A 230,686-nucleotide genomic window follows, 5' to 3' on the forward strand; every position below is an offset into this window, starting at 1 on the left:
GTGCCACAGCGACAACGCGGTCGACGCCTGCCTGCGCGCCGCGACGGCTCCCGCCGAACGCGTGGGCGGCAAGGCCTACTTCGTCGCGGACGACGAGGTGACCGACCTGTGGGCCTTCCTGACCCGGGTCGGCGCCGAGCTCGGCTGCGCGCCGCCGACGCCCCGCGTCCCGCTCGGGGTGGGGCGCGCCCTGGCCGCCACTGTCGAAACCCTGTGGCGGCTGCGCCCCGGCCCGGGCCGCAGCGCCCCGCCGCTGAGCCGCTACGCCCTGGCCCTCCTCACCCGGTCCACCACCTACGACACCTCCGCCGCCCGCCGCGACCTCGGCTACGAGGCCCCCCGCAGCCAGTCCGAAGGCCTGCGCGAACTCCTGCCCTGGGTGCACGCCCTGGGCGGCCCCCGCTCCTGGACCCGCCCCACCCCCCGGCAGCCCCGACAGCCCCGACGAGGAGACACCCCCCGATGACCGACCCGACAACGGGCCCGTACTGGCGTCCCGTCTCCGCCACCGAGCGGCTGTACCTCGCCGCGGGCGATCCGCGGGGGGACATGGCCCTGCGGATCGTCGTCGAGGGGGAGGGCCTGCCCGACCCCGAGGACCTGCGGGCCGCGCTGACCCGGGCCGCCGGGTCCTGCCCGGGGTCGGGCCTGGTCGCCGCCGACGGGCTGTGGCGGGCCGAGGGGCCGCCGCCGCGCCTGCGGTTCGCCGCGCCCGCGGACCCGTACGACGGCGTCCTCGACGCCGCGGTGCTCACCGGGCACACGGCCCCGACCGACCCGCCCGGCTGCGAGGTCCTCGTCGTCCCGGGCCTGGACCCGGCCCGCTGCACCCTCGTCTTCAGCGCCTCGCACGCGCTGATGGACGGTCACGGCGCCCTGCTCTGGGTGCGGGAGGTCTTCCGCGGCCTGCGCGGCGACGCCGCCCGCCCGGCGGCGGACCCCGAGACCGACCAGGGCCTGCTGCGCCGCCTCGGCTGCCGGGACCGGCGCCCGACCCAGGCACCGGACCACCCCTCGCCGCTGGGCCGGGGCGAGCGGGGTGAAAAGGGCGAGCGGGGCGAGCGGGGCCCTGAGCGCACCCTCTGGCTGCGCCGGACCCTGGCCGGACACCACCCCGCCCTCACCGCCCGCCTCGCGCAGGCCCTCGCCGACGCCACCGGGCGTTCCGCGCGGGTCATGGTCCCGGCCGACCTGCGCCGCTACGACCCCGACCTGGCCGCCACCGGCAACCTCACCCTGCCCCTCTTCCTGGACCTGCGCCCGGGCACGGAGTGGACCGTCGCGCACACCGAGCTGCTGACGGCGCTCGCCGAGGGGCGGGAGTGCGCCACCGGCTTCGAGAGCGCCGCGGCGCGGCTCCCGCAGGCCGTCACCGCCCTGTTGCTGCGGGCCGCGCAGGCCGTCGCGACGCGCACCGACCGGCACTTGGCCACCGCCGTCGTCTCCCACCTCGGCCGCCTGGACCTGCACGACTACCGGGGCGGCGGCTTCACCGCCACCGCCGTCCACGCCCTGCCCGTCCACGCGCCCCTGGTGCCCCTCTCCCTGGTCGCCGCCGAGACCGGTGCGGGGTCGGCGGGCACGGCCCGCACCGAGGTGACGATGGGCGTGCGCGGCGGCCCCGGTCTCGCCGAGCGCGCGGCCCGCCTCCTCGACGACACCCTGGCCCGGCTGACCGGCCCGGCCGCGACCCCCGCCGCCTTCGCCCGGCCCGCGACCCCGGAGGTCGTCCTCCCGCTGTCCGTCTCCCCACTGTCCGTCTCCCCGCGCGCCACCGACCGGACGGCCACTGCACCTCGTACGGCACCCGACCCGGCCCCCGGCGCCGCCGGGCCCACCGTCGTGGACCTCTTCCGGGCGCGGGCCGCCCGTACGCCCCACGCCCCTGCCCTCGACGGGCCCGAGGGCCCGGTCACTTACGCCGCGCTCGACCGGCGCTCCGACGCCGTCGCCGCCGCGCTGCACGCCCGCGGCATCGGCCGGGAGGACCGGGTCGCCCTGGTCGTCGACCGTTCCCCGGCCGGGGTCGCCGCCCTGTGGGGGATCCTCAAGGCGGGCGCCGCCTACCTGCCACTGGACCCGGCCCACCCCGACGCGCGGATCGAGGAGGTCCTGCGGGACTCCGGCGCACGGCTGTGCCTGACCCAACGCCACTTCCTGAACCGGCTCGACCGGCTCGACCGGTCCGCCCGCTGCCCCGCCCTCGCGGCCGAGGACGTGCCGGACCTGCCCGAAGGCACACCGCCGCCCGGACCCGGCCCCGCCGCCGGGGACCTCGCCTACGTCATGCACACCTCCGGCTCCACCGGCCGGCCCAAGGGCGTACAGATCGAGCACGCCGGCCTCGTCGGCTTCGTCCGCTGGATGACGGACCTCTGCCGGGTCACCGACACCACCCGCTTCGGCTTCGTCTCCTCCTACGCCTTCGACATCTCCTGCTTCCCGCTGTTCCTGCCCCTCCTCGCGGGCGGTACGGCCGTCCTTGCCCCCGGCGTCCCCTCGCGCGCCGTGCTGCGCCGCCTGGTCACCGAACACCGGGCCGACACCCTCGCCCTGACCCCGTCCCACCTGCCACTGCTCACCGCCGGACCGGGCGTACGCACCCTGCTGCTCGGCGGCGAGACGCTCACCCCGGCCGCCGCGCGCGCGGCCCGGGCCGCCTTCGGCCCGGACTGCCGGATCATCAACGGCTACGGGCCCACCGAGGCCACCGTCGCCTGCCTCGCCCACGTCGTGGGCGACGACGACCTCGCCGAGGGCGCCACGGACGTCCCGCTCGGCACCCCGGGCCCGTACGCCCACGTCGCGCTCGTCGCGGCCGACGGCACCCGCGTGGGCGCCGGGCCCGACGCCGTGGGCCGGACCGGCGAGATCGTCGTCAACGGCCCCCAGGTCGCCCGCGGTTACCTCGTGCCGCCGGGCGCCGCGCCCGACGACCCCGGCTCCCCCTTCACCACGGAACCCGACGGCACCCGCGGCTACCGCACCGGTGACCTCGGGCGCCGGCTCCCGGACGGCTCCATCGCCTTCGCCGGACGCGTGGACGGGCAGCTGAAGATCGCCGGGCACCGGGTCGAACCCGCCGAGACCGTCGCCGCGTTGGAGTCCCACCCGGCCGTGCGGCGGGCCGTCGTCACCGCCCGCCGCCGTACGCCCACCGCCGCGCCGGTGCTGTGCGCGTACGTCGTCCCCCGCGCCCCCGGCCCGGACCGCCCCGGGCTCCCCGAGCTCGCGGGCCTGCTGCGCGCCGACGCGGCGCGCAGGCTGCCCGCGCACCTGGTCCCGGCGCACCTCGTCCTGGTGGAGGAGATCCCGAGCACGGTCGCCGGCAAGGCCGACCTCGACGCCCTCCCCGACCCCTTCACCGGCCACCCGACGCCCCCCGGGCCGGACGACCTCCGGGTGCGGGTCGCGGGGCACTGGGCGGTGGTGCTCGGGACGGACGCCGGGGCCGCGTTGGAGCCCGGTGCGGACTTCCAGGACCTCGGCGGCGATTCCCTCTCCCTGATCGAGATGCTCACGGCGGTCTCGTCCGACCTGCTGACCCGGGCCCAGGCCGACCGCTTCATGGGCGCACTGGAGTCACTGGTCCGCGAAGTGACCCTCGATCAGGTCTGCGCCCACATCGAGGCCGCCCGGGAAGAGGTGTCCGCATGATCTTCATCGGAGACGGCGCCCTGCTGCGCCGGGCCGTGCGGCACGCCGCGGGCCAAGGCCATCCCATCGACCTCGTGTGCTGTACGGACCCCTGCGACGCGGCCGGGGCCCCGCACCTGGACGCGCCCGACGTCAACGCCTGCGCCGCCGCCCTCGCGGCCGCCTGCACCGACGGCATCGTCTGGTCCCTCAACAACCGGCGGATCCTGCGCGCCCCGCTGCTCTCCCGGGGCCTGCGCATCCTCAACGTCCACAACGGCCTGCTGCCGCAGCACCGCGGACTGCCCTCGGTGGCCCTGCTGTTCGCGCTGCTGCACGGCGACCCGGAGTACGGCGCCACGCTCCACGAGGTCGACGCGGGCATCGACACCGGCCCGGTACTGGCCGAGCACCGCTTCCCGATCGCCCCCGACGCCCGCTACCACCAGGTCATGCTCCGCGGGATCCGGGCCTGCCAGCAACTCTTCGAGGAGCAGCTCCCGTACGTGGTGGCGGGCACCGCCGCCCCGGCCGCCTCCCCCCGCGGGCCGCAGGCGCCGTCCGCCTACTACGGCGTCCGCGCCCTGGACCGGCTCGCGGACCACCGGGACCACCCGGCCTACGCCCGCGCCACGGACCTCGGTCCCTTCGCGGCCCACGCACCCGAGGTGGCCCGGGCCCTGATCGCGCCGCCGGGCCCGCGGAGCGGATGACGTCCGCGCCCCACGGGCGGCGGACGGAGCGTTCACCTCTCTATCATTGCAACGAAGTGATGGCTGGTCGTTGCGTTAGAAGCTCCTCCGTTGCAACGAATTACCTGCCCTGACCTGGGAAAACATAACTCCATAGCAATGAACTCGTTGTTGGAATCCGGAAAGCAACGTAGCGTTTCTTTTGTCAGAAACCGCAACGAGCACGGAGGACACCATGCTGAAGTTCGCCACCACCACCCCGATCTCCACCGTCCTGGAGATCCCCGCAGGCCGCGTCCAGCTCATCGCCGCACACCGCACCGACACCACCGTCGAGGTGCTGCCCGCGGACCCCACCAAGAAGCGCGACGTGAAGGCCGCCGAGCAGACGGCCGTCACCTACGTCGACGGCGTCCTGCGGATCCGCACCGCCGGGACCGAGAAGCGGCCCTTCGGCCCCACCGGATCACTGACGGTCACGGTCCAGCTGCCCGCCGGCTCCCACGTCGAGGCCACGACCACCAGTGCCGAACTGCGCGGCGTGGGCCGCCTCGGCGACGTCGCCTTCGACGGTGCGTACCGGCAGATCAAGATCGACGAGGCCGCGAGCGTCCGCCTCACCGCCATCGACGGCGACGTTGAGATCGGCCGGCTGAACGGCCCCGCGGACATCAGCACCGCGCGGGGCGACATCCGGATCGCCGAGGCGGTGCGCGGCACCGTGGTCCTCAGCACCCGCTCCGGCGACATCTCGGTCGGGGCGGCCGCCGGAACCTCGGCCACCCTGGACGCGGGCACGGGCCACGGCCGGATCGGCAACGCCCTCAAGAGCGACGGCGTCGCCGCGCTCGACATCCGCGCCACCACCTCCCACGGCGACATCGATGCCCGCAGCCTCTGAAACCGGCCCGCCGACGCACCGCACGGACACCGCACGCGACCAGGGGGACCGGATGAACGGCCACGACAGCTCCACCTCGACCGCCTCGACCGCCTCGACCGCCTCGACCGCCTCGAACACCTCGACCACGTGGACCGTCATGGTGCCGGTCGACGACACGGCCCTGGCCGTCACCGACACCGGCGGCCCCGGCATCCCCGTGGTCTACCTCAACGGCCAGTTCGGCACCCAGGGGTACTGGCGGCACGTCATCCGCGAACTGGGGCCCACCTGGCGGCACATCACCTACGACGAGCGGGCCCGCGGCAGGAAGTCGAAGCGCTCGTCGGACTACTCCTTCGAGGCCGGCGTCCGGGACGTCGACGCGGTCCTCGCGGCCAGGGGAGTGGAGCGGGCCCTGGTGGTGGGCTGGTCCTACGGCGCCTACCTCGGAGCGCACTGGGCCGCGCGCAACCCGGAGCGCTGCTCGGGCGCGGTCCTGGTCGACGGCGCCTTCCCCTCCGACTGGCTGGACGAGGCCATGGAGGCGCGCATCCGCACGATGTTCCGTCGGATGTCCTGGTTCATGCCGCTCCTGCGCCCGACCGGTCTGGCCCCCCGGATGACCGCCGAGCAGCAGGCGGACAGCAACATCGAGATCGGCGTGCTCTCGCGCGAGGCCGAACTGGGCCCCGTACTGGACGCCATCACGGTCCCGGTGCGGTACGTGGTCGCCTCGGGCACCTCCCTCGGCAGCCGCGGGGACGAACAGGAGCGGATCCGGGCCGGTCTCGACGCGGTGGTGGCGCGCAACGCGCACATCGAGATCGGTGCGAAGGTCGCCAGCAACCACGGCGCGATCCTGAGGAAGGACCACCGGGCCATCGCCGACTCGGTCCGTGCGATCGCCGCACGGTAGCGGCCGGAGTCGGCGGCGGAGTACGACTACGCCGGCAGCAGCCCTGTGACCTGGGCCTCCGGGATGTCCGACAGCACCGTCCGAGGCCCTGCCGTCAATAGCAAGTGCATGTTTTCCGTTCGTATAGTGACCGGCATGCAATTGGACTTGAACCTGCTCACGGCCCTGGACGCGCTGTTGGAAGAGGGCAGCGTGGCCGGAGCCGCAGAACGGCTCCACGTCACCGCGCCGGCGATGAGCCGATCGCTGGGCCGGATCCGCAAAGCCACCGGTGACCAGATCCTGGTGCGTACCGGACGCCACATGACGCCCACCCCTCGCGCACTGGCCATGCGCACGGAGGTCCATGTCCTGGTACAGCAAGCCCACCAGTTGCTGTCCTCCCGTACGGACCTCGACCTGGCGGGGCTGGAGCGGGTGTTCACCGTTCGCTTGCACGACGCCCTCACCACCGCTTGCGGAACCGCCCTCGTCGCCGCGGTGCACCGCCAAGCCCCGAAGGTGAAGATGCGCCTCACGGTCGAGCCGGGCCACGACAGCCCTGAGCTGCGTCGCGGCGAGGTCGATGTGGCCTCCAGTGCCGGACCGCCGCCTCAGCCCGACATCCGCCACCGCCTCATCGGCCAGGACAGGATCATCCTTGCTCTCCGAGCCGGGCATCCGCTCACCGAAGGGCCGGTGACCGTCGAGAGGTACGCGGCCGCCGATCACGTGACCGTTTCCCGGCGTGGCGCGCTGCGCGACCGGGTCGACGAGGTCATCTCCGCCCTCGGCCACGAGCGCCGTGTCATCGTCTCCGCCCCCGCGACGGACACCGCACTGCAACTCGCCCGTGACACCGACGCCGTGGTCACCCTCCCCGAAGCGGTCACCCGCTCCGCCCGCGACCAACTGGGCCTGACCATGCTGGCGTTGCCGTTCGAACTGCCGCCCGTACCGCTCTACCTGCTCTGGCACCAGCGTTACGACGATGACGCCGCCCACACCTGGCTGCTCAACCTGGCGACCCAGACCCTCCAGGACCTGTTCGTCACTCCGGACGCCTCTGACCAGTAGCGTCCCACCAGGGCGTTGACCCCGGTCACGACAGCGCCCTCCTGACCGACGAGCACCTGGGCCAGCCGCCGGCCGACCGACACCGCCCCCGACGCCGGGGCCGCTTCTCCCCATTGGGGCGGCGGCCCCGGGGGCGGAGCACCGCAGGCCCGCCCCGGCCCGAGCCCAGGGGCAGTTGGTCGGATCTATGGCACAACTACCCTGAAGCGACAGGACGTTCGGCCCTGATCGGGATCAACGGGAATTCTTATGCTCAACTCATGGAAACGATCAAGAACTTCCGGTTAGCCTCCGCTGTTCCCTCCCTCCCGGCCGCCGCGCTCTGCCTGGCCCTGGCCACCGCGTTCGCCGTCGTCCCGGCGACCGCCCAGGCCGCCCCGAGCGCCGCCTCCGGCACCTCGCTCTCGCCGGCCGGCCACCGCTTCGAGGCGGTCGCCGCGCAGCCCGTGGTCTTCGAGGCCGGGCCGATCACCGTGACCTGCGCGCGCTCCTCCTCGCTCCCGGGCAAGGACGCCGTCCACAACACGGTCCCGGCCGGAGCCGCGCACACCAACCCGGCCGGCCCGGTCGCCCTGCGCATCACCCCGCCGGTCTTCCAGGACTGCACCACCGACGCACCGGGCCTGCGCGTCGCGGTCGAGACCAACGAGGACCACGGCCCCTGGCAGCTGCTGCTCCAACACGGCGCGCCCAGCACCGCCCGACTGTCGATCCCCGCGGGCGGCTTCGTCCTGCGGACCAGCGGGCTGCTCTCCTGCTCGGCGACCGCGGCACCCGGCGGCCCCGCGACCGCCCAGGCCAACTGGCGTGCCGGGGCGGGAGCGGCGCCCGCGGTCGTCCTGGACAAAGCGGCGATCCCGGTGAAGCTGGAGGGCTCCTTCTTCTGCCCGACGTCCATCACCTCGGCCGCCATCTCGGCCGAATACACCGTCCGCGACACCACCGACCCGACCCAGCACATCACGGTCGGCCCCGCCTGAGTCCCCGCTCCACATCCCCCGTGCCATCGAAGCACCCGGCGCCGCCGCCGGGTGCTTCGCCGTCGACGTCGCCGTCGGGGCCGCCGCCCGGGCAGCGCAGCGCGAGTCCGCGGCCGGTTCGAACCGGCCGCGCTCAGCGGTACCAGTCCTCACCGGGCCGGGAGAGCGCGCTGCGGAGGTACCGCTCCAGGCTCGGCGCCACCCAGGTACGGCTGTCGTTCTCGTGGTCCCACACGAACACGTCGGGACGGAGCGGGGAAACCGGGAGCGCGAACCGGTCTCCGCCGCCGTTGTCGCCGAAGAAGAGGAGAGCGTCGAACGGCATGTACAAGGACCGGAGATCCTCTCGGGTCCGGAACTCTTCGTTGGGCAGCGCGATCCGCTCGACGCTCCAGATCACGTCCTTCAGCGCGCGGACGGGGGGCGGGGGTGGGGTGTCACCACGTGGGTGGCGCCGCGCAGGATGTGCAGCAGGCCCTGCGAGACGAGGTCGGCGACCGCGCGGTTCACGGTGTACACGCTGACCCCGTAGTCGGCGGCGAGCCGTACGCGCGGTGGGATGCGGTGGCTGAGGCGGCCGGAGAGGATCGCGCGCCGGAGGTCCGTGGCGACCCGGTGCCACAGCGGGCCTTCGCCGTGCACCAGGACCATCGCGTGCGTGCTCACGATCCGGTGGCGCCCGACGCCCTGCCGGGTGTGCAGGGCCCGGCGGGCGAACTGCGCGGTGGTGACCGAGACCCCGTAGAGCCGTGCGATCTCCCCGACGCTCGGCGCTGGGCCGCGGGACTGCTGGAGGGCGTCCGCGACGCGCTGGTAGCGGGGTCCGGACCCCGCCCGGCGCCGGGCGGGGGCGGTGGGGCCGTTCATCGTCCGGTCCCGGTGGCGCGGTTCCGCGGACCGGCGGGCTCGTCGCACACTATCGTCCTCCCGGAAATCTGGCGAGCTGCTCGAATTTCCTTACAGGGTGGTGGCAGATTCGAGAGGGGGGGAAGGGTCGTAGGTCCTGGATTCACTGCCTCGGTGAGAAATCTCGGCGCCGAATCCCGGCACTGAATCCCTGTGTCGAATGGGGCGGTTCTATTTCAGCACCGTGTCCCCTTTCTGACACTCGTCGAGTTTCTGTCGGTATGGGCGTTTCTGGCCGTTGGTTGACCGGTCTGGCCCCGAGTCGACAGTCCTGTGGCCAAGAGGACGATCGGCCGGCCGGTCGTACGGACCTGCGGCACGGGAAAGGCGGAAAGTCGGGGGAGGGGGGAGCGGGATCGCGATGTTCAGGGACTAAAGGCCCCGCTCCGCGAGGTCCTTTGGTCCCGTAATTCGCGGGACCAAAGGGTCGGATCCGGATCCGCAAGGGCCGTACGCCTCTTACTGGTCCGTCGGGGTCAATATCGTCTTTATGGACAGTATTTAGCGGGCGCGCGTGGTCGATTAGCAAGAAAGCTCCCCTGTCGCCGAAGGATCACAGTGGCTGCTGTTATGGTCCTCCTGTTATTCCGGTGTCAATCGAAGATCGTGAATGCATGCGTGGCGGACGAGGCGCGGTACGCCCACGATCCGAGAGCGCCGACAGGAAACGTGGCGCCGTCCCGGTCTCGTGACAGAGGAACCGGGCAGCGCGCCGCCGACCACCGAGGGTGTTTGTGAAGATCATCTCCGTGGCGACGCAGAAGGGTGGCGTCGGCAAGACGAGCTCCACCGTCAACCTGGGCGCGGGGCTGGCCCTGGCCGGGCAGCGGGTCCTCGTCGTCGACCTCGATCCGCAGGCCCAGGCGGGCACCGCGCTCGGGCTGAACCTCTCCAGCGAGGAGCAGCTCGCCCGCTCGCTCGGCTGGGTCATGCAGGGGCGGCTCCAGGGCATGCGCATGGACCTGCCCGCCATCTGGTTCGACCGCAGCGAGCTGCTCGCCGACTTCGAGGGAGCGGGCTCGCTGCACCTGCTGGCCTGCGAGGAATCCACGATGACGGCGGCCCAGGACCTGATCCACAAGAAGGGGTACCAGGCGACCCCCGTGCTGCGGCGGATGCTCCTGGAGGTCGCCTCCGAATTCGACTTCGTGGTGATCGACACCCCGCCCGCGGTGACATCGATGTCCGCCACCGCGCTGGCGGCCGCCGACTACGTGCTCACCGTGTGCGTCCCCGAGTACCCGGCGCTCAAGGGCGCGGCGGCCACCCGCGGCACGGTGCGCTACGTGAAGGACCGCACCGGGGGCGAGTGCGACCCCCAGTACCTCGGGGCGATCATCAACCGGTCGAATCCGCCGTCCAAGTGGAAGATGCAGGAGGTCAACATCCGCAACGGCATGCTCGACACCGACCTGGCCCCCTTCCGGACGGACATCCGCGTCGACAACCGGATCAGCGACTCGTTCGCCTTCGGGGTGCCCGCCGTCGTCCGCTACGCCAGTTACACCCCGGGCAAGATGTACGGCGAGCTGATGGTGCAGATCCTGCGCAGGATGGGGCAGCCCCCGGAGCAGTGGGAGACGCCCGAACGCATCGAGGGCGAGGTGCCCCGTGTCTGAGGAGTCGACTCCGGGCCGAGCGGCCCGGGGCAAGCGGATGCCGCCGTCCTACTTCCGGATCCAGGGGAGCTCCCTGGTCAAGGACCTGCTCGCCGGTGCGGACGCGGTGGCCGGGCGCTCCTTCCTCGGCTCGGGCGGCCAGGCCCCCGGCCCGGCCCCGCTGCCCGCCGCGGCCGCGTCCCACCCGGACGAGGTGACCGGCGTACCGCAGGCCGGCGTACCTCGGGCCGATGTACCCCGGCCCGAAGTCCCCGCGGCCGACGTCCCCGCGGCAGGCGGCGTACCGGCCTCGCCCGCCGCCGTGCCCCTCGGGCCCCCGGTGCCCGGGGGTGTCGAGCCCGGCGCACCCGTCGACCGGCCCACCGGACCGTGGGCGCACGGCGCCGTCCACGTGAGCTACGCCGACGCCAAGCTCCGCTCCTCGCAGTGGCGCGCGCACGGCTTCCGCATCGCGCCCGACGTGCTCGCCCGGCTCAAGACGCGGGTCAACCGGGACCGGCGCACCACCGGGAACCCGCACCTGGCCATCGGCCACTACGTGGACGCGGCCCTGCGACACATGCCCGGCGACGTCGGCGCGCTCATCGCCATGGCCGAGGAATTCGGCACCGGTCAGCTCTGGGACCAGGAGCGGACCCAACCGTCCACCTACCGGGTCGGCCGGGGGGCGTACGCGCTGGCCTCCGGAATGAAGATGCAGCTCCAGGAGGCGGATTTCGGCCGGCGCGGCACCCAGGTGGTCTCCGCCGGAATCGAGACCTTCCTGGACGCCCTGGAGACGGAGGGGCCGTTGCAGCGGCCGGTCAAGAAGCCCTGACCGACAGCCGACCGCAACGGCCACCGGGCCGGCCGGGCCATCGGGCCACCCTCCGACCCATGGCTGCAACGATGCCTGCAACGCTGTGACGAACCATCTCCGCAACGATCGCTCCATCGATGTCACCAACAGCTCACAATTCCTTGTGACAGCAGTGCCGAAAAACAATGGGAAATCCTCTCGCTGGTGATTCCACGGCTGTTTTCCGGGCGCTGGCGGGGACCCTGGCAGGGCCCTGGCAATTGAGTGCCATCGCCGTTTCTAGTGACGCGAGACTTCATTCCGTTTTGCGTTATGATCCCGTTAACGGTGAACCGCGGACCTGTGACGGAGATGGCGCTGGATGTCCTTGCCCAGTGGAAAGCTCAGTACCAGTGCTGTCGCCGCCGCGGCGGGGCTCAGCGAATCGTGGGCCTGGAAGGCGCGGGACCAGGGCGTGCTCAGCGAGCCGCATTTCGAGGAGGACGTCGTCGCGCTGCGCGTGTACGCCTTCGTCTGCCAGATCGTCTGGCCCGGTACGCGCCGCCCGCGCAGCGCCCGGCAGGATCTGGAGCTGTGGCAGCAGTCGGCGGTCGACGCCGCCCGGCGGGCCGCGTGCGACCCCGCCACCACCTCGGAAACGGCCTTGTGGGTCCTGGAGGACTCCGTCCACCTGGTGACGTCGCCCGACCAGCGGGCTTCCTTCGACCTCAAGTACCTCGGCGGGCGCTCCGCCTTCCGCATCCCGGTGGGCCTGTGGGCGTCCCAGTTGCCCGACGCGATGGCCTCGCTGGCCTCGCGGCGCCGCCGCGGCGGGAACTCCGGGTCCGCGCGGTGAGGAAGCGCGGCGTCGCCCCGTACGCGGTGCGGCCGTACGTCATTCCGGTCCCCCCTGCTAACGGGGAGGCCGAAATGACGTAGGCCCACGACGGCTCAGCCGTTGGGAAGACACCGGGGGTCGGGGTGTTTCGCAGTCACCCGCCCGGTGTTTCCAGTCTCCGGAAGGCTTCGCAGGCCTTCCGAAGGAATCCGGCGACCGGCTTACGCCCGGTCGTCCCGGCATTCGAACCGTTCCTGCCGAACACCCGAGGAGAAGTACGAGAGTCGGCTTTGCCATGCTCTCGTCGTACGAGAAGGCTTCGCCATTTTGCACTACCGCCATGCCATTTTTCAATCAGGCCGTCTCCGGCCCGCCACCATTCGGCCGTCGAGGGCCGGGGGAGCGAACCGGTGAGCCCCTCGGTGAGCACCCCGGGAAGCGCCCCGGTGAGCGCCCCGGCCCCGGTGAGCGTCCGCGTCGAAGACCCGCTGTGGACCCCCGAGGCCGGGCAATGGGTGTCGACCACGACGGGCCGGATCGCCTCGGACGGCTACGGCTGGATGCAGGCCGTGCACTGGGTCGCCGACGGCGGGCACTACCGCCCCCGCCGTGCCCACGGACCCGCCTTCGGCGACACCACCGTGCGGATCGCGGACGAACTCGTCCGGTTCTCCCCCTGCCGCCCCGGTGTCGACCACCTCGCGCGCCGGCTCGGGCTGAGCGAACGCACCGTCCAGTACCACCTCCAGATGCTCCGGCAGGCCGGTCTGCTCGCCTACGTCCAGCGCGGCACGCGGATACGGGCCCAGGGCCGGCGGGCGAGCGAGTTCGCCAGGATCGTCCCCGCCGCCTTCGACGACCGCCTCGGGGTCCGCGTGATCGGCACCGGGGTCCGGCGCCGTCCGGTCGGGATGGCCGAAGCGGGGCGGGCCGAGATGGCCGCGCTGGGCCGCAAGGCCGTCCGCAGCGCACGGCGCCGGCGCTCCCGTGCGGGCCGGGCGACCCCCTTCGGGGCGCTCGCCCGTTGCACCCCAAAGGGGGTTGCTCCTCCCGCTCTTTCCCCTACCGGTGATACTCGTCCGCCCCCTGAGGCGAAGCTCGGTCGCGGGAAACCACCCACATCCACCACCGGCACGAGCAAGGCCGGACGGCTCAATGCCGTCGGGCACCGCTTCCGGCTCGCCGCCGAACTGATCCGCCGGGTCGGCTGGCTCGGCCGCAGCTCCACCCCCCGGATCGCCTGGATCGTGCGGCACGTCGCCGACGCGGGCTGGACCGCCGACGAGGTGATGGCCTGGCTGCACGCCCGCGGCGAGGCCGATCAGGTCCGCCGCCCCTCCGGGCTGCTGGCGACCCTGCTCCAGGGCGCCGAAACGCTCCTCGACACCCCGCAGAAGCGGGCCATGGCGGTCGAGGACTGGCGGGACTCCCGGGCCGCCGGACAGCGCCGCCACCGAGGCTGGCTGCCCGCCACGAACGCACCGCGGTCCCGCGCCGTACGAGAGCTGGTCACGACCGCCCTCGTGCCCCGGCCGCGCACCGACCTGCGCCCCGCCCCCGCCGCGCCGCGGGCCACCCCCGGCGGCCTGCCGCTGGCACCCGACGACACGGCCCTGCTGCGCGAGACCGCCCGGGCCGAGTTCATGCTCGGGGACAGCACGCTGGTGCGCTCCGCCGTCCGGGCCTGGGGCAGCGAGCGGGCCGCCGAGGTCTACGGCGAGGAGCTGGTGCGGCGCGTGCTCGGGCTCGCCCGGGCCACCGCGCTGCTGACCCTCGCCGACCCCCGGGCCGCGTCGTGACCCCTGCCCCCGGCGGCCAAGGCCCCGGCTCCGGGGCCGACCTGGCCCGGGTCGCCCTGGAGGCCGCCCGCGCGGCCGCCCGGAGCGCCGCCGAGCCGGGTGCCCGGACCGCCGCCCGGCGCGTCCGGTCGGCGGGTGGCGGCGGCGCGCGCGAACCGGAGCCGCTGGGCGCCGTGGTGCGCGGCGTGGTGACCGAGCGGGCCTGGGGCCCGGGCCGGGGTCCCGACGGGGTGCTCGCCCGCTGGCCCGGGGTCGCGGTCGAACTGGCCGGGCACGTACGGGCCGTGGGCTTCTCGGAGGCCGAGGGCAGGCTGGACCTGCTGCCCGACTCCCCGGCGTACGTCCTGCACCTGCGGCTCCTGCGGGACGAGTTGCTGCGCCGCTTCGCCGCGGAGCGGGGAGGCGCGCGGGTACGGGAGATACGCGTCCTGGAGGAGGCTCCGCCGGGGTCACCGGACCTGCCCGACCCGCCGGCCCTCCCCACCCAGCGGGATCCGGCGGACCCGACGACCCGACCGCCGGTGGAAGGGGCACGGGAGGTGCAAGGGGCCGACGGGGCCGCGGAGCCCTCCGCCGGCTACCGCCGGGCGTTGGCCGCGCACCGGGTGGGCCGCCAAGCGGGTCTACGGGCCCGCGGCGCCGACCCGGCGGACGGAGCGGGGGACGGAGCTGGCGGTACCGGCGGGGCGGTCAGGCCGGATCGGTCGTGATGGTGGGTGCCTGGTCGTGCCAGACGCAGAACACGGAGACCGAGGTGGAGCCGCGGGTGAAGGTCACCCGGATCCACTTGGCCTCCTCCCAGCGCTGCACGGACCAGCCGGGCGCCGGCGAGGCCGTGAGCAGGCTGGCGGAGTCCTTTCGGACCGCGAACGTGACGGTGCCGCCTTCGGTGACGCGCGACTGCGTCTCCCCCCGGCCCGCGGAGAGCGACGGTGAGGGGGTGTTCCCGGTGCTCCGCGACGGACCGGTGCTCGGGCCGTTCGTTCCCGGCGGGGTGCTCGGACCGCCGGAGCGCTCGCCCTGGTTGCGCGCACCGGCACCGGCCGGCGGGGAAGAGGAAACGGACGGGGTGTTCGGTGACGGCGCGGTGGACGGTGTGGTCTTCGGTGGTGCTGCGGGCGCAGAGGCTCCGGCCGTGATCAGCAGGGCCTGCGGCGGATCGTCGACGGCCCCGTGCATGACGCTGCGGATGCCCCACCAGGAAACCGCGACCGCCGCTCCCATGGCCAACAGCCACACGGATCTGCGCAGCAATCCTGTCTCCATTCCGGCAGCGTATCCAGCGCCCTTCGCGCGGTGCAAAGAAATCAATACGCTTCGTCCGGATCCAGCGGTGCCGCAAACCGATCACACCGATCGCACCGAACGAGCCGAACGAGCCGAACGGAACGAGCCGAACGAGCCGATCACGCGGATCGCGCCGAACGAGCCGAAGTCCGCATTCCTTTGCCGACGTTCGCTGTCGGGAAGTCGTGTCGTACACTTCGAGCCATGGCATGTGTGCTCGTAGTCGAAGACGACCTGTTCGTGCGCTCGGCCCTCATTCGTCATCTGACCGAATCCGGTCACGTGGTGCGAAGTGCCGGAACGGCGATCGAAGCATTGCGCGAAGTGACCGCCCAGGACATCGACGTCGTCATCCTCGATCTCGGACTGCCGGATCTCGACGGCTCCGAAGTCCTGAAAATGATGCGGGGGATAACCGACGTCCCCGTCATCATCGCGACCGCCCGTGACGACGAATCAGAAATAGTGCGGCTGCTCAACCGCGGCGCCGACGACTACCTGACGAAACCGTTCTCGGTGGAACAGCTCTCCGCACGGCTCTCCGCCGTCCTGCGCCGCTCCGGCCGCGCCTCGTACGACGAGGGCCGCGGCGAGGAGCCGACCCTCATCGCCGTGGGCGAGCTGCGCATCGACCCGGTCCGCCGCAGGGCGGCCCTCGGCGATCGGATGCTGGAGCTGACCCGGCGCGAGTTCGACCTGCTCGCCTTCCTCGCCGAACGCCCCGGCGCCGTGGTGCCCCGGCGGGTCCTGCTGTCGGAGGTCTGGCAGCAGACCTACGGCGACGACCAGACCATCGACGTCCACCTGTCCTGGCTGCGCCGCAAGCTCGGCGAGAGCGCCGCGCAGCCGCGCTACCTCCACACCGTCCGCGGGGTCGGCTTCAAGCTGGAGGCGCCCGGCACGTCGGCGTGCTTCGGAGCGGGCGCCCACACCGCATGAAATGGGCTCTCATACGGGTGTGCCTCGCGGTCACCCTGATGGTCGTCGCCGCCTTCGCGGTCCCGCTCGCCATCGCCGTTCGTGACGCGGCCCGCGACCGGGCCTTCACCGCCGCCGAGCGCGAGGGCGCCGCGATCGGGCCGGTGCTGTCCCTCACCACCGAACGCGAGCCGCTCGCCCACGCGTTGGCGAGCACGCGGGCCGGTGAGGACGGGCGCATGTCCATCCACGTGCCGGAGGTCCCGGTCGCCGAACTCGGTGGTACCCGGGTCCGGCCGCAGGACGTCGAGGACGTCGAGCGGCGCGGCCGGATGGTGCGGATCGCGGTGTCCGGCGGGTGGGTCGTCCTCCAGCCCACCGTGCTGGGCGCCTCCCGGACGGCCGTGGTGGAGGTGTTCGTGCCCGCGCATGACGTTACCGAGGGGGTGCGCACCGCCTGGCTGGTGCTGGCCGGGGTCGCCGTCGCGCTCGTCGCAGGCTCGGTCGTCGTCGCCGACCGGCTCGGCGTCCGGATGGTGCGCCCCGCCGAACGGCTGGCCGCGGCCGCGCAGGCGCTGGGCGAAGGGCGGCTCGACGCCCGTGTGCCGGAGGCGGGGCCGGCTGAACTGCGCACCGCGGCCCAGGCGTTCAACAGGATGGCCGAGCAGGTGATCAGCCTGCTCGAAGCGGAGCGGGAGCTCGCCGCCGACCTCTCCCACCGGCTGCGGACCCCGCTCACCGCCCTGCGGCTGAACGCCGCCTCGCTGGGCGACGGCCCGCCCGCCGAGCAGACCCGCGCCGCGGTCGCGAAGCTGGAGGGGGAGGTCGACACGATCATCCGCAGCGCCCGCGAGCACCGCCCCTGCGCCGGCACCGGACCGGTGCCCGGCCTCGGCTGCGACGCCGCCGCGGTGGTCCGCGAACGCCTCGACTTCTGGGCGGCCCTGGCCGAGGACGAGGGGCGTCCGGTCCGCGTGGCGGGCACCGAGGAGCCCGCGACCGTACCGGTGGCCCGGGCGGAGCTGGCCGCCGCGCTCGACGTGATGCTCGGCAACGTCTTCCGGCACACGCCCGAGGGCACCGGCTTCTCCGTCGACCTGCACCGCGGCGGCGACGCGCTGATCGTGCTGGTCTCGGACGCGGGCCCCGGCATCGCCGACCCGGAGGCCGCCCTGCGCCGCGGCAACGAGGGCGGCCGGGCCGGTTCCACGGGCCTCGGGCTCGACATCGTGCGCAAGCTCGCCGAATCCACCGGCGGCGAGGTGAGCATCGGCCGCTCCGTGCTCGGCGGCGCCGAGGTCCGGGTCCGGCTCGGCCACGCCCCCCGCCCGGCCGGCCGGCGCCCCCGGGCCAGGCGCGGCGGCCGCCGCGCCACCACCGCCCGCCACACGGCGTCGTCCGGCCCCCGCTGACGCGGCCGCCCTAGGGCGCCGGGGGCGTCGTCGCCAGGCCCATGCCGTACGCCACCACCGCGGCCTGGGTGCGGTTCTCCAGGCCGAGTTTGGCCAGGGTGCGCGAGACGTACGTCTTCACGCTGGTCCCCGCCAGGTGGAGCTCCCGGGCGATCTGTTCGTTCGTCATCCCCATGCCGATGAGCCGCAGCACCTTGCGCTCGCTGTCGCTGAGCGAGGCCACCTTCGCGTCGACGCCGTCCACCCGCACCGGGACGCGCCGCATCGCCTGGCGCACCAGGCTGCGCAGCACCTCGGGGGCGAAGACCCGGCCGCCGGTGGCCACCACCTCCAGCGCGGAGAACAGCTCCTCGCAGCGCAGGTCCTTGAGCAGGAACCCGCTCGCCCCGGCCTCCAGGGCCTCCAGCACCTGGCCGTCACCGCTGTAGGTGCTGAGCACCAGCACCCGCGGCGGATCGGGCAGTTCCAGCAGTTTGCGGGTCGCGGCGATGCCGTCGACGTGCGGCATCCGCAGGTCCATCAACACGATGTCGGGCCGGTGCACCCGTACTTGGACGAGGGCCTCGGCGCCGTCGACCGCTTCGCCGACCACCTCGAACCCGTCGCCCGATTCGATCATCATCCGCAGCCCGGACCGGATGATCGTCTGGTCGTCCACGATTACCACGCGGATGCTCACAGGGCGCGTCCTTCGTTCTCGGAGTGCTCGGAGTGCTGGATCTGCTCGGTCTGCTCGGTCGGCCCGCGGGGGGCGGGCATGGCGACCCGGTCCGGTCCGGCCGGCAGCGGGACCACCGCCTGGACCCGGTAGCCGCCGCCGGCCACCGGCCCCGCGTCGAAACAGCCGCCGACCGCGACGAGCGCGTCGGTCAGCCCGCGCAGCCCCAGCCCGGCCGAGCCGTACCCGGCGCCCGGGCCCGGGTGTTCGCAGGTCCGCCCGTTGACGACCTGGAGGGAGACCGTGCCGGGCCCGTACACCAGCCGGACCCGGACCGGCGCCCCCGGCGCGTACTTCGCCGCGTTGGTCAGGGCCTCCCGGCTGACCCGGTAGAGCAGGGACTCGCACCGCTGACCGAGGTCGCGCGGGCGGCCCTCGACCGCGTGCGAGGCGTCCATGCCGATGGCCCGCATGTTGCGGGTCAGGCCCTCCAGGAACTCGTTGCAGCTCAGGTGGCCGCGCAGCGGCTCGTCCGGATCGTCCGGCTCGCGCAGGACGTTGATCACCCCGCGCAGCTCCTGCATCACCGTGATGGCGCCGTCCTGGATCGCCCCGAACTCCGCGGCCACCTCGGGCGTGAGCCCCTTGCGGCGCTGCGCGGCTCCCGCCCGCATCACCAGGTAGGTGGCGTGGTGGCCGACCGTGTCGTGGATCTCGAAGGCGAGCTGGGTGCGCTTCTCCAGGATGGCGAAGCGCGCGGCGCTGTCGATCGCGGACTCCGCGCTCGACAGCCGCTCCCGCAGCCGCTCCCGCAACTCCCGCTGGCGGCGCACGAGGCAGCCGAGCATCGCCGGCACCACGAAGTTGACGACGGCGACGTACACCTGCCAGCGCGGGTCGTCCACGAAGTCCCCGATCAGCGGACGCGTGCACACGTAACCGAGGACCGCCGCGCCGACGACGGCGCCGGGTCGGCGCCGCCCGTACACCGCCGTCGCGTAGACGGCGGCGATCAGCGCGGTGCCCTCGTCCGACGCCAGGGTCGTGGCGAGGGCGACGGCCACGCACAGCTCGGGGCGGGTGCGCCGCCACATCAGGCTCCCGGCCGCCACCAGCGCGCACGCGACGCTGCTCCCGTACCCCAGGAACAGGCCGGTCCCGTGGACGGTGGCCAGGGCCAAGCAACTCGCCGCCCCCACCAACACGGCCAGGACGGCGTCCTGGAAGAGGCGCTGGCGCGGGGACAGGGGCGTCTCGCAGCGGCCGAGCGCGCGCAGTTTCCGCTGGGCGAGGCGGTAGACGTGAGTGGGCATGCGGGTCACTCCAGGGGACGTTCTGTCGGTGCGGTCGCCGGCCGCCCGGCCGGCAGGTGGACGACGACGGTGGTGCCCCGCCACGACGAGTCGAGGCAGACGCGGGCGCCGAGGTGGGCGGCGAGCCTGCCGATGACGTGCAGCCCGATCTGCTCCGACTCCATCCAGTCGGCGGACGGGGCGCCCTGGAGCAGCACGTTGAGGGCGTCGAGCCGCTCGCGGGGGATGCCGGACCCCTCGTCGCGGACCCGGACCACGAGTTGTTGCCCGGGCAGCAGCTCGGCGGACACCTCGACCGGTCGGTCCGGCGGGGAGAAGCGGATGGCGTTGTCGATGACCTCGGCCAGCAGGTGCGTCAGCGTGCTGACGGCTTCGGCCGGGACGGTGACGGCGGGCACCGGCTGGCGCACGGCGGCCCGGGTGTACTCGTCGACCTCCGAGGCCGCCGCGCGCAGTACGTCGATCAGGGGCTCGGGGCGCGGGTGGCCTCGGCCCGGCGCGGCGCCGGTCAACAGCAGCATGTTCTCCCCGTGCCGCCGCATCCGGTTGGCGAGGTGGTCGAGGCGGAAGAAGGAGTCCAGCGCGTCCGGGTCGCCCTCGGCCATCTGGAGCCGGCCGAGCAGGTCCAGCTGTTCGTGGACCAGTACGTGCGAGCGGAGCGACATCGCGGCGAGCCGCTCGTGGACCACCGCGCGCAGCACCACCTGGCGACAGGTCTGCGTGACGGCCTCCCGCACCACGGCGTCGAAGGCCCGGGTCACGTCCCCCACCTCGTCGGTGGCGCCGAGGTCCACCGGGGTCACGTCGAGGGCCAGGCCCCCGGGGTCGGGGGCGCGCGACACCCGGGCGACCAGGGCGGGCAGTTCGTGCTGGGCCTTGAGCGCCGCCCTGCGCAGTCGCTGGAGGCGACGCACCAGGCGCCGTGCGACGAAGGCCGCCACTCCCGCGGAGACCAGCACGGCGCAGGCCACCAGCGCCACGTGGGCGAGCAGCGCCTCCCAGGCGCGCGCCCGGGCGGTGGAGGCCGCGTGCAGCGACTGCTCCTGCAGGGAGGAGGAGACCTCGTGCATCCGGTCCAGGACCCGGGTGGCGCAGCCGCCCCACTCGGCCCGGGCGGGCCGTTTGCCCTCGGCCGCGCGGGCGAGCGGCGCGGCCAGGCAGCCGTTGTCGATCGCGGTGGCGTCCTGCCCGGGCGCGCTGCGGGCGTCGGCGGCGGCCCGGAACTCCCGCGCCGCGTAGCGCCGCTGCCCGTCCTGCCGGGCGAGGAAGGCGGTGTCCTTGCCGGACAGGGCCGTGGTGTCGGGGGCCGCGTCGATCAGGGCGCGCTGCGCGGACAGCGCGGCGGTGCCGGCGGCCAGCGCGCGCACCGCCCGGGCGGTGTCGGTGGCCCGGGCGGCGGTCCCGTCCGCGGAATCGGGTCCGGGACCGGGTCCGGGGGCGAAGGCGAGGGCGCCGAGCGCCTCGATGGCGTCGTGGTAGGCGGAGACCGCGTCGGGGAGGTCGCCGGGCCGGGTGAGGTCGGCCGCGCGGGCCCGGTCCAGCCCGTCCAGCGCGGTGCGCGCGCGGGCCAGCCGGGGCGCGAGGGCGGTGTCGGCGGCGCCGGGGCCGGCGTCCTCGTGGAACTTCTCGACGGCCCGGTCGGTCTCCCGCCGGCGCTGCTCGACCTGGTCGGTGACCTTGCCCCCGGCCAGGGCGAGCGCGCCGCGCTCGTTCTCCAGGCCGCGGGTGACGGCCGTGGCGGCCAGCGCGACGAAGGCGCGGCGTTCGGTGACGACCGTGTCGTGGTGGTGCTCCGCCGCGTCCCGCACGACGGTCACCGCGAGCCCGAGCGCCAGGCAGAGCGGCAGCAGGAGGACGAGTCCGACCTGGGTGCCCAGCCGCCTGTGGTGCAGTGCGTAGGTGCTCATGGGTCCCAACGTCTTCCGGCGCGGGCTCGGTCCGGCCGTGGTGTGGTGCGGGGGCCAGGTCGTCTCTTTCGGATCGTGCCGGGCCCGCGGCGTCCGGCACCGCGCCTGACCGCACTGCCGGTGCGACCGAGTACGTCCAGTACACGAGCGCCCCGGCGGCACGGCCATGCACGGCACCGGACGCCGCGGGCTCGACCGACACGATCCGAAAGAGACGACCTGGTCCCACGGTGGCAGCCGATCGGACCGGCGTCCGGCGCCGAACGGCCTCAACCCCGCTCCGATGGTGGACAATCCGGTGCGGTGGGAGTGAACTCCCTATCAGCGTATGCACCGCTGGACGGACCATCGGCCGACTAAAGGCCTAGGAGCATCGGCCGAAGGTCGCAGCGCGGGGCGACCATCTCGGGCTTAAGGGGCGTAAAGGCCATAAAGGGCGCCAGGGGGTCGGCCCTCACGGGAAGAGCATGCGGGCCGCCTCGACCCGGTTGTGCGCGCCGAGGCGGGTGAGGATCTCGCTGACGTGCGTCTTCACCGTGGCCACCCGCAGGTGCAGCCGGTCGGCGATCGCCGCGTTGGACAGACCGGTGGAGAGCAGCTCCAGCACCTCGCGCTGCCGGTCGGTCAACGCCTCCGACACGGCCGCCGACGGCCGCCGCGCGGCCGGTGGCCGGTGGGCGACGAGGGAGAGGACGTACGAGGTCATCTCCGCGGAGAAGAAGGCCTGACCCGCCGCCACGTACCGCACCGCCCGCCCGAGGTCCTTGTGCAGCGCACCCACGGCCAGCACCCCCGACGCGCCGGCCGCCACCGCGTCCGCCACGATGCGCGGGCCCGGCGGGCCGACGAGCACCACCTCCGGGCCGCCCGGCCCCCGCCGCAACTCCCGGGTGAGGGCGAAGCCGTCGATGCGCGCATCGGCGTACACCACGACGACGTCCGGCAGCAGCACCCGGATCCGCTCGCGCGCGCTCGCCTCGTCCCAGGCCTCCCCGATCGGGTTGACGTCGGCGGCGCCGCGGAGCTCGTCGCGCAGCACCGCGCGCAGTTCGTGATCGCCGCTGACCGGCAGGACCGTGATCATCGCGTGCTGCTCCGAACGGGGGGAGGGGCGGGGGAGGGGTGCGGGGAGGGGAACCGGTACGAGCGGGCCGGAGGTTACGTTGGCCGTACGCCGTGACCGTCTGGAGCCCGCTGTTGCTGATCAAAGTGCTGGTCATCGAGGACAACGTCATCACCGCCGCGGGTCTGGAGCAGATCATCGGCTCCGCCGGGGACATGGAGGTGGTGGGCGTCGCCCGCGATGCGGCACAGGCCGTGGTCGAAGCGGCACGGACCCGGCCGGACGTCGCCCTCGTCGATCTGGTCCTGCCCGACGAGGACGGGCTCGTGGTCGCCCGGCGGCTGCTGGAGGCGCCCCGGCCGCCGCGGGTGCTCGTCATGACGGCCTTCCACGACGAGTCCCGGGTGCGCGAGGCGCTCGACCTCGGGGTGTCCGGCTTCCTGCTGAAGGACCTCACGGTCGACGACCTGTTGGAAGCCGTCCGCGCGGCCCGCGCCGGGCACTCGGTGCTGCACCCGGTGGTGACCCGGAGCCTGCTCGACTCCCTGCGCGCGGACACCGCCGCCTCCGCCGAGGACCTCGACCTCCTCGCCACCCTCACGGACCGCGAGCGTTCCGTGCTGCGCCTGCTCGCGCTCGGGCTGACCAACGCGGCCATCGGCGAACGGCTCGGCGTCACCGAGGCGACGGTCAAGAACCACGTGGCCCAGCTCTTCGGCAAGCTCGGCCTGACCGGCCGGGTGCAGCTGGCCCGCTTCGTCAACCGGCTCGGACCGCAGGAGATGTGAGCCCGCCGCCCCGGTGTCCGGCGTCCGCGCCGGCCGGTGCGGTACGGACGCGCTCACCGCGAAGCCGTCACCGGCGGGCCCGGCCGTGAAGGTGCCGCCCAGCAGCCGCACCCGTTCGGCCAGCCCGGCCAGCCCGTTGCCACCGCCGGGCAGGGTACGGGCGGGCAGCCGCACGCCGCCGCTGTCGCGCACCTCCACCCGGATCCCCTCGACGTCACAGACGAGCCGGACCGTCACCGCCGCGCCCACCGCGTGCTTCGTCGCGTTCGTCAGCGACTCCTGGATCACGCGGTACGCGGCCAGCTGGAGCGGGGTGGGCAGCACCTCGGCGTGCCCCTCCTGATGCAGGGTCACGTCGAGTCCGCCCCGCCGGGCATGGGCGATCAGCTCGGGGATGCGCTCGGCCGGACAGGCCAGGTTGGCGGCCGTGACGAGGTGCAGCGCCTCGCGCAGCTCCTCCAGGGCCCGCTGCCCGCTCTCCCGGATCCGGTCGACGGTCCGCACGGCCACGGGGGGCAGGACGGCGCGGGAGGTGGCGTCGAGCGCGTTCGCGGCCAGCACGATGTCGCTCACCCGGTGGGCGACGATGTCGTGCAGGTCGCGGGCGACCCGGGACCGCTCCCGCGCCTCCGCCCGCTCCACCAGCTGCGCCTGGGCCCGCTCCAGCTCCGCGGTGCGTTCGCGGTCCGCCGCCGCGGCCCGCTCGCGCCGGCCCCAGGTGCGCCCCGCCCACAGCGGGCCCAGGGCGAGGGCGAGGGCCACGAGTGCCTGCCGCGCGTCGAAGGAGCCGGGGTCGAGCGGGCCGGAGGAGCCGGACGGGGGACGCCCGTAGACCGCGACGGCGACCGCGACCGCGACCAGGGAGCCCGTCACGGCGAGGGCGGCCAGTACGCGTCGACCGCGGACCCGGACGCCGGCCGCGTACAGGGCCACGGCGAGGACCAGCGGGGTATCGGCCAGCAGGTGCCCCAGCATTGCGAGCACGGCGTAGACGACCGGACGGGCCGCGTGGCGGACCATCGCGACGACGAGCAGGACGCACAGCACGACCACGAGGGCCGGCCGGTCGGAGAGCACGAGCCCGCCGGGCATGTGGCCCAGCCAGTTCCATGCGCTCCAGAGGGCAACCGCGGGCGCTATGCACCGGCACGCGTGCGGCAGGGACCGTATTTCGGCCGGGCTCTTGAGCATTGTCAGAATTAGAGCAGACCGGGTCGGTTCGCAAAGGGGCCATTGGCCTCTTCGCGGCCGGGTCGAAAGTCCCGAGGTGGCGGACTTTCGAGTTCCTCGCGGAGGACCTGTGGGTTATTTCGCGCAGGCCCTACGGCTGCACCGGGAGATATCCGAGGTGTTCTTCCCAAGTGAGCAGCAGTTCCCCGGGGATGATCGAATCCATCGTGGGATCGCCCAGGTCAGCGACGGTCCGGTCGTACACGGGGGTGTCGCCCGGCCAACCGGACCGGTAACCGGACGGGTAAGGGGTGGTGGAATGAGAACGGCGCTGGTGTTCCACGGGGGTGGCCCTCTCGTCTTCCCGGCGGCAGCGGTGTGACGGGAATTCACCCGCCGGGCCCGCACGGGCTGAAGCGTGTCTTCGGTCCGTACGATACCGCTGATTCGCCGGGCAAATGCCTGTTGGGGGCCTGTTGTGGGCAGTCCGATATTGACATTCCGTCACATGTCCTTTTCCTGCCGTCGATTTAAGGAGTTTTAAGGTTCTTTTGGATCACCGATAAGGGAAGGGCGGTGAGGCTGGGTGAATGAACAGAGCGGGCGGGACCCGGGACGAACGGGCCGGGGACGAACGGGCGGAGACGACGTTGGTGCTCGACACCGTCCGCCTGCCCAGCCGCCGGCGGCCCCCCGGGTCGCGGCTCCCGCGGCGGGCGCTCGCCCTCGCGGCCGTGGTCGTCGTGGCCCTCGTCCTCGTCGCCGTAGCCGTCGGCAGCGACGGCTTCCGCGCGCTCACCGACCCGGCCCGCCCGGGCACCGGCGCCCCGCGGGCCATCGCGGGGAGCGCGGAGAGCGCCGGGTCCGCGGCCCCGTCGTCCCCGGAGTCCCGTCCCGCTCCCGCCACCCACCCGGACCGGTCCGCCGGGCCGGCGCCGTCGCCCGGGTCGGGAGAGCCCTCCGGGGGGACGACGACGCCCACAGGTCCGGTCTCCGGCACGCTCGGTCCGGGGGACGCGGGGGAACCGGTGACGCGGATGCAGCGCATGCTCTACTCGATCGGCATGTACCACGGCCACCGGTTCGGGTCCTACGACGAGGACACGGCGGCGGCGGTGCGCGCGTTCCAGCAGTGGTCCACCGTCGCGGCGGCCGTCGCCGCCGATCCCCCCGGCCGCTACGGCCCGGCCACCCGCACCGCCTTGGAGCGGGTCGCACCCTGACCTCGGGGCCCGCGTCCCCGCTGTCCCGGCGGTCCGGGGGAAGCTCGTGCGGGTTCGATGGAACCGATTTGTCGCTGTATCGATCTCTACCAGCGAGATCCGTTCGAGACCGCGTTCGAGATCCTTCAGTCTGCACCGGAGATCCGAGTGATACACCGTTCCGCCACGCTCTGCGCGGCCCTCGTCCTGTCCGCCGTCGCCGCACTGTCCGGCTGCTCCAGCGATGGAGATCCCGTCTCCTTCGCCCCGAAGGAGTCGGCGAAGCCGGGGGAGACCAAGGCCGCCAGCGACGTACGGATGCCGACCAAGCCGCGCGAGTGGACGACGCAGCGGGAACTGCCCGACGGGACCCGCGTGGTGCGCACCGACTACACCGGGCCGAAGTCCGGCTTCACCGGTCGGGTGTGGGCCTGGGTGCCGAAGCAGTACGGCAAGCCCGAGTACAAGGACAGCGCCTTCCCGGTGCTGACCGCGCTGCCCGGCGCCGTGGGCTACCCGACGAACTACTTCTTCTCCAAGGAGTTCCGCCTCCAGGAGCGGATCGGGGAAGCCGCCGACAAGGGCGAGAGCCTGCCCTTCATCGTGATCATGCCGGTGCTGAACGCCAAGGAGGGCGTCTACCTCGACGGCAGCGACATACCGGGGCAGCCCAAGATGGGCACCTGGATCTCGGACGACGTCCCGGACCTGGTGCGGGAGAACTTCCGCACCTACGCCGACCCGAAGGGTTGGGGCTTCTTCGGCTCCTCCTCCGGCGGCTACGTGGGCATGAAGATGGTGCTCCAGTACCCCGAGCGGTTCAGCGTGGCGATCGCCGGCGGGCCCGACGCGGCCCCCGACTCGCCGCTGTGGAACGGCCATCCGAAGGAGAAGCAGGAGAACAGCCCGGCCTGGCTGGCCGAGCAGCTGATCAAGAAGAGCGGCGGCGCGGGCGGCCCGTCGAGCAGCCCGTCGAGCAGCGCCAAGGCGGGCTCGAAGGCCAGCCCCAAGAGCACGCCCAAGAGCAGCCCCTCGCCGTCCGCCCCGACGACCGGCCACAAGGTCTCGATCTCCTTCCTCATGGGCACGAAGGAGCCCAAGTCGGAGGTCGCGGCGCTCGACAAGCTCCGCCAGGAGATCACCAAGGGCCCGATAGAGACCAAGGTGACGTCCTTCGAGGGCGGCCACGACGGCTACAAGTACACGGACACCCTGTTCGCCGGTGACCTGAAGTGGATGAGCGACCGGATGCGCGGCCCGGTCGCGGCGAAGTGACCGCCGCCCAGGGGAGGGACGTGCCGATGACGACCACGACCACGACCGTCGACCGGGGGTCAGGCAATCCCCGTCGCGCCCTGGTGGCGCTGGCGGCGACCGCACTCGTCGCGTGCGCGGGCGTCGTCCCCGCACACGCGAGCACCCCACAGGCGCCACGGACCCCCGCGCCGTCGACGACACCGACGCCCGGGGCACCCGGCGCCGCCTCCGGTGCTCCCGGCGGTGCGGCGGCGCGCAAGGAGCCGCCGGCGCAGATGTCGAAGGTGGGCGGTGAGCGGCTCGGCAGCGCCGGGGACCAGGTGGGCGCCGGTGCCCCGAACCTTCCGGCAGGGCTCTCCGCGCTGTCCTGGGTGGTGGCCGACGCGGACACCGGCCAGGTGCTCGGGGCGCGCAACGCCCACTGGCAGCTCCCCCCGGCCAGCACCTTGAAGATGCTCTTCGCGGACACGGTGCTGCCGGCGGTGCCGCACAACGGCAGCCGCACGGTGACCCCCGAGGACCTCAAGGGGATGGGCGACGGCAGCAGCGCGGTGGGCATCGTGCCCGGGGGCACGTACCAAGTGCCCGACCTGTGGCGCGGGGTGTTCCTGCGCTCGGGCAACGACGCCGTGCACGTGCTCGCGGCGATGAACGGCGGCGTCGAGAAGACCGTCGCCGACATGCAGCGGCGCGCCAAGGAGTTGGGCGCGGGCGACACGGAGGTGCGCAGCCCCGACGGCTACGACGCCCCCGGCCAGGTCTCCTCGGCGTACGACCTCACGCTCTTCCTGCGGCAGGGCCTGAAGGACAAGGACTTCAAGGAGTACTGCTCGACCGCCTCGGCGCAGTTCCCCGGTGGGCCCGCCGGACCCGGCAAGGACAAGCCCTTCGGGATCAGCAACACCAACCGCATGTTGTCCGGCGCCGACGGGGTGGCCCCGTACCCGGGCCTGATCGGCGGCAAGAACGGCTACACCACCAACGCGGGCAACACCCTGGCGGAAGGGGCCCAGCGGGACGGGCACACCATCGTGGTGACCGTGATGAACCCCCAGGACAACAAGCGCGATCAGGTCTACACCGAGATGCGCGCACTCCTCGACTGGGGCTTCGCGGCGGTCGGCAAGGCCACCCCGGTCGGCACCCTCGACCAGGCCGGGGCGGGCGGCGCCGCGGCGAAGGGCGGGACGGCGGCAGTCTCCGGATCCGCCGCCGGCTCCGGTTCCGGTCCGGGCGCGCTGGCTTGGAGCGTGATCGGAGTCGGGGCGGCGGCCGCGGCGGGGGGCTCGGGCTGGTTGCTGATGCGCCGGCGCCGCCGCGCGCAGGGCTGAAGTCGAGCGTCGTGGTATCGGGGCGTCAAGAGCAAGAAGGCCCGGTATCGCGGCCCCGGAAAAAGAGTGGCCATAAGGCCGATATTCCGTGTGATTCGGTCCCCCGGCGGGTGGCCCGGCCCCGTGTTTTCGTACGAATACAGGGCGCTGGTCAGCGGAAAGGGGAATTCGGACCAGAAATCCGCCCTCCCCGATCACCGTGGGGTCGCTGTTATGGTCCTGCTTGACATTCCCGCGTCACGTACCTGAGGGCTCCGCCGTGAAGATCATTGCCATTGCGACGCAGAAGGGGGGCGTCGGCAAGACGAGTTCCACCGTCAACATCGGTGCCGCGCTGGCCCTGGCGGGGCAGCGCGTGCTCGTCGTGGACCTGGACCCCCAGGCTCAGGCGGGGTCCGCGCTGGGGCTCAACCTCTCCAGCCAGGACCAACTCGCCCGCTCGCTCGGCTGGGTGATCCAGGCCGGGCTGCAGGGCATGCGCACGGACCTGCCGGCCGTCTGGTTCGACCGCAGCGAACTCGTCGCCGGTTTCGAGGGATCCGGCACCCTGCACCTGCTGGCCAGCGAGGAATCGACGATGACCGCCGCCCAGGACCTGATCCACAAGGCCGGCTACCCGGCCACCCCGGTGCTGCGACGGATGCTGCTGGACGTGGCCGACGCCTTCGACTTCGTCGTCATCGACACCCCACCCGCCGTCTCCTCCATGGCGGCGACCGCGCTGGCCGCGGCCGACTACGTGCTGACCGTGTGCGTCCCCGAATACCCCGCGCTCAAGGGCGCGGCGGCCACGCGGGGCACGGTGCGGTACGTCAAAGGGCGCACCGACGGGGAATGCGACCCGGTGTACCTCGGGGCGATCGTCAACCGGTCCAACCCGCCGTCGAAGTGGCGGGCGCAGGAGGTCGACACCCGCAACGGCATGCTGGACGCCGACCTCGCCCCCTTCCCGGCCGACATACGGCTGGACAACCGGATCAGCGATTCCTTCGCCTTCGGTGTCCCGGCGGTGGTCCGCTTCGCCGGCCACGCCCCGGGCCGCATGTACGGCGAGCTGATGTGCCAGGTCCTCACCCGCATGCGCCAGCCCCAGGCGGACTGGGACACCCCCTAGTGCTGTGACCGGAAAGGTTCACCGTGTCACGGCGCCCGGCACGGCACCTCGCCGCGTTGTCGGCCCACGCAAGTACGTCCAGTACGAGCCGTGGCCCTCCGCCTTGCGATGCACCGCACCGGACACCGTGACCCGGCAAACCTTTCCGGCCACAGCACTAGCCCGGCAGCAGGAAGAAGCGGCCCAGGTGGTCGCGGGCGCTGTCGTCCAGGAGGGGGGCGACCTCGGCGGCCAGGACGGCGGTGGCGTAGGTGATCCGGCCGGTGTCGAGGGCGGCGTCGGCGAGGACCACGAGCGAGGTCTGCTCGTCGACGGGGGCCATGCAGAGGTGGTGGTCGCGCATGGTGATCACCGAGGCGGCCACCCAGCCGCTGTCGTAGGCGTGCGAGGCGGCCTTGGTCAAGGACATCAGGCTCGCGGCGAGGGCGGCGAGCCGCTCGGCGTCCGCCTTGTCGGTCGCCGCGTCCGTGCACAGCACGAGCCCGCCCGCTGACAGCAGTACGGCCCGCTCGACGCCGGGGGTGCCGGCACACCGCTCGTGGACGGCGCGGGTGATCGCGGCGGCCCGCTGGTCGGCCGAGTGCACGGGTGTGGACCGCATGGGAGCTGATTGCATCGGAGGTGCTCCAGGAAGGGAAAGGGATGGGGCGGGTCGTCAGCCGGCGGCGGCCAGGGCGGGGGCGGCGGGGGCCGCGAGCCTGCGTTCCAGGGCGTGTTCCACCATCCGGATCAGCAGTTCCTTCACCGCGTCGCGCCGCCGCGCGTCGGTCAGCAGCACGGGTACGTCGTCGCGGATCCGCAGGGCCCCGCGCACCTGTGCCGGGCTGAAGGGCTGGTGCCCGCCGAAGCCGTTGAGCGCCACGATGAAGGGGACCCCGTTCTCCTCGAAGTAGTCCACCGCGGGGAAGGAGTCGGCCAGCCGGCGGCTGTCGACCAGCACGATCGCCCCGATCGCACCCGTCACCACGTCGTCCCACAGGAACCAGAACCGGTCCTGGCCGGGCGTGCCGAACAGGTACAGGGCGAGGGAGTCCTCCAGGGTGACCCGGCCGAAGTCCATGGCCACCGTGGTGGTCCGCTTGTCGGGGGCGCCGCTGAGGTCGTCCACGCCCTCCGAGGCGGCCGTCAGGACGGCCTCCGTGCGCAGCGGCACGATCTCGGAGATGCTGCCGATCAGGGTGGTCTTGCCGACGCCGAAGCCACCGGCCACGACGATCTTCGCGGACGACCGGGCACCGCGCGGGTCCGCCGGAGCGGGCGGTTGGTGCTGCTCAGATGCTGTGAAGTCCACTGAGGACCCTTTCGATCAACGTGGTGGACGGTGCGTCACCCGTGGGCTCGGTGACGGAGACCAACCCCATGCCGGACAGGTCCGACAGCAGGACGCGGGCCACCCCGATCGGCACGTGCAGCAGGGCGGACACCTCGGCCACCGAGGTGGGCCGGACGCACAGCGCGAGGATGCGGTCGTGCTCGGGGTGCCCGGTGCCCGGCCACGGACTGGGCACGGTCTGCACCAGGGCCTCCAGCGGCAACGCCAGCAGGGTCACCGTCCGGCCCGCCGTGATGGCGTACGGGCGGGGGGCGATCGGCGCGGGGGCGGGCGCCGGCGGGACGGGCGAGGGGGGAACGGACGGTCTGAGGGGATCAATCGGCGACGTCGGCATGGTCCCTCAAGGTGGAGCGGAGTTCGGGCGTCAGGACGTGGCCGACGCGGCGCACCAGACGGGTCATCTCGTAGCCGAGGACGGCGCGGTCGGTGCCCGCGTGGGCCGCCACCGCCAGCAGCGAACCGTCCGAGACGGTGACCACGGCCAGCACGCCGTGCTGCATCTCCAGTACGGTCCGGCTCACCGGCCCCGAGCCGTGCAGCGCCGAAGCCGCGCCCGCCAGCGCGGCCAGCCCGCTGGCGATGGGCGCGACCAGCGCCGGAGCCGGCGACTGCACGGCGGTCGACCGGGCGAGCAGCAGCCCGTCGGCCGACACCACGGCGACGTCGAAGACACCGGGCAGGTCGCTCAGGAACTTCTGGAGCACCCACCGGAACTCCCGTACCCGCTCGGTGCCCGTGGGTGCGAGCACGTCACCGGCCGGGGCCGCCTCGATCGCGAACGGACTCATCTGTTCTCCTCCTGCTGCTGCGGACCGACGTCGGCGGAACGCTCCGCCCCGGCCGGACCGGCGTGGGCGATGCCCTCGTACAGCCCGCTCATCCGGCGTCGGATCTCCTCCGGGTCGGGCAGGGAACCGGCGCCCGCACCGCCGCCGCCCGCGGTGCCCGGGCGGGCGGCCGGGGTGGGGGCGGGGACGTGGTCGGGGTTGCCGGGCGCGGTGATGCTCCCCGCGCGCGATCGGCGCCGGCGTACGGGCAGTCCCGCACTGGTCGACTCGTGGTCCGGACCGCTCTGCGGACCGCCTTCCAGGTACTGGCCGGGTGATTGAGCCTGGTTCTGGTTCTGGTTCTGGTTCTGGACCCGGGCCGGGTCCACGGTGGTCGGCAGCGGACCGCCCACTCCGGGACCGCCCAACCCCGGACCGCCCAACGCGCGGAACGTCAGGGTCGGGTGGTCGCCGCCCGGGCGCCGGACGTCGGCGGCCTTCGCGGCGCGGGCTCCGGCCGGTCGGTTCGGGGCCGGGGCCGGCACCGGGTTCTGGACCGGGGGCGTGGGCACGGCCCGGCCGCGGATCACGGGCCGCGCGGCGGGTGCCCGCGCCGCGGGAGACGCCGGGGCGCGCCGCTGGCCGGTGGGCAACGGCCCCGCGGGCGGCTGCACCGCGGCGGGCTGGTCCTGGCGTACGAGCAGGGACTCGGGCAGCACCAGGGCGGCGACGAGCCCGGCCGGAGTGTTCGCGTACAACCGGACGTCCACCGCGTGCTTGCGGGCGAGGGCGCCGACGACGTACAGGCCCATGGACTCGCTCAGGTTGTTCCGCTGGCCGGCCGGCTGGCGCAGTACGTCGTCCGCCCCGGCCAGCTGCTCCGGGCTCATGCCGATGCCCTGGTCGCGGATCTCCAACAGCAGCCGGCCGTCGGGCATCCGCTGGCCGCTGACCACGACCCAGGTGTCGGGGCTGGAGAAGGAGGCCGCGTTGTCCAGCAGTTCGGCGATGAGGTGCACGAGGTCGTCGGCCGCGTAGCCGACCACGCCGAGCGGCGGGACCGCCCGGTAGGTCACCCGCTGGTACTCCTCGATCTCCGAGGCCGCGGTCCGTACGACGGCCAGCAGTTCGGTCGTCTCGCGCCGCTCGGCGGTGATCTCCGCGCCCGCGAGCACCAGCAGGTTCTCGCTGTTGCGGCGGATCTGGGTCGCCAGGTGGTCCAGGTGGAACAGCCGGGCCAGCCCGTCGGGGGAGTGCTCCGCGCCCTCCAGCTCGGTGATCACGGCCAGTTGCCGCTGCACCAGGCCCTGGTTGCGCCGGGAGAGGTTCTGGAAGAGCTGGTTGACCTCCTCGCGCATCGCGGCCTGCTGCCGGGCGAGGCCGACCGCTTCCAGGTAGACGCGGTCGAAGGCGCGGCCGACGTCACCGATCTCGTCGCGGGTCCGCGGCGCCAGCACCTTGCCCTCCAGGGCGGCCGGCAGCTCGCTGCCCGCGTTCAGGTGGCGGGTCACCTCCGGCAGGTGCTCGTCGGCCACCGAGACCGCGGAGCGGCGCAGCCAGCCCAGACCGCGCACCAGGTGCCGGGAGGTGGCGAGTACCAACAAGGTGGCCAGCAGCAGGACCACCACGGCGATCACGAGGTCGGTGACGACCTGGTCGTGCGCGGTCTCCTTCTGGGCCGCCGCCTCCGCCAGCACCCGCCGCTCGACCTTCTCCTGGAGCTGCGTCAGTTCCTCGTCGGTCCGGGTGAGGTCCTCGTACCAGGTCTTGGGCAGGCCCGTCTTGGCGACGGTCAGCTGGCCGGTCGCGGCGCTGACACTCAGCTTCTGGAGGGAGGTCGACAGCGCGCGGGACCGATCGGAGCCGAGGATCCGCTGGAATTCGGCGGCCTCCGCGGGCTGCGCGTAGAGCCCGAACTCCATTCCGGTGATGTCGCGCACGAGCTGTGCGGCGACGATGTTGCCCTGCTGACCGGTGGTGAGCACCCCGGCCTGGCCCGTACTGGCGAGCACCGAACGCTGGCTGGTGACCATCGCCTTGTTCAGGGCGATCGTGTAGAGGGTCCAGCCCGCGCCGCGGGCCTGTTCGCCGATCCCGCCGACCTGGTTGTAGAGGCTGGCGATCGAGACGATGACCCCGCCGTAACCGTGCTCGACCTGGGCGGGGTCGGCGCTGTCCGAATCCGAGAGCTTGCGCAGGTCGACGAGGGAGTCAACGCCCGTGGTGGTCACCTTGCGCTGGCGTTCCATGCCGGTGTGTTCGGGCAGTTCGCCGATTTCCTTGAGGAACTGGCGCGCCTGGGCGTCGGTTTCCGCGCGTCCCTTTTCGTCACCGGCCTTCTTCCCGCCTTCGCGGGTGGGCGCCTGGGGATCGACGGCCAGGTCGCGTTCCCGGGCGAGCGCGGTGATCAGTTTGGAGCCGGTGCGGCTGGTCTTCGCGATCTGCTCCGTGCCCGCGTACGTGTCGGCGACGGCGAGCGCGTCCTTGATGCGCAGCCCGGCGAAGCCCATGGCCGCCAGCAGCGGGACGAGGACGACGATCAACATGCGGGTCGGGACGCGGAGGTCGGCGAGCACGCGCTTGCGCCAGGGCAGCGGCGGCCGGGTGCCTGCTGGGATCACGGGAGACCTGTTCTCGGAGTGCGGAGGAACGCGAAGGGAGCACGGATGCCGTATTCGCGTCGTGTTGAGGCTTGCGCATGGAGCGGCATAGGACACCTGCCTTTGGCCCTTTTGGTACGGGACCAAAGTCACCAGTACGGGGAAAGGTGGAACCGATCTCCCTGCGGGCGATTCGCCAATCATTGTCAATTTGCTCCGTGGAAAGCAATCTGACGATGGTTAAGTGCATTTAAGAATTCGTTACGCCGATCCTAAGTCGGCGCGGGGGACAATGTGATCATGAACTTGACGGCGGAACTTCCCGGAGCACCGGTGGACGCAATGCAGCAGGAGAATCGGCGCACCGTTCTCATCGCCGACGCCGACCCGATGTTCCGCGCCGGACTGCGCCGCGCGCTGGAGGAGGAGCTGGACCGGTACGAGGTGGTCGCCGAGGCCGGTACTCCCGCCGAGGTGACCCGGCTGCTGCGCGGCACGGAACCCGAACTGGTCGTCATGGACCTGGCCCTGGCCCGTAGCCTGGGACTGCGCGCCGACCGGCTCGGCGGCCTCCTGCCGCGCCCGCCCAAGGTGGTGCTGCTCACCGGCGCCGGTTGCCGCGACGGGCTCGACGAGGCCCTGGACGCGGGCGCCCGCGGCTTCGTCACCCGCGACCTCGACGCCGGACTGCTGGGCGCCGTGCTCTGCCACGTCCTCGCCGACGGCTGCGCCATCGCACCCGAGGTCTTCGGCGGGCTGATGAACCGTACGTCCGGCTGCGAGGCCCAGTTCGCCCGTGCCCACCACCGCATCCGGCTGCTCAACGACAGTGAACGGCACGTGCTGCAACTGCTGGGGCACGGCTTCGAGAACGCGCAGATCGCCAAGGAACTCCACCTGTCCCGGGCGAGCGTGAAGACGTACGTTTCGCGCCTGCTGAGCAAACTGCACCTGGAGAACCGGACCCAGGCGGCCCTGGTGGCGAACGAGACCGGGTTGGCCGGGCAGGCGTAGCCCGTGAGTATCCTGTCCCAACGGTATGTATCAACATATATAGGGACAAGGGGCGGTGGTGGGCGGTGGCCGACCGGTCCGAGCGATCTGAGCGATCCGAGCACTCCGTGGAATCCGAGCAGTCCGATCAGTCCGAGCAGTCCGGGACGATGGTGCTGGACGTCGGTGGGCTCGCCAGCCGACGGCGGCTCTCCAGAGCGGAACGCTGGCGCGTTCCGCTCTGTGCGGCCGGCACCCTGCTGGTGTTCGGCGGCGGCGCGCTCTTCCTCGCGAGCGGTGGCGGCGGGCTGACGGGATCGGCGGACCGGGGCGCGAGCGCCCCCGACGGACCGCTGCGCGAGAACCTCGGCCCGGCCGCCGCGTCGGGATCGGCCGGTGCGCACAGCCCCGGTTCCGCCGCCTCCTCCGCCGCCGGTTCGCCCTCGACGGGCCCCGGCGGGAGCCCGGCGCCGCAGGGCGGCTCCGCCGCGGCCGACCGGGCCGGTTCCGCGACGCCGCAGGGCGCGGGGTCCGACGGGGGCGGGCGCAGCCCGGACGGTGATCCCGGCTCGCACACCCCCGGCCCGCCCGTGCCCCCCGTACCGCCCTCGCCGGCGCCGTCCGACGGCACCCTGCGTCCGGGCGACCGGGGCGCCGAGGTGCGTTCGCTCCAACAGCGGCTGTACGGGCAGGGGTTCACCTTCGTCCCGGTCGACGGCGTGTACGGCGAGCAGACCCGGCTCGGGGTCGCGAAGCTGCAGAGCGACCGCGGCCTGACGGGTGACCCGTCGGGCATCTACGGCCCCCACACCCGGGCGGCGTTCGGCCTGGGCTGACCCGGCCCCGTCGAGCACCCCCGGTCCAGTCCGTTCAGTCCCCCAGCAGGTCCAACTCGTGCGCGACGACCGCGGCCTGGGTGCGGTTGTCCAGCTCCAGCCGCTGCAGCAGGCGGGAGACCCGCGCCTTGATGCTGGAGACGGACAGGAAGAGTCGGGCCGCGATCTGGGCGTTGCTCAGGCCCGCGCCGATCAGCGCCAGGACGTGGCGTTCGGACTCGTTGAGCCGGGACAGCAGCTCCGCGCGGCGCTCCGCGGGTACCGCAGCCGTGCTCCGCGTCGCCCTGGTCACCATGTAGCCGAGCATGTCCGGCGAGACGAGCGTGCCGCCGTGCATGACCGAGTCCATGGCGCGGTGCAGTTCCTCGCTGCGGACGTCCTTGGTCACGAACCCGCACGCGCCGGCCTCCAGCGCCTCCAGGGCCTGGTCGTTCACGCTGAACGAGGTCATGACGATGATCCGCGGCGGCTCCTGGGCGCGCATCAGCCGCCTGGTCGTCTCCACGCCGTCGACCCGTGGCATCCGCAGGTCCACGAGGGCCAGTGCGACCTCGTGTTCGCGGGCCCGGGCGACCGCCTCGATGCCGTCCCCGGCCTCGGCCACGACCGTGTACCCCGGCAGGGAATCGACGATGCAGGTGAGTCCGGACCGAGTGATCGGCTGATCGTCGACGACAAGGACACGTACGTCTAGGCCCATGGGAGCCGTTCCTTCTGTTGAGCGGACATGTGGACATAAGGGCATTTCGATCAACTGTTATCAGGCTGGGGCGCTTTCGGCGAGACGGTGCGGGCGGGGGTGGGTGACCTCCATCACACTTTAGATCCAATTAAGGAACTTAAGAATGCTTAGTCCGATCTGTCGGGAATGTAAGCATTTGACGTCAAGATCGCGTGTGATGGATGGTCGATCCGTCCCCCTCCCAAGCCGCCCGTTCGAACGGGAGTTCCTTCATGCGCGCCTCCACCGCCCTCGCCACCGCCGTCGCCGCGGTCGCCACCGGCACCCTCGCCCTCGTCCCCGCCGCGACGGCCACCGCGGCCGTCGCGGCCCCACCGGTCTGCGCCCAGGGCGCCGCCGGACCGCTCGGAGTGGCGGGCACCTACGCGGAGTTCGTCGAGGGCGACGCCGTCCGGTACGCCGACTCGGAGGGCGCCGTCGCCGTCGGCGGCAACGCCACCTTCGGTGACGCCGCGATCGGCCAGGGCTTCTCGGTGGGCGCCAAGCTCACCGCCGCCGACCTGGCGGCCCTGCCGGGTGGCAAGTCCCTCGTCGTCGGCGGCGAACTGACGGCCAACCAGGTCGTCATCGGCAAGGGCGCCGGCGTCTACGGCTCGCTGAAGAACGCCAACAAGCCCGGCGGGTTCGCCATCGACGGCAAGCACGCCAAGGGCGCCTCGCCCGTCGACTTCGGCAAGGCGTTCGCCACACTGCGGGCGGGTTCGAACTCCTGGGCCGCGCTCAAGGGCACCGGCTCGGTCAGTCGGCCCGAGGGCTCCAAGTCCCTGCTGCTGACCGGTGAGGACGCCAAGCTGAACGTCTTCACTGTGGACGCCGCCGAACTCCAGAAGACCGACCGGATCGCGCTGAAGGTCCCGGCCGGCTCCAGCACCCTCGTCAACGTCCTCGGCTCCGGCTACGACATGTCGGCGGGCCACCTGTACGGGGTCGAGCTGTGGGACCCGCAGGCCAAGAAGTTCGTCATGGACGACTACGCCGCCGGCTCCGAGCAGTTCAAGGACATCCGCTCCCGGCTGCTGTGGAACTTCCCGCAGGCCACGTCCGTCAAGAAGAACCACACCTCCTGGCCGGGCACCATCCTGGCTCCGAACGCCGCCGTCGAGCTCGGCTCCAAGGGATCGGGGGGCGCGGGGGGCGCGGGACAGACGGGCCCGGGCCACGTCAACGGTTCGGTCATAGCCAAGCGGCTCACCTCCGTCCCCGGCGCCGAGACCCACCAGATGAACTTCCGCGGCTGCCTGCCCGGCACGGGAGGCGGCGGCACCGGGCAGCCGATCCCGCCGGCCCCGAAGCCGAGCCCGACCAGCACCACCCTGCCGCCCGCCCCGAAGCCCACCCCGTCCGAGCCCGCCACCACGAAGCCGGGCGCGGAGCCCTCCACGAAGCCCTCGGGTGCCACCCCGTCCGGCTCCGCCTCGCCGTCGGCCCAGCCGTCCGGCAACGCCGACGGCTCGCTCGCCACCACGGGCGGCGGGGTCGACTCCAAGATCGTGCTCGGTGCGGTCGGCGCCCTCCTCGTCGGCGGCGCCTGCCTGGCCACGGCCGCCCTGCGCCGCCGCGCCGGCCGCCGCTGACCCGGCGGGCCCCGTACGGCGAAGACGCGACCGGGCCCGGACACGGGCCCGGTCGCCCGCGTCCACCGCTGTGGCCACGGGCGCGCCGTGCGCGTCAGATCGAGCCCCATCTGCCGAAGGGCCAGGCGATGACGAGGGCCCGCCCGACGACATCGCCCTCCGACACGGTGCCCTGACCCTCGTCGCCCAGGTGGTAGCGGGAGTCCGCGGATCGCTCCCGATGGTCCCCCATGACCCAGATGCGGCCCCGGGGGACCGTCAGGGGGCCGAACGGCTTGTCGCCGCACGGCCTGTTCATCGGATAGAGGTACGGCTCGTCCAACGCGTGGCCGTTTACCGTGACCGGTCCGTCCTTCTTGCATTCGACGACGTCCCCGCCGACGGCGATGACCCGTTTGATCACGTGCTGCCCATTACTCGGCGGACGCAATCCGACGAATGCAAGACTCTCGTTGAAGAGCCTTACGACCCCGGAATCCGGCTCGGCCTCCTTTTCCTTCGGCGGAACCCAGTTGCCGGGATCCCGGAAGACCACCACTTCGCCGCGGGCAGGCTTGGCGGCGAACCACGGCGTCAATTTGTCGACGAGGACGACGTCGCCTATCTCCAATGTGTGCTGCATTGATTCCGACGGAATCGAGAAGGTCTGGACGAGGAACGTCTTCACACCCAGGGCGATGAGCAGCCCGGTGCACAGCAGGACCAGAGCGTCGAGCACGACCGAACGGCGCCTGCGCGCGGAGATCTTCTTGAGGATCCGGCGGCGCGCGTTGCGACCGGGGATCCGACGCCCCGCGGGACGGTCGACCCTCCGGCGCCGCCCCGCAGGTACGGCCCGACCAGCCCGAAAGGGCTGGTCGGGCCGTACGCGTGCGCGGGGCGGTCGGAGCGACGCGCCCCGCCGGGTGCCCCTGCGGCGCCCCGCGGGAGCGTTCACCGCGGTGCGGGCCGTCGTCCCGGCCGCCCTGTCCGTCCTGGTGCGGCCGCTCTCGCGCCGGCCTCGGCTACCCACGGACCCGACGCGGCTTGTTCATGTCCACTCGACCTTTCGACGCGATTACCCTACCGCTCCGCCGCGGTCCGATCGCACGCGTGCCCGACTTCCCCGTGCGCCGCGCCGCACCACACCGCACCGGTTTAACAATCCTTTGCCATATTCGCCGGTGAGGTTTTGTCACCCGATTGGTGATGCCACGTAGGCGAACGTTGAAAACCGTCGATCGTGAGTAATTCCCGGTGTTAGCGTCATTCGAGTGACCGCATCGCGGAGGAATCCGGCGGAGCGTCACTTCATGCAGTTGCCGCGTCTTTCTGTTGCGAACGGCCAGAAGCGCAGGTGCAACCCATTCGAAATCGGCGCAGCCCCATGCGGCTGCTCACTCTGCCCGCACGCAGAAATCCACTTTCAGGGAGAAGCGCATGACGACCATCAAGAAGCCGAGCCGCCTCATCATCGGCCTGTGCACGGCGGGCCTCCTGACCGCCGGAGCGGTCAGCACCGCCCTGGCCACGGCGCCCACCGACGCGCCCAAGCCGCCCCAGGCGCAGGGGACGACCCTCAAGGCCACGGCGGCCGTTGGAGTCGAAGCCGGCGGGAAGCTCACCGGTAGCGCCTGGTACAAGAACGGCCAGTTCGACATCACCAACCACACCGACAAGCCGGTCAGCGACTGGAAGATCGAGTTCGACCTCGACGGGGCCTCCGCCGTCCAGATGAACTACGGCGCCACCGCCTCCCACAACGGCAAGCACTGGGTGATCAGCGCCGCGAAGGAGGGCGGCACCATCCAGCCCGGCCAGAAGGCGAGCATCACCTTCGGGATCAACGGCGACGGCAAGAGCGACATCTCGTTCACCAACACCACCGTCAACGGCCAGGCCTTCACCTTCGACGACGGCGCGAGCAGCGCCCAGGACGACCACAAGGCCCTGCCGAAGGACCCTCTGGAGTCCGGCAAGTACTGGGTGTCCGACAGCTCCCTGGCGGCGGACGTCCAGGTCAACAGTTACAACGGTGGCGCGACGGTCAACGTCAAGCTCCACAACGGCGGCAGCAAGACCGTCAAGAACTGGACCGTCGCCTACGGCGTGGACCCGGGGACGAAGGTGGTCGGCCCCTGGGGCGCGGACGTCACCGTGTCCGAGGACCAGAAGATGATCATCATCCACGGCGGCTCCCTCCAGCCCGGCGCCGACGCGGGATCGATCGGTTTCAGCACCAAGTACGACCCGAACGACCCCAGCGTGCCGGAGACCCCCGTGGCGCCGGCCAAGAACCCGCACCTCGCGAAGAGCGCACCGTACGTGGACCCGACGCTCGGCCAGGGCGACGGGACCATCTCCCTCAACGGCAAGGCGGTGACCATCGCCGACTACCTGAAGCAGACGGGCGCCGAGGACGTCACCCTCGCCTTCCTCCAGGCCGACTCCAAGACCGGCAAGCCGTCCTGGGCGGGCAACAGCACGCACAACTTCCTGGCCAAGCAGATCAACGAGATCCGGACGGCCGGCCACGACGTCGTGGCCTCCTTCGGCGGCCAGGCGGGCAAGACCCTGTGGAGCGCGAGCCAGGACGTCGACAAGCTCGCCAAGCAGTACGAGGAGGTCATCACCCGCTACAACCTGACCAAGCTCGACTTCGACATGGAGGGCGGCCCCAACGAGGGGAACACGCCCAACAACCAGGCCAACGGCAAGGCCCTGGCCAAGGTCCAGGCGTGGGCCAAGCAGAACAACCGCCCGCTGTGGATCAGCGCGACCCTGCCCGTCCTGCCGACCGGCCTCACCGCGGACGGCAAGGGCTCGCTCAAGAGCATGACCGACGCGGGCGTCGAGGTCTCCCGGGTCAACATCATGCAGATGGACTACGGCCCGTCGGGCATCGACATGGGCAAGGCCGGGATCGACGCGGGAGTCAGCCTGAAGGGCCAGCTCAAGGAGTTCTTCCCGGGCAAGAGCGACCAGCAGCTGTACGGCATGATGGGCTTCACCCCCATGATCGGACACAACGACGTGGCCGGCGAGATCTTCACCCTCGACAACGCGAAGACGCTCCGCAAGTGGGCCGACGGGAACGGGGTCGGCATGGTGTCGATGTGGGCCGCCGGCCGCGACCAGACCGGCCGCACCGGTCAGGCCGGACCGGACCAGAGCGGCATCCAGCAGAGCCCGCTCGACTTCTCGAAGATCCTGTTCGGCGGCCGCAAGTAGCGCACCGGCACGGTTCTCAGGGCCCACACGGCACGGACACGTGCAGGCAGGAGGACCCCATGGCCGAGCACGCCCGCCGCCGCGCGAGCCACCGCTGCCCCGCCCCCGCCCCGCGCGGTGGCCGGGGCTCGCGGCGTCTGCCCAACCCCGGGCGGCAGCTGGTGGTCCTCCTGGCCCTGCTCGTCGTCATGGTGTGGTGCGCCCGCCTCGGCAACGGCTGAAGGGCGCGCGCGGCGCCAACTGCCCCAGCTCTAAAAGCGCCTGAGCTCGTCCTTAACGCGAGCATAAGAAATACCCCTAACCATACTTTTATGGGCTCTTGGTGGCTTTTCGGCTCTATGGTCAATGACATCCCCTCCCCCCGCACGCCACGTCCCGACGCGAGGTCTCGATGTCCCGAAAGCCCAAGTCCCGCAAGCGAGTTGTTCTCACCAGTGCTGCCGTCGTCCTCGGCCTCGGCGCCCTGGCCGTCCCGATCGCGGCCAACGCCGGCACGGACACGGGCGATCAGCTGCGCACGACCTGCGGGGTCGCCGAGGGCGCCTCGAAGTGGTGGGCGTCGGGCCGGATGGCCCTCAGCAACCCGGGCACGGACGCGGCCGAGGACTGGAAGCTGGAGTTCGAGCTGTCGCAGGGCCTCGCCACCGTCAACGACCCGGGGACGTACGAGCTGAAGCAGACCGGCAAGAAGGTCACCGTGACGCCCAGGAAGGGCCAGGGAGCCGTTCCGCCCCAGGGTGAGCGCGTGGTGCTCGTCGGCATCAACCCCAGCGGCAAGGCGGTCCCGCAGATCACCGGCTGCAAGGTCAACGGCTCGGACGGTGGCGCGCACGACCGCGACAAGCCCACGGCCCCCCAGGACATGGGCTCCTACGTCATCGACCACCAGACCGTCCACGTGATGTGGAAGCCGTCCACCGGCTTCGGCTCGGAGATCGAGAAGTACGAGGTCTTCCAGGACGGCAAGCTCGCCAAGACGGTCGGCGGCGACATCACGATGACCAACATCGAGAAGCTCACCCCGGACACCGCCTACCGCTTCACGGTGCGCGCCGTCAGCAAGGCGGGGAGTTCTCCCTTCGGCAAGGAGATCCAGCTCCGTACGAAGAAGGCCCCGGGCCCGGACCGTCCGGCGCCGATCCTGCCCAAGAAGCTCGAAGGCAAGGCGAACGGTCCCCACCAGGTCGACCTGGCCTGGCAGCCCGGCAAGGACGGCGACGGCTCGGCGGACGGGGTGAGCGGCTACCGCGTCTACCGGGACGGGAAGAAGGTCCTCGACGTGGACGGCGGTACGACGACCAAGGCCGCGGCGCAGGGACTGGCCGCGGACACGGAGTACGCGTTCAAGGTCACCGCGGTGAACTCCTCGGGCAAGGAGTCCGCTCCCACCGACGAGATCCGCGTGCGCACCGGCAAGGGCGACGGCGGGGGCGGGGGCGGCAACGCGCCCGGCGACCTGACGGCGTCGACGGGCAGCAAGCACAACGGCGGCGTCACGGAGCACTACCTCGACCTCGCCTGGTCCGTCCCGAAGGGACAGGGCACCATCGGCACCTACCAGGTCCACATCGACGGCAAGCTCGCGCAGACCTTCATGTGGGGCACCGGCGACGCCGTGATGCCGATCCCGTCCGGCACCGCGAAGCGCGAGGTCGCGGTCGGTGCCCAGCCGGGCAAGACCTTCAAGGTGAAGATCCGGGCGAAGCTCGCGGACGGCACCTGGAGCGGTTTCTCGGCGGAGAAGACCGTCACCACCGGCGGCTGACCCGCCCCTTCCCCCCGCCCCGACCTCCCTTCCCCACCGAGCCAGTACCGGCCCCCACCGGCCCGAGGAGCCCCGACATGACCAGCACCACCCCTCCCACCCGCCCCGCCCCGCGCGCCGCCGTCCGCTCCCGCGGTACGGTGCTCGGCTCCGCCGCGGGGGTCGTCGTCCTCGCACTGGCGGTGACGGCCACCGGCGTCACCCCCGCCGCCGCGCACGGCGCCACCGGCGACCCGGTCAGCCGGTCCGTGGCCTGCTCCAAGAACCCGACGAACCCGGCCTGCGCGGCCGCGTGGGGGGTCAGCAAGGGCCAGGTCTACGACTGGCAGTCGATCGTCCAGGGCCAGGCGATGGACCACTCGACGCCGAGCTCCTCCCCGCAGCACCGCGGGGTGATCCCGGACGGCAAGCTGTGCAGCGCCAACAAGCCCGATTTCGCGGGGCTGGACCTGCCCCGGAGCGACTTCCCGTCGACGCAGCTGCCCAGCGGAAGGGAGTACACGCTGAAGTACGACATCAGCGCGCTGCACAACCCGTACCGCATGGAGATGTACGTCACCAAGGACGGCTACGACCCGAAGAAGCCGCTCAAGTGGGACGACCTGGAGCCCACTCCGTTCCTGAGCGCCGACAACACCGCGGCCACGACGGCGCCGGACGGCTACCTCGGGCGCGGCAAGCAGATGTTCACGTTCCTCGCGCAGCTGCCGGAGAAGAAGGGCGAGCACCTGATCTACACGATCTGGCACGGCCTGAAGAAGCCCGACGGATCCGCGCAGAGTTCGGAGGCCTTCTACTCCTGCTCGGACGTCGACTTCAAGTGAGCTGAGGGGGAGGGGGCCCCGGAGCCGGCCGGTCACCGCGCCTCGGCCCCCCGCTGTCATGGCAGCCCGCGACCACGGTCGCGGGCTGCTCCGCGTCCCGCCTCCGGACGCGGGGGCCACCCCCGCGGCCCCGATGCCGTAAGGACCTTCGCCCCTGCCGCTCGACGTCTCCCGGGTAGATGATCTTCGCGAAGCGGATTCGCGGACTCCGGTGGACCCCGCGGACCCCGGGCACCAGGGGAGTCGGGTCCCGGTTCTCGCTTCGCCCGATCCACTCGGTTCAACGGACGCGCGGAATCAGGAGACATGGGCCATGGCCGAGCACCTCGATGCCCCACAACCCACCGAACGACGGCGTGAGCACGTTGCCGTACCCCGTCGCGCGGCGGAGTCGCAGGACCGCAGGATCCTGGGCCGTCTCGCCCGGGAAGACTGGGGAGGCAAACCGGAGCACGTCGATCCGCGCACCGCCGGACTGATGCTCGCCCTTGGACCACAGCCGCGCGGGAGCGGCTTCTCCGAGGGCGCGCGGCAGCAGGGCGCGCTGCTGGACGCGGCCGTGCAGTGGGAGGACCTCGGTACCTTCCGGGCCTCGGCCCGGAGCTACGCCGACGAACTCGCGCGGGAGGCCGCGCGCCGGGACGCGGACAAGACCCTGCGGGAGCGGCTGCCCCTCTGGGCCCATTCGCGCGATACCCGCGCGCTACGGGCCCTGCGCAAGCGGGAGGTGGCGCAGAGGACCGACGGCGCCAGGAACCTCCGCGCCGCCGTCGGACGCACCCATGTCCTCGACGACACCGAACTCGCCTACCTGAAGGCCGAACCGGTCGCGGGCGTCGCGCGCGCCGCCGTCAACACGGGCGACGCGGTGCCCGATCTCAGTCGGTTCGCTCCCGAAGCGGTCGCCGCGGCGCACCGGCTGCTCAAGGCCGCGCCGACAGCGGGCGGCGCCGTGTGGCGCGACCCGTTCCACCTCAAGGACGCCATGGCCCGGGCGCGGAAGGTCACGGCCGTCACCAACTCGGTCGAGGCATGGCTCGCGAAGGCGGCGGCGGACCGGGCACGGGCGGTCGAGGAGGAGCGGCAGGCCGCTTCCCGGGCGGCCGAGGCCGAACGGCGGGCGGCCACGCTCGCCTTCGAGGCCGGGCTCTGGGGTTCGGACGAGGAGCGGCTCGCCGACCTGCTCACCGGACCTGGTGCGGGCGGCGAGCCCTTGGCCGGGCACTTGCGCCCCCTCGTCACGGAGCACCTGGCCGTCATGGGCGCGGCCCGCGCCGGTGGCGCCGTGGCCTACCTGGACGGCATGCGCGCGGAGGAGGCCGCGATCGAGCGGGCCAAGCACACGGGCCTCGACAAGTGGCTGCGTCAGGGGTGCGTCTACGGCAAGAAGGGCATCCGCCGGTTGCAGGCGGCCGAGGACCTGGTCACGCGCCGCGCCGAGGACATCGCGGTGATGAGGGTGCTGCTCGTTTACGGTCTGATCCGCCCCACCACCGGGCGCGCGAAGGTCCGGGAAGGACCGGCAGGGCGGGGAGGACGGAGCGGGCCGCAGGACGATCGCCACCGGGAAGGCGCTGGTGGCCGAAGCCGTGTCGGTCCTGGAGGCGCTCGACCGCCAGATCGTGCTCCAACACTCCCCGGCCTACGCCGCCCTGGTGCGCGTGACCGCCCCGGCCTCCCCGAGCGCCCGGCACCAGGTGTCGGCCTGAACCGGTCAGTCCTGCGATGTCCGCACTCCCGTCCGCACGCCCACGTCCACGCCCATCGACAGGCGGTCGTCGTCGGCATCGACGCGGACGGTGTCGCCGTCACGGACGTCGCCGGAGAGGATCTCCTTGGCGAGGCGGTCGCCGATCGCGGTCTGGATCAGTCGGCGCAGCGGGCGGGCGCCGTAGGCCGGGTCGTTGCCGTTGTCGGCGAGCCAGGCCAGGGCGGCCGGGGTCACGTCCAGGGTCAGGCGGCGGTCGGCCAGGCGCCGGGCCAGGCCGGCGATCTGGAGCTCGGCGATGTGCCCGAGTTCGTCCTCGGTCAGCGCCGAGAAGACCACCTGGTCGTCGAGGCGGTTCAGGAACTCCGGCCGGAACGAGCCGCGGACCGCCTCCAGCACCCGCGCCCGCTTGTCCCCGGCACTGGTCGTCGGGTCCATCAGGTGCTGGCTGCCCAGGTTCGAGGTCAGGATCAGGATGGTGTTGCGGAAGTCGACCGTCCGGCCCTGACCGTCCGTGAGTCGCCCGTCGTCCAGGACCTGGAGCAGGATGTCGAAGATCTCCGGATGCGCCTTCTCCACCTCGTCGAGCAGCACCACGCTGTACGGGCGCCGGCGCACGGCCTCCGTCAGCTGGCCGCCCTCCTCGTAGCCGACGTAGCCGGGCGGGGCGCCGACGAGCCGGGCCACGCTGTGCTTCTCGCTGTACTCCGACATGTCGATCCGGACCATCGCCCGCTCGTCGTCGAAGAGGAAGTCCGCGAGGGCCTTCGCCAGCTCCGTCTTGCCCACGCCCGTCGGCCCGAGGAAGAGGAACGAGCCCGTCGGCCGGTCCGGGTCCGCGATCCCGGCCCGCGTGCGGCGTACCGCGTCCGACACCGCGCGGACGGCCTCGCCCTGGCCGATCAGACGACGGCCCAGCTCCTCCTCCATCCGCAGCAGCTTCCGCGTCTCGCCCTCCAACAGCCGCCCGGCCGGGATCCCGGTCCAGGCGCCCACCACGTCCGCGATGTCGTCCGGACCTACCTCCTCCTTGACCATCTGTTCGGAGGGGTCGAGGAGGCGGGCGGCCTCCCGTTCGGCTTCGGCGGCCTCGTCCACCTCCCCTTCGAGCGCGGGGATCTCGGCGTAGACGAGCCGGGAGGCGGTGTCGAAGTCGCCGTCGCGCTGAGCGCGTTCGGCCTGGCCGCGCAGGTCGTCGAGGCGCTCCTTCAGCTCGCCGACCCGGTTGAGGGACCGCTTCTCCTTCTCCCAGCGGGCGTTCAGACCGCGCAGCTCCTCGTCCTTGTTCGCGAGGTCCCTGCGGAGCTTCACCAGCCGCTCGCGCGAGGCCGGGTCCGACTCGTTCTTCAGCGCCAGTTCCTCCATCCGCAGCCGGTCCACGGAGCGCTGGAGCTCGTCGATCTCGACCGGCGAGGAGTCGATCTCCATCCGTAGCCGCGACGCCGCCTCGTCGACGAGGTCGATCGCCTTGTCCGGCAGGAAGCGGGAGGTGATGTAGCGGTCCGACAGGGTGGCCGCCGCCACCAGCGCGCTGTCGTTGATGACCACCTTGTGGTGCGCCTCGTACCGTCCCTTGAGCCCGCGCAGGATCGCGACGGCGTCGTCCACCGAGGGTTCGGGGACGAGAACCTGCTGGAAACGCCGCTCCAGCGCGGGATCCTTCTCGATCCGCTCACGGTATTCGTCCAGCGTCGTCGCGCCGACCATGTGCAATTCGCCGCGGGCCAGCATCGGCTTGAGCATGTTGCCCGCGTCCATCGCGGAATCGCCGATGGCGCCGGCGCCCACCACGGTGTGGAGTTCGTCGATGAAGGTGACGATCTGTCCGTCGCTGGATTTGATCTCCGCGAGAACCGCCTTCATGCGTTCCTCGAACTCGCCGCGGAATTTGGCTCCCGCGATCATCGCGCCCAGATCGAGCGAGATCAGCCGCTTGTTCTTCAGGGACTCGGGGACATCGCCCTTGACGATCCGCTGCGCGAGGCCCTCGACCACGGCCGTCTTGCCCACGCCCGGCTCGCCGATCAGCACCGGGTTGTTCTTCGTGCGGCGCGAGAGCACCTGCACCACCCGGCGGATCTCCTGGTCCCGGCCGATCACCGGGTCGAGCTTGCCCTCACGGGCCGCCGCCGTGAAGTCGGTGCCGAACTTCTCCAGCGCCTCGCACTGGTCCTCCGGGTCGGGAGTGCTCACTCGCCGGTTCTCCTCACATGGGTCGTCTCCCGTGCCCGGCCGCGCGCGACCACAGGTGGGTCCAGTGTCCGAGATCCACAGGTGCCTTGGGCGAGAAGAAAGTTGACTCCCGGGGCATCTGGTTGATCGTCGCCGGTTCAACCGAATTCCGCCGCGGAGGCTCCTCTCCGTAGGCCAAAGGTTGATCGGCCGCAGACCCCGGATGACAAATGCCCGGCAGGCTTCCATATCTATTGTTTTCGTTTGACACGTCGTTGAACCGTTGGCCATGATCCTCAACAGAATCCACGGACTCGAAACCGGCTACAGGCCAGGCGGCGCGGCATTGCTTCCGCACCCGGCCCCGGAGGACGGGTAACCCTTTCCATTCCCCCACGACGGAAAGTGTGAACCGCTCCAGGATTCACCCCCGACCCCAGGATCAGCCCTCGGGGCAACTCACCAAGAAGGAGTGCTGGATGGCAACCTACCTGGCCCCCGGCGTATTCGTTGAAGAATCCGTCGGCGGTTCCCGCCCCGTGGAGGGCGTCGGAACCTCCGTAGCCGCCTTCGTCGGATTCGCTGAGCAGGGACCGCTCAACGAGCCGGTCCGCATCACCAACTGGGGTCAGTTCACCAAGACCTTCGGCGAGTTCATCGAGGGTTCCTACCTCGCGCACTCCGTCTACGGCTACTTCACCAACGGCGGCGGCACCTGTTACGTCGTCCGCGTCGGCGGGTCCGGCAAGGAAGCGGTGGAGGGCGGCACCCAGTCCGTGGGCGCCGCACCGACCAAGGTGCTCGGCGGCTTCCGCGTCGCCGCGCTGCCGGTCGCCGCGGGCCGTGACATCTCCGTCGACGTGCAGAAGAAGCCCGTCGACCCGAAGGCCAAGCGTCCGGCCGCCGGCGCCACCGCGAAGGTGGGCGGCAAGGACGGTGACGCCGCTGCCGAGGGCGACACCTTCACCTTCACCGTGAAGGTGGACGGCTCCGCCGCCGAGACCTTCGACGTCAGCGCCGACAAGGCCTCCCCGGCCTACGTGGTGACGCAGGTCAAGGAGCGCTCCCAGTACGTCATGGTGGAGGAGGCCCCGGCCGCCACCGGCACCGCCCTGGCCCTGCCCGACTCCTCCTCGCTGGCCCTCCCCGGCGCCCCCAAGGGCGAGGCCGCGGGCTGCGAGGTCGTGGCCAAGGACGTCGTCGGCAAGTACGTCGGCAAGGTCAACGACCGCTCGGGCCTGTCCGGCCTGGAGGCCATCGACGACATCACCATGGTGATGGCCCCGGACCTGATGGCCGCCTACCAGGCGGGCAACGTCAGCCGCGAGCAGGTCAAGGCCATCCAGATGGCCATGATCAACCACTGCGAGAACATGGCCAACCGCATGGCCATCCTCGACCCGCTGCCGGACATGGGCCCCACCGAGGTCTACGAGTGGCGGCAGAACGAGGCGGGCTTCGACTCGAAGTACGCCACGCTCTACTACCCCTGGATCCAGGTCGCGGACCCGTCCTCCGGCGAGGGCTTCCTCATGCCGCCGTCGGGTCACGTCGCCGGCCTGTGGGCCCGCAACGACGAGGAGCGCGGGGTTCACAAGGCCCCGGCCAACGAGGTGCTGCGCGGTGCGCTCGACCTCGGCATCCAGGTCACCAAGGGCGAGCAGGAGCAGCTGAACCCGGCGGGCATCAACTGCATCCGCAGCTTCCCGGGCCGTGGCATCCGCATCTGGGGCGCCCGCACGCTCTCCAGCGACCCGGCCTGGCGCTACCTGAACGTCCGTCGCCTCTTCAACTACCTGGAGGAGTCGATCTACCTGGGTTCGCAGTGGGCCGTCTTCGAGCCCAACGACGAGCACCTCTGGTCCAAGATCCGCCGCAACATCTCCGCGTTCCTCACGAACGAATGGCGCGACGGCGCCCTCTTCGGCTCGACGCCGGAAGAGGCCTTCTACGTCCGCTGCGACGCGAGCACGAACCCGCCCGAGGTCATCGACGCGGGCCGGGTCGTCTGCGAGATCGGTGTCGCACCGGTCAAGCCGGCCGAGTTCGTCGTCTTCCGGATCGCCCAGGATTCGATGTCGGGCGAATAGCGCAATCTGCAGTTCGGCATCGATAACCGCAAATTCACATCCAGTTAGAAGGAGAGAATAGTGCTCGTTACTTACACTGCACAGTTCGACAAGATCGAAATCAAGCGCATCGTCCAGGACGGTTCGGGGGCATCCATGCAGCCCCTGGGGTCCAGGGAGGTGCTCGAAATGGTCACCACGGACGAAAAGGGCAATCCCAAGACCAACCTCTACGTGAGCCCCAACGTAAAGGCTGTGGATATCTCGTTCGAATTCCATAACGAGCCGGGTACGGTCGAGCCCTTTACGAAGCTGATGGCTTTGTACCACAAGGCTGACCCGGGTGTGAACAAGGCGGTCACCGGGGTAAGCGGCACCGTTACGAGGTTCACCAACGGCGAAAGCCCCTTCCCGGTGAACTATGAAGAGTGTCTCGTGTCTGAGCTCACTCCCACGGATCACGGCGGCCGCATCACGATCAAGGGTGTGCCGAAGGGTAAGGCGTAATGAGGAGGGGGCGCCTGTCGGAGGGGAATGTCGGCTTTGAAGGCGGCACGTCCAACGCCCTGCACGTGCCCCCGGAGATATCGGTTGCCGCGGGAGGGGCCACCCCTCCCGCGGCAGGCCCGACCGAATTTCCGTTCATCCTGCCGCGGGGCTACGTGGATCAGCGTGGGAAGACGCACAGGGCCGGCTCCATGCGCATCGCCACGGCGAGCGACGAACTCACCTCGCTGACCGACGTGCGGGTCATTCACCATCCCGCTTACCTTTCGGTGGTCCTTCTCGGCAAGGTCATCACTCGCCTGGGTACGCTCGAAGAGGTTGACCCGGAAGTGGCGGGTGGGCTCTACGCGGTCGACCTGGCCTTCCTGCAAAAGTTCTACGAAAAGATCAACGTCGACGGATCCCCGATCGCGTCGACCGTGTGCCCGAGCTGTGAACACGAATTCGATGTGGACATGGGGAGCCGCCTGGGGGGATGAAGGTGTACGCGGCGGCGGACTTGCGTTCCGAGATCGCGTACATTGCCTACCATTTCCACTGGTCTCACAGGGAAATCCTCGATATGGACCACGTTCAGCGGCGTGCCTACATCAAGGAAATCGGGGATATCAACCAGCTGCTCGACGACAGGAATTAGCCCATGAACCCGGCCACCGGACGCACTGCCGCTGCGCCGATTTCCCCGGCCGAGGGCGTTCATCCGGCTCCCCGCGGGCCGGTGTTCCTGCCGGAGTCGATTCGCCCGGTCAGTACGCACGTCCAGCTCACCACCGGTAGGTGGCGGGAGGGCGACGCGCTGGTGGCCTCGCGGGACCACAGGATCCTGAGCGTGCTGGTCACGCATGTCGACCCCGAAGCCCCGCTGATCTCCCGCTTCGACCCGGAATCGCCCGCATGGCAGTTCGCGGCGGGCATCCCGGCCCGGCGCACCGTCGCTCCGTTCCGCTGGCGGACACCGGCCGCTGCCGGCGGGCATCCGGTCGGGGTCCCGGCCGCGGCCGATCCTCTCGTCGCCCGCCCCTGGCGGGGCCTGCCCGTTCCCCGCGAGGAGGCCGGTCCGACGACGCGCCGTGTGACGTCCGGTCAGGAACCGTCTCGGGCGGCCGCCGGGCAAGCGGCAGTGCCACGGGTCCCGTTGTCCGAGCGCCTCGGGCAGGCATGGGCCTCGTCCCGTGCCGCCGTGCGCATCCGGCGGGGCGCTCGGGCCGCGGCTCACACGGAGCGTCGGCAGGAGGCGGGTGCCGGCCCCACTCAGCACCGACCGCGGCCGACGGAGGCACCCACCCCTTCAACGACGGCTCCGCGTCCGGACGGGGCCACCGGCACCGGCATCCCGGCCGGCCCGTCCCCGGAGGCGATCGCGGACCCGTCCGTCGCGCACTTCGGTGCCACGCCGGCGGCGCGTCCCTCCCCCGTCCGCCTTCCCGCTCCGGAGCCGCGGAGCGACGTCGGTACGGAGCCCGCTCACGGGGAGTCGGAGCACACGGCGCGGCCCTCCCGGCCATCGGCCGGCACGCGGGGCGACACCGCTCACGGCGTGGCGTCGGATCCGGGCACTGCACCACCCATCGCGAGGCGATCCGAACGCTCCGCCACAGCCGCGACCGCTCCCGTGGACTCCGCTCCCGCCACGCAGGGGCGTGCCGAGGAGTCCACGCCGACCACCACGACCGCTCACGGCGTCCCCACCGAACACGGAGCGGGCGAGCCCGTACCGACGCCCGCAGGTGCCGCACCCGCACCCGCAGCCGCCACACCCGACGCATCGCTGCGCGGCCTTCAGCGGTCCACCGCCCCCATACCCGCCCCCGAGCCCCAGGTGGCCGAGAGCGAGGGCGTGCCCGTGAGGTTGCCCGAGGGGAAGGCCCACACACCCACACCCACACCCGAGCCCCAGCGGTCCACCGGCCACGCACCCACCCCCGAGCCCCGGGTGGCCGAGAGCGAGGGCGTGGGCGCGAGGTTGCCCGAGGGGGAGGTCCAGGCATCGCTGCGCGGCCTTCAGCGGTCCACCGCCCCCATACCCGCCCCCGAGCCCCAGGTGGCCGAGAGCGAGGGCGTGCGCGCGAGGTTGCCCGAGGGGGATGCCCACGCATCGCCCCGCCGCCCCCGGCGGTCCACCACCCACGCATCCACACCCGAGCCGCAGGCACCCGTGCTCGCCGAGGCCGAAGGCGTGCCCACCGAGGAGACCCCTCGTACAGGCCCGGACGTGTCGGCACAGGCGGCTTCGGAGCCCCGCGCCGCGGAGGCACGGGCGACGGGCACCGCACCGGCACCCGCCGTAGCGGAAGGCCCGTCGACCCTGCCCGCCACCGGGCCCGGCCCCGGCTCTGTGACCGTCGCTGCCCCGGGACGGTACGTGCACACGTCGTCCGCCGCCCCCGAGGACCCGGACGCTCCGCCGCAGGATTTCGAGGTCGTACTCGCGTCTGCGCCCGCACCCGTCGGTCGATCGGCCACGCACACCGGGGCTGAGGAAGCACCGACCGAGACGGCTGACCGCAGCCGGCCGCGCGGGCTCCGCTCCTTCCGGTGGCTCTCGATGACCGGGGCGGCCGTGCGGCGACGCCTTCGCGGTACGGCGCACCGCGCGGCCGAGGGCACCGCGTCCCACCACGCCCCGACCCGGGTGACCACCGGACCGTCCCCCGCCGTGGGGACGCGGCAGGACACCGGCGCGGATACGGGTACGGTCACGGACGCGGCCGCGACGAGCGCGCACACCGCCGGCCCGTCGGCCGGGGGCGGAGCTTCCGAGCCGACGTCCGTCCACGGCCGGGTTCCCGGATCCGGCGCGGTTTCCTCGCGGGGTCGACTGCCCGGGACGACGGCCGACAGCGGTCCGGCTCGACCCGCGGCTGTGCGGACGAACGGCCCGTCGGGGCCGGACGCCGGTGCCCGCGGCCACCGGCAGAGCCACCCCCGGAGCCTTCCGACAGCGAGGCCGGGCAGGGCCGCCGCGCCCGTGACGGCTACGCCCTCCGACACCGCCGTTCCGGAGCCGACCCCGGCCCGCGGGGTCCCCGCGGGTGTCCGCGAGGACGTCACCGGCGCCCCCGTGCCGGGCGCGGGCGCGGAGCCCGCGCCGCTCCCCGGAGCGAGCGCCGCGCCCGGTGCACCGGGCGGCGACAGCACCCCGGCACGGACCTCCGGCCGGATACCCGCCGACCCCGCGCCGCAGGCCGCGCCCCGGGCCGCGGTCCGGCTGAGGACCGGTGCCGAGGCGGACCCTCGTTCCCCGGTCCCGGGTCCGCTGGTTCCCCGCCGGGCCGGGACCCGTGCCGCGGACGCCCGGCCTTCCTCGCCCCGCCCGACCACGCACGTCGAGCGGCAGCGCATGACGCCGCTGGACGCCGGAGTCCCCGGCGACGCCGCGCGGGCGGCCGTACCGGCGCCCGCTCCGGTGCCCCTCCGAGCGCCCACCGAGGCCGCCTCCAACGTCGCTTCCCCGCCGGGCCGTACGCCCGCACCCCCCACCGCCACGGCCGACATCAAGCCGGCTCACGGCCCCACGGCCACGGAACGGACCGTTACCCCCGACCCGGCCACCCGGCCCCTCGCGGTGGACGCCCCTTCCTCCTCCGACTCCGAGAGCGTGACGAAGCCGCTCCCGCACCACTCCGGTGACGCCCCGGCAACCGCTGCGGCCGTGACCGACGAGGCGGTGCGCCGGTATCCGGGGACGACGCCCGCAGATGTCGATCTCGATGTCACGGAACCCACCCCGTCGTCCCGGCGAGCAAAACGGACTGCGCGGGACCTCCCCTCCCGCACCGGCTCGTACGACACCGGCTCGTACGACACCGGCTCGTACGACGCCCCGGCAGCGGAGCACGGAACGAGCGGGCCCGCCCGGGCAGCGGCCGAGGAGGAGCCGCGCGCTCGCGAACCCTTCGAATCCCACGCGGCCCGCGCGCCGCTCCCCGCCGCTGAAGCGAGCCCGGTACCGCTCGCCGCCGGCGCGCCTGACGGCAGCCCGGTCGTACTCGGCGGGGCCGAGCCCGCGCAGCGGTCGGCGCTGCCGGCACCGCACCGCCGCGGAGCCACCTCGTGGCGCCCCGCCGAGCGCACGGACGGTACGGAGCGCACGGAGCGCACGGACGGCGAGGTCGGGCACGCCTCGGTCGTCGTACCGGTGCGGGGCGCGTCCGCCCGGGCGTCCCAGGGGGATGCCGGGACCGCGGCGGCCACGCCGCACCTTCCGATGCCCTCGGCGGGGAACGCGTCGCGCCACCTGGAGAGCAAGGCCACGAGCCGCACCGATCGGGCACGGGGCGACGACGCACCGCGTGCCCGGTCCGCCGCGACGGGCGACCGTCCCGCGCGCCCCGGAACCGCCTCCGACGCCATCGCCCCGGACCGACCGGGGATGCGCGGAGCCACCGGAGTTCCGGACCGCTCGGCCCCAGCCGGACACGAAACCCGGCGCACGGGCGGCCGGCCCACCAGCACGACGACGACCCCTGACCAGTCCGACCAGGCCGACCAGGCCGACCGGCCGGAGCGCCCGCACCGGGCGCCGCGTCGATCCGAAGCCGGGCGAGTACAGCCGCATCCGGCCCCGGCTCCGAAGACGTCTTCGACGCCGACGCCGACGCCGACGCCGGCCCCGAAGACGACGCCGGCCCCGAAGACGATGGCCGGGACCAAGCCGGACGCGGCGCCGCGCGAGGGGACCGGCTCCGGGCCCGGGCAGTCGGCTCCTTCGCGGCCGTCCGGCCGGCGCGGCCGGGCAGCCGCGGCCCCGGGCACGTCCGGGGCGGTCCCCCTCCGCTTCGTAGCGATGAGCACCCCGCCCCCGGCCGACCTCCGTGCCCACCGGCCCACCAGTACGGCCACGGCGCCCCCGTACGTATCCCGGCGGGAGCTTCCGGGGCACCCCACCGGGATTCCCGTTCCGGCGACGGAAGCCACCCAGGTCGTCGCACCCGCTCCGTTCCGGGCGCCCGCCGCCCGTCTTCCGGTTCCGCCGGTGGTCGGCGAAGGCCTTCCGCATGCGTGGGTCCTCACACCCTTCGCCCCTGAGGGGTACCCCGGACCTCCCCGGCCGCTCCCGGGACCGGGAACGGCTCCGGGAACGGCTCCGGGAACGGAAGCCGCCCCGGTCGAGAGGGCGGCCGTGGACCTGATCCCGGAGGCCCCTGATGGGCGGGCCGTCTTCCGGCCGGCCACCGCCGCGGGAGGCCCCCGGCCACCGAGGCAGTCCCGACCCGCCGACGGACAGGCCGTGTTCGAGCCGATCGCCGGAGCGCACCCGTCATGGCGGCCGTGCTCGACCGGTGGGCACGCCGTCTTCCGGCCGATCGCACCACCGGCGCCGAGGGAACCCTCGTACGGGGTCGGCGGCGCCCGCGAACCAGCGGGCGGGACCCAGACGTCCACACAGGCCGAAGCATCCCCCGAGTGGGGCATTCCACCAGGTATCCCCTATGTGAACGAGGAGGCATAGTCGTGGCACCCAAGCCTGGGCTCGCATCGTCCAGAGGTTTCGCCCTGACGTTCCCCCAGCCCCAACCCAAGGACCCCATCTGGCGGTTCACCGGGCTCGAAGGCCTCTCCATGTGGATGGAGGGAGATGAACTCCATGCCGGAGGTGACAACGGGTCCTCGCACTACCTGCCCACCCTCATGAAGTACAAGCCCCTTGTGCTCTCCCGCCCGACCAGCGAGGACACGCCGGCCATGTGCCAGTGGGTCATCGACAACATGAAGAACCCCATGCCCCGCACGGGGCGGGTCTCCGTCTACGTGAACGAACCGAAGTCTCCCTTGTTCGTGATCGAGTTCTACGACCTCGTGCCGGTCGCCTGGCGGGGACCGACGCTGAGCACCGAGAGCCACGTCGTCGCCAGCGAGGAGATCGAGTTCGTCCACCGCGGCTTCAAGTTCCTGACCGAGAAGGAGAAGACCGAGTAGCGGGAGACCGAGAAGCCGAAGATCGACTAGGGAGACGAAATGCAACCGGCCGAACTGACCGCGCACAAGCCGCCCATCGGGGCGCAGACGGATCCTGGCGATGAGGTGGGCAAGCTGGAGATCCACTACAACCCCACGCACCTGAGTCTCGTCAAGGAGACCCAGTGGGCGCGGCATTCCGCTCGCCTGGCACCGCACGCGTCCGTACCGGAATTCCTCGGCAGCCAGCCCAGGGTCCTGACGATGCCCGTGGTGTTGGAAGAGGTCGCTGCCCAGAGCCCGGACGGCAGCCGCAAGGACCCCACCAGCGTCGACAAGGAGATCGAGAAGCTCATCGCGTGGTGCGAGCCCGAAAAGACCGCGCGGAACGCCAACGAGTCCTCACCGCCCTGGCTCAAGCTCAGCTGGGGTCAGGTCAGGACGGTCACGTTCTGGATGGTCCTGAAGAGGGTGTCCGTGCAGTACACCCGTTTCTCCGAGGACGGACGTGTCCTACGGGCCCAGTGCGAGCTCGTCATGGAGGAGATCGGAATATGACGGGACGTCTGACGGACCCGCAGCTCGCAAGGTCACCCGGATCCCCCTCGGCCCGGCAGGTCTGCGTAGTGGTGCGCGGCGACTCCTTGCAGTCGATCGCGGCGCGGCACAGCGGCCGCGCGGTCGACTGGCGGCGCATCGCCGAACTGAACGGGATCGACGATCCGTCCAAGTTGCGGCCGGGACGCACCCTCCTGCTGCCGGGCCCGGCCGAGTACTGACCGCCGACGGCACGCCAGGTATTCCACCGCCCCCTCCCCTCACGTACCCGTCACTCCCGCACACGTAAGGACAGACACATGACCGGGCGCCACACCGCCGGGCTGGACATCATCGTGAACGGCACGTCCATCCTGCCCAAGATCGCCGAGGTCCTGGCATGGGTCTCGGTGGAGGAGGACGGGCGCACTTCGGCCAAGGCGGAGATCGGCTTCCGGGACCCGCGCAACGCGTCGCTGTTCAAGAAGTCCGGCATCGAGCTGAGCAGCGAGATCGAGGTCAAGGCGAAAACGGGCTCGGGTGAACTCATCTCCGTCTTCAAGGGCGAAGTCACCGAGTGCGAGGCCCGGGCCTCCGCCGACACGTCGGGCTCGTCCGGGCACACCGGCGGCATGCTGACCGTGATCCGCGGGCGGGACCTCTCCCACCGGCTGCGCCTGGGCCGGCGGACGGCCGCCTACGAAGGCAAGACGGCGGGCGAGATCGTCAAGCAGGTCGTCGAGCGGGCCCATCTCCACCAGTGTGAGGTCGAGGACACCGGGTTCCAGTACGAGCACCTCAGCCAGCCCGGCATGTCGGACTGGGACTTCCTCGGTCACCTGGCCCGGGAGAACGGACGCGATCTGTACTTCCGTGACGGGAAGTTGCACTTCAAGAAGCGGGTGCCGGCCGGGGCCGGTCAGGATGCTCTCCTGCACTTCGGGGACAACCTGATCAGTGTGCAGACGGCCGCGTCGCTGGCCCACCAGGTCCCGAAGGTGGAGGTGCGAGGCTGGGACCGGGAGGGTAGGAAGGCGGTCGTTTCCGAGGCGAGGACACCCGGGGGCGGGGCGTGGGGAGGTCAGGCCAAGAGTTCCTCCGCCCCCTACGCACCCCTGGTGCTGACGGACCTGCCGCGCACGAAGAGCGCCAGTGCCCCCACCGCGGCCGCCGCCGTGGCCAAGAGCATGGCCGAGGAGGTCGGGGCGGGTCTCATGCGGCTGCACGCCGTGACGCGGGGCGAGCCCAAGCTCCGCCTGCGCTCCGTGGTGAAGCTGAAGGGGCTCGGCGAGCAGTTCGAGGGACGGTTCACCGTGACCAAGGTGCGGCACCACTTCCACCCGGTGCAGGGCTACCGGACCGAGCTGACGGTCGACGAGGGCGGCAACCGGGCGGTGGCCGGACAGCCCGGCGACGCGGAGGCGGGGATGCGCCGCATCCCCGGGTTCATGCGGGGCAAGGTCACCGACATCAAGGACCCGAAGAAGCTCGGCCGGGTCCGGGTGAAGCTGGACTGCCTGGACAAGGACTACGTGACCACCTGGGCGGAGACCGTCCAACTGAGCGGCAGCCGGGGCCATGGCGTCGTCCTGCCGTGGGTCGGAGACGTGGTGGCGGTCGTCTTCGAGCAGGGCCGTCTGGACAGCCCGCTCGTGGTCGGCGCCGTCGACGACCCCATCGACAAGGTCACACACACGATGGACCTCGTCGACGGTGGCAAGGGCAGTCCCAACCTGCGGACGTTCGCCTCGAAGAACGGTCACCGGCTGGAGCTGAAGGACGCGGACGGCTCCGGCACGGGCGCGACCCTGACCACCGGTGGCGACGGCAAGCTGAAGATCCAGCTCGACCTGAGCGAGACCGTCATCTCCATCGACAGCAAGGGCGCGGTCGACATCAAGGCGGCGGACGGCGTCTCGATAGACGCGGGTAAGGGTCTCCTGAAGCTCAAGGGCAACTCCGTGCTCGTCAGCGCCAGGCAGGAGATCTCGCTTGAGGCCGGCACCGTCGATGTGAAGGCGCGGGGCAAGCTCCGGGCACACGGCGCCCTGGCCGAGTTCTCGGGTGACACCGTGGCGAAGCTCACGGCCGCGATGGTCAACATCAACTGATGTCCGCACCTGCGCACACCCCGCCCACATCCCTACCGCAACCCTGTGACCCGAAGACCGGCGGCTTGATCCCATGACCAATCTCTTCCTCGGCCACGGCTGGTCCTTCCCCCTGGGCGTGAGCCCCTCCGGCGGGATCGCCATGGCGGCCGGCCCCACGGACGTCGAGCAGTCCGTCCGGCTGATCCTGAACACTGAGCCCGGCGAGCGGCCCATGCGGCCGGAGTTCGGCTGCGCGGTGCGCGACTACGTCTTCGCCTCGTTCGACTCCGCCACCGGCGCCGCGCTCACGCAGGAGGTGCGCCGGGCGCTGGAGCGGTGGGAGCCGCGGATCGTCGTGGACGACGTGCGGGTGGTGCGGATCGCGCACCACCAGGAGGTGGTCGAGATCCACGTCGTCTACCACCTCTCCGGCACCAACAGCCCCCAGAACCTGGTCCACCCCTTCTACCTGATCCCCACGCGCGACACCGCGGGTCAGCAGACCGAGCCACGAAGGAGGGACAGCGATGTCTCTGCCTAGCCCCCACCTGGACGACCGTCGCTTCGAGGACCTCGTCGACGACGCGATGCGCTTCATCCAGCGCCGCTGCCCCGAGTGGACCGACCACAACGTGTCCGACCCCGGTGTGGCGCTGGTCGAGGCCTTCGCGCAGATGGTCGACCAGCTCTCGTACCGGGTCGACCGGATACCCGAGAAGGTCCAGTTGGGCTTCCTCGACCTGCTCGGTGTGCAGCTGACGGCCCCTCAGGCGGCCACGACGGAGGTGACGTTCACCCTCTCCGCGCCGCAGCCCGCGGCGGTCGTCGTCGAGGCCGGGACGGAGGTGGCGAGCGTCCGGACCGGTAGTACCCCGGCGCGCGTGTTCACCGCGGACCGGGAGCTCACGATCGTCCCCACCACCCTGACCCACATCGGGTCGGCCGGGGCCGGGCAGCCGCCCGAGCTGGTGACCGAGCGGTTCCTCTCGGGCGAGCCCGTCACCTGCTTCGCGACGCCGCCGGTCCCCGGCGACGTCCTGCTCGTCGGCCTGGACAACGCGGCTCCGCGCTGCGCGGTCACGCTGCGCGTGGAGTGCCGGATGGACGGCGTCGGCGTGGACCCGCGGCGCCCGCCGCGGGTGTGGGAGGCGTGGTGCGGGGAGGGCTGGGTGCCCTGTGAGGTGGAGAGCGACGGCACCGGCGGTCTCAACCGGCCGGGTGACGTCCTGCTGCACGTGCCCGACGGACACGTGACATCGCTCCTCGGGCGCCGCAAGGCGGGCTGGCTGCGCTGCCGGATCGTCGACGCGGCCCCGGGGCAGCCGCCGTACTCCTCCTCCCCGAAGGTGTCGGCCCTGGAGGTCTACACCGTGGGCGGGACGACCGGTGCGGTGGAGGGCGAGGGAGTCCCGCGCGACGAACTGGGCGTCTCCGACGGCACCCCCGGGCAGTCCTTCACGGTGCACCGCACTCCGGTGGTCGCCGGATCGCTGCGCGCGGTGGCGGCGGAGACCTCGGCGGGCCGGCGGTTGTGGAAGGTGGTGCCCTCGTTCGCCGAGTCCGGGCCGCGCGACCGGCACGTGACCGTCGACGAGGTGAACGGCACCGTGCGCTTCGGCCCGGCCGTGCGCCAGCCGGACGGCGCGGTGCGCCAGTACGGGGCCGTGCCCGAGATCGGCGCCCGGATCACCGCGGGCGGCTACCGGCGCGGCGGCGGCCGCAGCGGCAACGTGGCGGCGTCCACGCTGACCGTGCTGCGCACGCCGGTCTCGCTGGTGTCCCGGGTGGAGAACCGGATCCCCGCGACCGGCGGGGTGGACGTGGAATCGGTGGAGGGCCTCAAGCAGCGCGCCGGACACTGGTTGCGCACCCAGGACCGGGCCGTGACCGCGAAGGACTACGAGGCGATCGCGAAGGCGGCCTGCCGGGACGCGGGCCGCGTCGAGTGCGTGGCCGAGGCCGAGAGCTCCGAACACGCGGGCCTGGTACGGGTGTTGCTCGTACCCCGGGTACGGGATGTGCGCGAGGAGGACAGCTGGCGCGAGCTGGTGCCCCCGGAGCCCATGCTGGCCGCCGCCGCGCGCGCCGTGGAAGCGGCCCGGCCGCTGGGCGTGCTGGTGTCCGTGAGCGGGCCCGCCTACCAGGGCGTGACGGTCGTCGCCGAGGTGGAGGCGGCCAAGGGCGCGGACCGGGCCGAGGTCAAGGAGCGGGTGCTGCGGTCGCTGTACGAGTGCCTGAGCCCGCTACCCGCCACGCAGGGCCCCGACGGCATCGCCGCCGGCGCGGGAAGCCGGTCGGGCTGGCCGCTGGGCCGCGCGCTGCGGCTGAGCGACCTGTACGCGGTGGCCGCGCGCTGCGAGGACGTCGAGTCGGTGGTGAAGCTGGAGATGTACCCCGCCGACATCGGCACGGGAGAGCGGATGCCCGCGTCCGACCGGATCGAGATCGGCCCCGCGACGCTCTTCCTCTCCTTCCGCCACCAGGTCGCCGTGAAGAACGCCCGCTAGCGCTGTGACCGGAAAGGTTCACCGTGTCGCGGCGCCCGGCACGGCACCTCTCCCCCAGCTACCGCTGGGAGGTGCCCCCTGCGTTGTCGGACCACGACGGTACGTCCAGTACGAGCCGTGGCCCTCCGTCTTGCGATGCACCGCACCGGACACCGCGACCCGGCAAACCTTTCCGGCCACAGCACTAGCGCCGGACACCCACAAGGGAGGGGACCGAACACATGGAAAGACTGCCCTCGGGGGCACCACTGCACCCGGCGCTCGCACAGGCCGTCGCCGAGGTGCCGCCGCTCGTGCACGGCAGCAGGTCGCTGCGCGCGATCCTGCCGGAGAGCTACCGGCAGGGCGACTTCGCCGACCGGTACCTGGCCGGGTTCGACGACGCGCTCGCACCGCTGATCACCGCGCTGGACTGCCTGGACGCCTACTTCGACCCGCGCACCGCGCCCGACACCTTCGTCACCTGGATGCTGGACTGGAGCCTGACCGACCTGCCCGCCTGCGTGGGCTCGCAGGGGCGGCGCAACGCGCTGCTGCTGGGCCACCGGCTGCACGGGCTGCGCGGCACCAGGACCGGCCTCGACCTGCTGGTGCGCTACGTGCTGGGCGGGCGGCTGGAGCTGACGGAGTCGGGCGGCACGCACTGCGCCGCCGGGCCCGACGACCCGTCGATCCCGGTACCGGGCGCGGCGCGGGCCCAGCTGCGGGTGCTGCTGCCGTACGGGATGTCAGGGGGTCGGACCGGGGTCGCCGAGGACGTGACGGAGTTGCTGCGGGAGTGGATCCCGATGCACGTCAGCGCCGAGGTCGTGGTCGAGGACGACGAGGACCCGCTGCTCGTGCGGGGCGGCGCGGCGGGGGGCTCGTACTGATGGGGGCGGCCCAGTCGGGTCGGCGCGGCTGGCACGTGCAGACCGAACAGGACGTCTGCCCCGGCTGCGGCGTCGTGGCCTACCCGGGCGAGATGTTCTGCGTGTCCTGCGGGGCGTACATGGGGTGGGACGTCACCGGGAGCAACCGGGTGGTGGACCCGGGCCCCCCTGGTCCGGAGCCGCTGACCGGCGACGCACCCGGCGCCCGCGCCGGGCGGGGCGCGCACCGGGGTCCGCACACGGAGACCGGGCCGAAGGCCGGCCCGGGCCCGGAGCGGACCGGCCCGCTCCACGCGGCCGGGCCCGGGGCCGGCTCCGGGTACCCCGCCGGGGGAGCCGGACACCCCGCCGCCGTACCGGCCTCAGTCCCCGCGCCCATACCCGCGTCGGTGCCGATACCGGTGCCGCCCCAGCGGCCCACGCCCTCGGACGCGAACGCCTACGGGACCGGGCCCCAGGCCCCGTACCAGGCCGCGTACCAGACCCCTGACCATGCCCCGTACCAGGCCGCCCCGACCGGCCAGGGCAGCTGGCCGCAAGGGCTGCGCGAGAACCGCGCCGGCCGGGCCACCGACCTCACGGGTGAACTGTTCCGCCCCGACCCGCTGTTCGCGCAGGCGCCCACCGCGCCCGCTCCGCCGACCGCCCGACCGCAGCCGGCCCGCCCCCAAGCCGCCCGTTCCCCCGCGGACTTCACCGCCGCTGCCGCCTCGGCCGCGCCCGTCGGGTACGCGGCCGCCCCGGTCGGATACCCGGCGGCCCCGGTCGGGTACGCGACCCCGGCGGCCGAGTCGGCCGCCGAGCGGACCCAGGTGATCAGCGGCCAGGTGGTGCTGCGCACCGCCCTGCCCGACCCGCCCCCGGCCACCACGGGAACCGGCGCGGGAACGGGGTACCCCCAAGGCCCCCGGGATCCTCGGGGCCGCGGAGACGACGCGACCCCGGCCGCCGGCATCCCGCACCTGCTGCTGTGCCCCGAGTGCCGCCAGCCCAACGCGGAGAACCGTGCGTACTGCCACCCCTGCGGGGCGCTGCTGCGGCCCGAGCCCGAGCCGCCGGAGCCGACCCGTTGGGAGCGGATCAAGGAGGACTACCTGGAGCGCCCGGACGTGTGGCACTGGGACCGGCGTTGGGGCGTGGTGGCCGTCGCCCTGCCGGTGTGCATGGCGGCGGGCATGTCGATGGGCAGTGCGGTGGCGGCCGCACAATCGGCCGTGCCGCTGATCAAGGACCGCTTCCTGTCGCAGTACCAGGTGCCGCCGGACAAGGTGTCCGCGTCGAGCAACGCCAAGGGCTTCGAGGCGAACCTGGCCGCGGACGGCGTGGACAACAAGGCGTGGGCGCCCAAGGGCACCGGCCAGAAGGCGGTCGGGCAGTACTGGACCGCCGACTTCAACGCACCGTTCCGGCTCACGTCCCTGCTCATCATCAACGGCGCGTCCAAGAGCCCGGGGCAGTTCTGGCAGACCGGGCGCCCCACCAAGATCACGGTGACGGCCACCACCACGGACCGCGGCCTGGTGGAGAAGGAGATCACGCTCGGCGGCCAGCCCGGTCCCCAGCGCTTCGACCTGGGCATCGACAACGTGGTGTCGGTCCAGGTCAAGATCGAGGCCGTGAACCCGGGACTGAAGCCCGACATGCCGGTCGCCATGGCCGAGATCCAGTTCTTCAGCAGGCAGGCGACATGACCAGGCGGGCGACATGACCCTACGAGCCGAACTCACCGTCCCCGAGGACGTGATCACCCCGGGCGAGGCCCTCACCGCGCACCTGCGGGTGTGGAACGAGAGCCGGATCGTGGACGCGTACCAGCTGCGGCTGGTCGGGCCGCCCGCGTACTGGCCGGACGCCGGGCCCGATCTCGGGCAGCTGCCCGTCTACCCCGGCAACCACGAGAAGATCAACATTCCGCTCTCGCTGCCCCGGGACAGCGAACTCACGCCCGGCCCGCTGACCTTCGCCATCCGGGTCGCCTCCGTGGAGGACCCGGCCGCGGTGGCCGTCCCCGAAGCGGACATCCAGGTCGGCGAGTTCCACGAGGCGACGATCGAAGCGGACCGGGCGCGCGTCGGCGGGGCGCTGTGGAGCAGCAACCTGGTCCTGGTGGAGAACACCGGCAACGCGACGGCGACGGTGCGGCTGCGCGTGGCGCCGGAGGCCGAGGACGCGCCGTTGGCGGTGTCGCTGCGCCGCTCCCGGTTGGTGCTGAAACCGGGGGAACAGGCCCGGGTGGCCCTCATGACCCGGGTGCGGACCCCGATGTTCACCGGGACGGCCGCCAACTGGCCGATCCTGATCCACCTGGAGCAGGAGCACGCGGAGGACGCCAGCGCCACGTTCACCCACCGGCAGCGCCCGCTGGTGCCCAAGCCGGTGCTCAAGGGACTGATCATGGCGGTGACCGCGCTGGTCGCGTTCGCGGTGCTGTGGATCTCGCCGGTGGGCGGCAAGAAGCCGAAGGTCGCGGCCGAGTCCGCCAAGGGCCCCACCCAGATGGAGGCGGTCCAGCAGGAGCAGAAGAAGGAGGAGGACGCGAAGAAGAAGGAGGAGGAGCAGGCCGAGCAGAAGGCCGAGAAGGACAAGAAGGACAAGGAGGATGCGGGGGCCCTGAAGAAGAAGACGGTGCCCATCTCGCTCGTGGTCAGCAGTCGGCCCGGCGGCAAGCTGGAGGACAGCTACGTCGTGCCCCAGGGCTACCGGCTCGCCTTCAAGGCCGTGCAGCTCACCGGTAGTGGGACGGGCACCCTCTTCGTGCTGGTCTCGGGCATCCAGCAGGCCAGCCAGCCCGTGAACAGTCCCAAGGAGGTCCCCATTCCGGAGACCCTATCGCCGAAGGAGAAGGAGAAGGTCACCCTCCGGCTGGACTGCCAACCGCCGCCGACCGGTGGCCAGTCCCCCGGCCCGGGTCCGTCCGCATCCGCCGGCCCCTCGGCGGGGCCGGGCACCCCCAGCACCTGCGACGCCACCGCGGTGATCGTCGGTGAGCTGATCCCGCTGAAGGGCCCCGACTCCGCGGAGATCAAGCCGCCGGCGTGATCGCAGACCCTCTTCGCCATCGCCCCACACCCCCTCAGGAGCCGACCGTCCCATGAGCATCGTTCAGCACGTAGACGACACCCTGGAGCGCGAGCTGCGCGCCGGCCCACTGAGCGGGGTGAACGCGGAGATCGCCTTCGAGACGCCCAACTCCGACTGGGCGGCCCGGCGTTCGGGGCTGTGCCTGAACCTCTTCCTGCACAGCATCGAGGAGGACGTGGCCAAGCGGCAGGCGGGCGACACCAACGTCATCGACGAGAACGGCGTCGTCGTCGGCCGCAGCAAGCCGCCCCGGTCCTTCCGGCTCGGGTACGCCATGACGGTGTGGGGCCACAGCCCGCGCGACGAGCACCGGCTGCTGGGCACCCTGCTGGAGTGGTGCGTCGCCACCGAGCAGCTGACGCCCGCCCCGTCCGTGTACGGAGGTGTCTCCCTGGCGGAAGGGCCGACGCTCCAACTGCGCGATGTCCCCGACGGCGCCGAATCCCCCGCGTCGAAGCTCTGGTCGGGTCTGGGCACCCCGGCCCGGCCGGTCCTGGACCTGTTGGTGACCGTGCCCGTCAGCCCGCCGGGCACGACGGTGACCACCGAACCGATCCGGGAGTTCGGTCTGCGGGCCGCCACGCTCGATCCGCCGATCGTGCCGCCGGAGCCGCGGCCCCGGGCGCCCCGGCCGCGGGGCACGGCCCGGCCGCGGCGCAACGTGGAGGAGATCGGCCGGAAGTACTCCAGTGGATACACACCGTCATCTTCTGCCCCGGATACGGAGAAATCCGACGCCTAGATTGAATCCCGACACCATCGGGATTCTCGGACCACGGGCGGGGAGGGCAGCACAGTGCGGCAGTTCGGCGGGGGAGCGGAGCGGTACGGCGGCGGAGCGGAGCGGTTCGACGGAGCAGCGGGGCGGTACGGCGCAGGGGTCGGGCCGCTCACCGGACCAGGAGCGGAATCCGGCGAGTGGATCGCACCGACCTTCGTGGTCCGGGTCGCCGGAGTTCCGGCCGGGGAGCTGACCGCGCTGCGCGCCCCCCGTACCTGGGCCGCCGTCGACTCCCTCGTACCGGCGCACCGCTGGCTGGCCGAGGAGGGACGGCAGCTCTCCGGGCTGCTCGCCCGGCTCGCGGGCCGGGGCTCCACGACCGGGGCGAGCGGGCTGCGGCCCGCCGTCACCGAGGTGCGCTCGGCGCTCGCCGGGCTGGTGCCGCCGGACGACTGGGTGTGGGGCCAGCAGGTGTGGGACGCGCTCCCCGTCGAGGTGTGCGAACGCGTCGAGCGGTGGCTCGGCGAACTGGAACGCTACCGGCTCTGCACGGCCGAACTCGCCGGGATCCACGCCGCCGAGAAGCCCGCCACGACCGCCGCCCTGCGCACCGCCGTCGGTGGCCGGAGCTTCCGGCGCGGCCTGGTGCAGGGCAGCCCCGAGGTCTTCGAACAGCTCGACGGGTGGCTTCAGGACCCGGCCGCGCTCCCGGGCGACACCGTACTGCGGCTGCTGGCCCGCCAGGTGGCCCGGGCCGCCACCCGGCCCAGCCGGTACGCGACCTACACCGTGACCGCCGACGGCTCCTTCCGCCACGCACCGCGCACGGACGACGCTCCGGCCGCGCCACCCGACCACGACCGTCGCGGCGACGGGGCCGACCCCGCCCCGCGCAGCGTCGTGGAACCCAGCGCCCGGATGCTCCAACAGCTCGCCCGGCAGCTCGCCACCCGCCCCGAACTGGCCCGCCGCCTCGCCGTACGGGTCAACCCGAGCGCCGTCGAGGAGGACGGCCACCTGTGGTTCCTCAGCGCCGAAACCGGCGAGCCCGTCGCCCGGACGCCCGCGGACGAGGGCGTACGGAGCTGCCTGCGCCTGGTCCGCGAGGCCCCCGGCGGGGCCACCCTCGGCGGGCTGCGCGCCGACCTCCTCGCCCTGGGCGGGCGGACCCCGCGACAGGCCGACGCGCTCGTCGACGCCCTGGCCGCCGTCGGCCTGCTGGAACTGCGGCTCCCCTTCGCCGACCAGGCACCGGACCAGCTGGGCGAACTCCTGGCCTGGCTCGGGCCGCCGGGCGGCCGCTCCCCGTGCCTGCCCTACGGCGCCGGCGCACCGGACACCCCGTCCGCCGCTACCGCTACCGCTACCGCTACCGCCTCTGCTTCCGTTCCCGGGAGCCGGAGCGTGGCCGCGCCGCTGCGCGAACTGCGGCGGCTGCTCAGGGCGTACGAGGACAGCGACAGCCCCGGCGAGCGGGCAGCGACCCGCACCGCCGCCCGGACCGTGCCGTGCCGTGCCGCCCTGGCCCCGACCGCCGACCAGCGGACCCGGATCCCCGCCCGTGCCCGGCCCCGGACGGCCGCCCGCGCCCCCTTCCACGAGAGCTTCCTGTCGGACACCTCCACGGCGCTGCCCTGGGAGCGGTGGCAGCCGGTCTGCGCGGACCTCCAGGCGGTCCGCCGCCTCGCCGGGCTCTTCGACGCCGACCTGCCGCTCAAGCTGGCGCTGGCCTCGGTACTGCGCGACCGGTTCCCGGACGGGCTCCCGCTGCTGTCCTTCTACCGGTACGTCCAACAGTCCGCGCACGCCGTGCACGCCCCGGCGCCCGGCCGGATCGGCGCCGCCGAACTGCTGTCCCTGCTGGCCGGACCGGCATCTCCCGAGGACGACCCCGCCGGAACGGGCGCCGCGCCGGCGGGCAGTACGCTCGGCCCGCTCCGGCAGCTCGCACGGCTGCGCGCCCACGCACTGGCCCTCCTCGGCGACGGCCCCCGGGACCCGGCGGGGCCTGACGGCGCGGGTCCGGTCCGGGCCGGGGCCGACCGGCTCGACGCGTTCCTCGACGAGCTGCCGGCCCATGTCCGCGCGCCGGAGTCCCTCACCTGCTTCGTCCAACCGCTGGAAGACGGTCCGTCGGCCGGGGATCCGGAGCACGACCGCGGCCCCGCTCCGCAGCGGCTCGTCCTCGCGGGCCTCGGCACCGGCTTCGGCGCGGGCCGCGCCCGCTACGAGCGGCTGCGCGACCAGGACGCCGCCCGCCGCGACGCCGACCCGGCCGACGCAACCGCACCCGCGCCCGCGCCCCGCCCCCGCTACACCGCTACCGTGCCCGGCCGCGTGTACGCCGAGACCGACGGGGCGTTCGGCTCGAACCTCAACCTGCGCACCCCCGGCGTCGCCCACCGCATCGACTACCCCTTCACGACCACCGGCGCCGACTGCCCCGAGGAGCGGCGGATCCAGCTCACCGACCTGCGGGCGGTCCTCGACCCGGCCACCGGGCTGCCGGTGTTGCGCTCCGCGCGGCTGGACTCCGTCGTGGTCCCGTTGCACCTGGGCAGCATGGCGGTGCCGCTGCTGCCGCCCGCGCTGCGGTTCCTGGTGCGCGGGTTCGGGGTGCACGGCGCGCCCGAGCGGCTGCCGTGGGACGCCCCGGGACCGCCCACGCCGGCCGGTGCGGTGGGGTTCCGGCCGCGCGTCGAGCTGGGGCGGCTGACCCTGCGCCGGGCCACCTGGCGGCTGCCCGTACGGCTGTTCCCGGTCCGCAGGCCCACCGAGCCCGAGCACACCTACCTGGTGCGGCTGGCCGCCTGGCTGGACGGGCACGGGTTGCCGCGGGAGTTCTTCGCCCGGGTGGTGCCGGGCTGCGGGGCGCCGGGTCCCCGCCCGCTGTACGTCGACGTGGCCGTGCACCCCTTGCTGGCCGCGTTCACCCGCTCCTTGCCGGGCGGGGGCCGGGTCGCCGACGCGGTCCTCGTCCTCCAGGAGGCCCTGCCCGGCCCGGAGCGGCAGACCAGGGCGACCGAGTACGCCCTGGAGATCAATGGACCGGAGGTGCGATGTGGTGAGCAGAGGACACACGGGGTACAAGCAGCCCCTGCCGAGCAGGGGTTGGGCCGCGGCCGATGACTGGGTGAGCCTGCACGTGTACCACTGGGGCGACCAGGACCTGCTGTTGTCCCGGGCCGTGAGCCCATTGGTGCGCGGGCTGGAGGAGGTCGGCCTGCTGCGGGGCTGGTTCTTCCAGCGCTCCTGGGAGGGCGGGCCGCACATCCGGCTGCGGCTGCTGCCGGCCCAGCCCGTGCAGAGCGGCGCCGTGCGTCGGGCCGCCGAGGGGCGGCTCGCCGCGCACCTGGCGGCGCATCCCACACCGGCCCCGGTCACGGCCCCGTCCTACGCCGCGTCGGTCACCGCCTACGCCCGCGCGCACCGCCTGGACGCCGCCGACCGGTCGGTGCGGGCGGCCGACACGGTGGAGGAGGTCCCGTACGTCCGGGAGCCCGACTGGTGCGGGCACGGGGAGGCGGTCACCGCCGTCGAACGGCACTTCGCCCAGTCGAGCAACCTGGCGCTGTCCCTGCTGGCGGGGCCGGCGACCCGGCAGGCCCGGATGAACGTGGCGCTCGCGCACCTGACGATGGCGCTGGCCGCGTCGGGCCTCAGCATCGCCGACTGCGCGCGGCTGACGGACCCCCAGGCGATCCTGGCCCACCCGCGCCCGTCCGAGCGGCGGCGGATAGCGAGCGAGGCCCACGCGACCTACCGGGCGCGGGGCGCGAGCCTGCGCGAGCAGACCCGTCGGCTGTGGGCGGCCGGCGGCGGGCCCCGGCCGGTCGCGCTCCACGAAGACGCCGACCCGCGGGCACTGCGCGGGCGGGGCACCGGCCCGGCCGCCGCGTGGTCGCACTCGGTACGGACGCTGGCCGCCCGGCTGACCACCCTCGCCGCCGCGGGCGCGTACGCCCCCGCGGGGCTGAGCGAGCTGTACCCGGAATCGGCCTGGGAGGGCACCCGACGCCCGCCGGACGGGGCGATCGCCGCCCACCACGTACTGGGCCGGGCCGCCCACCAGTTCACCAACCGGGTCGGCATCGGCTGCCAGCAGGAGACGTACCTCCGGCTCCTCCACGCCCAGGCCGTTCACGACCTGGCCGGGCCGGGGCGTACCTGAACGCGACGGGGTACCGCCCCGTCGTCAGGAACGCTCCGGCCCGCGGCCATCAGGTCGACAGCTTCTTCTCAATCGCTTCGATCCACGCCTTCTCCTCCACGGGGGCGCGGAGGGAGTCGCGCCACTCCGCCTCCGTCAGGATGACCCTGCCGTCCAGGCGCCGGTGCTCGGCGAAGTCCTCGTGGCCCAACTGAAGCGCCCGAAGGAGCTCTTGAGCAGCCTGGGAGGCCGGACCGTCAGGTCCTGCCGCGAGTTCGTACAGCCGCGCGGCCAGCACCTGCCGGGTCGAGGTACCCACCGGGCGCCAGAGGGCGAGGGCCCGCCAGAACTTCGCGCTCGCGTTGAGATCACCCGGCTCCCACGCGGCCCGTTGGTACCGCTTGTAGACGGACCGGGAGACCTTGTACGCCCCCGTCCCGATCGACGCCGCCGCGACGGTACCGGCGACCGCCCATCCGGCGACGGGGATGGCGGCTCCGGCCACGGCCGCGATGCCGATCGCACCCCCGGCGGTCCCCAGTCCGTCGGTACCCAGCTGGGCGGCTCGTTTGACCTGCCGCCGAGAGCGCTGCTCCACGGCGTACTCGTGGAGGCCCGCGAGCTGGTCACGGAGCTCCTGATAGGGCTCCACATGCGCCTTCAGGTCCCTTTGGGCCTCGACGAGCAGGGTGGACACCGCGTGCAGTTCACACGCCAGGTCCCCTGCGTCACGCGGCTCCAGGATCTCCTTGAGGAGCCCGTTCCGCCGCGCGCTCAGTGCCTCGACCTTCTCGACGCACTCCTTGCCCTCCGCCGTGTGCGCGTAGGGAGGCATTCCGGGCCATTCCCGTAGCCGCGCCTTCACGTCGCCGCCGCGGACCAGGCTGCTCACGCCCTTGCCCACGTGATACGCGCCGACGGCGGTACCCACCGGGCCGGTGAAGTACGACATCCCCGCGAGCGCCGACGCCTGGACGTGGAAACCGCTCACGGCGTTCTCCGCCAGGGTGAGGCCGCCCTTGGCCAGCGACACACCCGAAGTGGCCGTACCGATGGTCTGCTCGGCCAGGGACGCCGACTTCGCTCCCAGCGACGTCTGCGCATACGTCATCGGTTGGCTCTGCGGCGAGGATTCCAGGCCCGGTGTCCGTTTGCGCGCATGCCACCGTTTACGCAGTTCGAGGATGTCACTGGCCATGCCGATGGGCCCCGCCGGAAGACCGATGATCCCGCTCACCAGGCCGCTCACCTGATGGGGCAGCACTCCGTGCGCGAGTGCGACGTGCGGGTCCACCTGGGGCGGAGCCGTACCGTACTGATCGAGCACGGCTCTGGGCACGGACGTCACGTTCATGCCCATGCCCCATTGCTGGAGCCTGACGGCCGCCTGGTCGTCCATGCCCTGTTGGGGCGCTTGCTGCGGGGAACTCCGTTGACCCGCTGAAAGAGGAGCGGTTGGGGCGGACGCGTCGAACCCGACCGCGCGATATGACGGCGGCGGTGTGCCACCGCTCTGCAGATCGCCTTTCAACCGCTTGGGGTCGACGAAGGCGTAATTCCCTTTTCCAGGCATTCGTATCCTTCCTGGGGGGCCGGGTATAACCCGGTTCCTGGACGCCGCTATGCGGCTACACCAAGCCTACGCCTATTGGTCTTTGACGATGTGTCCGATGATTCGGAACAGGTCTCCCACAATGAGGTCAAGTCCCAATAGGTCTTTTCGCAGTACTCCTTCGGACAAGGACCGGAGCGAAGGGTCGGGCGAGAGCAACTCACGCTGTCGGCATGGGAAGAAGGATCTCCTGTCCCGCCTTGAGGGTGAAAAGGAACTTCCCGATGGCACGCCTGTTGGACGCGTAAATGCTGGCCCAGAGGTTCATGTTCCCGAGTTCCTTCGTGGCGACGGAGTGCAGTGAGTCCCCAGCCCTCACGGTGTACACGCGGAAGGCTTCCTTCTGACACATGGGCACACGGTTTCTCTTGCAGGTGACCTTGTCCCTGAAGACGAAGTTCGTCCCGGCGGCCCGCTGCGCATCCCTCCACTGGTCCTTGGTGAGTTTGCTGGAGAGCCAGATGCTGCTTCTCGTACAGCGGGTCGCCGCTCACCCCGTTCACCACGAGCACCTGCTTGCGCGGGCCCTGGGGCCGGGGCAGGCACGCGGAGACGCCGTCGGCGCCCTTGCGCGCCGCGTGCACCGGGCCGAGGCGTGTGGGGGCGGCTCGGGGCTCAGCCCACCCGGCCGAAGAGGCGGCCGAGTTTGGTGTATTCCGTCTCGATGCCCGCGAGGAGGTCCTCGCCGTTCACCGGGCGGCCCGCCGCCGCCGCTTCGAAGGCGGCGCTCTCCACACAGGCGCGGATGCTGCCGCCCGCCAGGTCGTAGGCCTGCGCGAGGACGTCGACCGGGAGGTCCGCGGGGGCGGCGTCGCCGAGGAGGCCGCGCCACAGCTGGGCGCGGACGTCGGGGCCGGGGCTCTCGAAGTGGACGACCTCGTCGAAGCGGCGGGTGAAGGCGGAGTCGATGTTGGAACGGAGGTTGGTGGTGAGGATCGCCAGGCCGTTGAAGGCTTCGAGGCGTTGCAGGAGGTAGCCGCTCTGCATGTTGGCGTGCCGGTCGTTGGAGCCCTTGACCTCGCCGCGCTTGGCGAACATCGAGTCGGCCTCGTCGAAGAGGACGACGGCCTGCAGTGCCTCGGCCGCGGAGAAGACCCGTTCGAGGTTCTTCTCCGTCTCGCCGATGTACTTGGAGACGATCGACGGCAGGCTGATGACGTACAGGTCCAGACCCAGCTCGTGTGCCACGGCCTCGGCGCCCATGGTCTTGCCGGTGCCGGACTCTCCGGCGAACAGGGCGGCGGTGCCGTGGCCGCGGCCGCCGCCCCGGCGCATGCCCCACTCCCGGAAGACGTCCTCGCGGTGGCGGACCCGCGCGACCAGCATGTCCAGGCGGCGGCGCACGGCACCCGGCAGGACCAGGTCCTGCCAGCCGACGGCCGGCTCGATGTGCCGGGCCAGCGAGCCGAGCTCGGCCGCCGCCCTGAGCCGGGCGGCGGCGCGCACCTCGGGCATGGCGGGGGTGGCGGCGCGCAGGGCGTAACCACGGTGCAGGCGCTCCACGGTGGCGGAGGCGGCCGCGCCGATCTGTTCCCGCGGATGCCGGGCGACGGCGGAGCGCAGGTCGCTCTCGACGGGCAGCGGGGCGTCCCACTCGAAGGCGGACCAGGGCTGGGCGCCGTAGAGCAGCAGGGGCAGCGGGGCCGCGTCGAGGTGGGAGACGATGCGGCGCAGCATGTCGGTGCGTTCGGCGGTGGCCGTACCGGGAGGGGGCACGGGCAGCAGGACGGCGGCCCCCAGCAGCCGGGCCTCCAGGGCGGTCTGCTCGGCGAGTCGCGAGGGCGGGGTGTCGGCGGCGGCGACGACGAACGCCTCCGGGTCGAGGAGCAGCGGCACCAGACCGTGGGCGGCGAGGGCTTCCCGGGCGGCGGGGAGGGCTTCGCCGCGAATGCCCTGGCGCAGATATCGGGTGCGGTCGGGGTCCGTACCCAGCGCGTCGCAGAGGGCAGCGGCGTGCTCGGGATCGGCTCCGTGGGCGGCTCCGGGGAAGGCCGGCAGTACCCGCAGCCAGGGCGCGCCGCCCGCTTCGGGGCCGCCGTCGCGGCCGACGAGGAAGTCGACCAGCCGGCCCGGGACCTGGAGCAGCCTGTGGGGAAACGCCTCGGCGGGATCCTCGTAGACCAGCAGCCCCGCTTCGAGCAGGGGCGAACCGGGCCGCAGCAGACCGGAGGCGATGGCCTCGGGCACGGTGATGCCGTGGGTGGAGAGGGCCACGGAGACGGTGGGACGGGAGGAGGGCCGGCCGCTCAGGAACCGGAAGGCGGTGCCGCAGACCGGGTCGAGTTCCGGGAGCAGACAGGTGAGCAGGAGGTCCGTCTCCCGTTCGGTCAGGCCGAACCCGCGGACCAGCCGGGCCAACCGGTCGCCCTGCGCGTCGAGTTCGGCCAGCTGCCCGGCATCGGGCCACCGGGGCCGGGTGCGGGACGGGCGCGGGCGGTCCTGGCGGTCCTCACCGTCGGAGTGGTCTGCGAAGTCCGCTTCGTACGTCTCGTAGGCCTCGTCCTCCTCGTCCACTTCCGGCGGCGCGTCGGCCGGGGCGCCGGTCTCGTGGCGTATGTAGAGGTGTCGAAGCCGTTCCTCCACGGCGTCGACACGTTCCCTGAACAGGGAGACGGGCGTGGTGCGGATGGGCGTCGCTGTCATGCGGGGGCGGTTTCCTTCGGTGCGCGGGCGTGGTTGCGGGAGCATCGCCCCGCGGTCGCGAGCGGGCCCGGATCACCGACACGTAGGCGGGTGCCCGGTTCTCGTCCGTCGTCCGCGGTGGACGGGGACGGGGACGGGCAAAGGCGGACACCGGTCCCGGCCCGGGGCGGTCCGGGTCAGCCGCCGATCATCACCGTCGGCAGGCCGACTGCGATGGTTCCCCCATGGACGGTGGCATCTCCCTGGCGGGCCGCCGGCAGACCGCCGATCATCACCGACGAGCTGCCGGCGAGGATCATGTCCGGCGCCGGGGCGGCGCAGACGCACTGGTTGCCGACCACGGCCGCGGGCAGCTTGCCGATGAGGACGGTGGGCGGTTTGCCCGGCGCCGGCAGGATGGGGCCGCCGACATGGGGGATGGGGGCCGGGACCGCGGGGGTCTGCATGGGGCAGGTGTGCATGTCGGTCACCCGTGCTGCGGCGGGCATGGGGCAGCTCCTTCCGAAAGGGGTCGTCCAACGCGACCGTACGGTGCGTCGGGCGGGAGGCGGACGGGCAGGAGGAGACCGTTTGTCATCGAAGGGTGACGATCGTGCTCGCGCCGTCCGTACGTCCTGGGCCGGCGTCAGCGCTTGCCGGTGCCCAGGTGACCGCCGACCAGTTCGGCGAAGCGGTTGCCGTTGGTGGCGTCCCAGTTGGTCGACCAGCTCATCGCGCCGCCGAGCGAGGGCCAGGTCTGCGCCGGCTTGAAGGTGCCGCAGCCCTTGCCGTCCGTCAGGCAGGTCAGGGCGTCGTTGACCTTCGCCGGGTCCATGTGGCCGCCACCGGCGGCCCGCTGGGTGGCGGGCAGGCCCAGGCCGACCTTCTCCGCGGGGAGGCCCGCCTTGATCACGGCGCAGGCCTGGGAGGCCACGAAGTCCACCGTGCCCTGCTCGTAGACCTTGCCGTCGCAGCCGTTCATCGAGCCCGAGTTGTAGTACTGGGTGTTGACGATCGTCAGGATGTCCTTGATCTTCAGGGCGAAGTTGAGGTAGCTGCGCTCCTCCTTCACCCCGGAGGGCAGCATGAACAGGGTCTCCGGGGCGGCCGTGATGACCAGGCCGTCGCCCGCCTTCTGGCGCAGCTTGCGCATGGCGTCCGCCATGTGGGTGGCGTTCAGGCTGCCGTGCTCGATGTCGACGTCGATCCCGTCGAACCCGTACTCCTGCATCAGCCGGTACGTGGAGTCCGCGAGCCGGGTCGCCGACGCCGCGTCCGTGACCAGGACGTTCCCCTTCTCCCCGCCGATGGAGACGACGACCTTGCGGCCCGCCGCGCGCAGGGCGGCCATGTCCTTCTTGAACTCCTCGACGCTGCTGTAGCCGGTGCCCGCGAGGTCGAGCTTGAAGCCGATCGAACCGTTCTCGGGGGCGGCCTCCGCGAAGGAGACGGCGATCAGGTTGTACTGGGAGGGGACGTCGGAGAGCTTCTGGCGGGCGGCCCCGTTGTCGAAGTTCTGCCAGTAGCCGGTCAGCCAGCGCTTCTTCTCCGACGGCGCGGGCGCCTTCTCGGTGGTGACGGTGACGGGTGCGGAGTCGGGGGAGGTGTTGCCCGCGCGGTCCTTGGCGCGGACCGTGAAGGTGTACGGGGTCTGCGGCTTCAGTCCGCTCGCGATGTGCTCCAGGGTCTTGCCGTCGACGGAGGCGATCTTGTCCTTGCCCTGGTAGACGTCGTAGCCGGTGACGCCCACGTTGTCGGTGGAGGCGTTCCACTTCAGCTGTGCGGACGTGGAGTCCACCGCCTTGCCGGTCACCTGCTGGGGGGTGCTGGGGGCCTGCTCGTCCGGGGCGCCGCCCTCTTCGCCGCCCTCCTCCTCGCCACCCTCTTCGTGGCCGCCCCCCGCGCAGCCCTTCACCTCGGCACCGTCCAGGGAACAGCCCGTCACCGACAGCGGCTTGTTGCCGTCGCCCTGGACGCCGTAGCCGATGGTGAGGGTGGAGCCGGGCGCGATGCTCTGCCCGGCCTTGGGTTCGATGACGACCCGGGTGCCCTTCCGGGTCGTCTTGGTGGCCCACTCGCCGTAGTTGGCGAACGTGCCCTCGGGGACGTCGAACTCCAGCCGCCAGTTGGAATCGGCCGTGCCCGAGGCATTGCGCAGGGTGAACTCCCCGCCGGAGTACCACACGGACCCCTTTTCGGTCCGCAGCGACGCCTCGATCGGCCGATCCGCTCCGGCGTGGGCGAGGAGGGGAACGGACGTGCCGACGACTCCGATGACCGTCGCACCGATGGCGATGCGGGCGCGTCGGCTCTTCCAGATCTGCATGTGCGTCACTCCGGGAGTGTGTGGGGGAGGGGAGGAGACGTGATCACTCTCGGACGGGCCACACAGCCAGTCAACAACGGTGATTACTGAGCAAATCAAGCTAAACCGGACAAGTGTCCTTAACTCACTCTGAAGTCAGCTTCAAGGCGCCGAACTGGGGTCGAAATGCCCATGGGGGAGGAGTCGTTGGGCCCCGGGAGACACGCCGGGTGACGGACCTTCGGCTCTTCCGGGCCGTACCGGGGTGCGGCAGCCTCGGCTGGACGTGCGTGCGGCGCTACGGAGGCCCGTCCGCGTAGGCCACCCAGGAGACGGAGACCAGCCCGTATGAGCAGCGAAGACAGTGGAGACGGCGGCGGCGACCGCGCTGACGGCGAGGTGTACGCGCCCGGGGTGAGGTGGAGCGGCGGCCTCCAGCAGGAGGCGGTGGACGTGCTGGCCGGAGGAGGTGGGCTGGTCGTCGCCCCGGCGAAGATCGGCTACGCCCTCATGACCACCGACCGGCAGGGACTGGAAAGGAAGTTCGCCGCGAAGAACCGCAGCCGGGCCAAGCCCGGTGTCGTCATGTGCGCCTCCGTGGACCAGCTCCTCCTGCTCGCCCGCACGAACGAGGAGATCCGGGGCTTCATCACGGACCACTGGCACCAGGACCTCCTGCTCGGTTGTGTCCTGCCGTGGCGGAACTCCGGCCTCGCGCACGTTCCTGACGGCGCGGGGGAGCTGGTCATGGATGCCCGCGGGACCAGCTGCTTCGTCATCCGCTGCGGCGCGCCCGTCGACCCGATCACCGCGACCCTCTGGGAGCGGCACGGCAAGGTCACGTTCGCGAGCTCGGCCAACCCGTCGGGCAGGGGCAACCGGGGCACCATCGAGGGCATCGGACGGCGCATAGCCGAACGCGCCGACCTGCTGGTGGAGGCCGACGGCTACGTCCGGTCCGTCCAGCCGGGCAGTGGCCCGCACGACCGGTACGCCCAGGGGGTGATGGTCTCGATGGTCGACTACCGGGGCGGCCTCGTGCCCCGGCAGACCACGGCCGACGCCGGTTCCGCTCCGGCGGCGCGGCCCACCGTCATCCGCCGCGGGCTCGACGTCGACCGTGTCATGCTCGCGCTCGGCCGGCACTTCCCCGCCTGGGACTACCGGCACGGCGCCTACCACTGAGCCCTTTCCAACCTGGGGTCAAGGCGTGGTGAAGGATCAAGGTCGCGGCTCACCGCGTCCGCGGGAACACCCAACCTTTCGCCCTGGTCTGGAGCTTTCACATGCCACGCCGCCACGGCCATTAGCCTCCCTATCGCGTGACGGTCCGTCGGTTCATCCGGCGGACCGTTTCGGCTGATCGGGAGGGGATGTCGTTGCCGGTCGGCGGTCGGCGGTCGGCGGTCGGTCTCGTGGGCGATCGGGGACCTCTGGCCGAGGCGGGAGTGCCGGCTGCGGCGTTGCCCGAGGCGTTGTCCGCGCCGGACCCGATCGCCCCGTGCTCTGCCGGACCCCTGCGGAACCGCGGGTTTCAGCAAAGGTCCTGCGGATCCGCCGGGGCGATCGGGCGCCTTGGCGTCAGGACCTCGGGGAGTACGTCCCACGAATGAGCCGGCCGGGGAAGTCCGCGGCGAACGCTGCGGCGAGCTCCGGATGGACGGCGGGCAGACCGCCGGGTTCGTCGACGATCCTCAGGAGCCCGACGAGCTTGCCGATCTCGTCGTTCGAGGCGCCGCCGTGGGCGAAACCCGGAGATCCGGAGTCCGGGCCCGCCCCGGTTCGGGCCATCATCTGGGCACCGCGGAAGATCTCGTACAGGGAATGGTCATGGCGGGGGAGCATCCACGCCAGGAGGGCGTAGAGGAAGTCGGTCGGCTTGCCGCCCGGTGCCCCGAGGGCGCCGTAGCTGACCAGCATCCGCATGGTGGTGCCGGAGGTGCCGGTGCGGACGGGGTGGCCCTGCTTGTCGTGCACGTCCTTGGACCAGGGGGAGTCCGGGGCGACGGTGAAGTACTCCTCCCCCGTTCGCCAGGGCAACGGAATGTCCGCGTCTGGCACTTGCGGCTGACGGGCGTCCCTGGGCGTCGTGACCCACTTGACCTTTCCAGCGGTGACGTCAACCGTCTCGACGATGACATTTCCATCGGCGTCGAGAACGTACGTTCCGCTCCCGTCGGTTTTGTAATTCTCTTTGACGAGAGCGACATCGGTATGCTTCCGGAGTTCCTTCAGAGACTTCGCACCGTGCTTGGCAAGCGCCTCATCCACCGTGTACGTGGCGGTGTCCAGATCGTCCCGCTTGAAGGCATAGACGAAGCTCCTCAAGTACTCCATCTCATTGAGCCCCATGGGCTCTCGCGCCCCCTGCAGATCTCCCACCGAAGTCATGGGATGCTCGATGCTGGAGCGGAACTTGCGACTCTCCATCGCCCGCGCGTAGTCGCCGGCATCCGCCGTGGAGGAGTACTCGGCGAGCCAGGGAGGGGTGAACACGTCGGGAGCGGTGCCCGGTCCCTTCTTCTCCGCCAGCTCCCGTACGAAATCGGACAGCGCCCGCAGGTAGGTGTCGTTGAGCCCCGCATCGTGGATGAAGCTCTCGGCGGAGACGGCCTCCGCCGCGGGGGTCAGATAGAAGTCGGTGATGACCCCCTTGAGAGAGAGGACTTCCGGGTCGCCCGAATGGCCGAAGATCTTGGCGTAGGAGGCGTTGAAGACAGCCGTCATGATCTCGCGCACGTTGGCGTCCGGAGCCAGGAGCGATTCATAACGTTCCTGAACGTCGGCCAGGCCGACCTGACCGGCACTTCCCGGATCGTCCTGGAAGAACGCCTGCCGGACCAGACCATCAATTTTCTCTTCCGGAAATCCCTTCCAGCCGGCGTAGTGGGTCAGCGCCTTGTAGAGGGCGCTCAGCATGTCCTGTGCCGCCTTCCGCGGCCCCTCCTGCTTCGACAGGAAGATGCCGAACCTGTCCTCCTCGCCGGCGACCAGTGAGGTCAACGCCCCCTTGCCGCCATGGGTGGCCTGCCCCTCGGACCATGCCCTGAGACGGTGGATCTCCGATGAGGTGATGGGTCCCTTGGGGATCCGGTCGCGCTCGCCTGCTGGTTTGCTCCGCTCCCTGGTCCGTCGGTGCCGTTCTTGATGGGTGCGTGGCATGCGATGTTCCCATTTCTCTATCGGAGAGTCGACAGCCCTGATGGCCACCCTGAATCAGATCCAACTCGTCGTCGACCGCGGTGGAACACCACGGTAGGACGCGCTTCGGATTTCTATGAAAAGCTCTGCACCGGGCGGAAGGTATCCCGACGTACAGAATATTCCGCGTACTGCGTCACCGTTCCGTTGGTCACCGTCACCCGGATAATGGAAGGGCCTCCCGACATATCGGATACGGTCCACCCGGATCCGAAGCGTCCGCTCACCGCCCGTTTCACCTGATCCAGCAGCGGAGGCTTGGCGGCCTTGAATTCTGCTTTTGCGGAATCGTCGTTCAACAGCGTGTAGGAGTTTTCGCTGTGTACGAGGATCAATCCCTGGGGAGTGGCGTAGATGTGCACGGCATTCCCGATGTGGTCTTTTGCGCCCGAGAACCTCTCCCATTTTTCGGGCCAGAACGTCTGCTGTGCAGACCCGTTCCCACGCCGCTTCTTGGAGTACTTCTGTCCGGTGAGGCGGATGGATTCCACCGCGTAGAAGTCGCCCTCGCTGCCACCGGTCACCTTCAGGACGAAGACGACCTTCTCCCCCATGGGCCAGACGCCCTCCACGGAGGACTGTCCGAACACCTTGAAGGTTTTCTTGAGGTACTGCGCAAGATCGGGAAGCTCTTCCCAGGCCCCCGCCGCGGTGGTGTGCCGGAACACTTGCCCGCTGACCCGGTTGTAGGCGACCGTCTCACCCGCGTGCATGCGGGCGTACGTGAAGCCCTGCTTGTCGAGGGGGCGAGAGAAGTCCGCCTTGGGTTTGAGGTGCTCGCTGGTGACCGTGGTCCGCCCCTCCAGGATGTCGTTCGCATATGTCCTGACGCCGTCCTTGACCGACTGGCAGGCCTCCCCCGACTTCTTGACGAACTGTTTCGCCGCTCCCCACTTCACGTTCTGCAGCTGCTCGCGCACCACGGCGTTCTGCCGGGCCCGTTCCCTGTCAATTTTTCTCTGACACCGGAACACTATTTCGTTCACTTCGTTCTTGAATTGCTCATCCCGGACACTTGAGGCCCCTCTCCTCTCCGCCCGGTCCCACGCCTTGAGGAAAATCATCTGCTTGCAATTGTTCGCAAATCCCTCGACCGCACCTGCGAGCTCTTCGTTCAGCTTTCTACCCAGTGCATTTCCGCGCAGGCTGTTGTTGTTCCGCAGCCGCATCGAGAAGATTTTCCAGGTGAAGTCCACCCCCCAGGCGACGGCCCCGATCGTTCCTGCCCTGAGCTTGGCGCCCTCCCTGAGGGACGCCCATACCGCACCGAGCTTGTCCTCTGAATTCCACTTTGCTGAGGGGTCGAACGGAGCGGACCCGATGACCGGAATTCCGGCGTTCTTGGTGAATTCGAGAACGGGCCGCTTCCCGTCGCCCATAGACCCCAGGCCGCCGCTGATCAGGCGCCTGACGGGACCTCCCAAGCCGCTCAGGTCACGCTTGTTGTGGCCACTCTCTCCGTCTTCGTAGCCTGATGCCGTGGAGTTGGAGAAGGGGGTGTTCTGGGTGGGTGACACAGCGTTCACTCCCGCCATGTCACCCATGGCCGTGCTGCCGGACGCTCCTGCCCCGTACCCCGCCCAGCGCGCGAGACCGTACAAACCGCCGCCCAGGAAAACGCCCCCGGTCACGATGGCGGCGCCGAGGCCGATCGCCTTGGCATAGTCCCAGGACGTCAGCTCCTCCGTACTGTTCTCGGGGTCCTGACGCTCGTAAGGGTTCTCCGTGTGCTCCAGAAGTCCCGCCGACTGACTTGCCTGGTCCATGGCCAGTACGAAGGAATCAGTCGCCCGCGGCCGCAGCGGCCGCATCTCCGTCTTCGGCTCGGACTGATTCTTCTTCACCGCATAGGAAGGTCCTGGAGGCATGGTTTCTCTCGTTGTTGGCTGCTGCTCGGGCGTGGACAGCACGACCGTAGGGCAGTTACGGATCCCTATCGACGGGCACAAGTGGACAGCACGGGTACAAAAGTAAATCCGGGGGAAGGCGCCGTAGTCGGGATGAAAGTGCCGGCCAGCATCGTTCGTGCGGGATGAATTCTGCGGACCGGTCTGCCTAGACTCGCCGGAGCGATGGGATCCGGGTCGGTGTGCGACGGCCGGACCTCGCTCTGCCCATTTCCTGTTCCACGTCGTGGGTGCGACCTCGACGGATTTCTGAATCGAACCCCTCATGTCCTCATCGTTTCTTCCTGATGATCCGGCCGTTCAGCTACGAGACCTCTGCTTCGGCTACCCGGACCGACCCTGCGGCGGAGCCGGCCGCACGGTGCTGGAAGGCGTCGGCCTGGCGGTGGAACGCGGCCGTTTCGTCTCCGTCGTCGGCCCGTCCGGCTGCGGGAAGTCCTCCCTGCTGAACCTCGTGGCCGGACTGGCCCGTCCCACCGCGGGGAGCGTGGAGGTCTCCGGCCGTCCCGTCACCGGCCCGCAGTCGAGCGTGGGATACGTGTTCCAGCAGGACGTGCTCCTGCCCTGGAAGACGCTCCTGGACAACGTGGCGCTGGGCCCGCTCCTGGCCGGGATGGAGCGCGCCGCGCGCACCGGCCTGGCCCGGGACTGGCTGCGCCGCGTCGGTCTGGCCGGGTTCGAGGACTCCTACCCGCACCAGGTGTCCGGCGGGATGCGCAGGCGCGCGGCCATCGCGCAGACCTGGATAACCGATCCGGACATCCTGCTCATGGACGAGCCCTTCGGGTCCGTGGACGTACAGACGCGGCAACTGCTCGGGGACGAACTGCTCGCCCTGTGGGCGGATTCCGCGAAGACGGTCCTGTTCGTGACGCACGACCTGGAGGAGGCGGTCTCGCTCTCCGACGAGGTGGTGGTGCTCTCCTCAGGACCGGGCAGCACCATCGTGGACCGCTTCGACGTGCCCCTGGAGCGGCCCCGGGCCCTCATGGACATCCGGACCGGGCCCGAGTTCCGCGAGATCTACGCCCTCATCTGGGACTCGCTGCGCGGCGAGGTCGCCCGGGCCCAGGGCCGCACCGGGCCGTCGGCCGACGCGGCGGCGGACGCGGGGCGGCTCCGATGAGGCTCCGGAGCCGGGTGGCCCTGCACACGGGAATCGTCGTCCTCGTGCTCGGCGGCTGGGAGTTCGCCACCGCGCGGGGCTGGAGCGACCCGTTCTACCTCAGTCGTCCTTCGGCGATCGCCGACCGGCTCGCCGACTGGTTCGGCTCCGGCAGCATCTGGCCTCACCTGGGCACCACCGCCGTAGAGGCCCTGCTCGCGCTGGTCGCCGGTACCGCGCTGGGGCTGGCGGCGGGGCTGGCGTTCGCCCGTTCCCGCGTGCTGTCGACGGTGCTCGGGCCGTACGTCACGATGCTGAACTCGCTGCCCCGGGTGGTGCTGGCGCCGCTGTTCCTCATCTGGTTCGGGCTGGGCATCTGGTCGAAGGTGGCCTTCGGCATCACGCTGGTCTTCTTCGTCGTCTTCTTCAACGTCCACCAGGGCGTCCGCGACGTCGATCCGGTGCTGGTGCGGCACGTGCGGATGCTCGGGGCCAGCGACGCGCAACTGCTCCGCCAGGTCCACCTTCCCGCCGCCCTGACCTGGTTGTTCTCCAGTCTCCACACCGGTGTCGGCTTCGCCCTCGTGGGCGCGGTCGTCGGTGAGTACCTGGGCGCCTCGCAAGGCGTCGGCTATCTCATCTCGCAGGCCGAAGGGGTACTGGACACCACCGGCGTCTTCGCCGGGATGGCCGTCCTCGCCGTGCTCGTCCTCGCGGTCGACGCGGTCGTGCGCCGTGCCGAGCGGCGCCTGCTGCGCTGGAAGCCGTAGCGCCCCGCGCCCGCCCCGTGCCCTTCTCGCCCCCTCTCTCCCCCCTCCACCCCTTTCTCCCTCCCCCGTCCCGTCCTGGAAGGACGTCGATGCGTTCCGTACGCCCCGCTGCCCCCGCCCGTCCCTCTCCGCGCCGCCCCGCAGGCCGTCCAGGGCGCCGTCGCGGCGCCGTACCCCTCCTCGCCCTCGCCCTCGCCGGCCTCCTGACGCTCGTGCTCGGCGGCTGCGGGTCGGCCGCCGACGCGGGTGGCGCACGCACCAAGGTGACGATCGGCATCGGCGGACAGCCCCTGCTGCCGTACCTCCCCACCACCCTGGCGCAGCAGCTCGGGTTCTACGAGGACGAGGGCCTCGACGTCGAGCTGCAGGACCTCAAGAGCGGGTCCAAGGCGCTCCAGGCGATGCAGGGCGGCAGTGTGGACGTCGCTTCCGGGTACTACGACCACACCGTGCAGATGCAGGCCAAGGGCAAGGACGTGCGCGCCTTCGTCAACATGCTCCGCACCCCCTCCATCGTGCTCGTGGTCTCCCCGAAGGCGTCGCGGGAGATCACGAGCCCGGCGGATCTGAAGGGCGCCAAGGTCGGGATCACCGCGCCGGGTTCGTCCACGGACTTCTTCCTGAAGTACCTGCTGGGCAAGAACGGGCTGGCGCCGGACGCGGCCTCGGTGCAGGCCGTCGGCGGTGAGGCCGCCGCCATCGCCGCGATGGAGTCCGGCCGCGTGGACGCCGCCGTGATGGTCGACCCGGCCGTCTCGCTGCTCCAGAAGCGCATGGGCGGCCGGGAACTGCGGATACTCGCCGACACCCGTACTCCGCAGGGCTCCCAGGAGGTGTTCGGGGTGTCCAGCTACCCGGCGGCGGTCTTCTACGCCGGTCACTCCTGGCTGGAGAAGAACGAGGCCACGGCGACGAAGCTGACCCGCGCGATGCTCCGCACGCTGCGGTGGATCCAGGACCACTCGGCGCAGGAGATCGCCGACGCGATGCCCAAGGAGTACGCCGCCGGTGATCCGGAGGTCTACCGCGCGGCCATCGAACACGCCAAGCCGGGCTACTCCGCCGACGGCGCCATCGACGCGGCCGGCGCCCGCGCGGCGGCGGCGTTGCAGAAGTCCTTCTCGCCCGAGGTCGCGGCCAAGGAGATCGACCTCGGCCGGACCTACACCAACGACCTGGTCGGGGCCGCGGCGCGCTGACTCCGTACACGCCGTCCGGCGGTTCGAGGCTTCGCCGTCGGAGCGGGCACCCGGCAGAAGTGCCGCTTCCCGTTCGGGGGAGGCGGCACGGGGTCGGCTGCCCCATACTCGGACCACCGCCCCGCCCCTTCGCGCTCCGTGGGACCCCTTCGTGTTCGAGAACCTGAAGAAGTGCGGCGCCCGTCTGTGGTCCGCGCTCGTCGTCTCCGGCCTGCTGGGCGATCCCGCGGTCGACGGCATCGATGCCGAGGCCCGGCTCGCCGCGCTCGACGCACACCTCCCCGGGACCGCCGTGCCCCGCCCCGTCGAAGGCGACGGGGAGCCGGCCTGATCGCGTCCGGCAGTCACCTGTCAGCCGCTCACTCGTTCTATCCGTGTCATCACCGCCGAGGAAGGGACGGGACGCGGATGAGCCGTCGTCAGAAGGGCCGCAAGCACCGTGAGGTGAACCGGACACCCCGCCCGGTGGGCCGGGCGCCGCTGCGGCTGCCGGGAAGTTCGCCGCGCAAGCGGCGGTCACCGGCCGCGCAGCCGGCGGGGGGCGCGGTCGCCGCGCCGGCCGCCGCCGAGGCGGTGCGGGTGCCGGCGCCCGCGGCCGGGTCGCCCGGGGACACCGGGCCGGCCCCCGTGTTCACGGTCCCGGTGAGCGGTGGTGGCCTCGGGCTGCCCGCCGCGCGTACCTGGCAGGGGCTGCGGGGCTCCGGGCCGGCGGGGGCGAGCGTCGCGGAGCTGTGCGCCGCCGCCGGGTTCACGGCGCCGACCGTGGTCCGGCACCTGCGGGCGCTCGCCGGCTTCGGCCTGGCCCGCCGGTCCGAGGGCGGCCAGGTGTGGCACCCGACCGACGCCGACCCGGCCGCGATCGCGCTCGTACCCGCCCCGGCCCGCGGCGGGGCCGAGGCCGGGGCGCGCTGACGCGAAGCCGACGCGCGGGGCCGGCTGTCGCCGCTACCGGGCGGGCCCCGCCCCCTCTCTCTTCCCTTTCCCTCCCGGTCGGCCGGGAGGGAAATCGGACAGGGAAGCTGTTTTGTGATGGACATGCCTAATCCCGTCCTGTTGCCTGTGCCCGCCGAGAGCATGGGGGGCGAACGGACATGGCGAGGACAGGACGTCCACAGGGGGCTCCGCGGGGCCGCTCGCAGGCGGCCAACGAGTTGGCCGGGCTGCTGCGGGACGTGACGCGGGGCATGACGGTGAGGGAGCTCGCCCGGCGCTTCGGGGGCGGCAAGACGGCCTGGAGCGAGTACCGGTCCGGGGCCCGGGTGATCCCGCTGGGGCGCCTCGGCATCGTGGTCGAGGACCGCGTCCGCGATCCCCGCGGCAGGCGGGAGCTGCTGGACCGGGCCCGGCAGCTGCACGGCCGGGCCCTCACGGCGCAGGCCGAGGCCGAGGCGGAAGCGGAAGCCAAGGCGCCGCCCCGACTGGAGGACGCGCTCGGCCGGGCGCAGGACGACCTCGCCGCATCGGGCCAACTCGTCGAGGGGCTCCTGGTGTTGATGACGATGCTCCAGGAACAAGCCAAAAGCGCTCCGCCGGTCCGTCCGGAGGGGGACGGCCCGGAAGGCGACGGCGCGGAGCCCGTGCGTACCGACTCGGCCGCCGCGGGCTCCTCCGGGCCCCTGGTTCTCCGGCCGGACCAGGCGTTCGACCAGCTGATCGCTGCCCGGGAGGCCGGGGAAGCCGTACGACAGGCGGTCGTCGAGGCCCGCTCCCACGGCGGTGCCCCGCCCGCGGCCACGGCGGACCGGTCCGTGTCCGTCGAACTGGCCCGGCTGCACAGCCTTGTGGAGCAGCAACGAGAGGACGCGCACTGGCTCTGGGAGCGCACGCGGGCCGCCGGCCGGGAGCGCCCCGGTCCCGCCGGTCCCGCCGGGCCTGTTCAGGGGGTCGTTCTCGAACGCCTCGACCACCTCGATCACCTCGACCGGCTTCCCGCGGTGCCGACACGGGCCCCGGCCCTCGTCCGCGTGCCGCCGCCGGGGCCGCGGACCGACAGGTCCCTGTCCGCGGCCCTGGCGGTCTGCGCCGTCCTCGCCGTCCTCGTGCTCGTCGCGGTGGCGACCCTCGCCGGGGTCCTCCTCGGACGGCAGCGCACCGTGCCCGCGAGCGACGCCGTGCAGGCACGGCCCCACGCACGCCCCGTGGACCCGCGCGCCGCCCCGACGCCGTCCGCGTCCCCCTCGCCGTCCCCGTCCCCGATGCCGACCGGCACCGCACCGCCCGTACGGCCGGGTCCGCCGTTCCCGGCGCCGCCTTCGCCCTCCACGGTGCCCCCCGGCCCGGGTCCCACGACCCCTGCGCTCCCGCCCGCGCACCCGTCTCCCGGCAGCGCCTACGCCGTCTCGCCGGACCACCGCAGCGTCCTGCGCTGGACCGCGGGGGACGGCGCCTGGAAGGTGATCGGCCCCGCGGCCGAGCAGGTCTACGCCGGGCCCGCCGGGGTCTTCACCACCAGCCTCGGCGACGGCCGCATCTTCAAGCACGACGAAGCCTCCAGCTCCTGGACCCAGATCGGAGCCCCGGGCGAGCAGTTCGTCCTGGCGGGCGAGGGCCTCTACGCGATCACCGAGCAGCGGAACGCGGTGATGCGGTGGACCGGCCGGGGAGCGGAGTGGATCCCCGTCGGCGGCGCGGCCACCCGGCTGTACGCGGGTGGCGCCGGACTCTTCGCCACCAACCCGGAGACGGGCGGCCTCTTCCGCTACGCCGGGTACGGCTACACCTGGCTGGAGGCGGGCGGCCCGGGCGCCGACTTCGCCGTCGGCCCCGACTACGTCGCCCGGATCTCCCCCGACGGAAAGGAGGTCTGGCAGGCCGACGCCAAGGGCAGCAACTGGCGCCGGATCGGTGGTCCGGCCCGCAACCTGTACGCGGGCGGCGCGGGGCTCTTCGCCGTCGACGCCGCCACCGGGCAGCTCCTCAAGTACGGCGGGGCGCCGGACGCGTGGACCCCCGTGGGCGCCGCCGGCATCAGCCTCGCGGTGGGCTCCGACGCCGTCTACCGCGTCGACAGCGCCCTGCGGGTCTCCCGCTGGACCGGCAGCGGTGGGTGGACCCCCCTGGGCATCTCGGCCAGCTCCCTCGCGACGTCGGGCTAGGGGGTGTCCGGTGGACCCCGGCCCTGATCCGCCAGACACCCCCCTAGGGCGTGTTTCGAAAGTCCCGCCTGGCTCGCGACGCCTGGTACCGCACCTCGCGGCGTTGTCGGAACGCCCGATTACGTCCAGTAGGCGGGCGGTCCTCCGCCTTGCGATGCACGGCACCAGACGCCGCGAGCCGCGCCCTTCGGGCGCCCGGCGCCACTTTCGAAACACGCCCTAGGGCCAGCTCCGTCTACGCGCCGCGCAGTGCGGCGTTGACCCGGGCGGACAGTTCCAGGACGCGGCGGCGCAGGCCCTCGTGGTCGTCGATCGCGAGGGTGCGGCCGTAGACGCCGGCGGCGATGTCGGAGCGGTCGGCCGCGGAGGTCGTCTCGTACTCCTCCTTGCCGCCGCGCAGGGCCAGCAGGGTGCCGTCGTCCGAGCCGATCTCCTCCAGCTGGGTCAGCAGGGCCAGATCGGCGTCCGCGAGGCCCGAGCCCGAGGTCTCCAGGACGCGGCGGGCGGCGGCCGTCATCCGTCGGAGGTACTTCGCGCTGCGGTAGAAGGCCTCGCCCGCGTCGGTGTAGTGGCGCAGGTCCTTGAGCAGGTCGCCGAGCTGCTCGTTGAAGGACTGGAGGTAGTGGGCGCCGGTCACGCTGACCGCGCTCCCGGCCTGCTTGCCGACGACGTCGAGCACCGCGCCCTGGGAGTGGTACGCCTCCATCGCGTGCCAGAGCGCGTAGCTCGTGTCCCGCCGGATCCGCAGCGCGAGGTCGTCGGACGGATGGTCCGCGAACTGCTGTTGGGCCTCGCCCAGTCGGGCCGCGTGTTCGGCGTAGATGAGGTTGCGGGCCCGGATGACGGCGTCGGGGCTGCTGTGTTCGAGCTCCTCGATGTAGGCCTCGTCGTGCGTCGCCGGCCGTACCCGCCCCGTCTCCGTGCGCAGCCGTCCGGCCAGCTCGCGCACGGCCCGGCGGTGGACGGCGTCCGCCGCGTCGTGGCGGGCCCGGGCGACCTGCGCCGCCGGGGCCGGGAGCAGGTCGGCCAACCGCTCCACGTACGCACGCCACTGTTCGGCCGTCAGGTACTTGCGCAGTTTGCTGAGCGCGGCCACGTCCTGGTCGGCCTCGGCCACCTCGCCCGCCGCCGCGCCGGTCGGCGCGACGATGCCGACCGGGTCGGGTGTCTCCGAACCGAGGGTGCGGGCCCCGACTCCCTCCCACCCGCCGTCCGCCCGCGGGGTCCAGCGCCGGGGTCGCAGTGCCCCCCGGCCGTCGCCCACCAGGAGTTCTGTCTCCTCCCAGCGCAGGCCCGGGGTCCCGGGGACGTAGGGGAAGGCGAAGTTTCCGCGCTCCGGCATGAAGTCCTTGACGTAGAGGTTCACGTCGAAGACGGTCGCCGACTCCTTGCCCCACTCGGCCCGGAACTCCGCGTTGAACAGGGCGACGGCCTCGGCCGCGCCGGCCCCGCTGACCGTGATGTCGTAGTCCGAGGTGGGGTTGTTGCTGCCGACCGAGCGGATGCGCAGGTGCGGGTAGCGCTCACGCAGCCGCAGGAGCATGGAGTCGATGAGCACCTTGCGGTAGAAGAACACCTCGCGCATCAGGTCCGCGGAGCCGCCCGAGCCGCCGTACATCTCCTTCGCCGTCGCCCAGTCGTTGCCGGCGTCCTCCAACAGTCGGCGGGCCCGCTCGAAGGAGGTCCGTTCGAGCGGTCCATGCGCCATCCGCCCCGGTGGGCCGCTCGACGCCGGGCTCGGACCCGTGGTGGAGGACGTGCGGTGCCGGGCGGCGGTCCGGGGCCGCGCCGCCTCGGGACTGGTCTCGGTCATGGGGGCTGCCTCACAGGTGCGGTCGGTTCCGCCTCCCGACGCTATGGGCGCCCTTCCGAGGGCGGTAGCGCCAGGAGTACAGGACCTGTCCTCTTCCGGCGGACGTTCACGGCGCCGGGGTACCGGCGCGCGCGGCGAGGTAGCCGTGGTCGAGGAGCCACCTCACGTTCAGGCGCTGTCCCGGGCCCGGGTCCAGCAGGGCGGCGTCCAGCTTGAACTGGGTTCCGCCACCGGGCTGTTCGAACCAGGGCGCCGCGGGACCGCGCCGCACCGGCAGCGTGCGCAGCACCTCGTACACGTGGTAGTCGCAGGCGGCGCCGCCCGTGCGGGTCCGCAGGCTCTGGGGCGGGAGGGAGCGGGCCGGGTAGGGGTCGCCCGCCGGTGCGAGGAAGCTGCCGCTGTCCGGGCCGAAGCGGTCCAGCACGCTGCCCGGGGGCAGCGCGTCGTCGGTCCGGTCCGGTACGCCGTTCAGCTCGGCGAAGCCGTCGTGCGGCGGGTACTTCCAGCGGCCGTTCTCCGGCGGACCGTCCCAGTACCGCTGGAGGAACGCGGACGGTTCCAGCGCGCCGGTCCGGTGCCAGCCGGCGAGCAGCTCGCCCAGGGGGTGCAGGCCGACGGCGGGCAGCACCTCGGGGCCCAGTCGGGCGTCGTCGCCGAAGCGGCCGGTGCAGACGTCGGCCGTAGCCGGCGGGGGAGTGGGGGCAGGCGGAGGGGTCGCCGCGGTCGCGGGCGGGCTGGCCAGTGCGAGCAGGAGGAGGGAGAGAAGCAGGGAGGGGAGGGTGCGTCCGGGCGTGCGGGTCCGCCTCACGGGGGGGCTCCGTTCCAGAGAGGGGCGGGGATCCCCGTCATGATCATCTCGGCGGTGCGCGGGGCCCGCGCCCGGTGCCCCGATCCGGCCAGAGTGGACGGCCCGTACGTGCCTGCGCACCCGTCACATGTCGGCCGGGCGGGGTCCCGTGCGGCGGTGCGCGGGACCCCGGCGCCGGAAGGCGGTGGGTCCGGCGGTGGATCTGGGAGCGGATACGGGGGTGATATCCGGACGGTCCTGAGTTGTCCTGATCCGTGTCCATCTGGTTGTCAAGATCCATGGATCCGCCGAATGATCACGTCCGGTGCGGTGCGGCCCTGACGGAACCCCGACAACCGGCGCCCGCACCCCTCGGACCAAGGAGACGACGTTGTCATCCCGACCCCTTCCCCTTCCGTCCCGCCGCCTCGTCACCGCAGCGGCAGTGACCGCCGCCGCCGCGCTGACCCTCGGCCTCGCACCGGTCGCCGCGCAGGCCGCGGTGCAGCCCGCGACCGGAGCCGCCGCGGCAGCGGTCGCGTCCGGTCCGGCCGCGGCCACGACCGACACCCCCAACCCCTTCGCCTGGGCCGAACTCGACGGGCTGCGCGCGCGCCAGCTGACCACCTGGCACGGCGGGCAGCCGCTGAGCCACTGGGCCCTCACCCTCGACGAGGCGACGGCCGCCCGCAGTTACACGGGCGGCGTGTTCTTCCTCTACGCGCCCGCGACGGGCGACCGGGGCTTCTTCCGCAACCTCGACCTCGTGTCGGCCACGGTCAAGGATCCGCGCCAAGTGACCGTCACCGACGCGCAGTTCATCCGCTCGCACCCGCGGGTCGAGGTCCGCTACGGCGACCCCGCGCAGCCCGATCGGGCGCGCGTGGTGGCCACCTCCACCATCTGGATGTAGTCCGGCCGCCCTCGCGTCCATGCGGTGCGTCCGGGCCGATACGGGCCCGGGCGCACCGGATCGCCCGTACGAGCACATCAGGTGATATGCCGGAAACCTTTCCCTTTGGCATGTACGGCCGCCCCGCGCCGCCGGTAGCGTCGGCCGCGCTCACTTCCCGTCAGAAACGCCCCCGTGCCGCGGGCCCCGGCACGGGGGGCGTTCGCGGGCCGTGCGCCCGCGGCCTCGGTCGCCGCCACGGGTGCGGCGCAGGCCGATCCGGTACGGATCGACATCGCGACGCGCAAGCAGGAGGAGACCAACTGGTGCTGGGCGGCGGCCCGGCCCGGCGCCCGTCGACCTGGTGCGGGCCCGAGAAGCGGCCGGTGCGCCCCACTCCCTCGGCACGGTCGAGGCGTTCCTGGCCGCCGACCGGGAACGCTCTACGCCGAGGCCGCCCCGGCCCCCGCACTGCCCCTCGCCCTGGCCGCCCTGGCCGCTCTGGTGCTCACCGCCGCCGGCCTGGCGGGCAGCCGCCCCGCCCCGGGCCCTCAGGACGCGCCCAAGGGTGACGGCGAGCGTCTTTGGATCACGGTCGATCGGGTGAACCGGAGGCGGCCCCGGCGCGGGACCGTGGCAAGGGACGACACCTCCCTCCCGCGCCAGCACCGTCCTCTCGGAAGGCAAGCCAGACATGTACGTCACCCACAAGAACCAGGTCGAACTCGCGTACACGGGCAAGCAGAGCCAGCAGAAGGCCCAGAACAAACTGAAACAAGTGGACAAGGACCTGCAGGCGTACCTGAAGGGAGCGGGCCCGTTCGCCTCCGCCGGCGGTTTCTGCAGCACGTACGGGTATCGGCAGGGCGGCGGGCGGGCCGACCTCGCCCGGCAGCTGTTCGAGTGGACCCAGGAGACGCGGAAGGAGATGAGCGGCGCACAGCAGCGGGCCGCTGCCAAGCGGCAGCGCAACAAGCAGGAGGAGGAACAACGGATCCTGAGCCGGGCGGAGGCGTGGTTCTACGGAACCGAGCTGGGCTCCGCCTACCTCTCCCAGATGTTCCGCCTCAGCAACCGCGATGACCTGAGCGACGCCGGGTTGCGCCGGCCCACGGCCGGGCAGGTGGCCGACGAACTGCGCGGGACCCTCACCGACTGCGGCCGTGACGACGACGTCCGCCTGATGGAGCCGCTCTTCGCGAAGTTCCTCCGGATGAGGCCGGCCGAGTTGGCGGCCCACTTCCGCGAAGCCTTCCGACTTCCCTCCGTGCCCGGGAAGAGCAGGTCCTGCTACCGCGCGGAGGTGTTGTCGGGACCCTTCGCCCACAAGCCGGGTGACGTGCTGCGGACACAGGCACCCACCTCGGTCTCGACCTCGGAGGAGAAGGCCTCCGCCTTCCTCGGCCATCGCAAGCAGCACGGCTCGGAGCGGGTGCTGTACACCTTCGCCGGAGTGCCCACCCGACCCCTGAACACCGCGCTGAACGTGTCGAGCACGGGTGAGGGCGAGGCGATCGTGCCCGACCGCACCGACGTGCGGGTCATCGCGGTGCAACGGACCTCGTTCGAAGGAGAGCCCCTCGTCCGGGTCACGCTGGGTCCGGCGAAGCGGGCCCGGGCGAACGGGTGGGATTGGCTGGGCCACGACGCGGGCCTGGGCCGCGCGACGGGGCACTGACGGAGGTCGGCGAGCGGGGTCGGCGGGGGCGCTCGCGGCGAGCGCCGTGACCATCCTCCGAAAGGCCGGTTCGGCCCGGCCTATCGGCCGGTATGCGATCCACCCGAGGTGCCTACCGTGGAAGGAGGGGGACGTCACCTGCCGGACGCCGAGGAGCCCGCCGTGTCTGCTCACCTGATCGACATCACGCTGCCCGCCACCCCCGCCGCCGCCTCCGTCGCCCGGCAGGCCCTGGGGGTGTGCGTGGGCGCCGGGGAGCTCGCCGACGACGGGCGGCTCGCGCTCTCCGAGGCGGTCGCCAACGCGGTGGAGCACACCGTCAGCGATCGGCTGCGCCTGGTGATCAGCCACGACGAGGAGACGGGCAGCCTGATGTGCGCGGTCCGCGACGGGCACGCCGACCTGGCGCCGGCCGACCGTACCCGCACGGGGTGCGGCGATGAGGAGGGCGGCCGGGGCCTCGGGATCATCGCGGCCCTGAGCCGGTCCTGGGGCTTCAGCACCTTCGGGCACGGCAAGTGGCTCTGGTTCTGCCTCGGCGCCGCCCCCGCGTGAGCGGTACCGGCGGGCCCCGAAGAGGCCTCGAACAGTCCCCGAACGGTCCCCGAACGGGCCCCTAACAGGCCAAAGAAAACCGAGCGCGCCTGGTGGTGGAGTAGCTGGTACATCGTTGTCGAGCCCGTGGATGGCAAGGCGTACAAGGCCCCCACCTGCCCTAATCGAAGGGCGGGGGTCCGTGGCGTGAACAGGTCTCACCCTCTGTGAACATTCGACTCCGATTGCTAGAGATGGTCGCTGACCGATCACCACAGCTCCTCGGAAGGGCGCCCGCCATGTCCACGTCCATGTCCACGTCAACGTCCACGTCCATGTCCATGTCCACCACGCACGCCCGCACCACCGCTCCCGCCGCGCCCCGCGCCGTACGCCCGCCCGCCTGGGACGTGAGCGCCCTGTTGCCCGGCCAGTGGGACGCCTTCTACACCGCCGTGCTCGACGCCTTCCACGAGAGCGAACCGGCCGGGGCGACCGCCCTGTGGCGGCGCCTCGCCGAGCCCGAACGCTGCGTGGCCGTGCGCGACGGCGCCGACCTCGTCGGCACCGCCGGGATCTTCTCCTTCCGGATGAGCGTCCCCGGCGGGCACCTCGTCCCGACCGCGGGCGTCACCATGGTCGGCGTCCGGCCCACCCACCGGCGCCGTGGGATCCTCTCCGACCTGATGCGCCATCAACTGGAGTCCCTCCAGCGCCAGGGCGAACCCCTCGCCGTCCTGACCGCCTCCGAGGCGCCCATCTACGAACGGTTCGGGTACGGAGCCGCCGCCCGCCAACTCTCCCTCGACGTCCAGTCGCGCCGGATATCGCTGCGCACGCCCGCCGAGCCCGCCGGGGCCCCGCCGCTGACCCTCACCCTCGAAGACCCGTACGAGGCCCTGGAGATCACCGAGGAGATCTACGCGCGTCAGGTCCCCACCCGCCCCGGGATGCTGGCCCGCGCCCCCGGCTGGGAACACCTCCCGCTGCTCGACCCGCCCGCCACCCGCGCCGGCGCCCGCCCCCTGGAGTGCGTCGTCGCGCGGATCGACGGCCGGCCCGTCGGCTACGCCCGCTACACCGTGAGCGTCGCGTGGTCGGCCGCGAACACCGCCGAGGGGACCGTCCGGGTCCGCGACGTCGAGGCCACCGACCCGCGCGCCTACGCCGCCCTGTGGCGCTTCCTCCTCGACACCGACCTCACCTCGCGTGTCGTGGCCCCCAACCGGCCCGTGGACGACGCCCTGCTCCACCTCGTCTCCGACGTGCGGCGCTGCGCCCCGACCGTGCTCGACAGCCTCTACGTGCGCGTCGTCGACGCCCCGATCGCGCTCACGGCCCGCTCCTACGCGGCCCCGCTCGACCTCGTCCTGGACCTCGACGACGCTCTCGCGCCCTGGAACCGGGGCCGCTGGCGGCTCACCGGCGACGCCTCCGGAGCGGTGTGCGCCCGGACGTACGACGCCCCCGACCTCGGCCTGGACGCCAGCGCCCTCGGCTCGGCCTACCTGGGCGGCACCACCCTCACCGAACTGGCCGCCGCGGGCCGGGTGCGGGAGCACACCCCGGGCGCGCTGGCCGCCGCCACCACGGCCTTCGCCTCGCCCGCCGCGCCCTGGCTCCCGCACGGCTTCTGCCGCTCCCTGCTGCCCCGGCTCTGAACCCGCGGGCCGGCGGCGGGTCGTCCGCGGGTCGGCCGCCGTTGTCGGACCCCCTCGGTACCGTCGGTGCATGAGAGCTACGGCAACCTTCACCGTCACCGCATTCACCCCCGCCGCGCTGCAGCCGGAACCGGCTGTGCCCACCGGGACGCCGGTGGGCGTCGCGACGATGGAGAAGCACTTCGAGGGGGAGGTCGTGGGGCGCTCGGCGACCCTGTTCACCGCCGCCTTCGACCAGTCCACCGGGGTCGGCACCTACGTGGCCATGGAGTCCTTCGAGGGCGCGCTGGGGGGCCGCGAGGGTTCCTTCAACTTCGCGCACTCGGCGACCACGTCCGGCGTCGACCGCACCGCGGAGTTCTTCACCATCGTGCCCTCCAGCGGCACCGGCGAGCTGGCCGGCATCACCGGCGCCGGCGGCCTGGCCGTCGACGCCGATGGCACGCACCGGATGTGGTTCGACTACGAGCTCGGCTGAGCCGCTCCGGGCCGGGGCGTCCCCGCGGCGCGTGGGGACCGGTGGGGGCCCGATGGCGAGTCACATGGTGATCGTCATGTCTCGTCCCACGGGTCGTTGGCGAGCGGATCGGCCTGACTGGAACTCAGCCGCCCGTCCTGGATCAGCCGGTTGGTCATGCTGACCTTGTTCGGGGCGGGGCGGCCGACCTCGTCGTAGCGCCTGCGGGCCCGCTCGATGTGGGTGGCGACCGTGCTGGGGGTGATGTGGAGCTTGCGGGCGACCGCCGGTTTCGACAGCCCGCCGCACCAGGCGAGGAGGACCTCGACCTGCTTCTCGGAGAGTTCGGGCCGGTCGGGGGCGCGGGACCCGACGATCGTGCCCGCGTGCCGGGGAGCCGTGTACGTCTTCCCGTCCTTCGCGGCGCGGATGGCGTTGATCAGGTGCGTCTCGCCCTCCGCCTTGGTCACGAAGGACAGGGCCCCCAGCCGCCCGCACTCCAGGATGTTCTCCGGGGACGTCTCCCCGGAGAACACCACGACCCGGCGCCCGCTGCTGACCAGTTGGCGCAGCTCGTGGAACTGGAAGACCTTGTCCACCAGGTAGGCGAGGTCGAAGACGACCACGTCGGCTCGGGCGCCCTCGCCGGTCCACACCCGGCTCAGCAGCCCCTCCGCAGAGATGAGGTCGATCGGTGGTCGCGCCCGTGCGCACCATTCGCGCACTCCGGTGACGACCACGCCGTGGTCGTCGAGCATCACGACGGTGATCGGTCGGTCCGCCATTGCGCCTCCATCCAGAGGGTGTCGTCGTCCGCGTCGAAGAAGCTGTCGGTCGTGATTCCCGGCGCGCGGGCGTCGGGGGGCGCCGGCTCGATCGCCCCGCAGTCGCCCACCACTTGCACCGAGACGAACTCGGGGGTGAAGACCACCGTGACCTTGGCCCAGCTCCGGGCGCTCGCCAGCGCCGGGAGCAGGAAGCCGCCGAGCGCCAACCGGACCTCCGGCGGCGGGTCGACCGGGGTGCCGTGGGCGATCACCTCCGCCCGCACCCGGCGCCGCTCCGCCGCGTCCGCGTACTCGTGCAGCTCGTGCACCAGTTGGTTCGGTACGTCGTCGGTCTCGGCGAAGAGCCGGCGCATCCGGGCGGCCTCGGTCCAGCACTCCCGCTGGACCTCCGGGTCGTTGCTGTCGAGGGTCCCGTCGGCGAGCCCGCGGAGCAGGGGGCCCGTGCTGCCCTGCAGACCGGCGTAACTGTCCTGGAGCGCCTGGGCGGTCCGGGCGGCGATCCGTTCGGAGTGCCGGATGTGCTCGGTCCGCCGGCGGGCCGCCTCCGCCTCGTGCGCGGTGCGGCGCAGGGCGGTGGCGGCCACCCCGCAGGCCAGCGGAAAGCCGATCGTGCCGAGGGAGCCGGTGACGAAGTTCAGTACGGCGCCTTCGGCCACGGGCCCGGACAGGGCGAGGTTCACCGCGGTGATCGCCTCGTGCGCACCCAGGAAGAGGACCAGCTCGACCATCGGCCGGTCCAGGAGCAGTACGACCCCGATCCAGCCGACGGTGCCGAAGGCCCAGTCCGCGGCGGTCGTCGGCGTCCCGGCGGGCAACGAAGCGCAGGACAGGACCGACGCGCCGAGGGCGAGGACCACACCGACCCAGCGTTCGGCGCCCCACGGCCGGCGGCGCAGCGTGAACGCCCCCTCGACCACGGCTATGCCCAACAGCAGCCCGTACGCCAGGAGTTGCATCCACAGCGGCCGGTACGCGTCGAGGTTGCGCAGCCAACTCATCGACAGCAACACGACGCCGGAGATGCCGAGCACGGCGAGGCGCAGGTGGTACAGGAACTCTTCGGCGGCAGGAGCGGCGCCGGTCGACCCGCCCGCCCGGTGGATGCTGTTCATCGTGGCCACTCCAGACTGACGGTGGTTCCCCTGCCCTGCCGGGACCTGATGGCGGCCCGGCCGCCGACTTCCTCGACGCGTTCGACGATGGACGTGCGCACCCCGCGCCGGGTGGGCCCGACGGCGGCCGGGTCGAAGCCGATCCCCTCGTCGCTCACCTCGACGCGCGCGCCCGCACCCGGTCCGTCGCTCGTGACGGTCACCGAGCAGTGGCCCACTTCGGCGTGCCGGGCCACGTTCACGAGCGCCTCTCCGGCGGCGTCGGCCAGCGCCACGGTGACCGGCGAGGGCAGCCGCAGCGACCGCGGCCCCCGCAGCTCGACCCGTACGGCCGTGAGGTCGATGGCCGCCTTCAGCCGCTGCATCAGGTCCACCTCCATGGCGGGTTCCGACGTCCAGGACAGCCGTTCCAGATCGCGTTCCGCTTGCGCCGCCAACAGGGCCGGTGAGATGCCCTCGGCGCCCGAGCCGACCCACAGCAGGGTCGTGGCCGCGGTGTCGTGCAGGGTCCGGTCGTAGGCCCGCCGGGCGGCCCGGATCCGTGCCTTCGCGCGCTGCTCGGCGCGGGCCGCCTCGGCGTCCGCGGCGTCGGCGTCGGCCAGCCGGCCGCCGCGCAGCATCAGCTCCCACAGCATGCGCGCGAGCAGGGCGATGACGAGCGACCACGCCGCGGTCACCAGGCTGTCGAGCGAGCCGCGCGCGGGCAGGGCCGCGGCCGTGCCGACGATGGCGCCGGACAGCACCAGCAGCGCCGCGACCCCGCCGAGCAGCCGGCTCGCGTAGTACTGGTAGCCCACGCAGGCGAAGGACAGGAACGGCAGCAGCCAGGACCTGCCGTGCTCCAGCCAGTCCAGCGGCACCGACCACGGCGCGCTCGCGGCCAGCGTGGCCAGTACGACGGCGTCGGTCAAGGTCGCCGCCGCCCCCGGCCCCCGGAGCAGGGCCCGTACGTACACGGCGCTCCACACCGTCGCCAGCGCCAGGACGGCGAAGGCCACCCGCGCGGAGGGGGCGGCGGGCGCCGCCCAGGAGGCGACGACGAGCGTCGGGACGCCCGTCGCGATCCGGATCACCGCCACGTAGCGGTGGCCGAGCAGGTAGAGGTGGGCGACCGCGCTGTCGGTTACCGGCATGAGCCCTCCCTCGCGCGTCCGGCCCGTGTGCCGGGCCGAGGATTCGATTGTGCCGGTCGGTCGGGCCGCGTGCTGTCGGTCGGTCGCACGACTCCCAACCGGCTTCCGTTTGCCTAGCGTTGGGTCCGGAGACGGGCCGCCGGCCCGTCCCCGCTCGCCCCTGCGACGAGGAAGGTGCCATGTCCACTCCGCACCCGCACGTGCAGTCGAATCCACAGTCGAATCCGCAGCCACAGCCGAACCGGCGGCCCCACTCGCACCGCCGGCCCCGGGGCGGCGGCGCCGTCCGCCGGCGGCTGATCGCCGGCGCCACCGCGGTGCTCGGCGGCGGGGTCCTGCTGCTGGTCCCCGCGTCCACGGCCGCGGCGACCACCCGCCCCGGCGTCAACGCCACCCCGTACAACGAGGGCGGCGAGTACTGGGACACCGACGGCTGCACGGACGTCCCCGACTCCGGCTTCCATACGGCCCGCGTCATGTACGGCAAGCCGCCCGCCGCGCTGTACGGCTACCTCACCGGGAAGTTCGACTTCCACCACGCGTGCAAGCACCATGACGGCTGCTACAAGTTCCGCTGGGCGGACCGGGCCACCTGTGACCAATGGTTCCGCAACGACATGCACGCCTCCTGCACCGCGATGAAGTCCAATGCGGCGTGCGACGACATGGCCGAGCTGTACTACCGGGGCGTGCGCGTCTTCGGCGAAGTCCCCTGGAAGCTGCACGACATCAGGATCTCGATGAACCAGTACGTCGGCTGGTGAACCAGTACCTCGGCTGAGGATCCGACCGGCAGCGGCCCGCGCTGTCGGTCGGATGGGCTATATGTTCGTCCAGCGCTTCGACGCGCTCCGGCTTCGACGCGCTCCGTCCCCGCCCGGCCTCCAACAGCGGCCGGGCGGGGACGGTTCAGCGCGCCCCCTGTTGTTCTCGGCACGGGAGCGGGCCGCTTCCGGATGGAAGGCCGACACCAACGGTGCCCTGCACCCATTGACGGGGGTCGGCGCCGGGATTGCAAGGAAATCCGGGAACTTCTCCCGGAGGCACGCGCTTGTGCCCTCGACCAGCACCGGAACGGTCATCCGTGTTCAGCCCCGCGACACTCCGTGATCGCCATTGTTCCGTGAATCCATGATCACGTGGCGTTGCGGAGGGTCGGCGGTCCATGCTGAGCCTCCCCAACAGCCGGCCGGCACCCGGTTGTTGAGGACTCCCGTCGCCCGGCCCCGGATGGCCGGACGGGTCATGAGGCCGACTCCCAACGAAGTCGAGGACGACCATGCCGAAGAAGTACATCGTGTTCATCGTCGCGCTGCTGATGGTGCTCGGTTGGAGCGTGGCGATGACCGCCATGGGCCAGAGCGCCGCGATCGCCACCCTCGCACCGGCCCTGGGCCTCACCGTGCAGCAGGTCTTCCAGGCGGCCCGATCACGGACCGCCGCGGCGTCCGGCCACCGGGTGGCAGCGGTCCCCGACGGGGAGGACGGCACCCCGTGACCATGTCCTCCGAATCGAAGGTCCCGGCTCCCCAGCCGGTCCCCGCGCGCCCCGGGCGCAAGCTCGGCCCGATAGCGGACACCGTCGGCAGCTCCCACCGCGCATGGCTGGAGCACGCACGGGACCAGTACCTCGCCAGCGGCCTGACCCTCAGCGAGCTCGGCCTGCGGGTCCCGCTGGCCAAGTCGAAACTCTCCGAACTCCTGCGGGGCCTGGGCCTGTACCCCCGGTGGGAGGTCATCTACCGGCTCTCCGCCGAGCTCGACATGCCGCTCATCCCCCTGTACCGGCTCTGGCGCCAGGCGGCCCTGGACGCGCAGAAGACCTACGAGTGGGTCCAGCGGTGCAGCGACAAGTCGGCCCTGACCGCCCCGCAACCCAACCCGCCCGTGGCCCACGAACCCTTCCGCCGGACCGTGGAGGGCGGCTACCGCCGCTACGCCCAGGCGTTCCTCACCGACGCGCCCTGCGACGCGGCCGTCGACGACACCTTCGACATCCTCTGGCTGTCCTGGAACAGCGCCCTGGCCAGCCCCGACATCCGCCGCTACGCCTGGAAGATCCTGCGGGCCACCGTGATGGCCAAGACCCCGCACCTGGACGGCTGGCCCGAGCTGGTCCCCGCCGCCTTCGACACCGTCGCCGTGCGCCGGCTGACCCGCTCGACCGACCCCGCCGAGCAACTGGCCGAGAGCCTGGAGCTGTTCCGGGCCATCGGCCGACTGCCCGCCAACCTCCAGGACGTCATGGTGCTGCGCCACCTGTGCGGCAACACCGTCGAGGAGTCCTCCGCCCTGCTCGGAGTCCCGCCGCCGATGGTGCGCTCGGACGAACGTCACGCCCGCCGCATCCTCTTCCCGCCGCCCGAGAGTGAAGGCCCCATCGAATGACAGCCGTCGAAGCGATCCTGGCCCGGGCGCTGCTGGTGCGCGAGCGCACCGTACCCCGGGACGTCGTCCGCACCCACCCCTGCTCCCCACCCCAACCCCACCTCCGCCCGCGCGCGCACGCCCTCCCGTCGAGCGACACCACCACCGCCGTGGCCGCCGAGAACCTGCGGGCCCTGTGCGAGACGCTGGTCAGCCACACCCCGGCCGTCACCGTCACCAAGTTCGTCACGGACCAGGTGCCCGAGCCGCGCAGCGCACTGGTGCTGGCCTGCGTGCTCCAGCTGACGGAAGCCGACGACGGGGCCCGGTTCTGGTGGCAGTACGCGGCGGGCGCCGGGCAGGCGACCGCCGCCTACTGCCTCTACCTGCACCACCTGTCCCTCGGCGAGACCGACACGGCCCAGTGGTGGCTCCGGCAGACCGACGACGTCCAGTCGACCCCGCTCGACGGGGCCGCGGGCGCGGGTGCGGCCGAGCTCGACGAGCGGATCAACAGCCCGTCCACGGCCACGATCCTGCGCGTGCTGCACCGCCTCGCCAAGCAGATGGCCCGGCACCGCTCGGCCGCGGTGATCGAGCTGATGGACTTCATGCCCACGGCGGTGGCCACCGGCTACCTCCGCGAGCCCGACATGGACCTCCCCATGCCGGGCCCCGGATTCGCCGCCCGCATCAGCGCCCTGCTGGCACCCCGACCCCGCAACATGCCGCCCTCCGCCCCGCTCCCGACGATCCGTACGAGAGGACTCCACCCCCTGGGCGAGACCGCCACCCGCTGACCGGACCGGGTGGGGTGCGCGCACCCCACCCGGCCTTGTCCTCTTTCGGACCCGGGAAGGGGCCGAAGGGCGGAAGAAACGATCGGCCCCCACCCGGTTGGCTCGTTCCGGTGACCACTTCTCCCACGGCACCGACCTCGCCGCGCCCGCCCTCCCCACCGCCCCCTGCCGTCCTCGCGGCGGACCGCGTGGACCACTACTTCGCCGCCGCCGGCGGCGGCGTGCTGCACGCCCTCGACGGGGTCAGCCTGAGCGTGCGGGAAGGCGAGTTCGTCTGCGTCGTCGGACCCTCCGGCTGCGGGAAGTCGACTCTGCTGCGCCTCCTCGGCGGCCTGCTCGCCCCCTCCGCCGGCCACGTCGCCACGGTCGCGCCGGGCGGCACCGGCCCGCGTCCGGACGGCCGGCCGGACGTCGCCTTCGTCTTCCAGGACTTCGGCGTACTGCCCTGGCTGACCGTACGGTCCAACGCGGCCTTCGGACTGCGCATGGCCGGCATGCGCAGGCGCCCCGCCGAACGGGCCGCGGAGCCCTGGCTGGCCCGGGCCGGGCTCGCCGAGTTCGCCGACGGCTACCCGCACCAGCTCTCCGGCGGCATGCGCCAGCGCCTCGCCATGGTCCGGGCCTTCGCCACCGGCAGCCCCGTCCTGCTCATGGACGAACCCTTCGGCTCCCTCGACCCGCAGACCCGGCGGCTGATGCGCGAGCACCTGCTGGAGCTGTGGCAGCAGGAGCGCAAGACCGTCGTCCTGGTCACCCATTCCCTCGACGAGGCGCTGCTCCTCGGCGACCGGGTGCTGGTGATGTCCCCGCGGCCGGGCGCCCTGACCGACTCCTTCACGGTGCCCTTCCCCCGGCCGCGCACCGCCGACGTCGAGGACTCCGCCGCCTTCGCCCGGCTGCGGGCCGAGGTCTGGGAGGCCCTGCGGGCCGCCCCGGCGCGGGACGGGGGACACCGGTGAGCGCCACCGCGCCCCGTCCCGGCCCGTCGGGCACCGCGGCCGCGGCGGCCCGGGCCGCGGTGCGCCGCGGCCGCCGGGAGTCCGCGATGGCCCTGGCCCTGGGGGCAGGCGTACCGGCCGCCCTGCTGCTGGGCTGGGAGGCCGCGGCCCGGCTCGGCGCGGTGGACCCGCTGCTCTTCCCGCCGCCCTCGAAGATCGCGCGGTGCCTGGCGGACCTGCTCGGTACGGGCGAACTCGGCACGCACCTGGGGGCCACCCTCGCCCGGCTGCTGCCCGGTTACGCGCTGGGCGCGCTGGCGGGCGTACTGGTGGGTCTCGCGATGGGGGCCTCCCGGCACACCAGGGCCGCGCTCGGGCCGCTGTTCGCCGCGCTGTACTCCGTACCGAAGATCGCCACGCTGCCGCTGCTGCTCCTCGTCTTCGGGCTGACCGAAACGCCGAAAGTGCTGTCCGTCGCGATCACCGTCTTCTTCGTCCTCCAGATCAACACCACCGCCGGGGTGCGCCAGATCGACCCGCGCGCCCTGGAGACCGCCCGCGCCTACGGGGCCAGGGGGCCGCGGCTGCTGCGCCTGGTGCTGCTGCCGGGAGCCTGCCCCGCGGTACTGACCGGGCTGCGGACTGCCGCCGGGCTCGGGGTGGTCGTGGTGGTGGCCGTCGAGTTCGTCGCCTCCGAGAGCGGGCTGGGTTTCCTGATCTGGAACTCCTGGACCCTCTTCCAACCCGAGCGGATGTACGCCGGCATCGTCGCGGTCGCGGTGCTCGGCTCGGTGCTCTCGGCGCTCCTCGCCCTGACCGAGCGGGTGGCGATGCCCTGGCGCCGGGGCCGGGACCGCACCGCCGCGTGACCCGCTCCCGTCCCCGTCCCGACCCGTCCTCCCACCCCGACCCTCAGGCTCGACCTCACCTTGAGAAGGAACGATTCACCATGCGCCGCGGCTTGCCCGTCCTCGCCCTCACCACCGTCTCCGCCCTCCTCGCGGCCACCGCCGCCTGCCAGCGCGCCAGCCCCGCCGACGCGGGGGCCGCGGGGCCCGTACCCGTCAAGGTGGCCCACGTCCCCTCCACCCTCTTCGCCCCGCTCTACGTGGCCGAGGCCAAGGGGTACTTCAAGGACGCCGGCCTCGCCGTCGAGCTGAACAAGGTCAAGACGGGCCAGGACGCCGTGCCCCTGGCGGGCACCGGCAAGGTCGACGCGGTCGCCGCGGGCTTCTCGGCCGGTCTGTTCAACGCCATGGCCAAGGGGGTCGAGGTGAAGGTGGCCGCCTCCATGGGCGGCTCCACCGGCGAACACCCCTCGCCCACCACCCTCGAAGTGTCCCGGCGGCTGGCCGACTCCGGGGAGCTGGCCCGGCCCGAGGACCTGCGCGGACGCAAGGTGGCCGTGGCGGGCGGTGGGGGAGCGGCGGGCGGATACCAGCTCGCCGCGACCCTGCGCCAGGCCGGGCTGACGGTCAAGGACGTCACCGTCGTCAACGTCGCCATCCCGGACATGAAGAACGCCCTGGCGAACGGCGGGGTCGACGCCGCCATGGCACCGGCCCCCTTCACCACCGCCATGGAGGCGGACGGCACCGCCAAGGCCCTCGCCGTCCCGCCGCGCGGCACCACCGCGAGCGGACTCGTCCTGGGCTCCGCCTTCGACGGCACCCCCGGCGCCGCCAAGTTCCTGACCGCCCTGCGCCGGGCGGCGGCCGACCTCCAGGGCGACGGCGCGAAGAGCGAGGAGGTCCTGGCCGCCCTGTCCCGGGCCACCGGCCAGAGCGTCGAGGTCCTGCGCGCCACCCCGCCCTACCGGTGGACCCCCGACCTGGCCCCCGACACCGCCGAACTCACCGCCCAGCAGCAGGCCTACGCCACCGCGGGCCTCCTCGACTCCGCCCCCCTCCCCGCGGACCGGCTCGTCGCGGACTCCGCCCGCTGAGGGCCGCGGGAGCGGCGCGGCCCCGGCTCAGATCAGGGCGTCCTGGCGCAGGAGTTCCGAGCGGATCGAGCGGAGGTCGTGCGCCGGGCCGCCGCGGGCGGCGAGGGCCGCGGCGACGCCCGCCGCGTGCCCCGTGGCGAAGGCGGTGCCCATGACCCGCAGGGAGGTGAAGGCGTCGTCGTCGGAGCCGGTCAGCCGCCCGGCGGCCCAGAGGTTCTCCCGGTCCACCGAACAGATCGCCCCGTAGGGGATGTCGTACCAGCCGCGGCCCTCGATGGGTTCGTACCGCGTCACCCCCGGCGCCTCGTGGTCCTCGATCGGCCAGCCGCAGCGCGCGATGGAGTCGTACGGGCGCTTGCGGGCCGAGCGGACGTCGTCGCCCGTGACCACCTCGCGCGCGGCGATCCGGCGGGCTTCGCGGATGCCCAGTTGGGGCCCGGTCGCCACCAGGTACGCCCCGGACCAGCCCGCCAGGCCCGCGCGCAGGGCGTCGAGGTATTCCCGCGCCTGCCGGCGGGCCCCGGTCTCGGCCCGGGTCAGCGCCACCGGGTCGAGGGTGTCGACGTGCTCGTCGACCAGCAGGGAGAGCACCTCTCCCGTCACCGGCAGCCGGGCGAGCACGCCCCGGTCCCGGGGCAACGTGCGGCCGGTCACCGCGTTGTGGGCCGCGATCGCGGCCGCCGTGCCCTCCCGGGAGAGGTCCGCGTCCGGACGGACCCCGCCGATCCGGCTGACCAGGGTGCTGGTCTGCCGGGCCGCGACGGGAGCCACCACGACCCCGGCCCCGGCGAGGGCCGAGAAGGTGCCGCAGCCGCTCGCGTCGACGAAGGACCGGGCCCGGACCCGGTGGCGGCCGGCCGGATCGGCGACCTCCACCTCCCGCACCCGCCCGCCCGAGCTCCGCGCGTCGACCACCCGGCTGTGCAGCCGCACGTCGACGGTGGACGCGGCGAGCTCCTCGTCCAGCACCGCCTTGGTGATCTCCACGTCCAGCAGCACGAAACTGTTCCCGGACCAGGGGAACCCGGAGTCCCAGGAGCCGCCCGCCGCGTGGAGGCGGCGCAGGATCCCGGCGCCGACGCCCGCCACCACGCGCTCGCGCCGCTGATCGGTGAAGCCGCAGTAGATGGCGACGCCGGAGGCGGTGGCGGCGCCGCCGAGGAAGCCGTACGCCTCGATCAGCCGGGTCCGGGCACCGGCCCGGGCGGCGCCCAACGCCGCGGCCACACCCGCTGATCCACCGCCGACCACGACGACATCGAACTCCTCGGTGGGCAGGGGGGTGCTGTGCACGGTGGCGGTACCGCTTTCATGTCGGGGGCGCCGCGGTGTTCGGGACGTCGTGGGACATGGCGGTTCCGCGGAGCAGGGTGATGCTCCCATCGTGCGCGGCCCGCGCGTCCGGCGCACTCGCCCAAGGGACAGTCCGCGTCGCCGAAAGAGGACGTTCCGCCCGGTCCGCGGGACGAGCGGATTCAGTGGCCGGTGCCGCAGTGCGCGAGGTCGCTCTCGGCCAGGGGCTTGCCCTGGGGGGTGACGTAGGTGACCCACAGGACCGTGTCCTCGGTCCCCTCGTTGCGGCCTTCGTGGACGTAGCCGCTGCCCTCGACGATGGAGTCACCGGCGCGGTAGACGTGCACTCCGCCGGGGTAGACGGGCGCGTAGTGGGTCAGCGTGCCGGACTTCACGACGCCCACCAACTGCCCGTAGTGGCAGTGCCGGCCGGTGCCGGCGCCCGGCGGCAGGGTGATCTCCCGGAAGTCGACCTGGGTCGGGCCCTTCACGGACACCTCCACGGACCCGTCCTGCCGGCCCTGTGCGATCTCCTTCACCACGGGAGCGGGCCCGGCGCCGGGCGCCCCGGCGGCTGCCGAGGCTCCTGTGGCGGTCAGGAGGACCGCGACGGCGGCGGCCGTCCCGGACAGGGTGCGGAACGGCTTGCGCATGGGGGTACTCCCTCGATCACGGTGCGGGACGATCCGCGTGCGGCGGCAGGGACGGCTGCCGCCGCCGGACGCGTTCCATCGTGGGAGAGGGTCGCCCCGCGCAGCAGGGCCGAAGGTCACCGGTCGCCCGGGACCACCGTCCCGGCCGTCCCTCCCGACGCCCCGTCAGTGCCAGCCGGCCGACTCGGGGGTGCGCGGCGCCGACCTTGGGTCGGAGGAGCCCGCGGCGGCCGATCGCACCCGGTCGTTCGCGGGGTCCGGTGCGGTGGAGGGCCGCTCCGCCCAGAAGGCGCCCGACGCCATGCGCCGCGCGAGCATCAGCAGCACTCCCGCCAGGCCCAGGCCGAGCGCGATGACGAGCGGGGGTCCGAGTCCGAACCAGGAGGCCCCGCCCGCGGAGTTGGCGGGGTCCGCCATGTCGGCGACGGATTCGCCGAGCAGCCACAACAGCAGCCCCGCGCCGAGGAGCGGACCGGCGCCGATGAAGAGGAACTCGCGCACGCCCGAGGTCAGTCGCCGCCGGTGGTAGACCGCGCAGGCGATGCCCGTGAGGGCGTAGTAGAAGGCGATCAGCAGGGAGAGGGCGGTCAGCGAGTCGGCGAGTGCGTTCTCGCTGATCCGGCGGATGACCAGGTACCAGACGGTCGCCGCGGCGGCGACCCACCAGGTGCTGATCGCGGGCGTGCGGTGGCGCGGGTGGATCCGGCCGAAGCTGCGGGGCAGGGCCTGCCTGCGGGCCATCGACAGGGCGGTGCGGGAGGCCGGGATGATCGTCGTCTGGGTCGAGGCGAGCGCCGAGGTGGCGACGGCGAGCAGGACGATCCAGTCCCAGCCGCCGAGGGCCTCCCGGGCGAGCGCGGCGAAGACGGCCTCCTCGTCGTCGGCGTGCGCGGCCAGGTAGCCGGTCCCGGCGAAGGCGACGACCGCGAAGGCCACGGACACGTAGGTGGCCAGGAGGATGACGGTGGACCAGATCCCCGCCCGGCCCGGGGCGGAGGAGGAGTCCTTGGTCTCCTCGGTCAGGTTGACGGCCGACTCCCACCCCCAGTACACGAAGACGCCCAGGAGCAGACCGCCGGTCAGCGCCGAACCGCCCGCCCCGAAGGGATCGAGCCACTCGACGGAGGGCCGGACCGCGTCCGGGGAGCCCGTGGCGGCGTAGACCCGGTAGAGGGCGACACCGGCGAAGACGAACAGGCACAGGGTCTGGAGCAGGACCAGTACGTTCTGCAGCCGGGCCGCGGCCTGCGTGTCCCGTACGCACAGGGCCGACATCACCAGGATCACCAGGACGGTGAGCACCTCCCGGACCAGGGTGTCGCCCGCCAGGTCCTCCAGGCCGACGGCCAACAGGCCGAAGCGCACCGCCACGTCGGCGAGCGAGCCGACCACCAGGACGCCGGTCATCGTGATCGCCCAGCCGCCGAGCCAGCCCGCGGTGGGCCCGAGGGCCCGCGTCACCCACGAGAAGGTGGTGCCGCAGTCCGGATCGCTGCGGTTCAGGTAGTGGAAGGCCGAGGCGATGAGCACCATCGGGACGAAGGACGCGAGCATCACCCCGGGGGCGTGGACGCCGACCAGGGCCACGATCGGCCCGATCACGGCGGCCAGCGAGTACGCCGGTGAGGTGGCGTTCAGCCCGATGGCGAGGGCGTCGACGAAGCCGATCGCATTGGGTCTGAGCGTGGCGGCGGGCGTCCCCGGGGTGTCTTCGACCATGGTCCCTCACTGGTGCGGTGCCGTGTGGTGCGCTGCCGTACTGCGGTGCGGCGCGCGCACACGTGAAACGTGAACGTGGCGTGAATGCGATGAGGAAACCCGTGCGTCGCGGGGCGGGTCAATGGTGTTGGCGTAAGGGGGGCCGCGCACCCTCAGGCGGGCAGCTGCCGCTCGGCGCTCTCCAGCAGCATCTCCAGTGCGACCGGGTAGGCGCTGTGCGGCATCCGCGCGGCCAGCAGCCCCGCCGTGGCCGCGATGTTCGGGTAGGCGTCCGCCGGGAGCCTGGCGTACGTCGACTCCCACATCTCCTCGTCGGAGGCGCGGGCCTTCTCGGTCAGCGCGAGGGAGCCCGCGTCGAGCGCCGAGAAGGCCAGGCACTGGTCGATGTAGGCGTGGTAGATCCGCACGGCGTCCACGTCGGGGAAGCCCGCTCCGCGCAGGCTCCCGAGCACCGCCTCGTCGGCGGCGATCTCCCGGGGACGGCCGGTCACCCGGCTCGCGGTCAGTAGCGCGGCCTGCGGATGGGCGAGGTAGGCGGCGTGGATCCGCAGCCCGAGGGAGCGCAGGTCCTCGCGCCACCGCCCGGTCGCGGCCCACCCGTCCAGCGCGCGGCCGATCAGCTCGTCGCCGATGGCCAGGGTGAGCCCGTCCATGCCGTCGAAGTACCGGTAGAGGGTGCTGGGATCGGCGCCGAGCGCCGCGCCGAGCCGCCGGGCGGACAGACCCGCGCTGCCGTGTTCGCGCACCATCCGCAGCGCGGTCTCGACGATCAGCCGCTCGGAGAGCACCGTCCCCTGCCGGGTCGGGCGCCGCCGCTTGCGCGCCTCCTCCGGAACCACGTCCTTCGCCATCGCCCGCGCCTCCGCCCCAGGTCAGCCGCTGCCGCCCTTATGCCAACACCATTGACCTTACATCGGAGCAGCGGGTTCCATCAGCCCCCGGAGGCACCGGCCTCCTGGAGAAAGGACCTCGTCATGCGTGTTCTGCTCGTGGGTGCGGGCGGTGTCGGCAGCGCGATCGTCGAGATCGCCGCCCGCCGCGGATTCTTCGACCGCTTCGTCGTCGCCGACTACGACCCGGACCGCGCCCGGGCCGCCGTCGCGGCGCTGGGCGAGGAGGAGCGGCGCTTCAGCGCCTGCCGGGTCGACGCCTCCGACGAGGCCGCGGTCACCCGGTTGCTCACCGAGCAGGGCTGCGACGTCCTGATGAACGCCACCGACCCGCGCTTCGTGATGCCGCTGTTCAACGCCGCGCTCGCGGCGGGCAGCCACTACGTCGACATGGCCATGTCCCTGTCGCGCCCGCATCCCGACGACCCGTACGGCACCTGCGGGGTCAAGCTCGGCGACGAGCAGTTCGAACGGGCCGGGCAATGGACGGAGTCGGGCCGCCTCGCACTGGTCGGCATGGGCGTCGAGCCCGGGCTCTCGGACGTCTTCGCCCGCTACGCCGCCGACGAACTCTTCGACGAGATCGACGAGATCGGCATCCGCGACGGCGCCGACCTGGCCGTCGAGGGCTACGACTTCGCCCCGTCCTTCAACATCTGGACGACGATCGAGGAGTGCCTGAACCCGCCCGTCGTGTACGAGCGCGAGCGCGGCTGGTTCACCACCGCGCCCTTCAGCGAGCCCGAGGTCTTCGACTTCCCCGAGGGCATCGGCCCCGTCGAGTGCGTCAACGTCGAGCACGAGGAGGTTCTGCTGGTCCCGCGCTGGGTCGGCGCCCGCCGGGTCACCTTCAAGTACGGCCTCGGCGACGACTTCATCGGGAAGCTCAAGACCCTGCACGCGCTGGGCCTCGACTCCACCGAGCCGGTCACGGTCCGCGGCGCGGACGGCAGCCCGGTGCGGGTGTCGCCGCGCGACGTGGTCGCCGCCTGCCTGCCCGACCCCGCCACGCTCGGCGACCGGATGACCGGCAAGACCTGCGCCGGTACCTGGGTCAAGGGCACCAAGGACGGCCGGCCCCGCGAGGTCTACCTCTACCACGTGGTCGACAACCAGTGGTCGATGAAGGAGTACGGCTCCCAGGCCGTGGTCTGGCAGACCGCCGTGAACCCGGTCGTCGCCCTCGAACTGCTCGCGAGCGGCGCCTGGTCCGGCTCCGGCGTACTGGGCCCCGAGGCGCTCGCCCCGCGCCCGTTCCTCGACCTGCTCACCGCCTACGGCTCCCCGTGGGGCCTCCGCGAACAGGAAGCGGCAGCGACCACACACCACTGACCCCGCCCGGCGAACCCAGCCCCTCCGGCGGAGCCGACCCCGGCCCCTTCGGCGGAGCCGAACCCAGCCCCTCCGGCGTTTGAGGAGCGGGGTTCGGGGCGGAGCCCCGAGAGGCCCGGCGCAGCCGCCCTCCCTCCCTTCTCCCCCCGCGGGCCCTACAGGCTCCGCCGAGGGAGAGGGGGCTGACGGCCCCTCAGGCCCCCTGCGGCCCCGCCCCGTTACGGGCATCGATCCGCCGCCGCGCCCGAGCGATCATGCGCCGCCCCCGATCGTCCCCCAGGGCACACAACGCCCGCAGCGCCCGCGCCTCGTAACCGCCGCCGCGCACCCCGCCGAGCACCGCGAAGCGCGTGCCCTCGCCCTCGGCGACCGCGGCCATCCCGCCGATCACCCGCCTGCTCTGCATCAGGCAGTAACCGGGCTGGAGCAGCACGTCGAACCGGGCCCGGTAGCCGAGGGGACCGTGCGCCCAGCCCTGGACCTGACCGGGCCCCCCGGCCATCCGGAATTCCCGAAGGGTCGGCACCAGGTGCGGCAGCTCCCCCTCCAGGTCGCCCGCCACGTCCCACACGACGTCCGGGGGAGCGGCGACGTACTCCTCCACGTACATGACGGCGCCCAGTCCGGCGGCCATGACGCGCAGCCGCTGCACGGGGTCGAGTTCTGTCGTCGGCCAGCCGGTGGTCATCGCGTCCACGCCTTCCGAAAGCTGTTGCGGGCCCGGTGCAGCCTCGACTTCACCGTGCCACAGGGGATGTTCAGGGCATCGCTGGCCGCGCGTTCGTCCAGCCCTTCGAGCTCGCGCAGCGTCAGCACCGCGCGGTGCTCGGAGGACATCCGGCTCAGGACGTCGTGGACCTCGCAGGCCAACTCCGCGTCGAGCGGACCGGGTACGTCGTCGAACTCGCCCCACGGGGTCTCCCGCCGGGCGCGCCGCGCGACCCGCACCGCCTCGCGCACGGTGATGGTGCGCACCCAGCCGTACAGGGCGGTCGGGTCCTTCAGCCGGGGCAGGCCCTGGAAGACGGCGATCAGGGACTCCTGCACCGCGTCCGCACTGTCGGCGAGCGCGATCGGCCGGCAGAGCCGACCGACGTACGGGGTCAGCAGGGTGATCAGGTCGTCGACGGCCAGCGCGTCGCCGGCCTGGGCGGCGCGCACCAGTCGGGCCGCGGGCTCCCAGGGACCCGGCTCGGGGCCGGGCCGTGGCGTGCGGGCCCGTCCGGGGTCGGGCTCCTCCGGCCGTGGAGTGTCCGGCTCCTGGCGCCGGGTCGGGGCGTCGACTGCTCTCATCTGCCGGTCTCCTCCGTTGCGTGGGGCATCGCTCCGTCCGCACGCAGGCGGCGCAGATCGCACGGTGCTTCACAGGACAGAGGTGCAAAACGGAGCGGACACTCCCACGCCCCGCCCATTTGCTCGAAGGAATCGCGGACCGGGGGGAGTGCGCGGAGCGCGGACCGCCTCTTGTCTGGTGTCGGCAATGCCCGCCAGAGCTGTGAAGGGGCCGAGGACAGTGGAGAAGGAGCGTGAACCCGAGGTGCGCACCGGCCGGGGCGCGGTGCGGGGTCGGGTCGAGGACGGGATCGCCGTCTTCCGGGGCATCCCCTACGCGCGCCCGCCCTTCGGCGCGCTGCGCTTCGCCGCGCCGGAGCCGGCGCGGCGGTGGGACGGGGTCAGGCCGGCGCTGGAGTTCGGGCCGCCACCGCCGCAGTACGACCGGATGAGCCCGCGGCCGGCCACGGAGCTGCGGGATCCGGCTCCGGACTGCCTGACGGTCAACGTGTGGACCCCGGCGCCCGGGGCCGCCGCACTGCCGGTGATGGTGTGGTTCCACGGCGGCGCGTACGTGTTCGGCAGCGCGGCGGACCCGGTCTACGACGGGGCGCGGCTGGCCCGCCGGGGCGTGGTGGTGGTGACCTTCAACTACCGGGTCGGGATGGAGGGGTTCGGGCAGCTCGCCGGCGCCCCGGCCAACCGCGGCCTGCTCGACCAGATCGCGGCCCTGCGGTGGGTGCGGGAGAACATCGCGGCCTTCGGCGGCGACCCGGACGACGTGACGCTCTTCGGCGAGTCCGCCGGGGCCGGTTCGATCGCGGCCCTGCTGGCGATGCCCGCGGCCGCGGGGCTCTTCCACCAGGCGGTGGCGCAGAGCGTGCCCGGCTCGTACTTCGCCCCGGAGCTGGCCGCGCGGATCGCCGGCGCCGTGGGGGCGCGGGTGGGCGCCGGGGCCACGGCGCGGGAGCTGCGGGAGGTCGATCCGCACCTGCTCGTGCGGGCCGCGGACGAGGTCTTCGCCGCACGGGGGGAACACGCGCGGGAGTGGGGCGCGGTGGCGCACGCGGAGACCGTGTTCTCGCCGGTGGTCGACGGGGAGTCGCTGCCGTGCACCCCGTGGGAGGCGGTCGCCCGGGGGGACGCCCGCGAGTTGGCCCTGGTGTTCGGCCACAACCGGGACGAGTACTGGCTGTTCATGGCCAAGCGGGCGGAGTTCGGGTCGGTGAGCGGCGAGCGGGCGGAGCACGCCCTGCGGGTGTTCGGGCCGGGCGGCGGGAGCGGGGGGAGCGGCGGGAGCGCTGCGAGCGCGTACCGCGGGGCCTACCCGGGGGCGGGCCCGGAGGAGTTGTACGAGACGGTGATGTCCGACTGGATGTGCCGGATGCCCACGGTGCGGTTGCTGGAGGCCCAGGTGGCGGCGGGCGGCGTGGCGTACGCCTACGAACTGCGCTGGTCGGCCCCGGTGTCCGGGGGACGGCTGGGCGCCTGTCACGGTCTGGACGTGCCGCTGGTGTTCGGGACCCTGGACGCGCCGCTCGCGCGGCAGATGCTGGGGGAGGAGGCTCCGGCGGCGGCCGGCGCGCTCTCGGAGCGGATGCAGGCGGCCTGGGCGGCCTTCGCCCTCCACGGCGATCCGGGCTGGCCCGGATACCGGGCGGCGGACCGCCTGTCGAAGGTTTTCGACTGCGAAGACGCTCTGCTGGGAGACCCGGTGGCGGCATCCCGGAAGGTGTGGCGGAATCATTCATTCACTGCGCTGGAGCCGCGGTAAAGACCATTCCCGGGCAGGGGGGTGGTGGCCGTCTCAGATCTCGGAAGTTCTTTGGGGCAGGCCAACTTCCTGATGTTAGGGTGGCTGCTGCTGCTCATGGTCGGATTCTGGTTGCGACGGGGGTTGAATGACCGCAATCCGGCTGTTTGCAGAGGGTTACTCGCGAGTTAATCATAGGCAGAGCTCTATCCGTTTTCGGATTTCATGCAGTGGACATCTGTTATTGACAATGAACAATCGAATGGCGTGATGCCGCCCCCGTCCGGCGATACGAATACCGACAATGGGGGCGCAGTGGCCGAAATCGAAGTTGCGCGGACGACCGGCTGGGACATGCAGGAATTGGCCCGGCTCGTGGAAGGCGCGCAGCGGGGCGATGCGCTGGCCATGGACGAACTGCTCGGCGTCGTCGCACCGTACGTCGGTCGGATCTGTGGACCGGTGGCGCTCCAGGACGCCGCGGACGCGGCGCAGGAGGCGCTCATCGCGGTGTTCCGCAACCTCGGCCAACTGAAGACCCCCGCGGCGTTCCTCGGGTGGGTCCGGTCGATCGCCGTCCGGGAGGCGCTCAAGTACGCCAAGCAGCGTCAGCGGCAGGGCCCCCGGCCCGCGGACTGGGACGAGAAGCCGGCGCTGGAGGACGTCCAGCTCGCCTCGGACATCGCCGACGTGATGGGACGGCTGGCCCCCGAGCACCGGGTGGTGCTGACCTTGCGGCACATCGACGGCCTGGACGAACAGGAGGTCGCGAGGATCCTCGTGTTACCCGTGGGGACGGTCAGGTCCCGGTTGTTCCGGGCCCGCCGGTCATTTCGTTCCGCTTGGGAGTGAGCGGGCGTCCAGGCGCCGCTGCAAGCGGTCGAAGAGCATGCCGGTCCGTTGTTCCGCCCGCAGCAGGCGCACGCGGTCGACGAGCCGGCCCCCGGGGAAGCGCAGGCTGCTGTAGAAGGCGAAACGGGTGCGCTCGCCCTCGGCCACGGCGGCCATGCCGCCGACCAACACCTTGCTCTGCATGAGGCACCAGCCCGGTCGCAGCACGATGTCGAAGTGCTCGCCGTGCCCCAGGACGCTGACGGCCCGCCCCGTCAGCCGGTCGTTCCCGGATCCGGTGACGGCGAAGGAACGCAGTCCCGGGACGATATGGGGGAGTTCTCGTTCCAGATCGGACGCGACGGCCCACAGGGCATCGAAGGGCGCGTCGAAAAGGCGCTCCCCGTAACTCGGGTACTTCGATGCGGAGGCGATGACCTTCAGGCGCCGGAGCGGATCGATTTCGACCGCCGGCCAGTCGCTGTGCAGCGGACCAGTCACTGGAAGCCGCCCCCCTCTGTTTCGTATGGGAGGAAGGCTCGCAGCATCCCCCTGCATGGTCAAGCACTTCGAAATACCCGATCGGAGCGACCGCGCGCAATAGCGTATCGAGACGGCCCGGATGTGGATCACCCCCATTTCGTCCTCGGAAATAAATCCGGTCCCGCGGGAGTGCATCCGCGCCGCGCGTCCTCTTCCTCCTCGAAGGAACACGGTTACCCGAGCATCGTACAAGGGGAGCGGCGGCATGCGGTTCGCCCAGTTGCCGGAGCGCAATGCGGGAACGAAAAGAACGGGGAGGGCAGTCGTGCTGACCAAGGGGGCTCCGCCGAGGACCCGACCGACACTGCCGCGCGCCCTGGCGGACGCCAGGCCGCGCGCGGCGGGACTCGGCTTCGGCACCTGTTCCGTCCACGAGGGGCCGCCGGTGGCGGTGCGCGAGGCCGAGCGCCGGATGGCGAAGGCCATGCCGCCCCGGCGGCGGGCGGACTTCCTGATCGGCCGCGGCGCGCTGCACCGTGCGCTGCGCGCGGCGGGACTGACCGCCGACGCCGTGCTGTTCGAGGGGGCGCGTCCGCTCCTGCCCCCCGGGATCTCGGCGTCGATCAGCCACTGCGGCGGGGTCGCCGTGGCCGTGGCGGGGCCGGCGCGGCTCTTCCCCGCGCTGGGCGTCGACCTGGAGCTGTCCGGCCCGCCCCTGCGGGCGGCCCACCTGGTGCTGCGCGGGGCCGAGGCCGCCGCGCTGCACGGGGCGGGGCGCGCGGCGGAGCGGCGGCTGCTCGCGATGTTCTCCGCCAAGGAGGCCGCGTACAAGGCCCTCAGCCCGCTCCTGGGCCCCGAACTGCGCGGCCTGCGCGACCTGGTGCTCACCGCTGACACCGCTGACACCGCGGATGCCACTGACTTCGTTGACTTCGCTGACATCGCGGATGCCGCTGACAGCGTGGCCGGCGGCGGATTCCTGGCCCACGCCGCGAGCCGCCCCGACCTGCGCCTGCGGGTGAGCGTCCGCGAGCTCCCGCGCGGCGGCGTCCTGTGCTGGGCCCGCCCGCTGGCCACCCCGCCCGCGTCCTGACCGGACCCGGCGACATCCCACGTGACGCCCCCCCCGCGATCACACCCTCACGGAACGCACCCTCACGGAGGTCACGCCGCCATGGACGCACCCACCCTGCTCGCCCCGCCCCGGCCGGCGGACTGGACGCCGGCCGGCTGGCGTCGGCACCCGGCCGCCCAGCAGCCCGATTGGCCCGACCACGCCCTGCTGCGCCGGGTGCGCACCCGGCTCGCGGGCACCGCACCCCTCGTCCACCCCGGCGAGATCCTGGAGCTGCGCCGGGGGCTCGCCCGGGCCGCCCGCGGGGAGGGCTTCGTGGTGCAACTGGGCGACTGCGCCGAGACCTTCGAGCCGCCCACCTTCGCGGGCACCGCGGCCCGAGTGGAGCTGCTCCACACCACCGCCCGGACGCTGGGACGCGCCTTACACCGGCCGGTGATCCCGATCGGGCGGATCGCGGGCCAGTACGCCAAGCCGCGCTCCTCGCCCACCGAACGCGTCGGTGACCTCGTACTGCCCTCCTTCCGCGGCCACTTGGTCAACGACCCCGCCCCCACGCCCGCCGCCCGCGTCCCCGACGCCACGCGGCTGCTGCGCGGCCACGCCCACGCCCGTGACGTGCTCGCCCTGCTGCGCGAACTCGCCGCGTCCGGGATGGTCGTGCGGGAGCCCGCGGTGGCCGGCGCCCCCGCCGTGTGGACCAGCCACGAGGCCCTGCTGCTCGACTACGAGGAGCCGCTGGTGCGCCGGGACCCGGTGACCGGCGGCTGGTTCCTGACCTCCACCCACCTGCCCTGGATCGGCGCGCGCACCGGTGAACCCGACGGCGCGCACGTCCGCTTCCTGGCGGGCGTGGCCAACCCGGTCGGCGTGAAGGTCGGCCCGGGCACGGATCCCGAGCGCCTGGCCGAACTGTGCGCGCGGCTCGACCCGGACCGCCGGCCGGGCCGGCTGGTGCTCATCTCGCGGATGGGCGCGGACGCGGTGCGCTCCGAGCTGGCGCCCCTGGTGGAGCGGGTCGCCCGGCTCGGCCACCCCGTGGTCTGGGTGTGCGACCCGGTTCACGGGAACACGTACACCAGCGGTACGGGCCACAAGACCCGCCACGTGGACGTGGTGGGCGAGGAGATCCGCGGCTTCTTCGCCGCGGTGCGCGCCGCCCGCGGCTGGCCCGGCGGCATCCACCTGGAGGCCACCCCGGCCGACGTCACCGAATGCGTGGGCGGCGCGCCCGCGGTGGCGGAGCGGGACCTCCCGCTGCGGTACGAGACCGCCTGCGACCCCCGGCTGAACGGCGCGCAGACCGCCTGGCTGGTGGAACTCGTCGCGGAGCTCTGCGCCACGCCCTGACCCGACCGCTCGCGGTCGCGAGGGAGCGGGTCACGAGGCGGCCGGGCCCGGAAAGGTTCCGGTGAGGTCCGTCGCATTCCCGGGCGGAACGTCCGCCGCCGTCGCCGCCTCCTGACGGGGCGACCGGCCCGCACGGGGCCGGTCGAGCCACCGAGCGACCCTGGGAGTTGTCATGCAGGACCGGACACCGCCGACACCGCCGATGCCCGAGCTGGAGGGCGTCCGGCACCACTACGTCGACGTGCGGGGGGTGCGGCTGCACGTCGCCGAGGCGGGCCGGGGCCGGCCCGTGGTGCTGCTGCACGGTTTCCCGCAGCACTGGTACGGCTGGCGGCGGCTGATCCCGCTGCTGGCCGACGACCACCGGCTGATCTGCGTGGACCTGCGCGGTTTCGGCTGGTCCGAAGCGCCCGCCGGGGGGTACGACACCGACAGCCGGGTGGCCGACGTCCTCGCGCTGATGGACGGGCTCGGGCTGGACCGGGCCGCGCTCATCGGCCACGACTGGGGCGCGTGGACGGGCTTCCACCTCTGTCTGCGGGCCCCGGAGCGGTTCAGCCACTTCCTCGCGCTGAACATGCTCCACCCGTGGCCGCTGCACCACCGGTTGATGCCGCAGTCGTGGCGGTTCTGGTACACGGCGCTGCTGGAGCAACCGCTGCTGGGCCGCTGGGTCCTGCGCAACCGCCCTGCCTTCACCCGCTACTTGATGCGCAAGGGGGTCACCGACCCGGCCGTCTGGGAGCCCGCCGTGATGGACGGCTTCGTCAGTGCGAGCCAGGAGCCGGACCGGGCGCGGGCCGGCGAGGCGCTGCACCGGGCCTTCGCGCTGCGGGACATCGCGAAGCTGCTCCTGGGCAGCTTCAAGAAGCACCGGCTGACCACGCCGACCGTGATCATGGCGGGGGCCCACGACTTCATGCTGCCGCCGAGCGTGCTGTCGGGCGGCGGCCGGCACGCCGACGACCTGCGGGTCGACGTGGTCGCCGACTGCGGGCACTACCTGCACGAGGAGCGCCCCGACCTGGTCGCCGAGACCGCCCGCGGGCTCTTCTCCGAGGGCGACTGACCCCTCGCGTGCCCCCTGGCGGCCCGTCCGCGTCCGGCCCGGTCCCCGCCCCTCCCGGGGGGCGCGGGCCGGGTCGGACGCGTTTCGCGCGGACGGCGCGGGGGCCCGTACGCGATCCGCGCGGCCCCACAAGTCCCCCGGGCAGGGCGGATCTTAGGCCCGCACGGCCGGAGCGAGGGGCTCCGGAAAAATTTTCGAATCTCGGTGGAGTGTGACGGCCCCTCCCCGTCTCTTATCTGGTGTCGGCCGCTTCGAGCCGCTTGCCGCGAGACCCCGAAACCCCAGCGCCCCACGACCGCCCCAGGGCGGAATCAGCGCTGCCCGAAAGCACCAGCCAGGCCGAGCAGAGGGATGAACATGCCCGACATATCCGCACTCAACCTCGACGTGATCCCCCAGCCCACCGCATCCCTCGGGGTGCTGCCCACCGTCGCCGCGGAGAAGCACCCCGACACCCCCTTCCTGTCCGACACGGCCTGGCGCACCTACGACGGTCCGGTCCGCACCTTCGCCGAGTTCGCGCGGGCCGTCGACGACTACGCCGACCGGCTGTGGGCCGCCGGCATCCGCAAGGGCGACGTGGTCGCCGTCGTCCAGCGCAACCACATCGAGGTCGAGGCCGTCATGTGCGCCCTCGGCAAGATCGGCGCCCTGCCCGCCCTGCTCTCCTCCGGCATGGAGGTCGGCGAGCTGCTCGAATGCTTCGCCCGGCTGGACAACCCGTACCTGCTCGTCGACTCCCTCGGGCTCTCCCTCTTCGGCGATGCCCGCCGCGCCCTGCGGCTCCTGGTGCGCAACGTGCTGTGCCTGGAGCCGACCGAGCAGAACTGGGTCGTCCCGGTCCAGGACCGGCTGCCGCACGTGGCGAACCCGCGCGACGAGGACGAGTGGTTCGTCATCACCCACTCCTCGGGCACCACCGGCGCCCCGAAGATGGCGGCCCACTCCACCCGTTCGCTCTTCGGCATGGTCGCCCCGATGATCATGATCTTCCGGGACCAGTACTCGACGGACGACCTGAACGCCAAGCACCTGTCCTTCGTCCACGCCCGCACCTGCGCCGGCACCCTCGCCTCGCTCGAAACCGCCATGCCCGCCCTGGCCATCGCCGACCCGGACCCGGCCAACGTCAAGCGCCTGATGCTCGAACACCGCCCCACCTCCCTGGAGACGCACCCCAACGTCTACATCCAGTGGGAGTCGCTGGCCGACGACCCGGACCGCCCCTTCCAGCACGTCGAGCGCTTCATCAGCACCTTCGACGCGATGCACCCCCGCACCGTACGGGCCCTGCTGGGCGCCTCCGAGCACCCCGACGCCCACTACTTCCAGGCGTACGGCCAGACCGAGTCCGGCCCGATCTGCCTGCGCATCGTGACCCGCGAGGAGTCCGCGGACTACTCGCCGCGCAACGTCGGTCACGCCGGCGGCGGCATGGAGATCCGCATCGTCGACGAGCAGGGCGTGCCGCAGCCCGCCAACACCCCCGGCATCATCGAGACCCGCTCGCCCGGCCGCATGCGCGGCTACGTCGGCGGCGACCCGATGCCGCCGCAGGACTCCTGGTGGCCGATGGGCGACATCGGGCGCCAACTCGACGACGGCTCCCTCGAACTCCTCGACCGCGTCGTCGAACACGTCGACGGCGTCGGCAGCCTCCTGGAGAAGGAGGACCACCTCCTGGAGGCCCTGCCCGAGCTGGTCGAACTGGTCCTGGTGAAGGCCGAGGACACGGAGGACAGCGAGGTCTTCGCCGTCGCCTGCCCCCGCCCCGGCACCGTCCCCGACCCCGAGCGCTTCCGCGCCGTCGCCGCCGAGGCCGGGCTGCCCGACCTCCAGGTGCGCTTCTGGGAGTGGGAGGCCATGCCCATCACCGGTTCCTACAAGGTCCGCCGCTCCGTGCTCCGCCGCAAGCTCGCCCGCCGCATCCAGCGCACCACCACCCCCGCGAAGGAGTCCTGACCGCGATGGTCCAGCTCTGGAACCTGCTCTCCGCGTCCGTGCACGACGCGACGACGCTCCACACCCCCTCCCGGCAGGAGGAGCCCGTCAGCGGCCCCGCCCTGTTCGCCCGCGCGGAGCGCACCGCGGGCGGCATCCTGGCCGCCTGCGACGGCCGCCGGCCGCTGCGCGCCGGACTGCTCATGGCCAACGGCGAGCCCTGGGTGCGCGGCCTGCTGGCCCTGTTCCGGCTCGACGCCGCGGCCGTGCCGCTCGCGCTGCCGGTCGCCTTCGGCGGGGCCGACGCCTACGCCGCGCACATCCGGCGGATCGCGGCCGACGCCTGTCTCGACGCCCTGCTCGTCGACGGGAGCCTCGGCAGCCGGATCGTCTCCCGCGTCGCGGCCGCCGTACCGCACCTACCGGTCATCGACATCGCCGAACCGCCCCAAGGCGCCGTGGAGCTCCCGCCGGTGCGCGGCGGCGGCGACGCCGCGGCCGTCATCCAGTACACCTCGGGCAGCACCTCGGCGCCCAAGGGCGTCGTGATCACCCACGCCAACGTCGAGGCCGGACTCGACGCCATCGGGGACGGCACCCGCTGGGGCCCCGAGGACGCGCTCGGCCAGTGGCTGCCGCTCTTCCACGACATGGGCCTGTTCACCCTGCTCGCCTCGCTGCGCCACGGCACCAGGACCTCGCTGTGGCAGCCCGGCGACTTCGTGCGCCGCCCCATGCAGTGGCTCGGCGAGTTCGCCGCGTCCCGCTCCACGATCCTGCCCGCGCCCAACTTCTTCTACGACTACCTCGTCGCGGCCGCCGCCAAGGGCATCCCCGACGACCTGGACCTCTCCGCCTGGCGCTACGGCGGCAACGGCTCCGAACCGGTCAGGCTGAGCAGCCTGGAGGCCTTCCAGCGGACCTTCGCCCCCTACGGGCTGCGCCCGCAGGTCGTCCAGCCGAACTACGGCCTCGCCGAGGCCACCCTCATCGTCAGCAGCGGCGTCCCGCGCACGGACTACCGCAGCCTGCTGGTGGACCGCGCCGACCTGACCCTCGGCGACCGGATCACCGAGAGCGCCGAGGCCGGACCCACCGTGCGCTCCGTCGTCTCCTGCGGTCCCGCCGTCGCCGGCATCGAGGTCCGCATCGGTGACGCCGAGGGCGCCCCGCTGCCCGAGGGCACCGTGGGCGAGGTGCAGATCGGCGGAGCGCCCGTCACCGCCGGGTACCTAGGCCTGCCCGCCGCCGAACAGCCCTTCACCGCCGACGGGTTGCTCCGTACCGGCGACATCGGCTTCCTGCACGAGCGCGAGCTGTACGTCATCGGCCGGATGAAGGCGATGGCCGTCGTCCGGGGCCAGAACTACTACGCCGAGGACGTCGAAGAGATCGTCAAAGCCACCCCCGGGGTCGACCGCAGGCACTGCGCCGCCTTCGCCTGGGACGTCGAGGGCGAGGAACGCATGGTCGTCATCTGGGAGTCCCGGCTCGACGGGGAGAGCGCCGCCGCCGTCGGCGAGGCCATCCGCGCGCGCCTCCTGGAACACCTGGGCCTGGGCGCCGTGGAGACCCTCGCCGTCTCCCCGCAGACCCTGCCCTTCACCAGCTCCGGCAAGGTCAAGCGCTCCGGCGCGGCCGACCTCTACCGCCAGCAGACCGCCACCCCGACCGCTACCCAGACCGCCACCCTGACCACCGCACCGGAAGGACCCGCCCAGTGAGCGCCGAGAAGACCCTGGACACCGTCGTACGCGCCCTGGCCCACCAGGCCAACGTCCCCACGACCACGATCGACACGGACAAGCCCCTCACGGCGGTGCCCGGCATCGAGTCCGTCAAGGCGCTGCGCGCGATCACCGACATCGAGGACGAGTACGACGTCGTCATCCCCGACGACTTCCTCTTCGAGACGGCGACCGTCAGCGAACTGGCCGCCTTCGTCGCCTCCTTGATCCCGGAGGGCAGCTCCGCATGACGACGACCGTGGAGAGCGCGGCGCCCGAAGCGCTGCTCGGCGCCCTCGGCCGCTTCACCGTCGTGCCCCGGGACATCGGACGCTACGACACCGACGCCCGGACCGCGGCGCAGGCCCTGCGCGCCGCCCCCGAACAGGTGTCCCGACTGGCCGCCGAGGGACTGCCGCACGTCACGGACTCCGCGCGCGGCCCCCTCTTCGACTACGACGACCTGATGAACGTCGGCATGTTCTGCGGGACCGGACAGACCGTGCCGGAGCTGGGGCTGCGCTTCCTCATGCGGTTCGCCGCCGCCTCCCGCGACAGCTGGTACGCGCCCCGGGAGTGGGAGATCGGCGTCCACCCCGCCCGCAGCGCGGGCGGCGAGGACGCGGGCGCGACGGCCGCCGCCGGCCGGCTGCCCGAGGTGAGCGTACGGGTGCCGGACCTCTCGGCGCCCGGGGTGGAACTCCTCTCGGAGCACCCCTTCGAGGACCCCCTGCGCGTCGGCGGCTACACGGCCACCGTCCGCCTGACCGGCGCCGACCAGAGCGTGCGCGACCCGCGCATCCACGCGGCGTGGAACGAGGTCGTCGAGGGCCTCGCCTCCCGCCGGGTCACCTACCAGACGGTGCCGGAGGCGCTGCGCGCCGACCACCACCGGGCCTGGGAGATGGGCATCGCCGACTGCGTGGTCGCTTCCCGCCTGCTGGCCGACCGGCTGCGGGCGGCCGGTCTGCGGGCCACCGCGCGGCGCGGCTACCTCCTCGGCCTCTTCGGCAGCGACCACGCCTGGTGCGACGTCGTCGAGGACGGGGTGCACAAGTCCCTCGACCCGGTCTTCGCCTTCGTCGCCACCGTCGGCGACGAGCGCGGGGTCGCCGAGTCCCCGGAGTTCGCCGCCGCCTGCTTCGGCAGCCGCTTCAACCGACTGCTGCCGTGCCGCACGGACAGCGCCGAACCCCTCGTCTACTTCGACGGCGAACCCGCCCCCTACTGGGCGATGGTCGGCGTCAGCGCCCGCCCCCGGAGGAACGCATGAGCCTGGCACGCACCCTCGTACGGCAGAGCCTGGACCACCCGGCCCTGCTCGACCGGATCACCGACGGGGCCCCGCTCGCCGGCGCGGGGGTCAACTCCGGCGAACTCATCCGGCTCGCCCTGAACATCGAGGACCACCTCGGCCGGCCGCTGCAGGACGAGGAACTGCTGGAGCTGACCTCCATCCACGCCGTCGCGCAGCTGGTGGGGAACGGGGCGGCCTGAGATGTGGCTCAACCACGTGGTGCGCCGCGCACTGGAACGCACCCCCGACGCCCTCGCCCTGCGCGACGCCGCCCGCGACGTCAGCTGGCGGCGCCTGCACCGCGACGTGGAGGCGCTGGCCGCCCGACTGCGCCGGGACGTCCCGCGCGGCAGCCGCGTCCTGGTCCTCAGCGGCAACCGGGTCGAGGTCATCGAGACCTACCTGGCCTGCGCGTCCGCCGCGCTGGTGGCCGTACCCGTCAACCCGGCCCTCACCGACCGCGAGCTCGACGCGATCGTCGCCTCCGTGGAACCGGCCGCCGCGGTCGCCGACACCGAGGGCCTCGCCCGGCTCGCCGCCCTGTACCCCGCGCTGCCGCTGACGGACATCACCGTCGTCGGCGACCTCCCGGACGCCGGGCCGCGGCCGACGCCCCACGACGGCGCCGGCCTCGCCGACCCGGTGATGATCCTGCACACCTCCGCCACCACCGGCACCGCCAAGGGCGTCGTCGTCGACCAGCGCTCCCTCCAACTGAACGCGCTGTCGTGGCTGGCCGACGTGGGGCCGCGGCCCGGCACCGTCTTCCTCAACGCCGGCCCGCTCTTCCACGGCAGCGTGGTGATCGCGCTCGACCACCTCGCGGCGGGCGGCACGGTCTGCGTCCTGGACCGCTTCACCCCGCAGGGCTGCCTCGCCGCCCTGGAGCGCTGGCAGGTCGAACACGCCTTCCTCGTACCGTCCATGGTCCGCCTCACCCTCGACGCGCGGGCCCTGCCCACCACCGACCTCGGCGCGCTGCGGCTGCTCCTGCACGGCGCGGCCCCGATGCCCGCCGAGCTGGCGGCCGAGGCGCGCGAGCGGCTCGGCGTCGAGCTCCAGACCGTCTTCGGCATCACCGAGGGCGGCGGACCGGTCGTCTCGCTGGCCCCGGACACCGAGGTCGGCGCGCCCCCGATCCCCGGCGCGGTCTGCGTCGGACGCCCCATGCTCGGCACCGCACTGCGGATCACCGACGCCGACGGCCGCGAAGCCGCAGCGGGCGCCCTCGGCGAGGTCCAGGTGGCCGGCGCCGGCCTGATGCAGGGCTACTGGAAGCGCCCCGAGGCCACGGCCGAGGTACTGCGCGACGGCTGGCTCAACACCCACGACATGGGGTGCGTCGACGCGGACGGCCTGGTCTGGATCGTCGACCGCCGCAACGACCTGATCCTGCGCGGCGGCCAGAACGTCTACCCGGCCGAGATCGAACACGTCCTGCGGCAGTCGCCGAACGTCGCCGACGTCGTCGTCGTACCGGTGCACTCCCCGGTCTGGGGCCAGATCCCCGTCGCGTTCGTCCAGCCCCGGACCCCCGAGTCCTTCGACGCCGCCGAACTGCTGGGGCTGTGCATCGAGGAACTGGCCGCCTACAAGCGGCCCAGCCACTTCCTGCCGCTGGAGACCGTCCCGCGCAACCCCGCCGGAAAGGCACTGCGGCCCCGGCTGCGGGAGCTGGCCCACCGGCTCGTCATCGAAAGCGAGAACACCCCGTGACCACCACCGACTACACGCGCCCGGAGATCCTGACGGCGCTGGCCGGCGAATGGGCCGTCCCGGTGCAGGGCAACGCCGTCATCCAGTGGGACTACGACCGGCGCAACGACAAGATGGTCCGGCTCTACCAGCAGGGCAAGCAGCGCCAGTGGGACATGGACGACCGCCTCGACTGGGACCACGAGGTGGACCCCGACGACCCGCTCGGCCTCCCCGACGACTTCATCTCCATCTCGGGGTCCAAGCTGTGGGACCGCATGCCCGAGAGCGAGCGGACGATCGTACGCAAGCACAGCAGCGGCTGGCTGTACTCGCAGTTCCTGCACTCCGAGCAGGCCGCCCTGATCGCGGTGGGCAAGATCCTGCTCACCGTCAACGACCTGGACTCCAAGCTGTACGCGGCCACCCAGCTGATGGACGAGGCCCGGCACGTCGAGGGCTTCAACCGCTTCCTGCACACCAAGATCGGCCTGCGGTACGGGCTCTCCCCGTCCATCGCCGCGATGTTCGAGCACGCGATGCGCGAACCGCGCTGGGACTTCGGCGTGCTCGCGGCGCACATCCTGGTGGAGAACATGGGCCTGGCCACCTTCGGCGTGCACCGCGAGCGCCTCAAGGACCCGCTGGCCCGCGCGTTCAGCGCCTACGTCGCCCGCGACGAGGCCCGCCACGTCGCCTTCGGCCGACTGCTGCTGCGCGAGTACTACCCGCAGCTCAGCGAGACGGAGCTGAAGGAGCGCGAGGACTTCGTCGTCGAGGGCTGCTGGGCGCTGCGCGACCGGTACGTCGACGACGACATCTGGAACACCCTCGGCTACGGCGAGGAGGCCATCAAGGCCTCGCGCCGCTCGCCCGCCAAGCGGGAGTTCCGCCGCCTGGTCTTCATGCGGATCGTGCCGGGCCTCAAGGAGATCGGCATGTTCGGCCCGCGGGTGCAGGAGGCGCTCCAGAAGATGGGCGTCCTCGGCTTCCACTCCGTGGACGAGGCCGCGCTGCGCGAGCTGGACGACAAGGCGGCCGTGGACGAGCTGACGCGGCGCGAGATGGACTTCCGCCGCCGCGACATCGCCTCCGTCGTCGACCTCGGCTCCCTCACGGCGGACGGCGTACCCGTCGCGGACGGCGCACCCGCCGCCTCCTGAGCGGATCCTGCGCGCCCCGCCGCCTCCTGAGCGGGCTCCGCCCGCCCCCATCCGTCCCGCCCCCGGACCAGCGGAGAGACCGACATGCTCGAAGCCACCCTCCCCCCAGCCCGGCCCGGTCGCATGCGCGGCCTCGCCGCCCCCGACGCCGACACCAGCGGGCGGCGGACCCTGACCGGGCTGGCCGACGGGACCGTGCCCGACCCGCCCGCCGCGCACACCCTCGCCCTGCCGCCGGCCACCTCCTGGCTGCCCGGCCTGGTCACCTGCGAGACGGAGTTCGACGCGCGGCTGACGCTGACCCCCGGGGTCGTCTTCGGCGGCTGGATCGCCTGCCTCGTCGACCACTTCGCGGGCCTGGTGATGCTGTCGGCGATCCCCGACGGGTCGGGCTTCCTGACCGCCGGGCTGTCCGTCGTCTACCACGCGCCGCTGTTGCCGGGGCCGGTGACCGTGGAAGCCGTACTGACCAGCTGCTCGACCCGGCGCGCCGTCGCCGAGGTGCGCTTCCACCAGGACGGGTGGCCCGCCTGTACCGGGACGGTCGAGCAGATCATCCACCGGGCCGGGAGCCACCGTGCGTGAGAGCGAGCTGGACCAGGAACACCTCGACTTCCGCGCCATGGTGCGCGCGTTCGTGGACCGGGAGATCGCCCCCTTCCACGCCGACTGGGAGCGGGCCGGGCTGGTCGACCGGCAGGTGTGGCGCGCCGCCGGCAAGCACGGCCTCCTCGGCATCGACGTCCCCGAGGAGTACGGCGGCGGGGGCGTGCGCGACTTCCGCTACCAGGCGATCATCAGCGAGGAGATCATGCGGGTCGGCGCCACCGGCGTCGGCTTCGCCCTCCACAACGACGTCGTCGCCCCGTACCTGCTGGACCTCGCCACCGAGGAACAGAAGCGCCGCTGGCTGCCCGGCTTCTGCTCGGGCGAGCTGATCACGGCCATCGCCATGACCGAACCGGAAGCCGGCAGCGACCTCCAGGCCATCCGCACCAGCGCCCGCCGCGACGGCGACCACTACGTGCTGAGCGGCGCGAAGACCTTCATCACCAACGGCATCCACGCGGACCTGGTGATCGTGGTGGCCCGGACCGAGCCGGGCAGCGGCTCGCGGGGACTGAGCCTGCTGGTCGTCGAGCGCGGCATGCCCGGCTTCGAGCGCGGCCGCAAGCTGGAGAAGATCGGCATGGCCGCGCAGGACACGGCCGAGCTGTTCTTCGACGAGGTGCGGGTGCCGGTCGCGAACCTGCTGGGCCGGGCCGGACGCGCCTTCCTGTACCTGGCGAACAACCTGCCCCAGGAACGCCTCGGCATCGCCGCCTACGCCGTGGCCGCCGCCGAGACCGCCTTCGCGCAGACGCTCGCCCACTGCAAGTCCCGCAGCCAGTTCGGGCGGGCCATCGGTTCCTTCCAGCACGTCCGCTTCGAACTCGCCGAGATGGCGACCGAGTTGGACGTGGCCCGCACCTACGTGGACCGGGCGCTCGCCGAGCACAACGCGGGCCGGCTCGACGCCGTCGCCGCCGCGAAGGCCAAGTGGTGGGCCACCGACGTCCAGCGCCGCGTGCTGGACCGCTGCGTGCAACTGCACGGCGGCTACGGCTTCATGCGCGAGACCCCGGTGGCAAGGGCCTTCGTGGACAACAGGGTGCACGCCATCTACGGCGGCACCAACGAGGTCATGAAGGAACTCATCGGCCGCGACCTCGGCGTCTAGTCCTGTCCTGTGGCCCTCTTTCCCGAACGGAGAACGTACGTGAGTGACAGACAGCTGGAGGTCTGCGTCATAGGCGCCGGCCCCCGTGGGCTCTCGGTGGTGGAGCGGCTCTGCGCCGACGCGCGCGAGCGGGCCGCCGGGACCACCGTCACCGTGCACCTCGTGGACCCGGCCCGGCCGGGCGCGGGCAGCGTCTGGCGCACCCGGCAGTCGCACCACCTGCTGATGAACACGGTCGCCTCCCAGGTCACCCTGTTCACCGACCCGAGCGTCGAGATGGCCGGCGCCCCCGACCCGGGACCCAGCCTGTACGCCTGGTCCCGCGGCCTCGTCGACGCGGCCGCCCACGACGCGAACGCCCACGACGGAACCGCCTACGACGACCAGGTGCTGGCCGAAGCCAGGGACCTCACCCCGGACTCGTACCCGACGCGCGCCTTCTACGGGCACTACCTGGAGTGGGTCTTCCGCCGCGTCGTGCGCACCGCACCCCCGCGGCTCACCGTCCACGTCCACCCCCTGCGCGCGGTCCGCCTCCACGACCAGGCCGACGGACGCCAGTGCGTCACGCTCGCCAACGGCACCCGCATCGCCGACCTCGACGCCGTGGTCATGGCCCAGGGCCACCTGCCCCTGCTCCCCGACGCCGACGAGCGGCGGCTCGCGGAGTTCGCCCGTACGCACGGCCTGCGCCACGTCCCGCCGGCCAACCCCGCGGACACCGAGCTGTCCGCCGTCGCCCCGGGCGAGGCCGTCGCCCTGCGCGGCCTCGGCCTCAACTTCTTCGACCACATGGCCCTGTTCACCCTCGGCCGCGGCGGCACCTTCGAGCGCCACGACGGGAGCCTGGTCTACCGTCCCTCGGGCCGCGAACCCCGCCTGTACGCCGCCTCCCGGCGCGGAGTCCCGTACCACTCGCGCGGCCGCAACCAGAAGGGCGCGCACGGGCGCCACCACTCCCGGCTGCTGACCCCGGACCGGCTGGCGCGGCTGCGCGCCGTCGCCGACGTCGAGGGCCTCGACTTCGTCCGCGACCTGTGGCCGCTGATCGCCAAGGAGGTCGAGACCGTCTTCCACACGGCGCTGCTGGCCCGCCGGGCGGCCCCCGAGCAGGCCCGCCGGTTCGAGGAGGACACCCTGGCGACGCCCTGGGGATCCGCCGAGGAGAGCGAGGTGTTCGCCCGCTTCGGCATCGGCCCCGAGGACCGCTGGGACTGGGAGCGGATCGCCCGCCCCTACGGCGACCGGTCCTTCCGCGACGCCGAGGACTTCCGGGCGCGGCTGCTGGAGGTCCTGCGCCGGGACCTCGTCGCCTCCGAGGAGGGGAACGTCGACGGCCCGCTGAAGGCGGCGCTGGACGTCCTGCGCGACCTGCGCAACGAGATCCGGCTGGTCGTGGACCACGGCGGGCTCACCGGCCGCTCCCACCGCGAGGACCTGGACGGCTGGTACACCCCGCTCAACGCCTTCCTGTCCATCGGTCCGCCGCCGCGCCGCATCGAGGAGATGATCGCCCTCGTCGAGGCCGGGGTGCTCACGGTCCTCGGACCGGGCATGCGGGTGGAAGCGGACGAGCGGGCCCGCGCCTTCGTCGTCGCCTCGCCCGAGGTCCCCGGCTCGCGCACCGAGGTCACCACCCTGATCGAGGCCCGGCTGCCCGAACCCGACCTGCGCCGCACCGCCGACCCGCTGCTGCGGCACCTGGCCGCCACCGGGGCCTGCCGCCCCCACGAGATCCGCGACCTCGACCACGGCTCCCACCGCACCGGTGGCGTGGCGGTCACCGCCCGCCCCTACCGGCTGGTCGACGCCGCGGGCCGGGCGCACCCGCGGCGCTTCGCCTACGGGGTGCCGACCGAGGCCGTGCACTGGGTGACGGCGGCCGGCATCCGGCCCGGCGTGAACTCGGTGACCCTCGGGGACTCCGACGCGATCGCGCTGGCGCTGCTCGACCTCGCCGTGCCGGCCGCGGTGCCCGTGCCCGTACCCGCCGGAGCCGTGCCGCGGGAGCGCCCGTGAGCGCGCCGCGCCCGGTGGGGGAGCCGGTACCGGACGCCGGCCTGTTGTCGCCCGTACGGGCGGGCACCGCCGCCGAGGCCGCGACGGGCGACACCGCCGTCCTCCAGGCGATGCTCGACGCGGAGGCCGCGCTGGCCCGGGCCCAGGCCCGGCTCGGCGTGGTGCCCGCCCGCGCCGCCGGGGCCGTCACGGCCGCCGCGCGCGCGGAGCTCTACGACCTGCGCGAGGTCGCGGTGCGCGCCCGGGCGAGCGCCAACCCGGTGGTGGCGCTGGTGCGGATGCTCACCGAAGCGGTGGCCCGCCAGGACCCCGGGGCGGCGCAGTACGTGCACCAGGGATCCACCAGCCAGGACGTCCTGGACACCGCGCTGATGCTGGTCGCGGCCCGCACCGCGGACCTGATCCTGGCGGACCTGGACCGTACGGCCGCCGCGCTGGCCGCGCTCGCCCGCGCACACCGGGACACCCCGATGGCCGCGCGCACCCTGGGCCAGCACGCGGTGCCCACCACCTTCGGGCTCAAGGCGGTCGGCTGGCTCCAGGCCGTACTGGACGCCGAGGAACGGCTGCGCCGGGTCCGGGAGGAGGGCCTGCCCGTCCAACTGGGCGGCGCGGCGGGGACCATGGCCGGCTACCTGGAGTACGCGCGCCTCGGCAGCGGCAGCGGCAGCGGTGACGGCTTCGCTCCGGTGCGGGAGCCGGACGACTACGCGCCGCGGCTGACCGCGGCCGTCGCCGCCGAACTCGGCCTCGCCGAACCGCTGGTGCCCTGGCACACGGTGCGCACCCCGCTCGCCGACCTGGCCGCCGCCCTGTCCCTGACCGCCAGCGGGCTCGGCACGCTCGCCGCCGACGTCCAGCTGCTCTCGCGCACGGAGACCGCCGAGGTCACCGAGGCGGCCGCCGAGGGGCGCGGCGCCTCCTCCGCCATGCCGCACAAGCGCAACCCGGCCCTGGCCGCGCTGATCCGGTCCGCCGCCTACCAACTGCCCGCTCTGGTGGCCACCCTCGCCCAGGCCGCCGTCACCGACGACGAACGGCCCGCCGGAGCCTGGCACGCCGAGTGGGAGACGCTGCGCACGGCCCTGCGGCTGACCGGCGGCGCCGCCGCCACCGCCGCCGAGCTGGCCGCGGGACTCGTCGTCCACCCCGCGCGGATGCGGGCGAACCTGGAACTCACCGGCGGCCTGGTGGTCTCCGAGCGGCTCGCCGCCCTGCTCTCGCCGGAGCTGGGGCGCGCCGGTGCGCGGAGCCTGGTCTCGGCGGCCTCGGCGCGCGCCGCCGGGAGCGGCCGCCACCTGGCCGACGTACTCGCCGAGGCGCCGGAGCTCGCCGGCCGCCACGACGCCCCCGCGCTGCGCGCGCTGTGCGAACCCGCGCACTACACCGGGGCGGCCGCGGCCCTCGTGGACCGGGTCCTGGCCCGCCACGCGCGCACCCGACGCCCGGGCTGACCGCCCCCCGACGACGCAGAAGGACGACCACACGATGACGGCAAGCACGGCAAGCACGGCAAGCACGGCGACCGCCACGGCACACGCTCCGGATCCGGGGCGGGCGGCGACCACCCTGCGCTGGACCACTCCGGCCGGAGTGCAGGTCACGCGGCTCTCCGAACCCCTGGACCCTGCCGGGGCCGAGGCGGAACTGGCCCGCCTGGAGGAAGCCCTCGACACGCGGCGCGGACTGCTCATGTCGGGCCGCTCCGAGCAGCCCGGCCGCTACCGGCCGTACGACCTGGGCCACGTCGACCCGCCGGTGGAACTGACCGCCGTCGGCGACCGGCTCCACGTACGGGCCCTCAACGCCCGCGGGCGCGTCCTGCTGCCCGCCCTGGCCGACGCCCTGCGCCCGCACGGCGCGCTCCACGACGCCGCGGACGGCACGTACAGCGCGGACGGCGCCTTCGCCGTCGCCGTCGGCGCGGAGCCCGGTCCCGTCGGCCGGGAGGAGGACCGTACCCGCCGCCGCTCCGTGCTCACCGTCCTGCGCGCCGCCGTCGCCGCCCTCGCCAGCCCGCGGGACCAGGTGTGGGGCCTGTACGGGGCCTTCGGCTACGACCTGGTCCTCGGCTTCGACCCCGTATCGCTCCACCAGGACCGGGACCCGCGGGACCGCACGGTCGTCCTGCACCTGCCGGACACCATCGTGGAGATCGACCGGACGCGCGGCGCCGCGACGCGGCACACCTACGAGTTCGCGTACGCGGGCCGCTCCACCGTCGGTCTCGACCGCGCCACGCCCGCCGCCCCCTACGGCCCCCCGGCCGAACCCGCCGCCTACCGCGACCACGCGCCCGGCGAGTACGCGCAGCTGGTCCGCACGGCCCAACAGCGCTTCCGGGACGGGGAGATGTTCGAGGCCGTGCCCGGCCAGAGCTTCCACCGCCCCAGCGCCGACGCCCCCTCCGAGGTGTTCCGCCGGCTCCGCGCCCGCAACCCCGCCCCCTACGGCCTGCTGATGAACCTCGCCGCGGGGGAGCACCTGGTCGGGGCCTCGCCCGAGATGTTCGTCCGGGTCGACCCGGACGCCCGCACGGTGGAGTCCTGCCCGATCAGCGGCACCATCGCGCGCGGCGCCGGCCCCCTGGAGGACGCCGAGCGGATCCGCACCCTGCTCGACTCCCGCAAGGAGGAGTCCGAGCTCACCATGTGCACCGACGTGGACCGCAACGACAAGGCCCGCGTGTGCGAGCCGGGCAGTGTGGAGGTGCTCGCCCGCCGCCAGATCGAGCTCTACTCCACCCTCATCCACACCGTCGACCACGTGCGCGGACGGCTGCGCGGCGACCGGGACGCCCTCGACGCGTTCCTCACCCACATGTGGGCCGTCACCGTCACCGGGGCGCCCAAGCGCGCCGCCGTCGCCTTCATCGAGGAGCACGAGCGCAGCCCGCGCCGCTGGTACGGGGGCGCCGTCGGCCGCATCGGCTTCGACGGCGGCCTGGACACGGCCCTGACCCTGCGCACCATCCAGATCCGCGACGGGGTGGCCACCGTACGCGCGGGCGCCACGCTGCTCTTCGACTCCGACCCGGAGGCGGAGGAGAGCGAGACGATCCTGAAGGCCTTCGCCCTCATCGACGCGGTGGAGAACCCGGCGCCCCGCGCGGCGACCGGGGCCGGGCCCGTACCCGGAGCCGTGGGCAGCGCTGTGGGCAGCGGGCGGCCCCCGCGCGTGCTGCTCGTCGACCACCAGGACTCCTTCGTGCACACCCTGGCCGACTACGTCCGCCAGACCGGCGCCGAGGTCATCACCTACCGGGCGGGCTTCCCGCCGGCGCTGCTCGACGCGCTCGCCCCCGACCTGCTGCTGCTCTCGCCCGGCCCCGGCCGCCCCGCCGACTTCGCAATGTCCGCCCTGATCGAGGAGGCGCTGGCCCGGCAGCTGCCCGTCTTCGGGGTCTGCCTCGGCCTCCAGGGCCTGGTGGAGCACTTCGGCGGCACCCTCGGCGTGCTGCCGCGCCCGGTCCACGGCAAGCCCTCGCCCGTGGACGTGCTGGACGGCGGCGGCACGGTGTTCAAGAACCTGCCGGCCCGCTTCCCCGCCGGCCGCTACCACTCCCTGTACGCCGAAGCCGGCACGCTGCCCGAGGTCTTCGACGTGACCGCCCGCACCGCCGACGGGATCGTGATGGGCATCGAGCACCGCGAACTGCCCATCGCCGCCGTCCAGTTCCACCCGGAATCGATCATGACCACGGACGGCCGGGCCGGTCACACCCTGATCGCGAACGCCGTCGCCGGGCTCACCCGCGCCGCCGCGCCCCGCATCCCCGCCGGGAGCCTGCGATGAGCGCCCCCGAACCTGGCGCCGGGCCCTCCTCCGATTCCGCCGCGGGCCCCGTGCGCCGCCCGGCGCGGGACATCCCGCGCTCCCCGCTCACCCGCAACGCCCGGCTGGCCTCCCTCCCCCTCGGCTTCGCCGGCCGCAGCGCCCTGCGCATGGGCAAGCGGCTGCTCGGCCAGCCCGTCGAGCGGCTCACCGGCGAACTCCAGCGCCGCACCGGCGAGCAGCTCTTCCGCGTCCTCGGCGAACTCAAGGGCGGGGCGATGAAGTTCGGGCAGATGCTGTCCGTGTTCGAGGCGGCCCTGCCCCCGGAGGTCATCGGCCCCTACCGGGCCGCCCTCACGGTCCTCCAGGAGGCCGCGCCCGCCCTGCCGGCCCCGCGGATCCACGCCGTGCTCGCCGCCGAACTGGGCGCCGACTGGCGCGAGCGGTTCACCTCCTTCGACGACGAACCGGCCGCCGCCGCCTCCATCGGCCAGGTGCACCGCGCGGTGTGGAAGGACGGCCGCCCGGTCGCGGTGAAGGTCCAGTACCCGGGCGCGGGGGAGGCCCTGCTGGGCGACTACCGCCAACTGGGCCGCCTGATGAAGCTGTTCTCCCTCGTCACGCCCGGCCTCGACGTCGAGCCGATGCTCGACGAACTGCGCGAACGGGTCACCGAGGAGCTGGACTACCGCCTGGAGGCGGCCGCCCAGCGGGCCTTCGCCGACGCCTTCCGCGACGACGCGGAGGTCCTCGTCCCCGAGGTGATCGCCTTCAGCGAGCGGGTCCTGGTCACCGCGTGGATGGAGGGCACCCCGCTGTCGGCCGTCATCCGCGACGGAACGCAGCGGGAGCGCGACGAGGCCGGGCTGCGGTACGCCCGCTTCCTGTTCTCCGGCCCCGAACGCGCCGGCTACCTGCACGCCGACCCCCACCCGGGGAACTTCCGGATGCTCGCGGACGGTCGCCTCGGCGTCATCGACTTCGGGGCGGTCAAACACCTGCCGGACGGCTTCCCGGCCGCCCTCGGCACCCTGAACCGGCTCGCGCAGCTCGGCGACTGGGGCGCCGCCCACGAACTCCTCGTCGAGGAGGGGTTCATGCGCCCGGGATCCGAGCCCGACGACACCGCGCTCGCCTCGTTCCTGCTGCCCATCGCGACCCCGACCCGGGAGGACACCTACCGCTTCACCCGCCAGTGGCTGCGCGAAGAGGTCGTCCAGGCCGTGGACCGCGGCCCGGGCAGCCTGCTGCGCCGCTTCAACCTGCCGCCGTCGTACGTCCTGGTGAACCGCGTCGTCGGCGCGGCGACGGCCGTCCTGTGCCAACTGGAGTGCGAACTCCCCTTCCGCGCCGAAGCCCTCCGCTGGCTCCCCGGCTTCGCCACCCCGCAGGAGGCGCCCGCCCCCGCGTGAGGTCACTGCCAGAAGAGCTGCTCGACGACGATCTGCGGGTCCGCGCTCCGGTGGACGAAGGTGTAGCGCAACCACCCGTGTCCCCGATCGAAGTAGAGGACGTGCGCGCCACGGGGATCGGTCGAGCGGACGGGCTCGATGCTCACCTTGGTCGTGTCGAGGTGATCGTCGCGGTAGGGATGGCGCGAGGTCTTGAGCTCGGTCACCGCGTCGACGATCAGCTCCCGGACCCCTGCGGGGAGCGCCTCGCGGTACTCGGCGGCCAGCTTGGTCCAGTCCGTGGCCCAGGGCGGTCCGGTGAAGTCCGAGCTCACTCGCCGGGTCCGAGCGAAGCCACCGCGTGGTGGATCCGGGACGCCTCTTCCAGGAGGTCCTTGGCCTTGTCCGGGTCGGCGCACTGCGCCGCCCGCGCTTCGAGGTCCCGGACGTGGTGGTCGAGTTCGGGATCCCGGGCCAGTGCGTACGCACCCCACCAGCGCGCCAGGAACGCGGGCGCCGCGCCGATGTCGTAGGTGTCCGCGATCCTGGCCCGCCAGTTGGCTTCGAAGTCGGCCAGCAGCTGCGGGGCGTGCGCGGCGATCGCGGCGCGGAGTGCGGGGACGCTGCGCTCGGGCATCGGCGGGACGCCTCGCGCGGCCCCGGGGGCGGTGGTCATGGTCGCTTCCTCTTCCGTCGGCCCCGCCCACGATAGTGCGCGGGGCCCATGACGGGACGGTCGAACGGGGCCCTTGCTACCGCGGCGCCCGTACGGAGAACTCGTTGCCGTCGGGGTCGGCCAGGAGGACGGGGCCGTCCTCGGCGCCGGTCGTGGCGGCCGGGTCGAGCCGGGTCGCGCCGAGGGAGAGGAGCCGGGCGACCTCGGACCCCAGGTCTTCGCCCGCCGGTACGGCCAGTTCGAAGCGGACCCGGACCCGACCCGCCTTCGGCGCCACCGGGGGGCCGCCCCACGTGATCTTCGGGCCGCCGTGCGGCGAGCGGATCGCGGTCTCCTCGTCCTGGTCCCAGACCAACGGCCACCCCAGCGCCTTGCTCCAGAAGTACCCGACCTCCTGCGAGCCGTCGCTGGCCAGCGCTCCGAGGAAGCCGCATTCGGCGAGGAAGCGGTTGCCCGGGGCGAGCACGCAGAACTCGTTGCCCTCGGGGTCGGCGAGCACCACGTGCCCCTCCTCCGGGAGCTGGCCGACGTCGATGTGCCGGCCGCCGTGTCCCAGCGCCGCGTCCACCGTCCCCTGCTGCGCCTGCGCGGAGGCGCTCGTCAGATCGAAGTGCACCCGGTTCTGCTCGACCTTCGGCTCCTGGCTCGCCACGAAGCGGAGCCGGAAGCCGGTGTCGTCCGAGGGCACCAGCGCGACGCCGTCCCGCGCGTCGTCGCTCATCTCCCACCCCAGGACCCCGGACCAGAACCGGGCCACGCGCAGCGGCTGGCCCGCGTCGAAACTCACCGCAAACAATTGAGACGTCATTCTGCGGAGCCTAAGCGCCGCCCCATCCTCCCCGCCAAGGATTATCGGGGCGAAATGCCCCTAATTGCGGGTCCGCTCCTCGATCGTGCGCTGGACGCGGGGCGATCCGGACCGGAGAGCCGGACGGCGATCCGCTCGCAGTACAGCGCCGCAGGCCGGCCCAGCGACCGGGCGTAGGCGATTCCACGTGATGGGCGGGTCTGGTGCACGCCTCGCCGGTGGTGCTGGAACAACCGGCCCGGCTCTGCTGGCCAGGGCCCGAGCACATCCACGACCAGCGCCTCCACCTGGACAGTGGTCGTAGCCGGCTCGGATACCGTGTCCCTCTACGGGGTGCCATAACGGATGTGACGCCCCCCACCGGAGGTAGTCAGCGTATGAGCTCAAAGCGCAGCAAGAATCCAGCCCTGCCCGTACTTGACGACGCGTTCCGACTCTCGTCGGTCAAGGAGGCCGAAGAGTCCACCCGTGACTTGGCCGCGCGGCTGGCCACCACCGAGCTGCGCCGTGCTTCCCACCCGGGGCGGGTCACCTGGGAGCCCATCGACCAGGCCGAGCCCGTACCGGTCCCGCCGACCGTGGTCGACGGTGACGGGGACCTGTGGCTGCGGGACCGGGGCACTGGCACCTGGACCATGCCCGAGTTCAACCCCAAGGAGTTCCCGGCCCGCTGCGGCGAGGTTCTCACGTGGAACCAGCTCGCCAGCGAGTTCGGCCCGCTGACCGCACTGGCCGACGACCGCCGCATGGGCGGCGGCAGGCGCTGACCGCGCGGCCTTCTGGGGAGTCCGGTCTCCGGCGTCATGTTGAACCCCGCGCGTAGGTGCTGGGGGTCGGCGCCGGTGACGGCGGCCCCTTCGAGGACTCGGCCCTCGCGAAGTCGCTGGGCGGTGACCGGGAGGCCGCGCAGCAGAGGCTGCATCCAGCCGGTTGTCACCGGGGCGCGGATATGTGGCCAGCGCTGTGCCCGGAGGCGGATGTAGCCGACGGCGGCCTGCCGGGTGAGGGCGGCGTGCGCACCGAGCTGGGCCCGGGGTCCCGGGCTCACGCCGCGTGCGGGGTTCGCGAACAACAGCCACGGCCGGCCCGGTGCCCGTGAAGGTCCGGGCGGCCGTGCGGACTTCGGGCCGCCCGCGCGACACCGGCTACGGCGTGGTGGTCGGCGGTGTTTCCGGTTTCGAGTGGAGGACCGCGCGGGCCTGGTCCGCGGCGCGGGCGATGCTTTCGGAGACGAAGTCGACGAAGCGGGCGATGTTCTCCAGGCGGGCCGCGGCCGGGGTGCCGGGGCCGAGGACGCCGACGCCCTGACGGGCGATCTCGCCGAGGTGGGCGGTGGCGCGGGCGCTGGCCATCGTGGACTGGTAGAGGACGTCGTCGTCGACGATGTAGCGCTCGCGGCGGCGCTCGTCGCGTTCCCGGCGGATGAGGCCCTGGCTTTCGAGGAACGCGATCGCCTTGGAGATGGACGCGGGGCTGACCTCCAGGCGCGCGGCGAGTTCGGCGGCGGTGAGGCTGCCGATGTCGGTGGTGTAGAGGGCGGCCAGCACCCGGGCCGTCATCGTGGGCAGGCCCGACTGCATGAAGACGGTGGCGAACACCTCCTCGTACGCGCGCACGGCCTCGGTGTCGCGGCCGTGGGCCGGCGGCGTTGCCTTCGGGTCGCGCGGCGCGCTCTGTCCGCGCCGGTGCGCGCGGCGTTCGGTGGCGCGGTGGGCGAGGTCGGCGCGGTAGGTGGTGGGGCCGCCGTTGCGCATGACCTCGCGGGTGACCGTCGACGTCGGGCGGTCCAGACGCCTGGCGATCTCCGCGTAGGCGAGCCCGTCGGCGAGGCCCAGCGCGATCTGTTGGCGTTCCTGCTGGGTGAGTCTGCCTCCCGGCATCGCGGTCTCCTCCGTGGTGGTCCTGGGTGCGGTCAGCATAGCGTTCATTCCTGGTTCATTGCAACGCGCGGGAGGGTGTGTGTTGCATTGAAGGTTCGCTCATTGCAATGAAAAGGGGGCTTTGAGCTGCATGTATGTGGATCCTGCGCAACGAGTGTGTTGCCTCGTCTGTGAACGCAACGTAGCTTTTCCCATGTCGGAAACAACGAGCGAGTGAAGGAAGACATCATGCAGAAGTTCATCACCCCCGCCCCGGTCGCCGCCGTCGTCGAGGTTCCCGCGGGTCGGATCCGGTTCATCGCCGCGGACCGTGCGGACACGACCGTCGAGGTGCTGCCCGCGGACGCGTCGAACGGGCGTGACGTGAAGGCCGCGGAGCGGATCACGGTCGGCTACGCCGAGGGCGTCCTGCGGATCGGCGCCGAGCCGGCGAAGAGCCGGCTGCTGGGCAGCTCCGGTGCGGTCGAGGTGACGGTGCAACTGCCCGCCGGTTCGCGGGTCGAGGCGAAGGTGGCCAGCGCGCAGGTGCGGGGCGTCGGGCGGCTGGGCGAGGTCGTCTTCGAGGGGGCGCAGGCCTCGGTCAAGCTGGACGAGACGGCGGGTGCGCGGCTGACGCTGCAGGCCGGCGACGTGTCGCTGGGGCGGCTCGGCGGTCCCGCGGAGATCACCACGGCGAAGGGCGACATCCGGATCGCCGAAGCCGTGGGCGGCCGGGTCGTGTTGCGGACGCAGGCGGGGGAGATCTCGGCGGGCGCGGCGCGCGGGGTCTCGGCCTCGCTGGACGCGGAGACCGGCCACGGGCGGATCCGCAACGCGCTCCTGAACAGCGAGGGCGCGGCCGCCGGCCTGACCATCCACGCGAGCACGACGTACGGCGACATCAGCGCCCACAGCAACTGAGCGCCCGGACGTGCGCCACGCCCGCCGCGCCGGCCCCGGTTCACGAGACCGCGTCGACCGGCTCCGGGTGCTCCGCGGTGAACTGGGTCACGGCGGCGGGCACGAACCCCGCCACCGTGTCGCCCTCGGACACGGGCAACGACAGGACGCTGCTGATGACGACGAGCGAACTCCCCACGCGCACGACGGTCGCGTCGCCGCGTTGGGAGTCGCCCTTGGCTCCCGTCACCCGCGCCTGGACGACGAGGCTCTCGTCCCCGATGCGGGGGCCCTCGGCGACGACGAAGGCGGCCTTGTCCGCGGGCTCGCCCGCCGCGTGGGGCAGTTCCACGCTCCGGCACCGGCTCACCAGGTCGCGCAGGTCCAGCATGGCCCGGGTCGCGCCGTTGCCGGCGAAGGAATAGAGCGTCTCCCTCCCGGGTATGACGCCGCCCCCGGCGGAGCGTCCCCCGCTGAAGGTGGCGCGGGCGGAGGCGGCCGAGCCCCCCGTGCTCGCGTCCACGACGCTCTGCCCGTCGATCAGGTCCGTGCAGGGCGACTGTGACGGCGACTGCGACTGCGACGGTGACGGCGGCGCGTCCGGGGCCGGATCCGCCACGGAGGTCCAGCCGTAGGGCAGGGTGGCGGGCAGGAGGCGGGTGCGCAGCTCGGCGGCCGACAGCGGTTGCGCCTCGGTGGACGCTTGCGACTTCTGGTCCTCGGCGGAACTCCCGCACGCCGTCAACGACGCGAGCGACGCGAGCAACACGCATCCGGCCACGCGCCGGAACTTGAGGTTCCGCACCTCGACACCTTCCACCCCGAGTGATCAAATCGCCCGAAGGTAACAGGCCGACGCGCCTTCGCCAAACGTTTCTTCCCGCCGTGAACCCGCCACTCCACTTGTACTGCGTTCGGGTGTGCGTTCACCCGGTCGAGTCAAGAACCGCGTCACCGATGCTCCGCGCGCCGGTGGACGGGAGAAGATCGGCGCGTACCGCGGCGAGGTGCCCGCGGACGTGAACAAGAAGGAATCGGGACATGGCTCAGGGCGCGGTCAAGTGGTTCAACGGGGAGAAGGGCTTCGGCTTCATCGAGCAGGACGGGGGAGGCGCGGACGTCTTCGTGCACTACTCCGAGATCATGGGCAACGGGTACAAGAGCCTGGAGGAGGGCCAGCGGGTCGAGTTCGAGATCGGACAGGGCCAGAAGGGCCCGCAGGCCCAGCAGGTCCGCGCCATCTGATCCCGATCCCGATCCGGATGCCGATCCGGATCCCGATGTCGTAGGTCGGGCCCGCGTCAGCGGGCCCGCGCCGGTGCTCTCACTGCTCGATCAGGCGCTTGAAGGCCGCCGTGTCGAAGACGTCCTCCATGCGGGCGGCCCGGCCGTCGCGCAGGGTCCAGGAGTGGACGAAGCTCAGCTGCTCGGTCCGGCCGCTCACCGAGGTCACGTGCCGCACGCCGAACACCACGACCCGGTCGCCCGACTCCACGAATTCCAGCGGCTCCAGCAGCATCCCGCCCACCACGGTCGGCGCGTGGGCCAGGAACGCCTTGACGCCCGCGTGGCCGTGCTTGGTACCGCCCAGGTCGTAGTCGGACATGCTGTCGGGGTGCACCCACTCCACGTCCGGCGCCAGGGCCTCCAGCAGCGCCCCCACGTCGCGGGTGCGGAAGGCGTCGTAGGCGCGGCGGATGAGCGCGAGGTTCTCCGACTGCGTGGGGCAGGGGCCGCAGGTGGTGATGGTCATGCTGCTCTTCCCAATCCGTGGTCGGCGTACTCGGTGTCGTCGGCGTACTCGGCGTACTCGGTGTGTTCGGCGTACAGGGCTTGCTCGACGGGCTCGCGGACGAGCTCGGGGTGCAGGGCGCGCAGGGTGTCGCGGATGCCGTCGCGCCAGGGGACCGTGCAGGGCCCGGTCAGCGCGCGGCGCAGCGCGGGATCGAACTGGTAGGTCTCGCGGGTGACGGCACTGGGCACCAGGCGCGCCTCCACGCCCGTCAGCTCCTCCATGTGGCGGACGCAGTCGGTGATCCCGACCGCTTCGTCACCGCCCCAGTTGACGAGGGTGGCCGGGGTGGTGGCGGCCCTCCACAGGTGCGGCACCTGCCGCACGAGGTCGTCCGTGTGCAGCGGCGAGCACCAGTTCTGCCCCCGCAGCGGTACGGCGATGGGCTCACCGGCGAGCATGCGCGCGAAGTACAGCATCGGGACCCCGCCGTAACCACCGGGCCCGTAGGCGATGTTGAGGCGCGCGATGGTCGTGGGCAGCCCCAGGACCTGGGCGAAGGCCCGTACGGCCCCCTCCGTCGCGAGCTTGCCCACCGGGTAGGCGGGCAGCCAGTCGGCGACGCCGTCGACCGGGTCGGACTCCGTGTAGCGGTGCTCCAGGGTGCGGCGGGCGTAGACGGCGCCCGTGGAGACGTACAAGAACGCCTCCGCGTCCCGGCAGTGGCTCATCAGCCGGCCCGCGGCCACCGAGTTGACCTCGGCCGCGGCGTTGAAGTCGCCGTCCTCGCCGCGGCGGACCGCCGAATGGATCACGTGGGTGAAGTCCCGCGGGAGGTCCCGCAGGGAGCCGCCGTCGGGGTCGTCCATGTCCCAGTGCCAGGTGGTGACGGACTTCTCGTTCAGCGCCCGCTCGATGCCCGGGGCGCCGAAGCGGCCCAGGCACCACACCTCGTTGTGCTCGGCCAGGGCCTCGGCCACCGGCCGGGCGACCTGACCGGTGCCGCCCGTGACCAGGATCTTCTTGCCCTCCATCCGTTGGCTCATCCGTTCGCTCATCGGTTCGCTCATCGGTTCGCTCCCTGCGGGGTCGTGGGGCGCGCCGCGGCGGCGCGGGCGACGCTGATCCGGTCGGCGTCGCCGAGGGCCAGGTCGAGCTCGCGGCGCAGGACGCTCTGGAAGGCGGCCACGTGTCGGCGGCCCATCAACGTGTAGTGCTCGCCGGGGACTTCGACGTAGCGGTTCGGCCCCGTCGTGTGTTCGTCCCAGCGCCGCAGCTCGTGGTCGAGCCAGTCCTGCTTGGTGCCGCGCAGCGGGGTCGCGTAGAAGACGTGCATGGACGGGACCGTGCCGCTGGGCTCGTAGTCGCGGCCGAGCTCGGTGAGCCGTGCAGCCACCTCCGCCCAGGCGTCGAACTTCGCCCGGTCCAGGTCCAGTTCCGCCAGTCGGGCGGCGGGGGCGAGGCCCATCAGGCGGTCGACCTGCTCCTCGCGGGGCAGCCCGCGCAGGCTCCCCGGGAGCTCCCGCGCCTGCCGCTTGTCGATCAGCTCCAGGAAGAGGGCCAGATTGACGGCGGTCTCCACGAAGTCGAGTTCCTCCATGCGGTACTTGATGTGCGGCGGCAGATTGAAGCTGCCGACGAAGTCCACGCGCTCGCCCGCGGCGCGGAGCACCTTCGCGATCTCGAAGGCGACGGCGCCGCCGTACGAGTAGCCCGCGACGGCGTAGGGGCCGTGCGGCTGGCGGTCCCTGATGGCGGCCACGTAGGAGTCCACCATCTGCTCGAAGGTGGCGAAGGGCTTCTCCCCCTCGTTGAAGCCGCGGGCGCGCAGCGCGTGGAAGGGCCGGTCACCCGCGAAGTACGTGGCGAGGTTGACGAAGACCAGGACCTCGCCGACCCCCGGGTGGACGCAGAACAGCGGGGTCCGGTCCCCGCCGCTCTGCATCGACACCACCGGGTCGTACTCCCGCGCGGCGGAGCCGCCCGCCGCGCCTATCCGCGCGGCCAGCGCCCGGACGGTGGGGGAGGTCAGGACGGTGATGACCGGCAGGGCGTCGATGCCGAGGCGCCGGGCCACCTTGGCGCGCAGGCGCAGGATGTCCAGCGAGGTCCCGCCCAGGTCGAAGAAGTTGGCGGTGGCGCTGATCGAGGCCGGGTCCGCCTCGAACAGCTCCGCGAAGACCTCCGCGACGGCCCGCTCGGTCGCGCCCTCGGGCGCGGTGTACCCGCCGAGCCTGCGCAGCGCCAGGTCCGCGAGGCGGTCGCGGACGGCGTCGTAGGCACCCGATTCCAGACGCCGGCGCATCAGCGCGCGCTGGATCTTGCCGAGGCTGGTCTTGGGGAACGCCTCCCGCGGCAGCGCCAGGACGAGCGAGGGGCGCAGGCCCCAGCGCATCACCACGCTGCTGCGGACCGCGGTGAGCACGCGGTACAGCTCGGCCTCGTCGTCCTCGGCCGCCTCGCAGTGGAAGGCGACCACCAGCTCTTCGGTGTCGCTGCCGGCCGAGCGCGTGGGGAAGGCCGCGACGAAGGAGCCGGCGACCCCGTCCAACTCCTCCAGCGCGGTCTCCAGTTCGTGGCTGAAGTAGTTGACCCCGTTGATGATGACGCTGTCCTTGCTGCGCCCGACGAGGGCGAGGCGGCCCCCGTCCACCCGGCCCAGGTCGCCGCTGCGGAACCAGCCGTCGGCGGTGAAGGCGGCGCGGGTGGCCGCTTCGTCGTTGTGGTAGCCGCGGGTGACCATCGGGCCGGTGAACTGGAGCTCGCCCACGCCGCCCGCCGCGAGCGGCCGGTCGTCGGGGCCGACGATCCGCATCCGCAGGCCCGTCACGGCGGTGCCCAGGTCCGCGAACTCCGCTCCGGCGCCGGCCGGCTCCGGGAACTCCCTGGAGTAGACGGAACCCGCGCAGGTCTCGGTCATTCCGAAGGCGGGCCACAGGGCGCCCGGGGCCAGTCCGTACGGTGCGAACCGCTCCAAGAAGCTTTCACCGGTGCTGCGGACCACCGCCTCCCCGCCGCTGATGATCTGCCGCAGACCCCGAAGGTCCAGTCGCTCTCCAGTGGACTTCAAGCGGTCCGTGCTTGAATTCAGCTGCCCCAGGAGGAAATTGGGCGTGAAGGTCATCGTCACGCCGTGCCGGGAAATGAGCCGCAGGAATTCCAGGGGTTCGTCGAGGATCACCGGGGCCTGCGTGTGGAGCTGGCGGCAGCCCACGGAGAGCGGCAGGAGATGGCACTCCAACAGGGCGGCCACGTGGTCGAAGGAGACCCAGTTCATCGTGGTGTCGGCCGCGGTCAGCCGGTGGTGGCCGTTCTTGGCGGCCATCGACGCCAGCAGGTTCGCGTGGCTGAGCACCACCGCCTTGGAGTTGCCCGTCGAGCCCGAGGTGAGGACGAGGACGGCGGCGTCCTCGGCGCGGGCGTCGGCGTACGGGGCGGCCGGCGCGGGCCCGTACAGGGCGTCGAGCTCGGCGACCTCCAGGCCGTCGACCGCGGGCATCTCGGCGGCCAGTGACGCGGTCGTGACGACCAGGGGTCCGTCCAGGAGCGAGCCGACGTGGGCGAGCTGGGCGGCCCAGCGGTCCCGGTCGCCGCGCAGGGGCGCCATGGGGCAGGGGACGAAGCCACCCAGGACGGCGGCCCAGAACGCGGTGAGGAACTCCTGCGGGCGCTCCAGGACCAGCACGACCTCGTCCCGTGGGCGCAGCCCGCGGGCGCGCAGGCCGGTCAGGACGCGCAGGGCCTCGTGCAGCAGCTCCGCGTGGCCCTGGTCGCGGTAGGCGCCGTCGGCGGGGCCCGGGCAGTAGCGGAAGCCCTGGTCGGGGTGGTGCCGTGCGGCGTCGAGGAGCAGGTCGGCGATGCTGTGGGGAGGTGGGGTGTTCACGAGTACTCCGTTGCCTGGTGGCGCGGCGGGGCGGCGTTGGCCCGCGCGGCGCCGGAGGTAGGGAAGACGTGGATTCGGGGCGGCCGATGGCCGGACGACGAGGCCGGGCGGGCCGGACGACGGGGTCAGGCGGGCCGTACGACGACGGTGCGGCCGACGCCCGCCGGCAGCGCGACCGCCGCCGTCCAGCCCGCGGGAGCCTCGACGTCGGCCACCCACCAGGTGGACGGCGCACCGAGGGCGAGCGTGGTCACCTCGACCGGTCCCGGCGTCCCGGCGTGGGTCTCCAGCCGGGTGAGTTCGTCGGTGATGCCCACCCCGGCCGCCTTCAGCACCGCCTCCTTGCGGGTCCAACAGCGCAGGAACGCGAGGCTGCGCGCGGCCCCGGCCGGCTCGGCCAGCACGGCGCGGCGCTCCCTGGGGGTCAGCGCGACGCCGGCGACCTCCGCGACCGGGACCTCGCGGACGGGCTCGGCGTCGATTCCGACGGGGTGCGGGGAGACGGCCAGCATGCCGAGGCCCTTGGTGTGGGAAAGGCTGATGCGCGGAGAAATCGTGGGACGCACTATGGCGGGCGGGCCGTGTTCGATATCACCGCACCCGCCGCAGGGAGCGCGGCCTATGGAGATTTCACGGGCGGGAACGCGAAGGGCATCTGACATTATGCGGCGAATAGTGGCGCGGGAGCTGATGAATTCCGCAGCCCGCGAGGGCGATGTGAATGCGTGTGCACGACTCAATTCCTCGGTGTCCAGAAGGGCGAGATCGGCCGTGCTGGAACGACCGTCCCGAATCGGCCACCACCACACGAGGACATCGGCAGAATCGAGGCTGGAAGATGCGGTACCGGATGTCCGAACGGTGTGTGCATGGCGTGTGGTCACTGGGGAACCGTAGGCAGCAACAGGTCTGACCTGGGGACTCGTTGACAAATTCCGGTCAGCTGTGAAACGTAGCGTGAGGGTGGGACTGCTGACGGTGTCCGAAACAGCAAGGGGAGGTACCGTTTCCGGCCTCTGCGTGCAGCTTCCTGACATGGCTGGCAGGTATCCTCGACGCCCCGGGGGCGCCGGGATATCCCGTCCGGTCGGGCGGTCGCGTCTCAATAGGTCGATGGTTTGTTGACGGTGTCTCAGGATCTGAACTCGGGACGAGCCGATTCTCGCCGCTCTTGACACGGGTTCGAATAGTTCGGGCCTCAACCAGATGTCCGTGGATGGCCGGTTTTTTTGGCCGGACACGCCGGGTCCAGTGGTTAGGATGGGTACGACCAGTGCATGCCCTGTGGTTCGGGGCGGCGCTAAACATACGGGGGCGAAATGATGGGAATTAGATTTGAAACACCAAGCGCGGCAGAGGCCGACGGGGAGGATGGAGCAGGGACCGATCACGCGGCATATCTGGAGCGAGCCCTGCTCCAGGCCCACGCGCTGATCGAGTCGACCGTCTCCCTGCACCGGACGCGACCGGTGGCGCCGTCCGCGGTGGCGCGCACCCGCGCCACGCTGACCGGGGACACCCTGGAGCAGCTGGTCAAGCGGGCGCGGCACTCGGTCTGTGTCGCCCTCACCGACACCGGTGACTTCTCGGAGGCCGTGCTGGCGCTGTTGGCGACGATCCCCGCCCGGGCGGTCGTCCGTGTGCTCTGCACCGCCGAGGCGGTGGGGCCGGTCGTGACCTTATCGGAGCTCCCGGACCGCCGGGTGGAGGTCAGGGTCTCCGAGAGCGACCTCCGCGAGATCCTCGTGGTCGACGGATCGGTGGCCCTGGTGCGGGCGGCCGGCAGCGCGGGCGACGAGGCGGCCGTCGTGAACGACGTGGCCGCGGTGCGCGCCCTGGAACTGCTCTTCGCCGGAGCCTGGTCGCGCGGCACCCGACTCGCCGACCACCTCCAACTGAGCCCGCGCCTGCGCACGGAGCTCGCCCGCAACATCCTGGAGAGGCTCCGGGCGGGCAACACCGACGAGATCGCCGCGCGGGAGTTGAACGTCTCCCTGCGGACCTACCGGCGCCACGTCGCGGACATCATGCGCGAGCTCGACGCCAACTCCCGCTTCCAAGCCGGCGTGCGGGCCGTGGAGTTCGGTCTCCTGGCCGAATAGCGGACCCCGCCCCGGCGTCCGCGAGCAGGACGCCGGGCGCTTCACGGCTGCCCGCGGGCAGCCCCACGCCGACCGGATCGTCAGGAAGAGGGAGACACGCGTGTCCCAAAGGGCAGAGGACGTGATGGAGCGTGCCCTGCTCCAGGTGCGGGAACTGCTGGAGTCGACCGTGGCCATGCACCGCGGCCGCAGCCTCCAGGAGCAGGTCATCAGCGTGCTGGAGAACGACTACGAGGTCGTTCTCGACACCGCGCACCGGTTGATCGAGAGCGCGACCGAGAGCATCGACATCGTCCACGCGAGACTGCTGGGTTCGGACGAGAGCCCGGTGCGGACCGAGAGGGGACTGATCTACAGCGCGGCCGAGGGGGTGTCCGTACGACTGCTCGCCTCGCCCGCCCTGCTCGACGAGGAGTTCGTCCGCGAACAGCTCGGCAGGGAACGGCCGGTGGCGGTGCGGGTGGCCAAGGTGCCCCCGTTGCAGGCGCTGATCGTCGACGGCCGGGCCGCCCTGGTAGTGGCGGAATCGGCGGTCGGCCGACGGGCCTCGGTGATCCGGGTCCCCGAGGTCCTGCACACCCTGCACACCCTGTTCGAGAGCGTGTGGAGCAACGCCGTGCCCGCCGGCGAGCGCATCGTCTTCGGCGACCGGGACCGCGCGGCCCTCGCGCGGCAGATCCTGGGCGCGCTGCAGGACGGCGCCACCGACGAGGTGGCCGCCCGGGAGCTGTCGGTCTCGGTGCGCACCTACCGCCGCTACGTGGCGGAGATCATGGCCCTGCTGGGTGCCAACTCCCGCTTCCAGGCGGGCGTACGGGCGGCGGAGCTGGGGCTGCTGCCCCGGTGACCGGGATGCGGCCGCCCCGGTGACCGGGGCGCGGCGGGCGGGTCCGCTGGCAACTTCCTGAAAGGGGCGTTGTACGTACACCCGCCCGCCCAGTTGTATGGGCCGTCAGGGACGGGGAGCGCGTCGCACGGCGCGATCCCCTTCCCCTGGCGGCCGGTCCCCCCACCCGAGCGCCGTCGCCGTACGGGGGGGCCGCTGCCCGGATCGTCGGGCCGGCCTCCCGTGCCCCCAGGTGAACGCCCAACGGAAGGCAGGACCATGAACCAGTCGGCGGTCGCTCCCGACGTCCCGGCCCGGGGAACCCACCGGTGGAGGTCCGCCGTGACGCGCTCCGCCCGCCCGGGGGACGGGCGATGAAGGTCCTGACCCAGGAGCCGCGGATCAGCGGAGTCGGCGTGCTCGACAAGGCGTCCGCGCTGCTGGCCATCGTGGAGGACGGGCCCGCCACGCTGGCGGAGCTGGTCACCATCAGCGGCCTGACCAGGCCTACGGCGCACCGGATCGCGCAGGCGCTGGAGCGCCTCGACCTGCTCACCCGGGACCACTGCGGCCGCTACCTGCTCGGCACCCGGCTGGGCAACATCGCCGTGGAAGTGAAGCGGGACCGCCTCCTGGGGGCCGCCCTGCCGGTCCTCACGGACCTGGCGGCCCTGACCGGGCTCGACGCGAGGATCTTCCGGCGGCGGGGAGAGCACCAGGTCTGCGTCGCCACCTCGGTGGACCCCTTCTGCCTCACGGACTGTCTCCCCGTCGGCACCGCCCGACCGGCCAAGGCGGGTGCGGCCTCGCAGGTCCTGCTCGCCTGGGAGGAGCCGGAAGAACTGTACGAGGGCCTGCGCGGCGCCCGGTTCACCGCGGCCCAGCTCGCCCTGGTGCGCCGCCGCGGCTGGGCGCACGGCCCCGATGCGGCGGTGCCGGAAGCGGTCTCGATCGCCGTGCCCGTGCGCGCCGACGAGAACCTGGTGGTGTGCGCGCTGGTCCTGACCGGCAAACGACCCCGGATGCCCATCGAACCCAACCGTGCCCTGCTGGGCGCGGTGATCGACGCGGCGTCCCGGCTCTGCGACGCGGCGGCGAGGACCCGGGCGCCGGGAGTGCGGCGGCCGGTCGCCCACGCGGGCGCGGTTGTTGGCAGCTAGTTGTCAGGCGTCACCCCGGGTGCGGCGGGCGTGATCGACTCGATCATGGGGCACCGGTGCGGTGCCCCACGGAGCGGGGAGGTCGGACATGGCGCGGCTCAACGCGCTCGACGTCGGCGGGATCGAGGTCGTCGCCGTGGTGGAAGAAGGAGGTCCATGAGCGTGAACACCGCCACCGGACCGGGTGCGGGAGCAGCTGTTGGCCAGGGCGCGAACGAGGGCCGGAGCGGGAACGAGGACCAGGACTGGGTCGAGCGCGCCGCGGGCGCGCCGAGGTTGTTGTTCGTGGAGAACCGGGCGCGGGAAGGGGATCGGGCCGGCGAGCCGGACGGTTTCCGCAGCGATGCGGTCACGCAGGTGCTCATGGGCAACTCCGTCGTGCTCTTCCTGGTGCAGGAGGGAGTGGTGCTGGCGGTGCCCGGCCGGGACACCGACATCGACCGGTTCCAGCGCGAGGGCGGACTACTGGCCGCCGACCGGTTCTCCCTGGAGGAACACGGCCTCGCCGAGGACGCGCTCCGGCGCGGGACGCGGATCACCGGCATGGACGAGGTGGCCGGCTGGATCCTCGACCCGTCCGTGCGCGTGCTGTGGCACTGACGCCCCCGGCCGGTGGGGGAGCGGGTACGGGCCCCCACCGGCCGGGCGGACGGGTCACGCGCAGCCGCGCTGCCAGTTCCAGCCGATGAAGGTGCTCTTCAGCTCCACGTCGAAGGTGCAGGTCGAGGTCCCGTCGCCGTTCAGCTTCACGTACGAGTGGTGGGAGTTCGCGTAGGTGTTGCCGGACAGGTCGAAGATGCCCTTGTAGGTGAAGTCCGCGTGCGCCGCGTAGGACGCGGTGGCGGCGCCCTGCGTGCTCGACGACTTCAGGGACCAGCCCGCGTTCCACGGCTCGCGGTTCCACTCCTGGCGGGCCGTGCTGGCGGCGCCTGTGACCTGGCCGTTCGCCGCGTCCCAGGTGGAGTTCGTGTACAGGCCGGTCATCCGGATGTTGCAGCAGTCGAACATCTCGTTCCAGCTGCGGACCGTGCGAGTGGTGGCGGCGGCGGAGCCGGCGGCCGCGGCGTTCGACCCCGTGGCCTTCGCCCCCTCGGCCCGCTGGCCCGCGGCCGGTACGTAGCGGACCTCGCCCAGCACCGGCTCGCAGTCCGCGCCGATCGTGACCTGTTGCTGCACGGCCATGCCGGCGGGCGGCAGGGGCAGCGACCCGGACAGCTTCACGCCCTCGCACTTCCGGTCGGCCGGGGCCGGGGCCGAGGCGTCGGCAGGAGCCGCGACGGCGGCGGGGCCCATGAGGGCCAGCAGACCGACCGAGGCTGTGACGACGGTTGCGATGCGCATTCTTAATTCCCCTTGTTCTTCAATGAGTTCCTCGGTGCGTGAGCTTAACCACGGTTATTCGGCGGCAGGCGGGACGCTCCGATGTTGGCAGGAAGATGGCACTGAGCTGGCACGTCGTCAGATGGCGGAGCGGTGGCACCTTCATGCCAATTCCCTTGGGCGACCTTCCGGTGCGGTGCCAGAGTTTCGCGGAGAGCCGCTGTTCGGATGGCGAATGGCGATCCGGCGTGAGGTGGGGGATTCCTCGTGGGTCGTATTCCGGCGCGATCGGCCGCCGTAGCCGAGCGGGCGGCCGCGGGCAGTTCTCTGCTCGCCCGACTGTGCCTGGACGACCCGGAGTTCGAGGTCCGCATGGGCGATGCGCTGGCCGGTGCGGAGAAGAGGCTCCGGGACTGTGCCACGGACGCCCCGGACCCCAGGATCGCCGACCTCACCGGGCACCTCGCCGCCGCCGGGGGCAAGCGCATGCGTCCGGTGCTCGTGCTGCTCGGCGCCGAGTTCGGCGACCCGTGGCGGGACGGCGTGACGGACGCCGCCGTCATCGCCGAACTGGTCCACCTCTCCTCGCTCTACCACGACGACATCATGGACGAGGCCGAGACCCGGCACGGCGTGCCCAGCGCCAACGTGCGCTGGGGCAGCCGGGCCGCGGTGTTCGGCGGGGACTGGCTGCTGGCGCGCTCCGCGCAGCTCGCCGCCGGACTCGGCCCGCAGGCCCTGCGGCTGAACGCGCACACCGCCGGCCGGCTCGTGGCGGGCCAGCTGCGCGAGCTCACGGGACCCGCGCCGGACGAGGACCCGGTCGGCCACTACTTCGAGGTGGTCGCGGGCAAGACGGCCGCCCTGATGGCGATGGCCCTGGGCATCGGCGCGCTCCAGGCCGCCGCGCCCGCGCCGTACGTACGGGCCCTGACCACCTACGGGGAGCACCTCGGCGCCGCCTTCCAGATAGCCGACGACCTGCTGGACCTGGCCGCCCCGGCCGACGCCACCGGCAAGGAGCGGGGCAAGGACCTGCTCGCGGGGGTCGCGAGCCTGCCGGTCCTGCTCGCCCTCGCGGACCGTAGCCCGCAGAACGAGGAACTCCGGGTCCTGCTGGCCGCCGGCCCGGTGACCGAACCGGCCGCGCACCGCCGGGCCCTGGAGCTGTTCGCCACCGCGTCCGCCACGGCCGGGGCCGCGGCGATCATGCACCAACGGCTGGCGTTCGCCCGGGACGCGCTCGGCGTCCTGCCCCGGTGCACGGCACGCCGTGCGCTGGACGCGCTGTGCGACTTCGTCGCCTTTCGCACCACATGACAAGGACAGGGGTAGGCCATGACGATGCAGGAGAGGGTCGGCGAGCTCACGCGGATCCGTGACGAGGTCCTGGACGGCGGGGCGCAGGGCACCGCGGCGCAGCACGGCAGGGGGAAACTGACCGCGCGCGAACGCCTCGCCCTCCTCTTCGACGAGGGCTCCTTCACCGAGATCGAGCAGCTGCGGCGGCACCGCGCCACCGGCTTCGGCCTGGAGGCCAAGCGGCCCCACACGGACGGCGTGGTCACCGGGTGGGGGACGGTCGAGGGCCGTACGGTCTTCGCCTTCGCCCACGACTTCCGGATCTTCGGCGGAGCGTTGGGCGAGGCCCACGCCGCCAAGATCCACAAGGTGATGGACCTCGCCCTCGCGGCGGGGGCGCCCCTGGTCTCGCTGAACGACGGCGCGGGGGCCCGTATCCAGGAGGGCGTCAGCGCGCTCGCCGGCTACGGCGGCATCTTCCAGCGCAACACCCGCGCCTCGGGCGTGATCCCGCAGATCTCCGTGATGCTGGGCCCCTGCGCGGGCGGCGCCGCCTACAGCCCCGCGCTGACCGACTTCGTCTTCATGGTCCGCGACACCTCGCAGATGTTCATCACCGGACCGGACGTGGTGAAGGCGGTGACCGGCGAGGAGATCACCCAGAACGGACTGGGCGGCGCCGACGTCCACGCGGAGGTCTCCGGCGTCGCGCACTTCGCGTACGACGACGAGGAGAGCTGCATCGCCGAGGTGCGCTTCCTGCTCTCGATGCTGCCCGCGAACAACAAGGAGATGCCGCCCGGCACGCCCGTCGACGACCCGGTCGAACGGCGCTGCGACCGGCTGCTCGACCTGGTGCCGCTGGACGGCAGCCGCCCGTACGACATGCGGGGGGTGATCGGTGAACTGGTCGACCACGGCGAGTACATGGAGGTCCACGAGCGCTGGGCCACCAGCGTCATCACGGCGCTGGCCCGGCTCGGCGGCCAGGTCGTCGGCATCGTCGCCAACCAACCGCAGTCCTTCGCCGGGGTGCTCGACATCCGGGCGTCGGAGAAGGCCGCGCGGTTCGTGCAGATGTGCGACTCCTTCAACATCCCGCTGGTCACCCTCGTCGACGTGCCCGGCTTCCTGCCCGGCGTCGACCAGGAGCACGGCGGGATCATCCGGCACGGCGCCAAACTGCTCTACGCCTACTGCAACGCCACGGTGCCGCGGGTCCAGGTGATCCTGCGCAAGGCCTACGGCGGCGCCTACATCGTCATGGACTCCCGCTCCATCGGCTGCGACCTCTCCCTCGCCTGGCCCTCCAACGAGATCGCCGTCATGGGAGCCGAAGGCGCGGCCAACGTCGTCTTCCGGCGCCAGATCCAGGCGGCCGACGACCCCGACGCGACGCGCGCGCAGTTGGTCAAGGAGTACCAGGCCGAGCTGATGCACCCTTACTACGCGGCCGAGCGCGGCCTGGTCGACGACGTCATCGACCCGGCCGACACCCGCTCCGCGCTGATCGGGGCGCTCTCCATGCTCCGGGCCAAGCACGCCCCGCTGCCGTCCCGCAAGCACGGCAACCCCCCGATGTGAGGAGACGCGCCATGACGACGCACGCACTCGACGGACCCCTCGGTCCCACCTTGATCGAGATCATCCGCGGCGCCCCCACCTCCGAGGAGATCGCAGCGCTCGCGGCGCTGCTCACCACACTGGCGGCGGCCGTCCCGGAACCGGAGACCGGGCCCGTGCCCGCCGCCGGCTGGCACCGCACCGAGCGGATCCCGCCCGTCTCCTGGCGGTCCCGAACCTGACGTGGCCGCCCGTCTCCTGGCGGTCCCGGCCCGGCCGTGGCAGCTTGCTGCCAGCCGCGTTGCCTCCCCCCGCACACACCTTGTTAATTCAGTGGAAAGCGGCACGAACGCGCCGCGTGACCTCGGCCGCGGCCGAGTGATGGGGAGGCAGCTCGTGCGCCAGGTGGTGTTCCGGGTCCTGGGTTCCTTGGACATCAGCGCGGACGGGACACCGGTGAACCTCACGGGCGCCCGCCAGCGCACGATCATGTCCATGCTGCTGCTCGCCCCCAACCGGATCGTGTCCGTCGACACCCTCGCGGACGCCGTCTGGGACGGGAACCCGCCCGCCACCGCGCGCAACCAGATAGCCATCTGCGTCTCCGCCCTGCGCAAGACCCTCAAGGCCGCCGTCGGCGTCGAGGACGTTCTGGTCACCAGCCACCCCGGCTACATGCTCTTCGCCGCCGAACACCGCATCGACGCGGTCGAGTTCGAGGAGCTCGCCGAACTGGGGCGCGAGGCCGCCCGCGGCGGACGGGCCGAAGAGGCCTGCGGCCACTTCGGCGACGCCCTCGCCATGTGGCGCGGCCCGGCGCTGGAGGGCATCACCACGGAACGTGTCGCGGCCGGGGCCGACCGGCTCACGGAGCTGCGCCTGGACGTGTACGAGGAGCACATGGGGCTGCGCCTGCACCTGGGTCACCACCGCGACGTGATCGGCGAGCTGACCGCCTTCGTGCGCGAACACCCGCTGCGGGAGCAGGCCAAGGGGCACCTCATGCTGGCCCACTACCGCTCCGGCCGGCGGGCCGAGGCCCTGGAGACGTACCGCGAGGGCCGGCGGGTGCTCAATGACGAACTCGGCATCGACCCCGGTCCCGGTCTCCAGGAACTCCACGAGCTGGTCCTGGCCGACTCCCCGAAGCTGAACCCGCCCGTCCGGGCCGCCGTCGAGGTCCCCCCGCGCGGCGTTCCGGCCCAACTGCCCTCCGACGTCGCCTCCCACACCGGACGCGGCCCCGAGCTCGTCGCGCTCGACCGGCTCCTGGACCACCTCGACGGCCCGTCCCTGCCCGTCGGATCCGTCACGGGCATCGGCGGCGTGGGCAAGACCGCCCTCGCCGTGCACTGGGCCCACCAGGTCGGGGACCGGTTCCCGGACGGCCAGCTCTTCGCCGACCTGCGCGGCTACGACGAGGAGGCGCCGTTGCGCCCCGGGGCCGTACTGGACCGCTTCCTGCGCGCGCTCGGAGTACCGGGAGCGGAGGTCCCCGGCGACCCGAACGAGCGCGCCGCGCTCTTCCGCAGCGTCCTGGACGGCCGCCGGGTGTTGATCCTGTTGGACAACGCCCGCTCCTTCCGGCAGATCCGTCCGCTGCTGCCCGGCACCGGGCGCTGCTGCGTCCTGGTCACCAGCCGCGACCCCATGGGCGGCGCGCTGGCCGGCGACTACGCCTTCGTCCCGCTGCACCTGGGCGCCCTGGAGCAGGACGAGGCGATCGCCCTGCTCTCCCGGGTGGCGGGCGACGACCGGCTGTCCGCCGACCCCGCCGGGGCGGCCCGGCTCAGCGCGCTCTGCGACGGGCTGCCGCTCGCCCTGCGCATCGCGGCGGCCCGGCTCGCGGCCAAGCCGCACTGGCCCGTGCGCACCCTGGTCTCCCGGCTGGAGGACCAGCACCGCCGGCTCGACGAACTCAGCCCCGACGAACGCGGCGTCCGCGCGGGCCTGCGTCTGAGCTACCGCGACCTGCCGGCCGCCACCGCCCGGATGTTCCGGCTGCTCGGTGCGGCGAACCTGCCCGACTTCTCCGCCTGGGCCGGCGCCGCGCTCCTCGACATCGACCTCCTGGACGCCGAGGACCTCATCGAGGAACTCGTCGACGCGCAACTGCTCGTACCGCAGAGCGTCGCCTCCGCCGGCGGCCACGTCCGCTACCGCTTCCAGGCGCTGCCCCGGCTCTTCGCCCGGGAGGTCGCGCTCGCCGAGGAAGCGGCCGAGGAACTGCGCGCCGCGACCCGGCGGGTGGCCGGCGCCTGGCTGGGGCTCGCAGTGGCCGCCCACCGCAAGGTGTACGGGGGCGACTACACCGTCATCCACGGCCCGGCGGAGCCGCACGCCCTTCCGGACCACCTCGTGGAGAGCCTGCTGGTCGACCCCATGGAATGGTTCGAGTCCGAACGCGCCACGATCACCGCCCTGGTGGACCAGACGGCCCGGGACGGTGAATCGGCGTACGCGTGGGACATCGCGGTGACCGGGGTGACGCTCTTCCAGAACCACAACCACCTGGAGGACTGGCGCCACTGCGCGGAGCGCGCGCTCGCGGTCGCCCGCACGAGCGGCGACCGGCTGGGCGAGGCCGTGATGCTGCACTCGCTGGGAACGCTCGACATCGTCGAATGGGACTACGCGTCCGCCATCGAGCACCTCGGCCTGGCGCTGCTCCTGTTCGAGGAGCAGCGCCAGGATCGAGGACGTGCCCTGGTGCTCAGGAACCTGGCGCTGTGCGAACGCCACCGCCGCGATCTGAAGGCGGCACGAGAGCTGGGACACCAGTCGCTGGAGATCTTCCGAGCCGTCGGTGACCACTATGCGGAGGCACACGTACTGGGGCTTTTGGCCCAGATAGAACTGGAGGGAGGACAACCTCAGACGAGCCTGGTGCTGTCCTCGGAGGCGGTCGCCCGGAGCAGGGGATTGGGCACGGTCCGGGGCGAGGCACAGGGGACCGTGCGGCTCGCCGAGGCGCTGATCCACCAGGGCGACGGGCCCCGGGCGGAGGAAGCTTCCCGGCGCGCCCTGGAGCTGGTACGGGGCAGTGGCGACCGCCGCGGCGAGACCCACGCGTTGCGGACGCTGGGCGAGTCGCTGTGGCGGCAGGGGCGGTACGAGGAGGCCGAGGCGGTCCTGGGCGAGGCCCAGTTCACCGCGACGAGCGTGCCTGACCGCTACCTGGAGGCGCGAGCCGGGGCCGCACTCGGTTGCGTGCGCGGCCTGCTGGGCGACCGGGCCGGCGCCGCGGGGTCCTTCAAGTCCGCGGGTGATCTGTTCGCCCAGGTCGGAGCGCCGGCCTGGCAGGACCGGACCGAACGCCTGCTGCAACTGCTGGGCACCGGCGAACGGATGGAGTCGGGAGAGCTGTTCGCCCTGATCCAGCCCTGATCCAGCCCGGAAGGCGGGGTGGACGCGGTCAGGTCCAGGGATCGTCGGAGCCGGGGGCGGCGGGGTGACGGAGGCCGAGGAGCAACGGGTTCGACATGGTCACCTGAACCGGGGGATGAGGTGCTGCATGAGGTCCTCCTGAGATCTGCGTGACGCGTCTTCGGCCGCTGCGGACCGCGTCGTCTCGTCCTGGGGTACGGACAGGAACCTACCGACGCAGCTTTTCCCGGCGGTTTCGTATCGCTTTCGCGTGCACGAAACGGATCCGATGCCGCCGGGTAAGCACCGCGCCCTAGCGTGCCGCAGCAGGTGGCGCGCGGTCCGGAGCGGGCCCGCGGCAGGCGGAGGACGTCATGCACTTCACGGTCCTTGGAACCGTGTCGGCCCAGGTGGAAGGCCATGCGGTGGCACTGGACGGCAGTAAGCAGCGCACCGTGCTCGCCGCCCTGCTCCTGGCCCGCGGCAGGGTCATGACGGACGAGCGGCTCACCACGCTCCTCTGGGGCTGGGAGCCACCGGCCAGCAGCACCAACCAGCTCTACACGTACGTGTCCCGGCTGCGGACCCGCCTCGGCGTCCGCAACGGCCTGGAGCGGGTCGGCTCCGGCTACCGGATGGACATCGGGGACGCCGACTTCGACTGGGACGCCTTCCGGAGACTCGCCGACACGGGCCGGGCGGACCTGGCGGCGGGCCGGTACGAGGACGCCGAAAGCGGCCTGGCCGCCGCCCTCGCGCTGTGGCGCGGACCGGCCCTGACGGACGTCACCGCCCAGCTGACGGCGGCCGAGGGGCCCCGCATGGAAGAGGCCCGCCTCGGCGCGCTGGAGGACCACACCGAGGCCGCCCTCGCCCTGGGCCGGCACGCGGACACGGTCCCCACCCTGACCCGGCAGGTGGGCCGGCACGCCGTACGGGAGCGGCTGCGCGGCCAGTTGATGACCGCGCTGTTCCGCTGCGGCCGGCAGGCCGACGCACTGGCCGTCTACGAAGAGGGGCGGCGCGTCCTGGCCGAGGAACTCGGCATCGACCCGGGGCCCGAACTGCGCACACTGCGCCAGAGCGTCCTCACGGGCACCGTCCCCGCGCCGCGGGCCCCCGGGCACACGAACGCCGTCCTACCGCTCCCGCCCCCCGTCGGTCCGCCGGCCGGGCGGGGCGGATGGCCCGGTCTGGTGCCCGCGCTGCTGCCCGCCGCGCCCGGTGACTTCACCGGCCGGGAGGAGGAGACCGCCGAGATCCTCGCGGCCCTGCGCACGGGCCGGGACGCCGTCGTCACCGGGGCGCCCGGCATCGGCAAGACGGCGCTGGCCCTGCGGGCCGCGCAGCTGTGCCGCGGCGCCTTTCCGGACGGCCAGCTCTACGCCGACCTGCGCACCCCCGCCGGCGCCGCCCGCACCCCGTACGAAGTGCTCGGCTGGTTCCTGCGTGCCCTGGGCACCGAACCCGCCCGGCTGCCCGACGGTCTCGACGAGCGCGTACAGCTCTACCGGACGCTGCTCTCGGGGCGTCGCGTGCTCGTCGTCCTCGACGACGCGGACGACGACGACCAGGTGCGTCCGCTGCTGCCGGGCGGAGACAGCCGCACCGTCGTCACCGGCACCCGCCCACCACTGGCCTCGCTCGCGGGGACCCGGCTGCTGCGCCCCGCCCCGTTGACGCCCCCGCAGGCGTTGGCGCTGCTGGCATCGGTGGAGGGAGCGGGCCGCATCGCGCGGGACCCGCGGTCGGGTGCGCGGATCGCCGAGTTCTGCGACCGGCTTCCGCTGGCCCTGCGCATCGCGGGTGCGCGGCTCGCCGCCCGTCCCCAGTGGACGGCCGCCCACCTCGCGGCCCGGCTGGAGCCCGAAGGGCGCAGGCTGGACGAGCTCCGGCTGGGCAGCCTGGACGTACGGGCCGCCCTCACCAGGGCCGTCGACCGGCTGCCGCCCGATGTCCGCGGAGCCTTCGACGCCCTGGTGGGAACGGGCCGCACGCGGGTGACGGTCGCCGAGGTGGCCGGCTCGCTGGGGACCGGGACCGAGGAGGCCGAGGCACTGCTGGACCACCTGACCGACGCGTGCCTGCTGGAAGGGTGGAGCGTCGCCGGTGACCCCTGGTCGCACTACCGCTGCACGCCGCTGGTCCGGCTGCTCGTCCGGGAGCGCGGCCGTCCCGCGCTCGTCGCCTGAGGCCGCTCGGCCCCGCGGCTCAGCCGCAGCCCCCCGCGTGGCCCGCGTCGAGCCCGTACAGCTCGGCGGGGACGCGGGAATCCTGGGCATCGGACATGAGCGCGGTGAGCTTCTCGACGTAGTCCGCGAGCAGGGCGGCCCAGGGCGCGGCGCTGTCGCGCAGCAGGATCTCGTGATGCCTCGACGCCCGCTGTTCGATCTCCGTCAGGAAACTCAGCACGTCGGGCGCCTTGAGCGGGGTGATCTCGCTTTCGAACATCTCTGCTCCCGTGTCACCAGGACCTCATACGGGTCCCGCACGGACACAGGCTCGGCGCCACCGATAGCCGAAAACATGCGTGGTTCTGTACCGCCCGGCCCGGCCCCGGGCGGCCCTGTACAGATTCCGTACAGACGGCCGCGGCGGTCGCCGCGGGCAACGGCTGCATGAAGCTGCCACGTTCCACCGACCCCGCGCGAGATCGGCCTAGGGTGGCCCGCGACCTACCGAGGGAGCACCTTCATGACCCGATTGGCCGACGGCGCGATCGACGACATCTCCCTGACGCTCATCATCCTCGCGACCGCGGCGGTCCTGGCGGGCATCGTCTTCGGTGTGTCCACGGCCTCCCGCCGGTTGCTCGGCATCAGGGTCGGCCCGGTGCGCGCCTTGTGTGCCGGACTGGCGGGGGTGGCGACCCTGGCCGTCCTCGAACAGGCGATGGGCGACACCCAGGACGGGAGCGCGCTCTCCACCATCCAGATTCCGCTGGCCCTCCTCGCCGCGATGGCCGTCCTCGTGTTCGTCGAGGTGTTCCTCCCGTACGGCAGCTGGTCGAGGCCGCTCCAGGCGCTGCGCGGGATGGGCGACCGGATGCGTCGTGCACGCCGCTACTCCCAGGTCAGCCGCATCTTCATGCGGCACGGCCTGAGCCGGATGCTGCGGGGCCGGGTGGCCTGGGAACGGGCTCTGCGGCCGGGCGAGTTCGGCGAGCAGTCGGCCCGATCCGCCCGGCTGGCGCTGGAGGAGTGCGGCGGAGCGCTCATCAAGATCGGGCAGCTGATGTCCACCCGGCGGGACCTGCTGCCCCCGCACTTCATCGACGAACTGAGCCGACTTCAGAGCAACGTGCCCCCGGCGCCGTGGCCCGAGGTGGAGGCGGTCCTCCACAAGGAACTCGGCAAGCCGGTCGCCGACGTGTTCGAGTGGATCGAGCACAAGCCGCTGGCCGCGGCCTCGATCGCCCAGGTGCACAAGGCCCGACTGCTGGGCGGCCCGACCGTGGTCGTCAAGGTGCAGCGGCCCGGCATCCGGGAGACGGTCGAGCGCGACCTCGACATCGTCATGGCCATCAGCCGGAGCCTGGAGAGCCGGACGCGTTCGGCGCAGACCTTGGGCTTGCGCGAACTGGGCGACGGGTTCGCCGCATCGGTGCGCGAGGAGCTGGACTTCTGCATCGAGGCCCGCAATTCGACTGCCGTGGCCTCGGCCAGCGGGGGATTGGAGCCCGATGCGCCCGTACGCATCCCGCGGGTGTACTACGGGCACACCTCGGCCCGGGTCCTGGTGCAGGAATGGCTGGAGGGAGTGACCCTGGACCGGGCCGGACCGGTCGCCGACCGGGCGGGTCTGGACCGGGAGGAGCTCGCCCGTACCGCCTTCACCGCCGTCCTTCACCAGATCCTGCGGGTGGGCGTCTTCCACGCGGACCCCCACCCGGGCAACATGCTGCTGCTGGAGGACGGGCGGATCGGGCTGCTCGACTTCGGCTCCGTGGGCCGCACCGACCCCTCGATCCGGCTCGCGATCCAGGAGCTGCTGGTGGCCGTGGACCGCGGGGACCCCGCGGGACTGCACGACGCGCTGCTCATGCTGCTGGGGACGCGGGCCACCACCCACGAGGACCTGATGCCCGACACGGCCCTGCTGGAGCGGGAGTTGGGCCGCTTCATGGCCCGCCACCTGGGAGTGGGCGCGCAGCCGGACACCGAGATGTTCACGGCGCTCTTCCGGATGCTCTCCAGGTTCGGCCTGGCCGTTCCGCCCGAGGTCGCGGCCGTCTTCCGCGCGCTCGCCACGATCGAGGGCACGCTCACCCAACTCGCCCCCGGATTCAACCTCCTGGACGAGGCCCGGGGATTCGCCGTCGCGATGCTCATGGACCGGCTCACCTTCGGCGCGGCGAAGGGCAGGCCGAAACCGGGAAGGGGAGAGGGCGAGGGCGGCGGGGGCTCGGGGGGCTTCGGTGTCCCCGACCTCTCGGCCCTGGCCCACGGCGCGGCCCAGGAGGTGCTCTCCGTCCTGCCGATGCTCCGCCGGCTGCCCCGCAGGGCCGAGCGCATCAGCGCCTCACTGGAGGAGGGCCGGCTCGGGGTGCGGGTCCGGGTGCTCGCCGACGAACGGGAGCGGCGCTTCGTCTCGGGTCTCATCCACCAGATGACGGTCACCCTGCTGGCCGCCTGCACCGGGCTGATGGGCGTGGTGCTGGTGGTGTTCGGCACCGACCGGGGACCGCGCCTGACCGGGAAGCTCGAACTCTTCCCGCTCCTCGGCTACCACACGCTCACGGTGAGCGCGATCCTCATGCTGCGGGCGCTGTACACGGCGATGCGCCGCCCCACCTGACCGGCGCGACGGCCGGCCGGCCCCTCAGGAGCTGCCGCCTCCTCGCACCGGCGCATGAGGCCGCTGTGACGGCCCCGGGGTTTCGCGTCCAGTGCGGTGTGACGCTCGCCGACCTCGTCAGGGAGTAGCCCCGACCCGCAGGGCGCCGGCCGGGGCGGTCTTCAGACTGGGCTGTTCGCCTTCTCCGTGGCGCCGCCACCGCGGCATGCCAGGCAAGGCTCGCTGTACACCACGCGACGTTCGCCATCGACGAGGATGACCCGCTGGACACCTCGACATGCTCCGCAGCCACCGATGCCCTTGCTGCGACGGTTGGGGATTCTTCCCTTCCGGCGCAGCTCCTGGAGGTGGTTGACCAGCGGACCGTAGTCGGGGCTCTGCCACTCGCTCATAGCAGATCAGCCGAGCGCGACCGACTAGTTCGGGTGGGCCTGGAGGATGAGGCAGTGCCAGCCCTCGTCGACGGTCCGTGATGGCCGCATGCTGCCGGGGGACTGCGCGGCGGCGGCAACGAACTTGAGGGCCTCCAGCGTGACGCCGGCGGCGTCCGTGGAGCTGATGTCCGGGTTGTTGCTGGAGACCGTCGCGACGACGCCCTCGAACTCCGCTGTGCTCAGGAGCGAGCGGGCGTCCCTGGCGATTGTGGTCTCGATGGTGGTACTCATGCGGTGGTGCCTCCTTGTGAGATGGGAGGTGCTGTGACCCGCTCCGGTCGCGGTCCTGGAAGATGCGCGGCCTGCGCGGGGGTCAGTGGGTGCCGATCACGATCACGGCGAGAATGCCGAGGACGATCAGCACGTACAGGGCCTGGCGCGGCCACTCGTTCACCGGGTGGCCTGTCGCGCGCGTCGCCGGGCCTGGTGCTGCTCTTCTTCGAGGAGCAGGTCCCGCGTCGCTCGCGCGAGGGCGGCGACCTGTGCCCACCCGGCGCTGAGCCGGACCGCGGTGTCCCATGCGGCGATCGCCCGGACAGCCTCGGGTGTCCGGCGGCCCTGGGCCTGGAAGTGAAAGCACTTCACCCCGTGGGCGACGAGCCCGCCCTCGTTGAGGAAGTACGCGATCCAGACCGCAGTGAGTGCCTTATCAGGTTGCTCCTCGACGTGGCTGAGTACGTCTTCGATGCCCTTGTGGAGCCGTTCCTCGCGGGTCACCGCTCGTCCGTGCGCAACGGCTTGCACGACGGGTCACGGATGTCGTGCGTCCAGCTGGTGGGCCGGGCGCCGGAAGCCGAGTGCGGGGTGAACTCGTGCCCGCCGGCCTTGATGGGGCGGCCACAGAAGGCACAGATCTGCCCGACGGCCGGCGCCGTGGCGCTCACGCCTGCTCCAGGGTGCCGGGCGCCGCGGTGAACTCCAGGCCGTCGGCTCCGCGGACGTACGCGGTCCGCGTGTACTTCTGCTCACCGGCGACCGTGCCGACGAACTCTTCGACGACGGCCATCAGCTCGCCCTCACGCTCCGATTTCGGGTCGCGGACCTGCTGGTGCAAGAGACTGTGATCGACATGACCGAAGATCTCTTTTGGTCCGCCCTCGCGTACTTCCATCCCGGTCTCCTACCGCAGTTCGTCAGCGCCTCATGTGCTCGTAGGTGGATGATGTCCGTGCACGCAGACGGGCAGATAGGCCATCGCGTGGCCATCGTTGGCCACGTAGCGGCCACGGCCGAGGACAGACGCGATGACACCTCACACTGGGGCCATGGGCCACCGAAACGACGCTCTGCGGGCCGCCCGGCTTCGCGCGGGCTGGCGCAGCATGGATGACGCAGCCGAGAAGCTCAGCCTCCATGGACAGCGGCTCCTCGACGACCGCTCCTACACAGTGGCTGCACGAACCTGGCGGCGCTGGGAAGGAACCCGGCCCGGATGGCCGTCAGAGGAAACCGCGCTGGTCCTCCACGACGCGCTCGGCCGGTGGCCAGAGGACTTGGGATTCACGGCGCCCGCTGGGTGGATCCGACCCGAGGCACACCACGAGGACGACATGAAGCGCCGAACCTTCGTCAACGTCACCGCCGCCGCGCTCATGCCCGGCCCTGTTGCCACCCAGCACGTCGACCCGGCCCTCATCGACTACTTCCAGCAACAGTTGGAGGGGCACTACCGCGCGGACATGTTCCTCGGCCCGCACGATCTCATCGGCACCGTCAGCGCGCAGTACCAGCTCATCGACAAGCTCGTCCGCTCGGCGTCGGGCCAGACTCGATGCGGTCTACTGCGGGTTGGAGCCGCGTACGCAGCGCTCGTCGGCTGGCTCTACCAGGACGCCGGTGACCTCGGCGCAGCCACGTTCTGGCGGGGGATAACGCAGGAAATCGCCGCCCGGTCCCGGGACCCACACCTCGTCGGCTACTCCCTTGTGAACCTCGCGCAGGTCCGCACCGACCTGGGGGACGGGCACGGTGTCATCGACCTGTGCGAGGCAGCCCTCGACGGCGACCGCGTGTTGCCCAAGGTGCAGATCATGGCGATGCAGCAGCAGGCCCACGGCGCGAGCCTCACCGGGGACCGGAGCGCCGTCGACCGCCTCATCGACGCCGCGGGAGGGCTCATCTCCCGCGTGGATGACGACCTGCCCTGGGGTAACGCCTGCCGGCGCACCCCGGGCTACCTTGAGGTTCAGCGGGCCACGTGCTACGGCCGTCTCGGGCTCGGGCGGGAGGCCGAGGCCCTGTGGTCGCAGGTACTCGACGCGGTGCCCGCGAGTGCCCGCCGCGATCGAGGCGTGTACCTCGCCCGGCACGCCACGGCGGCGGCCGGGGCCCGGGAGCCGGAGCACGCGGTAGAGATCGCCCGCGCCGCTGCCGAGATCGCGGCAGAGACCGGGTCCGCCCGCATGCTGCGTGAACTGCGCGGCCTGGAGCGGGCCATGCGGCCATGGCACGATGCCCCGGTAGGCCGGGACCTTGCCGAGATCCTGGCGCCCGTGACTGAGGGGAGCTGACATGGGCGTACCAACGCCGCTGTCCGACGAGGCGATCGCCGAGCACTTGACGGGGTTGCCGGGGTGGGAGCGGAAGGGCGACGAGATCACCCGTACGTACGAGATTCGCTACCACGCGGCGGTGGCCGCGATCGTGACCATCGCCGACCGATCCCGACGCGTCCAGCACCACGCCGACCTCGATCTCCGAATCGACCACCTGCGGGCGTCGATCACCACGCACGATGCCGGCCACCGCCTCACAGCGGCCGACTTCGACCTTGCGCACCGCATCGACGCGATCGTCGCCGCTCATCAGGCGCTTCCGCTGAACTGAGTCCGGACACGCAGAAGTCGCCTCCTCTCAGCCCGAAGGCTCAGAGGGGGCGTTGTGCTGCTGGGGTGGGTTAGCACACGCCGTACCACTGCGAGGCCCAGCCAGTGGAAATGATCGATGTGACCTGCTGCGTCAGGTCGAGGGTGTTGGGGAGCGTGGTTTGCGCGGTGAGCATGTTCGAGTACCGCAACCGCGGCCGCGACGAGCCCACAGTTCACCGTGATACCGGCCCCGGTCGCCTTGAACGTCAAGCTGTTGGTGGTCCACGTGCCGTTGAGTAACATCGCCACGTAGTACTCGCCGGGCGCCGCAGTGAACGGGGCGACGAGGTCGACGGACTTGCCGGTCGCGCCGGACATGAGCGTCGTGGAGATGTCGGCGGTGACGCCCACGAGCGTGCCCGAGCTGTTGTAGACGCCCAGGTAGCAGTTCGTGAGCGTCGCGCCGCTGTCCACACCCGCGAGCCCGAACCACAGCTTCGACCAGGTGATCGACTTGCGCATTTGCACCTTCACCAGCGTCACCCGGCCCGCGACACCCCCGCTCGACTGCGCCGTGACGTGCCCAGCGTCGTTCGGGTCCCCAGTCCACGCCAGAAGCCCCTGATCGGACGGCAGCGGGTACGCCTGGGCCAGGTCGATCCCCGACGCCGACGTGCTGGTGCGGGTCTCGCCCGAACCGTGGTGAACGTCCGTCGACCTATCCGACAGCCTGCCGATGCAGCTCAAGCAGGCGATCGATCGGGAGGCGCAGAGCCCTGCCGATGGCGGCAACCGTCGCTGCGGATGGCACGGGCCTGCCGGTGGCGAAGGCCTCATGCACGGTGGTCCTTCCCAGGCCAGTGCGTGCCGCGAGCTGGGTCTTGGTCATGCGTATCTCCGCCAGAGCAGTAGCCAACAAGATCCGTAGCTGCTCCAACGCTTCCGCGTCAGGTACCCGAGCGGGATCCGGCTGGCGAACTACAGGCGTGACCTCGGCCTCCACGACGTTCACGGGTATCCGGCTCCGCATAGCAGCCAGCTGTTCCTCGACGTCGCGCCGCAGCTTCTGCCACTCGGGGATGCCCTTCTCCCCCCGCGGATGCCAGGCGGACACCATCGCGCACAGCGTGTTCATCGATGCCAATCGAGTCCCATTGAGCGCGGCGTAGATCGCCGTCCTACTCGTTTCCCACGTGCCGGTGGCCACCTTGTCGATGCTGAGCTCCCGAGCCGCTTGACTGCCGCCGGCTCGCGCGGTGGCGTTGTCCCGCAGTTCACATAGTTGCTCGGCGAACCCGCCCAGCGGGTGTGAGCGATCGATCGTGCGTCGCCGATTCGGCACGGATCCCCCTCGACGAACGGCAGGCCAAGTCCCGGGAAGTCCCGCTTGGTTCCGGCTGGTTCCCGATTCTGAACAGTGTGCTCCCCAGCGTGCTGACATGGAAGCGGCCCGCCGGATGGCGTCCGACCAACACCGACGGGCCACTCAGGATCCATCCTTGAGAGGGGACCCAGATGCCCAACGCTACGCGCCAGTCAAGCCCTGAGGCCAGGACAAGCGTCTCCCTGCAGCTTGTCGGGCAGGCCGTCCGTGGAGTCTTCGCCGGCGCTTCCCGCGCCGTCGCCGAGCGGCTGATCAAGCTGTTCTCGGAGTAGGCGAACACCCTCCCGGCTGCGGGATCCGCGCTGCAGTCGGGAGGGTTGCCCCTCGGGAGGTGCTCGCGACCGAGGCCGCACAGCCGCCTGCGGATACGGCGGTCAGAGGTGGACGGGCAGCGCCTCCAGCGGGCGGACCACCACGTTCTGCTGGTAGCGCAGTTCCGCGGGATCGACGGCGAGGCGGACGTCCGGGAACCGCTCGAAGAGCCGGCGGGCGGCGATCTCGGTGATGACCTTCGCCATGTGGGCTCCCGAGCAGTAGTGGATGCCGAAGCCGAAGCTGAGGTGCGCGGGCTTGTGGCGGTCGAGGTCCAGGCGGTCGGGGTGGTCCGGGAACTGCTCCTCGTCACGGTTGGTCGACATCACGCTGATGATGACGACCTCGCCCGAGGGGATCGTCACCCCGCCGAGTTCGACCGGTTCGGTCGTCACGCGCTGGAGGGCGTTGCTGATGGGGCTGACGTAGCGGATCAGTTCGTCCATCGACTTGCCCCAGCGGGCCGGCGAGGCCAACAGCTCGGCCCGCTGCGCCGGGTGGGTCAGCAGCGCCGAGATCACACCGCCGACCAGGCTGGCGGTGGTGTCGTTGCCGCCCGTCATCAGGGCGAAGCCGGTCGAGAGGATCTCGGTGGGGGTCAGCCGCCGTTCCGGGGCCGCGTGGATCAGGGCGGACAGCAGGTCCTCGCCCCCCTCCCGTTCCTTCCGCGCGATCAGCTCCGCCATGAAGGAGGAGAGCTCCTGGATGTTGGCGTCCAGGACCCCCGAGCCGTCGGTGGGCGAGTAGCTGCGCAGCGCGGCCGACCAGCGCAGGAAGTCGGGCCAGGCCGAGGCGGGTACGCCCATCAGCTCGGCGATGGTGATGACCGGCAGCGGGTCGGCGTAGCCGGTGATCAGGTCCGGGACCGGCCCTGCCACCAGAGCGTCCAGGAGCTCGTCGGCGATCTGTTCCACCTTCGGGCGCAGCGCTTCGGCCCGGCGCGGGGTGAACGCGAAGCTGATGGCGCGCCGGAGCGGGGTGTGCCGGGGCGGCTCGACGTTGGCGAGGTGGTTGGCCTCCTCCGCGGGCGGCGTCAGCAGGCGGCCCGACCGCTGCGACATCAGCCGGAAGTGCACGTGGATGTCGCGGCTCAGCCGCGGGTCGGCGAGCGCGGCCTTGGCGTCCTCGTACCGCGTCACCACCCAGGCGCGGCCGCCGCCGGGCATGGACAGCTCGCGCACGGGACTCTCGCGGCGCACGTACTCCAGCACCGGAAAGGGGTTCTGGGTGAAGTCGTTGGTGAGCATCCAGAACTTGGAAAGTGCCCTGGTGCCAGTCATATCCGTCCTCCGTGCCCTAGGCGCCGGCGGCTGCCCTTTCTCGGGACGTTATGGCGCTCCCGCGCTCGGCGCAGGCCCGATCTCAAGAGTTCTATCTGGCCTCGGAACCGGACGACGGGAGGGGCCAGTATCTATGCCGATTGGCAGATGCGTCCGTCCCCGGACCGCTCCTAGTCTCAACTCAATTGCCGGACCACGGTGCACAGTGCTCCGGTCATCGACTGTCAGAATTGAAACCCGATATGGGGAGTGTGAGTCGTGTGACCGCGACCATCTCGACGAAGCGGCAGATCGCCGCCCGAGCAGTGGGCGTAACCAAGCTGTACGGCGAGGGCGAGGCGCAAGTAGCGGCTCTGCGCGGGGTGAACGTCGACCTGGTCGGCGGTGAGTTCACCGCGATCATGGGGCCGTCCGGCTCCGGCAAGTCCACCCTCATGCACTGCCTCGCCGGGCTGGACACCATCACCGCGGGTGAGGTGTTCATCGGTGACGCCCGGGTCGACGGGATGTCCGACAAGGACCTCACCGCACTGCGCCGGACCCGTATCGGCTTCATCTTCCAGCAGTTCAACCTGCTGCCGACGCTGACGGCGCAGGAGAACATCCTGCTGCCGCTCGCGATCGCCGGCCGCAAGCCGTCCCAGGACTGGTACGACCGGGTCGTCGACACCGTGGGCCTGTCCGACCGGCTCTCCCACCGGCCCACGGAACTCTCCGGTGGGCAGCAGCAGCGGGTCGCCTGCGCCCGTGCCCTGGTGTCACAGCCCGAGGTGATCTTCGCCGACGAGCCGACCGGCAACCTCGACTCCACCTCGGGCACCGAGGTGCTGAAGTTCCTCCAGCACTCGGTGCGCACCCTGGGCCAGACCATCGTGATGGTCACGCACGACCCGAACGCCGCCTCGTACGCGGACCGGGTCGTCTTCCTCGCCGACGGCGCGATCGTGAACGAGCTCAGGGAGCCGACGGCGGACGCCGTCCTGGACATGATGCGGCAGATCGACGTCCGCACGACGGTGGCGTGATGCTGAACGCAACCCTCAAGAGCCTCTTGTCGCGGAAGTTCCGCCTCATCCTGTCCGGTCTCGCGGTCGTGCTCGCCGTGATGTTCGTGTCGGGCGCGATGGTCATCCGCGACACCCTCGACAGGTCCCTGAACGCGCAGTTCGCCGGTGCGTACGACGACATCGCGCTGCAGGTCTCGCTCGCCCCCACGATGGACACCGCGACCGGCGACGCGGCCGCGGTGGTGCCGCCCGTGGACGCGGCGGCCGTGGACCGCGTATCCAAGATCGCCGGCGTCGGCTCCGCCACCGGGCTGGTCAAGGCCGAAGGCGCGCGCGCCGTCGGCAAGGACGGCAAGGTCGTGCCGAGCACCGGTGGCCCCCGCTACGGCGAGAGCTGGCGGGGCGAGAGCAAGCTGATCAGCCTGCGCGCCGGCCACGAGCCGCGGACGGACACCGAGGTGGTGATCAACGCGGGCCTCGCCAAGAAGGGCGGCTTCGCGGTCGGTGACCGGATCGGCGTGCTGACCCACGAACCACAGCGGACGTTCACCGTCGCCGGCGTCTTCGGGTACTCCCTGGACCGCGACTCGGTGGGCGGGGAACAGACCGTGGCCTTCACCGCCCCGGTCGCCCAGGAGCTGATGATCGGCAAGGCCGGCGGGTTCACCGGGATCAGCGTCGCCCCGGCGTCCGGCGCTTCGGTCGCCTCGGTGAAGACGGCACTGGCGAAGGAGCTCGGCGAGGGCTTCGAGGTGAACACCGGCACGGAGCTCGCCAAGAAGGCGTCGGACACCTCGCGGGGCGTCCTGAGCCTGATGAACCAGGTGCTGCTCGGGTTCGCCGCCGTGTCGGTGCTCGTCGGGATCTTCCTGATCGTCAACACCTTCTCGATCATCATCGCCCAACGGCTGCGGGAACTGGCCCTGATGAGGGCCCTGGGCGCCAGCCGCGGCCAGATGATCCGCTCCGTCCTGGTGGAGTCCTTCGTGGTGGGGCTGGTCTCCTCCGCCCTCGGCCTGGCCGCCGGCATCGGGATCGGCGCCCTGGGCGCCGATCTGCTGGCCGGCGCGATCGACGGGCTCAAGGTGGCCTCCCTCGGCGTCCCGGCGAGCGCGGTGGTGACGGCGTTCACCGTGGGCATCCTGGTGACCATGCTCTCCGCGCTCTTCCCGGCGATGCGAGCGGCGAAGGTGGCCCCCATCGCGGTCATCCGCGCCGCGGCCGCGCCCGAGGGCAAGGGCCGCAAGCAGACCTGGACCGGATCGATCCTGCTCGGTCTCGGTGTCGTCCTGCTGGCGCTCGGCCTCTTCGGATCGGGCGGGATCCCACCGATCCTCACCGGCGTCCTGCTGGCCTTCATCGGCATCGCGCTGCTCACCCCGCTGATCAGCCGTCCCTCCGTGTGGGCCCTCGGGGCGCTCTTCTCCCGCTCCCTGCCCGGCCAGCTCGGCCGGCGCAACTCGGCCCGCAACCCGCGGCGCACGGCCGTCACGGCCTCGGCGATGATGATCGGCGTCGCGCTGGTCACGGCCCTCAGCACGGTCGCCTCCTCGTCCGAGGACAGCATCAACAACGACATCTCGCACAACCTCAAGGCCGACCTGGTCGCCTTCGGTACGGGCGACACCGCGGCCTCGGCGACCATCGACCCGGGCGCGCTGGCCCGGGCGGCCCAGCTGCCCGGCGTGAAGAACATCGCGGCCGCGATGTACGACTCCGGGACGGTGTCCAAGGAGGCGCAGGGAGTCTCCTCCTGGCAGGACTGGGCCACGGCGCGCGAGGTCCTCGGCCTGCGCGTGCACGAAGGGTCCATCGACGCCGTGGGCGGCGGCACCGTGGTCATGAACGCGGCCACGGCGAAGACCCGCGGCGCGAAGGTCGGCGAGAGCCTGACCGTCCAGCTCCAGCGCGGCGAGCCGCGGACCTACAAGGTCGCCGGCATCTTCGAGGACACCGCCCTGGCGAACGGTCTCATCGTTCCCTGGGCCGATGCGGAGGCCGGATTCGGCAGCAAGCTGCCGACCCAGGCGTTCTTCCAACTGCGGGACGGCACGCCGGTGGCCGGCGTGCAGGCACAGATCGAGGACCTGCTCAAGGGCAGTCCGGAGGTGGCGCTCTCCACCCGGGCGCAGGTGATCGAGAAGTTCAGCAGCGGGTTCGCCATGATGCTCACCGTGGTGCAGGTCCTGCTCGGCGTGGCGATGCTCATCGCGGTGCTCGGCATCATCAACACCCTCGCCCTGTCCATCCTCGAACGCACCAAGGAGATGGGCGCCCTCCGGGCGATCGGCCTCAGCCGAGGTCAGACGGTACGCATGATCATGACCGAATCGGTGGTGATCTCGCTGTTCGGAGCGGTGCTCGGGATCGTGGTCGGCGGTCTCCTCGGACTCGCCATGGCGCACGCGATGAAGGACCAGGGCGTCAGCGAGCTGTCGCTCCCCTGGTCGCAGATGCTCGCCTACCTCATCGGTGCGGGTGTGGTCGGTGTCATCGCGTCGATCGCGCCGGCGCGCCGCGGCGCACGGCTCAACGTGCTGACGGCCATCAGCCAGGCGTGACCGGGGTGCGCTGAGCACCCCGCGCCGAGGGCGCCCCCGCAGGACGCGGGGGCGCCCTCGGCGCGTCCCGGTGCGCGCCCGGTTGCAGCTTCCTGCCTCATCCATTGCCCCTGCCCCGCAGGTGGGCTGGTATGGACTCGATTTCGTCGGACGCCACCGCTGCGGCGGGCGGTACCGATGAAGCCGGTCGTGGTCTACCAAAAAGACGGGGGGCGAGATGCACGAGCGGGAATTCCGCGCTTTTGTGTCCGTGGCTGAGATTGGGCGCATGGACCGTGCCGCGAAAGTGCTCGGGTATTCGCAGCCTGCCATCAGCTATCAGATCAAGTGCCTTGAGCAAATGCTGGGCACCAAACTCTTCACCCGCGATTCCACGGGAGCGACGCTCACCCGGGAGGGGCGGATGATCCTTCCGTCCGCGCGGGCCGTACTGGTGCTCATCGACAGCATGAAGGGCGTGTGCGCGGCATGACGCGGCCGGACCCGTGCACCTCCTGACGAAAGCGAAACCGCCATGCCTTCCCTCTCCACCCCCGCACGCCCCGCCGCACCCGGACGGCCGGCGCCGCCGGCGACCGGCAGTCGATTACCCCCGTGGTCCGCACGAGCCGCGCTCGCCGCGGTCCTCGTCCTCGCCGCAGGCCTCTACGGCTGGTCACTGGGGAACGTGGGCTGGGGGAACGTCTACTACTCGGCGGCCGCGAAATCGATGGGTACGAGCGCGACCAACTTCCTCTTCGGCTCCTATGACGCGGCCGGAGTGATCACGGTCGACAAACCGCCGAGCTCCTTGTGGCCACAAGTGCTCAGCAGCAAGATCTTCGGAGTGCACGGATGGTCACTGATCCTCCCCCAGGTGCTGGAGGGCGTGGCCGCCGTCCTCGTGCTGCACCGCACGGTACGGCGCTGGGCCGGCGAGGGCGCGGGGCTGCTCGCCGCCCTGACGCTGACCCTGACGCCCATCACCGTCGCCATCAACCGTGACAACAATCCCGACACCCTGCTGGTCCTGCTGCTCGTCTCGGCCGCGTACGCCCTGACCCGCGCCCTGGAGGGGACGGACAACGCCGCCCTCCGCTCGGCGACCTGGTGGCTCTGCGCGAGCGGCTTCCTGATCGGGTGCGGGTTCCTGACCAAGATGCTGGCCGCCTGGATGGTGGTCCCCGCCTTCGCCGCGGCCTGGCTCGTGGGCGGGGCGGGCAGCCTGGTCGCCCGACTGTGGCGGCTGCTGGCCGCGGCCGCGGTCCTGGTCGTGTCCTCCCTGTGGTGGATCGTGCTGGTCGAACTGTGGCCGGGGGAGCGCCCCTACATCGGTGGCGGCAAGGACGGGTCCGCCTGGGACCTGGTGATCGGCTACAACGGCCTCGGGCGGATCTTCCACGCCGAGGGCGGCGCCGGGAGCAGCGACGTGTTCGGTGGCGCGGCCGGTGCCGGCCGCCTGTTCAACGAGCAGGTGGGCGGCCAGATCAGCTGGCTGCTGCCGATCTGCGCCCTCGCGCTGGTGGTGGCCGTGACGGCAGGGGTACAGCGCCGTCGCGCCGGGCTGGCGGCCGACGCGGTGATGCCCACCTCCGGCTGGGTGCTGTGGGGCGGGTGGCTCCTCGTGTGCGCCGGCTTGTTCTCGACCCAGCGCGGCGTCTTCCACCCCTACTACACCAGCGTCCTCGCGCCGGCCGTCGCCGCACTGTGCGGTGGGCTGCTGTCCGCACTGGTGCGGGCGCACCGCGCGGGCGCTCGCTGGGCGGTCCCGGGGGCGGTGGCCGCCGTCGTCGTGTCCACCGGTTGGGCCGCGGTGATCATCCGCCGCACCCCGGAGTGGCACGGATGGCTCCTCTGGCCGGTGCTGGCGGCCGGCCTCCTCGCCGTCGCCCTGCTCGCGGCCTCGCGCCTGCGAGACGCTCTGCTGCCCGCCGCGCTCTGCGGCGCCGTGATCGCCGTACTGGTGGCGCCCGGCGCCTGGGCGGCGACCGTCCCGGGATCCACCCAGGTCATGGGCGGTCTCAACCCGATCGCAGGGCCGACGGAACTTCCGCCCGTGCCCAGCAGCAGCGCCCGGCTGAGCGAACTCCAGCAGCGGATCCTCCAGTACGTCACCGAACGGGCCGGTACCGAGCGGATCGCCCTGGCCGTCGAATGGGGCTCCATGGGAGCCTCGTCCTACATCCTGAACACCGACGCCCCGGTCATAGGTATGGGGGGCTATGGTGGCGACAACGACTCGCCCTCGGTCGAGCAATTGCGGGAGTGGACCCGTAGCGGCGAGCTGCGCTACGCGCTCAGCGCGGACCGGGCCGCCCCGGGAGCCGAGATGTTCACCAAGCGGACCCGGTGGATCGGCGACCACTGCGCCAAGGTTCCCGCCACCGAGTACGCGGGCCCCCCGCGGCCCGAGCAGGCACCCCCGGCCATGGGATTCGGCGACGACGTCATCCTGTACGACTGCGCGCCCAGGTGACGCGGGGTCAGTCGGCGAGGCCGTTGTCCCACACCCAGGCCGCGATGCCGACCCGGTTGCGGGAGTCGAGCTTGCGCTGGATGTTGGCGACGTGGGTCTTGGCGGTCCCGGCGGAGATGAAGAGTTCGGTCCCGATCTCCGCATTGGTGAAGCCCTTGGCCACCAGCCGGGCGATCTCCGTCTCGCGCTCCGTCAACGCCTCGACCGGCTGACCCGCCCTCACCTGCGCCGGACGGTGGAGGTGCTTGAGCAGGCGCACGGTCAGTGACGGGCTGATCAGGGTGTCGCCCGCCATCGCGGCGCGCACCGCTTCGATGAGCAACGTCGTTCCCGACCGCTTCAGCAGGAACCCGCAGGCACCGTTGCGCAGCGCGGTGTGCACGTACTCGTCAAGGTCGAAGGTGGTGACGACGACCACCCGCACGGGCTCCTTGACCTGTGGGCCGGCGAGTCGTCGCGTCACCTCCAGCCCGTCGAGGCGCGGCATGCGGATGTCGGCGAGCACGATGTCCGGCTTCAACTCCTGCGCGAGTGCGAGGGCTTGGAGACCGTCGGCGGCCTCACCGACGACCTCCATGTCCGGCTGGCTGTCCAGGATCAAACGGAAACCGATGCGGACGGCTTCCTGATCGTCTGCGAGAAGTATGCGGATCGTCACGTCCAGCACCGTAGTTGCAGGTCGGGCAGGTCACCAACGCGGCGTATTCAAAGATTCTCTGCGGGCTTCGCCCGGGATGAGGCCACTGACAGCCTCGGGAGGGTTGAAACCCGAGCGCCGCGCACGGTGCACGTCCGATGTTTTGGAGTGGTGAATGGGTATGGCTCCCCCCGGAAAACTCAGAGCGCTGACGACGACGACCGCCGTGGCGGCACTCCTCCTCACCCTGCTCGGCGCCGAGTCCCCCGCGGCGGCCGGATCCGGCGGGAAGACCCCGGCGTCCCGGTCGGCGTTCCTGGCGGCCCCGGCGGGCCCGCCCGTCCAACCGGCCTGGCCGTCCGGCGTGTTCGCGGGCGGCTCCGGACCGATCACGGCAGGTCCGGCCGCGCCGGCCCCCGCCGGGCCCGCCGACGGGGAGACCCTCACCGACTCCGTGCCCCGACTCGCCGCCGAGCAGCAGACCGGCGCGGCCGCCTACGAGTTCGTCCTCTCCACCGGAGCCACCGCGCGCACCGGCCTGGTGACCTCGTCCGGCTGGATCGACGCTCCGCAGTGGCAGGTCCCGGCCGGACTGCTGAAGGACGGCGGCCAGTACAAGTGGACCGTGCGGACCAAGGACCGCAGCGGGCGCAGCGGCGCCGACGCTCCCGCCCGTTCGTTCTCCCTGAACCAGCGGCTCGGTGCCCAGGCCCCCGGCAGCCCGGTGCCCACCGACGTCCTCGGCCCCGTCACGGTCGCCCTGCCCACGGGGAACGCCGCGGTCTCCGTCAAGACCCCGCAGGTGTACACCGGTTCCGGTGTCCTGGGGGCGACGTTCCAGTACGACTCCCAGGCCGTCGCCACGTCGGCGGGGCTGACCGGCTCGTACTATCCCGGTGACGCCGACTCCGGCATCGCCGCCGACGAGAAGGCGGCGTTCGTACGCACCGACGCCCGCATCGGCTTCCGCTGGGGCGCCGAGGCCGCTTACCCGGGGGGCGCGCCCGACGCGCCCTTCCGCGCGCGGTGGACCGGGCGGTTGCAGGTGCCCGCCGACGGTGTCTACCGGCTCGGCGGCTCCTACGACGGTGGTGTGCGGATCCTCGTGGACGGCCGGCCGGTCCTCGACGAATGGCGGGGTGCGCACCCCGCCGGCGCCCGCGAGGTGTACGGCCGGGGCGTCACGCTCCAGGCCGGGCACGGCTACGACATCACGGTCGAGTACCGCCGCGGCGCGAGCGGCGGGGAGGCCGGGCTGTGGATCAGCCGGGCGGGCCGAGCCGTCCCGGTACCGGCGTCCTGGCTCCAGCCGGCCGGCGCCGTGCTGCCGCCGGGATGGAGCGTCACACCGGGCGCGGCCGGCCCGGACGCCGCGAACGCGGCCGACCCGGCGGACGGCACGGCCGCCCGGGGCGCGGCACCCGTCCCGTCCGGACCCCCGGCACGGGCGGCCGCACCGGCGGGTGCGGGTGCTCCGGCCCGGGGCGCGCGGAAGGCTCCCGAGCCCGCGGGCGGCGGGGACGCCGCACGCGCGGGGATCAAGAGCGCAGAGGACACCGGGCTCAGGTTCTTCTATGCCGGCAGCACGGAGTGCGCGGACGGCGGAGCGCCGGCCGGCCACGTCTGCGCCGTACGGGTTCCCTCGGCGGGCACCACCCAGCTCGTCTACCGGGGCGGGAAGCTGGTCCGCTTCGTCAACCCCGGTGAGGAGACCACCGACTTCGGCTTCACGGCGGACCACCGACTGACCGCCGTGCGCCCGCCGCTCGTCATGGACTGGATCGCGGCGGGCCGCGGGCGCGACACCGGGGCCGCCCAGTACCAGATCGCCTACCGGGAGGGTTCGGCCTCGGTGGCCGAGGTGACCGCACCCGACCCGGCGGGCACCGCCGGCCATCCCGAGCGGCGCCCCCAGCACGCCTACGCCGTCTCCCCCGGGTCCGCGCAGGTGCGGACCGCCGGCGTGAGCACGGCGCAGGGCTGGACCCGCAAAGTGACCTTCGATCCCGCGGGCCGGCTGCTCACGGACACGGACGCGACCCTGCGCACCACCCGGTCCACGTGGACGGCCACCGAGGGCCCCGCGTCGACCACGGACGCCGCCGGCCGCATGAGCACGACGGTGTACGGCGAGAACGGCATGCCGTCGGGGTCGTACGGGCCCGGCCCGCGGGAGTGCTTCGGCGCGGACCTGCGCCCGCTCTCCCCGGCCCCCGACGCCTGCGCCAAGGTCGCGGCCACGACGACGTCGTACGGCCCGACCGGATCGAGGACCGTGCGGGCGGACTCCGACGGGGTGCCGCAGCAGGTCGTGGAGACCCGGCTGAACGCGTTCGGCCTGCCCGTGGCCACGGTCGCCGACCCCGACGGCCTGGCACTGAGCACCGGTTACGAGTTCGACGACGCCTTCCGGCTGACGGCCCAGGCGGCGCCGGGCGGAGGGAAGAAGACCACCGCCTACTACGGGGCGACGGAGGACGCGGACAACCCCTGCACGGCCGCGAACGACCCGGCTCCCCAGCGCGGCCTGCCGAAGTCCGTCAGCCTGCCCGATCCGGCGACCGGCTCGGCGCGGGTGGAGAAGCTCGTCTTCAGCGCACGGGGCCTGCCGATCGCCGTGACCAACGGCGCCACCGACTGGACGTGCGTCACCTATGACGCGCGCGGCCGGATGTCCGGCACCTTCGTGCCCGCGGACGCCAACGCACCCGCGCGGACCGTGACGTTCGACCTGGCGGTCGGGGGCGACCCGCTGGCGTCGCGGGCCACCGACAGCCTCGGCGCCGTCAGCTTCACCACCGACCTGCTGGGCCGCACGACGCGCTTCACCGACGTCCACGGCACCCGCACGGACACGGAGTACGACCGCGCGGGCCGACCCGTCCGGGAGCGCGTGACGCCGCCCACGCCCTTCGACGCACCGCAGGTCAAGACCCTCCGGTACGACGCGGCCGGCCGGGTCCAGGCCGTGTCGCTCGACGGCGCCACGCTCGCCTCCGTCCGCCACGACGCGGGTGGGGACGTCGCCGCCGTGGACTACGCGAACGGCACGCGGCTCGCCGTGGAACGCGACCCCCAGGGCCGCACGATCGCCAAGAACTGGATCCTCGCGGACGGGCGCACGCTCGCCAGCAAGGTCACCCGGTCCCGGTCCGGCACCATCGTCGACGAGTCGACGGCGGGCGAGGACCCCCGCCCGGACGGCCCCAACTACCGCTATGACGCGGTCGGCCGGCTCACCGACGCCTACGTCACCGGGCACCACTACGGCTACGACTTCACCTCGCCCGCCTCGGCCGACTGCCCCACGGGCACCACCGCGAACGCGGGCGCCAACGGCAACCGGGTCGCCCTCGTCGACCGCACGGCGTCCGGGACCTCCACGACGCACTACTGCTACGACGGCTCCGACCGCCTGCTGGCGAGCACGGGCGCACAGGTGATCGGCCGCACCCGGTACAGCGTGGCCGGCGCCCTGACCCGCTACGACCTGGGCGGGACCCCGATGGGCCAGGTCTTCGACGCCGCCGAGCGCTACCTCGGCAAGAGCGCCGCGGGCCCCGACCCGGCCGTGATCGCGTACCCGGGCGACCTGCTCGACCTGCACGCGGGCCGGACGATCGCACAAGGGCCGGCGGCGGGCACCCTGCTGTACGGGTACACGAGCGCCGCCGATCCCCAGCTCGACCTCGTCATGGACGGCGACAAGCGGCTGCTGACCCGCACCGTCGCGCTGCCGGGCGGCGTGGTGTACGTGGCCAAGGGGCGCTCGTACCGGGGCGAGACCAGCTGGAACCTGCCGACGGTCCGCGGCGACATCTTCCTCGTCGCCGGCGCCGACGGCCGCCAGCGGGGCGACCTCTACCGCTACGGGCCCTTCGGCGAGGCCCTGCTCGCCGACGGCCGCGTGGACAGTGACCACGTACCGGACAACCTGCCCGGCGAGAACGACTACGCCTGGCTGGGACAGTACGAGGTCCGCTACGAGCACGCCGGGAGCAACGCGGCGTACTTCCTGCGCACGCGCGTACTGGAGCCCGCCACGGGCCGGTTCTCAGGACCCGTGACGCACGGTCCCTTCGCGAACTCCTACGACTACGGATCCGGCGATCCGATCAATCGCGTGAGCGTCGACGGAGTCGGCCTGAAGGAGGAGGACAAGTGACGTCGGAGCGGTTCACCTCGGCTACCACCGAGGTCATCGAGCACGGGGGGACCCGCCTGGTCCGCGTCACCCCGGCGCACGACGGCGAGCGCCGGGACTGGTTCCGGCTGAACACCGGGGCCCTGCGCGCCGCGATGTACGAGCACGGAGCGGTGATGGTCAAGGGCGGCTTCCTGGCGGAGCAGGCCGAACTCGCGCTGCTCGCCGCGGAAATCGGAGGGGAGACCCTGGAGTACAACGAGCGCTCCACGCCGCGCAGCCGGGTCACCGGAAACGTGTACACCTCCACCGAATACCCGGCCGACCAAACGATTTCCCAGCACAACGAGGCCGCCTATGCGAATTCCTGGCCGCACAACGTCTTCTTCTATTGCGCCCTGGCGGCGCGGAGCGGCGGCGAGACCCCGGTGGCCGACAGCGCCGCGGTGCTCGACCGCCTCCCCGTCGCACTCGTGGAACGGTTCGCCGCACACGGGGTGCTCTACACCCGGACGTACCGCCAGGGCATGGGCCTCTCCTGGCAGGAGGGGTTCCAGACCGAGGACAAGGGCGAGGTGGAGAGCTACTGCGCCGACCACGACATCGCGACGGACTGGGACGGTGACGTCCTGCGCACCCGCCAGCGCCGGGCCGCGCTGATCGTGCACCCGGTGACCGGGAAGCGGGTGTGGTTCAACCAGGCACACCTCTTCCACGTGAACGCGCTCCCGGAGGACCTGCGGGAGGGCCTGCTGGAGCTCTGCGGACCGGACGGGCTGCCCCGCAACGCCTACTACGGCGACGGCACGCCCATCACCGCCGACGAGCACGCCGTCATCACCGCCGCCTACGAGGAGGCGACGCTGGCCGAGGAATGGGCCACCGGGGACCTGATGATGGTGGACAACATCCTCACCACGCACGGCCGGCGACCCTTCACCGGTGAGCGCAAGGTGCTCGTCGCCATGACCCGGCGCACGAGCTGACCGACTGCCGGGCGCCCCCCCCACGGAGCGCCCGGTCCCCGGGACCGGAACCCCCGCCGGTTCAGGACCCGAATGCCCGGCCTCCCCCCGGCCGGGCATTCGGCGTTCCCCCGGCCGCCGAAGGGCTCCCCTACGCGGCGAACCCCGCCCCCGACAGCTCGATTTACATTCTTCGATATGCGATTCCGGGCGCATCGAAGTTTTTCATGAGCCCGAAGCCGACGGTGCAGATTTTCGTAGTGTGGGTGCCGGATGTTTCGTCGCGCTTACGCAATCGAGGTGGATGGCAATGGCCGATCAGAATCGGTACGAAATGCCGTTGACGGCCGCCCAGTCCGGAATGTGGCTCGCGCAGCAGATGAACCCGGACAACCCCATGTACAGCATCGCGGAATGCGTGGAGATACAGGGCGGGGTCGATACCGGAACTTTCGAAGCCGCGCTGCGCCGCGTGGTCGACGAGGCGCAGACCCTGCGGATCCGCTTCGTGCCGGGCCCCGACGGTCCGCTCCAGGTCATCGCCCCCGCGCCGGTGGAGCTGCTGCACACGCTGGACGTGAGCTCCCTGGCCGACCCCGCGGCCGCCGCGGAGGAGTGGATGCTCGCCCGCACCGCGGAGCCGGTGGACCTCGCCGGGGGGCCGCTGTTCACCTTCGGTCTGATCACGCTCGCCGCCGACCGCCACACGTGGTTCAGCCGCGTGCACCACGCGATCGTCGACGGCTACAGCTGGTCCCTGATCGTCGCTCGGGTCGCCTCGCTCTACACGGAGCTGGCAGCGGGCCGGGAGGCGTCGGCCACGCCGTTCCACCCCTTCGGCCGGCTCGTCGAGCAGGACGCCGACTACCGGGCGTCCGAACGGTTCGCCGCGGACCGCGCGTTCTGGACCGAACACCTCGCGGGGCTTCCCGCACCGGTGAGCCTCGCACCGCGTCCCACCCGGGTACCGACCGATCACGTGCGGCAGACCGGCGAGGTGTCCGCCGCCGCCGCCGACGCGCTGCGCGCCCTGTCCACCGACATCGGGGTCAGCTGGCCGACGGCGGCGGTCGCGGGCATCGCCGCCTACCTGCACCGCCTCACCGGTGTCGAGGACATCGTGCTCGGCCTCGCCGTCGCCGCCCGCCCCGACGCGGTCGCCAGGGCCACGCCCGGCATGGTGTCCAACGCCGTTCCCGTCCGGCTGACGGTCCGCGGCGACACCACCGTGGCGCAGCTGCTGCGCTCCGCGAGCGACGAGGTCCACGCCGTCCTGCGGCACCAGCGCTACCGCTACGAGGACATCCACCGCGACCTGCACCGGGTGGGGGAGAGCAAGCGGCTCTGGGGCCCCGAGATCAACCTCATCATGTACGGCCAGCCGCTCTCCTTCGCGGGCCACCCCGCCACGGTGCGCGGCTTCTCGATCGGCCCGGAGGAGGACCTCTCGCTGATCGTGGACAACCGCGAGGCGAACGACGGCTTCCTCGTCGACCTCCACGCCAATGCCGACCTGTACGACGCGGACGCGGCCCGAGGACACCGGGAGGGGCTCGTCGCCTTCCTCTCGACCCTCGCCGCCGCCGCCCCCGATCAGCGGCTCGACGCACTCGATCTGCCCCTGCCCGCGCACTGGACGCGCCCCGCCGACTCCGACTCCGACTCCGTCGACACCGACGGGGGCCGCAGCCGGGAGCCCGCTCCCTACCGTGCACCGGGCACCCCGCGCGAGGAACGGCTGTGCGCGCTGGTCGCAGAGGTCCTCGGCCTGCGGCGGGTCGGTCTCGACGACGACTTCTTCGCCCTCGGCGGCCAGTCACTGAGCGCCATCCGGCTCCTCAGCCGGATCCGGGAGGTCTTCGGCGCCGAGCTGTCGATCCGGACGGTCTTCGAGGAACCCACGGCGGGAGCCTTGGCACGGCGGATCGAAGGCGCCCGCCGCGCCCGCCGTTCGGTGGCGCCCGTGGCGCGGCCCGAAGAGGTTCCGTTGTCGCCCGCCCAGCAACGCCTCTGGTTCATCGACCGGTTCCAGGGAGCCACGGGTGCGTACAACATGGGCCTCGCCCTGCGCCTCGGCGGCCGGTTGGACCGGCTGGCGCTCGCGGACGCGCTGGCCGACGTGGTCGCCCGGCACGAAAGCCTGCGGACCGTCTTCCCCGACACCGAGGGCAGGCCGCGCCAGCAGGTCCTCGCTCCCGAGGACGCACGACCGGTGCTGGGGGACCTGCGGGTCGAGGCGGGCGACCTCGACCGCACGGTCGCGGAAGCCGTCGCGGAGGGCTTCGACCTGGCGGCCGGCCCGGCGATCCGGCCGCTGTTGCTGGAGGTCGGTCCCGAGGACCACGTCCTGCTGGTGATCCTGCACCACATCATCGGCGACGGCCTGTCGCTGACCCCCCTCGCCCGTGACCTCGAACGGGCCTACACCGCCCGGGCTCAGGGGCACGCGCCCCGCTTCGAGCCGCTGCCCGTGCAGTACGCCGACTTCACCCTGTGGCAGCGCGAACTCCTCGGCGCCGAGGACGACCCGGAGAGCCCCGTCGCGGAGCAACTGCGCTACTGGCAGGAGGCGTTGGCCGACCTGCCGGAAGAGATCGCGCTGCCGGTGGACCGGCCGCGGCCGGCCGAGCTGAGCCAGCGCGGGGAGATCGTCCGCTTCGACGTCGACACCGCCCTGCACGAGCGGCTCACCGCGCTCGCACAGGAGCACCAGGTCAGCCTGTTCATGGTGTTCCAGGGCGCCGTGGCGCTGCTGCTGAGCAAGCTGGGCGCCGGCCAGGACATCCCGATCGGCGCACCCGTCGCCGGACGCACCGATTCCGCACTGGACGACCTCATCGGCTGCTTCGTCAACACCCTCGTCTTCCGCACGGACGTGTCGGGGGACCCGACCTTCGGCGAGCTGCTGGCCCGGGTGCGCGAGACGACGCTCGGGGCACAGGCCCACCAGGACGTCCCCTTCGAGCGACTGGTCGAGGCCCTCAACCCGGAGCGCTCCCGGTCCCGCAACCCGCTCTTCCAGGTCATGCTGGACGTGGACACCGCCCAGAGCCCCACCATGGCGCTGCCCGGTCTGACGGCCGTCCCGCAGCAGGTCGACCCCGGCCTGATCAAGGTCGACCTGGTCTTCGGCGCCGAGGAATCCCTGCGCACGGACGGGACGCCGGCCGGCATCGCGGCGCGTCTCGAATACAGCCGCGACCTCTTCGACCGGGAGACCGTCGAAGCGATGGCGGAGCGGCTGCTGCGCCTGCTCACCGCCGCGGCGGCCGATCCACGGCGGCCGGTGAGCCGGATCGACGTGCTCTCGGCCGACGAACGGCAGCGCATCCTCGTCGAGTTCAACGACACCACGAGCGGGACCGCACCCGGCGGGACCTTCCCGGAGCTCTTCTCGGCGCGGGCGGCGCTCACCCCCGGAGCACCCGCGGTGCTCTTCGAGGACACCGTGCTGAGCTACGCGGAACTGGACGCCCGCACGAGCGCCCTCGCGTCGCTGCTCGCGGAGTACGGCGTCGGCCCGGAGAGCCGCGTCGCGGTGGCCCTGCCGCGGTCGGTGGAGTTCGTCGTGGCGGTGCTCGCCGTCCTCAAGACGGGCGCGGCGTACGTGCCGGTGGACACCGACTACCCGGCGGAACGCATCGCCTACATCCTGGAGGACTCCGCTCCGGCCCTGCTCGTGAGCGTCCGCGAGATCGCGGGGACCCTGCCCGGCGGGGGCGTACCGGTCCTCCTGATCGACGAAGCGGGCGACCCGCGCCCCGGCCCGCCCGCGGCACGGCAGGTGTCGCCGTCCGGGGCCGCGTACGTGATCTACACCTCGGGGTCGACCGGTCGGCCGAAGGGCGTGGTGGTCTCCCACGCCGGCGTCGCGAGCCTGGCGCGCTCGCAGGCGGAGCACCTGGGCGTCGGACCGGGCAGCCGCGTGCTGCAGTTCGCCTCGCCCAGCTTCGACGCGGCGTTCTGGGAGCTGTGCATGGGGCTCCTGACCGGGGCCGCCCTGGTCCTGGCGCGGGCCGAGCGACTGCTGCCGGGGCAGGACCTGGCCGACGTGCTGGCCCGGCACCGGGTCACCCACGCCACCATCCCCCCGGTCGCCCTCGCGGTGCTGACCACGGCCCAGGTGCCGGCCGCGATGACCCTCGTGGTGGCGGGCGAGGCGTGTGCACCGGAGCTCGTGGCCCGCTTCGCGCCCGGCCGCAGGATGATCAATGCGTACGGTCCCACCGAGACGACCGTCTGCGCGACCATGAGCCTCCCGCTCGCCGCCGACGCGGGCGGCCCGCCGATCGGCGGGCCGATCCGTGACACCCGGGTCTACGTCCTGGACGGCGCCCTGCAGCCCGTCCCCCGGGGCGTGGCCGGCGACCTGTACGTGGCCGGAGCCGGCCTGGCCCGCGGATACCTGGGCCGGCCCGGCCTCAGCGCCGAGCGCTTCGTCGCGGACCCCAACGGCACGGGCGGCGGCCGGATGTACCGGACCGGCGACCTGGCCCGTTGGCGCGCCGACGGCCAGCTGGAGTTCCTCGGACGCGCCGACGAACAGGTCAAGCTGCGGGGCTTCCGCATCGAGCTCGGAGAGATCGAGTCCGTGCTGGCGGGCCACCCGGACGTGGCCCGCGTCGCGCTCGCGGTCAGGGAGGACGAGCCCGGACGCAAGCTGCTCGTGGCCTACGTCGTGCCCGAACAGGGCCGGCGGACCGAGGGGCCGGACCTGCGCCGGCACGTGGCCGCGGCCGTTCCGGACTACATGGTGCCCGCCGCGTTCGTCGTCCTCGACAGCATGCCGGTCACCCCTAACGGCAAACTCGACCGCCGCGCGCTGCCCGCGCCGCAGTTCGGCACGGCCGACGGGAACGGTGAGCCCCGCGACGAACGGGAGGAAGCCCTCGCGGCCCTGTTCACCGAGGTGCTGGGACTCGCCGGCGTCGGCCTCGACGAGAGCTTCTTCGAGCTGGGCGGCGACAGCATCCTCTCCATCCAACTGGTCAGCAAGGCCAGGCGACTGGGCCTCGACCTCTCGCCCCGGGACGTCTTCGAACACAAGACGGTGGCCCGGCTCGCCGAAGCGGTCACGATGCTGGCCGCGGGCCCCGTCGTCTTCGACACGGACGCCGGCATCGGCGAGCTGACCGCGACTCCCATCATGCGGTGGCTGGAGGACCGCGGCGGCCCCGTCGACACGTTCAACCAGTCGATGCTGCTCCAGGTCCCCGCCGGCCTCGGCGCGAGCGAGCTGACTGCCGCGCTCCAGGCGGTGCTCGACCAGCACGACGCCCTGCGCATGCGCCGCCGGCGGGAGACCGCGAGCGGACCGTGGGCCTACGAGATCGCCGGGCGCGCGGACGTACGGGCCGAGCGGCTGCTGCGGACGGTGGACATCACCGCCCTGGCGGACGACCGGCTCGGCGCGGCCATCGGCGCCGAGGCCCGCGCGGCCTGGTCGCGGCTGGCGCCGGAGGCGGGGCTGATGCTCCAGGCCGTCTGGTTCGACGCGGGGACGCAGCGCCCCGGCAGGCTGCTCCTCGCCGCCCACCACCTGGTGGTGGACGGCGTGTCCTGGCAGATCCTGCTCCCCGACCTGCGCGCTGCGTACGAGGCCGTCGTCGCCGACAAGCAGCCGCAGCCGGCCCCGGTGGGCACACCGCTGCGGCACTGGGCCCAGCTGCTGCGATCGGAGGCCCTGCGGGACACCCGGGTGGCGGCGGAGACCACCCTCTGGACCGAGGCCCTGCGCCTGCCGGCGCCCACCCTGGTGGACGCGGAACTCGACCCGGACCAGGACGTCGTGGGCACCGCGCGAAAGCTGAGCCTGACCCTGCCGATCGAGCAGACGCAACGCCTGTTGACCAGCGTGCCCGCCGCCTTCCACGCCACGGTCCAGGACGTCCTCGTCACCGCCCTCGCCCTGGCGGTGACCGACTGGCGCCGGCAGCGGGGACGCACCGGAGCGGGCGAAGTCCTCCTCGACATCGAGCGGCACGGCCGCGAGGAGATCGCCGACGGCCTCGACCTGTCCCGCACGGTGGGCTGGTTCACCAGCCTCTACCCCGTCCGCCTCGACCTCGACGTCGAGGACCGGGAGCGACTGTGGGCCGGTGGGGCGCCTGCGGGCGCCGCGCTGCGCACCGTGAAGGAGCACCTGCGGTCCCTGCCGGACGGCGGGATCGGCTACGGCCTGCTGCGCCACCTCAACCCCGTCGCGGGACCGGCACTGGCGGCGCTCGCCCGGCCGCAGATGCTCTTCAACTACTTCGGGCGGGCCGCCGCCCCGGGCGATACGGCGAGCGCCGACTGGGGTCCCGCCACCGAGTCACAGGTCGTGATCGGCGACGGCGACGCGCGACTCGCGCTCACGCACGTCGTGGAGGTCAACGCCCTGGCCCAGGAGCACCCCGACGGTCCGCGGCTCCTCGCCTCGTGGACCTGGCCGGAGCGGCTCCTCGCCGAAACCGACGTGCGCGAGCTCGCCGAAGGGTGGTTCCGGGCGCTCAGCGTGCTCATCGACCACGCGGACGGGCCGGACGCCGGCGGCTACACCCCATCGGACCTGGCTCTGGTGGACCTTTCCCAAGACGAGATCGACATGCTCGAAGCCGAGTGGAGGACGTTGTAATGACGAAGTCGGGTCCCGAGGACATCCTTCCGTTGTCGCCGCTTCAGGAGGGCCTGCTCTTCCACGCGCTGTACGACGAGCAGGGCCACGACGTCTACACCGTCCAGGTCGTCCTCGACCTGGCCGGCACCGTCGACGTCGAGGCCCTGCGGGCCAGCGCCGCCACCCTGCTGCGCCGTCACGCCAACCTCCGGGTCGGCTTCCTGCACCCGAAGCAGAGCCGGCCCGTCCAGGTGGTCGCCCGGCAGGTCGAACTGCCGTGGGAGGAAACCGACGTGGCGGGCCTCGACGCCCCCGAGCGGGCCGCGGAGCTGGAGCGCATCCAGATCCAGGAGCAGGCCCGGCGCTTCGACCTGGCCCGCCCGCCGCTCATGCGCTTCCGCCTGATCGACCTCGGCGACGGGACGTACCGGCTGTTGTGGACGTTCCACCACCTGCTGCTCGACGGCTGGTCCACCTCCGTCCTGCTCGGTGAGTTCTTCGAGCTCTACGGGCACCAGGGCGACGACCGCGCACTGCCCAAGGTCACCCCGTACCGGGACCACCTCGCCTGGCTGGCCAAGCAGGACCGGGGCGCGGCCGAGTCGGCCTGGCAGCGGGCGCTCTCCGGACTCGACGAGCCGACCCGGCTGGGCGGGGGACAGGAGCAGGGGCACGCCGTCGTCAAGCCCGAGCTGGTCTTCCTGGACGTACCGGCCGACACCACGGAGGCGATCGCCGCCGTGCTGCGCGGCCACGGGCTGACCTTCAACACGGCCCTCCACGCCGCCTGGGCCGTCGTGCTGGGCGCGCTCACGGGCCGGGAGGACGTCGTCTTCGGCACGGTCGTCGCGGGTCGCCCGCCGGAGATCGTGGGGTCCGAGCGGATGGTCGGCATGCTGATCAACACGCTGCCGGTCCGGATCCAGGTGCCGACGGACGCACCGCTGCTCGACGTACTCGGCCGCATCCAGCGCGAGCACACGGACCTGATGCCGCACCAGCACCTCGGCATGAGCGACATCCAGCGGGTCTCCGGCCACACGGAACTCTTCGACACCTACGTCGCGTTCGAGAACTTCCCCTTCGACCTGGAGGCGCTGCGCACCCAGGCGGGCGGCCTGCGGATCGAGAACTTCGAGGTCCTCGACGCCAACCACTACCCGCTGTGCCTGATCGCGCACATCGAGGAGGGCCGTCTCCGGCTGCAACTCAGCTTCCGTCCGGATGTGTTCGGGCGTGGGGTGGTGGAGTCGATCGCTGGTCGTGTGGTGCGGGTGTTGGAGTCGGTGGTCGGTGGGGTTTCGGGTGTGGTGGGTTCGGTGGGGTTGTTGTCGGGTGAGGAGTTGGGGTGGTTGTCGGGTGGGGGTGTGTCGGGTTCGGTGGTGGTGCCGGAGGCGTTGACGTTTCCGGAGTTGTTCGGGGTGCAGGTGGGGCGGACTCCGGGTGCGGTGGCGGTGGAGTCGGTGGGGGTGTCGTTGTCGTATGCGGAGTTGGATGCTCGTGTGGAGCGTTTGGCTGCGTATTTGGTGGGTTTGGGTGTGGGGCCGGAGTCGGTGGTGGCGCTGGTTCTGGGTCGTTCGGTGGAGTCGGTGGTGGCTTCGTTGGCGGTGATGAAGGCGGGCGCGGCGTATTTGCCGGTGGATCCGGATTATCCGGGTGAGCGGATCGCCTTCATGTTCGGGGATGCGCGTCCGGTGGCGGTGGTGACGTCTTCTGGTTATGCGGGTGTGGTGCCGCGGGTTGACGGTGTGGCGGTGGTGGTTTTGGACGAGGTGGTGTTGCCCGAGGTGGTGTTGCCCGAGGTTGGTGCTGGAGTCCGTGGTTCGGGTGTGGTGTCGGTTTCTTCGCCGGCGTATGTGATTTATACGTCGGGTTCGACGGGGGTGCCGAAGGGTGTGGTGGTGACGCATGCGGGGTTGGCGGCGTTCGCGTCGTCGGTGTGTGAGCGTTTTGCGGTGTCGGGTTCGAGTCGGGTGTTGCAGTTTTCTTCGCCGAGTTTTGATGCGTCGGTGTTGGAGTTGTGCATGGCGTTGACTTCGGGTGCGGCTTTGGTGGTGCCTGGGGTGGGGGTGTTGGCGGGTGAGCCGTTGGCGGAGTTGATTTCGGGTCGTGGGGTGACGCATGCGTTGATTCCGCCGGCGGCGTTGGCGAGTGTTTCGTCGGTGGGGTTGGAGGGTTTTGGGTGTTTGGTGGTGGGTGGTGATGCGACGTCGGCGGAGTTGGTTTCTCGGTGGGCTCCGGGGCGTCGGATGGTGAATGCGTATGGGCCGACGGAGTCGACGGTGGCGGTGTCGATGAGTGTGCCGTTGGTGGGGGGTGGTGGTGCGCCGCCGATTGGTGTGCCGGTGGTGGGGACGCGGGTGTTCGTGCTGGATGGTGGGTTGCGTTTGGTGCCGCCGGGTGTGGTGGGTGAGTTGTATGTGGCGGGTGTGGGTTTGGCGCGGGGGTATTTGGGGCGGGCTGGTTTGACGTCCGAGCGGTTTGTGGCGTGTCCGTTCGGTGGTGTGGGTGAGCGGATGTATCGCACGGGTGATGTGGTGCGGTGGGGTGTGGATGGTCAGTTGGAGTTTGTGGGGCGTGTGGATGATCAGGTGAAGGTTCGGGGTTTCCGGATCGAGTTGGGTGAGATCGAGAGTGTGTTGTTGCGTCATGGGGGTGTGGGTCAGGCGGTGGTGGTGGTGGATGAGGCGCGGCCGGGTGTGAAGCGGTTGGTTGCGTATGTGGTGGCGGGGGGTGGTGTTCCGGTGGATGGGGCGGGGGTTCGTGAGTTTGTTGCGGGTTCTCTGCCGGATTACATGGTGCCTTCGTTGGTGGTGGTTCTGGATGGGCTGCCGTTGATGGCGAATGGGAAGTTGGATCGTAGGGCGTTGCCTGTTCCGGAGTTTTCGGTGGGTGTGGGGCGTGGTCCGGGTTCGGAGCGGGAGGAGCTTCTCGCGGGGTTGTTCGGGGAGGTTCTTGGTTTGGATTCGGTGGGTGTCGATCAGTCGTTCTTCGAGTTGGGTGGCGACAGCATCATTTCGATCCAGTTGGTGGGTCGGGCGCGTAAGGCGGGGTTGCATTTCAGTCCCCGGGACGTATTCACACACAAGACAGTGGAGGCCCTCGTGGCGGTCGCCAAGGAGGCCGCCGCACCCGTGCGCGGGTCCTCCGACGACGGAATCGGCGGAGTTCCCCTCACTCCCGTCATCCACTGGTTCAGCGAACGCGGCGGTCCGGTCGACCAGTTCAACCAGGCCATGCCCGTCCCGGTTCCGGCGGGCCTCGGGCAGCAGCAGCTCGCCGAGGTCCTCCAGGCCTTCCTGGACCACCACGACGCGCTCCGGTTGCGGCTGACCCGGATCGAGGGCGTCGAGGACATCGAGGACTGGGCCCTGGAGGTCGCGCCGCGCGGAGCGGTCGCGGCCGCGGACCTCCTGCACCGAGTCGACGTGGCGGGTCTGGACACCGAAGCACTGGCCGCCCTGACCGAGAAGGAGTTCGCCGCCGCGCAGCAGCGGCTCGCCCCCGGGGCCGGGACCATGGTGCAGGCCGTCTGGTACGACGCCGGACCGCGCTCCGTCGGCCGGCTCCTCCTGGTGATCCACCACCTGGCCGTCGACGGGGTGTCGTGGCGCATCCTGCTGCCCGAGTTGGAGCAGGCCCTCGCCGCAGCCCTCGCGGGCCGTCCGCTGGAGCTGGAGCCCGTGGGCACCTCGTTCCGCCGCTGGGCACAGCACCTCACGGCGGCCGCCGGAGAGCCGGCCCGCATCAGGGAACTACCCCTGTGGCGGGAGGTCCTGTCCACCCCGGACCCGCTGCTCACCGACCGTCCCCTGGATCCCGCACGGGACACCCTCGCCCGGGCCGGGCACCTCACCGTCGAGCTGCCCGCGGCCGTCACCGAGCCGCTGCTGGGCAAGGTCCCCGCCGCCTTCCGCGCGGGCGCCAACGACGTACTGCTCACCGCCCTGGCGATCGCCGTCGCCGCGTGGCGCCGCGGACGCGGCCGGGGCGACGGCACGGCCGTGCTCGTCGGGCTGGAGGGACACGGACGCGAGGAGATCGCCCCGGACGTCGACCTCTCCCGCACGGTGGGGTGGTTCACCAGCCTGTACCCCGTGCGCCTGGACCCCGGCGCCATCTCGATCACGGAGGTGGAGGCGGCCGGTCCCGCACTGGCCACGGCCCTGAAGGCGGTCAAGGAGCAGCTGCGGGCGATCCCGGACAACGGCATCGGCTACGGCCTGCTGCGCTACCTCAACCCCCGCAGCGCCGTCGCCCTGGCGAAGCTCTCCGAGCCGCAGATCGGCTTCAACTACCTGGGTCACCTGGGCTCCGCCACCGATGCGGACCACGGCGGACTCGGCGGCGGCGCGGACCAGGACACGGCCCTGCCCCACACCCTCTCCGTCAACGCCGTGACGATGACGCACGCCGACGGGCCCCGGCTCGGCGCCACGTGGACCTGGCCGCGGGACCTGCTCGCGGAGCAGGACGTGCGCGAGCTCGCGCAGCTGTGGACGAGGGTCTTGGAAGCGCTGGTCGCCCACACCGAGCAGCCGACGGCCGGCGGCGGGTTCACGCCCTCCGACCTGCCCCTGGTGACCCTGACGCAGGACGACATCCACGCGCTGGAGGCGGCCCAGCCCGGGCTGATCGACGTGCTGCCGCTCTCCCCGCTCCAGGAGGGTCTGCTCTTCCACACCGCGTACGACCAGCGGGCCGAGGACGTCTACATCACCCGGCTCGCCGTGGACGTGCGCGGGAAGCTGGACGCCGAGGCGATGCGCGCGGCCGTGCGCGGGCTGCTGGTGCGCCACGACAGCCTGCGCGCCGGATTCCACTACACGGCGGACGGGCGACCCGTACAGCTCATCCCGGACCGGGCCGAACTCGCCTGGAACGAGCTCGACTTCAGCGATCTGGTGGGCGCGGAGCAGGAAGCCGCCCTGGACCGGCTGCTGACCGAGGAGCGCGGCCGACGCTTCGATCCACAGCGCCCGCCGCTGCTGCGCTTCACGCTGATCCGGCTGGGCGAGGACCTCCACCGGCTGCTGTTCGCCGCACACCACCTGCTGCTCGACGGGTGGTCGGCTCCCGTGCTGGCCGCGGAGCTCTTCGAGCTGTACGGGCACCGCGGCGACGCCGCCACCCTGCCCCCGGTCGTCCCCTACAAGAACTTCCTCGCCCATCTCGCCGCCCAGGACCGCACCGAGGCGGTCGCCGCCTGGCGCACCGCACTGGCCGGAGTGGACGAGCCCACCCTGATCGCCCCCGGCGCCGCGGCCGGCGAGTCCGTGCTGCCCGGGCGCGTGGTCGACCAGCTGCCGCCGGAGCTGACCGCCGCGCTCGTCGACCGGGCCCGCGCGCACGGGCTGACCATGAACGCCGTCGTCCAGGGCGCGTGGGGGATCGTGCTGTCCCGGCTCACCGGGCGGGACGACGTGCTCTTCGGCGAAACGGTCTCCGGCCGGCCGCCGGAGCTGCCCGGAGTCGAGTCGATGGTCGGACTCTTCAGCAACACCGTGCCCGTACGGGTCCGCCTCGACCCGGCGGTCCCCGTGATCGACACCCTGGCCCGCGTGCAGCAGCAGCGGGTGGACCTCCTCGCGTACCACTACCTCGGACTCTCCGAGCTCCAGCAGATCGCCGGCCTGGGCACCCTCTTCGACACGGCCGTCGTCTTCGAGAACTTCCCCCCGGAAGCCGAGGACGGGCAGCCACCGGTGCACGGCCTCACCCTCTCCCAGGTGGACACCCGGGGCGACAACCACTACCCGCTCGGCATGGTGGTGATGCACGAGGGCCGACGCACCGTCCTGAACTGGTACTACCGCCCGGACCTCTTCGACGAGGACGCGGCCCGCGACATCGTCGGGCAGATGCGCCGGGTGCTGGAGGCCGTCGCCGCCACCCCGCAGCTCCCCGTCGGTCGGCTCGACACCCTCGACGGGGCCGAACGGGAACGGCTGACCCAGGGCTGGAACGGCCCGCCGACCCCCGCTTCCGACGCGGCCGTCACCGAGCTGATCCAGGACCAGGCGGCGCGCACGCCGGACGCCGTGGCCCTGGTGTCCGGTGCGACCGAGCTCACCTACGGCGAGCTCAACGCACGGGCGAACCGGCTCGCGCACGAGTTGATCGCCCGGGGCGCCGGACCGGAGACCTTCGTCGCCGTGGCCGTGGAGCGGTCCGCGGAGCTCGTCGTGACCCTCCTCGCGGTCCTGAAGTCCGGGGCGGCCTACGTGCCGGTCGACCCCGCCCATCCGCGGGAGCGCATCCGCTACGTGCTGGCGGACTCCGCGCCGCGGCTGGTGGTGACCACCGCCGCGGTGGCCTCCGGGCTGCCGGACACCGGTGTCGAACACGTCCTCCTCGACGCCCCCGCCACGGTCGCCGCCCTCGCGCTGCGCCCCGTCGCCGACCCCGTCGACGCGGTGCGCACCGCGCCCCTGACCCGGGAGAACCCCGCCTACGTCATCTACACCTCCGGTTCCACCGGGCAGCCGAAGGGCGTGGTGGTCACCCACCGTTCCGTGGTCGACTACCTGGGCTGGACCGGGCGCGCGTACCCCGGGGCCGCGGGCGTCGCGCTGCTGCACTCGCCGGTCTCCTTCGACCTCACCGTCACCGCACTGTTCACCCCCCTGACCGTCGGGGGCGCGGTGGTCATCGGCGACCTGGCCCAGGACGCGGCGCTCGACGCGCGCCTCGCCGCGGCGCCGTGCACCTTCATGAAGGCCACCCCCAGCCACCTGCCGCTGCTCGGCGCCCTGCCGCCCGCGTACTCCCCGAGGACCGAACTGCTCCTCGGCGGCGAAGCCCTCGTGGGCGAGGCGCTCGCGCCGTGGCGCGAGCTCCACCCGCACGCGACCGTCTGGAACGTCTACGGGCCCACCGAGGCCACGGTCAACGTCACCGAGTACCGCATCGAGCCGGGGGCCGCCGTTCCCTCCGGTCCGGTCCCCATGGGCCGCCCGCAGGGCAACGTACGGGCCTACGTGCTGGACGCGAACCTGCGGCCCGCACCCGTGGGCACGCCGGGTGAGCTGTTCGTCGCGGGGCCCTGCCTGGCCCGGGGCTACCTGAACCGGGCGGCCCTGACCGCCGAGAGGTTCGTCGCCGACCCCTTCGGCCCGGCCGGGGAACGGATGTACCGGACCGGCGACGTGGTGCGCCGCCGGCCGGACGGCGACCTGGTCTTCGTCGGCCGCGCCGACGACCAGGTAAAGGTCCGGGGCCACCGCATCGAACTCGGCGAGATCGTCGCCGCGGTCGCCGCCCACCCCGGCGTCGCCGCGCAGACCGTGGTCGTCCGCACCGACCGGCCGGACGCCCAGCAGCTCGTGGCGTACGTCGTGCCAGGGCCCGGAGCGGTGGTCGACGCCCAGGAGGTGCGCGAGCGGGTCGCCGGCCTGCTGCCGGAGTACATGGTCCCGGACGCGGTCGTCCTGCTGGACTCGCTGCCGCTGACCCCGAACGGCAAGCTCGACCGCGCGGCGCTGCCCGCACCCGAATTCACCACCGCCGCGGCCGAGAACGTCGCCCGGACCCCGCAGGAGGAGATCCTGTGCGGCCTGTTCGCACAGGTCCTGGACGTGCCGCGGATCGGCGTGGACGACGACTTCTTCGCCCTCGGCGGGAACTCGCTGAGCGCGATCCGGCTGCTCAGCCGGGTCCGGGCGGCCTTCCGCACCGAGGTGGACGTGCGGGCCGTCTTCGACGCCCCGACACCCGCCCTGCTCGCGGCGCAGATCACCCCCGGTCACCGCGAACGACCCGCCCTCGACGTGCGCGAACGGCCCGCGCGGATCCCCCTGTCGTACGCCCAGCGGCGCCTGTGGTTCCTCGGCCGGCTGGAGGGCGAGACCAGCACCTACAACATCCCCATCGGCATCAGGCTGTCCGGCACCCTGGACCGCCAGGCACTGACCCGCGCGCTCGCGGACCTCGTCGGGCGACACGAGAGCCTGCGCACCGTCTTCGCGGAGGAAGGGGGCAGGCCGCGGCAGTCCGTCCTGGACCCGGCCGCGGCGGTCGTGCCCGTGGAGAGCGTGCACACCACCGAGGAGGCCCTGCCGGAGGCGATGCGGTCCGCGGCCGAGCGGGGATTCGACCTGGCGGCGGAACTCCCGCTGCGGGCCACCCTGTTCGTCCTCTCGGACACCGAGCACGTACTGCTCCTGAGCGTCCACCACATAGCCACCGACGGCTGGTCGAACGGCCCGCTCGCCAGGGACCTCTCCGTGGCCTACACGGCCCGCCGGGACGGGCGCGCGCCGCGGTTCTCCCCGCTGCCCGTGCAGTACGCGGACTACACCCTGTGGCAGCGGGAACTCCTGGGCAGCGAAGAGGACCCCGACAGCCTCATATCGCGGCAGCTGGACTTCTGGGACACCACGATGGCCGGGGCGCCCGCGGAACTGGAGCTCCCCTCCAGCCTGCCGCGCGGGTCCGAGGTGAGCCACCGCGGCGGGTCCTTCGAGTTCACCGTCGACGCCGCACTGCACGCACGCCTCGCCGACCTGGCCCGCACCCACCAGGCCAGTCTCTTCATGGTCGTGCAGGCGGGCCTCGCCACGCTGCTGAGCCGACTGGGTTCCGGCACCGACATCCCGATCGGCACCGCCGTCGCCGGCCGCACGGACCAGGCCCTCGACGACCTCGTCGGGTTCTTCGTCAACACCCTGGTGCTGCGGACCGACGTCTCCGGCGACCCCACCTTCGCCGAGCTGGTGGCCCGGGTACGGGCCGCCGACCTGGCCGCCTACGCCCACCAGGACGTGCCCTTCGAGCGGCTCGTCGACCACCTGGGCGTCGAGCGTTCGGTGGCGCACAGCCCCCTGTTCCAGGTGTTCCTGTCCTTCCAGAACAACGCGGCCGCCCGGCTGGAACTGCCGGGTCTGACGGTCGGCGTCGAAACCGTCGAGCTGGCCTCGTCCAAGCTCGAACTGGGCGTGGAGCTCGGCGAGGAACGCGACGAGAACGGCGCCCCCGCCGGCCTCGCCGGTCGCGTGGACTACCGGACGGACGTCTTCGACCGGGCCGGGGTCGAGGAGCTCGTGCGACGCTTCGTGACCCTGCTCGACGCGGCCTCCGCGGACCCCGGCCGGCCCATCGGCCGGCTCGACCTGCTCTCGGCCGAGGAGCGCCACCAGGTCCTCGACGAGTGGCACACCACCGAGCGCCCGGCCGAACCGCAGACCTTCCCGGCCCTCTTCGAAGCGCACGCCGCGAGCGATCCCGAACGGGTGGCGCTGGTCTGCGGAGACCGGTCGCTGACCTACGGCGAGCTCAACGCGCTCGCCAACCAGTGGGCCCACTTCTTCATCGCGAAGGGCATCGGCCCGGAGCAGCGGGTCGCCGTCGTGGTGCCGCGGTCCGTCGACTGGATCGCGACCACGCTCGGTGTGCTCAAGGCGGGGGCGGCCTACCTGCCGGTGGACCCCGGGTACCCCGCCGAACGCATCGGGTTCACCGTGCGGGACGCACGGGCGGCGCTCGTACTGACCACCCGGGACGCCGGTGGGGACCAGCCCCCCTGGGCCGCCGGATCGGTGGTGACCGACGCGCCCGAGACCCGTACCGCGGTCGCCGCCATGCCCGTCACCGACCCCACAGACCGGGACCGCACCGCACCGCTGTCGGTGGCCCACCCCGCCTACGTCATCTACACCTCGGGCTCCACCGGGCACCCCAAGGGCGTCGTGGTCACCCACACCGGATTCGCGAGCATGGTCGGCGCGCAGCGGGAGAACCTGCGGGGCGGGCCGGACGCCCGGGTCCTCCAGTCGGTCTCCCCGAGCTTCGACGTGTCCGTCGGAGACCTGGTGCTGTCCCTGCTGAGCGGGGCCGCGCTGGTCCTGCCCGAAGGCCACCGGTCACCCGTGGGGCAGGAGCTCGCCACGCTGATCGAGCAGCACGGCATCACCCACCTGCACACGACCGCGGGCGTCATCTCCACCCTGCCGGACGTCGAACTGCCCACCCTGCGCACCATGGTCACCGGCGGCGAACCCATCGCGCCGCACCACGTGGCGCGGTGGTCGCGGGGCCGGCGCTTGATCAACGCCTACGGACCGACCGAGGCGATGGTGTACGCCACGATGAGCGGAGCGCTCACCGGGGACGGCCCGGCCGCCATCGGCCGGCCGCTGTGGAACGCCCGCCTCTACGTCCTCGACGGGACGCTGCGGCCCGTACCGCCCGGCACGGCGGGCGACCTGTACATCGCGGGGGTCGGGCTGGCGCGCGGCTACCTGGAGCGGCCGGCCCTGACGGCGGAGCGGTTCGTCGCCGACCCGTTCGGGACGCCCGGCGAGCGCCTCTACCGCACCGGCGACGTCGTGCGCTGGAACGCCGGGGGCGAGCTGGAGTTCGTCGGACGCTCCGACGACCAGGTCAAGCTCCGCGGCTTCCGCATCGAGCTCGGTGAGATCGAATCGGCGCTCGTGGCCTACCCGAAGGTCGCCGACGCGGCCGTGATCGTCCACGAGGACGCCGCGGGCCGACAGCAACTGGTCGCCTACGTCGTCACCAAGGGATCCCGGGCGCCCAAGGCGGAGCTGCTCCGCGAGCACCTCGCGGCCCGCCTGCCCGAGTACATGGTGCCCGTCGCTTACACGACGCTGGCCGAGCTCCCGCTCAGCGCCAACGGCAAGGTGGACCGCAAGGCCCTGCCGGAACCCGACTTCGGAGTCCGGCCCCAGGGTCGCGCGCCGCGCGACGCGAAGGAGACCGAGCTCTGCAAGCTCGTCGGCGAGGTGCTCGGTGTGACCGATGTCGGCATCGACGACAGCTTCTTCGAGCTGGGCGGGGACAGCATCGTCTCCATCCAGTTGGTCAGCCGGGCCCGCGAGGCGGGACTGGAGTTCACGGCCGCCGACGTACTGCGCCGGCGCACCGTCGAAGAGCTCGCCGCGGTCGCCGTCGTCGTGGCGGACGGGGCCGACGTCGACGACGAAGCCGCCGCCGACACGGGCGTCGGGGAGATCCCCCTCACCCCGGCCATGCACCTGCTGCGCGAGCGGGGCGGCGTCTTCGAGCAGCTCAGCGGCACGGCCCTGGTCTCCCTTCCGGCCGACTGCGACGAGCAGCGGATCGGCGCGGTCCTGCGCGCGCTCGTGGACCGCCACGACTCGCTGCGGCTGCGCCTCACCCGCCGCGCCGGCAACCTGCTCTGGAGCCTGGAAGCGCTGCCCCGGGGCGCCGTGGACCTGGCGCCGCTGCGCGTCGACGTCCAGGGGCTCCGCGAGGACGAGGTCGACGCCGTCGTCCGGGAGCAGACCGTGGCCGCCCGGGCCCGGCTCGCGCCGCAGGACGCGGTCGTGGCGGCGGCGGTCTGGTTCGACGCCGGCCCCGGAGCGGCCCACCGGCTCCTCCTCGTGGTGCACCGGCTGGCGGCGGACGAGGGCTCCCTCGCCGTCCTGGCGGACGACGTGCGCGCCCTGTGGGACGGCAAGGCCGTCCCGGTCGGCCGCAGCTACCGGGCGTGGGCGCAGGAACTGGCCCAGAAGGCGTCCGAACCCGACCTCCTGGAGGAACTCCCGCTCTGGGACGCCGTCCTCGGTGCTCCCGCCCCGCCGTTCGCCGACCGGCCCCTCGACCCGGCCCGCGACCTCACGCGTACGGCCCGCAGCCTCGACCGCGCGCTCTCGCCGGCCGAGACGGCGCCCCTCCTCGACCAGGTCACGGCGCGCTTCGGCACCGGCGTGGCGGAAGTCCTGCTCGCGGCGCTGGCCGCCGCGGTCGGCGAGCGCCGCGGCCGCCGCGGCCAGGACGCCGAGGGCGGTGTCCTGGTGGCCCTGGACCGGGACGGTCGGGCCGCGACGGCCGAGCCGGAGCCGTCCCGCACGACCGGCTGGTTCACCGTGACGCACCCGCTGCTCCTGGACGTCCCCGCGCCCGGAGGGACCCTCCCGGAGGGCGACCGGATCGGGTCCGTGCTCAAGCGGACCAAGGAACGGCTCGCCGGCGTCCCGGCCCACGGCGTGGGCTACGGGCTGCTGCGCCACGTCAACCCGCAGACCGTGCCGCTGCTCGCCCGCCACGCCGGACCGGAGATCCGCTTCGCCTACCTGGGCCGCTTCGAGGACACGGCGCCGCACGGCGCCGGCGACCACCCGGACGCACCGCTCGCCCACGCCCTGCGCATCGAGGCGGCCGTCGTCGACCACGTCGACGGTCCCCGCCTGTCCGTGCGCTGGACCTGGCCCGACGGCGTGCTCACCGAGCAGGACGTGCACGAACTGGCCCAGGACTGGGAGCGCGCGCTGGCCGCTCTCGCCACCCATGCGGGACGTGCGGGCAGCGGTGGCCGCACGCCCGCCGACTTCCCGCTGGTGGCCCTCGGCCAGCAGGAGATCGAGCACCTGGAATCGGGCCGGCCCGCCCTGGTCGACGTCCTCCCGCTCACCCCGCTCCAGGAAGGGCTGGTGTTCCACAGCCTCTACAACGACCTGGGGCCGGACGTCTACACCGTCCAGTTCGGCCTGGACCTGGAGGGGTCGCTCGACGCGAGCGTCCTGCGCCGGTCCGTGGAGGCCCTGCTGCACCGCCACGCGAACCTGGGCGTGGGCTTCGCACACGAAGGGCTCGCTCACCCCGTCCAGTTCCTGCTGGCCGAGAACCGGCTGCCCTGGGAGGAGCTCGACCTGAGCGCCCTGGGCGACGCCGCGCGCACGACGGAGGTGGCCCGGGTCATGGAGGAGGCGGCCGCACGTCGCTTCGACCTCGACCGGCCCCCGCTGCTGCGGTGCGCGTTGCTGCGCCTGGCACCGGGACGCCACCGCATGGTGATGACCTTCCACCACCTGCTGCTGGACGGCTGGTCGACCCCGATCCTCATCGGGGAACTCATCCGGATCTACCGCGCCGGGGGAGATGCGGCGGCGCTGCCCCCCGTCCCGGCCTACCGCGACTACCTCGGCTGGCTGGCAGCCCGGGACCGGTCCGCCTCGGGCGCCGCCTGGGCGCGCGAACTGGACGGTCTCGGAGAGCCCACCCTGTTGGCGCCCGCCGACTCCGACCGGCCGCCCGTCGTCCCGGAGAAGGTCTCCCTGATGATGCCGGGCGACGCGACGGGCCGCCTCGCCGCGCTCGCCGCACGGCACGGCTTCACCATGAACACGGTGGTGCAGGGGGCGTGGGGACTGCTCCTGAGCCGGATCACCGGACGCGACGACGTGGTCTTCGGTGCGGTGGTCTCCGGACGGCCGCCCGAGGTACCGGGCATCGAGCGGATGGTGGGCCAGTTCATCAACACCGTCCCGGTCCGCGTCCGCATCGAGCCCGGGGCCACGGTCGCGCAGTTCCTGCGCGACCTCGCCGACCGGCAGGTGGACCTGATGAACCACCAGTTCGTGCGCCTGATGGACCTCCAGAGGTCGATCGGGACGGGAGAGCTCTTCGACACACTGCTGGTCTTCCAGAACACGCCCGCCGACGGCGCCGGCTTCGGGGACGGCGAGGACGGACTGCGGGCCGTCGACGTCGAGATGAACGGCGACAACTCGCACTTCCCGATCACCCTCGACGCCGGTCTGGACGGAACCGCGCTGCACTGCCGGATCGGCTACCGGCCCGACATGTTCAGCGGAGCCGAGGTCGCCGCGCTCCTGGACGCCCTGCGGGACGTGCTGGAGGGCCTGGCCACCGGCGCCGACGAGCCGGTGCGGAGCACCGGGGGCGACGCGCCCGCCCGCTGGTGGGCCGCGGTGCGCCCGGCGCTCCTGGAGCGACTGCTGCTGGCCGGGCGGTCCGGCGAGGACCCGGCGCAGTCCGGGACGCAGCCGCGGACCCCCGAGGTGCGGCAGCGCGAGGAGCTCCTGGCGGGGCTGTTCGCCGAGGTCCTGCGCATCGACGGCGCGGGACCGGACGAGGACTTCTTCGCGCTGGGCGGCGACAGCATCATGGCCATCCAACTGGCCGGCCGGGCCCGCGAGTCCGGTGTGCGGATCGGCCTGCGCGACGTGTTCAAGCACAAGACCGCAGGCGCGCTCGCCCGGATGCCGCAGCAGTACGTCGCCGACGCCGCCGGCCGCGAACGTCCCGAGGACGCGGCGGGCGGGCTGCCGCTCACCGCACCGGTGCTCGCGCTCCTCGGGCGCGGTGCGCCCGAGGACACGGCGCACGCCGTGCAACTCCTCGCCGTACCGGCGGGTGTGACGCGGGAGGCGGTGTGCGCGGCGGTGCAGTCCCTCCTGGACCGCAACGACGCGCTGCGGCTGCGGGTGACGCCCGACGCGGAATCCGGCTGGTCGTTGGAGGTGGCCGCGGCCGCCTCGGTCCGCGCGGAGGACCGCCTCACCCGGGTCGTGGCCCGGGACGCGGCTCTGGTGGACGAGCAGGTCGCGGCGGCCGTGCTGCGGCTGGCGCCCGCGGACGGGACGGTCGTGCAAGCCGTCTGGTTCGACGCCGGACCCGACAGTGCGAGTCAACTAGCGCTCATCACACACCAGTTGGTCGCCGATGGTGCGTCCGGGAAGATCCTGCGGCAGGACCTCCAGGCGGCCTGGGAGGCTGCCGGGGCAGGCGGGCCCGTGGGGGCCGCCCCCGCGGGGACCCCGTACGGCAGCTGGGCGCGCACGCTCGCCGGGGCGGCCGTCGAGCCGGCCCGGGCGGCGGAACTCCCGCTGTGGCGGGAGATCGTGGCGACCGACGACCCGCTGCTCGCCGACCGCCCGCTGAACCCCGCCGCCGACGTGCTGGGATCGGCGCGCGAGGCCGAGCTCACGCTGCCCGCCGCCGTGGCCGAGCCGCTGCTGGGCCGACTCCCGGAGGCGTTCAACGCCGACGTCGAGGACGTGCTCCTGACCGGACTCGCCCTCGCCGTCGCCCGATGGCGCCGCGAACGGGGCGTCGGTGACGGCAGCGCGGTGCTGGTCGGCCTGGAGGGCGCGGGCCGCACCCCGCTCGCCGACGGGATCGACGTCTCCCGGACGGTCGGCCGGTTCGCCACCGCATACCCGGCGGCCGTCGACCCCGGCGAGCTGTCGCCGGACGAGGTCCGCTCCGGTGGCCCGGCCCTCGGCATCGCACTGAAGGCGGTCAAGGAGCAACTGCGCGCCATCCCGGACGGTGGCATCGGCTATGGGCTGCTGCGCCACCACAACCCGCGGACGGCTCGCAAGCTCGCCGGTCACCCCGAACCCCAGATCGGCTTCACCTACGAGCCCCCCGAGGACCGACCGCGGCCCACCGCCACGGGAGGCCCCGCGCACACGCCGTTGCGCCACGCCCTGACCCTCTCGGCCGAGGCGGTCCGGGGCACCGACGGAGTGCGCCTGCACGCCCGCTGGACCTGGCCGGACGCGCTGTTCGCCCGGGAGGACGTGCAGGAGCTGGCAGAGCTCTGGTTCGAGGCGCTGCGGGGCCTGGTCACGCACGCGGAACTCCCCGCGGCCGGCGGCTTCACGCCGTCCGACCTGTCCCTGCTCTCCCTGTCACAGGACGAGATCGACGAATTCGAGAGTGGTCTGAGCTGATGAATGGAACGAGCGACGTGACAAAGCCGGGATTCGTCGACATCTGGCCGCTGGCTCCGCTGCAGAAGGGCATGCTCTTCCACGCCCTCTACGGCGAGGGCGACGCCGACACCGACGTCTACGTGCTCCAGATGACGCTGGACCTGCGCAGCGCCGTCGACGCCGCGGCCCTGCTCGGCGCCGTACGGGCCGTGCTGCGCCGCCACGACGCGTTGCGGGCCAGCTTCCGCAACCGCAAGAACGGCGAGCCGGTCCAGGTGATCCTGCGCGACGTCGAGCCCGAGTGGACCGAGGTGGACCTCGGCGGGTCCGCCACCGACGCGGACCGCGAAGCCGAACTGTCCCGGCTGCTGTACGCGGACCGCACGCGCCGGTTCGACCTGGCCGTCCCCCCGCTGCGCTTCACACTGGTCCGACTGGCCGACGAGGAGTACCGCTTCGCGGTCACGGCACACCACATCGTGCTGGACGGCTGGTCGATGCCGCTCGTACTCGGCGAGCTCATGGCGCTGTACGACAACGGCGCGGACCCGACCCGGCTGTCGACGGTCACCCCCTACAGCACCTACCTCTCCTGGCTCGCGCAGCAGGACAAGGCCGAGGCCGAAGCCGCGTGGCGGCAAGCCCTGGACGGGATCGGCGGCCCCACCCGGGTCGCGCCGGCCGGCGTCGCCCCCGGAGCCGCGCTGCCCGGCAAGCTCCTCCACGAAGTGCCGACCGAGCTGGCCGGTGCCCTGGCCGCACGGGCCCGGTCCCTCGGGCTCACGCTGAGCAGCGTCGTCCAGACGGCCTGGGGCCTGGTCCTGGGCAGCCTGACCGGCCGCTCCGACGTCGTGTTCGGCGAGACCGTCTCCGGCCGCCCGCCGGAGGTGCCCGGCATCGAGAGCATGGTCGGCCTGTTCATCAACACCGTCCCGGTCCGGCTGCGGATCGACGGCGCGCTGCCCCTGCGCGAGCAGGTCCGCCGGCTGCAGGACGCGCAGGCCGAGCTGCTCCCGTACAAGCACCTCGGGCTGGCCGACATCCAGCGGGCCGCCGGCGTCGGCGAGCTCTTCGACGCCATGACGATCTTCGCCAACTTCCCCGTCGACGCGGACGAGCTGCGGGACTCCGCGGCCCGCATCGGCGCCGTCTCGGCCGCGACCAGCGATGCCACGCACTACGCGCTCAACCTGGAGAGCACCGTCCGCGGCGACCGGATGGAGGTCCGGCTCGACCACCGGCAGGACCTCTTCTCCACGGACGCCGCCCGCGAGGTCCTCGACCGCTTCCTGGGTCTCCTGGAGGTCTTCGCCTCCGAGCCCGAGCGGGAGGTGAGGGCGATCGAGCTGTTCTCCGCCGCCGACCGCGCGCGCCTGGTCCCGGCCGCCGGCACGCACGGGGCGGCGGAGCCGGAAGGACCCGGGGAGGCCGCCCGGGCGCCGCGCGACGAGCGCGAGGAGACGCTGTGCGCGCTGTTCGCCGAGGTCCTCGGCCTCGCCGCGGCCGGCGTGCACGACAGCTTCTTCGCGCTCGGCGGCGACAGCATCAGCTCCATCCAACTGGCCCACCGCGCGCGGAAGGCCGGTCTGACCCTCACGCTGCGGGAGATCTTCGCGCACAGGACGCCGGCGCGCCTGGCCGCGCTCGACCCGGGCGCACGAGCCGCTCGGACGACGACGGACGACGGCGTGGGGATCCTCCCGCTGACCCCGGCCATGCACGCACAGCTCGACCGGGGCGGATCTCTCGGGACCTTCCACCAGACGATGACCCTGCCGGTTCCGGCGGGGCTCGACGAGGCCGGCGTACGGACCGCCGTGCAGGCGGTGCTGGACAGCCATGACGCCCTGCGGCTGCGCCTGGGCCATGGGACGGATGCCGCGTGGTCGTTGGAGGCCGCCGCGGTGGGAGCCGTACGCGCCGAGGACATCGTGCGCCGTGTCGCGGGGCCGGACGCGGACGTGGACGTGGCGCGGGAGGTGCGGGCCGCGGTCCTGCGCCTGGAGCCGGCCGCCGGTCGGATGCTGGAGGCGGTCTGGTTCGACCGGGGGGCCGAAGAGCCCGGTGAACTTGCCCTCGTCGCCCATCACTTCTCGGTCGACGGGGTCTCCTGGCGCATCCTGCTGCCGGACCTGGCCGCCGCCTTCACGGCTGTCCGCGAGGGGCGGCCCGTACGGCTGGAACCGGTGGGCACGTCCCTGCGGGGCTGGACCCGGCTGCTGGCCACGGAGGCGTCCTCGGCGCACCGCACCGCCGAGCTGGAGCTGTGGAAGGCGGTCGCCGGCACGGCGGATCCGTTGCTGGCCCCGCGCAGGGTGGACCCGGCGCGCGACGTGGTGGGCAGCGGGCGCCGGCTCACGATGACGTTGCCGGCGGACGTCGCGGAGCCGCTGCTCGGCCCTGTGCCGGAGGCGTTCCACGCCGGTGTGGAGGACGTGCTGTTGACGGCCCTCGCGCTCGCCGTCGCCCGTTGGCGCCGCGAGCGCGGGCTCGGTGACGCCGGGGCCGTTCTGGTCGGTCTGGAAGGCCACGGCCGGGAGGAGATCGCCGACGGTCTCGACCTGTCCCGCACGGTGGGTTGGTTCACCAGCGCCTACCCGGTGGCGCTGGACCCGCGGGCCCCGTCCCTCGCCGGGGCGCTGAAGGCGGTCAAGGAGCAGCTGCGCGCCCTGCCCGACAAGGGCATCGGCTACGGCCTGCTGCGCCACCTCAACCCGGAGACGGGCCGTGAGCTCGCGGGCCACCCGGCGCCGCAGATCGGATTCAACTACCTGGGTCGCGTGGGTACGGCAGCCCCCACCGACGACGCCGCCGACACGGACCCGGTGCGGGCGCACGACCTCGGCGGCAGCGCCGATGCCGGCCTGCCCCTCGCCCACACCCTGGACCTCGACGCCGCCGCCGTCGCGCACCCCGAGGGGCAGCGCCTGGTGGCGTCCTGGACGTGGCCGGCCGAACTGCTGACGGACGCCGAGGTGGGCGAGATCGCCCAGAGCTGGTTCCGGACGCTGCGCGAGCTCGCCGCCCTCGCCCGCACTCCGGACGTCGGCGGCCTGACGCCGTCCGACCTGCCGCTCGTCACGGTGTCCCAGAGCGAGATCGACCGGCTGGAGGCCGCACCCGGCGGGCTCGCGGACGTCCTGCCGCTCTCCCCGCTCCAGCAGGGCCTCCACTTCCACGGCCTCTACGACGCCGCGGAAGCGGACGTCTACACCATCCAGTCCGCCCTCGAACTGGAGGGAACGGTGGACGGGCCCGGCCTGCGGGCCGCTGCCGAGGCCCTCCTGCGCCGGCACGACAACCTCCGTGCCCGCTTCGTCACCGGTGATGCGGGCCATGTGCTGCAGGTCGTCCCGCGTACGGCCGACCTCCCCTGGAACGAGGTCGACCTGACCGGCCTCGACCCGCGCGCGGCGGACGACGCCGTCGCGCGCCTGCTCGCCGAGGACCGCGCCGAGCGGTTCGACCTGGAGCGCTCCCCCCTGATCCGCTGCACCCTGATCCGGCTCGCTCCCGACCGCAACCGCTTCGTCCTGACCGTGCACCACGTCGCGGTGGACGGCTGGTCCATGCCGCTGCTCGTCCAGGAGCTCTTCGCGCTGTACGGGAGCCGGGGCGACGACGGCGCACTGCCGGCGGTGGTCCCGTACCGCGACTACCTCGGCTGGCTCGCGGCGCAGGACCGACAGGCCTCGGAGAACGCCTGGCGCACGGCACTGGACGGGGTGGACGAGCCGACCCTGCTCGCCCCCGCGGGCGCGGACCGCGCGACGGCCGCGCCGCAGCGGTGGACCCAGCGCCTGCCCCAGGAGCTGGTCTCCGGGCTGGTCGCCGTCGGCCGCGAGCACGGTCTGACCGTGAACACGCTGGTCCAGGGTGCCTGGGGAGTGGTGCTGGGCGCGCTCACGGGCCGGGAGGACGTCGTCTTCGGCGCCACGGTCTCGGGCCGGCCGCCGGAGCTGGCCGGTGTGGAGAAGATGGTCGGCCTGTTCATCAACACCCTTCCCGTGCGGGTCCGTGTCCCGCACACGGAGCCGCTGCTGGACGTGCTGGTCCGGCTCCAGGAGCAGCAGTCCGCCCTGCTGGACCACCAGTACCTGGGCCTGACCGACCTCCAACGCCTCACCGGCACGGGCGAACTCTTCGACTCGCTCGTCGTGTTCGAGAACTACCCCGTCGACGCCGCCGCCCTGGAGAGCTCCGCCCAGGAGCTCGGCGTGGTGGACGCGGCCGTCGAGGACTCCCTGCACTACCCGCTCGGGCTGATCGTGATGCAGCGCGGCGACGAGATGAGCATCCACTGGTCCTTCCGTCCGGATGTGTTCGGGCGTGGGGTGGTGGAGTCGATCGCTGGTCGTGTGGTGCGGGTGTTGGAGTCGGTGGTCGGTGGGGTTTCGGGTGTGGTGGGTTCGGTGGGGTTGTTGTCGGGTGAGGAGTTGGGGTGGTTGTCGGGTGGGGGTGTGTCGGGTTCGGTGGTGGTGCCGGAGGCGTTGACGTTTCCGGAGTTGTTCGGGGTGCAGGTGGGGCGGACTCCGGGTGCGGTGGCGGTGGAGTCGGTGGGGGTGTCGTTGTCGTATGCGGAGTTGGATGCTCGTGTGGAGCGTTTGGCTGCGTATTTGGTGGGTTTGGGTGTGGGGCCGGAGTCGGTGGTGGCGCTGGTTCTGGGTCGTTCGGTGGAGTCGGTGGTGGCTTCGTTGGCGGTGATGAAGGCGGGCGCGGCGTATTTGCCGGTGGATCCGGATTATCCGGGTGAGCGGATCGCCTTCATGTTCGGGGATGCGCGTCCGGTGGCGGTGGTGACGTCTTCTGGTTATGCGGGTGTGGTGCCGCGGGTTGACGGTGTGGCGGTGGTGGTTTTGGACGAGGTGGTGTTGCCCGAGGTGGTGTTGCCCGAGGTTGGTGCTGGAGTCCGTGGTTCGGGTGTGGTGTAGGTTTCTTCGCCGGCGTATGTGATTTATACGTCGGGGTCGACGGGGGTGCCGAAGGGTGTGGTGGTGACGCATGCGGGGTTGGCGGCGTTCGCGTCGTCGGTGTGTGAGCGTTTTGCGGTGTCGGGTTCGAGTCGGGTGTTGCAGTTTTCTTCGCCGAGTTTTGATGCGTCGGTGTTGGAGTTGTGCATGGCGTTGACTTCGGGTGCGGCTTTGGTGGTGCCTGGGGTGGGGGTGTTGGCGGGTGAGCCGTTGGCGGAGTTGATTTCGGGTCGTGGGGTGACGCATGCGTTGATTCCGCCGGCGGCGTTGGCGAGTGTTTCGTCGGTGGGGTTGGAGGGTTTTGGGTGTTTGGTGGTGGGTGGTGATGCGACGTCGGCGGAGTTGGTTTCTCGGTGGGCTCCGGGGCGTCGGATGGTGAATGCGTATGGGCCGACGGAGTCGACGGTGGCGGTGTCGATGAGTGTGCCGTTGGTGGGGGGTGGTGGTGCGCCGCCGATTGGTGTGCCGGTGGTGGGGACGCGGGTGTTCGTGCTGGATGGTGGGTTGCGTTTGGTGCCGCCGGGTGTGGTGGGTGAGTTGTATGTGGCGGGTGTGGGTTTGGCGCGGGGGTATTTGGGGCGGGCTGGTTTGACGTCCGAGCGGTTTGTGGCGTGTCCGTTCGGTGGTGTGGGTGAGCGGATGTATCGCACGGGTGATGTGGTGCGGTGGGGTGTGGATGGTCAGTTGGAGTTTGTGGGGCGTGTGGATGATCAGGTGAAGGTTCGGGGTTTCCGGATCGAGTTGGGTGAGATCGAGAGTGTGTTGTTGCGTCATGGGGGTGTGGGTCAGGCGGTGGTGGTGGTGGATGAGGCGCGGCCGGGTGTGAAGCGGTTGGTTGCGTATGTGGTGGCGGGGGGTGGTGTTCCGGTGGATGGGGCGGGGGTTCGTGAGTTTGTTGCGGGTTCTCTGCCGGATTACATGGTGCCTTCGTTGGTGGTGGTTCTGGATGGGCTGCCGTTGATGGCGAATGGGAAGTTGGATCGTAGGGCGTTGCCTGTTCCGGAGTTTTCGGTGGGTGTGGGGCGTGGTCCGGGTTCGGAGCGGGAGGAGCTTCTCGCGGGGTTGTTCGGGGAGGTTCTGGGTCTGGGTTCGGTGGGTGTCGATCAGTCGTTCTTCGAGTTGGGTGGCGACAGCATCATTTCGATCCAGTTGGTGGGTCGGGCGCGTAAGGCGGGGTTGCATTTCAGTCCCCGGGACGTATTCACACACAAGACAGTGGAGGCCCTCGTGGCAGCTATCGAGTCGGCCGAGGCAACGGTGACCCCGGCGACCGTGACCGAGACGGACGGCGTCGGCGACGTGCTGGTGACGCCGATCATCGACTGGCTCCGTGAACTCGGCGGTTCCATGGACCGGTTCAACCAGACGATGGCCATGACCGCCCCGCCGGGCCTGGACGAGTCCCTCGTGACCGCCGTGGTGCAGCGCGTACTCGACCATCACGACGCCCTGCGCATGGTCCTGACCCGGGTCGGCGACATCGGCTGGTCGCTGGAGACGCTCGCCGCGGGCACGGTGGCGGCGCGGGACCGGCTGCGCCGGGTCGACCTGGCCGCACTCGTGCGGGCCGGCGCCGACGACGCCGAGCTGGACGAGGTCGCCGCCCGGGAGACCGCCCGGGCGCAGGACCAACTCGACCCCGACGCGGGTCAGATGATCCGCTTCGTCTGGTTCGACATGGGGCCCGAGGCGCCGGGCCAGCTGGCCATCGTCGCCCACCACCTGGTCGTCGACGGGGTGTCCTGGCGAATCCTCGTACCGGACCTGGAATCCGCCTTCGAGGCCGTACTCGCGGGCCATCCGATCGAACTGGAGCCCGTCGGCACCTCGTTCCGCCGCTGGTCCCAGCACCTCACGGAGCTGTCGAGCGACCCCGAGCGGATGCGCGAGCTGCCCCTGTGGCGGGACATCCTCTCCACCCCGGACCCGCAGCTGACCACGCGCCCGCTCGACCCGGACCGGGACACGATGGGAACGTCCGCGGTCCTCAGCCTGAGCCTGCCCGCGGCCGTCACCGAGCCGCTGCTCGGCAAGGTCCCCGCCGCGTTCCACGCGGGCGTCAACGACGTGCTGCTGACCGCCCTGGCGATCGCCGTCGCCGACTGGCGCCGTACCTCCGGGCGCGGCGAGGGCTCCGCGGTCCTGGTGGACCTGGAGGGACACGGCCGCGAGGAACTCGTCGACGGCGTCGACCTCTCCCGTACGGTCGGCTGGTTCACCAGCAAGTACCCGGTGCGCCTCGATCCCGGTGCGGCTCCCGTCGCGGAGCTCCACCAGGGCGGCGCCGCCATCGGCGCGGCGCTCAAGGCGGTCAAGGAGCAGCTGCGCGCCCTGCCCGACAAGGGCATCGGCTACGGCATGCTGCGCCACCTGAACCCGCAGACGGCCCGCGCGCTGGCCCGCTACGCCGAGCCGCAGATCGGCTTCAACTACCTCGGCCGGCTCAGCACCTCCGCCGGCTCGGCGCAGGACGACGGAGCCCCCGTGTTCCGCCACGACATGGCGGCCGTGCCCGAGGCCGGGCTCGCGCTGCCGCACGCGCTGGACGTCAACGCCCGAGCGGTGACCCACTCCGACGGCCTCCGGTTGGCCGTCTCGCTGACCTGGCCCGCGGAGCTGTTCTCCGACGAGGAGATGTTGCGACTGGCCCGAGGCTGGTTCACGGCGCTGGAGGCCCTGGTCGCCCACGTCGACGGCGCGGCGGGCGGCGGCCTGAGCCCGTCCGACCTGTCCCTCGTGCAGATCACCCAGGCCGAGATCGAGGACCTGGAGGCGGCGCAGCCCGACCTCGTGGACGTCCTGCCCCTCTCGCCGCTCCAGGAGGGCCTGCTCTTCCACGCCCGGTACGACGACCGGGTCGCCGACGTCTACAACGTGCAGATGGCCCTCGACCTCCGGGGCGACCTGGACGCCGACACGCTGAAGGACTCGGTCCGTGCCGTGCTCCGCCGGCACGACAACCTGCGCGCGGGCTTCCTGCCGGGCAGCTCCGGCCAGTCGCTCCAGGTCATCGCCCGTGAGGTGGAACTCCCCTGGGAGGAGGTCGACCTGAGCGATCTCGGCGGGGCCGAGCAGGAGACGGCCCTCACCCGTCTCCTGGCCGACGACCTCGCCCGGCGCTTCGATCTGCGCCGCCCCCCACTGCTCCGCTTCACCCTGGTCCGGCTGGGCCCGGACGCGCACCGCCTGGTCTTCACCAACCACCACATCCTGCTCGACGGCTGGTCGGTCCCCCTGGTGATGGGCGAGCTCTTCGAGCTGTACGGACGCGCCGGCGACACCCGCGCGCTGCCCGCGCCCGTCCCGTACCGGGACTACCTCGGCTGGCTGGCCGGCCAGGACCGCACGGCGTCCGAGGCCGCCTGGGACGAGGCACTGGCGGGTGTGGACGAGCCGACCCTGCTGACCCCGGCCGAGGCGACCGGCTCCGTGGTGCGGCCCGCGACGGTCGAGGTGAAGCTGTCCGAGGCGGCCACCGCGGCGCTCGCCGCGCAGGCGCGCCGCCACGGACTGACGCGGAACACCGTCGTCCAGGGCGCCTGGGGCCTCCTCCTGGGCGGGCTGACCGGACGCGACGACGTGCTCTTCGGCGAGACGGTGAACGGGCGTCCCGCGGAGCTGCCGGGCGTGGAATCCATGGTCGGTCTGTTCATCAACACCCTGCCCGTGCGCGTCCGCGCCCGGCGCGGCGACACCCTGCTGGACCTGCTGGGCCGCCTCCAGGGCTCCCAGTTGGACCTGCTGGCGCACAAGTACGTGGGGCTGGCCGAGATCCAGAGCCGGGTCGGGCTGGGAGAACTCTTCGACACCGCGACGGTGTTCGAGAACTTCCCGGTCGACGCCGACGGCCTGGAGGAGTCAGCCCAGGGACTCGGCGTCGTCGACGTCGCACTCCAGGAGGGCACCCACTACGCGTTGGGCCTGTCGACTTCGGACGGTCCCCGCACCATGGGCCTGAAGGTGACCTACCGGCCCGACCTCTTCGATGAGGCGGCCGTCCGCGGCTTCGGCGACCGGCTGGTGCGGATACTCGAAGCCTTCGGCAGCGATCCGGGGCAGCAGCTCGACGCCCTGCCGACCCTGTCCGACGCGGAGCGCCACCAGGTCCTGGAGGAGTGGAACGACACCGGCCGCGAGGCGCCTCCCCGTACCTTCCCGGAGCTGTTCGAGACCCGGGTGGCGGCAACGCCGCAAGGGACCGCCGTGGTGGCGGGGGAGCACACCCTCTCCTACGCGGAGCTCAACGAGCGGGCCAACCGCTGGGCGCACCTGCTCATCGCACGGGGCGTCGGGCCCGAGGACACCGTTGCCGTGGCGGTGCCCCGGTCCCCGGAGTGGCTCGCGGTCACCCTCGGCGTCCTGAAGGCGGGCGCGGTCTACGTACCCGTGGACCCGGGCCACCCGGCCGAGCGCATCGCCTTCGTCACGCAGGACGCGCGCCCCGTCCAGGTCCTCACCACCAGCGCGGCCGCCGGCCCGCTCGCGGAGGCCGGTACGACGGCACTCCTGCTGATCGACGCACCGGACGTCCGGGAGGAGTGGGCGGTCGCCGCGGCCGGCGACCCGGTCGACGCGGACCGGGTACGGCCCCTGGTACCGGCCCACCCCGCCTACGCGATCTACACCTCGGGCACCACCGGCCGCCCCAAGGGCGTACTGGTCACCCACGAGGGCTTCGCCAGCCTGGCGGGCGCCCACGCGCAGAACCTGGCGATCGAGACCGACAGCCGGGTGCTCCAGGTGATCTCGCCCAGCTTCGACGTGTCGGTCGCGGACTTCTCGATGACTCTGCTCAGCGGCGCCACGCTGGTCCTGCCCGAGGGCAACGAGCAGCCCGTCGGCGACGAGCTGACCCACCTGATCCAGCGGAACGCGGTCACGCACGTGCAGCTCGCGGCAGGTGCGCTGGCCACGCTCCCGGCCGACGAACTGCCCAGCCTGCGCACGCTGGTGACCGGCGGCGAACCCTGCCCGCCGGACCAGATAGCGCAGTGGTCCTCCGGCCGGCGCATGATCAACGCCTACGGCCCGACCGAGACGATGGTGTGCGCCACCATGAGCCGCCCGCTGGCGGGGGCGGTGCGCCCGCCGATCGGCGCTCCGCTGTGGAACCGGCGGGTGTACGTGCTCGACCGGAACCTGCAGCCCGTGCCGGCCGGCGTGCCGGGCGAACTGTTCATCGCGGGAGCCGGCCTGGCCCGCGGCTACCTGAACCGGCCGGCGCTGACCGCCGAGCGGTTCGTGGCCAACCCGCACGGCGCGCTGGGAGAGCGCTTCTACCGCACCGGCGACGTGGTGCGCTGGACCGCGGCGGGCGAGCTGGAGTTCATCGGCCGCGCCGACGGGCAGGTGAAGATCCGCGGCTACCGCGTGGAGCCCGCCGAGATCGAAGCGGTCATCGCCCGCCGCGCCGACGTCGACCGCGTCGTGGTCCAGGCGCGCGACGGCGGCCCCGGTGGACGGCGTCTGGTGGCCTACGTCGTACCGGCGTCCGACGCCGGCGTGGACGTGCGCGCCGTGCGGCAGCACGTGGCCGCGGTGCTCCCCGAGTACATGGTCCCGGCGGCGGTCGTGGAACTGGCGCAGATCCCGCTGACCGGCCCCGGCAAGGTCGACCACCGGGCCCTGCCCGAGCCCGAGTTCGCCGACGCGGGCGACGGCCGCGCGCCGCGCGACGACCGGGAGCAGCAGCTCAGCGCGCTCTTCGGCGAGGTACTGGGCCTGCCCGAGGTCGGCATCGACCACAGCTTCTTCGACCTGGGCGGCCACTCGCTGCTCGCCACCCGGCTCGTCAACCGCATCCGCACCGCCTTCGCGGTGGAGCTCCCCGTGCGGGCGGTCTTCGAAGCGCCGACCGTCGCCGCCCTCGCCGAACGGCTCGCGGACGCGGACGACGCCCGCACGCCCCTGGGGCCCGTCGAGCGACCGGAGCGGATCCCGCTGTCGTACGCGCAGCGGCGGCTGTGGTTCATCCAGTCCGTCGGGGACAACAGCGGCCGGTACAACATCGCGCTGGCCGCCCGGCTGCTGGGCGAAGTGGACACGGTGGCCCTGGGCGCCGCCGTGTCGGACGTGGTGGCACGGCACGAGAGCCTGCGCACCGTCTTCCCGGTCACGGGCGGGGTGCCCCGCCAGCACGTCCGCACCCCCGAGGAGGCCGAGGTCCCGGTGACGGCCGTCGCGATCGCCGCGGACGAGCTCGACGCGGCCCTGGCCGCTGCCGCCGCCCGCGACTTCGACCTGGCGACCGAGCTTCCGCTGCGGGTCCACGTGTGGGAGCTCGGACCGCGCGAGCACGTACTGCTGCTGGTCCTGCACCACATCGCGGGCGACGGCTCCTCCATGGCGCCGCTCGCCCGCGACCTGGGCGCCGCCTACGCGGCGCGGCTGGAGGGCCTGGCACCGCGGTTCACCCCGCTGCCGGTGCAGTACGCCGACTACACGCTCTGGCAGCGCGAGGCGCTCGGCGACGAGGAGGACCCGCACAGCGCCATCGCCCAGCAGCTCCAGTACTGGCGCACGGCCCTCGCCGGGCTGCCGGAGGAGTTGGAACTGCCCCTGGACCGGCAGCGCTCGGCCGAGGCCGGTAGCCGCGGCGCCCAGGTACCCGTCCGCATCCCCGCGGACCTGACCCGGGAGCTCGCCGCTCTCGCCCGTGCGAACGACTCCAGCATCTTCATGGTGGTGCAGGCGGCCGTGGCCGCCCTGCTGTCCCGGCTCGGCGGCGGCACGGACATCGCGCTCGGCGCGGTCATGGCCGGTCGCAACGACGAAGCGCTCGACGAGCTGGTCGGCTTCTTCGTCAACACGCTGGTGCTGCGGACCGACGTCTCGGGCGATCCGGGCTTCGCCGAGCTGGTGCGTCGGGTGCGCGCCACCGACCTGGCCGCGTACGCCCACCAGGACGTGCCGTTCGAGCGGGTCGTCGAGGAGCTCAACCCGGTCCGGGCGCTCCACCGCAACCCGCTGTTCCAGGTGGCGATCAGCTTCCAGAACAACGAAGAGGCCTCGTTGGAGCTGCCGCGCCTCACCCTGGCGCCGCAGCCGCTCCGCTCGGACGTCGCCAAGTTCGACCTCTCCTTCAACTTCGAGGAGGCCCGCGGGGCCGACGGCGCGCTGAGCGACCTCGGCGGCGTGGTCGAGTACAACACCGCACTCTTCGATCCCGCGACGGCACGGACGATCGCCGCCCGACTGGTGCGCCTGCTCGAAGCGGCCGTCCGCGCCCCCGACGCCCCGGTCGGCAGCCTGGACCTGCTCGCGGCCCAGGAGCGCCGGCTCCTGCTGGAGGACGCGAACGACACGCTCCACGCGGTGCCCGAGAGCACCCTCGCGGACCGCTTCGAGGACTGGGTGGCACGGACCCCGCACGCTCCGGCGGTCGTCGGCGACGGCGTCCGGCTCACCTACGCGGAGCTGGACGTACGGGTCAACCGCCTCGCCCACCACCTGATCGGGTGCGGAGTGCGGCCCGGAGCCCGGGTGGCCGTCCTCCAGCAGCGGTCGGTCGACTTCGTGGTCTCCCTCCTCGCCGTGGCGAAGGCGGGCGCCGCGTACGTGCCGCTGGACTCCCGCTACCCGGCGCCCCGTCTGGAACTGATCCTGGCGGAGACGAAGTGCCACGCGCTCCTCACCGACCGGGCATCGGCGGGGACCGAGTTCCACCACGACGCGCTCGTCGTCGTGGTGGACGAGGAGCCCGCCGTCGGGCAGGCCCCCGGCACGGCGCCCGCCGTACCGCGGTACGCGCGGGAACTGGCGATGATCATCTACACCTCCGGCTCCACCGGGCAGCCGAAGGGCATCGGGATCACCCATCAGGACGTCGTGAGCATGGCGGCCGACCGGCACTGGCTCACCGGCCACGAGCGGGTCCTGGTGCACTCGCCGCAGGCGTTCGACGCCCTCACCTACGAGGTGTGGTCGGGCCTGATGGGCGGACACCAGCTGGTGGTCGCACCCCCCGGACAGCTCGACCACCACGTGCTGCGCAAGGTGCTGGACGAGCACGAGGTGACGGCGGCCCTGCTGACCACGGCCCTCTTCAACCTCGTGGCCGAGGAGGGGCCGGAGGCCCTGGGCGGTCTGCGCATGGTCCTCAGCGGTGGCGAGCAGGCGTCCCCGACCGCGATCCAGCGGGTCCTGGACGCCTGCCCGGACACCGAGGTGGTGCACCTGTACGGGCCGACCGAAGCCACCGTCTACGCCACGCGGTACAGCATGCGCTCACCGCACCGGGTCGGCCAGGCCGTGCCGATCGGCCGGCCGGTGGACAACATGCGCTCCCACGTGCTCGACGAGTGGTTGCGTCCCGTACTGCCCGGAGTCCCCGGTGAGCTCTACCTCGCCGGCACCGGCGTGGCCCGGGGCTACGTGGGCCGGCCCGCACTGACCTCGGAGCGCTTCGTCGCGGACCCCTTCGATCCGACCGGCGGCAGGATGTACCGGACCGGCGACCTGGTCCGCTGGAACGCCGACGGGCAGATCGAGTTCGTGGGCAGGGCCGACAACCAGGTCAAGATCCGCGGCCTGCGGATCGAGCTGGGGGAGATCGAGGCCGCCCTCCACGCGCACCCCGACGTCGCCCAGGTCGTGGTCGTCGTCCGCGAGGACCAGCCGGGCAGCCGGCAGCTGGTGGCGTACACCGTGGCGACGGCCGGGTCCGGGCCGCTCGACCCGGCGGCGCTGAAGAAGACGGTCGGGCTCACCCTGCCCGAGTTCATGGTGCCCGCGGCCTTCGTCACCCTCGACGCCCTTCCGCTGACCCCCAACGGGAAGGTCGACCGCAAGCAGCTGCCGGCCCCGGAGTTCGGCGGGAAGGCGGACGGCCGCGGACCGCGCAACCCGAGGGAGGAGGTGCTGTGCCAGGTCTTCGCCGAGATCCTCAAGGTGGCGCAGGTGGGGATCGACGACAACTTCTTCGAGCTGGGGGGCGACAGCATCGTCTCCATCCAGCTGGTGAGCCGCATCCAGGCGATCTTCGGGGTCGAACTGTCCAACCAGGCCACCTTCCAGGCACCCACGGTGGCCGAGATGGCCGAGCTCGTCGGCGCCGGGGAGGCCGAGCCCGGCAGCGGCTTCGAGGTGATCCTGCCGCTGCGCACCGGCGGCGACAAGCACCCGCTGTTCTTCCTGCACCCGGTGGGCGGCGTCGGCTGGATGTACTCCGGTCTGATGCGCCACATCCACCGGGACTACCCGCTCTACGCCGTCCAGGCCCGCGGTCTCGCGGGTGAGGAGGAACTGCCCTCCTCCGTGGCGGAGATGGCGCAGGACTACCTGGAGCAGATCCGCACGGTCCAGCCCAAGGGCCCCTACCACCTGGTGGGTTGGTCGATGGGCGCGCTCCTCGCGCACGAGATCGCCGTGCTGCTCCAGCAGCAGGGCGAGGAGGTCGGGCTGCTGGCCAACCTCGACCAGCCGCCGATGACCAGCGACATGATCAGCGCCGACTTCACGGGCACCAGTCGCGAGCAGACCCTCATGGTGCTGCTGGACTTCGTCGGGCGCGACCCCGGCATGTTCGGTGACGGCCCGCTGGACCACGACGCGGTCATGGCGGTCCTCAAGGAGGCGGGAAGCTCCCTCGCCACCTTCGACGAGGAGGTGATCCTGCGGATCGGCGCGGTCACGAACAACAACTGGCGCATCATCACCGAGCACGTTCCCCAGGTCTACGACGGCGATCTCCTGCTGATCGCCGCCGCCCAGGACCCCGACGACGAGGACAAGGTCGCGCGGACCGTCGCCAAGCTCCTCCCGTACGTCGCGGGCACGCTGGAGACCCGGGAGGTCGACTGCGAGCACCGGCAGCTGTTCAGTGCGGGTCACGTGGCGGACGTCGCCCGGATCCTGCGCGAGAAGCTGCGCGAACTGGAGGGCTGACACTCGTAGGAGGGGCCCCGAGGCCGTGCCGCGCACGGCCTCGGGGCCCCTGTGTCGTGCCGGCCTTCCGGCAGACCGCGGGGCGATGGGACGCCGATGTATCCCGATCGGCAGATGTGCCGCCGCCCCCGGTCCGGAACCCTATGAATACGACGAAAGCGACCGTCGAGGGCGGCGTGAAGGGGAACAGGGCGATGGCGAACACCATGAAGACCGAGGGCGAAGAGCGAGCGGTACCCGGCCCGGCGCCGGTGCGCCGGTGGTGGTCGGGATGGCCCGACTGGGCGGGGTACCTGGCCGCGGTGTGGTCGCTGCTGTACGGGGCCGCCGGCGTGTACTGGGCCCTGGGCGGGGACGGATACCCGTTCGCGCAGGCCGACCCCGAGCACTCCTCGGGATCCCTCCTGGAGCCGAGCCGGGCCGCGGTCGTCGCGCCCGTCATAGCGGTCGTCGGGCTGGTCGGCGCGGCCGTGGGCCTGATGATGGCGCGGCGCCGGGTCAGCATCCGGTTCCACCGGCTCGTGTTGGCCTTCGGCTGGACGCAGGCCGTCGTGCTCACCCTGATCCTGCCGGACTACACGCTGCTGGCGCTGGTCATCTTCGCCCCGCTGTTCGTGGTGTTCGCCTTCACGGGAGTACCGGGCCAGCAGGACGGCCTCGGCGACATCCTCTTCTGGCACCGCAACAACCTGATCATCCTGTTCGTCGGCGGAGTGCTCTGGGCCGCGGCGACCCTCGTCCACCAGCGGCGGGCGCGCGGGCTCTGCGTGCGCTGCGGACGCGGCGGCCGGGCGGCGGCGTGGACGAGCCCCGAGTCGGCGGCGAGGTGGGGGCGCAGGGCCGTGCTGATCGCCGTGCTGTCCAGCGTCCCGTACGAGGTCACCAGGCTGGCCTGGTACTTCGGGTACCCGCTCGGCATCACCGACGCCTTCCTCAAGGACATGCAGGACACGCCGGGCATGCTGGAGATCGGTCTCGGTCTGGGCGTCGCGTCCGCCGCCGGGGCGCTGCTCACCCACGGTCTGGTGCACCGCTGGGGCGAGGTCTGGCCGCGCTGGGTGTGGTTCAAGGCCGGCAAGCCCGTCGCCCTCGCCACCGCGATCGTTCCGGCCCTGCTCGTATCGCTGGTGCTCATCCCCGGCGGCGTGATGATGGTCCGGGGCGGGAACCAGCCCGAGGGCTGGGGGACGAACTACCCGGCGATGCCGTGGATCCTGTGGGGCATCGCCCTGGCGGCCGCCACCCTCGCCTACTACCTCCGCCGCCGGGGAGCGTGCCGGTACTGCGCCCGGGGTTGAGCCGGGGCGGTCCACCGCCGGGCAGGCCGCGCGAAACGCTTCGGGCCGCAACCGTAGGACGGTTGCGGCCCGAAGCGTTTCGCGCGCGGGTCACCCGACCCGGCGGAAGCCACGGATCGCCACGGGCGCCGCGGCCAGGACGATGACCAGGCACAGCGCGGGCGTGAGCAGCACGCTGGCGAGGTCCGCGTGGCCCAGGGCCAGGTCCCGGGCCGCGGTGATCGCGTGGGACATCGGATTGACCTCGGCGAAGCCCCGTAGCCAGCCGGGCAGACCGTCCGTGGGGACGAACGCGTTCGAGGCGAACAGCAGCACGAGGTTGACTATCCCGCCGATGGGCTGCATCGCCTCCGGGCGGCGCAGCCACGCGGACAGCGCCATGAACACCCAGCCGAGCGACCAGCTGAGCATGACGCCGATGAAGAGCGCTCCGGCCGCGCCGGCCACGCCGCCGGCCGGGTCGAAGCCGAAGACCAGGGCTCCGGCCACCAGCATGACCAGCATGTTCACACCGCTGAGCACGGTGTCGGCGATGTTGCGGCCGATCAGGATCGAGACGGACCGGATCGGCATGGAACGGAAGCGGGCCACGATCCCGTTGTTGAGCTCGGTGGTGAGCGCCACGCCGGACTTCAGACCGGCGCTGATCGCGCTCGTGACCAGGAAGGCCGGCAGCAGGTAGTCGATGTAACTGACCCCGGCCGGGAAGGACGAGGTCTGCGAGACGCTCTTGAACACCTGGCTGAACACCGTCAGCATCAGGATCGGTTCGAGCAGGCCCGGCACGATCAGGGCCGGGTCGCGCAGGGCCCGCAGGGAACGCCCGGTCAGGACGCCGACCTGCCGCAGGACGCCCGAGCCCTGGTACCGGGGGGCGGACGCGGGGGCGTGGATGTCCGGGCTCGTCGCGGCCCGGGTGGTGGCGGTGGTCATCGTGCTTCCCCCTCGTGCGGGCTGGAGTGGTTCAGGGCCATGTACACGTCGTCCAAGGTCGGTTCGGAGTAGGCGAGACCCGCGATCTCGACCCCCGCGTCGTCGGTCGCCCGGACGACGACGGCGATCTCCGTGGAGTCCGTCACGGGCACGGTGAGCACCAGCCGCTCCTCGTCGTGCGTGGGCACGAGCCCGGTCCGGGCCAGGGCCTCGGCGACGCGGGGGCCGTCCACGGCGTCGCGCAGGGTCAGGTTCACGCTCCGCCGTCCGACGCGGGACTTGAGTTCCTCCGCCCGCCCCGAGGCGATGATCCGCCCCTTGGACAGCACGGTGATCGAGTCGGCGAGGAAGTCGGCCTCGTCCAGGTACTGGGTGGTCAACAGGACGGTGGCGCCGTCCGCGACCAGCTTCTGCACGATGTCCCACAGGTCCCGGCGGGCCACCGGGTCGAGTCCCGTGGTGGGCTCGTCCAGGAAGATCACCTCAGGTCTGCCGACCAGGCTGGCCGCCAGGTCGAGCCGCCGCCGCATGCCGCCCGAGTAGGTCTTCGCCCGGCGCCGCCCCGCGTCGGTGAGCTGGAACAGCTCCAGCAGCTCGTCGGCCCGGGCCGACGCCTCGGCCCGGGCCGCGCCCAGCAGTCGGGCGATGAGCACGAGGTTGTCACGGCCGGAGAGGGTCGCGTCGACGGCCGCGTACTGGCCCGTCAGCCCGATGCGCCTGCGGACCTCCAGGTCGTCGCGGGTGACGTCGTAGCCGGCCACCCGTGCCCGCCCGGCCGAGGGGTGCACCAAGGTGCTCAGAATGCTGACGAGGGTCGTCTTCCCGGCCCCGTTGTGGCCGAGCAGCCCGAGTACGGAGCCCCTGGGCACGCTGAGGCTCACATCGTCGAGTGCCGTCACCGACCCGAAGGTCTTCGTGACACCGGAAACGTCGATCATCGGTGTATCCACACGCTTCTCCTTCGTTCGACAGGGTGCGCGGCACCATCGAAGCGCAGCGGGAGAAGCACCGGCGGGGCAGTGTCAATTCTTCGATCTGGCGCACCCCGCGCCGGCGGGGGAGCCGCCGGAGCCGCCCCGCGTCACGGAGTGACGGTCCAGCGGACCGGGAGGGCGCGCGTCCCGCGCATCAGGACGCTGTCGATCCAGGGCAGTTCGTCCACAGCGGCGTCGAGCGCGAGGCCGGGGCAGCGATCGAGGAGCGCGCGGACGGCGATCTGGAGCTCCATGCGGGCCAGCGGCGCGCCGACGCAGTAGTGCAGCCCGTGCCCGAAGGTGACGTGTCCGCGCGCCTCACGACGGATGTCGAAACGCTCGGGATCGTCGAACTTCTCCGCGGCGTGGTTCGCCGCCGACAGGGCCACGAGCACCTGTTGGCGGGCCGGTACGAGGATGCCCCCGATGTCGATCGGCTCCGTGGTGAACCGGTCCGTCGCGGACTTGAGCGGTCCGTCGTAACGGAGCATCTCCTCCACGGCATTGTCGATCAGCGACGGATCCGCGCGCAGGGCCGCCAGCTGGTCGGGGTGCTCCAGGAGGGCCCGGACGCCGTTGGTGAGCTGGTTGAGCGTGGTCTCGTGGCCGGCGATCAGCAGCAGGAAGGCCACGCCGAGGAGCTCCGACTCCGAGAGCCTGTCGCCCTCCTCGTCAGTGATCTTGACCAGAGCGCTCATCAGATCGCCGCCGGGGCCGACGCGCTTGTCCTCGATGAGCCCGATGAAGTACGTCGCGATCGCGCGCAGCGCCGCGCCCTCCGCGGCGGGGCCGGACGGGGAGATGATCGCGCTGGACCAGTCGTGCAGCCTTGCGGCGTCCCGCGGGGGCACGCCGAGGAGTTCGCAGATCACCGTCATGGGCAGCGGGAAGGCGAGCGCCTCGACGAGGTCCGCCCGGCCGTCGGGGGCGGCGAGCATGGCGTCGAGCAGGCCGTCGGTCGTCGCCTGCACGCGGGGTCGCAGCGCCTCGACGCGGCGCGGGGTGAACTCCCGGGTGACCAGCTTGCGCAGCCGGGTGTGGTGGGGCGGGTCGCTCTCCAGCATGTTGGCGAGGGCCGCCGCACCTTGGCCGACGTCGTCACCGAGGAGCGTGCGGGGATCCTTGCTGAGCCGCGGGTCCGCCAGCGCGGTGCGCGCCTCTTCGTATCCGACGACCAGCCACACCTCTCGGCCGTCAGGGGTGCGCGCGCGGTGCACGGGGCCCTGCGCACGCAGTTCGGCGTACATCGGGTAAGGGTCCCTCGCGAATTCCGCGCCGTGGGCTCCCAAATCGAGGATCTCCGTCATTTCACCTTTCCTGCCCTTCGGTAACCTCCGATCACCGTAGGTGTCCGGCGGTGGGCGGGATACGCCATATCAGGGTTGTTGAATCGCGCTAACGGTGCGGTGCGGTCCGGCGTGAATCTGTTCCGAAAAACGCGCGGTATTCCCCGTGAGAGGAACCGATGATTTCCCACACGCTCGACCATGCCATGTTCGGGTTGTTCTCGACCCACGCGCTGCATCTGGCCGACAAGCACGGCGTCTTCACCCACCTCATCCAGGAAGGGCCGGCCGACCCGGCCGGCATCGCCCGGTCGCGGCAGATCGACGCGGAGACGCTGGAGAGGCTGCTGCTCGTCCTGGCCGCCGTGTCCGTCGTCGAGCGCGACGACGAGGGCACGTACCGCCTCGCGCCCGAGCTGGTGCCCGCCCTCGACCGACGCAGTCCCCGCTACCTCGGGAGTTTCGTCCGCCACCTCGTGACCAACACGACGGGCCAGCTCCACCAGCTCGACGCGTACCTGACGCAGGGCAAGGCCGCCGTCGACGCCGAACTGCCCTCGCCGTTCGACACCATCTACAAGGACGAGGCGGCCACGGAAGCCTTCCTCGAGGCCATGTGGCAGCTGAGCTTCGGCGTCTCGGGCGAGCTGGTGCGGCTCGCCGAGTTGGACGGGGTCCGCACCCTGGTCGACGTGGGCGGCGCCAGCGGCGCCTTCGCGGTGGCCGCCCTGCGGAGCTACCCGGAGCTGAACGTCACCGTCTTCGACCTCCCGCAGGTCGGCCCGTTCCTGGAGCGCACCCGCGAGGCGGAGGGGAGCGGCGACCGGCTCGGGTTCGTACCGGGCGACTTCTTCGCCGACGCCCTGCCGCGCGCGGAATGCCTCTCGTTCGGGTACATCCTCTCGGACTGGGACGACGAGACCTGCGTGGAGCTGCTCACCAAGGCGTACGACGCGTGCGCGAACGGCGGCCGCGTGCTGCTGATGGAGCGCCTGTTCGACGAGGCGGGCGGCCCGCTGGCCACCGCCGCGATGAACCTGTCGATGCACGTGGAGACGCAGGGGCGCCACCGCACCGCGTCCGAGTACACCGGGCTCCTGGAGAAGTCGGGCTTCGTGGACTGTTCCGTTCACCGCTCCACCTGGGACAAGCACCTCGTGGTGGGGAGGAAGCCGTGAGCGTCGACGCCCCCCTTGCCACCCGGGCGCTCCTGACGCCCCGACAACGGGAGGTCGCGACGCTCCAGCGGACGCGCGGGCGGGCCCGGTTGGAACCCGAGGAAGCGGCGCACCTCGCCGCCCTGCACGACGGTCTTCCGGAGCGGGCGACCGGTGAGGACGAGGTCACCCGGCTGCTCACCCGCTCGGTCAGCCGTGAGCTGGAGATACCGGAGTACTACCGCTACACGTGCCTGCACGCCTACGGCTGGTACCTCGACCGCTTCCCGGACGACCCGGTGGCCGGCGCCCTGCTGGCACTGCGCGTCACCCTCGTCGACCTGCTGGACGTGGAGCGCGCCGCCTGGGCGGTCGGCGAGCGGCCGGAGCGCGGTGACGAGCGGATCAAGCGGCTGGAGGACGCGATCCTCGCCGTGGGCGGCACGGTGACCGATCCGCTGCTCCAGGTACGGATCGCCGATCTGGTGGACCGGGCCGCGGTCGACCCCGAGCTCGCCCGGCGGGCCGCACTGCTCGCGGAGTCCACGCGTTTCCCCCGCTCCCCGCTCCATGAGGAGAACGTTTTCCTCCGGTCGGTCCAGGCGTGCGAGACGCTGTTCTTCCTGGTCCGGCGGCTCGCGGTGGAAGTCGCCGCGGCCAAGGACGAGTTCCCGGCCCGGGCCGCCGGCCGGCTGGAACTGGCGGGCGGGTGCGCGCGCTTACTGAACGATGTCTTCCACGTGCTGCTCACGCTGACCCCCGACGGGTTCATGACGTTCCGGGACTACACGGGCGCGGCCAGCGCGGTGCAGTCCTTGAACTACCACGCCATGGAGATCTCGGTGTACGGGTACGACCCGCGCAAGGCCGAGGTCTTCGACTCCGTCGACCACCTCCACGTGCTCAACACCCCGGAGGTCCGGGACCACCGACCCCTGTCCGCCGCACTGGCGGACACGGCGGACACGCGCCTGCGGGACGGCTGGCACGTACTGGACCGGGCCCTGTCCAAGTGGCGTGGCAACCACTACCGCTTCGCCCGCACCTACCTCCCCGCGCACACGCCGGCCTCCGGCGGGACCGACGGGGCCGCGTACGTGAAGCGGTTCGTGAAGAAGGACGCCTGTGTGGCCGGGGCCGATCCGTTCGGCGGCCTTCCCCTGCTCTCCGGGTTCCTCTACCGCTGACCCGTGCGGCCCCCGCGACCGATCGCGGTCCGGTGCCGGCCGGTCCCTACCGGTCGGCGCCTGGCCCCGCCGCGTTCCCCACGGAGTCGGCCCGCGCCACGACGGTGTCCACCGGCAGTTCGATGCGCAACCGCCAGCCACCGGTTCCGTACGGACCGGCGGCGAGCGAGCCGCCGAGGGCCTCGACGCGTTCGGTGAGGCCGACCAGCCCGAGGCCGCCGCGCCGTTCGCCGACGTGGAGGGGGGCGGCGGAGGTGAGGGGGTCGTCCGTGTTGGTGACCATGACGACCAGCGCGGGGAGCGGACCGACCGTACCGGCTTCGACGACCACCCGCACGACTGTCTCCGCCGGTGCGTGCCTGCGGATGTTGGTCAGGGCCTCGACGACCGCGCGGTGCGCGGTTCCGGCGACCTCACGGGGCACGAGGGCGGCCGTCCGCGCCGTGAACCCGAAGTCCAGGGCGACGTCCGCGGTGCCCGACGCGGTGAACCGTGCCACGACTTCGGGAATGTCGGCCAGGCCGTAGGAGCTGGGCCGCCCGTCGCGGTCGTCGTTCCCGTCGGTCGTGCGCTCTCCGGCGTCGTGCAGCATGAGCACCGTTCGGTCCAGCGACTTCAGCGCCTGCTGGCCGGCGGCCTCTATCTGCTCCAGCAACGACGCGACCAGGTGCGGTTGTTCGCTTCCCATGACCTGCGCGGCCTGGGCGAGCACCACGATCCCGGACACGTCGTGGGCGACGAAGTCGTGCAGGTCCCGGGCGAGTTCGATGCGCTGGGAGCGCCGTGCGGTCAGGACTGCGTCGATGCGCTGGTCCTCCAGCCACCGCAGGTAGCCGCCGACGGCGCCGGCGCACAGCGCGCCGAAGGAGAGGAAGGCGCACTGCCCGACGGCCTCCAGCGAACTGCCGTACTCCTGCGCGCGCAGCACCAGGGTGGAGCCGGCGGTGCCCAGCGCGAGCCAGAGCGGGACCGCCCGCCGCAGCGGCATGAACCGGGTCACGACGAAGAGCAGGCCCAGTACGGCGAGGTACTCGGCGGACATCAGCGACGCGGCCGGGGAGTCCGCCTTGATCGCGCGGCCGGGAAAGGTGAGCAGGGTCCCGATGCCGGAGCAGAGGGCCACCGTGGTCGCCGCGACGGCGAGCCGGTGGTGGTCGCGGGTGTGCCAGCCGGCCGCCACCAGGGCCGTGACGCACGCCGTCGCCATGGTGAGGGAAGAGAGCCAGCCGCCTCCGGGCCCCGCCACGGCCGCGGCGGCCAGGGCGCCCGCCGCGGTCACCGCGCAGATCGTCTTGGCCACGCCGGTTAGGGGAGTTCGATACGGCATTGCCGTGACCTCGTCGTTCCTGGGAGGACTTGTCTGGACTGCACCGCTACTGCTGGGAGAGTGCGATGGGCGAGCCGACCGCCGCGAAAATAGACTACGTACTGCCGAGGTGGCACTTCCGCGAGTCCCACTCGATCCCTCTGCCGAGAGGGGTCCCGCCGGAGCGGGTGATGAGCGCCGTGCGGGAGACGACATGGGGCGAGGCGCCCGTGTCGCGCGCGCTGATGTCGCTGACCAAGGTGGACGTGTCGGCCGGTCGCCGGATCGTCTCCGACTTCCTCGGCGAGGCCATGGAGGCGGTCGAGGCCGGCGAGGGCGAGGTCCTCTTCATCTCCCTGGACTGCCTGGAGGACAGGCCGAAACCGGTGGGGCCGCTCGCCGAGGCGTTCGCGGGGTGCACCGAGGCGGGGTTCCTCAAGATGGCGATGAACCTTCGTTACGACGGGCGGGTCCTGAGCACCGAGACCCGCGTGTACGCGACGGACGAGCACACCCGACGCAGGTTCCGCGGGTACTGGTTCACGATCAGAGCGGCCAGCGGACTGAGCCGCCGGTCCCTGCTGCGCGCCATCCGCCGCCGGGCCGTGAGGAGTTCGGCCCAGGGATGACGCTAGCCCGTTCCGGCGGATCGCTCGCGGGGCGCCACGGATCGCTCGTGGGAGCATCGCAAACTTCTTGATGTCCGGCGGTGACGCTGGGTGCCGGGAGGCGCGGTGCGGGTGACGGGCCGCCACCGATCGCGCTGCCGAGCCGGGCGGACGGCCCCTTCCGGGCCGGCGCCGGGCCTGACGAGAGCCCGCCGGCGCGTCGCGCAACACGTTATTGAATTCTTCTCATTGCAATCTCTCGAACATTTACTTCACGAGCGTGTCCGAAAGTCCTTGCCTGGTCGAAACCCAGCTGCTTAAGGTCGACCGGAATTATATGAAGGTGCCTGGAAAGGACGACTCGTGGCCAATCCGTTCGAAGACGATGACGCCGAGTTCTATGTGCTGGTGAACGGCGAGGATCAGTACTCCATCTGGCCCGCCTTCGCCGAGATTCCGGCGGGCTGGAACGCAGTGCACGGCAAGGCGGCCCGGCAGGAATGCCTGGATTACGTGAACGAGCACTGGACGGACATGCGTCCGCGCAGCCTCGCCGCGGCCATGTCCGCCGACGCCGCCTGAAGAGACCAACGATCTCAGAAATAGGAGAAGTACACACCATGTCGACCCTCACCGACGAGCGCCGAAACGCCATCAAGGACATCGTCTGCGACATCCTCGAACTCGAAGAGGACGAGGTCAGCGAGACCAGTCTCTTCATCGACGACCACGGCGCCGACTCGCTGCGCGCGATCGAGATCCTCGCCTCCCTGGAGAAGGAGTTCGGCATCACCATCGACCAGTCCGAGCTCGCCCAGATGGTCAACCTGGAGCGCGTGTACGACGTCGTCTCGGCGGCTCCCGTCCGCTGACCCGGGTCCGTACGTCCGTACGTCCGTACATCCATGCGTCCGTACATCCGTACGTCCGCCGCACCGCAGGTTCGCCGCACCGCAGGTTCGCAGGTCTGAAGGGGGAAGAGCATGTCCTCAGTACGCCCCGGCGCTGGTTCGGGGGAACGCCGAGTGGTCCTCACCGGCTTCGGTGTGATCTCCAGCATCGGCATCGGAGCCGAGGAGTTCACCGACAGCCTGCGGGCCGGACGCAGCGGCGTCAGCCCGATCTCGGTGTTCGACGTCGAAGGCTTCGCCCATGTCAACGGGTGCGAGGTCAAGGGGTTCGAACCCGAACAGTGGATATCGCGCACTCCGGTGCGCGAGCTGGGCCGGGCCAGCCGCTTCGCCGTCGCGGCGGCGCGGATGGCGGTCCGGGACGCGGGTCTGGATCCCGTGGAACTCGCCGGTCGACGGGGTCTCATCTCCGTCGGCACCACGGACGGCGAGTCCTACGAGCTGGACCAGCTGGTCGCCGCCGAACTCGCCGACGGACCGGAGCACATGGATCCGGAGATCGTCCGGCGGGTGTCGGCGGCCCGGCTCTCCACCGCCATCGCGCAGGAGCTCGAACTCACCGACGTCGAGGCCCCCACCATCGCGACCGCCTGTTCCGCGGGCAACTACGCGATCGGGTACGGCTTCGACGCGGTGAGTTCCGGCGAGGTGGAGTACGCCCTGTGCGGCGGCGCCGACGCGATGTGCCGCAAGACCTTCACCGGCTTCTACCGACTGGGCACCATCGCCCCCGAGTTCTGCCAGCCCTTCGACGCCGACCGCAAGGGCATCCTCACCGGCGAGGGCGCCGGCGTCCTGGTCCTGGAGAGCCTGGACTCGGCGCTCGCCCGCGGCGCCACCATCTACGCCGAGGTCCTCGGCTACGGCCTCAACTGCGACGCCTACCACCAGGTCGCGCCCAACGGCGACAGCGTCGCCCAGTGCATGACCATCGCCCTGGAGAACGCCGGGGTCAAGCCCGAGGAGGTCGACCTCATCTCGGCCCACGGCACCGGCACCAAGGCCAACGACATCACCGAGGCGGGCGCCATCCGCAAGGTCTTCGGCGACGCCACCCCCCGCACCATCTCGCTGAAGTCGATGCTCGGCCACACCATGGGCGCCGCCAGCGCGCTGGGCGCCATCGCCTGCGGCCTCGCCATCACCCACGGCTTCATCCCCCCGACCATCAACCACCGCCGGACCGACCCGGAGTGCGAGATCGACTGCGTCCCCAACCACGCGGTCGAGGCCGACCTGCGGATCGTCCAGAACAACGGCCTGGCCTTCGGCGGCAACAACGCCATCGTCATCCTCGGCAAGTACGAGGAGACCGTGGCATGACGTACGCCATCATCGGGTCCGGGGCCGTCGCCAGCATCGGCGCCGACCCCGACGAGATCTTCGACGCCCTGTGCGCCGGCCGCAGTGGGCTCGCCCCCCTGCGGGCCTTCGACCGGACCCGCTTCCACGCGCAGCAGCTCTTCGAGATCGACGACCGGGAGACCGACGGCGTCGACGAGCCGGCCCGCGCCACCCGCTTCCTGATCGAGGCGGTCCGCCAGGCCGCCGAGGACGCGGGCCTGCCCGAGGACCTCGCCGGGATCCCCGTCCTGGTGGGCACCGGCCTGCGCGAACTGCGCTCGCTGGAACTGTGGTGGCGCGACGGCGTCCCCTTCGACGCCGACGGCCTGGACTTCTCGCGGGCCCTGCGGCGCCGGTTCGGCGCCGTCGACGCCCACACCTTCGCCGGCGCCTGCTCCGCCTCGCTCTACGCCCTCGCCCTCGCCTGGGACCTGCTGGAACTGGGCGAGGCGCGGACGGTCATCGTGGCCGGCTGCGACGTGGTCACCGAGAGCATGTTCGGCCAGGCGGACCGGGTCCAGTTCGATCCGCCGACCTCCGTGCGCCCCTTCGACGAGGACCGCCGGGGCACCATCCTGGGCGAGGGCGCCGCCGCCGTCGTCCTCACCCGGACCCCCGCCGCGGACCGCCCCGTGCGGGCCTGGCTGCGCTCGGTCGCCGTCAACTGCGACGCCCACCACCAGACCGCGCCGGACGAGGCCGGGGTGGAGGCCGCCGTCCGCACGGCCCAGGAGCTGGCGCGGGTGACACCCGAGGAGATCGACCTCGTCGTCCTGCACGGCACCGGCACCCCGCTCAACGACCGGACGGAAGCCACCGTGACCGCCCGCGTGTTCGACGGCGCCGCCCCGGCGCTCACCGGCATCAAGTCGCTCACCGGACACACCTCTGGCTCGGCCGGACTGCTCAGCCTGATCGTCGCCATGCGCTCCCTCGACGCCGGCCTGGTCCCGCCCATCGCGGGCCTGACCGACCCCCTGCCCGAGGGCGCCGGGCTCCGCCTGGTGAGCGGCGCGCCGCTGGCGACTCCCTTGCGGCTGGCCCAGGTCAACAGCTTCGGCTTCGGCGGCGTCAACGCCGTCGCGATCGTCGGGGGCGCCGCATGAGCACCGCCCCCGCCTCCGTACCCGTACCCGCCTCCGCCCCCGTATCCGTCCCCGTCTTCGTCTCCGGCGTCGCCGTGGCCCTGCCCGGCGCGGCCGACCCGAGCGCACTCCTGCGGCCCGCCGTCCCCGGCGCCGCCCCGGTGGACCCCGCGGCCCTCATCGGCAAGAAGGGCCTGCGCTTCAACGACCGCGCCACCCGGCTCGGTCTCCACCTCGCCCACGTGGCGCTCACCGACGCCGGGATGCTCGACGGCCGGACACCCACCGTCCCGGGCGAGCGGATCGGCGTCGTCGTCAGTTCCAACCTCGGCAACGCGGACACCGTGTGCCGGGCCGTGGAGACCATCGCCAAGGAGTCCACCGGCGCCCTCAGCCCGATGGACACCCCCAACGCCTCCAGCAACATCATCGCCTCGCAGACCGCGATCCGCTTCGGCCTGCGCGGCCCCAACCTCACGGTCTGCAACGGCACTTCCTCGGGCCTGGACGCGGTCCGCTGGGCCGCCCTGATGATCCGCTCCGGCCGCGCCGACCACATGGTGGTCACCGGGGTCGAGCCGGACAACGAGGTGACCCGCCGCCTCGTGGACGGGCCCGTCGCCGACGGCGGCGCCGCCCTGGTGCTCAGCCGCACCCCCACGGCGTCGGCCAAGGCCCTGCTCGGCCCGATCCTGCACGCTCCCCAGTACGCCGACGCCCTCGCCGCCCTGTCCGCGGCGGCCCCCGGAGCCGGGCTCTTGCTCACCCCCGAGGTGGGCCCGGAGACCGGCGGGGCCGAGCGGATCGCCCTCGACGGCTGGGGCGAGCTCTCCGGCGCGCTGGGCGTCGTCCAGTGCGCCGCCGCGGTCGGCTGGTTCGCCCAGGGCCGCACCGCACCGGTGTACGCCCTGACCGGCGGCGCCGCGGCCGCCCTGCTGCGCGCCGAGGCTCCGGCATGAGCGACGTACTGCTGCTGCACGGACTCGGCAACAACGAGTCCATCTGGGAGCCGATGGCCGGGCACTGGGACCCGCGGCTGCGCGTCCACGCGCCCCGGTTGCCCTGGCACAGCGGCGGGATCGCCGGCTGGCGGCACGAGAGCGACTCGGCCGCGCTGCTCCAGGAGGTCCTGGACGCGGTCCCCGGCGGCGCCGACGTGGTGGTCGCCCACTCCTTCAGCTCGGTCCTGCTGCTCGAACTGCTCTGCCGCCGGGCGGCCGCCGGGCAGCGCCTCGACGTCCCCGCCGTCGTCCTGGTCAACCCCTTCTACCGGGCCGACGCCGACGCGTTCCACTGGGACCTGCTCGGCACCAGCATGGCCGACTTCCCGCGCACCATGGCCGAGTCCATCCGGCTGCGCACGCTGGAGCGGCCCATCGGCGCGGAGCTGCGGGCCGACATGGCCCGCCGGATGACCGAATGGGTCGGCCCCTACGGTTGGCTCCGCTTCTTCGAGACCTACCTGCGCACCCCGCTGTTCCGCGTGGACCTGGTGGACACCCCGGTCCTGGTGATCGGCGGCGAACTCGACCTCGCGGCGCCCGTGGACGAGGCCCGCGCGCTGGCCGCCGTGCTGCCCGCGGGCAGCTGCCTGACCGTGCCCGACTGCGGCCACTTCCCGATGCTGGAGCGGCCCGCATGGCTGGCCCGCACCGTCCGCACCGTCCTGGACCGCCTCCCCGAGCGGGCCGGGCTCCCGGTGGCCTGACCCGGCGCACCCGATTCCCCCCACGCCCGATCCGCCCCCCGCCCGATCCGCCCCACGCCC

174 protein-coding genes and 3 pseudogenes (1 of these 177 running past the window's edge) are annotated in these 230,686 nt (G+C 72.5%); 118 read left to right on the forward strand and 59 right to left on the reverse strand.

Features of this window, described 5'->3' with window-relative positions:
* The 7 genes from ACIQWR_RS19850 to ACIQWR_RS19880 all read left to right on the forward strand — a co-directional run.
* Positions 1–466: the final stretch of an NAD-dependent epimerase/dehydratase family protein gene (locus tag ACIQWR_RS19850; RefSeq protein ID WP_404010999.1), read on the forward strand. It extends 617 nt beyond the left edge of the window; only the last 466 of its 1,083 coding nucleotides appear in the window; its start codon lies off the left edge, out of view; the stop codon is at positions 464–466.
* On the forward strand, positions 463–3,657 hold the full coding sequence (locus ACIQWR_RS19855; RefSeq protein ID WP_404011001.1) for an amino acid adenylation domain-containing protein: 3,195 nt from the start codon (positions 463–465) through the stop codon (positions 3,655–3,657). Before ACIQWR_RS19850 ends, ACIQWR_RS19855 begins: the two co-directional genes overlap by 4 nt.
* The gene (locus tag ACIQWR_RS19860; RefSeq protein ID WP_404011004.1) at positions 3,654–4,349 is read left to right on the forward strand and encodes a formyltransferase family protein; all 696 of its coding nucleotides are present in this window, start codon (positions 3,654–3,656) and stop codon (positions 4,347–4,349) included. Before ACIQWR_RS19855 ends, ACIQWR_RS19860 begins: the two co-directional genes overlap by 4 nt.
* A 214-nt stretch (positions 4,350–4,563) precedes the next feature.
* On the forward strand, positions 4,564–5,229 hold the full coding sequence (locus tag ACIQWR_RS19865; RefSeq protein ID WP_404011006.1) for a DUF4097 family beta strand repeat-containing protein: 666 nt from the start codon (positions 4,564–4,566) through the stop codon (positions 5,227–5,229).
* Complete coding sequence (locus ACIQWR_RS19870; RefSeq protein ID WP_404011009.1) at positions 5,213–6,127, forward strand: alpha/beta fold hydrolase; 915 nt, start codon at positions 5,213–5,215, stop codon at positions 6,125–6,127. Before ACIQWR_RS19865 ends, ACIQWR_RS19870 begins: the two co-directional genes overlap by 17 nt.
* Positions 6,128–6,262: 135 nt before the next feature.
* On the forward strand, positions 6,263–7,183 hold the full coding sequence (locus tag ACIQWR_RS19875; RefSeq protein WP_404011011.1) for a LysR family transcriptional regulator: 921 nt from the start codon (positions 6,263–6,265) through the stop codon (positions 7,181–7,183).
* Positions 7,184–7,443: 260 nt separating this feature from the next.
* The gene (locus ACIQWR_RS19880; protein WP_404011013.1) at positions 7,444–8,163 is read left to right on the forward strand and encodes a hypothetical protein; all 720 of its coding nucleotides are present in this window, start codon (positions 7,444–7,446) and stop codon (positions 8,161–8,163) included.
* 133 nt (positions 8,164–8,296) lie between these two features.
* Here the strand turns inward: ACIQWR_RS19880 and ACIQWR_RS19885 are convergent, their stop codons facing one another.
* Both ACIQWR_RS19885 and ACIQWR_RS19890 read right to left on the reverse strand, forming a co-directional pair.
* The gene (locus tag ACIQWR_RS19885; protein WP_404011016.1) at positions 8,297–8,563 is read right to left on the reverse strand and encodes an SMI1/KNR4 family protein; all 267 of its coding nucleotides are present in this window, start codon (positions 8,561–8,563) and stop codon (positions 8,297–8,299) included.
* A 5-nt stretch (positions 8,564–8,568) separates the two neighbouring features.
* Positions 8,569–9,030 carry a GntR family transcriptional regulator gene (locus tag ACIQWR_RS19890; RefSeq protein WP_404011019.1) on the reverse strand — a complete coding sequence of 154 codons (462 nt, stop codon included), beginning with the start codon at positions 9,028–9,030 and terminating at the stop codon, positions 8,569–8,571.
* A gap of 788 nt (positions 9,031–9,818) precedes the next feature.
* Here ACIQWR_RS19890 and ACIQWR_RS19895 point away from each other — a divergent pair.
* From ACIQWR_RS19895 to ACIQWR_RS19915, 5 genes are all read left to right on the forward strand, one after another.
* On the forward strand, positions 9,819–10,688 hold the full coding sequence (locus tag ACIQWR_RS19895; RefSeq protein ID WP_385781466.1) for a ParA family protein: 870 nt from the start codon (positions 9,819–9,821) through the stop codon (positions 10,686–10,688).
* Positions 10,681–11,505, forward strand: a complete 825-nt coding sequence (locus ACIQWR_RS19900) for a hypothetical protein (protein WP_404011023.1) — start codon at positions 10,681–10,683, stop codon at positions 11,503–11,505. Before ACIQWR_RS19895 ends, ACIQWR_RS19900 begins: the two co-directional genes overlap by 8 nt.
* Before the next feature lie 343 nt (positions 11,506–11,848).
* On the forward strand, positions 11,849–12,322 hold the full coding sequence (locus ACIQWR_RS19905) for a hypothetical protein (protein WP_404011026.1): 474 nt from the start codon (positions 11,849–11,851) through the stop codon (positions 12,320–12,322).
* A gap of 404 nt (positions 12,323–12,726) precedes the next feature.
* Positions 12,727–14,103 (forward strand): transcriptional regulator, encoded by a 1,377-nt coding sequence (locus tag ACIQWR_RS19910; RefSeq protein WP_404011029.1) that lies wholly within the window; start codon positions 12,727–12,729, stop codon positions 14,101–14,103.
* The gene (locus tag ACIQWR_RS19915) at positions 14,100–14,813 is read left to right on the forward strand and encodes a DciA family protein (RefSeq protein ID WP_404011032.1); all 714 of its coding nucleotides are present in this window, start codon (positions 14,100–14,102) and stop codon (positions 14,811–14,813) included. The genes ACIQWR_RS19910 and ACIQWR_RS19915 overlap by 4 nt, the downstream gene beginning before the upstream one ends.
* Here the strand turns inward: ACIQWR_RS19915 and ACIQWR_RS19920 are convergent.
* Positions 14,794–15,369 (reverse strand): hypothetical protein, encoded by a 576-nt coding sequence (locus ACIQWR_RS19920; protein ID WP_404011035.1) that lies wholly within the window; start codon positions 15,367–15,369, stop codon positions 14,794–14,796. The genes ACIQWR_RS19915 and ACIQWR_RS19920 overlap by 20 nt on opposite strands.
* Positions 15,370–15,594: 225 nt before the next feature.
* Here ACIQWR_RS19920 and ACIQWR_RS19925 point away from each other — a divergent pair, with 225 nt between their 5' ends.
* Together ACIQWR_RS19925 and ACIQWR_RS19930 are read left to right on the forward strand one after the other, a co-directional pair.
* The gene (locus tag ACIQWR_RS19925; protein ID WP_404011038.1) at positions 15,595–16,329 is read left to right on the forward strand and encodes a response regulator transcription factor; all 735 of its coding nucleotides are present in this window, start codon (positions 15,595–15,597) and stop codon (positions 16,327–16,329) included.
* On the forward strand, positions 16,326–17,720 hold the full coding sequence (locus ACIQWR_RS19930; protein ID WP_404011041.1) for a sensor histidine kinase: 1,395 nt from the start codon (positions 16,326–16,328) through the stop codon (positions 17,718–17,720). Before ACIQWR_RS19925 ends, ACIQWR_RS19930 begins: the two co-directional genes overlap by 4 nt.
* Positions 17,721–17,730: 10 nt before the next feature.
* On the opposite strand, the gene ACIQWR_RS19935 is transcribed toward ACIQWR_RS19930, so the two are convergent.
* From ACIQWR_RS19935 to ACIQWR_RS19950, 4 genes are all read right to left on the reverse strand, one after another.
* Positions 17,731–18,399 carry a response regulator gene (locus ACIQWR_RS19935; RefSeq protein ID WP_404011043.1) on the reverse strand — a complete coding sequence of 223 codons (669 nt, stop codon included), beginning with the start codon at positions 18,397–18,399 and terminating at the stop codon, positions 17,731–17,733.
* Positions 18,396–19,691, reverse strand: coding sequence for a sensor histidine kinase (locus tag ACIQWR_RS19940; RefSeq protein WP_404011046.1), 1,296 nt, complete (start codon positions 19,689–19,691; stop codon positions 18,396–18,398). The genes ACIQWR_RS19935 and ACIQWR_RS19940 overlap by 4 nt, the downstream gene beginning before the upstream one ends.
* A 5-nt stretch (positions 19,692–19,696) precedes the next feature.
* On the reverse strand, positions 19,697–21,598 hold the full coding sequence (locus tag ACIQWR_RS19945) for a nitrate- and nitrite sensing domain-containing protein (protein ID WP_404011049.1): 1,902 nt from the start codon (positions 21,596–21,598) through the stop codon (positions 19,697–19,699).
* 454 nt (positions 21,599–22,052) lie between these two features.
* The gene (locus ACIQWR_RS19950) at positions 22,053–22,682 is read right to left on the reverse strand and encodes a LuxR C-terminal-related transcriptional regulator (RefSeq protein ID WP_404011052.1); all 630 of its coding nucleotides are present in this window, start codon (positions 22,680–22,682) and stop codon (positions 22,053–22,055) included.
* A gap of 125 nt (positions 22,683–22,807) precedes the next feature.
* On the opposite strand from ACIQWR_RS19950, the gene ACIQWR_RS19955 reads away from it, so the two are divergent.
* Positions 22,808–23,449 (forward strand): response regulator, encoded by a 642-nt coding sequence (locus ACIQWR_RS19955; protein WP_404011461.1) that lies wholly within the window; start codon positions 22,808–22,810, stop codon positions 23,447–23,449.
* Between the two features lie 51 nt (positions 23,450–23,500).
* Here the strand turns inward: ACIQWR_RS19955 and ACIQWR_RS19960 are convergent.
* Positions 23,501–24,640 (reverse strand): annotated as a pseudogene (locus ACIQWR_RS19960) (sensor histidine kinase); the annotation flags it as partial.
* Between the two features lie 569 nt (positions 24,641–25,209).
* Here ACIQWR_RS19960 and ACIQWR_RS19965 point away from each other — a divergent pair.
* The 4 genes from ACIQWR_RS19965 to ACIQWR_RS19980 all read left to right on the forward strand — a co-directional run bounded on the left by ACIQWR_RS19965 (position 25,210) and on the right by ACIQWR_RS19980 (position 29,523).
* Positions 25,210–25,842: a peptidoglycan-binding protein gene (locus ACIQWR_RS19965; RefSeq protein WP_404011055.1), complete on the forward strand. Its 633-nt coding sequence runs from the start codon at positions 25,210–25,212 to the stop codon at positions 25,840–25,842.
* Positions 25,843–25,989: 147 nt separating this feature from the next.
* Entirely contained in the window at positions 25,990–27,096 is a 1,107-nt protein-coding gene (locus ACIQWR_RS19970; RefSeq protein ID WP_404011058.1) for an alpha/beta hydrolase, read from the forward strand.
* A gap of 26 nt (positions 27,097–27,122) precedes the next feature.
* On the forward strand, positions 27,123–28,409 hold the full coding sequence (locus tag ACIQWR_RS19975; RefSeq protein WP_404011061.1) for a D-alanyl-D-alanine carboxypeptidase family protein: 1,287 nt from the start codon (positions 27,123–27,125) through the stop codon (positions 28,407–28,409).
* Between the two features lie 259 nt (positions 28,410–28,668).
* On the forward strand, positions 28,669–29,523 hold the full coding sequence (locus ACIQWR_RS19980) for a ParA family protein (protein WP_404011063.1): 855 nt from the start codon (positions 28,669–28,671) through the stop codon (positions 29,521–29,523).
* Positions 29,524–29,680: 157 nt separating this feature from the next.
* On the opposite strand, the gene ACIQWR_RS19985 is transcribed toward ACIQWR_RS19980, so the two are convergent.
* The 5 genes from ACIQWR_RS19985 to ACIQWR_RS20005 are packed head-to-tail and all read right to left on the reverse strand — an operon-like array spanning position 29,681 to position 34,244.
* Entirely contained in the window at positions 29,681–30,124 is a 444-nt protein-coding gene (locus ACIQWR_RS19985) for a roadblock/LC7 domain-containing protein (protein WP_404011066.1), read from the reverse strand.
* A 54-nt stretch (positions 30,125–30,178) separates the two neighbouring features.
* A complete protein-coding gene (locus tag ACIQWR_RS19990) occupies positions 30,179–30,814 on the reverse strand; it encodes a GTP-binding protein (protein ID WP_404011069.1) in 636 nt (211 codons plus the stop codon).
* Positions 30,795–31,190, reverse strand: coding sequence for a DUF742 domain-containing protein (locus ACIQWR_RS19995; RefSeq protein WP_404011071.1), 396 nt, complete (start codon positions 31,188–31,190; stop codon positions 30,795–30,797). Before ACIQWR_RS19995 ends, ACIQWR_RS19990 begins: the two co-directional genes overlap by 20 nt.
* On the reverse strand, positions 31,171–31,644 hold the full coding sequence (locus ACIQWR_RS20000; protein ID WP_404011074.1) for a roadblock/LC7 domain-containing protein: 474 nt from the start codon (positions 31,642–31,644) through the stop codon (positions 31,171–31,173). Before ACIQWR_RS20000 ends, ACIQWR_RS19995 begins: the two co-directional genes overlap by 20 nt.
* The gene (locus ACIQWR_RS20005; protein ID WP_404011076.1) at positions 31,641–34,244 is read right to left on the reverse strand and encodes a nitrate- and nitrite sensing domain-containing protein; all 2,604 of its coding nucleotides are present in this window, start codon (positions 34,242–34,244) and stop codon (positions 31,641–31,643) included. Before ACIQWR_RS20005 ends, ACIQWR_RS20000 begins: the two co-directional genes overlap by 4 nt.
* Positions 34,245–34,523: 279 nt before the next feature.
* On the opposite strand from ACIQWR_RS20005, the gene ACIQWR_RS20010 reads away from it, so the two are divergent.
* Together ACIQWR_RS20010 and ACIQWR_RS20015 are read left to right on the forward strand one after the other, a co-directional pair.
* Complete coding sequence (locus tag ACIQWR_RS20010; RefSeq protein ID WP_404011077.1) at positions 34,524–35,237, forward strand: response regulator transcription factor; 714 nt, start codon at positions 34,524–34,526, stop codon at positions 35,235–35,237.
* 107 nt (positions 35,238–35,344) lie between these two features.
* Entirely contained in the window at positions 35,345–36,052 is a 708-nt protein-coding gene (locus ACIQWR_RS20015) for a peptidoglycan-binding protein (protein WP_404011080.1), read from the forward strand.
* A 34-nt stretch (positions 36,053–36,086) separates the two neighbouring features.
* Here the strand turns inward: ACIQWR_RS20015 and ACIQWR_RS20020 are convergent, their stop codons facing one another.
* On the reverse strand, positions 36,087–36,752 hold the full coding sequence (locus tag ACIQWR_RS20020) for a response regulator (protein WP_404011083.1): 666 nt from the start codon (positions 36,750–36,752) through the stop codon (positions 36,087–36,089).
* A 254-nt stretch (positions 36,753–37,006) separates the two neighbouring features.
* Between ACIQWR_RS20020 and ACIQWR_RS20025 the strand changes: the two genes are divergently transcribed.
* On the forward strand, positions 37,007–38,368 hold the full coding sequence (locus ACIQWR_RS20025; RefSeq protein WP_404011085.1) for a choice-of-anchor A family protein: 1,362 nt from the start codon (positions 37,007–37,009) through the stop codon (positions 38,366–38,368).
* A 94-nt stretch (positions 38,369–38,462) separates the two neighbouring features.
* Here the strand turns inward: ACIQWR_RS20025 and lepB are convergent, their stop codons facing one another.
* Positions 38,463–39,086, reverse strand: a complete 624-nt coding sequence (gene lepB / locus ACIQWR_RS20030) for a signal peptidase I (RefSeq protein ID WP_404011088.1) — start codon at positions 39,084–39,086, stop codon at positions 38,463–38,465.
* 701 nt (positions 39,087–39,787) lie between these two features.
* Here lepB and ACIQWR_RS20035 point away from each other — a divergent pair.
* The 4 genes from ACIQWR_RS20035 to ACIQWR_RS20050 all read left to right on the forward strand — a co-directional run bounded on the left by ACIQWR_RS20035 (position 39,788) and on the right by ACIQWR_RS20050 (position 44,167).
* Positions 39,788–41,578: a cellulose binding domain-containing protein gene (locus ACIQWR_RS20035; protein ID WP_404011090.1), complete on the forward strand. Its 1,791-nt coding sequence runs from the start codon at positions 39,788–39,790 to the stop codon at positions 41,576–41,578.
* A gap of 59 nt (positions 41,579–41,637) precedes the next feature.
* Positions 41,638–41,799 carry a hypothetical protein gene (locus ACIQWR_RS20040; protein WP_404011092.1) on the forward strand — a complete coding sequence of 54 codons (162 nt, stop codon included), beginning with the start codon at positions 41,638–41,640 and terminating at the stop codon, positions 41,797–41,799.
* Between the two features lie 170 nt (positions 41,800–41,969).
* Entirely contained in the window at positions 41,970–43,343 is a 1,374-nt protein-coding gene (locus ACIQWR_RS20045) for a fibronectin type III domain-containing protein (protein WP_404011095.1), read from the forward strand.
* Positions 43,344–43,420: 77 nt separating this feature from the next.
* Entirely contained in the window at positions 43,421–44,167 is a 747-nt protein-coding gene (locus ACIQWR_RS20050; protein ID WP_404011097.1) for a lytic polysaccharide monooxygenase, read from the forward strand.
* Positions 44,168–44,870: 703 nt separating this feature from the next.
* On the opposite strand, the gene ACIQWR_RS20055 is transcribed toward ACIQWR_RS20050, so the two are convergent.
* Positions 44,871–45,731, reverse strand: coding sequence for a hypothetical protein (locus tag ACIQWR_RS20055; RefSeq protein WP_404011100.1), 861 nt, complete (start codon positions 45,729–45,731; stop codon positions 44,871–44,873).
* A gap of 13 nt (positions 45,732–45,744) precedes the next feature.
* Here ACIQWR_RS20055 and ACIQWR_RS20060 point away from each other — a divergent pair, with 13 nt between their 5' ends.
* Positions 45,745–45,876 (forward strand): hypothetical protein, encoded by a 132-nt coding sequence (locus tag ACIQWR_RS20060; protein WP_404011103.1) that lies wholly within the window; start codon positions 45,745–45,747, stop codon positions 45,874–45,876.
* Positions 45,877–45,881: 5 nt separating this feature from the next.
* Here the strand turns inward: ACIQWR_RS20060 and ACIQWR_RS20065 are convergent.
* Positions 45,882–48,074, reverse strand: a pseudogene (locus ACIQWR_RS20065) (ATP-dependent Clp protease ATP-binding subunit); the annotation flags it as partial.
* A gap of 452 nt (positions 48,075–48,526) precedes the next feature.
* On the opposite strand from ACIQWR_RS20065, the gene ACIQWR_RS20070 reads away from it, so the two are divergent.
* From ACIQWR_RS20070 to ACIQWR_RS20150, 17 genes are all read left to right on the forward strand, one after another.
* A complete protein-coding gene (locus ACIQWR_RS20070; RefSeq protein WP_404011106.1) occupies positions 48,527–50,137 on the forward strand; it encodes a phage tail sheath family protein in 1,611 nt (536 codons plus the stop codon).
* Positions 50,138–50,197: 60 nt separating this feature from the next.
* Positions 50,198–50,623: a hypothetical protein gene (locus ACIQWR_RS20075; protein ID WP_404011109.1), complete on the forward strand. Its 426-nt coding sequence runs from the start codon at positions 50,198–50,200 to the stop codon at positions 50,621–50,623.
* 191 nt (positions 50,624–50,814) lie between these two features.
* Positions 50,815–51,102 (forward strand): hypothetical protein, encoded by a 288-nt coding sequence (locus ACIQWR_RS20080; RefSeq protein WP_404011111.1) that lies wholly within the window; start codon positions 50,815–50,817, stop codon positions 51,100–51,102.
* Complete coding sequence (locus ACIQWR_RS20085) at positions 51,099–51,260, forward strand: DUF6760 family protein (protein WP_404011114.1); 162 nt, start codon at positions 51,099–51,101, stop codon at positions 51,258–51,260. The genes ACIQWR_RS20080 and ACIQWR_RS20085 overlap by 4 nt, the downstream gene beginning before the upstream one ends.
* Before the next feature lie 2,331 nt (positions 51,261–53,591).
* Complete coding sequence (locus tag ACIQWR_RS20090; RefSeq protein ID WP_404011116.1) at positions 53,592–56,075, forward strand: hypothetical protein; 2,484 nt, start codon at positions 53,592–53,594, stop codon at positions 56,073–56,075.
* A gap of 2 nt (positions 56,076–56,077) precedes the next feature.
* Complete coding sequence (locus tag ACIQWR_RS20095; RefSeq protein WP_404011119.1) at positions 56,078–56,542, forward strand: phage tail protein; 465 nt, start codon at positions 56,078–56,080, stop codon at positions 56,540–56,542.
* A 39-nt stretch (positions 56,543–56,581) separates the two neighbouring features.
* The gene (locus ACIQWR_RS20100; protein ID WP_404011122.1) at positions 56,582–57,079 is read left to right on the forward strand and encodes a hypothetical protein; all 498 of its coding nucleotides are present in this window, start codon (positions 56,582–56,584) and stop codon (positions 57,077–57,079) included.
* Positions 57,076–57,300, forward strand: a complete 225-nt coding sequence (locus tag ACIQWR_RS20105; protein WP_404011125.1) for a LysM peptidoglycan-binding domain-containing protein — start codon at positions 57,076–57,078, stop codon at positions 57,298–57,300. The genes ACIQWR_RS20100 and ACIQWR_RS20105 overlap by 4 nt, the downstream gene beginning before the upstream one ends.
* 78 nt (positions 57,301–57,378) lie before the next feature.
* Positions 57,379–59,169: a VgrG-related protein gene (locus ACIQWR_RS20110; RefSeq protein WP_404011128.1), complete on the forward strand. Its 1,791-nt coding sequence runs from the start codon at positions 57,379–57,381 to the stop codon at positions 59,167–59,169.
* Positions 59,170–59,242: 73 nt separating this feature from the next.
* Positions 59,243–59,692: a GPW/gp25 family protein gene (locus ACIQWR_RS20115; protein WP_404011131.1), complete on the forward strand. Its 450-nt coding sequence runs from the start codon at positions 59,243–59,245 to the stop codon at positions 59,690–59,692.
* A complete protein-coding gene (locus ACIQWR_RS20120) occupies positions 59,679–61,658 on the forward strand; it encodes a putative baseplate assembly protein (protein WP_404011134.1) in 1,980 nt (659 codons plus the stop codon). The genes ACIQWR_RS20115 and ACIQWR_RS20120 overlap by 14 nt, the downstream gene beginning before the upstream one ends.
* 221 nt (positions 61,659–61,879) lie before the next feature.
* On the forward strand, positions 61,880–62,530 hold the full coding sequence (locus ACIQWR_RS20125) for a hypothetical protein (RefSeq protein ID WP_404011136.1): 651 nt from the start codon (positions 61,880–61,882) through the stop codon (positions 62,528–62,530).
* The gene (locus tag ACIQWR_RS20130; RefSeq protein ID WP_404011138.1) at positions 62,530–64,221 is read left to right on the forward strand and encodes an NADase-type glycan-binding domain-containing protein; all 1,692 of its coding nucleotides are present in this window, start codon (positions 62,530–62,532) and stop codon (positions 64,219–64,221) included. The genes ACIQWR_RS20125 and ACIQWR_RS20130 overlap by 1 nt, the downstream gene beginning before the upstream one ends.
* A gap of 13 nt (positions 64,222–64,234) precedes the next feature.
* Positions 64,235–65,569, forward strand: a complete 1,335-nt coding sequence (locus ACIQWR_RS20135; RefSeq protein WP_404011140.1) for a hypothetical protein — start codon at positions 64,235–64,237, stop codon at positions 65,567–65,569.
* A gap of 52 nt (positions 65,570–65,621) precedes the next feature.
* Positions 65,622–66,353, forward strand: a complete 732-nt coding sequence (locus ACIQWR_RS20140) for a DUF4255 domain-containing protein (protein WP_404011142.1) — start codon at positions 65,622–65,624, stop codon at positions 66,351–66,353.
* Positions 66,354–66,407: 54 nt separating this feature from the next.
* Positions 66,408–69,461, forward strand: coding sequence for a lantibiotic dehydratase (locus ACIQWR_RS20145; protein WP_404011145.1), 3,054 nt, complete (start codon positions 66,408–66,410; stop codon positions 69,459–69,461).
* Entirely contained in the window at positions 69,397–70,503 is a 1,107-nt protein-coding gene (locus tag ACIQWR_RS20150) for a lantibiotic dehydratase C-terminal domain-containing protein (protein ID WP_404011148.1), read from the forward strand. Before ACIQWR_RS20145 ends, ACIQWR_RS20150 begins: the two co-directional genes overlap by 65 nt.
* A gap of 49 nt (positions 70,504–70,552) precedes the next feature.
* Here ACIQWR_RS20150 and ACIQWR_RS20155 read toward each other — a convergent pair whose 3' ends face one another.
* The 5 genes from ACIQWR_RS20155 to ACIQWR_RS20175 all read right to left on the reverse strand — a co-directional run bounded on the left by ACIQWR_RS20155 (position 70,553) and on the right by ACIQWR_RS20175 (position 77,042).
* Positions 70,553–71,881 (reverse strand): hypothetical protein, encoded by a 1,329-nt coding sequence (locus tag ACIQWR_RS20155; protein WP_404011150.1) that lies wholly within the window; start codon positions 71,879–71,881, stop codon positions 70,553–70,555.
* A gap of 373 nt (positions 71,882–72,254) precedes the next feature.
* Positions 72,255–72,446, reverse strand: coding sequence for a LysM peptidoglycan-binding domain-containing protein (locus tag ACIQWR_RS20160; RefSeq protein ID WP_404011153.1), 192 nt, complete (start codon positions 72,444–72,446; stop codon positions 72,255–72,257).
* A 263-nt stretch (positions 72,447–72,709) separates the two neighbouring features.
* Positions 72,710–74,737, reverse strand: a complete 2,028-nt coding sequence (locus ACIQWR_RS20165; protein WP_404011155.1) for an ATP-binding protein — start codon at positions 74,735–74,737, stop codon at positions 72,710–72,712.
* A 176-nt stretch (positions 74,738–74,913) separates the two neighbouring features.
* Positions 74,914–75,225 (reverse strand): PAAR domain-containing protein, encoded by a 312-nt coding sequence (locus ACIQWR_RS20170; protein ID WP_404011158.1) that lies wholly within the window; start codon positions 75,223–75,225, stop codon positions 74,914–74,916.
* Between the two features lie 137 nt (positions 75,226–75,362).
* Entirely contained in the window at positions 75,363–77,042 is a 1,680-nt protein-coding gene (locus ACIQWR_RS20175) for a chitinase (protein WP_404011463.1), read from the reverse strand.
* A gap of 327 nt (positions 77,043–77,369) precedes the next feature.
* On the opposite strand from ACIQWR_RS20175, the gene ACIQWR_RS20180 reads away from it, so the two are divergent.
* Positions 77,370–78,206, forward strand: coding sequence for an L-threonylcarbamoyladenylate synthase (locus ACIQWR_RS20180; protein WP_404011161.1), 837 nt, complete (start codon positions 77,370–77,372; stop codon positions 78,204–78,206).
* Positions 78,207–78,602: 396 nt separating this feature from the next.
* Here the strand turns inward: ACIQWR_RS20180 and ACIQWR_RS20185 are convergent, their stop codons facing one another.
* Together ACIQWR_RS20185 and ACIQWR_RS20190 are read right to left on the reverse strand one after the other, a co-directional pair.
* Positions 78,603–80,183: a hypothetical protein gene (locus ACIQWR_RS20185; RefSeq protein ID WP_404011164.1), complete on the reverse strand. Its 1,581-nt coding sequence runs from the start codon at positions 80,181–80,183 to the stop codon at positions 78,603–78,605.
* 113 nt (positions 80,184–80,296) lie between these two features.
* On the reverse strand, positions 80,297–82,132 hold the full coding sequence (locus ACIQWR_RS20190) for a hypothetical protein (RefSeq protein ID WP_404011167.1): 1,836 nt from the start codon (positions 82,130–82,132) through the stop codon (positions 80,297–80,299).
* Positions 82,133–82,394: 262 nt separating this feature from the next.
* Between ACIQWR_RS20190 and ACIQWR_RS20195 the strand changes: the two genes are divergently transcribed.
* The 6 genes from ACIQWR_RS20195 to ACIQWR_RS20220 all read left to right on the forward strand — a co-directional run bounded on the left by ACIQWR_RS20195 (position 82,395) and on the right by ACIQWR_RS20220 (position 88,298).
* Positions 82,395–83,255: an ABC transporter ATP-binding protein gene (locus ACIQWR_RS20195; RefSeq protein ID WP_404011170.1), complete on the forward strand. Its 861-nt coding sequence runs from the start codon at positions 82,395–82,397 to the stop codon at positions 83,253–83,255.
* Positions 83,252–84,004, forward strand: a complete 753-nt coding sequence (locus ACIQWR_RS20200) for an ABC transporter permease (RefSeq protein ID WP_404011173.1) — start codon at positions 83,252–83,254, stop codon at positions 84,002–84,004. Before ACIQWR_RS20195 ends, ACIQWR_RS20200 begins: the two co-directional genes overlap by 4 nt.
* Before the next feature lie 89 nt (positions 84,005–84,093).
* The gene (locus ACIQWR_RS20205) at positions 84,094–85,203 is read left to right on the forward strand and encodes an ABC transporter substrate-binding protein (protein WP_404011175.1); all 1,110 of its coding nucleotides are present in this window, start codon (positions 84,094–84,096) and stop codon (positions 85,201–85,203) included.
* Positions 85,204–85,354: 151 nt separating this feature from the next.
* Positions 85,355–85,534: a hypothetical protein gene (locus tag ACIQWR_RS20210; RefSeq protein WP_404011178.1), complete on the forward strand. Its 180-nt coding sequence runs from the start codon at positions 85,355–85,357 to the stop codon at positions 85,532–85,534.
* A 77-nt stretch (positions 85,535–85,611) separates the two neighbouring features.
* A complete protein-coding gene (locus tag ACIQWR_RS20215; protein ID WP_404011180.1) occupies positions 85,612–86,115 on the forward strand; it encodes a hypothetical protein in 504 nt (167 codons plus the stop codon).
* 179 nt (positions 86,116–86,294) lie between these two features.
* The gene (locus ACIQWR_RS20220) at positions 86,295–88,298 is read left to right on the forward strand and encodes a hypothetical protein (protein WP_404011183.1); all 2,004 of its coding nucleotides are present in this window, start codon (positions 86,295–86,297) and stop codon (positions 88,296–88,298) included.
* A gap of 235 nt (positions 88,299–88,533) precedes the next feature.
* Here the strand turns inward: ACIQWR_RS20220 and ACIQWR_RS20225 are convergent, their stop codons facing one another.
* Together ACIQWR_RS20225 and ACIQWR_RS20230 are read right to left on the reverse strand one after the other, a co-directional pair.
* The gene (locus tag ACIQWR_RS20225) at positions 88,534–90,111 is read right to left on the reverse strand and encodes a hypothetical protein (protein WP_404011186.1); all 1,578 of its coding nucleotides are present in this window, start codon (positions 90,109–90,111) and stop codon (positions 88,534–88,536) included.
* 106 nt (positions 90,112–90,217) lie between these two features.
* Entirely contained in the window at positions 90,218–90,919 is a 702-nt protein-coding gene (locus ACIQWR_RS20230; protein WP_404011189.1) for a TNT domain-containing protein, read from the reverse strand.
* 370 nt (positions 90,920–91,289) lie between these two features.
* Here ACIQWR_RS20230 and ACIQWR_RS20235 point away from each other — a divergent pair, with 370 nt between their 5' ends.
* The 5 genes from ACIQWR_RS20235 (at position 91,290) to ACIQWR_RS20255 (ending at position 96,141) form a co-directional block, all read left to right on the forward strand.
* Positions 91,290–91,811, forward strand: a complete 522-nt coding sequence (locus tag ACIQWR_RS20235) for a hypothetical protein (RefSeq protein ID WP_404011191.1) — start codon at positions 91,290–91,292, stop codon at positions 91,809–91,811.
* A gap of 673 nt (positions 91,812–92,484) precedes the next feature.
* Positions 92,485–93,468 (forward strand): hypothetical protein, encoded by a 984-nt coding sequence (locus ACIQWR_RS20240; protein WP_404011193.1) that lies wholly within the window; start codon positions 92,485–92,487, stop codon positions 93,466–93,468.
* Between the two features lie 162 nt (positions 93,469–93,630).
* On the forward strand, positions 93,631–94,023 hold the full coding sequence (locus ACIQWR_RS20245) for an ATP-binding protein (RefSeq protein WP_404011195.1): 393 nt from the start codon (positions 93,631–93,633) through the stop codon (positions 94,021–94,023).
* Between the two features lie 320 nt (positions 94,024–94,343).
* Positions 94,344–95,663: a GNAT family N-acetyltransferase gene (locus ACIQWR_RS20250; protein WP_404011197.1), complete on the forward strand. Its 1,320-nt coding sequence runs from the start codon at positions 94,344–94,346 to the stop codon at positions 95,661–95,663.
* Positions 95,664–95,733: 70 nt separating this feature from the next.
* Positions 95,734–96,141: a DUF3224 domain-containing protein gene (locus ACIQWR_RS20255; protein WP_404011200.1), complete on the forward strand. Its 408-nt coding sequence runs from the start codon at positions 95,734–95,736 to the stop codon at positions 96,139–96,141.
* Between the two features lie 74 nt (positions 96,142–96,215).
* Here ACIQWR_RS20255 and ACIQWR_RS20260 read toward each other — a convergent pair whose 3' ends face one another.
* Genes ACIQWR_RS20260 through ACIQWR_RS20270 form a run of 3 tightly spaced genes read right to left on the reverse strand, consistent with a single transcriptional unit; the run spans position 96,216 to position 99,153 of the window.
* Entirely contained in the window at positions 96,216–96,905 is a 690-nt protein-coding gene (locus tag ACIQWR_RS20260) for a LuxR C-terminal-related transcriptional regulator (protein ID WP_404011202.1), read from the reverse strand.
* Positions 96,878–98,020 (reverse strand): hypothetical protein, encoded by a 1,143-nt coding sequence (locus tag ACIQWR_RS20265; RefSeq protein ID WP_404011205.1) that lies wholly within the window; start codon positions 98,018–98,020, stop codon positions 96,878–96,880. The genes ACIQWR_RS20260 and ACIQWR_RS20265 overlap by 28 nt, the downstream gene beginning before the upstream one ends.
* Positions 98,017–99,153 (reverse strand): sensor histidine kinase, encoded by a 1,137-nt coding sequence (locus ACIQWR_RS20270; RefSeq protein WP_404011207.1) that lies wholly within the window; start codon positions 99,151–99,153, stop codon positions 98,017–98,019. The genes ACIQWR_RS20265 and ACIQWR_RS20270 overlap by 4 nt, the downstream gene beginning before the upstream one ends.
* A 179-nt stretch (positions 99,154–99,332) precedes the next feature.
* Between ACIQWR_RS20270 and ACIQWR_RS20275 the strand changes: the two genes are divergently transcribed.
* From ACIQWR_RS20275 to ACIQWR_RS20305, 7 genes are all read left to right on the forward strand, one after another.
* Positions 99,333–99,917 carry a phospholipase A2 gene (locus tag ACIQWR_RS20275; RefSeq protein WP_404011209.1) on the forward strand — a complete coding sequence of 195 codons (585 nt, stop codon included), beginning with the start codon at positions 99,333–99,335 and terminating at the stop codon, positions 99,915–99,917.
* Positions 99,918–100,432: 515 nt separating this feature from the next.
* A complete protein-coding gene (locus ACIQWR_RS20280) occupies positions 100,433–100,651 on the forward strand; it encodes a hypothetical protein (protein ID WP_404011212.1) in 219 nt (72 codons plus the stop codon).
* A gap of 2 nt (positions 100,652–100,653) precedes the next feature.
* Complete coding sequence (locus ACIQWR_RS20285) at positions 100,654–101,541, forward strand: sigma-70 family RNA polymerase sigma factor (RefSeq protein WP_404011466.1); 888 nt, start codon at positions 100,654–100,656, stop codon at positions 101,539–101,541.
* A complete protein-coding gene (locus ACIQWR_RS20290) occupies positions 101,538–102,320 on the forward strand; it encodes a hypothetical protein (protein WP_404011214.1) in 783 nt (260 codons plus the stop codon). Before ACIQWR_RS20285 ends, ACIQWR_RS20290 begins: the two co-directional genes overlap by 4 nt.
* A 110-nt stretch (positions 102,321–102,430) precedes the next feature.
* Positions 102,431–103,279, forward strand: a complete 849-nt coding sequence (locus ACIQWR_RS20295; protein ID WP_404011217.1) for an ABC transporter ATP-binding protein — start codon at positions 102,431–102,433, stop codon at positions 103,277–103,279.
* Entirely contained in the window at positions 103,276–104,127 is an 852-nt protein-coding gene (locus ACIQWR_RS20300) for an ABC transporter permease (RefSeq protein WP_404011220.1), read from the forward strand. Before ACIQWR_RS20295 ends, ACIQWR_RS20300 begins: the two co-directional genes overlap by 4 nt.
* Positions 104,128–104,207: 80 nt before the next feature.
* On the forward strand, positions 104,208–105,203 hold the full coding sequence (locus ACIQWR_RS20305; protein ID WP_404011223.1) for an ABC transporter substrate-binding protein: 996 nt from the start codon (positions 104,208–104,210) through the stop codon (positions 105,201–105,203).
* Between the two features lie 27 nt (positions 105,204–105,230).
* Here the strand turns inward: ACIQWR_RS20305 and ACIQWR_RS20310 are convergent, their stop codons facing one another.
* The 4 genes from ACIQWR_RS20310 to ACIQWR_RS20325 form a co-directional block, all read right to left on the reverse strand.
* Positions 105,231–106,496, reverse strand: a complete 1,266-nt coding sequence (locus tag ACIQWR_RS20310) for an FAD-dependent oxidoreductase (RefSeq protein WP_404011226.1) — start codon at positions 106,494–106,496, stop codon at positions 105,231–105,233.
* Positions 106,497–106,678: 182 nt separating this feature from the next.
* Positions 106,679–107,149 carry a cupin domain-containing protein gene (locus tag ACIQWR_RS20315; protein WP_404011229.1) on the reverse strand — a complete coding sequence of 157 codons (471 nt, stop codon included), beginning with the start codon at positions 107,147–107,149 and terminating at the stop codon, positions 106,679–106,681.
* Between the two features lie 165 nt (positions 107,150–107,314).
* On the reverse strand, positions 107,315–108,868 hold the full coding sequence (locus tag ACIQWR_RS20320) for an APC family permease (RefSeq protein WP_404011232.1): 1,554 nt from the start codon (positions 108,866–108,868) through the stop codon (positions 107,315–107,317).
* 152 nt (positions 108,869–109,020) lie between these two features.
* The gene (locus tag ACIQWR_RS20325) at positions 109,021–109,719 is read right to left on the reverse strand and encodes a TetR/AcrR family transcriptional regulator (RefSeq protein WP_404011234.1); all 699 of its coding nucleotides are present in this window, start codon (positions 109,717–109,719) and stop codon (positions 109,021–109,023) included.
* Between the two features lie 123 nt (positions 109,720–109,842).
* Here ACIQWR_RS20325 and ACIQWR_RS20330 point away from each other — a divergent pair, with 123 nt between their 5' ends.
* A complete protein-coding gene (locus tag ACIQWR_RS20330; RefSeq protein WP_404011237.1) occupies positions 109,843–111,090 on the forward strand; it encodes a saccharopine dehydrogenase C-terminal domain-containing protein in 1,248 nt (415 codons plus the stop codon).
* 193 nt (positions 111,091–111,283) lie between these two features.
* On the opposite strand, the gene ACIQWR_RS20335 is transcribed toward ACIQWR_RS20330, so the two are convergent.
* Both ACIQWR_RS20335 and ACIQWR_RS20340 read right to left on the reverse strand, forming a co-directional pair.
* A complete protein-coding gene (locus ACIQWR_RS20335; RefSeq protein ID WP_404011240.1) occupies positions 111,284–111,778 on the reverse strand; it encodes an SRPBCC family protein in 495 nt (164 codons plus the stop codon).
* Positions 111,775–112,383, reverse strand: coding sequence for an RNA polymerase sigma factor (locus ACIQWR_RS20340; protein ID WP_404011243.1), 609 nt, complete (start codon positions 112,381–112,383; stop codon positions 111,775–111,777). The genes ACIQWR_RS20335 and ACIQWR_RS20340 overlap by 4 nt, the downstream gene beginning before the upstream one ends.
* A gap of 220 nt (positions 112,384–112,603) precedes the next feature.
* Between ACIQWR_RS20340 and ACIQWR_RS20345 the strand changes: the two genes are divergently transcribed.
* Together ACIQWR_RS20345 and ACIQWR_RS20350 are read left to right on the forward strand one after the other, a co-directional pair.
* Positions 112,604–114,136 (forward strand): carboxylesterase/lipase family protein, encoded by a 1,533-nt coding sequence (locus ACIQWR_RS20345; protein WP_404011246.1) that lies wholly within the window; start codon positions 112,604–112,606, stop codon positions 114,134–114,136.
* Positions 114,137–114,430: 294 nt separating this feature from the next.
* Complete coding sequence (locus ACIQWR_RS20350; protein ID WP_404011248.1) at positions 114,431–114,967, forward strand: RNA polymerase sigma factor; 537 nt, start codon at positions 114,431–114,433, stop codon at positions 114,965–114,967.
* Here the strand turns inward: ACIQWR_RS20350 and ACIQWR_RS20355 are convergent.
* Complete coding sequence (locus ACIQWR_RS20355; RefSeq protein WP_404011249.1) at positions 114,944–115,447, reverse strand: hypothetical protein; 504 nt, start codon at positions 115,445–115,447, stop codon at positions 114,944–114,946. The genes ACIQWR_RS20350 and ACIQWR_RS20355 overlap by 24 nt on opposite strands.
* Before the next feature lie 307 nt (positions 115,448–115,754).
* On the opposite strand from ACIQWR_RS20355, the gene ACIQWR_RS20360 reads away from it, so the two are divergent.
* The 16 genes from ACIQWR_RS20360 to ACIQWR_RS20435 all read left to right on the forward strand — a co-directional run bounded on the left by ACIQWR_RS20360 (position 115,755) and on the right by ACIQWR_RS20435 (position 135,671).
* Positions 115,755–116,522, forward strand: coding sequence for a 4'-phosphopantetheinyl transferase superfamily protein (locus ACIQWR_RS20360; protein WP_404011252.1), 768 nt, complete (start codon positions 115,755–115,757; stop codon positions 116,520–116,522).
* 81 nt (positions 116,523–116,603) lie between these two features.
* Positions 116,604–117,854, forward strand: a complete 1,251-nt coding sequence (locus ACIQWR_RS20365) for a 3-deoxy-7-phosphoheptulonate synthase (RefSeq protein ID WP_404011255.1) — start codon at positions 116,604–116,606, stop codon at positions 117,852–117,854.
* 172 nt (positions 117,855–118,026) lie between these two features.
* Positions 118,027–118,923: an alpha/beta fold hydrolase gene (locus ACIQWR_RS20370; protein WP_404011257.1), complete on the forward strand. Its 897-nt coding sequence runs from the start codon at positions 118,027–118,029 to the stop codon at positions 118,921–118,923.
* Between the two features lie 357 nt (positions 118,924–119,280).
* Positions 119,281–120,885, forward strand: coding sequence for a class I adenylate-forming enzyme family protein (locus ACIQWR_RS20375; protein WP_404011259.1), 1,605 nt, complete (start codon positions 119,281–119,283; stop codon positions 120,883–120,885).
* Between the two features lie 5 nt (positions 120,886–120,890).
* Positions 120,891–122,588, forward strand: a complete 1,698-nt coding sequence (locus tag ACIQWR_RS20380) for an AMP-binding protein (RefSeq protein ID WP_404011261.1) — start codon at positions 120,891–120,893, stop codon at positions 122,586–122,588.
* Positions 122,585–122,842 (forward strand): acyl carrier protein, encoded by a 258-nt coding sequence (locus tag ACIQWR_RS20385; RefSeq protein ID WP_404011263.1) that lies wholly within the window; start codon positions 122,585–122,587, stop codon positions 122,840–122,842. The genes ACIQWR_RS20380 and ACIQWR_RS20385 overlap by 4 nt, the downstream gene beginning before the upstream one ends.
* Complete coding sequence (locus tag ACIQWR_RS20390; protein WP_404011266.1) at positions 122,839–123,864, forward strand: hypothetical protein; 1,026 nt, start codon at positions 122,839–122,841, stop codon at positions 123,862–123,864. Before ACIQWR_RS20385 ends, ACIQWR_RS20390 begins: the two co-directional genes overlap by 4 nt.
* Positions 123,861–124,088, forward strand: coding sequence for a phosphopantetheine-binding protein (locus tag ACIQWR_RS20395; protein ID WP_404011268.1), 228 nt, complete (start codon positions 123,861–123,863; stop codon positions 124,086–124,088). Before ACIQWR_RS20390 ends, ACIQWR_RS20395 begins: the two co-directional genes overlap by 4 nt.
* A gap of 1 nt (position 124,089) precedes the next feature.
* Positions 124,090–125,604, forward strand: a complete 1,515-nt coding sequence (locus tag ACIQWR_RS20400; RefSeq protein WP_404011271.1) for a class I adenylate-forming enzyme family protein — start codon at positions 124,090–124,092, stop codon at positions 125,602–125,604.
* A complete protein-coding gene (locus tag ACIQWR_RS20405) occupies positions 125,601–126,746 on the forward strand; it encodes a ferritin-like domain-containing protein (protein ID WP_404011274.1) in 1,146 nt (381 codons plus the stop codon). The genes ACIQWR_RS20400 and ACIQWR_RS20405 overlap by 4 nt, the downstream gene beginning before the upstream one ends.
* Before the next feature lie 84 nt (positions 126,747–126,830).
* On the forward strand, positions 126,831–127,331 hold the full coding sequence (locus ACIQWR_RS20410) for a PaaI family thioesterase (protein WP_404011277.1): 501 nt from the start codon (positions 126,831–126,833) through the stop codon (positions 127,329–127,331).
* Complete coding sequence (locus ACIQWR_RS20415) at positions 127,324–128,466, forward strand: acyl-CoA dehydrogenase family protein (protein ID WP_404011279.1); 1,143 nt, start codon at positions 127,324–127,326, stop codon at positions 128,464–128,466. Before ACIQWR_RS20410 ends, ACIQWR_RS20415 begins: the two co-directional genes overlap by 8 nt.
* Before the next feature lie 39 nt (positions 128,467–128,505).
* Positions 128,506–130,485, forward strand: coding sequence for an FAD/NAD(P)-binding protein (locus tag ACIQWR_RS20420; protein WP_404011281.1), 1,980 nt, complete (start codon positions 128,506–128,508; stop codon positions 130,483–130,485).
* Positions 130,482–131,939 carry a 3-carboxy-cis,cis-muconate cycloisomerase gene (gene pcaB / locus ACIQWR_RS20425; RefSeq protein ID WP_404011283.1) on the forward strand — a complete coding sequence of 486 codons (1,458 nt, stop codon included), beginning with the start codon at positions 130,482–130,484 and terminating at the stop codon, positions 131,937–131,939. The genes ACIQWR_RS20420 and pcaB overlap by 4 nt, the downstream gene beginning before the upstream one ends.
* A 34-nt stretch (positions 131,940–131,973) precedes the next feature.
* Entirely contained in the window at positions 131,974–134,280 is a 2,307-nt protein-coding gene (locus tag ACIQWR_RS20430) for an anthranilate synthase component I (RefSeq protein ID WP_404011285.1), read from the forward strand.
* Positions 134,277–135,671, forward strand: a complete 1,395-nt coding sequence (locus tag ACIQWR_RS20435) for an ABC1 kinase family protein (RefSeq protein ID WP_404011287.1) — start codon at positions 134,277–134,279, stop codon at positions 135,669–135,671. Before ACIQWR_RS20430 ends, ACIQWR_RS20435 begins: the two co-directional genes overlap by 4 nt.
* Before the next feature lie 2 nt (positions 135,672–135,673).
* On the opposite strand, the gene ACIQWR_RS20440 is transcribed toward ACIQWR_RS20435, so the two are convergent.
* The 3 genes from ACIQWR_RS20440 to ACIQWR_RS20450 all read right to left on the reverse strand — a co-directional run bounded on the left by ACIQWR_RS20440 (position 135,674) and on the right by ACIQWR_RS20450 (position 137,134).
* Positions 135,674–135,985 (reverse strand): hypothetical protein, encoded by a 312-nt coding sequence (locus ACIQWR_RS20440; RefSeq protein WP_404011288.1) that lies wholly within the window; start codon positions 135,983–135,985, stop codon positions 135,674–135,676.
* Positions 135,982–136,326 (reverse strand): hypothetical protein, encoded by a 345-nt coding sequence (locus ACIQWR_RS20445; protein WP_404011290.1) that lies wholly within the window; start codon positions 136,324–136,326, stop codon positions 135,982–135,984. Before ACIQWR_RS20445 ends, ACIQWR_RS20440 begins: the two co-directional genes overlap by 4 nt.
* Before the next feature lie 76 nt (positions 136,327–136,402).
* Positions 136,403–137,134, reverse strand: a complete 732-nt coding sequence (locus ACIQWR_RS20450; RefSeq protein ID WP_404011293.1) for a VOC family protein — start codon at positions 137,132–137,134, stop codon at positions 136,403–136,405.
* A 377-nt stretch (positions 137,135–137,511) separates the two neighbouring features.
* On the opposite strand from ACIQWR_RS20450, the gene ACIQWR_RS20455 reads away from it, so the two are divergent.
* Positions 137,512–137,901, forward strand: coding sequence for a hypothetical protein (locus ACIQWR_RS20455; protein ID WP_404011295.1), 390 nt, complete (start codon positions 137,512–137,514; stop codon positions 137,899–137,901).
* Between the two features lie 378 nt (positions 137,902–138,279).
* Here the strand turns inward: ACIQWR_RS20455 and ACIQWR_RS20460 are convergent, their stop codons facing one another.
* Positions 138,280–139,014, reverse strand: coding sequence for a helix-turn-helix domain-containing protein (locus tag ACIQWR_RS20460; protein ID WP_404011468.1), 735 nt, complete (start codon positions 139,012–139,014; stop codon positions 138,280–138,282).
* 228 nt (positions 139,015–139,242) lie between these two features.
* Here ACIQWR_RS20460 and ACIQWR_RS20465 point away from each other — a divergent pair, with 228 nt between their 5' ends.
* Complete coding sequence (locus ACIQWR_RS20465; protein WP_404011298.1) at positions 139,243–139,914, forward strand: DUF4097 family beta strand repeat-containing protein; 672 nt, start codon at positions 139,243–139,245, stop codon at positions 139,912–139,914.
* 40 nt (positions 139,915–139,954) lie between these two features.
* Here the strand turns inward: ACIQWR_RS20465 and ACIQWR_RS20470 are convergent, their stop codons facing one another.
* Positions 139,955–140,698, reverse strand: coding sequence for a hypothetical protein (locus ACIQWR_RS20470; RefSeq protein WP_404011301.1), 744 nt, complete (start codon positions 140,696–140,698; stop codon positions 139,955–139,957).
* A gap of 236 nt (positions 140,699–140,934) precedes the next feature.
* Between ACIQWR_RS20470 and ACIQWR_RS20475 the strand changes: the two genes are divergently transcribed.
* Positions 140,935–141,138: a cold-shock protein gene (locus ACIQWR_RS20475; protein WP_404011304.1), complete on the forward strand. Its 204-nt coding sequence runs from the start codon at positions 140,935–140,937 to the stop codon at positions 141,136–141,138.
* Between the two features lie 79 nt (positions 141,139–141,217).
* On the opposite strand, the gene ACIQWR_RS20480 is transcribed toward ACIQWR_RS20475, so the two are convergent.
* The 4 genes from ACIQWR_RS20480 to ACIQWR_RS20495 form a co-directional block, all read right to left on the reverse strand.
* Positions 141,218–141,646 carry a nuclear transport factor 2 family protein gene (locus tag ACIQWR_RS20480; RefSeq protein ID WP_404011307.1) on the reverse strand — a complete coding sequence of 143 codons (429 nt, stop codon included), beginning with the start codon at positions 141,644–141,646 and terminating at the stop codon, positions 141,218–141,220.
* Positions 141,643–142,659, reverse strand: a complete 1,017-nt coding sequence (locus ACIQWR_RS20485) for an NAD-dependent epimerase/dehydratase family protein (protein ID WP_404011470.1) — start codon at positions 142,657–142,659, stop codon at positions 141,643–141,645. Before ACIQWR_RS20485 ends, ACIQWR_RS20480 begins: the two co-directional genes overlap by 4 nt.
* Before the next feature lie 32 nt (positions 142,660–142,691).
* Complete coding sequence (locus ACIQWR_RS20490; protein WP_404011310.1) at positions 142,692–145,508, reverse strand: AMP-binding protein; 2,817 nt, start codon at positions 145,506–145,508, stop codon at positions 142,692–142,694.
* A 125-nt stretch (positions 145,509–145,633) separates the two neighbouring features.
* A complete protein-coding gene (locus ACIQWR_RS20495) occupies positions 145,634–146,020 on the reverse strand; it encodes a 4'-phosphopantetheinyl transferase family protein (RefSeq protein ID WP_404011313.1) in 387 nt (128 codons plus the stop codon).
* A gap of 957 nt (positions 146,021–146,977) precedes the next feature.
* On the opposite strand from ACIQWR_RS20495, the gene ACIQWR_RS20500 reads away from it, so the two are divergent.
* The 4 genes from ACIQWR_RS20500 (at position 146,978) to ACIQWR_RS20515 (ending at position 150,196) form a co-directional block, all read left to right on the forward strand.
* Positions 146,978–147,610: a DNA-binding response regulator gene (locus ACIQWR_RS20500; protein ID WP_404011316.1), complete on the forward strand. Its 633-nt coding sequence runs from the start codon at positions 146,978–146,980 to the stop codon at positions 147,608–147,610.
* Between the two features lie 100 nt (positions 147,611–147,710).
* Positions 147,711–148,457 (forward strand): TrmB family transcriptional regulator sugar-binding domain-containing protein, encoded by a 747-nt coding sequence (locus ACIQWR_RS20505; protein ID WP_404011319.1) that lies wholly within the window; start codon positions 147,711–147,713, stop codon positions 148,455–148,457.
* A 353-nt stretch (positions 148,458–148,810) separates the two neighbouring features.
* On the forward strand, positions 148,811–149,596 hold the full coding sequence (locus ACIQWR_RS20510) for an IclR family transcriptional regulator (protein ID WP_404011322.1): 786 nt from the start codon (positions 148,811–148,813) through the stop codon (positions 149,594–149,596).
* Positions 149,597–149,752: 156 nt separating this feature from the next.
* The gene (locus ACIQWR_RS20515) at positions 149,753–150,196 is read left to right on the forward strand and encodes a hypothetical protein (RefSeq protein ID WP_404011324.1); all 444 of its coding nucleotides are present in this window, start codon (positions 149,753–149,755) and stop codon (positions 150,194–150,196) included.
* A 54-nt stretch (positions 150,197–150,250) separates the two neighbouring features.
* Here ACIQWR_RS20515 and ACIQWR_RS20520 read toward each other — a convergent pair whose 3' ends face one another.
* Complete coding sequence (locus ACIQWR_RS20520) at positions 150,251–150,937, reverse strand: hypothetical protein (RefSeq protein ID WP_404011325.1); 687 nt, start codon at positions 150,935–150,937, stop codon at positions 150,251–150,253.
* Positions 150,938–151,183: 246 nt separating this feature from the next.
* Here ACIQWR_RS20520 and ACIQWR_RS20525 point away from each other — a divergent pair, with 246 nt between their 5' ends.
* From ACIQWR_RS20525 to ACIQWR_RS20545, 5 genes are all read left to right on the forward strand, one after another.
* Entirely contained in the window at positions 151,184–152,236 is a 1,053-nt protein-coding gene (locus tag ACIQWR_RS20525; RefSeq protein WP_404011327.1) for a polyprenyl synthetase family protein, read from the forward strand.
* A 24-nt stretch (positions 152,237–152,260) separates the two neighbouring features.
* Complete coding sequence (locus ACIQWR_RS20530) at positions 152,261–153,802, forward strand: acyl-CoA carboxylase subunit beta (protein WP_404011473.1); 1,542 nt, start codon at positions 152,261–152,263, stop codon at positions 153,800–153,802.
* A gap of 11 nt (positions 153,803–153,813) precedes the next feature.
* On the forward strand, positions 153,814–154,023 hold the full coding sequence (locus ACIQWR_RS20535) for an acyl-CoA carboxylase epsilon subunit (protein ID WP_404011330.1): 210 nt from the start codon (positions 153,814–153,816) through the stop codon (positions 154,021–154,023).
* Positions 154,024–154,177: 154 nt separating this feature from the next.
* Complete coding sequence (locus ACIQWR_RS20540) at positions 154,178–157,168, forward strand: BTAD domain-containing putative transcriptional regulator (protein WP_404011333.1); 2,991 nt, start codon at positions 154,178–154,180, stop codon at positions 157,166–157,168.
* A gap of 353 nt (positions 157,169–157,521) precedes the next feature.
* Positions 157,522–159,339, forward strand: a complete 1,818-nt coding sequence (locus tag ACIQWR_RS20545; RefSeq protein ID WP_404011336.1) for a BTAD domain-containing putative transcriptional regulator — start codon at positions 157,522–157,524, stop codon at positions 159,337–159,339.
* 19 nt (positions 159,340–159,358) lie between these two features.
* Here ACIQWR_RS20545 and ACIQWR_RS20550 read toward each other — a convergent pair whose 3' ends face one another.
* Positions 159,359–159,598: a DUF6269 family protein gene (locus ACIQWR_RS20550; RefSeq protein WP_404011339.1), complete on the reverse strand. Its 240-nt coding sequence runs from the start codon at positions 159,596–159,598 to the stop codon at positions 159,359–159,361.
* A gap of 243 nt (positions 159,599–159,841) precedes the next feature.
* On the opposite strand from ACIQWR_RS20550, the gene ACIQWR_RS20555 reads away from it, so the two are divergent.
* Positions 159,842–161,944, forward strand: a complete 2,103-nt coding sequence (locus ACIQWR_RS20555) for an ABC1 kinase family protein (RefSeq protein ID WP_404011341.1) — start codon at positions 159,842–159,844, stop codon at positions 161,942–161,944.
* 416 nt (positions 161,945–162,360) lie between these two features.
* Here ACIQWR_RS20555 and ACIQWR_RS20560 read toward each other — a convergent pair whose 3' ends face one another.
* The 4 genes from ACIQWR_RS20560 to ACIQWR_RS20575 form a co-directional block, all read right to left on the reverse strand.
* Positions 162,361–162,609 carry a hypothetical protein gene (locus ACIQWR_RS20560; RefSeq protein WP_404011344.1) on the reverse strand — a complete coding sequence of 83 codons (249 nt, stop codon included), beginning with the start codon at positions 162,607–162,609 and terminating at the stop codon, positions 162,361–162,363.
* A 159-nt stretch (positions 162,610–162,768) separates the two neighbouring features.
* Entirely contained in the window at positions 162,769–163,095 is a 327-nt protein-coding gene (locus tag ACIQWR_RS20565; RefSeq protein WP_404011347.1) for a hypothetical protein, read from the reverse strand.
* The gene (locus ACIQWR_RS20570) at positions 163,092–163,262 is read right to left on the reverse strand and encodes a hypothetical protein (protein WP_404011350.1); all 171 of its coding nucleotides are present in this window, start codon (positions 163,260–163,262) and stop codon (positions 163,092–163,094) included. Before ACIQWR_RS20570 ends, ACIQWR_RS20565 begins: the two co-directional genes overlap by 4 nt.
* On the reverse strand, positions 163,259–163,489 hold the full coding sequence (locus ACIQWR_RS20575) for a hypothetical protein (RefSeq protein WP_404011351.1): 231 nt from the start codon (positions 163,487–163,489) through the stop codon (positions 163,259–163,261). The genes ACIQWR_RS20570 and ACIQWR_RS20575 overlap by 4 nt, the downstream gene beginning before the upstream one ends.
* 439 nt (positions 163,490–163,928) lie before the next feature.
* Here ACIQWR_RS20575 and ACIQWR_RS20580 point away from each other — a divergent pair, with 439 nt between their 5' ends.
* On the forward strand, positions 163,929–164,888 hold the full coding sequence (locus ACIQWR_RS20580) for a Twin-arginine translocation pathway signal (RefSeq protein WP_404011353.1): 960 nt from the start codon (positions 163,929–163,931) through the stop codon (positions 164,886–164,888).
* Between the two features lies 1 nt (position 164,889).
* On the forward strand, positions 164,890–165,204 hold the full coding sequence (locus ACIQWR_RS20585; protein ID WP_404011355.1) for a 4a-hydroxytetrahydrobiopterin dehydratase: 315 nt from the start codon (positions 164,890–164,892) through the stop codon (positions 165,202–165,204).
* Here the strand turns inward: ACIQWR_RS20585 and ACIQWR_RS20590 are convergent.
* The 3 genes from ACIQWR_RS20590 to ACIQWR_RS20600 all read right to left on the reverse strand — a co-directional run bounded on the left by ACIQWR_RS20590 (position 165,183) and on the right by ACIQWR_RS20600 (position 168,161).
* Positions 165,183–165,932, reverse strand: coding sequence for a hypothetical protein (locus tag ACIQWR_RS20590; protein WP_404011358.1), 750 nt, complete (start codon positions 165,930–165,932; stop codon positions 165,183–165,185). The genes ACIQWR_RS20585 and ACIQWR_RS20590 overlap by 22 nt on opposite strands.
* Positions 165,904–166,527, reverse strand: coding sequence for a hypothetical protein (locus tag ACIQWR_RS20595; RefSeq protein WP_404011361.1), 624 nt, complete (start codon positions 166,525–166,527; stop codon positions 165,904–165,906). The genes ACIQWR_RS20590 and ACIQWR_RS20595 overlap by 29 nt, the downstream gene beginning before the upstream one ends.
* Positions 166,528–166,943: 416 nt before the next feature.
* Entirely contained in the window at positions 166,944–168,161 is a 1,218-nt protein-coding gene (locus ACIQWR_RS20600) for a cytochrome P450 (protein WP_404011364.1), read from the reverse strand.
* A 242-nt stretch (positions 168,162–168,403) separates the two neighbouring features.
* Between ACIQWR_RS20600 and ACIQWR_RS20605 the strand changes: the two genes are divergently transcribed.
* The 4 genes from ACIQWR_RS20605 to ACIQWR_RS20620 all read left to right on the forward strand — a co-directional run bounded on the left by ACIQWR_RS20605 (position 168,404) and on the right by ACIQWR_RS20620 (position 174,184).
* Positions 168,404–169,186 carry an ABC transporter ATP-binding protein gene (locus tag ACIQWR_RS20605; protein WP_404011367.1) on the forward strand — a complete coding sequence of 261 codons (783 nt, stop codon included), beginning with the start codon at positions 168,404–168,406 and terminating at the stop codon, positions 169,184–169,186.
* A complete protein-coding gene (locus ACIQWR_RS20610) occupies positions 169,186–171,729 on the forward strand; it encodes an ABC transporter permease (RefSeq protein ID WP_404011370.1) in 2,544 nt (847 codons plus the stop codon). Before ACIQWR_RS20605 ends, ACIQWR_RS20610 begins: the two co-directional genes overlap by 1 nt.
* Positions 171,730–171,946: 217 nt before the next feature.
* The gene (locus ACIQWR_RS20615; protein WP_399263373.1) at positions 171,947–172,201 is read left to right on the forward strand and encodes a LysR family transcriptional regulator; all 255 of its coding nucleotides are present in this window, start codon (positions 171,947–171,949) and stop codon (positions 172,199–172,201) included.
* A 42-nt stretch (positions 172,202–172,243) separates the two neighbouring features.
* Complete coding sequence (locus ACIQWR_RS20620) at positions 172,244–174,184, forward strand: ArnT family glycosyltransferase (protein ID WP_404011374.1); 1,941 nt, start codon at positions 172,244–172,246, stop codon at positions 174,182–174,184.
* A 7-nt stretch (positions 174,185–174,191) separates the two neighbouring features.
* On the opposite strand, the gene ACIQWR_RS20625 is transcribed toward ACIQWR_RS20620, so the two are convergent.
* Positions 174,192–174,842 carry a response regulator gene (locus ACIQWR_RS20625; RefSeq protein WP_399263377.1) on the reverse strand — a complete coding sequence of 217 codons (651 nt, stop codon included), beginning with the start codon at positions 174,840–174,842 and terminating at the stop codon, positions 174,192–174,194.
* A gap of 154 nt (positions 174,843–174,996) precedes the next feature.
* On the opposite strand from ACIQWR_RS20625, the gene ACIQWR_RS20630 reads away from it, so the two are divergent.
* From ACIQWR_RS20630 to ACIQWR_RS20665, 8 genes and pseudogenes are all read left to right on the forward strand, one after another.
* Positions 174,997–178,986: a PA14 domain-containing protein gene (locus tag ACIQWR_RS20630; RefSeq protein ID WP_404011377.1), complete on the forward strand. Its 3,990-nt coding sequence runs from the start codon at positions 174,997–174,999 to the stop codon at positions 178,984–178,986.
* Entirely contained in the window at positions 178,983–179,951 is a 969-nt protein-coding gene (locus ACIQWR_RS20635) for a TauD/TfdA family dioxygenase (protein ID WP_404011379.1), read from the forward strand. The genes ACIQWR_RS20630 and ACIQWR_RS20635 overlap by 4 nt, the downstream gene beginning before the upstream one ends.
* A gap of 289 nt (positions 179,952–180,240) precedes the next feature.
* The gene (locus tag ACIQWR_RS20640; RefSeq protein WP_404011382.1) at positions 180,241–186,546 is read left to right on the forward strand and encodes an amino acid adenylation domain-containing protein; all 6,306 of its coding nucleotides are present in this window, start codon (positions 180,241–180,243) and stop codon (positions 186,544–186,546) included.
* On the forward strand, positions 186,546–201,992 hold the full coding sequence (locus ACIQWR_RS20645; protein WP_404011384.1) for an amino acid adenylation domain-containing protein: 15,447 nt from the start codon (positions 186,546–186,548) through the stop codon (positions 201,990–201,992). The genes ACIQWR_RS20640 and ACIQWR_RS20645 overlap by 1 nt, the downstream gene beginning before the upstream one ends.
* A 17-nt stretch (positions 201,993–202,009) precedes the next feature.
* A complete protein-coding gene (locus ACIQWR_RS20650; protein ID WP_404011386.1) occupies positions 202,010–206,905 on the forward strand; it encodes a condensation domain-containing protein in 4,896 nt (1,631 codons plus the stop codon).
* A 63-nt stretch (positions 206,906–206,968) separates the two neighbouring features.
* A pseudogene (locus ACIQWR_RS20655) lies at positions 206,969–208,171 on the forward strand (AMP-binding protein); the annotation flags it as partial.
* Positions 208,172–216,829 (forward strand): amino acid adenylation domain-containing protein, encoded by an 8,658-nt coding sequence (locus ACIQWR_RS20660; protein WP_404011475.1) that lies wholly within the window; start codon positions 208,172–208,174, stop codon positions 216,827–216,829. It abuts the pseudogene before it with no gap.
* 194 nt (positions 216,830–217,023) lie between these two features.
* Positions 217,024–218,127, forward strand: coding sequence for an NYN domain-containing protein (locus ACIQWR_RS20665; RefSeq protein ID WP_404011389.1), 1,104 nt, complete (start codon positions 217,024–217,026; stop codon positions 218,125–218,127).
* A gap of 90 nt (positions 218,128–218,217) precedes the next feature.
* Here ACIQWR_RS20665 and ACIQWR_RS20670 read toward each other — a convergent pair whose 3' ends face one another.
* The 3 genes from ACIQWR_RS20670 to ACIQWR_RS20680 form a co-directional block, all read right to left on the reverse strand.
* Entirely contained in the window at positions 218,218–219,060 is an 843-nt protein-coding gene (locus ACIQWR_RS20670) for an ABC transporter permease (protein WP_404011391.1), read from the reverse strand.
* A complete protein-coding gene (locus ACIQWR_RS20675) occupies positions 219,057–219,998 on the reverse strand; it encodes an ATP-binding cassette domain-containing protein (protein ID WP_404011394.1) in 942 nt (313 codons plus the stop codon). The genes ACIQWR_RS20670 and ACIQWR_RS20675 overlap by 4 nt, the downstream gene beginning before the upstream one ends.
* 143 nt (positions 219,999–220,141) lie before the next feature.
* Entirely contained in the window at positions 220,142–221,281 is a 1,140-nt protein-coding gene (locus tag ACIQWR_RS20680; RefSeq protein WP_404011395.1) for a cytochrome P450, read from the reverse strand.
* 218 nt (positions 221,282–221,499) lie between these two features.
* On the opposite strand from ACIQWR_RS20680, the gene ACIQWR_RS20685 reads away from it, so the two are divergent.
* Positions 221,500–222,498, forward strand: a complete 999-nt coding sequence (locus ACIQWR_RS20685) for a methyltransferase (RefSeq protein ID WP_404011397.1) — start codon at positions 221,500–221,502, stop codon at positions 222,496–222,498.
* A complete protein-coding gene (locus ACIQWR_RS20690) occupies positions 222,495–223,664 on the forward strand; it encodes a hypothetical protein (protein ID WP_404011399.1) in 1,170 nt (389 codons plus the stop codon). The genes ACIQWR_RS20685 and ACIQWR_RS20690 overlap by 4 nt, the downstream gene beginning before the upstream one ends.
* 46 nt (positions 223,665–223,710) lie before the next feature.
* Here the strand turns inward: ACIQWR_RS20690 and ACIQWR_RS20695 are convergent, their stop codons facing one another.
* Positions 223,711–224,964, reverse strand: a complete 1,254-nt coding sequence (locus ACIQWR_RS20695) for a sensor histidine kinase (protein ID WP_404011401.1) — start codon at positions 224,962–224,964, stop codon at positions 223,711–223,713.
* A gap of 197 nt (positions 224,965–225,161) precedes the next feature.
* On the opposite strand from ACIQWR_RS20695, the gene ACIQWR_RS20700 reads away from it, so the two are divergent.
* The 7 genes from ACIQWR_RS20700 to ACIQWR_RS20730 all read left to right on the forward strand — a co-directional run bounded on the left by ACIQWR_RS20700 (position 225,162) and on the right by ACIQWR_RS20730 (position 230,626).
* Positions 225,162–225,599: a hypothetical protein gene (locus ACIQWR_RS20700; protein ID WP_404011402.1), complete on the forward strand. Its 438-nt coding sequence runs from the start codon at positions 225,162–225,164 to the stop codon at positions 225,597–225,599.
* 342 nt (positions 225,600–225,941) lie between these two features.
* Positions 225,942–226,160 carry an MbtH family protein gene (locus ACIQWR_RS20705; protein ID WP_404011405.1) on the forward strand — a complete coding sequence of 73 codons (219 nt, stop codon included), beginning with the start codon at positions 225,942–225,944 and terminating at the stop codon, positions 226,158–226,160.
* 38 nt (positions 226,161–226,198) lie between these two features.
* A complete protein-coding gene (locus ACIQWR_RS20710) occupies positions 226,199–226,450 on the forward strand; it encodes an acyl carrier protein (protein WP_399263406.1) in 252 nt (83 codons plus the stop codon).
* 111 nt (positions 226,451–226,561) lie between these two features.
* A complete protein-coding gene (locus ACIQWR_RS20715) occupies positions 226,562–227,812 on the forward strand; it encodes a beta-ketoacyl-[acyl-carrier-protein] synthase family protein (protein ID WP_404011408.1) in 1,251 nt (416 codons plus the stop codon).
* Positions 227,809–228,939, forward strand: a complete 1,131-nt coding sequence (locus ACIQWR_RS20720; RefSeq protein ID WP_404011411.1) for a beta-ketoacyl synthase N-terminal-like domain-containing protein — start codon at positions 227,809–227,811, stop codon at positions 228,937–228,939. The genes ACIQWR_RS20715 and ACIQWR_RS20720 overlap by 4 nt, the downstream gene beginning before the upstream one ends.
* Entirely contained in the window at positions 228,936–229,877 is a 942-nt protein-coding gene (locus ACIQWR_RS20725) for a beta-ketoacyl synthase N-terminal-like domain-containing protein (protein WP_404011413.1), read from the forward strand. The genes ACIQWR_RS20720 and ACIQWR_RS20725 overlap by 4 nt, the downstream gene beginning before the upstream one ends.
* Positions 229,874–230,626: an alpha/beta fold hydrolase gene (locus tag ACIQWR_RS20730; RefSeq protein ID WP_404011416.1), complete on the forward strand. Its 753-nt coding sequence runs from the start codon at positions 229,874–229,876 to the stop codon at positions 230,624–230,626. The genes ACIQWR_RS20725 and ACIQWR_RS20730 overlap by 4 nt, the downstream gene beginning before the upstream one ends.
* The last annotated feature ends 60 nt before the right edge of the window (positions 230,627–230,686 follow it).

Source organism: Streptomyces sp. NPDC098789, from assembly GCF_044759975.1.
In the GTDB taxonomy this organism is placed as follows: Bacteria; Actinomycetota; Actinomycetes; order Streptomycetales; family Streptomycetaceae; genus Streptomyces.

Bases quoted from the DNA above. Each gene is read 5' to 3' on its own strand.
- ACIQWR_RS19975 (WP_404011061.1), top strand. From the start codon at position 27,123: ATGACGACCACGACCACGACCGTCGACCGGGGGTCAGGCAATCCCCGT.
- ACIQWR_RS20605 (WP_404011367.1), top strand. From the start codon at position 168,404: ATGGGGAGTGTGAGTCGTGTGACCGCGACCATCTCGACGAAGCGGCAG.
- ACIQWR_RS19860 (WP_404011004.1), top strand. From the start codon at position 3,654: ATGATCTTCATCGGAGACGGCGCCCTGCTGCGCCGGGCCGTGCGGCAC.
- ACIQWR_RS20515 (WP_404011324.1), top strand. From the start codon at position 149,753: ATGAGCGTGAACACCGCCACCGGACCGGGTGCGGGAGCAGCTGTTGGC.
- ACIQWR_RS20155 (WP_404011150.1), bottom strand. From the start codon at position 71,881: ATGGACGACCAGGCGGCCGTCAGGCTCCAGCAATGGGGCATGGGCATG.
- ACIQWR_RS20305 (WP_404011223.1), top strand. From the start codon at position 104,208: ATGCGCCGCGGCTTGCCCGTCCTCGCCCTCACCACCGTCTCCGCCCTC.
- ACIQWR_RS20485 (WP_404011470.1), bottom strand. From the start codon at position 142,659: ATGGAGGGCAAGAAGATCCTGGTCACGGGCGGCACCGGTCAGGTCGCC.
- ACIQWR_RS20535 (WP_404011330.1), top strand. From the start codon at position 153,814: ATGACGACGCACGCACTCGACGGACCCCTCGGTCCCACCTTGATCGAG.
- ACIQWR_RS19925 (WP_404011038.1), top strand. From the start codon at position 15,595: ATGGCATGTGTGCTCGTAGTCGAAGACGACCTGTTCGTGCGCTCGGCC.
- ACIQWR_RS20395 (WP_404011268.1), top strand. From the start codon at position 123,861: ATGAGCCTGGCACGCACCCTCGTACGGCAGAGCCTGGACCACCCGGCC.
- ACIQWR_RS20020 (WP_404011083.1), bottom strand. From the start codon at position 36,752: ATGGGCCTAGACGTACGTGTCCTTGTCGTCGACGATCAGCCGATCACT.
- ACIQWR_RS20085 (WP_404011114.1), top strand. From the start codon at position 51,099: ATGAAGGTGTACGCGGCGGCGGACTTGCGTTCCGAGATCGCGTACATT.
- ACIQWR_RS20330 (WP_404011237.1), top strand. From the start codon at position 109,843: ATGCGTGTTCTGCTCGTGGGTGCGGGCGGTGTCGGCAGCGCGATCGTC.
- ACIQWR_RS20445 (WP_404011290.1), bottom strand. From the start codon at position 136,326: ATGACCACCGCCCCCGGGGCCGCGCGAGGCGTCCCGCCGATGCCCGAG.
- ACIQWR_RS20205 (WP_404011175.1), top strand. From the start codon at position 84,094: ATGCGTTCCGTACGCCCCGCTGCCCCCGCCCGTCCCTCTCCGCGCCGC.
- ACIQWR_RS19950 (WP_404011052.1), bottom strand. From the start codon at position 22,682: ATGATCACGGTCCTGCCGGTCAGCGGCGATCACGAACTGCGCGCGGTG.
- ACIQWR_RS19945 (WP_404011049.1), bottom strand. From the start codon at position 21,598: ATGAGCACCTACGCACTGCACCACAGGCGGCTGGGCACCCAGGTCGGA.
- ACIQWR_RS20390 (WP_404011266.1), top strand. From the start codon at position 122,839: ATGACGACGACCGTGGAGAGCGCGGCGCCCGAAGCGCTGCTCGGCGCC.
- ACIQWR_RS19870 (WP_404011009.1), top strand. From the start codon at position 5,213: ATGCCCGCAGCCTCTGAAACCGGCCCGCCGACGCACCGCACGGACACC.
- ACIQWR_RS20585 (WP_404011355.1), top strand. From the start codon at position 164,890: ATGGGCGTACCAACGCCGCTGTCCGACGAGGCGATCGCCGAGCACTTG.
- ACIQWR_RS20410 (WP_404011277.1), top strand. From the start codon at position 126,831: ATGCTCGAAGCCACCCTCCCCCCAGCCCGGCCCGGTCGCATGCGCGGC.
- ACIQWR_RS19930 (WP_404011041.1), top strand. From the start codon at position 16,326: ATGAAATGGGCTCTCATACGGGTGTGCCTCGCGGTCACCCTGATGGTC.
- ACIQWR_RS20195 (WP_404011170.1), top strand. From the start codon at position 82,395: ATGTCCTCATCGTTTCTTCCTGATGATCCGGCCGTTCAGCTACGAGAC.
- ACIQWR_RS20255 (WP_404011200.1), top strand. From the start codon at position 95,734: ATGAGAGCTACGGCAACCTTCACCGTCACCGCATTCACCCCCGCCGCG.
- ACIQWR_RS20610 (WP_404011370.1), top strand. From the start codon at position 169,186: ATGCTGAACGCAACCCTCAAGAGCCTCTTGTCGCGGAAGTTCCGCCTC.
- ACIQWR_RS20275 (WP_404011209.1), top strand. From the start codon at position 99,333: ATGTCCACTCCGCACCCGCACGTGCAGTCGAATCCACAGTCGAATCCG.
- ACIQWR_RS20110 (WP_404011128.1), top strand. From the start codon at position 57,379: ATGACCGGGCGCCACACCGCCGGGCTGGACATCATCGTGAACGGCACG.
- ACIQWR_RS20620 (WP_404011374.1), top strand. From the start codon at position 172,244: ATGCCTTCCCTCTCCACCCCCGCACGCCCCGCCGCACCCGGACGGCCG.
- ACIQWR_RS20100 (WP_404011122.1), top strand. From the start codon at position 56,582: ATGCAACCGGCCGAACTGACCGCGCACAAGCCGCCCATCGGGGCGCAG.
- ACIQWR_RS20160 (WP_404011153.1), bottom strand. From the start codon at position 72,446: ATGTGTCAGAAGGAAGCCTTCCGCGTGTACACCGTGAGGGCTGGGGAC.
- ACIQWR_RS19995 (WP_404011071.1), bottom strand. From the start codon at position 31,190: ATGCCGACGTCGCCGATTGATCCCCTCAGACCGTCCGTTCCCCCCTCG.
- ACIQWR_RS20615 (WP_399263373.1), top strand. From the start codon at position 171,947: ATGCACGAGCGGGAATTCCGCGCTTTTGTGTCCGTGGCTGAGATTGGG.
- ACIQWR_RS20320 (WP_404011232.1), bottom strand. From the start codon at position 108,868: ATGGTCGAAGACACCCCGGGGACGCCCGCCGCCACGCTCAGACCCAAT.
- ACIQWR_RS20720 (WP_404011411.1), top strand. From the start codon at position 227,809: ATGACGTACGCCATCATCGGGTCCGGGGCCGTCGCCAGCATCGGCGCC.
- ACIQWR_RS20555 (WP_404011341.1), top strand. From the start codon at position 159,842: ATGACCCGATTGGCCGACGGCGCGATCGACGACATCTCCCTGACGCTC.
- ACIQWR_RS20465 (WP_404011298.1), top strand. From the start codon at position 139,243: ATGCAGAAGTTCATCACCCCCGCCCCGGTCGCCGCCGTCGTCGAGGTT.
- ACIQWR_RS20670 (WP_404011391.1), bottom strand. From the start codon at position 219,060: ATGACCACCGCCACCACCCGGGCCGCGACGAGCCCGGACATCCACGCC.
- ACIQWR_RS20185 (WP_404011164.1), bottom strand. From the start codon at position 80,183: ATGCCACGCACCCATCAAGAACGGCACCGACGGACCAGGGAGCGGAGC.
- ACIQWR_RS20665 (WP_404011389.1), top strand. From the start codon at position 217,024: ATGGCGAACACCATGAAGACCGAGGGCGAAGAGCGAGCGGTACCCGGC.
- ACIQWR_RS20325 (WP_404011234.1), bottom strand. From the start codon at position 109,719: ATGGCGAAGGACGTGGTTCCGGAGGAGGCGCGCAAGCGGCGGCGCCCG.
- ACIQWR_RS20105 (WP_404011125.1), top strand. From the start codon at position 57,076: ATGACGGGACGTCTGACGGACCCGCAGCTCGCAAGGTCACCCGGATCC.
- ACIQWR_RS20220 (WP_404011183.1), top strand. From the start codon at position 86,295: ATGGCGAGGACAGGACGTCCACAGGGGGCTCCGCGGGGCCGCTCGCAG.
- ACIQWR_RS19985 (WP_404011066.1), bottom strand. From the start codon at position 30,124: ATGCGGTCCACACCCGTGCACTCGGCCGACCAGCGGGCCGCCGCGATC.
- ACIQWR_RS20270 (WP_404011207.1), bottom strand. From the start codon at position 99,153: ATGCCGGTAACCGACAGCGCGGTCGCCCACCTCTACCTGCTCGGCCAC.
- ACIQWR_RS20180 (WP_404011161.1), top strand. From the start codon at position 77,370: ATGAGCAGCGAAGACAGTGGAGACGGCGGCGGCGACCGCGCTGACGGC.
- ACIQWR_RS20475 (WP_404011304.1), top strand. From the start codon at position 140,935: ATGGCTCAGGGCGCGGTCAAGTGGTTCAACGGGGAGAAGGGCTTCGGC.
- ACIQWR_RS20265 (WP_404011205.1), bottom strand. From the start codon at position 98,020: ATGAACAGCATCCACCGGGCGGGCGGGTCGACCGGCGCCGCTCCTGCC.
- ACIQWR_RS19855 (WP_404011001.1), top strand. From the start codon at position 463: ATGACCGACCCGACAACGGGCCCGTACTGGCGTCCCGTCTCCGCCACC.
- ACIQWR_RS20170 (WP_404011158.1), bottom strand. From the start codon at position 75,225: ATGCCCGCCGCAGCACGGGTGACCGACATGCACACCTGCCCCATGCAG.
- ACIQWR_RS20080 (WP_404011111.1), top strand. From the start codon at position 50,815: ATGCGCATCGCCACGGCGAGCGACGAACTCACCTCGCTGACCGACGTG.
- ACIQWR_RS20130 (WP_404011138.1), top strand. From the start codon at position 62,530: ATGGGGGCGGCCCAGTCGGGTCGGCGCGGCTGGCACGTGCAGACCGAA.
- ACIQWR_RS19965 (WP_404011055.1), top strand. From the start codon at position 25,210: ATGAACAGAGCGGGCGGGACCCGGGACGAACGGGCCGGGGACGAACGG.
- ACIQWR_RS20580 (WP_404011353.1), top strand. From the start codon at position 163,929: ATGAAGCGCCGAACCTTCGTCAACGTCACCGCCGCCGCGCTCATGCCC.
- ACIQWR_RS19940 (WP_404011046.1), bottom strand. From the start codon at position 19,691: ATGCCCACTCACGTCTACCGCCTCGCCCAGCGGAAACTGCGCGCGCTC.
- ACIQWR_RS20560 (WP_404011344.1), bottom strand. From the start codon at position 162,609: ATGAGTACCACCATCGAGACCACAATCGCCAGGGACGCCCGCTCGCTC.
- ACIQWR_RS20675 (WP_404011394.1), bottom strand. From the start codon at position 219,998: ATGATCGACGTTTCCGGTGTCACGAAGACCTTCGGGTCGGTGACGGCA.
- ACIQWR_RS20375 (WP_404011259.1), top strand. From the start codon at position 119,281: ATGCCCGACATATCCGCACTCAACCTCGACGTGATCCCCCAGCCCACC.
- ACIQWR_RS20225 (WP_404011186.1), bottom strand. From the start codon at position 90,111: ATGACCGAGACCAGTCCCGAGGCGGCGCGGCCCCGGACCGCCGCCCGG.
- ACIQWR_RS20460 (WP_404011468.1), bottom strand. From the start codon at position 139,014: ATGCCGGGAGGCAGACTCACCCAGCAGGAACGCCAACAGATCGCGCTG.
- ACIQWR_RS20600 (WP_404011364.1), bottom strand. From the start codon at position 168,161: ATGACTGGCACCAGGGCACTTTCCAAGTTCTGGATGCTCACCAACGAC.
- ACIQWR_RS20035 (WP_404011090.1), top strand. From the start codon at position 39,788: ATGACGACCATCAAGAAGCCGAGCCGCCTCATCATCGGCCTGTGCACG.
- ACIQWR_RS20165 (WP_404011155.1), bottom strand. From the start codon at position 74,737: ATGACAGCGACGCCCATCCGCACCACGCCCGTCTCCCTGTTCAGGGAA.
- ACIQWR_RS20290 (WP_404011214.1), top strand. From the start codon at position 101,538: ATGACAGCCGTCGAAGCGATCCTGGCCCGGGCGCTGCTGGTGCGCGAG.
- ACIQWR_RS20365 (WP_404011255.1), top strand. From the start codon at position 116,604: ATGGACGCACCCACCCTGCTCGCCCCGCCCCGGCCGGCGGACTGGACG.
- ACIQWR_RS20215 (WP_404011180.1), top strand. From the start codon at position 85,612: ATGAGCCGTCGTCAGAAGGGCCGCAAGCACCGTGAGGTGAACCGGACA.
- ACIQWR_RS20070 (WP_404011106.1), top strand. From the start codon at position 48,527: ATGGCAACCTACCTGGCCCCCGGCGTATTCGTTGAAGAATCCGTCGGC.
- ACIQWR_RS20730 (WP_404011416.1), top strand. From the start codon at position 229,874: ATGAGCGACGTACTGCTGCTGCACGGACTCGGCAACAACGAGTCCATC.
- ACIQWR_RS20045 (WP_404011095.1), top strand. From the start codon at position 41,970: ATGTCCCGAAAGCCCAAGTCCCGCAAGCGAGTTGTTCTCACCAGTGCT.
- ACIQWR_RS20575 (WP_404011351.1), bottom strand. From the start codon at position 163,489: ATGGAAGTACGCGAGGGCGGACCAAAAGAGATCTTCGGTCATGTCGAT.
- ACIQWR_RS20680 (WP_404011395.1), bottom strand. From the start codon at position 221,281: ATGTACGCCGAACTGCGTGCGCAGGGCCCCGTGCACCGCGCGCGCACC.
- ACIQWR_RS20340 (WP_404011243.1), bottom strand. From the start codon at position 112,383: ATGAGAGCAGTCGACGCCCCGACCCGGCGCCAGGAGCCGGACACTCCA.
- ACIQWR_RS19880 (WP_404011013.1), top strand. From the start codon at position 7,444: ATGGAAACGATCAAGAACTTCCGGTTAGCCTCCGCTGTTCCCTCCCTC.
- ACIQWR_RS20260 (WP_404011202.1), bottom strand. From the start codon at position 96,905: ATGGCGGACCGACCGATCACCGTCGTGATGCTCGACGACCACGGCGTG.
- ACIQWR_RS20120 (WP_404011134.1), top strand. From the start codon at position 59,679: ATGTCTCTGCCTAGCCCCCACCTGGACGACCGTCGCTTCGAGGACCTC.
- ACIQWR_RS20630 (WP_404011377.1), top strand. From the start codon at position 174,997: ATGGGTATGGCTCCCCCCGGAAAACTCAGAGCGCTGACGACGACGACC.
- ACIQWR_RS20545 (WP_404011336.1), top strand. From the start codon at position 157,522: ATGCACTTCACGGTCCTTGGAACCGTGTCGGCCCAGGTGGAAGGCCAT.
- ACIQWR_RS19890 (WP_404011019.1), bottom strand. From the start codon at position 9,030: ATGAACGGCCCCACCGCCCCCGCCCGGCGCCGGGCGGGGTCCGGACCC.
- ACIQWR_RS20140 (WP_404011142.1), top strand. From the start codon at position 65,622: ATGAGCATCGTTCAGCACGTAGACGACACCCTGGAGCGCGAGCTGCGC.
- ACIQWR_RS20550 (WP_404011339.1), bottom strand. From the start codon at position 159,598: ATGTTCGAAAGCGAGATCACCCCGCTCAAGGCGCCCGACGTGCTGAGT.
- ACIQWR_RS20480 (WP_404011307.1), bottom strand. From the start codon at position 141,646: ATGACCATCACCACCTGCGGCCCCTGCCCCACGCAGTCGGAGAACCTC.
- ACIQWR_RS19905 (WP_404011026.1), top strand. From the start codon at position 11,849: ATGTCCTTGCCCAGTGGAAAGCTCAGTACCAGTGCTGTCGCCGCCGCG.
- ACIQWR_RS19920 (WP_404011035.1), bottom strand. From the start codon at position 15,369: ATGGAGACAGGATTGCTGCGCAGATCCGTGTGGCTGTTGGCCATGGGA.
- ACIQWR_RS20240 (WP_404011193.1), top strand. From the start codon at position 92,485: ATGTACGTCACCCACAAGAACCAGGTCGAACTCGCGTACACGGGCAAG.
- ACIQWR_RS20450 (WP_404011293.1), bottom strand. From the start codon at position 137,134: ATGACGTCTCAATTGTTTGCGGTGAGTTTCGACGCGGGCCAGCCGCTG.
- ACIQWR_RS20455 (WP_404011295.1), top strand. From the start codon at position 137,512: ATGAGCTCAAAGCGCAGCAAGAATCCAGCCCTGCCCGTACTTGACGAC.
- ACIQWR_RS20435 (WP_404011287.1), top strand. From the start codon at position 134,277: ATGAGCGCCCCCGAACCTGGCGCCGGGCCCTCCTCCGATTCCGCCGCG.
- ACIQWR_RS20040 (WP_404011092.1), top strand. From the start codon at position 41,638: ATGGCCGAGCACGCCCGCCGCCGCGCGAGCCACCGCTGCCCCGCCCCC.
- ACIQWR_RS20285 (WP_404011466.1), top strand. From the start codon at position 100,654: ATGTCCTCCGAATCGAAGGTCCCGGCTCCCCAGCCGGTCCCCGCGCGC.
- ACIQWR_RS20335 (WP_404011240.1), bottom strand. From the start codon at position 111,778: ATGACCACCGGCTGGCCGACGACAGAACTCGACCCCGTGCAGCGGCTG.
- ACIQWR_RS19875 (WP_404011011.1), top strand. From the start codon at position 6,263: ATGCAATTGGACTTGAACCTGCTCACGGCCCTGGACGCGCTGTTGGAA.
- ACIQWR_RS20280 (WP_404011212.1), top strand. From the start codon at position 100,433: ATGCCGAAGAAGTACATCGTGTTCATCGTCGCGCTGCTGATGGTGCTC.
- ACIQWR_RS20000 (WP_404011074.1), bottom strand. From the start codon at position 31,644: ATGAGTCCGTTCGCGATCGAGGCGGCCCCGGCCGGTGACGTGCTCGCA.
- ACIQWR_RS20250 (WP_404011197.1), top strand. From the start codon at position 94,344: ATGTCCACCACGCACGCCCGCACCACCGCTCCCGCCGCGCCCCGCGCC.
- ACIQWR_RS20645 (WP_404011384.1), top strand. From the start codon at position 186,546: ATGACGAAGTCGGGTCCCGAGGACATCCTTCCGTTGTCGCCGCTTCAG.
- ACIQWR_RS20315 (WP_404011229.1), bottom strand. From the start codon at position 107,149: ATGCGCAAGCCGTTCCGCACCCTGTCCGGGACGGCCGCCGCCGTCGCG.
- ACIQWR_RS20200 (WP_404011173.1), top strand. From the start codon at position 83,252: ATGAGGCTCCGGAGCCGGGTGGCCCTGCACACGGGAATCGTCGTCCTC.
- ACIQWR_RS20700 (WP_404011402.1), top strand. From the start codon at position 225,162: ATGAGCGCCGTGCGGGAGACGACATGGGGCGAGGCGCCCGTGTCGCGC.
- ACIQWR_RS20520 (WP_404011325.1), bottom strand. From the start codon at position 150,937: ATGCGCATCGCAACCGTCGTCACAGCCTCGGTCGGTCTGCTGGCCCTC.
- ACIQWR_RS20640 (WP_404011382.1), top strand. From the start codon at position 180,241: ATGGCCGATCAGAATCGGTACGAAATGCCGTTGACGGCCGCCCAGTCC.
- ACIQWR_RS20010 (WP_404011077.1), top strand. From the start codon at position 34,524: ATGAACTTGACGGCGGAACTTCCCGGAGCACCGGTGGACGCAATGCAG.
- ACIQWR_RS20430 (WP_404011285.1), top strand. From the start codon at position 131,974: ATGACGGCAAGCACGGCAAGCACGGCAAGCACGGCGACCGCCACGGCA.
- ACIQWR_RS20530 (WP_404011473.1), top strand. From the start codon at position 152,261: ATGCAGGAGAGGGTCGGCGAGCTCACGCGGATCCGTGACGAGGTCCTG.
- ACIQWR_RS20685 (WP_404011397.1), top strand. From the start codon at position 221,500: ATGATTTCCCACACGCTCGACCATGCCATGTTCGGGTTGTTCTCGACC.
- ACIQWR_RS20380 (WP_404011261.1), top strand. From the start codon at position 120,891: ATGGTCCAGCTCTGGAACCTGCTCTCCGCGTCCGTGCACGACGCGACG.
- ACIQWR_RS20725 (WP_404011413.1), top strand. From the start codon at position 228,936: ATGAGCACCGCCCCCGCCTCCGTACCCGTACCCGCCTCCGCCCCCGTA.
- ACIQWR_RS20710 (WP_399263406.1), top strand. From the start codon at position 226,199: ATGTCGACCCTCACCGACGAGCGCCGAAACGCCATCAAGGACATCGTC.
- ACIQWR_RS20400 (WP_404011271.1), top strand. From the start codon at position 124,090: ATGTGGCTCAACCACGTGGTGCGCCGCGCACTGGAACGCACCCCCGAC.
- ACIQWR_RS19865 (WP_404011006.1), top strand. From the start codon at position 4,564: ATGCTGAAGTTCGCCACCACCACCCCGATCTCCACCGTCCTGGAGATC.
- ACIQWR_RS20715 (WP_404011408.1), top strand. From the start codon at position 226,562: ATGTCCTCAGTACGCCCCGGCGCTGGTTCGGGGGAACGCCGAGTGGTC.
- ACIQWR_RS20025 (WP_404011085.1), top strand. From the start codon at position 37,007: ATGCGCGCCTCCACCGCCCTCGCCACCGCCGTCGCCGCGGTCGCCACC.
- ACIQWR_RS20510 (WP_404011322.1), top strand. From the start codon at position 148,811: ATGAAGGTCCTGACCCAGGAGCCGCGGATCAGCGGAGTCGGCGTGCTC.
- ACIQWR_RS20125 (WP_404011136.1), top strand. From the start codon at position 61,880: ATGGAAAGACTGCCCTCGGGGGCACCACTGCACCCGGCGCTCGCACAG.
- ACIQWR_RS20495 (WP_404011313.1), bottom strand. From the start codon at position 146,020: ATGCTGGCCGTCTCCCCGCACCCCGTCGGAATCGACGCCGAGCCCGTC.
- ACIQWR_RS20135 (WP_404011140.1), top strand. From the start codon at position 64,235: ATGACCCTACGAGCCGAACTCACCGTCCCCGAGGACGTGATCACCCCG.
- ACIQWR_RS20115 (WP_404011131.1), top strand. From the start codon at position 59,243: ATGACCAATCTCTTCCTCGGCCACGGCTGGTCCTTCCCCCTGGGCGTG.
- ACIQWR_RS20175 (WP_404011463.1), bottom strand. From the start codon at position 77,042: ATGCAGATCTGGAAGAGCCGACGCGCCCGCATCGCCATCGGTGCGACG.
- ACIQWR_RS20050 (WP_404011097.1), top strand. From the start codon at position 43,421: ATGACCAGCACCACCCCTCCCACCCGCCCCGCCCCGCGCGCCGCCGTC.
- ACIQWR_RS20370 (WP_404011257.1), top strand. From the start codon at position 118,027: ATGCAGGACCGGACACCGCCGACACCGCCGATGCCCGAGCTGGAGGGC.